Raw genomic sequence first — 224,767 nt, 5'->3', positions numbered from 1 at the left:
GGGCGGGTGAAGTGCCTGCACGTGCATGTTGCGCATGCGTTGGCCAAGGGGCCTGGGGTGAACCCGTTCGGGGATGAGGCGTTGGAGATGCTGGCCGGGCATTGGCCCACTGGGCCTTGTGCTGCTGAGGACGGGGACTAGGGCCCGGTCTTTGCTGGGGTACCCGGGTGAGTCGATCTGCTCGGTCGTGTCCGTGCGGTCTTTTGCTGGGTGCCCGGGCAGGGCTTCTTGCTCAGTCGTGGCTGTGGTTCAAGGGCCCGGTCGTTTGTTGGGCGTGCCCGGGTGGGTGGATCTGCTTGGGCGGGGCCCCTGCAGCGATCATGTGCCTGGTGTGACCGAGTGGGGCGAAAAGAGTGCCCCACTGCCCAGGCAGGCTTGCACATGATCGCTTCCCCCACCCAAGCACATCCACCCACCCGGGCATTCTGGCGCCGGGCTGGCGGTTGCGAGGGTGGTCGGCCGCTGCGCCGCTGACGGCTCGGGGTGGCTGGCCGCCAGGCCGCCGGTTGGTGGGGTGGTTGGCGGCTGCGCCCGGTGGGGCTTGGCGTGGCTGGCCGCCGGATCGTCAGGTGGGTGGGGGTCGCTGGTGGATCGCCCGGTTGGTGGGGTGGCTGGTGGCTGCGCCCGGTGGGTTCGGCGGGCGGGGTTGGCTGCCCGGCCGGCGGTTGCCGGGGTGGTTGCGGGCTGTGCCTGCGGGGTCGGCTGGGCGGCCGCCGGGCCGGCGGTGTGCTGGGTGGCTGGTTGTCGCTGCGCCTGGTGGGGTCGGCGTGGACGGCCGCCCGGCCGCAGGTTGGTGGGGTGGTCAGCGGCTGTGCCTGGGGGGAGCGGGCGGTTGGTGATGGGGCCGGCGGTTTTCGGGGTGGTCGTCATCGCTTTGTCGCCTTGATCCGCATTTCTGGCCGGATACGCGCGGAGGCCGCCACCCCGTGGTCGGGGTGGCGGCCTCCGCGCGTGCGGTTGTTACGGGGTGGCGGTGACGCTCGAACCGGCGGCGCTGCCCGACGTGGTCGGGGCGGGGGAGCCTGCCGGGGTGGTCGTGGCCGGGGCGCACGGGTCCGGGGCCGTGGTGGGCGCGGCCGAGGTGGTCGGCGGGGCGCTCGGGGACGTGGTGGAGCACCCGGGGGTGCTCGTCGTCGGCGGGGCCGTGGTGGGGGGCGTGGTCGTGACCGGGGGGACCGTGGTGGACGGCGGCGGGGTGGTCGGGGGGACCGTGGTCACCGGCGGGGGCGGGGTGGTGACCGGCGGCGGGACCGGGGTGCCCGCGGGGGGTGCGGGGGTCGGGGCGGGCGGGTGCACGACCGTGCCGGGGGCCGACGGGAGTGCCAGGTCGACCGCGGTGACCGGGGTGGTGGCGACCGGGGTGACGCCCTTGGCGTAGGCGTCCGCCCAGACCAGCACCGTGCGGACGTAGGTGTCGGAGTGGTTGTAGCGGAACACCGCCGTCGCGCGCTGCTGGGGGTTGGCGACGTTCATCCCGCCCGAGCACAGGTACTTGGCCGACCCGAGGGCGGCGTCGTAGATGTTGTTGGGGTCGGTCTGGCCGTCGCCGTTGCCGTCGGAGGCGTAGCCGCGCCAGGTGGAGGGGATGAACTGCATGGGGCCGACCGCGCGGTCCCAGCGGGCGTCGCCGTCCCACTTGCCGCCGTCGCTGTCGGCGATGGCGGCGAAGCCGCCGCCGTTGAGGACCGGGCCCAGGATGGGGGTGGCGGTCTTGCCCGCCGCGTCGGTGCGGCCGCCGCGGGCGTGGTTGGACTCGATGCGGCCGATGGAGGCCAGCAGCGGCCAGTCCATGTTGCAGGCGGCGGGCATGGCGGCCGCGGCCTGCTGGTAGGCCTTGAGCATGTTGCCGGGGATGCCGAGCGCCCCGGTGGGGGTGGCGATCTCCGGGCCCGCGCCGTACGCCAGCAGGTCGGGGTTGCCCGCCAGGGCGAGGACCTGGGCGTCGAGCGCGCTGTCCTCCGCCGGGGAGCCGTCCGCGGCACCGGAACCGGCGCTCAGGCCGATGAGCCCACCACCGGTGGCCAGGGCGGCCGGGACGATGTCCTCGGGGTGGTCGCTCCAGTTCACCGGCTCACCCGCGGCGGCCACGGGCACCAGCAGCAGCGCACCCGCCGCCGCCATCACCCCGCGCCCCCTGGGCCGCTTGTGCCTGTGCTTCCCGACCCGCGACTTGCCCGACTTCACAGCGTGACCCCGTCCCTCGTTCTTCCTCGAAGAAACCGGGTTCGCACCCGGTTCGGCTGACCTGACCGGCCACCCACACTGCCTCATCCATCGCACCGAGTCACGGTGTTGAAACACAATCACCGCGAGAAAGTCCGGAACTCATCACCGGCCTGCCCCATCCAGGCGGGACCATTGACGCACACGGACAAATTTTGCGGCACCCCTGTTCTACGCCCCGTGGCGTCACTTTCGGGTGAGGGCAGCCGCCGAACCCGCCGTGCGCCCCTCGGCGCGACCCGTGCGGGCACCGACCGGGCGTCGCCGCCGCGCGGGACCGCCACCCGGTCGCCCGGGGGCGGCCGGGACTCCCCGGATCTGACAAACCCGCCGGTGCGGTTTGCCCCCGGGGTGCGCGTTCGGGTAATCGCCCAGTGGGTTTCCCGTATCCGGTGACAGATGTGCTCAACTGTTTTCACCGGTGTGCGATGAGGTGAGGTATCGCATCGTACCCAGGTGTCAATACTCCTTCTGAGCTGCGGGTTCTCGCTGGAAGACAAGTTCGACCGAGGTGTTCATGGTCGACTGACAAATTGTCCCGCGAGCTTGTGTGCACTTCTGTGGCGGCTCTACTCTGGTCGGTGCGCGGCGGTCCGGGAAAGACAATTCCCTTTCGGCCCCCCGCATTCCGAAAGCCACCCTCGCGCGCATTCGGTCTCGTGTCAGTCGTCGATACCGAGGAAGGAAGACCGTGAGTCCTCGCAAGGTTTCCCGGAAGCTGGTGGCCGCCCTCGCGGCCACCACCACGTCCGGACTGGTCGCGGCCGGGCTGGTGCTCGGCACCGGCAGCAGCGGTGCGGTGCCGGTCTCGCTGACCCTGAACTACACCTGCCCGTTCCCGCTGATCGGCAACCAGGCGATCAAGGCCGTCATCACCACCGACCTGCCCGCCTCCGTGGGCATCGGTGAGCCGACCGGCGAGATCAAGATCAACGCCGTCACCACGGTCCCGGAGACCGCCACCCAGGGCCTGACCCTGGTCGGCGCGACCACCGTCGAGGGCACCGCCCTCGCCGCCTCGACCGTCGCGGCCCCCGGCATCACCCTGCCGGTGAACGTGCCGATCACGGTGCCGAAGACGAACGTCCCCGCCTCGGGCGCGTTCGACGTGCCCGCCTCGGGTTCGGCCCCGTCGCTGTCGTTCACGCAGCCGGGCGAGGCCAAGATCACCGTCGGTGACCTGAAGCTGACCCTGACCCCGAAGACCGCCACGGGCGCGGAGACCGGTCTGGGCACCTTCGACTCGGCCTGCACCCAGGTGCCGGGCCAGAACAACCTGCTGCACACCTTCACCATCGCCAACACCACCCCGACGTGGACGACCACCATCGGCGGCACCCCTCCGCCGTCGACGACCACCACCCCGCCGCCGATCACCAGCCCGTCGACGCCGCCCACCCTGCCGCCCGGCGAGGGGGTCGACATCGACTACGGCCTCTCCGGCTCGTCCACCCTGCCCCGCCTCGGCGGCACGGTGCCGCTCAGCGGTTCCGTGGACGCGAAGGCCAACCTGGGCCAGGGCACGTTCACCGCCGCGCTGGCGCTGAACAAGACCAAGGGCGACTTCAAGATCGTGGGCGTGTTGCCCGCCACCGCCGAGATCGACTTCGAGATGGTCGGGCAGGGCAGCGGCACCATGTCCGCCGGTGCGGCGACCTTCCAGCAGCAGTTGTACGTGAAGCTCACCAGCGTCAGCATCTTCGGGCTGCCGATCTACTCCGGCGACACCTGCAGGACGCAGAAGCCCGCCGACATCAAGCTGGCCTCCTCGGGCACCTTCGACCCGCTCGGCGGTGGCAAGCTCAAGGGCACCTACAGCCTGACCCGCGCCGACGGCTGCGGCCCGCTGAACGACTACATCGGTCCGTTCGTGTTCAGCCAGAACAACACCATCGACGTGACCCTCGCGGCCAAGTAGCACCCACCGCACCACCCCGCACCGGTGGCGGCGGCCTAAGCTCAGCGCCATGAGCAGGGTCGCCGCCATCGACTGCGGAACGAACTCCATCCGCCTCCTCGTGGCCGAGGTCCAGGACGGCCGGATCACCCGCGACCTGCACCGCGAGATGCGGGTGGTGCGCCTCGGCGAGGGCGTCGACGCCACCGGCCGGATCAGCGCGGCGGCCCTGGAGCGCACCCGCGCCGCCCTGGTCGACTACGTCGCGGTGCTGCGCCGCAAGGGCGTCGAGCGGGCGCGGATGGTGGCCACCTCCGCCACCCGCGACGCGGCGAACAAAGACGAGTTCTTCGCCATGACCGAGCAGGTCCTCGGGTTCCCGGCCGAGGTCATCACCGGGGACGAGGAGGCCGAGCTGTCCTTCGTGGGCGCGGTCGGCGAACTCGACCCCGACGACGGCCCGTTCCTCGTCGCCGACGTCGGCGGCGGCTCCACCGAGCTGGTCCTGGGCACCTGGGACGGCACCCGGGCCAGGGTGAGCGCCGCGAGGTCGACCGACATCGGCTGCGTCCGGCTGACCGAGCGCGCCCTGCCGCACGACCCGCCCACCCCCGAGGACGTGGCCGCGGCCCGCGACATCGCCCGCGCCGCGCTCGCCGACGCCTTCGCCGCGGTCCCGGTGGCCGAGGCCCGCACGTGGGTTGGGGTGGCGGGCACGGTCACCACCATCGCGGGCACCGCCCGGCGGCTGCCCGCCTACGACCCCGACGCCATCCACCTCGCCGAGCTGACGCCCGAGGAACTGGCCGAGACCACCGCGTTCCTCCTCGGCGCCGACCGCGACACCCGGGCGGCCGTCGGGGTGATGCACCCGGGCCGGGTCGACGTCATCGGCGGCGGCTGCGTCGTGGTCGACGCGCTGGCCGAGCGGATCTTCGCCGGGTCGGCGGTGGCGCGGCTGGTCGTCAGCGAGCACGACATCCTCGACGGAATCGCGTTGTCGATCACCGCGCAATAGCGACGCGGAGTGATCGCGATCGGCCCCATATCCTTGGGATTATGGGCTGTATAACGCCACTGCGATAGTGGTGTCGGCGCAAGCGAATTTCGTCCGAATGGCTGAGTAACGCGCGATTGTGACTTGTTTGTGACGTCCGTTGTGTTCGCCCGATTCGCACCAGCGGTTAACTTCCACTCACTTTGGGACGGGCGGACGCCCGTTCCGGTCCGGTTCGGGAGGAGACCCATGCGCAGACCACGCTGGATCGCGGCATCGACGATGTCGCTGGCAGTCGCGCTCACGATCGCGGGCTGCGGGGGCGGTGCCGAGGACGGCGCGGACGACAGCGGCGCGGGCAACGCCGACGGCGGGCTCTCGGCGTTCACCACCGAACCGGAGAACCCGCTGGTTCCCGGCAACACCACCGAAAGCGGTGGCAGCAAGGCGATCCGCGCCATGTTCACCGGATTGACCAGCTACGACCCGGTGACCGGCGAGTCGAAGAACGCCATGGCCGAGGACATCGCCACCACCGACTCCAAGGTCTTCACCATCAAGATCAAGCCGGGGTGGACCTTCCACGACGGCACCCCGGTCAAGGCCAAGAACTTCGTCGACGCCTGGAACTACACCGCCCACAGCACCAACGGCTTCCAGGGCGCCAGCTTCTTCGAGCAGGTCGCGGGCTACTCCGACGTGCACACCAACGACCCGGACGGCGCGGCGGGCCCGCAGCAGGCCCCGGAGCCGACCGCCAAGGAGATGTCCGGCCTCAAGGTCGTCGACGACACCACCTTCGAGGTCACGCTCTCCGCACCGTTCTCGGTGTTCCCGCTGAAGTTCGGCTACAACCCGTTCTACCCGCTGCCGGACTCGTTCTTCGCCGACCCCAAGGCGTTCGAGGCCAAGCCGATCGGCAACGGCCCGTTCAGGTTCGTTTCCCGCCAGGCGAACGCGAACATCGTGATGACCAGGTTCGACGACTACAAGGGCGACGACAAGCCCAAGTTCAAGGACCTCACCTGGAAGATCTACGAGACCAACGAGGCCGCCTACGCCGCCGTGGTCTCCGGTGACCTGGACTTCCTCGACACCATCCCGCCCACCGGCATCGTCGGCGGCAAGTACAAGCAGGACCTGGAGGGCCGCAACGGCTCGGTCCCCTACATGGGCAACCAGACCCTGGCGTTCCCGTTCTACGACCCGATCTACCAGAACGCCGACCTGCGCAAGGCCATCTCGATGGCGATCGACCGCAAGGAGATCGTGGACAAGATCTTCGACGGCACCCGCATCCCGGCCGACGGCTGGGTCAACCCGGCGGTGCCCGGCTACGCCGAGAACCAGTGCGGCGAGCTGTGCACGTTCAACCCGGACAAGGCCAAGGAGTACCTGGCCAAGTCCGGCTACACCGGCCCGATCTCGCTGGTCACCAACGCCGACGGCGGCCACAAGGACTGGATGACCGCCACCTGCAACAGCATCAAGAACGCGATCGGCCTGGAGTGCGCCTACGCGCCCATCCCGACCTTCGCCGAGACCCGCCAGGTGATCAACGCCCGGCAGGTCAAGGGCGTCTACCGCGCGGGCTGGATCGCCGACTACCCGTCGATCGAGAACTTCATGAACCAGCTCTACCGCACCGACGCCTCGTCCAACGACGGCGAGTACTCCAGCCCCAAGCTCGACGAGCTGCTGGCCAAGGCCGACTCCGCGCCGACGGTCGAGGAGGCCAACAAGCTCTACCAGGAGGGTGAGCGGGTCCTCGCCGAGGACATGCCGGTCATCCCGCTGTGGAACCAGACCGCGCAGTACGGCTGGTCCGACCGGTTGGGCAACGCCCGGCTGAGCTCGCTGCGCGAGCTGGACCTCTCGACGGTCACGGTCAAGAACTGAGTACCGACCCGGTCGGGGCGCGGTGATCCCGCGCCCCGACCGGACCCCGGTGGGGAGAGAGCCTGATGGGACGCTACGTCCTGCGCCGCCTGCTGCAACTGGTCCCCGTGTTCATCGGGACCACCTTCCTGATCTACTGGCTGGTCTGGAGCCTGCCCGGTGACCCGTTCGCCGGGAAGTGCGGCGACCGGCCCTGCCCGGACGCCTACATCGCGGTGATGCGCGAGCGCTTCCACCTCGACGAACCGCTGGTCGTGCAATACGGGCGCTACCTGTGGAACCTGCTCCAGGGCGACTTCGGCGAGACCTTCCGCGGCCTGGAGGTCGGGGAGCTGATCTCCAACGCCTACCCGAACACCATCCGGCTGGCCGTGGTGGCGCTGCTCATCGAAGCCGTCATCGGCCTGGCCGCCGGGGTGCTGACCGGCCTGCGCGGCCGCGGTTTCCTGGACAACCTGACCCTGGTGTCCACCCTCTTCCTCATCTCGCTGCCGGTGTTCGTCACCGGTTTCGTGCTCCAGATCTTCTTCGGCTTCGAACTCGGCTGGATCAAGACGACGGTCGCGAAGTCACCCGCGCCCTGGGAGCAGCTCATCGCCCCCGGGTTCGTCCTGGGCAGCCTGTCCATGGCGTACGTGACCAGGCTGACCCGGACCTCGATCGCGGAGAACAAGCACGCCGACTTCGTGCGCACCGCCGTGGCCAAGGGGCTGCCGCAGCGCCGGGTCGTCGGGGTGCACCTGCTGCGCAACTCGGCCATCCCGGTCGTGACGTTCCTGGGCACCGACCTCGGCGCGCTGATGGGCGGCGCGATCGTCACCGAGGGCATCTTCGACATCAAGGGCATCGGCAACCTCGTCTTCGACGGGATCATCGGCAAGGACGGGCTGATCGTCACCGGCGTGGTCACCCTGCTGGTGCTGGTCTACCTGCTGTCCAACCTGCTGGTGGACCTGCTCTACGCCGTACTCGACCCAAGGATTCGCTATGACTGACCCGAGCACGGCGGCGTCCGCGTCGTCGATCGAGGCGCACACCCACGTCCTCGCCGCCGAGCACGCGGGCACCGAGACCGCGGGCGCCCCCGGCAAGCCGGACAAGCCGCGCAGCCTCGCCTCCGACGCCTGGGACGACCTGCGCCGCAGGCCGCTGTTCCTGATCGCCGGGTCGCTGATCGCGCTGGTGCTGCTGATGGCGCTGTTCCCGTTCCTGTTCACCCAGACCGACCCCGGCTACGCCGACCTGGCCCGCAGCCGCCAGGGCCCGTCCGCGCAGGCCTGGTTCGGCTACGACAACCAGGGCTACGACATCTACGCCCGCACCATCCACGGCGCCCGCGCCTCGATCGTCGTGGGCATCTGCGCGACCACGCTGACCGTGCTCATCGGCGGCACCCTCGGCCTGCTCGCAGGCTACTACGGCGGCTGGCTCGACGGGCTGATGTCGCGCGTCGCCGACGTGTTCTTCGGGCTGCCGTTCGTGCTCGGCGCCATCATCATCCTGTCCAGCTTCGGCAGCACCGGCACCACCAGCGTCGCGCAGATCATGTTCCTGGTGGTCATGTCGATCGCGGTGCTGTCCTGGCCGGTGTGCATGCGGATCATGCGCTCGGCGGCGATCACCGCCAAGCAGCAGGACTACGTCAAGGCGGCCCGCGCGCTCGGGGCCAGTTCCAGCCGGATCATCCTGCGGCACATGCTGCCCAACGCGGTGGCGCCGGTGCTGGTCTACGCCACCATCGCGCTGGGTGCGTTCATCGGCGCCGAGGCCACCCTGTCGTTCCTGGGGCTGGGCCTGCGCGCGCCGGTGGTGTCCTGGGGCGTGATGATCGCCGACTCGCGCGACATCATCCGGGTCGCCCCGCACACCCTGCTGTTCCCGGCGGCGTTCCTGACCGCGACCGTGCTCGCCTTCGTGATGCTCGGCGACGCCGTGCGCGAGGCGCTCGACCCGAAGATGAGGTGACCGGTGTCCACGGTGGATGAGACGGGGGCCGGGCCGATCCCGAGCGTCCCGCTGCTGGAGGTCGACGACCTGTTCGTCGAGTTCCACACCCGCGACGGCGTGGCGCGGGTGCTCAACGGCGTCAGCTACCGGGTGGCGGCGGGGGAGACCCTGGCCGTGCTCGGCGAATCCGGCTCCGGCAAGAGCGTCACCGCGCAGACCGTCATGGGCATCCTCGACACGCCACCGGGGGTCATCACCGGCGGCGCGGTCCGCTTCCACGGCGAGGACCTGCTCACCGCCACCGACCGGCGCCGCCGCGCGGTCCGCGGCTCCGGCATCGCGATGATCTTCCAGGACGCGCTGTCCGCGCTGAACCCGGTGTTCACCGTGGGCTTCCAGATCGAGGAGCAGCTCCGGGTGCGCCGCGGCATGTCCCGCAAGGACGCCCGCAAGCGCGCGGTGGAGCTGCTGGAACTGGTGAAGATCCCCAACGCCCGCGGCCGGGTGCGCCAGTACCCGCACGAGTTCTCCGGCGGGATGCGCCAGCGCGCCATGATCGCCATGTCGTTGGCGCTGGACCCGGAACTGCTCATCGCCGACGAGCCCACCACCGCCCTCGACGTCACCGTGCAGGCGCAGATCATGGACCTGCTCAAGGAGATCCAGGTCGAGCGGCACATGGGGCTCATCCTCATCACCCACGACCTCGGTGTGGTCGCCGAGGTCGCCGACCGGATCGCGGTGATGTACGCGGGCCGCATCGTCGAGCAGGCCGACGCGCGGTCGGTCTACCGCAGGCCCGGGCACCCGTACACGGCCGCGCTGCTGGACTCGCTGCCGCGGCTGGACCAGAAGGGCACCGAGCTGAACACCATCAAGGGGTTGCCGCCGAGCCTGCTGCGCATCCCCGACGGCTGCCCGTTCCACCCGCGCTGCGCCCGCGCGCAGGACGTCTGCCGCACCGAGGTGCCGCCGCAGCACCGGCCCGAGCCGGGCAGGCTCAGCGCGTGCCACTTCGCCGAGGAGCTGATCGCTGATGCATGAGACCGGCGAGAACAGCGGTGACAACATTCTCGAAGTCCGCGACCTGGTGAAGCACTTCCCGGTCCGGGTGGGCGTGCTGTTCAAGCGGGTCATCGGGCACGTGCGCGCGGTCGACGGCGTTTCCTTCGACCTCAAGCGCGGCGAAACCCTCGGCGTGGTCGGCGAATCCGGCTGCGGCAAGTCGACGCTGGCGCAGGTGCTGATGCGGCTGGAGCCGCCGACGTCCGGCTCGGCCACCTTCGAGGGCCGCGACATGCTGGCCATGAAGGGCGCCGAGCTGCGCAAGCTGCGCCGCGACATCCAGATCGTGCTCCAGGACCCGTACACCTCGCTCAACCCCAGGATGACCGTCGGCGACATCGTCGGCGAACCGTTCGAGATCCACCCCGAGGTGGCGCCCAAGGGTTCCCGGGCGGGCAGGGTGCGCGACCTGCTCGACGTGGTCGGCCTCAACCCCGAGCACCTCAACCGCTACCCGCACCAGTTCTCCGGCGGGCAGCGCCAGCGCATCGGCATCGCCAGGGCGCTCGCGCTCAAGCCCAAGGTGATCGTCTGCGACGAACCGGTGTCCGCGCTGGACGTGTCGATCCAGGCGCAGGTGATGAACCTGCTCGGCGACCTGCAGTCGGAGTTCGGGCTGTCCTACGTGTTCATCGCCCACGACCTGTCCGTGGTCCGCCACCTGTCCGACCGGGTCGCGGTGATGTACCTGGGCAAGGTCGTCGAGATCGGCACCGAGGAGGAGATCTACGAGCGGCCGACGCACCCCTACACCCAGGCGCTGCTGTCCGCCGTCCCGGTGCCCGACCCCGAACTGCGGGGCAGGCGCCAGGTCATCCGGCTGGAGGGCGACGTCCCCAGCCCGGTCGACCCCCCGTCCGGGTGCCGGTTCCGCACCCGCTGCTGGAAAGCGCAGGACGTGTGCGCCGAGGAGGAACCCGCGCTCGAGATCCGGGCCGCGAACCACCCGAGCGCCTGCCACTTCGCCGAACAGCGATCCATCGTCCCCTGATGCCAGGGGTTTGCAGGCAACGAGGAGGAATCGCGTGAAGCGAGGCAGATTATTGGCAGCGGTGCTCGCCGCACCGCTGCTGGCGACCATGGCGTCGGTCGCGGCACCGGTGGCGGCCACCGCCGCACCGGAGCTGTCCGGCAAGGTGGTCGAGTTCAACGTGCTCGCCGCCGACGGCGCGTCCACGGCGTCGGCGGAGGCGGCGGTCCGCGCGGCGGGCGGCACGGTCGTCACCAGCAACGCGGCGGCCGGTCTGCTGACCGTCAGCGCGCCGGAGAACGGCTTCACCGCCCGGCTCACGGGCAACCGGGCCGTCGAGGGCGCCGCCCGGATTCGCTCGATCGGGCAGGCCCCCAGGTCGGAGAAGTCGGCCAAGGCCAAGGCCGAGGCCGTCGAGAAGGACAACCGCAACGGCGCCAAGAAGGGCAAGGCCGACGCCGCCACCGCCGGGATGGACCCCCTGGACGGGCAGCTCTGGGGCCTGACGGCGGTCCGCTCCGACCTGGCGCGCACCAAGCAGGCCGGGGACAAGCGGGTCAAGGTCGGCGTCCTCGACACCGGTGTGGACGGTTCGCACCCGGACATCGCCCCCAACTTCGACCGGGCCCTGTCGCGCAACTTCACCCGCGACATCCCGTTCGACGAGAACGGCGCCGCCGTCGACGGCCCGTGCGAGTACCGCGGCTGCGTCGACCCGGCCGACGTCGACAACGGCGGCCACGGCACCCACGTGGCGGGCACCATCGCCGCCGCGGCCGACGGCTTCGGCATCTCCGGCGTCGCCCCGAACGTCTCCATCGTCAACATCCGCGGCGGCCAGGACTCCGGCTACTTCTTCCTGCAGCCGGTCGTCGACGCCATGACCTACTCGGGCGACGCGGGCCTGGACGTGGTCAACATGTCCTTCTACGTCGACCCGTGGCTGTTCAACTGCGCGGCCAACCCGGCGGACACCCCCGAGCAGCAGGCCGAGCAGCGGCTGGTCGTCAAGTCGATCAACCGCGCCATGGAGTACGCGCACCGCAAGGGCGTCTCCCAGGTCGTCTCGCTGGGCAACGGCCACATGGACCTGGGCAACCCCCTCCCGGACGCCTCCAGCCCCGACTACCCGGCCGGTGCCGCCCACCCCCGCACCATCGACAACGCCACCTGCTTCTCCCTCCCCATCGAGGGCCCGCACGCCATCGGCGTCGGCGCCTACGGCCCCTCGCAGGCCAAGGCCGACTTCTCCAACTACGGCGAGCACATCTCGGTCGCGGCCCCCGGCGGCTACTTCCGCGACGGCTTCGGCACCGACTGGTACCGCACCAACGAGAACCTCATCCTCTCGGCGTACCCCCGCAACGTCGCCCTCACCGAGGGCGCCATCGACGAGGCGGGCAACGTCACCCCCGACGGCGCCGCCCTCGGCGTCCAGAAGGCCTGCAGGGACGACGGCACCTGCGGCTACTACCAGTTCCTGCAGGGCACCTCGATGGCCGCCCCGCACGCCTCCGGCGTCGCGGCGCTGATCGTCGCCCAGTACGGCAACTACAGCGGCAAGGGCGTCACCCTGTCCCCGGACAAGGTCCGCAAGGTCCTCGAGGGCACGGCCGCCCCCATCGCCTGCCCCACCCCCCGCACCGTCACCTACACCAACGAAGGCCGCCCGGCCGAGTTCACCGCCACCTGCGTCGGCGGCCTGGAGTACAACGGCTTCTACGGCAACGGTTCCGTGGACGCCTGGGCCGCCGTCACCGGGGGCAAGAAGTTCCTGAAGTGATCGGCTGATCGTGGACGGGCCCCCTCCCGCGATCGGGAGGGGGCCCGTCCACGCGGCGCGGTGCCCGGCGCGGTGCCACTGCGCTCCCCGGGCGGCGGAGGTCGCCGGGCCGGTCCTGCGTCTCAGGACAGGCCCGCCGCCGCTTTCGCCGAGGTGAACACGTCCTCCACCATCCTCGGCGTGAGCCTGCCGGTGAAGGTGTTCTGCTGGCTCACGTGGTAGCAGCCGAACAGGTGCAGCGGTGCCTCCGTGTCGTGCGGCTCCAGGACCACGTGCGCGGCGTGCCCGAACTTCGGCCGCGGCGTCGGGACGGTCCAGAAGGCGCTCAGGACCGGCAGCAGCGCCTGCCAGCCGAACGCGCCCAGCACGACCACCGCCCGCAGCGTCGGCCGCAGCAGGGCCAGTTCCCCGACCAGCCACGGGCGGCAGTTGTCCCGCTCCCGCGGCGTGGGCTTGTTCGCGGGCGGCGCGCACTTCACCGGGGAGGTGATGCGGACGCCGAGCAGTTCCAGGCCGTCGCCGATGTGGGTGGCGGTGGGCTGGGTGGCCAGGCCCACGGCGTGCATGGCGGCGTAGAGGACGTCGCCGGAGCGGTCGCCGGTGAACATGCGGCCGGTGCGGTTGGCGCCGTGGGCGGCGGGGGCGAGGCCGACGACGGCGATGCGGGCGTCCGCCGGGCCGAAGCCGGGGACCGGGCGGCCCCAGTAGTCCTGGTCGCGGAAGGCGGCCCGCTTGACCTCGGCCACCTCCTCGCGCCAGGCCACCAGCCGGGGGCAGCGGCGGCAGGTCGTCACGCGGCGGTCGAGGTCGGGCAGGTCGGGCAGGTCGGGCACGGACCGATCCCACCACAGCCGGCGGTGTTCGCGGTGCGCGGACGCCCGCCGCCCGCGCGCGGCGGGCACGTAGGGTCACGACCATGGGATCACAGGACACCGGCGACGACGCCGCCCGCACCAGCCCGGAACCGGCGGACGACCTGGTCACCACCAGCCACTCGCTGACCATCCGCAGGCGCAAGCTCAACTACACCGCCACCACCGGGCGGGTCGTGCTGCGCCGCGAGGTGGTCACCGACGGCAAGGTCGACGGGCACCTGCCCAAGGCCGAGGTGTTCCTCACCGCCTACACCCTCGACGGCGCCGACCCGGCCCAGCGCCCGGTGACCTTCGCCTTCAACGGCGGCCCCGGCTCCGCCAGCGTCTGGCTGCACCTGGGGGTCCTGGGCCCCCGCCGGGTCGTCTCCGGCGACGCGGGCGCCCCCGTCGGCCCGCCGTACAGCCTGGTCGACAACCCCGAGACCCTGCTCGCGCACAGCGACCTGGTGTTCATCGACCCGGTCGGCACCGGCCTGTCCCGCGCGGCCAAGGGCGAGAAGTCCGCCGACTTCCACGGCTTCAAGCCCGACGTGGAGTCCGTCGCCGAGGTCATCCGGCTGTGGACGACCCGCAACGGCCGCTGGCTGTCGCCGAAGTTCCTCGCGGGCGAGTCCTACGGCACCACCCGGGCGGCCGGGCTCGCCGAGCACCTGCAGAACCGGCACGGCATGTACCTCAACGGCCTCGTCCTGATCTCCGCGGTGCTCGACTTCGGCACCCTGCTGTTCAACGAGGGCAACGACCTGGCCTACCCGCTCTACCTGCCCTCGTACGCCGCGATCGCCCACTACCACGGCCTGCACGGCGACCGGGAGCTGAGCGAGGTGCTCGCCGAGGCCGAGGACTTCGCCTCGAGGGACTACCCGTGGGCCCTCGCCCGCGGCGCCCGCCTCACCGCCGAGGAGCGGGCCGAGGCGGTGACCCGCCTGGCCCGGCTGACCGGCCTGTCCGAGGACTACGTCGACCGGGTCGACCTCCGCGTGGAGCACATCCGCTTCTTCACCGAACTCCTCCGCCACCGCAAGCTCACCGTCGGCCGCCTCGACGGCCGCTTCACCGGCTGGGAGGCCGACTACGGCCGCGAGCACATGGGCGGCGACCCCGCCCACGCCGCCATCCAGGGCGCGTACACGGCCGGGATCAACCACTACCTGCAGGTCGAACTGGGCTACCCCAACGACCTGCCGTACGAGGTCCTCAGCAACGAGGTCTTCCGCCAGTGGTCGTACAAGGAGTTCGAGAACGCCCACGTCACCGTCGCCGACAAGCTCGCGGCGGCGATGCGCGCCAACCCCTCCCTCAAGGTCCACGTGGCCTCCGGCTACCACGACGGCGCGACCCCGTACTTCGCCACCGAGCACACCCTGGCCGCACTGTCCATCCCGGACGAACTGCGGGACAACATCGAGGTCCGCTACTACGAGGCGGGCCACATGATGTACGTCCACGACGAGTCCCGGGCACAGCAGTCGAAGGACATCGCCGAATTCGTCACGAGGGCTTCGAATCGTTGAGGTAGCCGGTCGATCGTGCGGTGCGCGCCGTTCCTCGCGCACCGCACGATCACTTCCGGCTTCTGCCGAGTGCTGTGGTGGCCCCGTTCGGGCGGGCCGACACCGGTCTCGGTCGCGCGCTGGTGTGAAGGCGTCGAGCGTTCGGCGGTACGGACCCCTGGTCGGCGTGGGTAAGGTGGAGGGCAAGCGTCACCGCCACGCCCGGGGAGGGGTCGTGTTCCAGGCGGTGTGAGGGAAATCCGTGTTGGCTGTCGTCGCGCTGGTCGGTGTCGTCGGGGGGTCGGGGTTCCTCTTCCTGTTGCTGCGGTTGTTGGCGGTCGGGAAGGTTTCCGAGGTCAGGGTGTCCGTGCGGGCGCTTTCCGCGTTCTCGGTCGACTTCCGCGTGCGCGCGGTTGTGGGGGATGCTGCCTGTCATGAGGTCACGTCCGGCGGTGCTGGTGGCGGTGGGGGCGCTGCTGGTGGTCGCGGTCGTGGCGGCGCGCGGTGAGTCGCCGATCTCGGCCGGGCCCGGGGTGGTGTACCGGCCGGAGCAGGCCGCGGAGAGCGCGCCGCCGCCGGGGGAGTTCCGGTTGGAGCCGAATTCGTTCCTCAGCCTGCTGAGCGGGATCAGCACCGGCGTGCTGCTCCTGCTGGTCCTGGCCGTCCTGCTGATCGGCGCCGCCGGGCTGCTGGCGATGCTCGCGGGGGTTCGGCGGCGCAGAACCCCCGCCGGGCGGCCCGGGTTCGCGGCGGCCGACGCCGAGGACTCCTCCGGGTACCCGGCCGCCGCCGCGCTCGCGGCGCGGGTGCGCCGGGCGCGGGTGGAGCTGAGCAGGCGGGCCCCGGACCGGGAACCCGGTGACGCCGTGATCGCCGCGTGGGTGGCGTTGGAGGCCGCGGCCGAGGGGGTGGGGACGCCCCGGGCGGCGCACCACACCCCGACGGAGTTCACCGCCGAGGTGTCGGCCCACCACGACGTCGACACCGCCGCCCTCGCCGACCTGCGCGGGCTCTACCACCGGGCGCGGTTCGCCGCGCACCGGCCGTTGTCGCAGGCGGACGCCGATGGGGCCGAGCGGGCGTTGGCGCGGATCGAGCGTTCGCTGGTCGCCCGGTGAGCGCCGTCCGGACCGTGGCCATCGCTGTCGCCGCCGGGGTGGCGGTGGCGGGGTTGGGCGTGTGGCCGGGGGACCTGCCGGTGTTCTGGGCCGTGACCCTCGGGGTGCCCGCCGCCGCGGTGGCGGCGGTGGGGGCCCGGTTCTCCGGGGCGCTGGAGCCGCAGTGGGCGCCCCTGCCGGAGCAGGCCGACTCGGCGAGCGAGCCGCAGGCGGCGAACCTGGCGACCCGGTTGGCCGAGGCGGCCGACGACCCGGTGCGCTTCCGCGCCCGGCTCCGGCCCCGGTTGCGCAGGCTGGCCGCGGCCACCCTGCGCGCCGAGCACGGTGTGTCCGGTTTGGACGACCCGAGGGCGGTCGACCTGCTGGGCGCGGACCTGCACGCCCTGCTCACCGACCCCGCCGCCGTGCTGCCCGGCCCCGAGCGGCTGGAGCGGATGCTCGCCGGACTGGAGGAACTGTGACAGCGGACGAGGTCAAGCGGGTCGCCGACGCCGTGACCGGGGCCGTGGGGGCGGTGGTCGTGGGGCGGGAGCGGGCGGTGCGGCTCGCCCTCGCGGCCGTCCTGGCCGGTGGGCACGTGCTGGTGGAGGACGTGCCGGGGCTGGGCAAGACGCTGCTGGCGCGGGGGCTCGCGCAGGCGCTCGGGCTGGGGTTCGCCCGGTTGCAGTGCACGCCCGACCTGCAACCCGCCGACATCACCGGGTCCTTCGTCTTCGACCCGGTGCGGCGCGGGTTCGACTTCCGGCCCGGCCCCGTCTTCACCGGCCTGCTGCTCGCCGACGAGATCAACCGCACCCCGCCGAAGACGCAGTCCGCGCTGCTGGAGGCCATGCAGGAGCGGCAGGTCACCGTGGAGGGCCGCACCTTCGGGCTGCCGCGCCCCTTCCACGTGCTCGCCACCTCCAACCCGGTCGAGTACGAGGGCACCTACCCGCTGCCCGAGGCGCAGCTCGACCGCTTCCTGCTGCGCCTCGACGTCGGCTACCCGCCCGCCGAGGAGGAGGTGGAGGTGCTGCGCCGCAGGCTGGCCCGCCGCAGCGAGGACGCGTCCGCCGAACCCGTGGTCGACGCCGAGCGGCTGGCGGAGGTGCAGGCCGCGGTGGAGACCGTGCCGGTGGACGAGGACGTGCTGCGCTACTGCGTGGACCTGGCCCGCGCCAGCCGGGGGCACCCGGCGGTGGAGGTCGGCGCCTCGCCGCGCGGTTCGCAGGCGCTGCTGCTGGTGGCGCGGGCCCTGGCGCTGCTCGACGGGCGGGACCACGTGCTGCCCGAGGACGTCAAGGAGTGCGCCGTGCCCGCGCTGGCGCACCGGTTGACGCTGCGGGCCGAGACCTGGAGTTCCGGCACCACCGCTGCCGAGGTCGTCGCCGAACTGCTGCGCACCGTCCCCGGACCCGCGGGCTCCCGGTGAACCGGGTCCTGGCCTGGGCCACCGCGCGGCGGGCCGCGGGCCGGGCCGGGTGGCGCGGCACCGACGCGCTGCTGCGCGGCGCGTTCGGCGGGCTCGGGCTGGTCGGCGCGGGGGTGGCGCTGCACCGGGTCGACCTGGTGGTGATCGGGTTGCCGCTGCTGGTCTCCACCGTGCTGGCGCTGTCGGTGCCGCCGGGCAGACCGGTGCGGGTCACCGCGCAGAAGCTGCCCCGGTCGGTGGAGGCGGGGGACAGCGCGCGGGTGGCGATCACCGTCGACCACGGCGGCGGTGTCGAGTTCACCGCCGTCCGGCTGCCGCTGCCCGGCCGCCCCGGTGTCGGGCCGGTGCACCTGCTGCCCGGGGCCGACCGCGAGCTGCGCACCCACCTGCGCTGGAACACCTGGGGGGAGGGGGTCGACCTGCGGCCCGACCACCTCGCCGGGGGCCGCGACGGGCTGCTCGTCTCCGGTCCGGTCGTGGGCGTGGAGAGCAGGCGGACCGTGCTGCCGCCCCTCGCCCCGCCGCCCGCCGGGCCGCTGCCCGCCCGGCTGACCGGGGTGGTCGGGGCGCACCGCTCGCCCCGGCCCGGCGACGGCGCCGAACCGCGCGCGGTCCGGCCGTTCCGCCCCGGCGACCGCGTCCGGCGCATCGACTGGCGGGTGTCGCTGCGCGCGGGCGCGGCGACCGGCGAGGCGCTGGGCAGCCCGCACGTGCGCGAGCGGCACGCCGAGGCCAACGCCGACCTGGTCTTCGCCCTCGACTCGCGCGCCGACGTCGGCCCCGACCTGGGCTCCTGGTCCACGGCGGAGCCGGGCGGCCCGGTGCGCCGCGGCGGCAGCCTGGACACCGCCGTGCGGGCGATCGCCGCGCTGGCCGCCGCGCACCTGCGCCAGGGCGACCGGGTCGGCCTGGTCGACCTGGGCAGGCCGCAGCTCGGCGTGCCGCCCGGCGTCGGCAGGCGCCAGTTGCTGCGGCTGCGCCACCAGTTGGTCGCCTGCACCCGCTCCGCCGGGTGGTCGCCCCGGCCGGTGCTGCGGCCGGGGCAGGTGCCCGCGGGCGCCGCCGTGGTCGTGCTCTCCCCGTTCCTCGACGACGCGGTCGTCGACGCCGCCATCCGCGCCGCCGGTCACACCCGGCTGCTGCTGGCCGTCGACGTGTTGCCCGCCGAGCTGGTCGCGGACCCGGAGACGCCGTGGGGCGGGGCGGTGCGCCGCGTCCTGCTCGCCGAGCACCGGGTGCGGCTGGCCGCGCTGCGCGCGCACGGCGTCGCCGTCGTGCCGCCCGAGGGGGTCGCCGCCGCGCTGGCGCGGCACCGCCGGGGGCGTCGGTGACCGACGTCGGGGCGGGGATCTCCGCGCGGTGGCTGCCGGTGGCCGTCGCGCTGGCGGGGGCGGGCGTCGTGGCCGACCTGTGGTGGCAGGGGGCGGCGGTGGGGCTGCTGGTGGTCGCCGGTGCGCTGGCGGCCGCCGCGGCGCTCGTGCCCGCCTCGCCCGCGCCGCTGCTGCTGCTCCTGGTGGCCGCCGCGGTCACCACCGCGCTCGGCGACGACCCGCTGCGGCCCGCGGTCTTGGTGCTGGTGCCGCTCGGGCACGCGGTGCACCTCGGGGCGGCGCTGGGCGCGCTGCTGCCCCGGGGCGCGCGGCTGCACCCGGCCGCGCTCGGGCCGCCGCTGCGCCGGGCCGCCGCCGTGCAGGTCGGGGTGTTCGCCGCGGTCGGGGTGCTCGCGCTGCTGCCCGCCGGGCGGACGCCGCCGGTGCTCGAGGTGGCGGCGTTGCTGTCCGTCGCGGGAGTGGCCGTTCTGGTGCTGGTCCTTGATCGATCCCGCTGACCCCGGCGATGCCGGTCACACCTGCGGAAACACCACCAGCGACGGGGGTCACACCCGGGTGGGGGCGGCTCGCGGGGATCGCTCCCCGGTGCGACCATTGACCCATGGCGAACGGTAAGTCGGAGCCCACCCGGATTCTGATCCTCGGTGGCGGTTACGTCGGCCTCTACGCGGCCCTCGGGCTGCAGCGCAAGCTGCGCTCCGGCGAGGCCTCCGTGACGGTCGTCGACCCGCAGCCGCACATGACCTACCTGCCGTTCCTCCCCGAGGCCGCGGCGGGCGCGATCGAGCCCCGGCACGTGGTCGTGCCGCTGCGCCGCGCGCTCAAGCGCTGCCACGTCATCACCGCCCGCACCACCGCGATCGAGCACGCCCGCAAGGTCGTCACGGTCGAGGCGCCGGACGGGCACACCGAGGAGCTGGGCTACGACGTGCTGGTCGTGGCGCTGGGCTCGGTGGCCCGGCTGCTGCCGATCCCCGGCCTGGTCGAGCAGGGCATCGCCTTCAAGACCATCGGCGAGGCCATCTACCTGCGCAACCACGTGATGACCAAGCTCGACGAGGCCGACTCCACGCTCGACCCCGAGCTGCGCAAGCGGTTGCTCACCTTCACCTTCGTCGGCGGCGGCTTCGCGGGCATCGAGGCGCTCGGCGAGCTGGAGGACATGGCCCGCTTCGCCACCCAGTACTACAAGAACGTCGAGCCGGAGGACCTGCGGTTCGTCCTGGTCGAGGCCGCCGGGCGGGTGCTGCCCGAGGTGCGCGAGAGCCTGGGCGTCTACACCGTGATGCAGCTCGAGAAGCGCGGCATCGAGGTCTACCTGTCGACGCTGGCCAAGTCGTTCGAGGGCGGGCACGTGCAGCTCTCCGACGGCACCGAGTTCGACAGCGACACCATCGTCTGGACCGCGGGCGTCAAGTCCAGCCCGGTCCTGGGCAACTCGGACCTGCCGCTGACCAAGCAGGGCCGCCTGCGCGCCACCGCGGCCATGCAGGTCGAGGGCCTGCCGGACGTGTGGACCGCGGGCGACTGCGCCGCGGTGCCCGACCTGGCCCGCACCGGCGAGGACCCGACCGCCATCTGCGCCCCCAACGCGCAGAACGCGGTGCGCCAGGCGCGGCTGCTGGCCAAGAACATCGTGGCCTCGCTGCGCGGCGGCAAGCCCAAGGACTACTACCACAAGAACATCGGCTCGGTGGCCAGCCTCGGCCTGCACAAGGGCGTCGGCGACGTCATGAACTTCAAGGCCAAGGGCTTCGTCGCCTGGGCCATGCACCGCGCCTACCACGTCAAGGCGATGCCGACCTTCAACCGCAAGGTCCGGATCACCCTCGACTGGTTAACCGGTGGGTTGTTCCGGCGCGAGGTCATCTCGATGGGGCAGATCAACGACCCGAAGGCGGAGTTCGCCCGAGTCTCCAAGGGCTGATTCGGCAAACGGCCCAAGGACTTGGGCCACCCGGGCGGAACTCTCCGAAACTGTTCCCGCGATTTGTTTCCGCGCCTTAGGCTGCGTTCGCCCCCGTAGCCCAACAGGCAGAGGCAGCCCCCTTAAAAGGGGTCGAGTGCCGGTTCGAATCCGGTCGGGGGCACCACATGGAGCCGATCACTCACGCAGAGTCAGTGTGCGCGCATGGTTTCCCACGGTGGTGCGGTCTGCTGAGGACGTCCACATGACCCGGTGGCCGCCCTTGGTGGTCAAATCACCGCAATTGGTTCTTGCCTGTGAAATTATGGCCTAATCCGGTCATCCGCTGTTTTCGCGGCGCGTTCCGCGATAAGGCGGAGTCGTGCCGCGCCCGCCGGAGTCGGAGATCCGCGCCCGCCGACCCGCCCGGGGTCCGGTCGCGCCGAACTCCCGGTGGTCCCCGGCGCGAACTAGGCTCACCCGGTGGCTGAGTACCGGATCGACGACCTCGCCAGGGCGGCGGGCACCTCGGTGCGCAACATCCGCGTCTACCAGGACCGCGACCTGCTGGCGCCCCCGGCCCGCCGCGGCCGCACCGCCATCTACGGCGACGGGCACCTGGCCCGGCTGCGGCTGATCCGCAACATGCTCGACCGCGGCTACGCGTTCGCCCAGATCAAGGAGATGATCGACGCCTGGACCGCCGGGCACAGCCTGGCCGACGTGCTCGGGCTGGAGGAGGCGACCGGCGCGGCCTGGTCGCACGAGCGGCCCGCCGTGGTCCCGATGACGGACCTGGTGCGCATGTTCGGCACCCAGCTCACCCCGGCCAACCTCCGCAGGGCGCTGGAGCTGGGCGTGCTGGAGCGCCGGGGCGCGCAGTTCGTCGCCCCCAGCCCCGGGCTGCTCGAAGCCGGGCACGAGCTGGTCAGGCTGGACGTCCCGCTGGCCGAGGCGCTGGCGCTGGCGGCCGAGCTGCAGACCGAGACCGACCGGATCACCGGGCTGCTGATCGGCCTGGTGCGCCGCTACGTGCTGGACCCGAAGGGCCCGGACTGGCTGCCCAGCGGCGAGGAGCTGCCGCACTACGCGGACGTGATCTCCCGGCTGCACCCGCTGGTCATGTCGGCCCTGTCGGCCGCGGTCGACCGGTCCGCGCGGCGGGTCATCCCGGAGATCATCGGCGACCGGCTGGTCGCCATGGCCGAGCGCGCGGCGGCTGAGCAGGGCTGATCGGACCGGATCGACCCTTGCACCGTGACAATGGGCATTGTAACGTTCGGCCCGTCCTGTAACGCCGTTCACATTGCCGACGCCCGGGGGTCGCCGTGGGTACTGAGCCGATTCGGTCGTCGATCACCGGAGTGCGGCGGCGGACCGTGCACCAGGGCGGGGTCGACCTCGCGGTGTTCGAGCAGGGCGACCCCGGTTCGCCGACGGTGCTGCTGGTGCACGGCTACCCCGACACGCACGCCATGTGGGACGGCGTCGCCGAACGGCTCGCCGAGAACCACCACGTCGTCCGCTACGACACCCGCGGCGCGGGGGCGTCCACCGCACCCCGGCGCCGCGCCGCCTACCGGCTGCCGGAACTGGGCGAGGACCTGTTCGCCGTCGCCGACGCGGTCAGCCCGAACCGGCCGGTGCACGTCGTGGCGCACGACTGGGGCTCCATCCAGTCCTGGGAGGCGGTCACCGACCCGCGCGCCGACGCCAGGATCGCCTCGTTCACCTCGATCTCCGGGCCGTGCCTGGACCACGTCGGGCACTGGATGCGCCGCCGCCTCGCCGCCCCCACCCCGGCGAACCTGCGCCAGGCGCTCGGGCAGCTCGCGCACTCCTGGTACATCTACTTCTTCCACATCCCGGTGCTGCCCGCCCTGCTGTGGCGCTCGTTCCTCGGGCCGCGCTGGGGTGCGGTGCTGCACCGCGTCGAGGGCGTGCCGAGGGTGCCGGGGCACCCGGCGCCGACCATCGGCGCGGACGCCGCGCACGGCGTGCAGCTCTACCGGGCCAACGTGTTCCCCCGCCTGGGCTCCCCGCGCACGCGCCGGACCCGGGTGCCGGTGCAGGTCGTCATCCCGACCCGCGACCGGTTCGTCACCGCCGGTCTCGCCGAGGACCTGGAGCGCTGGGTCGACCGCCTGTGGCGGCGCACGCTGCGGGCCTCGCACTGGGCCCCGACGTCGCACCCGGGCGCGGTCGCGCGGATGGTGGAGGAGTTCGTCGACCACGTCGGCGGGGCGCCGATGACCCGCGGCCTGCAACGGGCCAGGGCGGGCGCACCGGAGCGGGGCTTCGAGAACCGCCTGGTCGTCGTCACCGGGGCCGCGCGCGGGATCGGCCGGGCCACCGCCGAGGCGTTCGCCGCCCGCGGCGCCGAGGTCGTCGTCGCCGACGTCGACGGCGACGCCGCCCGGCGGACCGCCGCCGACATCGGCCCCGCCGCCTACCCGTACCGGGTCGACGTCGCCGACGCCGCGGCGGTGCAGGCCTTCGCCGAGGACGTCGCCGACGAGCACGGCGTGCCGGACGTGGTGGTCAACAACGCCGGGATCGGGGTGGCCGGGGCGTTCCTCGACACCACCGAGGAGGACTGGCAACGGGTCGTGGACGTGAACCTGCTCGGCGTGGTGCACGGCTGCCGCTCGTTCGGCGCCATGATGGTCGAGCGGGGCGAGGGCGGGCACGTGGTCAACCTGTCCTCCGCCGCGGCGTACACGATCAGCCGCGCCCTGCCCGCCTACTCGGCGACCAAGGCGGCCGTGCTCGCGCTGTCGGAGTCGCTGCGCGCCGAGTTCGCCGCGCACGGCATCGGGGTCAGCGCCATCTGCCCGGGCATCGTCGCCACCGACATCACCAACACCACCCGCTTCGCCGGGGTGGACGACGTCGAGCAGCAGCGCCTGCGGCGCAAGGCGGGCCGGGCCTACGCCCGCCGCGGGTTCGGCCCGGAACGGGTCGCCGAGGACATCGTCCGCGCGGTCGAGCGCGACAGCGCGGTGGTGCCGGTGACCCCCGAGGCCAAGGTCGGCCGCGTGCTGTCCCGGTTCGCCCCCGGCCTGATGCGCCGCCTGGGCCGGTTGGACGTGATCCGGTGACGGCGGGTCCCACTCGATCGGCTCGTGACCGGCTGGAGGAGGCTCCCGTGCCCGAACCCGCCCTCGTGCTCGCCCCGCGCGCGGTGACCTTCGACTGGTCGGCCGTCCCCGCGCACTGGGTGCCCGGCGAACCGCTGGCCACGCACGTGATGAACACCCTGCACCTGGTCCTGCCCGAGGGCGAGCGCTGGTTCGTGCACGTCTTCGGCCAGGCCCTGCCGCACATCCGCGACGACAAGCTCCGCGAGGAGGTCATCGGCTTCATCGGCCAGGAGGCCGTGCACGCCGAGGCCCACCAGGGCGCCGCGGACCACCTCGCCGCCCAGGGCCTCGACCCGGCGCCGTTCGTGGACCAGGTGTCGTGGCTCTTCCGCACCCTCCTCGGCGACCGCGACCTGCCCGCCCCGGTGGCCCACCAGTGGCTCCTGGAGCGGCTGGCGATGATCGCCGCCATCGAGCACTTCACCGCCGTCCTGGGCCGCTGGGTCCTGCGGGCCCCGCTGGAGCGCGCGGGCGCCGACCCCACCATGGTCGACCTGCTGCGCTGGCACGGGGCCGAGGAGGTCGAACACCGCTCGGTGGCCTTCGACCTGTACGCGCACCTCGACGGCCGCTGGTCGCGCCGGGTCCGGACGATGGCGGTGGCGGGCCCGGTCCTGCTGTGGCTGTTCGCCCGCTGCACCCGCTGGCTCATGCGCAACGACCCCCTGCGCCCCGGCCCCGCCCGCCTCCGCGACGCCCACCGGGCCGCCCGCCGCGGCCTCCTCCCGGACCTGGCGGGCCTGCTGCGCGCCACCTGGCAGTACCTGCCCCGCACGTACCACCCGAGCCAGGACGGGACGACGGACGAGGCGGTCGCCTACCTCGCCACCTCCCCAGCGGCCAGGGCGGCAGCGCGGTGATGAGGACGCCCCCGCCCGCGGTGGCGCCGCCGGACCTCTACGGCCGGGCGCGGCCGGATCGGATGTACCGGCTGCTGCGCCCGGTCGTCGCGGCGCACCTGTGGTTGAGCAAGCGCAGCGTGCGCCGTGGTCGCCCCGTCCCCGCGGTCGACCGCGACCTGCTCGTGGTGGTCTCGGACCGCCGCGTCGAGGCCGACGGGGTGGTCTCGTTGACCCTCACCGCGCCCTCCGGGGACCCGCTGCCGCCGTGGCGGCCCGGCTGCCACCTGGGCGTCCGCCTCCCGTCGGGCCTGCGCAGGCAGTACTCGCTGTGCGGCGACCCGGCCGATCGCGCCTCCTACCGGATCGCGGTGCGCCTGGTCGGGGAGGGTTCCGGCGAGGTCCACTCGGCGGTGCGCGTCGGCACCCCGCTGGTCGTGCGCGGCCCCCGCACCGCGTTCCCCCTGGTCGGCCCCGGACCCCACCTGTTCATCGCGGGCGGCATCGGCATCACCCCGATCCTGCCGATGCTGCGCGCCGCCACCGACTGGCACCTCGTCTACGCGGGCCGCTCCCGCGCCACCATGCCGTTCCTGGCCGAACTCGAACCCCACGGCGACCGGGTCACGGTCCTGACCGGTGTGCCCGCGGCGCCGGAACTCCTGACCCGAGCCCGGCCCGGGACCACTGTCTACGCCTGCGGCCCGCCGCCCATGCTCGACGCGATCAAGGCCCACTGGTCCGGCGCCCTGCACTGCGAGCGCTTCTCTCCGCCGCCGGTGGTCGACGGCGAACCGTTCGAACTGCAACTGGGTCCGGGCGGCCCCGTCGTCCCCGTCGCCGCCGACGAGTCGGCGCTGACGGCCCTGCGCCGCGCCCGCCCGCGGACGGTCTACTCCTGCCAACAGGGGTTCTGCGGCACGTGCAGGCTGAACCTGGTGTCCACAACGGACTCGATGCTCGTCTGCACCGACCGCCGCCCGGGCCGAGTGGTCCTCGACGTCCAGAGCTCCCAGGACTCCTAGGACTTGCGCGCCGTCGCGGCACCGACCAGCACGAGCAGGCTGCCGCACACCGTGTTCCACACCCCGGATTCCAGCGACCCCAGCGACACCACCTCGCGCGCCTGCGCCACCCACCCCAGGCTGACCGCCACCAGCAGCACCCCGCCGACCCGCGCCAGCCCCCGGGACAGCAGCAACCCGTACAGCGACACCAGCCCCGCCACGGCGATCGGCGCGGCCAGCGAGGTCAGCAGCGACGCGGTGTCCCGCGTGACCCCGCCGAACAGGTCCGCGACCGGCAACTCGGTGCCCCGGCGGCCCTCGAACCACGGCCGCGTCACCCCGAACCCGACCGCCACGAGCCCACCGATCCCCAGAAGCCACGACAGCACCATGCGCACCTCCGCATGGTACGGAGCCGCACGTCGGTCGAGGGTCAAAGCCGTGGACCGACCTGGGCGGGCCCGCGGTCCGGACTCCTCAGCCCGCTGCGAGACGGCGGACCGAGCGGCGGCCTCTCCGACGACGAGGGGATCGTTCCCCGGTGACCCGCGCCGGGGTCAGGGGGTGCTGGGGGCAGGCCGCTTGACCGGGGGGAGGTCCGCCAGGTCCTCGGGGGTCTCGGCGGTGAACTCGGCCTCGGCGTCGAGGGGTTCGAGCAGGGAGACGCTGCGGGTGAGCAGGTCGTTGGTGCCGCGCAGGCGGGTGGCGAGCTGCTCGCGCAGGGCGGTCAGGCGCTCGACGACGCTGGTGGCGGCGGCGATGCGCTTGTCGGCCTCGTCGGTGGCCTCCTGGACCAGGCGGGCGGCCTCGCGCTCGGCGGCGGCGCGGTTGCTCTCGATCTCCTCGGCGAGGGCGGCGCGGCGCTCGGCCTGCTGCTCCTGGAACTGCTGCTCCAGGCGCTGGCGCTCGCGCTCGGCCCGGTCGTCGATGTCCTTCTGGCGCTGGTCGGCGACCTTGGTCATCGCGGTGACCTTGGCGCGGGCCTCGTCCATGACCCTCTTGTGCGCGCCGTGCAGCTCGTTGTGCTGGGTGTCGAGGTCGGCCAGCAGCCTGCGGTAGCGGTCGCGCAGGGCGGTGGAGGCCTCCTCGGCGGCGGTCCACGCGGTCTCGGCGGCGGCCTGGGCGCGGGCGTTGACCTCGTTCGCCTGGGCCTTCGCCACCACGACGGCCCGCGCGGCCCGCTCCCCGGCGTTGGGGGCCGACGCCGCCGCGGCGGCGGTGCCGATCTTGTCCAGCCGCTCGGTCAGCGCGTCGATCTCCCGCCGGGCCAGCTCCAGTTGCCCGGACAGCTCGGCCACCTCGGCCCTGGCCTCCCGCACCTGGGCCTCGGACCGCTCGGCGGCGGCCTCGGCCGTCCGCACGTACTCCTTCACCTGGCTGCGGTCGAACCCGTTCCGCACCACGGCGAACCCGGGGTCAGCGTCACGTTCCTGCTGGAAGGCCATGCTGTTGACGGTACCCGGGTGGGGGGTCGCGGTGGGCGCCCGGGGGAAGCATCACTCTGATGTGGGTACCGGTCGATCCGGCCGTCCCGATGATCACCTGTGCCGCCATCGTCCCCCCGCTCCTGCCGGCTCCGGGGACGGGCATCGCACTGGTGCGCGGTGGTGGCGAACAGTTGTCCACAGGGTCAGGCGGGGACCGCGGTGACCACCTGGTTCGACTCGTAGCCGTCGTGCCCGCCGACCCAGCGGCCGCCGCAGGTGACCAGGACCAGGCGGTGCGGGCCGGCTTGGCCGAACAGCTCCTCCGCGCGGACCGGGAGGTCGTCCTTCGCCACCGTGTCGATCTTGGCGACCCGGTAGGCGAAGGTCCGCCCGTCGGCGCCGACCACTGTCACCGCGTCGCCGACGCGGGTGTCCCACAGCTCGGCGAACGGGCCGGTCTGGCCCCTCCAGTTGACGTGCCCGGCCAGCACCGTCGCCCCCGTCGAGGCGTCGAGCCCGGCACCCCACCAGGTGGCCTCGCGCAGCGAGGTGGGCACCGGCAGCGTCGCGCCGGGGCCGAGTTCCTCGCGCACCAGCGTCGCCGTGCCGCCGTGGGCCAGCTTGACCGTGCCCGGTCGCTGGCCGGGGGGCTGCTTGGCGGGCGGCTTCTGCGCGGGCGGCGGCGCGGCGGCGGGCGGGGCGGCCGGGGGAGCCGTTGTCGTCGGCGCGGCGGCGGGCGGTGGGGCCGCGGTGGGGGTTGCCCTGGTCAGGTCGGCCAAGACGTCCTTGCTCTTGGCCGCGGCGGCCCGGACGTCCGGCAGCGACCGCGGCGGCGCGGTCGCGCCCGCGAACGGGATGCCCTCGACCCGGGTCGGTCCGGCCACCGACAGCGCGCCGATCAGGACGATCAGCACGCCCGCCCCACCCGCTGCCGCGGGTGGGGCGAACCGTGGGTTCCGCCGTGCCATGACCGGTCAGTGCCCCCAGTCGCGGCGCATGCTCCGGCTGACGACCCGCTTGCCGCGGGCGGTCTTGAACAGGAAGCCGCCGCCCGCCGCGGCCAGCAGCACCAGGCCGCCGAGCGCGACCAGCAGACCGCTGGAGGGGCCGCCGCCGACCGCCGCCGCGTTCGCGGGCCTGTCCCCCGCCGGGATCACGTGCGGGACGGTCGGGGTGTTGGGCGTGTTCGTCAGCGCCAGGGCGAGGGTCTTGCCGGGTTCGAGCTTCCCGCAGCTCGCCGGTGGGGCGGCCGGGTTGAACGACTGCTCGTAGCCGGGTGCCGCCGCGACCTCCACCACGCAGACGTCCTGCGGGGTCTTGAGGTTCGGGACCTCCACCGTGCCGTCGGCGCCGGTCGTGACGACGACCGCCGCGCCGTCGGTGCCCACCAGCGGCTTGCCGTCCTGGCCGACCGCGGGGGCGGTCTTGTCCGGGCCGGTGACGCGCAACCGCACGCCCGCGATGCCCTTGCCGGTCTTGTCGTCGACCTTGGCGACCTTCACCGCGCCGGGCGCGGTCACCGCGGTGACCTTCTCGGTCGCGGTCAGCGGCTTCTCGCCGCCGGTGCTGACCACCCGCTGGGTGTCGACCTGCACGGCCTGCTGCACCACCGGCCGGTCCGCCGGGCTCAGCAGCGAGATCGCCACGGCCGGGTTCGGGCCGGTCGGGGTGACCGCGAGGTCGATGCCCGAGCCGTCCGCCCGGGTCGCCAGCGCCACCTCGGCCTTGCCCTCGACGGTGGCGTCGGTGAGCTTGATCGTCACCGGGACCTCCGACACGCCCTTGCCCGCGGCGTTGCGGACCTCCACGGTCCACTTGTCCGGCGTGCCGATGACCTGCGCGGCGCTCGGCTTGGTGATCTTCGTGGTCCACGGGCCGTGGTTGGCGGTGGCGTCGGCCTTGAGCTTGTCGACGGTGGTCTGCGCGCTCGCGGGCAGCTTCGACAGGTGGAACGACGGGTCGTAGGCGACGTTGCGGAAGTCCGCCTCCGGGCTGAGCTGGTCCGGGCTCTGCGGGGCCGCCGTCCAGGTGTGCAGCAGGTGCGCCAGCGCCGCGGCCTCGTCCGCGCTCTTGGTGTTGGTGTAGCGCAGCAGCAGGTAGGAGATGTCCGCCGCGACGTCGGGGGCCAGTTCCGTGCCCCACTTGGTCTTGAGCGCCTCGCCGGGCTGGTACTGCTCGTCGGTGTCCGGCGCCAGGTGCGCGTACTGCACGCACCAGACCTGCTTGCCGTTGACGATGTACGAGCCGAGCCAGTCGGAGGTCTCCGGGTTGCCCTTGTACGGCTGCGACGGCGAGGTCGCGTAGCCCAGGCCCTGCTGGATGGCGGCGGCGGCGGTGGGGGCGCCCGCGACGAGGGCGGCACCGGCGAGCAGCGCCACGCCGGACACCCCCGCGGTCAACCGGGCGGCGAGAGTGGTTCGCGCCATGGGTGGATCGGCTCCTTGCCGCGCCTTCGGCAGCGCACGCCTCGGCGCTCGACGTCAGGGACGAGCAGGCGCGCGGAACAACCCGGCGACGGGGAGTGGCCGGGTGGACACAGGGAGCGCACCACGGGTAACCCTGGTGCCTGCGGCCACCGCGCACAATCCACCGACCGTGCGAACTCCGTCACTGGCCAGGGTGAAACTTCCCCGGGAAGCGCTCGCCGGGTGGCGGTGCCCGCCCCCGGATGGCGGATCGCCCGGTCGGGAAGCGCCAGGTCCGGTCACCCAGCGCGTCCGGATCGGGAATACCGGGTTCGCGCTGGTCGTTGCGCCGGATGTGGGTAAAGTGGGTTTTACCCACGGGAACCGGTCGGCCGGGTCGATCGTTGACTCCCTGAAGGCGCCAGCAAGGCCCTATGGAGGATCAGGTGCGTTCTACCAGCAACCCCGCATTCCGCAACCTGCCGGTCGGCAGCGGCGGCTACGCGGGATTCCAGCAGCAGGCCCAGGGCTACCCGCAGGCGGCGCCCGGCTACGGCGGCTACCAGCAGCCGGTCTCCGACGACCGCCCGATGACCGTGGACGACGTGGTCACCAAGACCGCGATGACCCTGGGCCTGGCCCTCGTCGTCGGCATCATCACCGCCGTCGCGGTGCTCGGCGAGGTGATCAGCCCCTACCCGCCGATGATCATCGGTCTGATCGTCGGCCTGGTGCTCTCGCTCGTCATCATCTTCAAGAAGCTCCCGAGCCCCGCCCTGGTGCTGGGCTACTCCGCGGCCGAGGGCCTGTTCCTCGGCGCGATCACCGGGGTCTTCGAGTACCTCGTCCCCGGCGTGGCCCTGCAGGCGATCCTGGGCACCGCCCTGGTGTTCGGCGCGATGCTGGTCGTCTACAAGACCGGCGCGGTCAAGGTCACCCCCCGCCTCACCAAGTGGATCATCGGCGCCACCGCCGCGGCGGCGGGCCTGATGCTGATCAACCTGGTGCTCTCGCTCTTCGGCGTCGACATGGGCATCCGCGGCGAGACGGCCACCCCGCTGACGATCGGCATCAGCCTGCTGTTCATCGGCATCGCCGCCTTCAACTTCCTGCTCGACTTCGACATGGCGGACCAGATGATCCGCACCGGCACGCCGTCCAAGTTCGCGTGGTACGTGGCCTTCGGCCTGATGACCACCCTGGTCTGGCTGTACCTGGAAATGCTCCGACTGCTGTACATGCTGCAGAGCAGCGACTGACAGCGGTCGTTCCCAGGGGCAGGGCGTTCGGCATCGGCCGGGCGCCCTGTTTCGCTTTTCCCGCAGATGCTGCGATCGGCCTTGACGGGGCGTGAGCTTGTTCCCCGAGGGTGTCTCGTCGGGTGGTTACCCCTGCTCAACTGCGGTTACGCTGGTTTGACGGTGCTGCTGAGAGGAGGTTGGGATGGCGCGTGTCGACGACGTGGCGGCAGCTGTACTGGAAAAGACCGGTGCGGTGACGACGATGAAGCTCCAGAAACTCGTGTACTACTGTCAGGCCTGGCATCTGGTCCGCACCAAGCAAGCCATGTTCGAGGACAGGATCGAAGCGTGGCCGCAGGGGCCGGTGGTGAAGTCCCTCTTCCTCAAGCACCGTGGACAGCTCTTGGTCGGAGCCTGGCCCGGAGACGCCCGCAACCTCGATGTCGAAGAACGGGCGACGCTCGACTGGGTTCACCAGAAGTACGGCAAGCTCTCCGCGGAATCTCTCTCCGGCATGACGCACATCGAGTCTCCGTGGAAGAACGCCAGAGGGCTTTCGGGCCCGGAAGAGAAGAGTTCTGAAGAGATCACCAAGGAGCAGATCCACCACTACTACGCCAGACAGGTGGTCGACCCCGAGCAGGCTGTCGCCTACGCGGCGGCGAACGCGGCCATCGAAGGCGTCGAGTTCGACGACGACTGGCAGGCCGTGCTGAGGTCTGTCGCGAACTCGACCGTATCGCCCGACGACGCGATCCGAGCGGAGATCGAGCGGGCTCTGCGCACGTGAGCGATCCGTACCTCTTGTCGAGCTGGCGAGGACGACCATTCCCGGCGAGTACAACTCCCAGCACCTCCAGGCCTTTCACCGCCATCTGTTCCGGGACGTGTACGACTGGGCGGGCGATTTTCGGACGGTCGACATCTCCAAGGGCAATGTCCGATTCGCGCACTGGAACTACTTGAACGACTCGGTTTCCGCTGTGCTGGGTCAACTGAAGGATGACTACTGGCTGGCCAACCTGCGTCGGGACCACTTCATCAAGCGACTCGCCTTCTACTACGGCGAACTGAACGTCTGTCATCCGTTTCGCGAAGGGAACGGACTTACGCAGCGCGCGTTCTTGCGACAACTCTCCGCCTCGGCTGGATGGCGCCTCGACTGGACGGAACTTCCTCCCCGAGGGCAACATCCGCGCCTCCGAGCACTATGTCCACACAGGGCGCAGCGAACCGCTGGTCGACATCCTCGATGCGGTCGTGGTCAAGATCTGACATGCGAACGGCCCCACCCGCCACGGGCGGATGGGGCCGTTCGGCGTGCCCGGACTAGCTCAGGCGCTCGAGGACCATGGCCATGCCCTGGCCGCCGCCGACGCACATCGTCTCCAGGCCGAACTGCTTGTCGTGCCACTGGAGGCTGTTGATCAGGGTGGTGGCGATGCGGGCGCCGGTCATGCCGAAGGGGTGGCCGACGGCGATGGCGCCGCCGTTGACGTTGAGCCTGTCCTCCGGGATGCCGAGGTCGCGGGCCGAGGGGAGGACCTGGGCGGCGAACGCCTCGTTGATCTCGAACAGGTCGATGTCGCCGACCGACAGGCCCGCCTTGGCGAGGGCCTTCTTCGACGCCTCGACCGGGCCGAGGCCCATGATCTCCGGGGACAGGCCGGAGACGCCGGTGGAGACGATGCGGGCGAGCGGGGTCAGGCCCAGCTCCTTGGCCTTGGTGTCGGACATGATCACCAGGGCCGCCGCGCCGTCGTTGAGCGGGCAGCAGTTGCCCGCGGTGACTCGGCCGTCGGGGCGGAAGACCGGCTTGAGGGTGGCCGTCTTCTCATAGGTGATGCCGGGGCGGGGGCCGTCGTCGGTGTCGACCACGGTGCCGTCGGGGAGGGTGACCGGGACGATCTCGCGGGCCCAGAAGCCGGACTTGATGGCTTCCTCGGCGAGGTTCTGCGACCGCACGCCGAAGTGGTCCATGTCCTCGCGGGTGACGCCCTTGAGCAGCGCCAGGTTCTCCGCGGTCTGGCCCATGGCGATGTAGGCGTCGGGCAGCAGGCCGTCCTGGCGCGGGTCGTGCCACTCCGACGCGCCCTTCTCGGCGACGGCGGCGGTGCGGTCGGTGGCCTCGGCGAACAGCGGGTTGTGCGTGTCCGGCCACGAGTCGGAGCTGCCCTTGGCGAAGCGGGACACCGTCTCCACGCCCGCGGAGATGAACACGTCGCCCTCGCCCGCCTTGATCGCGTGCAGCGCCATCCGCGTGGTCTGCAGCGAGGACGCGCAGTAGCGGGTGACGGTGCACCCGGGCAGGTGGTCGTAGCCCGCGAGCACGGCGACGATCCGGCCCAGGTTGAAGCCCTGCTCGCCGCCGGGCAGGCCGCAGCCGAGCATCAGGTCGTCGATGTCGCGGGGGTCCAGGGCGGGCACCTTGTCCAGCGCGGCCTTGACCATCCGCGCGGCCAGGTCGTCGGGTCGGATGTCGACCAGCGAACCCTTGCCCGCCCGGCCGATCGGGGACCGGGCGGCGGAGACGATGACAGCCTCTGGCATGGGGGGCACTCCTTCAGCGGGGCAGCACGACGACAGCGATGTTACTCGCAGGTAACCAAACGGCAAGTGTGGCGTCGTCCGCGGCCGCGGCACGCGGTCAGCGGGCTCTGCGGACGCCCGCGGCGGCGCAGAGGGGAGCGAGCATGACCTCGGCCGCCAGGGCGTAGCCCGCGCCGTTGGGGTGGAAGCGGTCGCCGCTGAACAGGTCCTGCGGGCGGGCCAGGAAGTGCGGGGCGAGCAGGGCGGCCAGCGGGACCGAGGTGGCCCCGGTGCTCGACAGCTCCCGGGCCTGCGCCCTGGCCAGCGCCAGGCTCCAGCGGCGGGCGACCGCGCGCAGCGGCTGCGGGATGGGGACGATCGCGCCCAGGTCGGGGCAGGTGCCGACGACGACCGCGGTGCCCGCCGCGATCAGGCGGCGCACCTGGGCGGCCAGCAGGGCCGCCGAGGCGTTCGGGCCGAGCCGGGCGGTGACGTCGTTGCCGCCGACGATGACGACCGCGACGTCCGGGGGGTGCCGCAGGGCCTCGTCGACCTGGGGGGCGAGGCCGGTGGTGCGGGAGCCGCCGACGGCATGGGTGGTGAGGCGGACCGGGCGGCCGGACTCCGCGGCCAGGCCCCTGGCCAGCAGGACGCCGGGGAGCAGGTCCGGGCTCTCCGCGCCCAGGCCCGCCGCGGTGGAGTCGCCCAGGACGGCGAGGGTGATCAGGTGCCGGGCGTCGGCCAGGGGCAGGGGGCCGGTGCCGTCGGGCAGGTGGCAGCCGTCGGCGTTGGGGGGCAGGTCGACCGGGGCGCCGATCACCGTGCGCGCCTGCCGGGACTGGCTGGTGAGCAGCGACCAGGCCGCGCCGGACAGCCCGCCCACCGAGCCCGCGGCCAGCGCCAGTGCCCGGAGTCCCCGGGTTCCGACCATGGGTGCCCTCCATCCGCCGGGGGCGGTCGCTCCGGACGCGTCGCTCGAACCAGGGGTTTCCTCGTCGCCGAAGACAGTGACCCGGGGCCTCGACCCTAGTGGGCGGTTAGGGTGAGCGGCAGGCCCGAATGGTGTGATCAAACCGCAGAAGGAGCGCCCGGTGGAGTACGTCGAGCACATCATCGATCTCGTCGGCGACACGCCGCTGGTGAAGCTGAACACCATGGCCGCGGGGCTCAAGCCCACCGTGCTGGCCAAGGTCGAGTACTTCAACCCCGGCGGCAGCGTCAAGGACCGGATCGCCGTGCGCATGGTGGAGGCGGCGGAGAAGTCCGGGGCGCTGCGGCCCGGCGGGACGATCGTGGAGCCCACCTCCGGCAACACCGGGGTGGGGCTGGCCCTGATCGCCCAGCGCAAGGGCTACAAGTGCGTCTTCGTCTGCCCGGACAAGGTCAGCGAGGACAAGCGCAACGTCCTCAAGGCCTACGGCGCCGAGGTCGTGGTCTGCCCGACCTCGGTGGCCCCCGAGCACCCCGACTCCTACTACAACGTCTCCGACCGGCTGGTCCGCGAGATCGAGGGCGCCTGGAAGCCCAACCAGTACGCCAACGAGGAGAACCCGGCCAGCCACTACCACTCCACCGGCCCGGAGCTGTGGAAGCAGACCGACGGGCGGATCACGCACTTCGTCGCGGGTGTCGGCACCGGCGGGACGATCTCCGGCACCGGCCGCTACCTCAAGGAGGTCTCCGACGGCCGGGTCCAGGTCATCGGCGCCGACCCGGAGGGCTCGGTGTACTCCGGCGGGTCCGGTCGGCCGTACCTGGTCGAGGGCGTCGGCGAGGACTTCTGGCCGACCACCTACGACCGCGACGTCGCCGACGAGATCATCGCGGTGAGCGACCGCGAGTCCTTCGAGGTGACCCGGCGCCTGGCCCGCGAGGAGGGCCTGCTGGTCGGCGGCTCCTGCGGGATGGCCGCCGCGGCGGCGCTGCGGCTGGCCGAGCGGCTCGGCCCGGACGACGTGGTGGTCGTGCTGCTGCCCGACGGCGGCCGCGGCTACCTGTCGAAGGTCTTCAACGACTCGTGGATGAGCCAGTACGGCTTCCTGCCGCCCGAGCACACCGGCGCCACCGTCGGCGACGTGCTGCGCCGCAAGGCCGGGACGAGCAGCGCGCTGCCCGACTTCATCCACGGCCACCCCACCGAGACCGTGGCCGACGCGGTGGCGATCCTGCGCGAGTACGGGGTCAGCCAGATGCCCGTGGTCAACGCCGAGCCCCCGGTCATGGCGGCCGAGATCGTCGGCGCGGTCAACGAGAAGGACCTGCTCGACGCGCTGTTCACCGGCAAGGCCGAACTGGCCGACACCCTCGACCGGCACATGGGCGCCCCGCTGCCCACGATCGGTGCCGGGGAGCAGGTCAAGTCCGCCATGGAGGCGCTGGCCGAGGCCGACGCGGCGCTGGTCCTGCTGGACGGCAAGCCCGCGGGCGTGGTGACCCGGCAGGACCTGCTGGGCTTCCTGGCCCGCCGGTGACGGCGCGCGGGCGCGGGGCCCACCGCGCCCGCGCATTCCGCACCGCGCCCGCGCGCACGCTGCGTCGCTGTCGAGGTACTACCGGCACTCGGATGGCGTATCCGATAGCGTTACCGCCCAGACAAGCTGACATTCCAGGTCAAAAGGGGTGGAGAACCCGATGAGCGCTCCCCAGCCGCCCAACCCGCCGTGGCAGGGCGGGCAGCCCCAGCAGGAGCCGGGGCAGTCCGGACCCGAGTACACCGCACCCCCGGGTGACACGGCAGGCGCCGACGGCGTGGAGCGCACCCAGGCGATCCGCCCCGGTCAGCCCGTTCCCGGCCAGGACGAGTCCGACCGCACCCAGGTCGTGCAGCCGGGGCAGACCGGTGCCCAGCCCGGCGGTGGCGACGCGACCCAGATGGTGCCCCCGGGCTCGGTCCCGCAGTCGCCGCCGTACGCCCCGCCGCCCAGCGCCGCGGACCTGTCCTCGCCCGCGGGCGGCTTCGGCCAGCCGCCGAACCCGTACGGGCAGCAGCAGCCGGGCCAGTTCGGCCAGCAGCCGCCGCCCGGGCAGTACGGGCAGCCCCAGCAGCAGAACCCGTACGGCCAGCCCGGCCCGTACGGCCAGCCGCAGGGCGGGTTCGCCCAGCAGGGCGGCCTCGGCTACGCGCCGCAGATGGGCGGGCAGGGCGCCAACACCGGCGTGATCGCCACGGTCATCCAGGGCGCGGTCGCGCTGCTCGGCCTGATCAGCCTGATCCTGTCGATCGTGTCGCTGTCGTCGGTGATCAAGTCGGCTTCCTACGACCCGGCCGACGGCTGCGACACGCTCAGCGACCCCGACCTGCGCGCCTCCTGCGTCTCCGCGGCGAACCGGTACGCCGGTGACGTCGGCGGTGCGAGCGCGCTGAGCGTCATCATCGCCGTCGTCCTGCTGCTGGCCTCGGCCGCGGCGCTCGCGGGCGCGGTGCTGCTGTTCCTGAAGAAGACGAACTTCGCGCACCTGCTGGTGCTCGGCGGTGGCGCGGGCCTGTTGATCCTGTCGATCGTGCTGGGCGCGTCGTACTACTTCACCGGTGGCGTCATCACGATCCTGGTGTTCGGCCTGCTGATCACGGCCGCGGGCGCGCTGTGGTTCTTCCCGCAGACCAAGCCGTTCCTGGTGTCGAACCAGCCGCTCGGCGGCCTCGGCGGCGGCCCCAAGCCGCCCGCCGGCCCCGGCGGCTACGGCCAGCCCCAGCAGCACAACCCGTACGGCCCGCCCCCGGGACAGCAGCAGCACAACCCGTACGGGCAGCAGCAGCCGGGCCAGTTCGGCCAGCAGCCGCCGCCGGGGCAGTACGGGCAGCCGCAGCAGCAGAACCCCTACGGGCAGCCGCCCGGTGGCCAGCCGCAGCAGCCGCCGCAGCAGTGGTGATCCACCAGTCCTCCCCGATGGGCCCCGACCGACCGGTCGGGGCCCATCGGCGTACTAGCCCCTTTTGGGCTTTCATTCCCCACAGTGGGAAACCTCCCGAATACTGGGCGCCATCCGGTGGACCCGTAACCTGGACACATGGCTGAAGACACGTCGCGTTGGGGCTTCGAGACCCGGGCTATCCACGCGGGTCAGGACCCGGACCCGCGCACCGGAGCGGTCATCGTCCCGATCTACGCCACCTCCACCTTCGCCCAGGACGGCGTGGGCGGTGTGCGCGACGGCGGCTACGAGTACTCCCGCACCGCGAACCCGACCCGCAGCGCGCTGGAGCAGGCACTGGCCTCTTTGGAGGGTGGGCGGCACGGGCTGGCCTTCGCCTCCGGCATGGCCGCCGCCGACATCGCGCTGCGGTCGATGACCCGGCCCGGTGACCACGTGGTGCTCGGCAGCGACGCCTACGGCGGCACGTTCCGGCTGCTGGACAAGGTCCTGTCGCTGTGGGGCGTGGAGTACACCCCGGTCGAGCTGTCCGACATCGACGCCACCCGCGCCGCGATCCGGCCGAACACCAAGGTGGTCTGGTCGGAGACGCCGACGAACCCGCTGCTGGGCATCGCCGACATCGCCGCGCTGGCCGCGGTGTCCGCCGAGGCGGGCGCCAAGCTGGTCATCGACAACACCTTCGCCACCCCGTACCTGCAGTCCCCGTTGGGCCTGGGCGCCGACGTGGTGCTGCACTCCACCACCAAGTACCTCGGCGGGCACTCCGACGTGGTCGGCGGCGCGCTGATCACCTCCGACGACGAGCTGCACGAGAAGTTCGCGTTCCTGCGCAACGCCGCGGGCGCGGTGCCCAGCCCGTTCGACTCCTGGCTGGTGCTGCGCGGGGCGAAGACGCTGGCGCTGCGGATGGAGCGGCACAGCGACAACGCCGAGCGCGTGGTCGAGGCGCTGCTCAGCCACGACAAGGTCACCAAGGTCTACTACCCGGGCCTGGTCGACCACCCCGGGCACGAGATCGCCGCGAAGCAGATGCGCCGCTTCGGCGGCATGGTCTCCTTCGCGGTGCAGGGCGGCGAGCGGGCCGCGCTGGACATCGCGGCGCGGACGAAGCTGTTCATCCTGGGCGAGTCGCTCGGCGGCATCGAGTCGCTGATCGAGCACCCGGGCAAGATGACCCACGCGAGCACCGCCGGGTCGCCGTTGCAGGTGGCCGGGGACATCCTGCGCATCTCGGTCGGCATCGAGGACAGCACCGACCTGGTCGGCGACCTGCTCTACGCCCTCGACTGAGGCTCCGCACACGTGAAGAGGCCCCCGTCCTGGTGGACGGGGGCCTCTTCACGTGTGTTCAGGGACTGACCTGGCGGAGCCGGTCGATGCCCGCGCCCGGGTCGGCGCCGGGCTCGTGGCCGGTCGGCTCCGGGGCCCGGGGCAGGTCGTCGGGGTCGAGGCAGCCGCCGACCAGCTCGACCTGGGAGCCGCGCTGGACGTACTCGCCCGCGGTCGCGCAGCCCGCGCTGCCGACGGTGAACACCGCCACGCCCGCCAGGGTGAGCGCCGCCGCGGCCGCGGAGGCCAAGGCCACCGCTCCCGTCGATCGTGTGCCGCGCGCCATGCCACTCGCTCCCGGTTCCGGACTTCTTCACCGGGAGCCTACTCCCCGGTCGGTTCAGGCACCTGAGGAGTGGCTGAGACGGCCCGGCCTAGAGGTTGCCGCGCCGGTCCTGCTCGCGCTCGATGGCCTCGAACAGGGCCTTGAAGTTGCCCTTGCCGAAGCCCAGCGAGCCGTGCCGCTCGATCATCTCGTAGAACACCGTGGGCCGGTCGCCGATCGGCTTGGTGAAGATCTGCAGCAGGTAGCCGTCCTCGTCGCGGTCGACCAGGATCGCGTTGGCCTTGAGCACCTCGATCGGCACCCGGACCTCGCCGATGCGCGCGCGCAGCTCGGGGTCCTCGTAGTAGGAGTCCGGCACGTCGAGGAACTCCACGCCCGCCGCGCGCATGGCGGCGACGGTGCCGATGATGTCGTTGGTGGCCAGCGCGATGTGCTGGCAGCCGGGGCCGCCGTAGAACTCCAGGTACTCGTCGATCTGCGACTTCTTCTGCGCGATCGCGGGCTCGTTCAGCGGGAACTTGACCCGGTGGTTGCCGTTGGAGACGACCTTGCTCATCAGCGCCGAGTACTCGGTGGCGATGTCGTCGCCGACGAACTCCGCCATGTTCACGAAGCCCATCACGCGGTTGTACCAGTCGACCCAGTGGTCCATCTTGCCCAGCTCGACGTTGCCGACGCAGTGGTCGACGGCCTGGAAGATGCGCTTGGGGGCGTCGGCGGGCCGGGTCAGCGTGCCCTGCTTGGCGACGTAACCGGGCAGGTACGGGCCCTGGTAGCGGGACCGGTCGACCAGGGTGTGCCGGGTCTTGCCGTAGGTGGCGATGGCGGCGACGCGCACCGTGCCGTGCTCGTCGGACACGTCGTGCGGCTCCTCCAGCACGGTCGCCCCCTCGCGCCGGGCGTGCTCGACGCACTTGTCGACGTCGACGACCTCCAGGGCCAGGTCGGTGACCCCGTCGCCGTGCTCGCGCTGGTGGTCGAGCAGCGGGCTCTTGGGGTCCACCCCGCCCTTGATGACGAACCGCGCGGAACCGGACTTGAGCACGTAGGACTTGTGGTCCCGGTTGCCGGTCTCGGGCCCGGAGTAGGCGACCAGGGTCATCCCGAAGGCGGCCTGGTAGAACAGCGACGTCTGGGTCGCGTTGCCGACCACGAACACCACCGCGTCCATCGCCTTCACCGGGAACGGGTCGCGGCTCTCGTCGTAGTCGACCAAGCCGACGAGCTGGCGGAGCTGGTCGTAGCTCACCTCGTCCATCGCACGGGTCACGGCGGTGTCCTCCTTCTCGGGTCTGCGGTACCTCCGAGCATCCGGCGACCGGTCAGGATGTGCAAGAGCCGTCGATTTCACTGGGCAGGTTGCCTGGTGTTCACCGGTCAACCTGCGGCAAAGTGGACAGCGTGACCAGGGAGGAACCGGCGATGGACGCTTTGGACGCACGCCTGCTGCTGCTGTTGACCGACGAACCCCGGCTGGGCGTGCTGGAGTGCTCCCGCAGGCTCGGGGTGGCGCGCGGCACGGTGCAGGCCCGGATGGACCGCCTGGAGGCGCGCGGGGTCCTCGTCGGCTTCCCACCCGCCCTGGACCTGGCGGCGATGGGCTACGGCCTCACGGCGTTCGCGGTGCTGGAGATCGCCCAGGGCAAGCGCGCCTCGGTCGCGGGCCGCCTGCGCGACATCCCGGAGGTCTGCGAGGTCCACGCCACCACCGGCGAGGGCGACCTCCTGGTCCGCATGGTCGCCAAGGACAACGACGACCTGCAACGGGTGATCGACCAGGTCGTGGACGTCGAGTGGGTCCGCCGCACCTCCACCTCGATCGCCCTGTCCACCCCGGTCCCGCCGAGGGTGCGCCCACTGTTGGAGCGGATGGTGCGGTAGGCCCCGGACGAGCACCGAGGCCCCCGCCGGGTTCGGCGGGGGCCTCGGTCGAGTTCGGGACTCAGCCCTCGTACGGCACGGCCTTGTTCAGGGCCACCTTCTGGATCTTGCCGTTGGGGAGCGCGTACTCGCGGGTCTCGCCCTCCTTGGCGCCCAGCAGCGCGCGGCCGAGGGGCGACTCGGGGGAGTAGACCTCGATCGAGCCCTCGCCGCCCTCCTCGCGGGTGGCGAGGAGGAAGGTCTCGTCCTCGTCGTCGCCCTCGTAGCGCACGGTCAGCACCATGCCGGGGCCCGCGATGCCGTTGGCGGGGGGCGTCTCGCCGACCTTGGCCCCGCGCAGGAGCTCCTGGAGGTGGCGGATGCGGGCCTCCTGCTGGCCCTGCTCCTCGCGGGCGGCGTGGTAGCCGCCGTTCTCCTTGAGGTCGCCTTCCTCGCGGCTGGTGTTGATCTTCTGCGCGATGACCGGGCGGTTCTCAATCAGCTCGTCGAGCTCCTGCTTGAGCCGGTTGTAGGCCTCCTGGGTAAGCCAGGTCACCTGGGTGTCGCTCACGGTCACCAACTCCTCGTCGTACCAGGCAGTCCCGGGTTTCGTGGTACACCCGGGATGTGAAAAACACGGCCCGCCTAGGGGCCGTGCAGATGAATCAGAATACCATGCCTGCGCGTGCTAAATAGCCCGAAATGTCCGTTTCGGGCCTGCTCGGCGCGGAGTTCACCCCGTTGGCGGCTGACCTGTGGACAGGTAGGCGGGCACCTGGTAGGAGCAGCCGAACACATCGGCCGTGACCGGCTCGGACGTGCTGCGGATGACCGTCGACACCCGCGACACCTCCGGTCCGGCGGGCACCAGCACCTCCTTGCGGCCGCCCTCGTTGCCGTCGATGCCCCGGGTGCGCACCACGCACACGGCGGGCCGCTCCGGGGTCGCGCGGGTCACCTCGAAGGTCAGCCGCATCCGGTTGTCCGGCAGGTTCTCGAACGCGGCCCGCTCGGTCTCGATCGGCGCGGACCCCAGGTTGGTGTAGGCCAGCCACGCGACGACCGCGCCGAGCGCCAGCCCGCAGGCGGTCAGCACCACGACGGTCCGCCGCGACCGGGGTGCCTTCGCCTTGCCGTAGCGGCCCTCCGGGAGGCCCCGGGTCGCCGTGCTCATCGTGCGGTCACCGACATACTGGGAGCCTCCTGCGGCCGCGGTCCTCCCGGCGGGAACAATGGGGCCCGCGCGGAGCGTTGCGAATCGAGTATCCGCTGCGCGCGGGATCACAGAGCAACAGGGGGCTGGAGAGGTCATGGCGGAGAAGCTTCGGTTGATGGCGGTGCACGCCCACCCCGACGACGAGTCGAGCAAGGGCGCCGCGACCATGGCGCGGTATGTGTCCGAGGGGCACGAGGTGATGGTGGTGACCTGCACGGGGGGCGAGCGGGGCGACATCCTCAACCCGGCGATGGACCGGCCGGAGATCACCGCCGACATCCACGCCGTGCGGCAGCAGGAGATGGCCAAGGCCGCCGAGATCCTCGGCGTGCGGCACCGCTGGCTGGGCTTCGTCGACTCGGGCCTGCCCGAGGGCGACCCGCTGCCGCCGCTGCCGGAGGGCTGCTTCGCGCTGGTGCCGCTGGAGGAGTCGGTGCCGCCGCTGGTGCGCGAGATCCGCGAGTTCCGCCCGCACGTCGTGATCACCTACGACGAGAACGGCGGCTACCCGCACCCGGACCACATCCGCTGCCACGAGGTGTCCGTCGCCGCCTTCGACGCCGCGGGCGACCCGGACCTGCACCCGGAGGCGGGCGAGCCGTGGCAGCCGCTGAAGCTGTACTACTCGCACGGGTTCTCCCGGGCCCGGATCGCCGCGGTCCACGAGGCGCTGCTGGCCGCGGGCCTGGAGTCGCCGTACCAGGAGTGGCTGGACAACTGGTCGACCGACCGCGGTGACATCGCCGACCGGGTCACCAGCCGGGTCGAGTGCGCCGACTTCTTCGAGGTCCGCGACGCCGCGCTGCTCGCGCACGCCACCCAGATCGACCCGAACAGCCGCTGGTTCGCCGTGCCGATGGAGATCCAGCGGCAGGTGTGGCCGTTCGAGGAGTACGAGCTGGTCCGGTCGCTGGTCGACAGCACGCTGCCGGAGGACGACCTGTTCTCGGGGCTGCGGGAGAAGGCCGCCTTGTGACGTTTACCGTGGACACCGTGATCGCCGCCCCGGACGCCTCGCTGTACGTCGCCCAGACCACCCCCGCCCCGCCCGCCGGTCCGGCCGACCCGGGCGGGCAGGGGGAGGACTTCGGCAAGTCCTCCCCGCTGGGCTTCCTCATCCTGGTGCTGTTCTTCGTGGCGGTCGCGTTCCTGATCCGCTCGATGACCAAGCACCTCAAGCGGCTCCCGGCCAGCTTCGACGAGCCGGTCGCCGACAAGCCCGCGGACGCGGACGAGGCGGGCTCGGGGACCGGCTCCAAGCCCGCCTGAGCCTCACAGCCGCGGGTCCACCGGTTCGGACTCCATGGCCAGGACCGCGAACACGCACTCGTGCACCCGCCACAGCGGCTCGCCCGCGGCGACGCGGTCCAGGGCCGCCAGGCCCAGGGCGTACTCGCGCAGCGCGAGCGACCGCTTGTGCGCGACGTTGCGCTTGCGCAGCCGGTCCAGGTGGTCGGGGTAGTCCGGCCCGTAGATGATCCGCAGGTACTCCGGTCCGCGGACCTTCACCCCCGGCTGCACCAGGTCGCGGCCCGCGCCGACGAGGTTCGCCGCGGGCTTGACCACCATGCCCTCGCCGCCCGCCGCGGTCAGCGCTTCCCACCACGCGGTGCCCTCGGCCACCGATTCCGGGGAGCCGGTGTCGACGGCGATGCGCCGGGTCTCGGCGAACAGCGGGTCGACCGCGCGCAGCCGGTCGGCGACGCCCAGGTGCCACAGGTGCGGCTGCCGGTGGTGGGTCGCCCCCTCCGACGCCAACACCTGGAACGGCGCCAGCCGCACGCCGTCGAGGCCGCTCGTGGGCGCGCAGTAGCGGCGGTAGGCGTCGCGGAAGCCGACCGCGTTGTCCGCGCGGCGGGAGGTGCGGGCGAGCAGGTCCGCCACGTCCACGCCCCGCCCGGCCGCGGCGGCCAGCGCCGACACCGCGGGCGGCAGCACCGCCGTGGCCGCCGCGCCGACGGCCGCGTACTGGTCGGTGATCAGCTCGCGGGCCTTGGCGTTCCACGGCATCAGCTCCGCGTCGAGCAGCAGCCAGTCGGTGCCCAGTTCCTCCCACAGCCCCGCCGCGGTCACCGCCGAGCGCACCCGCGCCAGCAGTTCGGCGGTCAGCGGCTCGTCGAAGAACGAGCGGCCGGTCCGGGTGTGCACGGCGCCGTCGCCCTCGATGTCGAAGCGGCGCGGGGCCACCGAGGGGTCTCGGGTGACCAGGACGACCGCGCGGGAGCCCATGTGCTTCTCCTCGCACAGCACCTCCCGCACCCCGCGGGCGTGGAAGCCCGCGAACGCCTCCGCCGGGTGCTCCAGCAGGTCCCCGTCCCCGTGTGCCTCGGTGGGCGCCATCGTCGGCGGCAGGTACAGCAGCCAGCGCGGGTCGACGGCGAAGCGGCTCATCACCTCCAGCGCCGCCGCGGCCTGGTCGCCGCGCACGGTCACCTTGCCCTGCACGGCCGTTTCCACGACCCGCTTGCCCAGCACGTCGTCCAGGGCGAGCTGCCGGGGCGGGCGGGTCGGGGTCAGCGGGCGGGTCGGCTCGTACCAGGTCTCGTGCGCCTTGACCGAGACGATCTCGCGCTCCGGGTAGCGCAGCGCGGTCAGCTTCCCGCCGAACACGCACCCGGTGTCCAGGCACATGGTCCCGTTGACCCACTCGACCTCCGGGGTCGGCGTGTGTCCATACAGGACCATGGCGGCGCCGCGGTAGTCCTCCGCCCACGGGTAGCGCACCGGCAGGCCGTACTCGTCGGTCTCACCGGTCGTGTCGCCGTAGAGGGCGAAGCTGCGCACCTTGCCCGACGCGCGGCCGTGGTAGCGCTCGGGCAACCCGGCGTGCGCGACGACCAACCTGCCGCCGTCGAGGACGTAGTGCGCGATCAGGGTGTCGCAGAACTTCCGCGCCGCCGCGACGAAATCCGGGTCCTCGGCCTCCAGTTGCGCGAGCGACTCGGCCAGGCCGTGCGCGACCTTGACGTTGCGGCCGTCGAGGGCGCGCACCAGCTTCTGCTCGTGGTTGCCGCACACCGCGAACGCGTCGCCGTCGCCGACCATGCCCATCGCCAGCCGCAGCACCCCCGGGGTGTCCGGGCCGCGGTCGACGAGGTCGCCGACGAACACCGCGCGCCTGCCGCCGGGGTGGGTGGCCCCGACCGGGCGGCCCCGGTCGTCGCGGCGCAGCCGGTAGCCCAGCTCGCCGAGCAGGTCCTCCAGCTCGGCGCGGCAGCCGTGCACGTCGCCGATGACGTCGAACGGGCCGGTTTCGTGCCGCAGGTCGTTGCGCAGCCGCTCGGTGCTGAACACGGCCGCGTCGACCTGCTCCTGCCCGCGCAGGTGGTGCACGCGGCGGAACCCCTCGCGGTGCAGGCCGGGTAGCGAGCGCCGGAGCTGGGCGACGTGCCGCTTGACCACGTGCGGGCCGAAGTCGCGGTCCGGGCGGTCGGCGTTGCGCTCCTGGCAGACCCGCTCGGGCAGGTCCAGCACCACCGCGACCGGCATGACGTGGTTGTCGCGGGCCAGTTTCACCAGCTCCGCGCGCCCCTCGCGCTGCACGTTGGTCGCGTCCACCACGGTGACCAGCCCCCGCCGCAAGCGCTTGCCCGCGACGTGGTGCAGCGCGTCGAACGCGTCGGCCGAGGCGGCCTGGTCGTTCTCGTCGTCGCTGACCAGGCCGCGGAAGAAGTCGCTGGAGAGCACCTGCGTCGTGGCGAAGTGCTTGCGGGCGAAGGTCGACTTGCCGGACCCGGAGGCGCCGACGAGCACCACCAGCGCCATGTCGGGGATCAGCAGCTCCATCAGTTCACCCCTTCCAGGCGGGAGAACACGGCCATCTGGGTCGGCGGGCCGTGCTCGGGGTCCTCCGGGCCGACGGGCAGGTACCGCACGGTGTAGCCGGTGCGCTCGGCGGTGGCGTCGCCCCACTCCCGGAACTGCGCCCTGGTCCACTCGAAACGGTGGTCGCGGTGGCGCGGCCGTCCCGCCGGGAGGGTCGGGAAGAGGACGTTGTACTCGACGTTCGGCGTGGTCACCACCACGTGCTGTGGCCGGGCGGTGCCGAACACCGACTGCTCCAGCGCCCGGTGCCTGCTCGGGTCGACGTGCTCGACGACCTCCATCAGCACCGCCGCGTCGTACCCGACCAGCGACGGGTCGCCGTAGGTCAGCGACGACTGGCGCACCTCCACCCGGTCGCGCACCCGGTCCGGCAGCTTCTCCAACCTGCGCCCGGCCACCCGCAGCGCACCGGCCGACACGTCCGTGCCCAGGACCTCGATGAACGAGGGGTCCGCCAGCAGGTCGCGGATCAGTGCCCCGCCGCCGCAGCCCAGGTCCAGCACGCGCCGCGCGCCCACCTCGCGCAACGCCGCCACCACCGCCCGGCGCCGGGTGACGGCCAGCGGCTCCGGCGCCTCGGGGGCGGTGTCGACCACCGGTTCGACGAGCGCGTCGTCCAGGGTCTCCTCCGCCGCCCCGTCCAGTTCGGCGAGCTGCGCCAGCGCGGTCGTGACGTAACCGCGGCGGTGCGCCAGGTACCGGTCGCTGATCAGCTCGCGCTCCGGGTGCGCGGCGAGCCAGCCCTCGCCCGCGCGCAGCAGCTTGTCCACCTCGGCCTCGCCGACGTAGTAGTGCTTGGAGCCGTCCATCACCGGCAGCAGCACGTAGAGCTGCCGCAGCGCGTCGGCGAGTCGCAGGTCCCCGGTGAGCACCAGGTCCAGGTACGGCGAGTCGCCCCACTCCGGGAACAGCGGGTCCAGCGGGACCGCGGTCGCCGCCACCGCCCACCCGAGCGGCTCGAACAGCCGCGCGGCCAGCTCGGCGCCGCCGCGGCAAGCCACCGCGGGCAGGCCGACGCGCAGCGGGATCGGGTTGTCCGCCAGCTCCTGGCGGACGTCGCAGCGGCCGGTCATCGCGGTCCGGAACACGCTCGACAGCGCCACCGCCAGCATCGATCCGGCGGCGTAGGGGCGGTCGTTGACGTAGCTGCCCAGGGTCGCCACCCGCTTGCGGTCGCCCTTGCCGCGCGCCAGGGCCACGGGGTCCACCTCGACCAGCAGCGCCGCCGTGCACTCCTCGGGGTCCGCGCGCGGGTAGAACACGTGCGCGGTCCCGGTGGCCGTCGGGAACGACTGCGCCTTGTCGGGGTGCTTGAACAGCAGGAAACCGAGGTCGGTGGCCGGGTCTCCGGTCGTGGTCAGGGTCAGCAGCACCGCTACAGTCTGTCCCACCGCCGGGCCGGGGGACACCGGGTTTCGGCGAACCGCCCGCAGCCCCACCGGACTGTCCGCTGTGGACCGGGCGGGTGCCGCCAGCGGACCGGTCAGCCGCGTCGCCAATGCGCGACGAGCATGGCGGGCCTGCCCCCGGTCGCCGCCCGGGTCGCCTCGGGGACCATCGCGGCCAGGCTCCACGGCCACACGTCCCACGGCCCCGGGTCGGTGCTCGCCTCCCGCGGCGGCGCGGGCGGCGGGACGGGTTCGGTGAACCGGCGCAGTTCCAGGCCCGCGGCCAGGGCGGCGCGCAGGTAGTCGCCCAGCAGGTGCTCGTGGGTGACCAGGCGCATCGGCCGGTTCCCCCGCCCGCGGACCGTCGGCACCGACCCGCGGGCCACCGCATCGGGGTGCACCTCGGAGAGCACGAGGTGGCCGCCGGGGCGCAGGACGCGGGCGAACTCGGCGAACACCGGGTCCAGGTCCGGCACGTGGGTCAGCGCCAGGCCGCAGACCACCACGTCGACCTCGGCGTCCCCGACCGGCAGCGCGCGCAGGTCGCCCACCCGGGTGTCGTCGGCGGGGTTGTGCCCGAGCATGTCCGGCGAGCTGTCGACGGCGGTCACCCGGTGGCCGCGGTCGAGGAGCAACCGGGTGAGGCGGCCGGTGCCCGCGGCGGCGTCGAGGGCCGGACCGGGGGCGATCCCGTCGAGGACCTCGGTGAGCACCGGGGTGTCGAGGGGGAAGGCGCCGTTGTCCTCACCGTCGTAGGACGCCGCCCAGAGGCCGTAGCCCTCGACGGCCCCGGCGCGCTCGACGTCCACCGGGTCCATCGGGGTGTCCAGGATGCGCCGGACCTCGGCCAGCCGAGCCCGCACGAACTCGCGGTCGTGGTGCCCGGTGAACGCCCGGAGCAGGGCGGCGCCCTCCATCCCGAGCAGGTACGCGCGAGGGTCCTCGTGGATCACGGCGGGGAACGCTAGCCGGGCGCGGCGTTCACCTGCCAGTGAAATTCGCCCCCACGAGCACCGAGAGCGCGTAACTTCGGTGGGGACGTAATCATGTAATCAAGGAGCTGGACATGCGCAAGCACTGGAGTCCCGGACCCCGCGGCGGCTGGCAGCAGTCCGAGGTCCCACCCGCGGACGACGCGGCCGCCTGGTTCACCGGCAGGCTGCCCGAGGGCTGGTTCACCACCACCGACGTGGTCGTCGACCGCGAGGAGATCATCGTCGTCGGCACCCTCCCCGACCTCGACGGCGACTTCGCCGACGACGCCGCCCGCGCCGCCGCCGAGTCCGGCCGCATCGCCCGCCACCGCGAGGAGACCCGCGAGGAGCGCATCGAGATCGCCCGGCAGGCCGAGCACCGCTACGGCCGCAAGGTCGCCTGGGGCGCGCGCCAGGGCGGCACCGAGGAACTGTTCACTCATCTGTCCGTCCCGGTCATGACCCGGCTGCGCCAGCCCGAGCGCCAAGTCCTCGACACCCTGGTGGACGCGGGGGTGGCCCGGTCCCGCTCGGACGCCCTGGCCTGGGCGGTCCGCCTGGTCGGCAAGCACTCCGAGGAGTGGCTGGGCGAACTGCGCGCCGCCATGGCCAAGGTCGACGACCTGCGCGCCAAGGGCCCCGACAAGGCCGAGGACGCCGACCGGAACGGCTGAGCACCGCACGGCGCCCGCCCGCAAACAGGTTGCCGACCCCTCTCGCCCCCGGCCAGGGTGGCGGGGACGAGAGGGGTTCACCATGCTGGTAGGAGACCGGGTCCGGCTGCGCGCGATGGAGCCGGAGGACGCCGAACCGCTGTGGCGCTGGAACAACGACCCCGAGGTCATGCGCTGGATGGTGGACATCCACCCGACCACGCTGCACGACACCCGAACCCGAATGGCCGAGTGGCCGCGCAACAGCCACGCCCGCCTGACCCTGGGCATCGAGACCCGGGCGGACACGCGCCTGGTCGGCGCCATCGCCCTATCCGGCGCCGAACCCGAGCACGGCCGCGGCACCATCGACCTCTACCTGGGCGAACGCGACACCTGGGGCTCTGGCTACGCCACCGAGGCCCTGCGGCTGATCTGCGCCTACGGCTTCGACGAGATGCGCCTGCACTCGATCGACCTCAGCGTGGTGGACGAGAACGCGGCGGCCCGCCGGGTCTACGCCAAGGTCGGCTTCCAGGAGATCGGCCGCGCCCGCCACGCCTTCCGCCGCGCTGGCCACTGGCACGACATGGTCCTGATGGACCTCCTCGAACCCGACCTCGTCCGCGCCTGACCGGACCCGATCAGGCGAACATGACCAGCCAGATCGCGATGTAGTGCAGCCCGGGTTTCACCGACCTGGGGACAGATGCTGAAAACACCCTGTGAGCAGTGGAAACACCTCTCGACAGTTCTCAGTGGATCTGACCGTCTCTCGACCTCTCACGGCCTGTAGACGGCCTGGCGTATCCGCCCGGTACTCCTCAGTGGAGCACCGGGCGGCTTGCTGTCCACCCCCGAACCCGTGGCGCGATCCGCGCCGACGAAGATCGAGTTCTAGGCAGAGTCGGGCGCGGATCGTGCTGCGGGCTCCCGGGGTCCAGGGGCGGGGTAGCCCCTGGTACCTCGCAGGCCCGATTGCGTCGCCTGGGTGGTGCGGCGCTGCCGCCCCGTTCTGTGGCCGTGCCGCGCGCCCGCGCGGGCGGAGCGAAGCGGGAGCCCGCGCCGTGGCGCGATGGCCCCGGACCACCCGACCAACGGGACAGGCCAACGGCGCCGCGCCGCGCAGGCGGCGCGGCCTTGATCTCATAGAGCCAAATTCGGCAACCTATAAAGCGGCAAGCGCTGGTAAGCTGTTAGATATCGTAAATACGAAAGTTGGTAAAAAAGGAAAATGGCTAACGCTAGGGACGATCTCACCGAAGAGCTTCAAAAGCATCGCCGGTCAGTCGACACGGAATATTTTGATCTGTCGATTCGGGAGATTGTCAGAATGGTTCAAGAAGCCGAGATCAATGTCAATCCTCGTTACCAGCGACAGTTTCGGTGGAACACTTCCGTTCAGTCGACTCTGATAGAGTCCCTTCTGCTTGGACTGCCAATCCCAGCGATATTCGTTGCCACGAACAAGGATGGCACCTGGGATGTCGTGGACGGACTCCAGCGGATATCCACGATTTTGCGATTTCATGGTGTAGATGTTCCGCATGCAGGACAGAATCTCCAATTCTCGAATAATGGTTTGATGCTTACCGACCTGGTCCAACTTAGCGGGTTCAACGGTGTAACTTACAATGATCTACCAAAGCCGATCCAACTGATGCTAGATAGGCGCTACCTCCGAGTTCAAGTACTTAGCGACAAGTCTGATGTCGACGTCAGATTCGAACTCTTCCGCAGACTGAACGCTGGTGCTGTCGAATTGACTGCACAAGAAATCAGAACCGCAGTATTTGCTGGACCGTTTCTGTACCTTATCGAAGAACTTGCCGAATCAAGTAACTACCTATCGCTTTTGAAGTTGAAGCAGATCAACCAGCACGACGGTACCGCAGCAGAAATAGTCCTCAAATTCTTCGCTTACCTCGACAAGATGGAAACATTCGACGGGAAAGTGACTCGATTTCTAAATGAGTACATGAAGTCGAGAATGCAGGACACGAATCTGGCTGAGGATCGCGCTCTATTCAATGATGTTGCCGCATTCGTAAGCGAAGTTGTTGATGGTCCGTTTTTGCGGGCTCGAGTAAATGTGACTCCTGTGAATCAACTCGAGGCAGTTCTGATTGGAGTAGGGCGCCTAATCCGGGCGGGCCGAAAACTTAAAGCGCCGAAATCTGGTTGGGAGAATGACCCTGAACTGGTTGAAGCCAGCACGAAAGGTACTAACAGTAGGTCCATGCTGATGAAAAGGGTCGGCAGAGTCGAGGAAATTTTCTCCTAAAATGGGTGACGCCGTCGATTCTATATTTGAAAAGGCCATTGAGTACCTCGAACGAGAGGATCGACGTCTCGAAACACTCGCCAAACTCGGTAAAACCCTCAATTTTGATCGTGATGGATTCGCCGCAACTGCACGCGCCTTGTCTTATGTCGTCATGGGCGGGGTACTCGAGGATTTCATGAGGGAATTGCCTACCGCCATCTCCAACGAGTTGGAGGCCATGCAACTTGAACGTAAGCATCTTCCTGTAACTCTTATATCAGTGATTGAAGCTCGAGACTTTAAGAGAAGCGGGAATGAAAGTGTTGCTTCCTTGATTGCACGGGCCGAAGTCGTCCTTAAAATTGGAGGACATGGAACAGACTTGCGTGTGGCAACACAGTTAGATGACGCATTCAAGTTAGCCGATGGTACAACCATTAGTGAGAAACACTTCAGTGCACTCTGGTTAATACTGGGACTAGCGGATGACTGGAAAAATCGGCCTACCGATTCGCTGCTGCTCAGCGAAATACAAGAGAAACGGAATGATGTTGCACATTGGAAACGTGACCCAGTCACAATAGGTCGCAGTAAGACGGTCAAAGATCTTCGTGACATGGTGGTCAAATTGATAGACCTTCTGCAACATGTGCAGCTGTATATTAGCGACTGGCTCGGAGGGTTGTCCCGTGTGGTAAGAGATCAATAGATCTACTCCCCAGTTATCTCCATAATGTCTACATACGCTAAAATCTGTATACCTATGATCGTGGTTAGGTTGAGTATGGAGGCCGGTGACACAGTTGGGCGCAACTGGAAGCGGTTCGGCAGCAAAGCCGCGCCCAGGTCGGCCCGACCAGCCAAGCCTTTGGCATTACGAGCGGCCGAAGATACTGTCTCCTAAACGCCCCCCAACCGAGACCGTCGGACTAGCAGACATATTTCCTTACTATGCGGGCTTTTCCTTTGAGTGGGCATGCTCACAGCTTCAAAGCTACTCAGGAAATCCTGACGCAGTAGTTCTAGACCCATGGAATGGAAGCGGAACAACCACTCTGGCCGCTCAGTACGACGGTTACAGGTCTGTGGGCGTCGATTTGAACCCGGTGGCTAATCTGATTGCTCGAGCAAGATGCCACCTTAACGGGTTGGCGTTGGTTTCGCCGCCTCCTAGCCGCCGTAGTACGAGAATATTCGATGATCCTCTCTGTAACTGGTTTACGGATTCTTCTGTCGCGCGCTTGCGAGATTGGACACGCTACTTCGGCCGCACTGGAATTAAGCGTTCAATCCCAGGAATACTTGCAATATTCCGAGCCGTGCGGAAGATGACGAGTTCATTCGAGGGCTCCAACCCCACTTGGGTTAAGAAAGCGTCGGCGGACGCGGATCTAATTAGCGTCCCATTCGACGAAATTGACTTTATTGTTACAAGTGAGATCGAGACGGTTGTATCGAGAATTCGGGAAGAACCTAAGACCGAGTCAAGTTCATTAATTCTGCGAGCTTCTGCTTCTAATATCCCACTTAAAGCAAACTCAGTCGATCTAATTCTAACCTCCCCTCCGTACCTGACGCGGATTGACTACGGCGTTGCTTACGCCAGAGAGCTTGCGGTTTTAGGAATTAATATCTACGAAGATCGATCGCTTAGATCCGCGCTCATGGGAACTACTCTAATCCGTCCGGCCGCAGCCCATCTCGAGTTTGGGGGCGTCGCAAAAAGTCTTCTTAAAAAGATCTCAAGTCATGAAAGCAAAGCATCGTCTGGGTACTACTTAAAGCAGACCACCCAATACATGCTCGATCTCTCCGCAGGAATGGACGAATTGTCACGCGTGGCGAAGCCGGGCTCTTACGCCTTCCTTGTGGTCCAAGATTCATATTACAAAGATATTCCCGTCCCGCTCGCCGAGATCTGCATTGACGAGGCCAGCAACAGGGGTTGGGTCCTTGACTCTTCCATACCTTTCCCGGTAATCAGATCACTCATGACGGTAAATCGTCATGCCCGTTCCTACAAAAAAGGAACCGTGTCGGAAACGGTTATCGGGCTCCGTCGAAAATAACGAACTCGCATGAATTTCACCATCGTTAGGCTGCCTTAGGTGTAGTAGGGCGAATCATCCCCATGTATCCCATGTTGGATTCGCAATCGAATACTCGGATGAATAGAAAGTTCATCAATTCTGGCAGGATTGACCCAAATGACCTCTTTACTCTCATCGCTGGTGCGAATCTGACCATCTACTGGTGTCGCGCGGAAACAAATCGAAAACTCTTGGCGCACTTCGCCATCTGTAAACTCTATGACATGGGCGGGATCACTGTAGATTCCGATGATGCCTGCCACCTCGACATCGACTCCGGTCTCCTCCTTTGTTTCTCGAACCACAGCTTGGGTCAAAGTCTCTCCTAGTTCGAGTGCGCCGCCAGGAATTGCGTACCGATCGTTGTCCGTTCGACGAATCAGAAGCAAATCACCCTCCGAGTTGACCACGTATGCTGTCACAGCCACCACTATGGAGTTCGGTTGCGGCGCATGAGGGTCGTTGTAGTAGTCGGTGCGGGCCATGCGGGTGTCTCCTACCACTTGGGGGGTTTGGCTGAGCCCCAGACGCTGTCGAAGCTTTCGGAGTAGGTCTCGAAGAGGTCGCCTCCGGAGAGGCGGCGGAGGTGCAGGAGTGGGGCGTGGCCTCCGGCGAAGCCGTAGACGTGGGTGTTGACGAGCATCTCGTCGTCGAAGCGGTAGATGCTGTTGTAAAGGGTGGTGCCGTGGACGCGAATGGTGGTGTTGGGGGCGTCGGTCAGGGGTTTGAAGAAGGCCAGGGCGTTGCGGGCCTTGGCGGGGATGGCTTCGCGGCCGATGCCTTCTTCTTCGCCTCGGCGGGAGAGTTCGCGGGCTGTGGGGTCGCCGATGAGGATGCGGATCTTGGTGCCGCTTTCGCCTTTGGCTTTGAGGGTGCGGATGAGGCGGGGGTTGTCGGCTAGGAACATGCCTGCGTAGATGAGGACTTCGATGTAGCGGCCGGCTCCGGTCAGGAGGTGTTCCCAGAGGTCGTTGGGGACGGAGTGGCGGTGGGGGTAGACCTTGATGATCTCGGAGGTGCCGATCTCGGATCGTCTGGCGGGGGCGACGGCGTCGGGCCAGAGGTAGTTCTCGGTCTCGCGGACCATGGCGGCGATGGTGTGGCGGTGGCGGGGGTAGGGGGTGCGGGCCTGGGTGATCCAGCGCTCCACGGTCTTGGGGTCGACGCTGGTTGCCTTGGCGACGTGGTCGAGGTCCAGGCCGTTGCGCAGGAGTGCGTCTCGTAGTCGTTCGTTCGGCATGGTCTCCCCGGTTGATCACGTCTTGGGACGTCTTCAGGGTACGCGGGACGTCCTTGGATGTCCTGCTGTGTGGTGTGCTCGTCCTTCGTTTTGGTCGACATTGGTGTCATGCCCCGGAACAGGCCGGGGTGGTTGACCAGGAGGAACAGCGACATGCCTGTCATCCCTACCCGGTTTGCGGTGGATTTCGGCGACGTGTTCCCGCTCGGTGCGTTCGTGCTCGGGGTGGAGCCGTCCATGGCGTTCTCGGACAACCCGGCGGCGCCGAAGGTGCAGGAGCGGGACAAGGAGACCGGTCAGCTTGTGTGGACCGTGCGGGCCTTGGACGCGAACGAGGAAGCGGCCCGGTTCGGGGCTGAGTTCAAGGTCAAGGTGAGCGCTGATCACCAGCCGGTGCCCCCGGCGAAGGCCAACGGGTTCCCGTTCGCGGCGGTGGAGTTCGAGAGGCTGACCATCACCCCGTACGCGAACAACAAGGGGCGGATCGCGCACAGCTTCCGGGCCTCGGGGATGCGGGCTCCGATTCGGGGGGCGAAGCCCGCAGTTGAACAGAAGCCGGCCGCGTGAGACCCGGGGTTCTCGGGATGCGCGACATGGTGCAGATCAACGTTGACGCTGACCTGCCGATACAGGCGGCGGCCCTGCCCTACGCCGACCGGGTGGAGATCCGGTTCGGGAAGGCGTTCCCGGTTGTCCTCGTTGTTGACCGGCTCGCGCTGGACCGGCTGGCGGCGGCGATCGAGGACGGCAGACAGCAGCTCGACGCAGCGGGGAGGCAGCAGTGAAACCCGCACAGCAGAGCAGGACGGTTCTGGCATTCCCCGCGTCGGGGTTGATGGTCCCGGAGGAGCTGGCCGCGCAGTGGACGGCTGCTTACCACGTGTACGTGCAGGCTGTGGAGATGCCGCCGGAGGCTCCGGGGGTGGCTCGGGCGATGGCCGAAGCATCGTGGTCGGTGGCGGGGTTGTGGCGGGAGATCGCCCAAGTCCCCGCGTTGCCGTGGTGGTCCTCGGCTGCGGCGAGCACTGCGGCTGAGGCGTTCGAGGTCCAAGCCAGCGAATGGGCGATGCGAGCGGGTCAACGCGGGCGGGCGGGTGGTCGTCGATGAAGAAGGTGAAGGAACCGCGCACGTTGGCAGAGGCGCATGAGCTGTTGAGTCCGCTCTGTCCCGGCCAGGATCGCCCGTTGGCTGAGCGGCTGGCGTTCTACCGCCGCTCTGTGCAGGTGTACGAGCGGATTGCCGAGATCGACCGGGCGCACCACCACGAAGCCTTGTACTGGGTCGGCCGTGAGCGGGCGAAGGCCGAAGAGATCGAGGGTCGTATCAGGCAGCAGCGGGAGGTGTCGGGGCGTGTTGATTCTGCGGGATGAGCCGGTGTACGCGGGCATGGTGGACACATGGCCTCCGGTGCAGCAGCGGATCGTCGCGGCAGTGGTGGACGCTGAGACGGATCGGCTCGGGTACACGGTGCGGGACATGGCGGCCCGGTTGGGGATCTCGGCGGCGACGTTCAACCGGTTGGAGAACGGCAAGCGCCCGGCCTCGGTCGCGGAGGTCGCCGGATGCGGGGTGATCTTCGGGTGGGACAGGTCCCGTCGTGACTGGATGGAGGAGATGGTCCAGGTCCAGGGGCGGGAGCTGCCGGAGAGCACTCGTCGTGATGAGGTCTTGAAGATCATTGAGGCGATCACGGCGCGGACGGTGTATGTCGCTCCGTGGTGGCTTCCCGAAGTGTTTCGGACCGCCGCGTATCAGGCGCGGATGAGCGGGAAGGTCCCGGCCGCCTCATCTGAGGAGTGGCTTCCGGTGCGGTGGCGTTCTCCGGGGACGCTGTTCGTGCATCAACGTGTGCTGGAGTCCGCCCGGTTCCCGGAACCCGTGTTGGCCGAGCAGCGGCGGCACTTGGCGCTGCTGGTCGAGCATCGAGGTCTGATGGTACGGATCGTTCCGGAGCAGGGTCGGGGCTTGGGTGAGGATGAGGCGTTTCGGCTGCTCAGCCTGGACAAGGGGCAGACGGTGGTCTGTCTGGATCACCGGACGGTCTCGTTCGTCCTGGACCACCCTGATGACGTCGGCTTCTACGAAGGGGTCGTGACCAACCTGACCCGGGACGCCTATGACGCGCACAAGTCCTATGAGTTGTTGACCCGAAGGGTGTTCGCACCCTGATCCGATAAATCCATTGTAGACGATCAAACATACGCTGGTCGTGTGGCGTTGAAACACGCCCTCATCGAGGTGCATGTGAAGCAAGGGCACAGAAGCGGGTTGGTTTGGCGGCCTCCGCTTCTGTGCCTGTCCACTCGCAGGAGCAGACGATGGCAACAGTAGAAGAACCCTCCGGTGCCCGGTCAAGTGGGGTCACCCGGACGCGATGTGACAAGTGCAAGCGCTTCGCCCGGTTGCTCCCGGGGGATCGGGAATGCGCGGCGTGCGCTGGGGTGCTGGCGTTGGCGTTCGGCACGATCACCCGGCTCTCGGACACCACGGTTCGGGGTGGTTGGTGATGGGGCGCGGGGACAGCCGGTGGGTTGACCCGGCCCCGTTGGAGGTGTCACGGCCCCGGCTGCCGTGGTGGACGCTGCTGCCCGGGAAGGCGAAGCTCGTGCTGGCCCCGGTCGCAGCGGTTGCGGTGGCGGTGTGGCTACTCGCCAAGGCCGCGCGGCTGGCTTGGTACTACCCGACCTCGGTCATTGCGGGGCTGGTGGGCGTGGGGGTCTACCGGCTCGGGCCATGGTGGCTCGGCGGCCTGGCCCTCATCGTCGCCATGGGTCTCGCCGTGTGGTGCTGGCGTGACGTCGACGAGTTCCGTAGGTGGACGCGGTGGGGGCGCACGGAGGTTCGGCGGGCGTTGGTCTACGCGCCGCAGTGGCGGACGGTGATGCGGCTGACCTCGCTCGACGGGAAGGCGCGGGGGCGGGAGTACCTGCCGAAACTGCGGCGCACGCGGTCGGAGTGGTGGCGCGACGTGGTGCGGGTGCGGATGGTCAAAGGGCAGGCACCGGAGCAGTGGGAGGCGCGGTCCTCGGGGCTGGCCCACGCATTCGGGGCGCTGTCGTGTCGGGTACGGGTGCTGCGGCCCGGGTCGTTGGCGTTGGACCTGGTGCACGCGGACCCACTGGCCCAGGTGTTGCCGGTGCCCGCGCTGGCGGAGGAAGCTGCGGTGGACCTGCGCCGGGTGACCATCGGCCGGACCGAGACCGGCAAGCCGTGGCGGCTGCGGCTTCTTGGCGGGCAACACCTCGTGGTCGGGGTCCAGGGTGCGGGCAAGGGGTCGGTGCTGTGGGCGATCCTGTGGGCTCTCGCACCGCTGATCAAGGCTGGGGCCGTGCGCCTGGTGGGCATCGACCCCAAAGGCGGGATGGAGCTGGGGCAGGCACCGGAGCTGTTCGCCCGGCTCGCCTACGACAACGGCCCGGCGGCGGTGGAGCTGCTGGAACAGGTCGCGGTCGACGTGCGGGAACGGGCCGGGCGGTACCGGGGTGTGCGCCGCTGGTGGTCCCGCGACACCGGGGAGCCGTTCACGCTGCTGGTGGTCGATGAGCTGGCCGACCTGATCGCCTATCAGCCGGATCGCAAGTTGCGGGAGCGGGCGCAGGCGGCGTTGCAGACGATCACATCGCAGGGGCGGGCACCGGGGTTCGGGGTGTTGGCGTTGGTGCAGGACCCGCGCAAGGAGATCGTGCCGTTCCGCAACCTGTTCACCACCCGGGCCGCGCTGCGCCTGGATGAAGCCGCACAAGTGGACATGGTCCTTGGCGACGGTGTCCGGGCTCGCGGGGCGAACGCGCACGAAATCAGCGAGCACACACCGGGGGTGGCCTGGGTCAAAGAAGACGGCAAGCGCGAACCCGTTCGGGCACGGGCGTTCTACCCGACTGATACGAACCTGGTGGAGCTGCGCCACTACGTCACCGGTACCTCGGCGACGGTCGTGCCGTTCCCGGACAAGGTCGAACGGGGCGGTGAGGCGGCATGAGCACCCCTGAGCAGGACGACACGGTGGTACGGCTGCGCGGGCCGCTCTCGGCGGACGTGATCACCGCTGCCGCTGAACAGCACGGGGTGTGTGTTCGGCCGTTCACGATGGAGGTCACCGACTCCGACACCGGGGAAGTCCGCTATATCGGCGTCCCGTGCGGGTCCACAGTGGAATCCGTGTGCGCGCCGTGCGCGAAGAAGGCTAGGGCGTTGAGGATGGTCCAGTGCCGTGAAGGCTGGCACATGGGCACCGAACCGGTCGACCAACGCGGCGAGCCCACTCCCGATCAGCGGGCCGTGGTCGAGTACCGCGCCGACCTGGTGGCCGCCTACCGGGAGTCGATGGAGAACGGGGAAGCCGGGCACGCCGACGAACTCCGCGAGGAAATCCGCACTGTCGATGACGAGTTGCACGCGATGGGTGTGCGGGGGCGGATGCCCAACCCCGATGGTGCGGGCAGGCGGGCACCGACCCGGTCGACCAGGCGGCGACAGGACGCGCCGAACCTGCCTCGGCGGAAGGTGGAGAAGCGCACGGTCGGCCGCGAGTACGCAGGCGGGTACCGGCCCTCGATGTTCGTCACGCTGACCTGCGATTCCTACGGACCGGTCCGCGCGGATGGGGCGCCGGTCAACCCCGGCACCTACGACTACCGGCGGGCGGCCCGGGACGCGGTGCACTTCGCCTCCCTGATCGACCGATGGTGGCAAAACCTCCGCCGCGTCGTCGGCTGGGACGTGCAGTACTTCGCCACCGTGGAACCGCAGAAGCGCACCGCCCCGCACCTGCACACCGCGATCCGGGGGTCCATCCCGCATGAGGTGCTGCGACAGGTCACCGCCGCTACGTACCTGCAAGTCTGGTGGCCACCGCACGACGAACCCCTCTACGGCGGGTACCGGCTGCCGGTGTGGGAACCCGACGCGCGGGCGTTCGTCGACCCCGACACCCGACAGCCCCTCACCGCTTGGGCTGAGGCGATCGACCAGATCGAGGAACCGGCGCATGTGGTCACCTTCGGGGCGCAGGTGCACTCCAAGGGCATCCTCGGCGGCTCCGACGAAGCCGGGCGGCACATCGGGTACCTGACGAAGTACCTCACCAAGTCCACAGGTGAGGTCATCCAGGCCACCACCGACGCCCAGCGGGCACATCACGACCGGCTTCACGCGGAGCTGGAGATCACGCCGTGTTCGCCTCGGTGCGCGGTGTGGCTGCTCTACGGCGTCCAACCGCAGGGGGCCAGTTCGAAGACCAGCCCGGGGCACTGCAAGGGGCGGGCGCATCGGCGGAGCACGCTCGGGCTGCCGGGGCGGCGGGTACTGGTGTCGCGGAAGTGGTCAGGCAAGACCCTCGCTGAGCACAAAGCCGACCGGGCCGCGTTCGTACACCGCATGTTGGCAGCGGTCGGGATCACCAAGCAGCGGGAAGACCCCGCCCGGCTGGTCTGGCGCAAGCTCGCACCCGGCGACCAGAACGCCCCACCACGGGCACACCTGCTCATGCACGCGATATCCGAACGCATCACCTGGCGGGCCGAATACGAACGGGCGCTACTCGCCGCACAACCACCACCAGGGGACGACCCGAATCTTTCAGCAACTCGGCCGATGGCCGCTTGACCGGGGGGAACAGCTATGGACAACGTCCGCTCAATTGAGCGTCTCTGGACCGTCGATGACGTGTCCAGCTACCTCGGGGTGCCGGTCAAGACCCTCTATCAGTGGAAGTGGCGTGGTGAGGGTCCGCCGGTTCGCAAGATCGGGCGTCATCTGCGTTATGACCCGGTCGCCGTTCAGTCCTGGGCCGCTGCTGCGGCTTAGTCGATCACTGTTCACGAAGGAGAGCACGATGGCGCATGTCCAAGATCGGTGGTTTCGGAAGGTTGTCGACCCGGATGCCGGCAAGGCGGGGCGGGAGCGAACGGCGCTGTACGGGACGGGGGATCGGTACAAGGTCCGTTACCTCGATCCTGACGGGCGCGAGCGGTCGAAGACGTTCCCCGATCGGAAGAAGAAGGACGCGGATGACTTCCTGATCGCGGTGGAGAATGACAAGCGGGAGGGCAAGTACCTCGACCCGAATCGAGGCCGCGTCGGGTTCGTGGCCTTCGCTGAGGAGTGGGTGGCTGCGCAAACGTTTGACTACACCACTCGGGAACGCATCGGTGGGCGGCTGCGGGTGCAGGTGTACCCGTTCTTCGAGCGCAAGTCGGTTGGCAGCGTCAAGCCGGGTGACGTTCAGGCGTGGCTGCGGTCGTTGCAGGACGCGGGGGTCTCGCCCAACTACCGGGTTCTTCTGTTCACACATCTCTCGTCGATCTTCAATGCTGCGGTTGACGACAAGAGGATCTTGGAGAACCCCTGCCAGGCGAAGAGCGTTTCCCGGCCGCAAGCCGAGCGGAAGAAGATCGTCGTCTGGCCGCGTGAGCGGGCTTCCGCTGTTCGTGATGCGCTGCCGGACCGGTTCAAGGTCGCTGTGCCCATCGGGGCGGGCTGCGGGTTGCGGCAGGGCGAAATCTTCGGGTTCTCGCCGGATGACCTCGACCGGGAAGCCGAGTCGATCAACGTCGTGCGTCAGGTCAGGTTGGTGGGGAATCAGCCGGTGTTCGCTCCGCCGAAGCGTGGGAAGACGCGGACGGTACCTTTGCCGGGGGCTGTCCTGCGTGAGTTGGATGCCTATGCAGAGCGGTTCCCACCGACCGAGCTGACCCTGCCGTGGGTGCACCCGGGCGGCGACCCGGTGACGGTGCGCGTCTACATGGTCGACCACGACGGCACGGCTTGTCGGCGGGGTGCGTTCAACCTCCGGGTGTGGCGTCCGGCGCTGGCTCGGGCCGGTGTGGTCTCGCCGACCCGGGATGACGGGATGCACGCCCTTCGGCACCTTTACGCGTCCGTGCTCCTGGACGTTGGCGAGTCCGTCAAGGCGCTGGCGGAGTACCTCGGGCACAGCGACCCCGGCTTCACCCTCCGCACCTACACGCACCTGCTGCCGAGCAGCCATGAGCGAACCCGGCGGGCCATTGACGGCTTCCTTGGGTCCGAGGACCCCGGTGACGGCCTGGTGGCGGCCTGACGGGGGTGCGGAGGGGCGAAACCGCAGCTAGGCGTACATGACCAGCCAGATCGCGATGTAGTGGCTCAGGGCGGCGAGGACGGTCGCGGCGTGGAAGAACTCGTGGTGGCCGAAGGCGGGCCAGGGGTTGGGCCACTTGGTGGCGTAGAAGACCGCGCCCACCGTGTAGAACAGGCCGCCGACCAGGAGCAGGACCAGGGCGGCGACGCCGCCGATGGCGAGCAGGTCGGGCAGGACGAAGACCGCGACCCAGCCCAGGGCGATGTAGATCGGGGTGCCCAGCCAGCGGGGCGCCTGCGGCCACAGCAGCTTGAGCGCCACGCCGAGCACGGCGCCGGACCAGACGATGGCCAGGACGACGTAGCCGGTGGGCTTGGCCATCGACAGCAGGCAGAACGGGGTGTAGGTGCCCGCGATGAACAGGAAGATCATCGAGTGGTCGAGGCGCTTCATCCAGATGCGCGCGCGCTCGGTCACCCACCAGCGGCGGTGGTAGAGGGCGCTGACGCCGAACAGGCCCAGGATGGTCACCGAGTACACCGAGGTGGCCAGCACCGCGACACCGGAGACGGTGGCGGCGAGGGAGACGAGGGCGGCGCCCGCTCCGATGGACACCATGAAGGACCAGAAGTGGATGACCCCGCGCATCTTGGGTTTCACGAACCCCGGCGGCGGGCCGGAGATGGTCACTGACGTCACCTCCGCAAGGTTACGGGACCGTAGGTTTGTCAACCATTTGCTGTGATGCCGGACACAAGCCCCGGCGGGTCAGGACCAGCCGACGACCTCGCGGTGCTCCACCGCGAGGCAGCGGTCGACCACCACGTCCAGGCCCGCGTCGGCGGCGAGGCGGGCGGCGGGTTCGTTGACGACCCCCAGTTGCAGCCACAGCGCGCCCGCGCCGACGGCCACCGCGTCCCGGGCGACCTCGTCGACGAACTCGGGCTGGCGGAACACGTCGACGATGTCGATGTGTTCCGGGACCTCCGACAGCGATGCGTACGCGGGCAGCCCCTCCCACGTCCGCAGCGCCGGGTTGACCGGGAACACCGTCAGCCCGCTGTCCACCAGGTAGCGCGCCACCCCGTGGCTCGGCCGGTCGGGGCGGGCGCTGAGGCCCACCACCGCCACCGTCCGCGATTTCCTGACCAGGCGTTCGATGACGCCGAGGTCCTGCCATACCGGATCGATGCCGTTGCGCTGCACCTGACCAGTGTGCCCCGGTCGGCCCAAACGCGGCGTACGCTGATCGGCCGTGAGTCTGCGCAGGCGCGTTGCCGACATCGTTTACGGCCTCTACGAGAAGCGGCTCTACCAGCAGGCGGGCGGGCGCATCCCCCGGCACGTCGGGGTGATGCTCGACGGGAACCGGCGGTGGGCGCGCGAGGCCGGGTTCACCGACGTCAACGACGGGCACCGGGTTGGCGCGCAGCGCATCGCCGACTTCCTGGGCTGGTGCGCGGAGGCCGGGGTCGAGGTGGCGACCCTGTGGCTGCTCTCCACCGACAACCTGACCAGGGCGGAGTCGGAGCTGGCGCCGCTGCTGGAGATCATCGGCGACGTGGTCGACGAACTGGCCGAACCCGCCCAGCCGTGGCGGCTGCGGATCATCGGCGCCCTGGACATCCTGCCCGCGGACACCGCGCAGCGGCTGTCGGCGGCGGCGACCAGGACCGCCGGGCGCACCGGCATGGAGGTCAACATCGCGGTCGGCTACGGCGGTCGCCGGGAGATCGCCGACGCGGTGCGCAAGCTGCTGCAGCAGCACGCCGAGGCGGGGACGTCGATCGAGGAGCTGGCCGAGGTCCTCGACGTCGACCACATCGCCGAGCACCTCTACACCTCCGGGCAGCCCGACCCGGACCTGGTGATCCGCACCTCGGGGGAGCAGCGGCTGTCGGGGTTCCTGCTCTGGCAGTCGGCGCACTCGGAGTTCCACTTCTGCGAGGCCTACTGGCCCGACTTCCGCCGCACCGACTTCCTGCGCGCGCTGCGCGCCTACGGAATCCGGCACCGGCGATTCGGCAGTTGACGTCGCTCCGGTGAATTCAGGGTGCTTCGGCCGTCCGATTTCCCGTGGCCGGAAAACCATCGATGGGCACCGAAAAATGTTCACCACCGGTGATCACCCAGTGTGATGGCGAGGTGTCGCTCCGGGATCGGCGGTGCTGTTCACGAACGGCGGAACCGCTGGTCACCCAGCGTGGTATGTGGACTGACCTCGGCGAACGTCCGCTCACGTGGCGTGCGCGTGTCGAGGTGATGACAAAATCGAAAATCACCTGGGTGGCAGCCTGGCAGGGTGTCGGTCCGCGCCGGTAGCTTTCGAAGTGTCGGACCGTGTCCACAGCGGTCCGGCCCGGGAGGCCCTGGTCGTGAGCGAGTCGAGCGCGAGGGGGCCGGCACCCGGCCCTCGTGGGAGGTGGGTGACGGCGGCCTGGCCGCTGTCGCGCCACTGACCGACCAGGGTCCTGTGCCCGGCCCACCGAGGTGCGGATGCGGTGCCGCGTCCGCGGGGAGTTGCCGTGACCGCTATGCGTTCCAGCGTTTCCTCAGGTTCGACCACCGGCTCGTCAGACACCCGCTCCGGATCGGAGAGCGACCCAGCCAGGCGCACCTACGTCCTCGACACCTCCGTCCTGCTCTCGGACCCGTGGGCCGCGACCCGCTTCGCCGAGCACTCGGTGGTCATCCCGCTGGTCGTGATCAGCGAGCTGGAGGCCAAGCGCCACCACCCCGAACTGGGCTGGTTCGCCCGCGAGACCCTGCGGATGCTCGACGACCTGCGCCTGCGCCACGGCAGGCTCGACGTGCCGCTCCCCGTCGGCGACGCGGGCGGCAGCCTGCACGTCGAGCTCAACCACTCCGACCCCTCGGTGCTGCCGCAGGGCTTCCGCACCGACGGCAACGACGCGCGCATCCTGGCCTGCGCGCTCAACCTCGCCGCCGAACTGCCCGGCGTCACCCTGGTCACCAAGGACATCCCGCTGCGGGTCAAGGCGGGCGCGGTCGGCCTGGACGCCGAGGAGTACCGGGCGGGCGAGGTCACCCCGTCCGGCTGGACCGGCATCGCCGACCTGGAGGTCCCCCAGGACGCCATCGACGCCCTGTTCAGCGACGACAACACCATCGACCTCGCCGACCACGACGTGCCCACCGAGCACCCGTGCAACACCGGTCTGCGCCTGTTCGCGGGCACCAGCCACGCGCTGGGCCGGGTCACCCCGGACAAGCGCATCCGGCTGGTGCGCGGCGACCGGGAGGCCTTCGGCCTGCACGGCCGCTCCGCCGAGCAGCGCATCGCCCTGGACCTGCTGCTCGACCCGGAGGTCGGGATCGTGTCGCTGGGCGGCCGGGCGGGCACCGGCAAGTCGGCGCTGGCGCTGTGCGCGGGGCTGGAGGCGGTGCTGGAGCGCGGCCTGCACAAGAAGGTCGTCGTCTTCCGCCCGATGTACGCCGTGGGCGGGCAGGACCTCGGGTACCTGCCGGGGTCCGAGAGCGAGAAGATGCAGCCGTGGGCGCAGGCGGTGTTCGACACCCTCGGCGCGCTGGCGGGCAAGACGGTCATCGACGAGGTGCTCAGCCGCGGGATGCTGGAGGTCCTGCCGCTGACCCACATCCGCGGCCGCTCGCTGCACGACGCGTTCGTCATCGTCGACGAGGCGCAGTCGCTGGAGCGCAACGTCCTGCTGACCGTGCTGTCGCGGCTGGGCACCGGCTCGCGGGTCGTGCTGACCCACGACGTCGCCCAGCGCGACAACCTCCGCGTCGGCAGGCACGACGGCGTGGCCGCGGTCATCGAGAAGCTCAAGGGCCACCCGCTGTTCGCGCACGTGACCCTGACCCGCTCGGAGCGCTCGCCGATCGCCGCCCTGGTGACGGAGATGTTGGAGGAGCACACCCCCTGAGTCCCACTTCGCCCGGGCACCCCCTGGTTGGGGGTGCCCGGGCGTTGACAGGCGGACGTGGGGTGGGACACGCTGCGAAGGCGTTACCTACTTCTGAGTAGTTGCCGAAGCCGCCAACGCCCGAGGGAAGCCATGTCCCGACGCCTGCTCGTCACCGCCGCCGCCGCCATGATCGCCGCGGCGGGCACCTTCGCCGTCACCACGTCCGCGAACGCCGCCGACCCGATCAACTACGTCGCCCTCGGCGACTCCTACAGCGCGGCCTCCGGCGTGTCGCCGTCCGCGCCGGGCGCGCCCTCGCAGTGCCTGCGCTCCGCGCTCAACTACCCCACCCTGATCGCCCAGGCGACCGGCGCGAACGTGGTCGACGTGACCTGCGGCGCCGCCCAGACCAGCCACTTCACCACCAGCCAGTACCCGGGCCTCGCCCCGCAGGTCGACGCGCTGAGCGCCGACACCGACGTGGTCACCATGACCATCGGCGGCAACGACAGCGGCATCTTCATCCGCGCCGCGGCCACCTGCGCCCTCGCGGGCTTCTTCTCGGGCGGCAAGGGCAGCCCCTGCAAGGACGGCAACGGTTCCAGCTTCGAGGACACCGTCCGCAACACCACCTACCCCGACCTGGTCAAGGCACTGACCGCGGTCCGCGACAAGGCCCCGAACGCCAAGATCGGCATCATCGGCTACCCGTGGATCGTCCCCGCCACCGGCGGCTGCTTCGACAAGATCCCGGTCGCCACCGGCGACGTCCCCTACATGCGCTCCCTCCAGGCCACCCTCAACGACGCCATCGGCCGCGCCGCCGCCGCGACCGGCGTGACCTACGTCGACATCAACCAGCTCGCCGACGGCCACGACGTGTGCGCCGCCCCTGGCGTCCGCTGGATCGAACCGCCGATCAACGCCCAGAACTCCATCTTCGCCCACCCCAACGCCCTCGGCGAGCGCGAGATGGCCGCCGCGGCGATGGCGGCCCTGAACCTGAACTGACCCCAGGACAACGAGAACGCCCGGCCGGGACCTCCCGGCCGGGCGTTCCGCTTTCCGGGCTCCCCCACCACAAACCGGTCAACCGCCCCGAAAGCCGCCGACCCGCCCCCAGCCACGCCGAACCCCAGGGCGCAGCCGCCGACCACCCAACAAACCGCCGGCCCCGCGACCAGCCACCCGAACCCCACCGTGCGCAACCGGCGACTACTCAACAAACCGCCGGCCCCGCGACCAGCCACCCGAACCCCACCGTGCGCAACCGGCGACTACTCAACAAACCGCCGGCCCCGCGACCAGCCACCCGAACCCCACCGTGCGCAACCGGCGACTACTCAACAAACCGCCGACCAGGCGGCCTGCCACGGCGAACCCACCGTGCGCAGCCTGGCGACCACCCCGCCAACCGCCGGCCCCGCGACCAGCCACCCGAACCCCACCGTGCACAGCCGGCGACCACCCGACAAACCGCCGGCCCGGCGCCGGAATGCCCGGGTGGGTGGATTTGCTTGGGTGGGGGAAGCGATCATGTGAAAGCCTGTCTGGGCGGTGGGGCATCTCTTCAGCCCCACCTGACACGCTGGATCACATGATCGCTGTAGGGGCCCCGCCCAAGCAGATCCACCCACCCGGGCACCACAAACAAAATCCCGGGCTTTGATCCACGGATACGGCCGAGCAGACCGGCTCGCCTGGAGCACCACCAAAAACCCAGCGCTCCCAAGGGATTCAACCGGGCACCAACGCAACCCCGCCGGAAGACCTCAGTCGAGTGCCCGCTTGAGGAACCCCTTGATGCCGATGGCCCCGAACAGGACACAGGAACCGACCATCACCAGCAGGTTGATCCACATGGGAATGTGCGGCACCTGCGGGACCAGCTCCGCGCGCATCGCCTCGCTCACGTAGGTCAGCGGGTTGAGCGCGCAGACGACCTGGAACCAGCGCAACTGCTCCAGCCCCATCCACGGGAACTGGGTGCTGCCGGTGAACATCAGCGGCATCAGGATCACCGCGAACATGATGTTGATCCGGCGCGGTGGGACGGAGGTGCCGATGACCATGCCGATGGCGCCGCCCGCCAGCGAGCCGAGCACGACGATCAGGAAGACCGGCAGGTACGAGCCCGCGGGCCAGCTCACGTCGTCCAGGATCAGGAAGCCGATCGGCACCATCACCGCGGCGGCGATGATGCCGCGCAGCGCCCCGAACAGGATCTTCTCCACCGCGACCCAGGAGATGGGGATCGGGGCCAGCAGCCGGTCCTCGATCTCCCGCGTCCAGGAGAAGTCCATGATCAGCGGCATCGTGGTGTTCTGCAGCGCGCCGAGGAACCCGTTGAGCGCCACGATCCCCGGCAGCAGGATCGCCGCGTAGTCCCCGCCGACGTACCCGAGGCTGGTGAGCACCTTGCCGAAGATGAACAGGGTGAAGAACGGCTGCACCACCACCTGGGCGAGGAACGGCAGCAGCTCGCGGCCGGTGACGACGACGTCGCGCCACAGCACCGACCAGAAGGTGCGCAGGGACGTCCCGAGGCCGACGGGCGAGGACGTCGCGGTTTCAGCGCCGGCGGTTTCGGCGCCGGTGGTCTCGGTGGTGGTCATCGGAGCTCCCGCCCGGTCAGGTGGATGAACACGTCTTCCAGGCTCGGCGTCCCGATGGACAGGTCGGACACCTCGCACGATTCGTCGCCGAGCACCCGCAGGACGGCGGGCAGCACCACGGCCGCGTCGTGCCCGGTGTAGAGGCGGTACTGGGCGGTGCCCGCGGCGGCTGCCGGGGCGGCGGGTGCTCCGCCGGGCATTCCAGGCATCCCCGGTGGCAGGCCGGGCGGCATCCCCGCCGGGGCGGCCGCACCGGCCCTGATCGACTCCACCCGCTCGACCCCGTCGATGCCCCCGAGCGCGGCTTCGACCCTGGCCGCCTCGGTGTCGCCGAGCCGCACGGTGACGCTGACCGTGGTGCTGCCCGGCAACCCCTTGATCAGCCCGGCGGGCGTGTCGAGCGCGAGCAGCTTCCCGTGGTCGACGATCCCGATGCGGTCGCAGAGCTTCTCCGCCTCGTCCATGTCGTGCGTGGTCAGCACGACGGTGACCCCCTCACCGCGCAGCTCGGCGACCCGGTCGTGCACGAACAACCGCGCCTGCGGGTCCAGCCCGGTCGACGGCTCGTCGAGGAACATGACCTTCGGCCGGTGCATGAGCGCCCGGGCGATCATGATCCGCTGCGCCTGCCCGCCGGAGACCAGGTCCACCTTGTCGCCCGCCCGGTCGGCGAGCCCCATCCGGTCGAGGATCTCGTCCGCCCGCTTGTTCCGCTCCGCCCGACCCACCCCGTGGTAGGCGGCGTGGAACAGCAGGTTCCCCCGGATGTCCAGCGACCGGTCCAGGTTGTTGCGCTGCGGCACGACGGCCAGCAACTGCCGCGCCCGGGTGGCCTCGGCGACGACGTCGACGCCGAGAATTCTCGCCTTGCCGCCGGTGGGCATGACCCGGGTGGTCAGCACCCCCACCGTGGTCGTCTTGCCCGCCCCGTTGGGCCCCAGGAGTCCGAAGACCTCACCCGGTTCGACGGAGAAGCTGAGACCGTCGACGGCGGGTTTGGGGCTCTTCTTGTACTGCTTGACCAATTCGATGACCTCGACCGCGCTCACGCGGGTCAGGGTAGCGGGGAGGCGGTGGTCGGCCGCGCGGTTTTCGGCTGCTGTCCGGTTTGGGGGAACTCCTGAGGTTTCGGTGCTGTTGGGCCGATTCGGCGGTGCTGGGGCATTCGGGTGCGTGGTTCGTCCCGGCCTCCTCCTCGGTTGTGCGTTCCCGGGCGGGCGGGGTCACCAGCCGGTGGGGAGGGGGCGGCCTTCGGCGAAGCCCGCGGCCGACTGGACGCCCACCACCGCCTTGCGGTGGAACTCCTCGAGGGTCGTGGCGCCCGCGTAGGTGCAGGCGCTGCGGACGCCGGAGCAGATGGCGTCCAGGAGGTCTTCGACACCGGGGGCGTGGGGGTCCAGGCGCATCCGGGAGGCGGAGATCCCCTCCTCGAAGAGGGCCTTGCGGGCCCGGTCGAAGCCGCTGTCGGTGCGCGTGCGGGCGGAGACGGCGCGCTTGGAGGCCATGCCGAAGGATTCCTTGTAGGCGCGGCCCTGTTCGTCGCGCAGGAGGTCGCCGGGGGACTCGTAGGTGCCCGCGAACCAGGAGCCGACCATGACCGAGGCCGCGCCCGCCGCCAGGGCGAGGGCCACGTCCCGGGGGTGGCGGACGCCGCCGTCGGCCCAGACGTGCTTGCCGAGGGCGTGGGCGGCCTCGGCGCACTCCTGGACCGCGGAGAACTGCGGGCGGCCCACGCCGGTCATCATCCGGGTGGTGCACATGGCGCCGGGGCCCACGCCGACCTTGATCACGTCGGCGCCCGCCTCGACGAGGTCGCGCACGCCCTCGGGGGTGACGACGTTGCCCGCGACCACGGGGACGGACGGGTCCACGGCGCGGACCGCGCGCAGGGCGGTGAGCATCTTCTCCTGGTGGCCGTGGGCGGTGTCCACCACGAGGGTGTCCACCCCCGCGTCCAGGAGCGCTCCCGCCTTGGCCGCCACGTCGCCGTTGACGCCCACGGCCGCCGCCACCCGGAGGCGGGACTCGCCGTCCAGGGCCGGGGTGTAGATGTCGGCGCGCAGCGCCCCCTTGACGGTGAGGACACCCGCCAGGCGGCCGTCGGGGTCGACGGCCACGGCGATCCTGGTGGTGCGGCCGTCCAGGGCGTGGAAGACCTCGCGGGGGGCGGTGGAGACGGGGAGCGTGAGCACCGCCGGGTCGGCCACCTCGCGCAGGCGGGTGAAGCGGTCGACGCCCAGGCACGCCGCCTCGTCCACGGTGCCGATGGGCTTGCCGTCGTCGTTGACCACCACCACGGCGCCGTGGGCCCGCTTGGGCAGCAGGTTGAGGGCGTCGGCGACCGCGTCGCCCGGGCCCAGGACCAGCGGGGTGTCCCAGACCGGGTGCCGGGCCTTGACCCAGGCGGTGATGTCGGCGACCGCGCCGGGGTCGACGTCCTGCGGGAGCACGACCAGGCCGCCGCGCCTGGCGACCGTCTCGGCCATCCGCCTGCCCGCGACGGCGGTCATGTTGGCCACCACGACGGGGATGGTGGCGCCCGTTCCGTCCGAAGTGGACATGTCGACGTCGAAGCGGCTCTCCACCGGGGACCTGCCCGGCACCAGGAAGACGTCGTCGTAGGTGAGGTCGTGCTGCGGTGTGGCGTGGTAGAAGCGCATGGGAGGAACGTTACGGCGTCCGCGCCCGGCGCGCGAAAAGTTGTCCACAGGGTGCGTTTCGGCTGGTGGGCCGCTTGGCAGAAAGTGTCCACTAAGGATTTGACGGTGCGCCGGGCAGGAGGGCTCGCACCGCGTCGATCGGGTCGGCCTCGGCGGGGGTCTTGTCGGGGCGGTAGCGCACGACCCTGGCGAAGCGCAGCGCCACGCCACCCGGGTAGCGGGTGCTGACCTGCACGCCGTCGAGGGCGATCTCCACGACGACCGACGGCCGCAGGTACACCGCCCAGTCGTCGCGGTGGGACTCGTGGGCGGGGAACTCCTCGGTCTGCCTGCGCAGGAGTTCGTCGGTGAGGCCCTTGAAGGTCTTGCCGACCATGACCGGGGGCCCGCCGTCGGGGTCGCGGGCGCCGAGGTGGAGGTTGGACAGGAGGCCGGTGCGGCGGCCGTGGCCCCACTCGGCGGCGAGGACGACCAGGTCGAGGGTGTGCACCGGCTTGACCTTCTGCCACGCCTTGCCGCGCCTGCCCGCCGCGTACACCGAGTCCAGGGACTTGACCACGACGCCCTCGTGGCCCGCGGCGAGGGCGGCCTCGGTCAGGTCGTCGGCCTGCTCCGGGGTGGGTTCGAGGACACCGGGGACGACGTGTTTGCCGACGGCCCGTTTCAGCGCCCGGTTGCGCTCGCGCAGCGGGGCGTCGAGCAGGTCGGTGCCGTCGAGGTGCAGGCAGTCGAAGAACCACGGGCGCAGGAGGAGGGCCTTGACCTGTTCGTCGACGGTGCTGCCGAAGCGGGACATGGTCTCCTGGAAGGGGCGGGGGCGGCCGTCGTCCTGGAGCGCGAGCGTTTCACCGTCCAGGACGGTGCTGTGGCAGGGGAGGCCGCGGACGAGGTCCACCAGTTCGGGGACGCTCGCGGTGATGTCGCGCAGCGTGCGGGTGTACACGAAGACGGTGTCGCCGTCCTTGTGGACCTGGATGCGGGCGCCGTCGAGCTTGAACTCGACCAGGCAGGGGGCCAGTTCGGCGAGCGCGTCGTGCAGGGTGGCGCCGGGGGAGGCGAGCATCGGGCGGACCGGGCGCCCGAGTTCCAGCGCAAACGCTTGCAGCGCCGCCGAGCCGCCATCGAGGGCGGCGCGGGCGGTGGCGGGGAGGCGCCCGGAGAGCATGAAGGCGCGGCGGACGTCGGCGCCTGGCACGTCGGCGGCGCGGGCCACGGCGTCGAGCATCACGCCTTCGAGCGCGCCCTGGCGCAGCTCGCCGGTGAGCAGGGCGCGGAGGAAGTCCTGCTCGGCTCGGGTGGCCCGGTCGAGCAGGTCCTTGAGCAGTGCGGCGCGGGCGGCGGTGGAGCCCTTGCCGCTGGTCGCGGCCACCGCGGTGAAGGTGGTGTCGACATCGGTGGCGGTCAGGGTGGAGGTTTCGGCGGGTCGGTCGAGCAGGGCGTGCAGGGTCCGCCAGCCCGCCCCGATCCGGCCCTGCCGGGGCGCCCCGGCGAGGAACGCCACGACCACCTCGACCTCGTCCGGGCCGTCGGCGCGCACCAGCAGCCCGGCCAGCGCGTCGACCTTGGCCAGCCGCGACCGCGTCCGCCCCACCTCGGCGGACACCGCCACGACCTCGCCGAATGTCAGCATGGCCCCATCGTGCCCCGGGGGACCGACATCCGCGACGCAACCGCGGCCAGGTGGTGGTGGCCCGGCCGAAGGCCGCCGGGCGGGGCGGCCCGGGGCACCAGTCGCGCGGCGCCGCGAGCAGCATGTCACTCGCGCCTGCGCCGCAGGCAGGTGCGGGAGGGGGCGCTGGTCGGTCGCCACTGGGTGGCCGACCTCGCCCGGGGCACCCGAATCGGCCGGTGGGCGGTTGACCCGGCCCGGGAAACGGCAGGCGCCGCACCTCGCGCCACCCGTACAGTGTCGACTTCGTGGACATCCCCCAGGTGCTGGTGACCGGGTCCTCCGGTGTGGTGGGCGCGGCGATCGCCCGTGAGCTGCACTCGGCCGGGTGGGCGGTTCGCGGGTGGGACGCCCGGCCGGGGCGGTGGACCACCCACCGGGGCGATCTGCGCGACGCCGAGGTGCGCGCCCGGGCCGTCGCGGGCGTGGGAGCGGTCGTGCACACGGCGGCGCTGCACGCCCCGCACGTCGGGAGCGCGCCCGACGCCGAGTTCCGCGCGGTCAACGTCGAGGCCACGGCCGCCCTGCTGGAGCGGGCGGCCCGGTGCGGTGTGCGGCGGGTGGTCTACACCAGCAGCACCTCGGTGTACGGGCACGCCCTGGTGCCCGTCGACCGCGCCGTGTGGGTGGACGAGGAGCTCGTCCCGCGGCCCCGCGACGTCTACGACGAGACCAAGCTCGAAGCCGAGGCGCTCGTCGGTGCCCACTGCGGTGGGCGGCTGTCGACGGTGGTGCTGCGCATCGCCCGCTGCTTCGCGGAGGCCCCGGCGGTCCGGGCCGCGCACCGGCTGTACCGCGGGGTCGCCCTGTCGGACGTGGCCCGCGCGCACCGCTTGGCGCTCGAGCACCCGGACGTGACCGGTGTTCTCAACATCGCGGGGCCGTTGTTGTTCAGGCCGGAGGACACCAAGCAGCTGTGGCTCGATGCCCCGGCCGTCATCGCGCGGCGCGCACCAGAGGTGGTGGCGTTGTTCAGGCGGCGGGGCTGGCCCCTGCCCGCGAAGATCGACCGGGTCTACGACTCGCGGGAGGCGTCCAGGCGACTGGGTTACCACCCCGCGCACGGCCCCGCTTCGCCCGCCGAGGGAGAGCCGGGGTGAACGGCCCGCGTCAGCGGCCCCCGGCGTCGGACGGGGTCAGGTCGACGTCGATCCAGTCCATCACCATCGACAGGTAGTGCCCGACCACGGCGGACTGCTTGGGCGAGAGCACGACGCTGCGCCCCTCCCCGTCGGTGATCGTCACGTCCGGCATCCGCAGCGTCATCAGCGCCTCCGGCACGCCGTCGTGCCCTGGCACCCGCCAGGTGCGTTCGGCGGGGGCGCGGTCCATGAGGGCGCGGTGCAGCCGCTCGGTGATCGAAGCGGCCGTCGGGGCGTCCGCCGACGCACTCGTTGAAGTGTCCACAGTGGTCTTATCCGGTCCCATGCCGACAGGGTGGCCCGTTGCGAGCGGTGCACGCCAGGGACCGATCGAGTGATTGCGTCTCGGGGGGCGATGTGGAGAACATCGCGGCCATGCCAGGAAACTCGCACACGTCCGTGCGCTCCCGCACCGTCGCCGCCGAGCTGCGCAGGCTCCGCGAGGCGCGCGGCCTCAGTTGCGCCGAGGTCGGCGAGAAGCTGGGCGCCTCCGCCAGCAAGATCAGCCGGATGGAGACCGGCCACAGCGGCTTGCAGGTGGAGGACGTCGCCGCCCTGCTGGGCTTCTACGAGGTCTCCGCGAAGAAGCGCACCGAGCTGTTGGACCTGCTCAAGCGCGGGGACCAGAAGGGCTGGTGGGAACGCCAGGCCAACCTGCCCACCATCTGGCGCGCGGTCATCGACTTCGAGAACAAGGCCACCAGAATCCAGAACTTCGAGGCCATCGTGGTTCCCGGCCTGCTCCAGACGGATGAATATGCCGCCGCGCTGCTGCGCGGCACCAACCCCACCTTGTCGGGGGCTGAGCTGGACAACCTGGTCGCCACGCGGATGGCCCGGCACAGCTTGCTCATCGGTCACCGGGCGCCGCAGTACGTGGCGTGCATCCACGAATCCGCACTGCGCATCCCGGTGGGCGGTTCAGGCGTGATGGTTCGCCAGCTGCGTCGGCTGATAGACCTGGGGGAGCGCGCGAACATCACCATCCGCGTGGTGCCGTCCGGCTCGGGCGCACACGCGGGTCTGCGGGGGTCATTCATGATTTTGGAGTTTGCTGAGGAACCCGCGCTGGTCTACATGGAGAACCAGGCCACGGGGTTGTTCCTCGAAGAAGAGGCCGATCTGGCCGGGTATCGGCTCGCGCTGCACAATATTCTGAGTGAAGCCGTTGCACCCGATGCAACAGAAACAGTGTTGGCGGCCTTGATCACCGAGCTGACCAAGTGAGAGGAGCGCGGATGTCTGCGCTTAACCTGAGTACTGCCCGCTGGCGCAAGAGCAGCCGCAGCACCGACACCGGCAACTGCGTCGAGCTGGCCACGCCGAGCCCGGTGGCGGCGATCCGCGACTCCAAGAACCCGGACGGCCCGGCGCTGGTGTTCCCGGAGTCCGCCCTGCCGTCCCTGCTCGCCCACGTCAGGTGACCCGCCGGGGTCGGGCCGGACCAGGCCCGACCCCGAGCGGCTACCTGCCGCCGCGCGCCATCCGCAGGACGTCCAGGGCCTCGTCGAGCTGGGCCTCGGTGAGCTTGCCCGCCTTCACGTGGCCGCGTTCGAGGACCACCTCGCGGATGGTCCGGCGCTCCTTGAGCGACTGCTTGGCGATCGACGCCGCCTCCTCGTAGCCGAGGTACTTGTTCAGCGGGGTCACGATCGACGGGGACGACTCCGCCAGCTCGCGCAGGTGCTCCGCGTTCGCCGTGATGCCCCCGACGACCTTCGACGCCAGCAGGCGGGCGACCGCGGCGAGGAGGCGGGCGCTCTCCAGGACGTTGCGGGCGATCACCGGCAGCATCACGTTGAGCTGGAAGTTGCCCTGGGTGCCCGCGAACGCGACCGCGGCGTCGTTGCCGATGACCTGGGCGACGACCATCATCGTCGCCTCCGGGAGAACCGGGTTGACCTTGCCGGGCATGATCGACGAGCCCGGTTGCAGGTCCGGCAGGGCGATCTCGCCCAGGCCGGTGCGCGGGCCGGAGCCGAGCCAGCGCAGGTCGTTGGCGATCTTGAACAGCGACACCGCGACCGTGCGCAGGGCACCGGAGGCCTCCACCACCGAGTCCTGGGTGGCCTGGGCCTCGAAGTGGTCGCGCGCCTCGGTCAGCGGCAGGTCGGTGAGCTGGGCCAGCTCCGCGGCGACCGCCATGCCGAAGCCGTCGGGTGCGTTGAGGCCGCTGCCGACGGCCGTGCCGCCGATGGGCAGCTCCGCCAGCCTGGGCAGGACCGCGTGCAGGCGCTCGACGCCGAAGCGGAGCTGGGCCGCCCAGGCGCCCGCCTCCTGGCCCAGGGTGATCGGGACGGCGTCCATGAGGTGGGTGCGGCCGGACTTGACCACGTCCGCCCAGTCCTCGGCGCGGTCCTCGATCGCCTCGGCGAGGGTTTCCAGGGCCGGGACCACGTCGGTGGCCAGGGCCTCGGTGGCGGCGACGCGCAGGGTGGTGGGGAAGGTGTCGTTGGAGGACTGGGAGGCGTTGACGTGGTCGTTCGGGTGGACCTCCCGGCCCAGGGCCCGCGTGGCGAGGGTGGCGATGACCTCGTTGGCGTTCATGTTCGACGAGGTGCCGGAGCCGGTCTGGAAGACGTCGATCGGGAACTGGTCGTCGTGCGCGCCCCCGGCGACCTCGGTCGCGGCCGCGGCGATGGCCTCGGCCACGTCGTCGTCGAGGACGCCGAAGCGGGCGTTCACCCGGGCCGCGGCGGCCTTGAGCAGGCCGAGGGCGCGGATCTGCGCCCGCTCCAGGCCGCGGCCGGAGATCGGGAAGTTCTCGACCGCCCGCTGGGTCTGGGCGCGCCACAGCGCGTCCGCCGGAACCCTGACCTCGCCCATGGTGTCGTGCTCGATGCGGTAGTCGGTCATGACCCCAGTCTCGCCCGGATCAGGGGTCTTCGCGGGGTGCGCAATGTCGTCTTCGCCACATAGGGTGGATCGCACCACCACTTCCCTGGAGAGCGGGGACGCATGACCTCTCCCATCGACGTCGACCTGCTGATCGTCGGCGCGGGCCCGACCGGGCTCTACGGCGCCTACTACGCCGGGTTCCGCGAGCTGTCCACCGCGGTGGTGGACTCGCTGCCGGAGGCGGGCGGGCAGGTGACCGCCATGTACCCGGAGAAGATGATCTACGACGTGGCGGGTTTCCCCGCCGTGCGCGGGCGCGACCTGGTGCGGGCGCTGGTCGACCAGGCCGACCAGTGGAAGCCGACCTACCTGCTGGGGCGGCGGGCGCACGCACTGTCCGAAGAGGACGGCCGGTTCACCGTCGGGCTGGACGGCGGGGTCTGCGTGCGGGCCAGGTCCGTGCTGATCACCGCCGGGATCGGCGAGTTCACGCCGCGGCCGCTGCCCGCCGGGACCGGCTGGCTCGGGCGGGGCATGGTGCACTTCGTGCCCGCGCTGGACGCGCACCGGGGACAGGACGTGGTGGTCGTCGGCGGCGGGGACTCGGCGTTCGACTGGGCGCTCGCGCTGCACGCGATCGCGGCGAGCGTGACCGTCGTGCACCGGCGGGCCCGGTTCCGGGCGATGCCCTCCACCGTGCGGCAGGTCCAGGGGCTGGGCGTGCGGATCGTCACCGACGCGGAGGTCGTGTCGTTCAACGGCGAGCAGGAGTTGCGCTCGGTGTCGATCGCGGTGAAGGGGGTCGACGGGGAGGAGGAACTGCCCGCCCAGGCCGTCGTCGCCGCGCTCGGGTTCACCGCCGACCTGGGGCCGATCGAGTCGTGGGGGCTGGAGGTCGCGCACCGGTCCATCCCGGTGGACTCGACCATGCGGACCGGCCGGGAGCTGGTGTACGCGGCGGGGGACGTCGCGGCCTACCCGGGCAAGGTGAAGCTGATCGCCACCGGGTTCGGGGAGGCGGCCACGGCGGTGAACAACATCGCGGTCGCACTGGACCCGGCGGCCCACCTGTTCCCCGGGCACTCCAGCGGCGGCGAGTGACCCCATCGGAACGCGGGAGCGGCGCCCGGATCTCCGGGCGCCGCTCCCGCGTTCGGGACTACTTGACCACCTGGACGACGTCGCCGACCTTGAGGCCGTTGTAGAAGGTCTTGGCGGCGGCGTTCGACAGGTGGATGCAGCCGTGCGACTTCACCTTGAGGCTGCCCTGGTGGAACGCGATGCCGCTGTTGAAGAACACCGAGTAGGGCATCGGGGCGTCGTCGAACTCGCTGCTCTTGTGGTCGATGTCCTTCCACTGCACCTTGAAGGTGCCGGGCGGGGTCAGGTACCCGGGGCGACCGCTGGTGATCGGCACCGGGCCGTAGACGACCTGGCCGTCCTTGAGCAGCCACGACTGGTTCGCGCTCAGGTCGATGCAGGCGTCGGCGTCGGTCGTGCACGGCGTGCCCTGCGACGGGGCAGGCTTGGGCTTGGTCGTCGTGGGCTTGGGCTTGGTGGTGGTCGGCTTGGGCTTCGTGGTGGTCGGTGCGACCGTGGTGGTGGTGGTCGTCGGTGCCACGGTGGTCGTGGTGGTGGGGGCGGCTGTGGTGGTCGTCGTCGGTGGTGCGGTGTCCGAGACCGTGGGCACCTGTGCGGCGGTGTTCCCGCCACCCGTGCCGCACGCCGACAACAGGCCCACCGCGACCGCCGCGACCCCCAGGATGACCTTGCGCATGTACCGGCTCCTCGCCACCCCCGGTCGACCGGCAGGCCGACACGTCCTGTGAGGCAAACCCTCGTGCATGGAGACGCTCCGGTGCGAGGACGGGTTGTCGAACGCGACCAACTCGTGACACACCCGCGATCGGGCGACCGGAACTCCCACGGACAGTGTCGTTCCCGGGCAGAACGAAGGCCCCGCTCCCGGTTCGGGAGCGGGGCCTTCGCGGGTGCCGCTACGGCAGCGGCGGGATGGAGTCCTCGGCCGTGCCCTCGGAGATGCGGTCGAAGTCCACCGAGCTGTACTCGCGGAGCTTCGTCAGGCGGTGGAAGCCGTCGATCATCCGCAGGGTGCCGGACTTGGAGCGCATCACGATCGACTGGGTGGTGCAGCCGCCGGAGCGGTAGTGCACGCCGCGCAGCAGGTCGCCGTCGGTCACCCCGGTGGCGCAGAAGAAGACGTTGTCGCCGCGCACCAGGTCGTCGGTGAGCAGGACCCGGTCCAGGTCGTGGCCCGCGGCGACGGCCTTGGCCCGCTCCTCGTCGTCCTTGGGCCACAGCTTGCCCTGGATGGCGCCGCCCATGCACTTGAGCGCCGCCGCGGCGATGATGCCCTCGGGGGTGCCGCCGATGCCGATCAGCATGTCGATGCCGGTGGACGGGCGGGCCGCGGAGATGGCCCCGGCCACGTCGCCGTCGGAGATGAAGTGGATGCGGGCGCCCGCCTCGCGCACCTCCCTGACGATGCCCTCGTGCCGGGGGCGGTCCAGGACGCACACCGTCACGTCGGAGACGTCGGTGTCCTTCGCCTTGGCCACCCGGCGGATGTTCTCCGCGACCGGGGCGGTGATGTCGACGACGTCGGCCGCCTCCGGGCCCACCGCCAGCTTCTCCATGTAGAACACCGCGGACGGGTCGAACATCGCCCCGCGCTCGGCCACGGCGAGCACGGCCAGCGCGTTCGGCATCCCCTTGGCCATCAGGGTGGTGCCGTCGACCGGGTCCACCGCGACGTCGCAGTCGGGGCCGTCGCCGTTGCCGACCTCCTCACCGTTGTAGAGCATGGGCGCCTCGTCCTTCTCGCCCTCGCCGATGACGACCACACCGCGCATGGACACGGTGCCGACCAGCTTGCGCATGGCGTCCACCGCGGCGCCGTCGCCGCCGTTCTTGTCACCGCGCCCCACCCAGCGGCCCGCCGCCATGGCCGCCGCCTCGGTGACCCGCACCAGCTCCATCGCCAGGTTGCGGTCCGGTGCCTCGCGGCGGCGGGTGCCGGTGGTGGACGGGGTCGGGGTACTCATGGTTGCCTCCCGGCAAAGACTGTGGTCGGGGGAACTGGACCATTTCGCATCCTCCCAGATCAGCGCGGGTCCACGCGCTGTCACCGAGCCGTGCCGCTCGTCACCCTGCGTCGCCTGCGACGATGGGGGGCGTGGCCACACCAGGAGAACCGGCCGGTCCGCCGCCGAAGAACCGTCTGAACCAGGGACTGCGGGACATGGTCCTGTCCCTGATCGCGCTGCTGGTGATCATCGCCGCATTGCTCCTGTTCAACAAGAGCTGCTCGTTCAACCCAGGTGGGCCCGCGGCGGACACGTCATCGTTGCCCACTGTGGACGTGGAGCAGCAGTTCGAGCAGGTGGCGGGCACGCTGGACTTCCCGCTGCGGCTGCCGTCGGTGCCCGGGGAGTGGCGGGCGAACTCCAGTTCCACCGGCCCGGCCGCGCCCGCCTCGGTGGTGGTGCGCGTCGGTTGGCTGACGCCCGAGCGGTACGTGCAGCTCAGCCAGTCCGGCGCCGACCCGGCCGACCTGGTGCGGGCCGAGACGGAGAACGAGTCGCCGCCGACCGGGTCGGTCGAGGTCGACGGGACACAGTGGACGGTCCACCCGGGCAGGCGGGCGGAGCGGGCGTGGACCGCCGACCTCGGCGACACGAGCGCGCTGATCACCGGTACCGGCACCGAAGAGGAGTTCCGCACGCTCGCGCGCGCCGTGCAGACCGGCAGGCCGGTCGAGGAGGACTAGTCGTCGGCCTCGGCGGCGGCCAGGGCGGTTTCCACTCGCTCGCGGGCGCCCGCCAGGTGCTTGTCGCAGATCTTGGCCAGGGTTTCGCCGCGTTCCCAGAGGGTCAGCGACTCCTCCAGGGAGAGGCCGCCCGCCTCCAGTTTGGCGACGACCGCCACCAGTTCGTCGCGGGCCTGTTCGTAGCCGGGGGTGGTCACCTTGCTGGGCTCTCCAGACGGGTCAGGGCTCGGGCGAGGACGGTGGCCACCGCCTGGTCGAAGCCGACGAACGCCTCGGCGAAGTCGGCGCCGTCGCGGTCGGTCACGGCCTCGGTGATGCGGGCGCCCGCCCGGTTGATCCGGGTCTGGTTGGCCGGGGCGGTGGGGCCCGCGTACAGGCCCGCCGCCGTGCACAGCTCGCGCAGGCGCCGGGGGAGCTGGTGGCGGCCGGTGTTGGCGCAGCCCGCCAGGAGGGTGGCCCACGCCTCGGCGGCGGCGGCGTCCGCGCGGATCGCCGACCAGTGCACCTCGCGGGCCGAGCGGGGGGAGCCGGGGTCGCGGGAGATGGTGCACGCGGTGGAGAGGGTGAGCGGCAGGAAGGTGGGTTCGTTGCTGGTCGTGGCCACCGCTACCTCCCCTCGTGCGCCGGGTCCCGGTCGCCGGACACGACCGCGTGCAGGGCGCCGTCGGCCAGCCTGATCCGCAGGGTCGCGCCCTCGGCGGCGTCGTCGGTCGAGCGCAGCACGCGGGGGACCCCGTCGGCATCGGTCCGCTGGACGACCGCATACCCACGGGCAAGCGTGGCGGCTGGCCCCAGGGTCGTCAAGCGGGCCCGGGTCGCGGCCAGCCCGGCGGACTCCTCGGCGAGCCTGCCCAGCAGCGCCCGCCTGCCCCGCTCGGTCAGCGCGCGCACCTCCTCGGCCCGCCTGAGCAGCGGCGACACCGGGTCGGCCAGCACCGGCCTGCTGCGCAGCTGGGTCAGCAGCCGCAGTTCGCGGTCCACCCACCCGTGCAGCGCCCGGCGGGCCCGGTCGCGGGCCTGGCGCACCCGCGCGGACTCCTCGGCCACGTCCGGCACCACCCGCTTGCCCGCGTCGGTCGGGGTGGAGCAGCGCACGTCGGCCACGTGGTCGAGCAGCGGGGTGTCCGGTTCGTGCCCGATCGCGCTGAGCACCGGCGTGCGGCAGTCCGACACCGCCCGGCACAGCGCCTCGTCGGAGAACGGCAGCAGGTCCTCCACGCTGCCGCCGCCGCGGGCGATCACGATGACCTCCACCTCCGGGTCGCGGTCGAGCACCCGCAGCGCGTCGAGGATCTGCGGCACCGCCGTCGCGCCCTGCACGGCCACGTTCTCCACCCGGAACGCCACCGCGGGCCAGCGCGCGGTGGCGTTGACCAGCACGTCGTGCTCGGCGGCCGAGGCGCGGCCGGTGATCAGGCCGACCTTGCGCGGCAGGAACGGCGGCCTGCGCTTGCGCCGCGCGTCGAACAGGCCCTCGGCGGCGAGCAGCCTGCGCAGCCGCTCGATGCGGGCCAGCAGCTCGCCGACGCCCACGGCCCGGATCTCGTCGGCGCGCAGGCTCAGCGTGCCGCGGTTGAGGAAGAACGTCGGCTTCGCGCGCACGACGACCCGGGTGCCGTCGGTCAGCGGCGGCTCGTGCCGCCGCAGCACGCCGGTGGCGCAGGTGACCGTCATCGACACGTCCGCCGCCGGGTCGCGCAGGGTGAGGAAGGCGGTGCCGGTGCCCGGGCGGGCGGAGATCTGCGTCAACTGGCCCTCGACCCACACGGTGCCGAGCCGGTTGATCCAGTCGGCGATCTTGCGGGCCACGGTGCGGACCGGCCACGGCTCCTCGGGCGTGGAGCCGGGTTTGGCGGTGGTGCCGTCGGCGGTGCTGTTCTCAGTCACGGTGGCTTTCGGTCGGGCTCGGTCGGGTCACTGCTGGTCGCGCACCGTCTCGATGCGCCGGGTGAGCATGCCGACGAACGACGCGCGGTTCTCCCCGGAGCGCTCGTAGGACAGCAGTTCCTCCAGGTCGGCGACGGAGAACGTGCGCAGCCGGGCGCGCAGTTGCGGCAGCGACAGCTCGTCGTAGTTGGGGACCGCGGCGGGGGCGTTGGCGATCGCCTTCTGCTCCTGCTCCCACGGGTCGGCGCCGGTGGCCTCGGCCTCCAGCGCCGCCTCCTCGGCGGCCCGCTCCGCGGCTGCCCCGGCCGCCGGGTCGTCCGCCACGTCGGCCTCGGCGATCCCGGCGCCCCCGTCGACGGCCACCTCGGCCGTGGGGTCCGCGGTGGACGCGGAGGCCGCGGTGTCCGGGGTGGACCCGTCCTCCTCGGACTCGTCCTCCTCGGACTCGTCGTCCAGGTCGTCCAGGTCGAACCCCTCGTCGAACCCGGCGTCCAGGTCGTCGTCGAGGTCGTCCAGGTCGTCGTCGGTGACCCGGTCGAAGGCGGGGCGGCGCGGGCCGGTGGCGGCGGGCGGGGCGACCGGGTCGACGTCCTCGTCGAAAGTCGCCCATTCCGGTGATTCCTCGACCGGGCGCAGCAGGGCCAGCGCCTCGTCGCCCTTGACGGCCAACTCGGTGACCTGCTGCTGCACCCGCATGGACGCCTGCAGCGCCTGGCTGGCGATGGTGACCGGGAGACCGACGATCCGGCGGGGCAGGTCCCGGGCGCGCTCGACCGCCGTGGCCGCGAGCCCGGCCGCGAGGCGCACCGGCAGGGGGAGGGGCTTCATGGGCACCAGCCTGCCGGAATCCGCCGGTTCTGCACAGCGGGCCACGGCGCCCTCTTCGCGAGACCCGGGCCACACGTACCCTGGGCGGTATGAGTGCTCCGACCAAGCGCGTGTTGCTGGCCAAGCCGCGCGGCTACTGCGCCGGTGTCGACCGGGCCGTCATCACGGTGGAGAAGGCCCTGGAAACCTACGGCGCGCCCGTCTACGTCCGCAAGGAGATCGTGCACAACAAGCACGTCGTGGAGACGCTGCGCGAGCGCGGCGCCATCTTCGTCGACGAGGCCGACGAGGTGCCCGAGGGCGCCATGGTCGTGTTCTCCGCGCACGGCGTCTCGCCCGCGGTCCACGAGCAGGCGGCCGAGCGCAACCTGCGCACGATCGACGCCACCTGCCCGCTGGTGACCAAGGTGCACTACGAGGCCAAGCGGTTCGCCAAGGACGACTACGACATCCTGCTGATCGGCCACGAGGGGCACGAGGAGGTCGAGGGCACCGCCGGTGAGGCGCCCGAGCACGTGCAGTTGGTCGACACCGCCGAGGACGTCGACCGGGTCGTGGTCCGCGACCCGTCGAAGGTCATCTGGCTGTCGCAGACCACGCTCTCGGTCGACGAGACCATGGTGCGGGTCAACCAGCTCAAGAACCGCTTCCCGGACCTGCAGGACCCGCCCAGCGACGACATCTGCTACGCCACCTCCAACCGCCAGTTCGCGGTGAAGGCGCTGGCGCCGGAGTGCGAGCTGGTGCTGGTCGTCGGGTCGGTGAACTCCTCGAACTCCAAGCGGCTGGTCGAGGTCGCGGTGCAGGCCGGGGCGAACGCCTCGTACCTGGTGGACTACGCGCACGAGGTGGACGAGGCCTGGCTCGACGGCGTGACCACAGTCGGTGTCACCAGCGGCGCCTCGGTGCCGGACAACCTGGTGATGGACCTGCTGGCGTGGCTGGCCGAGCGCGGCTACGGCCAGGTCGACGAGGTCACCACGGCCAACGAGAAGATCACCTTCGCGCTGCCGCCGGAGCTGCGCAAGGACCTCAAGCCCGCCTGAGCGCCGAGACGCGACGAGAGCCGAGACCCGACACCGGGTCTCGGCTCTCGTGCTGTCCCGGGGCTATTCCGGGCGGGGTTTGCGCGTGGTGGGCTTGCGGTTGGGGTCGCGCGGCCCGCGGTCCGGGCGCGGCTCGCGCTTGGCCTCCTCGCGCGGCGGGCGGGGGCGGCGCTCCCGGGTCTCCTGGCGCGGCTTGCGCTCGCGCGGCGCCGCGTCGTCGGCACCCCGGTCCCCGGTGTCCCTGACGGGGTCGCGCTGCCGCAGCAGCCGGGCCACCCCGATCGCCACGCAGACCGCCGTGGTGATGGCCATGGTGGGGAAGTTGCTGGTCAGCGGGAACGCGACCGTGATGAGCAACTGCTTGCGGCCGCTCCCCTCGTCCGGGCTCAGCGCGATCAGCGCGCCCGCCGCGGTCACCGCGAACACCAGCGGCGGCTGCACCATCGGGCCGAACAGGTTGCGCCTGCGCACCAGGCACACCGCGGCGACGCAGCCCAGGACGAACCCGCCCTGGTAGATGCCGCCGAGGGTCTCCTGCCGCTGCATGTCGACCACGGCCGCGACCGCGGACAGGGCGAGCGCGAGCAGCACCGCGCCCCACCACGGCAGGCCCCGGGAGGCGCCGAACAGGGGGCGCTCGTCCCACGCGGGCCCGGCGCGGTCATCGTCCAGATCGCTTTGGCGATCGCGAGTCGCGGTCACGCCGGTACACGTTAGTCCGTCGGGGTAAGGAGACCGCGAAGATCGGGGCGAACCCGGCGCCCGGCCCACCCGATTCGGTGGCCCGCGTCACAAGTTCGGGCGGATTCGTGTCCGTTTCCGGGGTCCGGTTCGGCCATTCGCCCGCGTCGTGGACCGCTCGGCGCCCGGAATGACCAGTCGCCGGACCCGATGGGTGCCCGGGTCGCTCCCCGCCGGGGAGCCGGGGGTGTGGGCTAATGATCGCCCGCCGACCTCCCGAGGAGACCGACTGTGACCGCCGTGTTCGGCACCCTGACCGCTGTGCTGGCGCTGCTGCTGGCCGCCGCCCTGGTGGTGTTCCGGCGCCTGTACGACGACAGCAACCGCCGGGCGGACGCCTTCCGCGCCGAGGTGACCGCCGAGCGGGTGCGCTCCGACGCCCACCAGAGCGCGCTGCGCCGCTACGAGGTCGCGTTCGCCTCCATCAGCGGTCGCGGTGAGCTGGGCGAGCAGGTGCTGGTGGAGACCGCGCGGGCGCTGGGGATGCGCGAGGGGCTGCACTTCTCCGTGCAGACCGACGTGGCGGGCGGCGGCGCGGCCCGGCCGGACCTGCTGCTGCTCGTCGGCGACGGCCGCCGCGTCCCGGTCGACGCGAAGATGAGCATGGCCACCTGGGTCGAGGCGGTGGAGACCGACGACGCCGAGGAGCGGCTGGACGCGCTGCGGGTGCACGTGCGCAACATCCGCTCCCGGGCGGTCGACCTGGCGGGCAAGGGCTACCAGCGCTGGGCGGACGCCATCTACGGGACGATCATGTTCGTCCCGTCCGACGCCGCCGTCGTGGCCGCCCTGGACGCCGACCCGGAGCTGCTGCGCTGGCTGATGGACCGGCGGGTGTTCCTGTGCGGGCCCACCGGGTTCGCCGTCATCGCCTCGGCCGCGCTGTTCGCCGCCACCGAGCGCACGATCGCCGCCGACGTCGCCGCCGTCCGGGCGCAGTCGGCCGCGGCGCACCGGGCCGCCGCGGGCGCCCTGGACGCGGTGAACCTGTCGAGCACGCACCTGCAGCGCTTCATCTCGGCCCGGCGCCGGGAGCTGGACGCCTTGGAGCAGTTCCGGGGCGCGGTGGCGCCGCTGACCGACGCGGCGGGCAGCCCGACGCCGCTGCCCGCCATCCGCCGGGTGGACGAGCCCAACGGGCTGTTCGAGGTGGACGGGTCCGCGGACGACTGAGCCGACCGCTGGATTCGGCGCTACGACCGCCCCCGCGCGCAAGCCCTCGCCGACCTCAAGCGCCGCATGGAGAACCCCGTGACCGACCCCGACTTCGTCTACACCACCTACATCGACACCACCCCCGAGAAGCTGTGGCGGGCGCTGACCGACCCCGCCTTCACCCGCGAGTACTGGTGGGGCACCGAACAGCTCTCCACCTGGGACGAGGGCGCCCCCATGAGCTGGGACGGCGAGGACGACCCGGAGCAGGTGGTGCTGGAGTCCGACCCGCCCCGGCGGCTGAGCTACACCTGGCACACCTTCACCACCACCTGGGCCGAGCGCGTGGGCATCGCCGAGGAGCTGCGCGCCCGGCTCGCCGCGGAGTCCCGCTCGCGGGTCACCTTCGAGATCGAGCCGGAGGGCGAGCTGGTCAAGCTCACCGTGGTGCACGGCGGGTTCGAGCCGGGCAGCACCGTTCGGGCGATGGTCGGCGAGGGGTGGCCGCTGGTGGCCTCCGGCCTCAAGTCCTACCTGGAGACGGGTCGCCCGCTGCCCGCCGCGCGGTAGGTCGCGGGTCGAACGCGCGTTCGGTCGGCGTGTCTGCCCCGGCCGGGCGCGCCGACGTCCTACCGTGGTCGCTCATGCGCGTGCTGCACACCTCCGACTGGCACGTCGGGCGCACGTTCCACGGCCGCGACCTGCTCGCCGAACAGGAGACCGTGCTCGGCGGCCTCGCCGACCTGGTCACCGACGAGCGCGTCGACGCGGTCGTGGTGTCCGGCGACCTCTACGACCGCGCGGTGCCCTCCGCCGAGGCGGTGGCCACCTGCACGCGGGTGCTGGGCAGGCTCGCCGAGGCGGGCGCGCGGATCGTGATCACCCCGGGCAACCACGACTCGGCCGCGCGGCTGGGGGCGTTCGCCGGGTTCGCCGAGGCGGGCGGGCTGCACCTGCGCACCACCGCCGCCGACCTGCACCGGCCGGTGCTGCTGGCCGACGCGCACGGCCCGGTCGCCCTCTACGGCATCCCCTACCTCGAACCCGAACCCGCCCGGCACGCCCTGGGCATGCCGGAGCTGCGCGGGCACAGCGGCGTGCTCGGCGAGGCGATGCGCCGGGTGCGCGAGGACCTGGCCGGGCGGCCGGAGGGCACGCGGTCGGTGGTCCTCGCGCACGCCTTCGTGACCGGGGGCGAGATCAGCGACTCCGAGCGGACCATCGCCGTCGGCGGGGTGCCGCACGTGCCCGGCTCGACCTTCGACGGCGTGGACTACGTGGCGCTCGGGCACCTGCACGGCCCGCAGGTGCTCGCGGAGAACCTGCGCTACTCGGGCAGCCCGCTGGCGTACTCGTTCTCCGAGGCCCGGCAGCGCAAGTCGGTGTGGCTGGTGGAGCTCGACGCGGGCGGGCTGCTCGGTGTGGAACGGCGTGAGCTGCCGGTGCCGCGCGAACTGGCCTCGGTGCGCGGGGAACTGGAGGACCTGCTGGTGGACCCGGCGCACGAACCGCTGGTGGACAAGTTCCTCAGCGTGGAACTGACCGACCGGGTCCGGCCGCTGGACGCCATGCGCCGGTTGCGGGAGCGGTTCCCGCACGCGGCGCACCTGGAGTGGAACCCGGAGGGCGGGACGGCGGAGCTGCGCTACCGCGAGGCCGTGCGCGGCAAACCGGACGAGGAGGTCGCCTGCTGCTTCGTCACCGACGTGCGCGGCAGCGAGCCGACCGGGACCGAGGAGGCGCTGCTGCGCGAGGCGCTGGCCGCCGTGGCCGCGGAGGGTCGCCGGTGAGGCTGCACCGGTTGGAGCTGTCGGCGTTCGGGCCGTACGCGGGCACCGAGGAGGTCGACTTCGACGTGCTCGGCGCCGAGGGCCTGTTCCTGCTGCACGGCGACACCGGCGCGGGCAAGACCACGTTGCTCGACGCGGTGGCGTTCGCGCTGTTCGGCTCGGTGCCCGGGATGCGCGGCGAGACCAAGCGGCTGCGCTGCGACCACGCCTCCGCCGACCTGCACACCCAGGTCGCCCTCGACCTCACCGTGCAGTCGCACCGGCTGCGGATCGTGCGCTCCCCGGAGTACGAGCGCCCCAAGAAGCGCGGCGCGGGCGTCACCACGCAGAACGCCAAGGTGTCGCTGAGCTGGGTCGGCACCGCCCCCTCCGGGCACGCCCCGGACGGCATCACCCGCATCGACGAGGTCGCCGACACCGTGGAGCGGCTCCTTGGCATGACCAAGGACCAGTTCTTCCAGGTGGTCCTGCTGCCGCAGGGCGACTTCGCCCGGTTCCTGCGGTCGAGCACCGACGAGCGCGAGACGCTGCTGGAGAAGCTGTTCGGCACGCAGAACTTCGAGCGCGTCGAGCGCTGGTTCCGCGACCGCCGCCAGGAGCGGCGCCGCGAACTGGACCGGGCCAGGGTCGGCGCGGGCGAGCTGCTGGCCCGCTTCGCGCAGGCCGCCGGGGACGAGCCGCCGGAGGAACCGGACGTCGAGTGGCTGGACGGGGTCGTCTCGGCCGCGGCGGTCCTGGACCGGGAGACCTCGGCGGCGGTGGAGCGGACCGCCGCCGTGCGGACCGAGGCCGAGGAGGAACTGGCCCGGGGGAAGTCGCTGGCGGAGAAGGCGCGGCGGGTCCGCCGGGCCACCGACGAACTGGCGGAACTGGCCGCGCAGGCCGGGGCCAGGGCGGCGTGGCGCGCGGAGCTGGACGACGCCCGGCGGGCGCAGCCGGTGGTGGCCGCCGAGGAGCAGTCGCGGCGGGCCCGGCGGGCCGTCGAGGTCGCGGAGGCCGCCGTCCGGCAACACGCGGACGCGGCGGAGCGGCACGGGCTCCCGGTGTCCTCGGACGTCGAGGAACTGCGGGCGCTGGCCGGTGGGCTGCGCGAGGAAGCCGGGGCGCTGGGCGGGCTGGTCGCCGAGGCGGACCGGCAGGAGCAGGACGAGGAACGGCTGTCGGCGCTGCTGCGGCAGGTCGGGTCGGCGGAGGACGAACGGGTTCGCGTGGCGTCGCGGCTCTCCGGGTTCCCCGAGCGGATCGCGGCGGCGCGGGAGGCGCTGGCGGAGGCCACCGCGGCCAGGGCCGCGGTGGACGGGCTGCGGGCCCGGCGCGACGAACTGGCCGCCGCCGCGCGCGACCGGGACGGGCTGCCGCGCGCCCGCGCGGCCCTGGAGGACGCCCGGGACCACGACCGCGAGGTCGTCGACGCCCACCAGGACGCCCGCGAGCGGGTGCAGGTGCTGCGGCAGGCGCGGCTGGACGGGATGGCGGCGGAACTGGCCGCCGGGCTGGCCGACGGGCAGCCGTGCCCGGTCTGCGGGTCCGCGGCGCACCCGGTGCCCGCGCACCCCTCGGACGTCGTGGCCACGGCCGCCGACGAGCGGGCCGCGCAGGAGGCCGAGCAGGAGGCGCTGCGGGCCAGGGAACGCGGGCGGGAACAGGTCGTCGCGGCCCAGGCGGCGGTCGACGCGCTGCTGGCGCGGCTCACCCCGTGGGCGGAGGTCGACCTCGACGCCGAGTCCACCGAGGTCCGCACCCGGTTCGAGGCGGCCCGCGAGGCCGCGGCCCGGTTCGAGGTGCTGGGGAAGGAACTCCAGGACGTCGAGCAGGACGCCGAGGGGCTGCGGGCGCGGCGCGACGAGCTGGACCGCACCCTGGCGTCGCTGGGGTCCACCCGGGTGCAGTTGGTGGCGGTGATCGCGGAACGCCGGTCCACGGTGGAGCGGGCGCGCGGGTCGTTCGCCACCGTCGCCGACCGGGTGGGCGACGTGCAGCGCCGGGTCGCGCTGGTGGACCGGCTGGCGGACGCGTGCGCCGCGCTGGCGGCGGCCCGGGAGCGGGTGGTCGAGCAGGAGCGCGCGGTGCGCGACGCGGTCACCCTCGCCGGGTTCGGTTCACCGGGCGAGGCGCTGGGCGCGGCCCGCGAGGACACCGTCGTCGACAAGCTCCGGGGCAGGCTCGCCGACGCCGCCGCCGCGGAGAAGCAACACCGGGCGACCCTGTCGGACCCGGACCTGTCCGGCGTCCTCCCGGACACGGCGGTCGACCTCGGGCCACTGGTGGAAGCCGCCGCCGTCGCCCGCGCCGACGCCCAGCAGGCGTACGCGTCGGCCCAGCAGGCGCACGCCCGCTTCGTCGACGTCCGCGACCTCGGCAAGCGCCTGCGCGCGGCGTGGACGGCCCTGGCCCCGGTGGAAGCGGACTTCGCCGAACTCGACGCCCTGACCGACGTGGTCAACGGCCGCGGCCAGAACGCCGCCAAGATGTCGCTGCGCTCCTACGTCCTCGCGGCCCGCTTGGAGGAGGTGGCCCTGTCGGCCTCCGCCCGCCTCCGCGAGATGAGCCAGGGCCGCTACTCCTTCCAGCACTCGGCGGCGGCGGGCAGGCACGGCACCCGCGGCGGCCTCGGCCTCGACGTCCTCGACGACTACTCCGGCCGGGTCCGCCCCGCCAAGACCCTCTCCGGCGGCGAGTCCTTCATCGCCTCCCTGGCCCTGGCCCTCGGCTTGGCCGACGTGGTCGCCGCCGAATCCGGCGGAGCCCTCCTCGACACCCTCTTCGTCGACGAGGGCTTCGGCACCCTCGACGCCAACACCCTCGATGACGTCATGACCATCCTCGACGACCTCCGCTCCGGCGGCCGGGTGGTCGGCCTGGTCTCCCACGTCGAAGAACTCCGCCAACGCGTCCCCGTCCGCCTCCGCGTCGCCAAGGCCCGCACCGGCTCCACCATCCAGGTGACCGGCGTCTAGGGCTCCGGTGTCGCGCGGGCCGTGGCCCGCCACAGGTGCATTCCGGCGTAGGAGCGCCACGGGCTCCACAACCGCCCACGATCCCCGGAATCGTCCGATGTGGACATAGCGGGACCCGCGCCCGTCCGCACCGCGATGTCGTTGGGCGGCAGGATGTCCGGCTCCCCGAGCAACCGCATGACCACGTACCCGGCGGTCGACGGCCCGATCCCCGGATAGGACTGCAACCGGGACCGCAACGTCTCCGGATCAACCCCCACGTGCAACTCCAGCTCCCCGGAAGCGATCGCGGCGCACACGGCCCGGATCGTGTCCACCCGCCGGGTCGGCCCCGCCAACACCTCCGCCCCCCGCTCGGCCACCGCCGCCGCCGACGGGAACAGCGTCGTCAGCTCACCGTCCGGCGCGGGCAGCGGCTCACCCACCGAGTCGCTCAACCGGCGGGCGGCGGCCCGGGCCGCCGACACCGTGAGCTGCTGGCCCAGCAGGGCGCGCAGCACCGTCTCGGTGCCGTCCACGCTGCCGGGGACGCGGATGCCGGGGATGGCCGCCACCGACGGGGCCAGGGCCGGGTCCGCCGCCAGCACCCGGTCGATCGCGGTGGGGTCGGCGTCGAGGTCGAAGAGGCGGCGGAGGCGGGCCACGGCGGTGCCCAGGTCGCGCAGGTCGGCCAGGCGGAGGGTGCACTCGACGTGGGTGCCCGCGGGGCGCAGGTGGGCGGTGGCGGGGCCGTGCGGCAGGCGCAGGGTGCGGGCGTAGCGGCCGGGGGAGGCGCTCTCGACCCCGGGGATGGCGCGGGCGCCGAGGAACGCCAGGATGCCCGCGGCGTCGAACGGGGTCCGCACGGGGAGGCGGAGGGTGACGCGGCCGGGGGTGGCGGGGTGGCGTCTTCGCCCGACCCGGCGGCTCGCGGCCGTGCGCAGCTCCGAGGGGGTGGCGGCGAACACGGAGCGGACCGTGTCGTTGAACTGGCGGACGCTGGCGAAGCCGGAGGCGAACGCCACGTCCGACACCGTCAGCGCGGTCGTCTCGATCAGCAGCCGGGCCAGGTGCGCGCGCTGCGCCCTGGCCAGCGCCAGCGGGCCCGCGCCCAGCTCCGCGGTGAGCACCCGGGTCAGGTGCCGCTCGGAGTAGCCCACCCGCCGCGCCAGGCCCGGCACGCCCTCCCGCTCGATGACCCCGTCGAGGATCAGCCGCATCGCCCGGCCCGCCAGGTCGCCGCGGGTGTTCCACTCCGGGGAGCCGGGGACGACGTCGGGCAGGCAGCGCAGGCAGGCGCGGTAGCCCTGCTGCTGGGCCGCCGCGGCGGTGGGGAAGAACTCGGCGGTGCGCCGCCGGGCGGTGGCCGCCGGGCAGGCGGGCCTGCAGTAGACCCCGGTCGTGCGGACAGCCAGGATGAGCTGCCCGTCGAACCGCGTGTCGCGGACGGCGGCGGCGCGGTGGGCCAGCTCCGGGTCGATCAACACCGGACCATGCTGCCGGCGGCGGACCCGCTGGTCTGGCGAGAAAGAGACATGTGCCTCGGGTTGGCGGAAATGACAACGGGGACCTGCCCGGAAGGGCAGGTCCCCGCAGCCGTCGGCCACCGGGTGATCACCCGGTGCGGCAGGTCACGAAACCGCTTGCACGACCACGTCGCCGGAGCCGACGAGCACACCGGCGTCGGTGCGCACCTCGACGTTGCCCAGCAGGACCCGGCCCGCGGCCGGGGCCAGGTTCGCCGTCACCGTGCCCGGCACCGTCCAGGACGCGCCCGCGGCCCGGTTGGCGTTGGCGTCGGTGACCGCCACCGACCCGAAGGCCGGGTTGGTGAACACGTCGAGGTAGTCGTAGTCCGTGGTGCCCGCGGGCACCGCGTAACCGTCGACCAGCGCCACGTAGGTGCCCGCCGCCGGGTTGGCGATGGTCACCTCCTCCTCGGAGTCGCCGTCGGCCGACTGGCCCACCAGCGCGCACGACGGCGCGCAGCGGTACACGGCCAGGTCGAGGTCGGCACCCGCGTCGGAGGTGTTGCCGATCTTGACCCGCAGCGACGTGGAGCCCGGGCTCACCGCGATCTGGTACTGCTGGCTCGCGCCGTCCGCGATGGACAGCACGCCCTTCTTGGCGCTGCCCAGGTTCGTGCCGCTCGCCTTGCCGGTGAACGGGCCGAACAGGTTCTTCAGCGTGTACGTCCTGGCGACCGGCGTGCCCTTGGTGGCCGAGGCGATCGTGTCCGGGTTCGGGGACACGGTCGCGCCGAGCACCGAGGCGGTCAGCGTGAACGGCGCGGTGGCGGCGTCGGAGGTGCGGCGGGCCTCCACCACGATCTCCCACACACCCGCCTGCGGGTTGCTGACCGTGCGGCTGGTCGGGTCACCGGCGTCGCAGCCGGAGACCGACGGGTTGTAGCAGTTCGGCGTGGAGTTGGACTCGATGCCGACGCCGTACGGGTGGAACCGCAGGAAGCGGATCTGGCCCGCGCCCGGGGTGGTCCCGCCGCCCTGCAGGTCGACCTTGAACGCCGGGGTGCCCGGCGGGACGCGGAAGAAGTACGACTTCGACTGGTTGCGGCCGATCTGCCCGCCGTTGCGCACCGTGTAGCCGTTGGCCGCGGTGAAGTCCTGGGCCGCCACGACGGTGTTGAGGGTCTGGCCGTCGATCGCCCCGGTCGTCGGGCTGTCCAGGTTCATGATCGCGGAGTGGATGCCCGCGGTCCCCGCCTTGACCGTCACCGGGAACTTGACCGCGCTGTTGAGCGGCAGCGTCACCTTCTTGTCGGAGCTGAAGGTGCCGTCGTTGCCCACCCAGTCGACCTTGTAGGTCACCGGCGAGGCCGGGCCGCTGGTGCGGGTCAGGGTGTAGGTGCGGGTGTAGGTGTCACCCGGCTTCACGCCCTCGCGGTCGTTGATGCCGACGCCGACGCCCGGGGTCTTGAGGAAGGCGGACAGCGCGGTGTTGACCGGCACCGAGGTGGTGATGTCGACCGTGCTCGGGTTGTTCTTGAGCAGGTTCCAGGCCTTGCGCACGTCGATCAGGCCGTTGCCCTGCTCGTAGGCGCCGAGGCCGTTGACGAACCGGGCGGTCGAGTAGAACGCGGCGCGGATCTGCGCCGCCCCGGCCGGGACGCCCTTGGCCTTGGCGGCGCTGACCAGCAGCGTCGCCGCGCCCGCGGCCTGCGGGGAGGCCATCGAGGTGCCGTTGAACTGGGCGTAGCCCGGCGGCAGCTCGTAGGTGCCCGCCACCGGCTGGCCCGGCTGCCAGGTCGGCACGGTGGAGATCGCCGAACCCGGGGCGACGATGTTCGGCTTGAACCCGCCGTCCTCGCGCGGACCGCGCGAGGAGAAGCCGTGCAGGCTCTCCGAGACGCCCAGGTCCGAGCCGTAGTTGCTGCGCCAGGTCTCCTTGGTGATGTAGGAGCCCACGGAGACGACGTCGGTGGCCACCGACGGGTCGCCGACGGTGTTCGAGCCCGCGCCGGAGTTGCCCGCGGAGATGAACATGTTCACGTCGTAGGTGTTGATCAGCCGGTCGTACAGCTCGGCGCGCGCGTTGTTGGCGTCGTTGAGCGCGGGCAGGCCGCCGATCGACATGTTGATCACGTCGACGTTGGCCACCGACGCGGCGTAGATCATGCCCTCGAGCAGCGCGTGGTTGGTGCAGCCGTCGACGAACAGGCAGACGCGCACCGAGACCAGGTTGGCGCCGGGCGCCGCGCCGTTCACGGTGCCGCCGAAGAGCCGGTTGCCCGCGACGATGCCCGCCACGTGCGAGCCGTGCGCGCCGGAGACGATGCCGATGTTCACGGCCTGGTTGGCCGGGTCGGTCTGCACGACGAACGGCATCGACTCCTTGACCGCGGTGGCCGGGTTGTCGGTGCCGAACTGGCCGATGTCGTACTTGACCTTGTAGTCGGTCATCGGCTTGTCGTCGGCGAAGGTGCCGTTCTGGTTCGTGTCGACCCAGACGGTGCTCGTCGCCGGGTTCCACAGCACGCCGAAGGTGCCCTTGGACCCGGCCGGGTTGCCGTCGCGGTTGACGTCGGAGCCGACCTCGCCGCCGAGGCGGGAGTCGCGCTCGTCGAAGGTGCCGATGCGCAGCTCGCCGGTCTCGCCGGGCAGGCCTTGGGCGGCGCCGGTGGTCTTGGTGGTCATCAGCAGCCACGTCGGGTCGTCGTCGTTGTTGACGCCGCCGGTGAACGTGGGGTCGGTGTAGGTCACCCAGTCGGTGATCTTGCGCTGCCCGGTGCTGGTGGTGTTCAGCGACGGGTGGGCGAGGTCCACACCGGAGTCGATGATGGCGACGGTCGTGCCGCGGCCGTCCCAGGTGGGGTGGTCGTTGACGAACTGCGCGGCGTTCGTGTCACCGATCGGCATGTACGGGTTCACCCGCGGCGTCGCCGGGCCCGGGGCGGGCTGCGGCGTCGGGTCGACCGCGCCCGCGGGCTGCGGGTCCGGCAGCGGGACGTTCTCGTCGAGGTCCAGCGCGCTGACCCCGGGCAGCTTGGCGATCTTCTTGACCTGGTCGACCGGGACCTCGGCGCGGACGTAGCCGATGTCGTCCTTGCGGTACTCGACCTCGGCGCCCGCCCTGGTCAGCTCGTCGACCTTGGCCGCGGAGCCGCCCTCGGTGGTGCTGATCAGGACCTTGACGGTCTTCTGGCCCGCCTGCCGGGCCTTGTTCAGCAGCTCCAGGTCGTGCTTGCCGATGCCCTGGCCCTCGTCGGAGGGTGCCGGGGTGGACGGCGCGGCGCTCGCGTTCGGGCCGGTGGCGAGCATGACGCTGGCCAGCGCCGTGCTGAACGCCATGCCGAGGGCGATGCGGCGTCGCCGTCGCCATTCGGGTTGGATCATCCCACGTTCCTTCTTCCTCAGCGGGTGAGCTGGGCGCGCGTCTCCCACGACCGGGTGTACGGACGACAGCAGGGCGCTCACGGAGTGTTGTTCGCCGTCTCGATGGTGACTAGCGTCCAATTGGGCTAATCCGATCGAGTGGTCAAACCCGTTTCCGCACGGAGGGTGGCTCCATCGCTGCGAGCGAGGCGATCGTTACCAAGCGAATGGGTGCTGTACTGCGGATGTACGGCCCAGTCCAAGCGACGATGAGTGACCAAAACTGGGAACGGTGTTGGTAACTATTTGGCTTCCCGGACGGGTGGGCGAGCCCGTCCGGGGCGGACCGTAGACTCCTGACCCGTGAGTTTGACCCTCGGCATCGTCGGCCTGCCCAACGTCGGCAAGTCCACGCTGTTCAACGCCCTGACGAACAACGACGTGCTCGCGGCGAACTACCCGTTCGCCACCATCGAGCCCAACGTCGGCATCGTCCCGCTGCCCGATCCCCGGCTGGACAAGCTGGCGGAGGTGTTCGGCAGCGAGAAGACCGTGCCCGCCGTGGTGTCCTTCGTCGACATCGCCGGGATCGTCAAGGGCGCCTCGGAGGGGGCGGGCCTGGGCAACAAGTTCCTCGCCAACATCCGCGAGGCCAACGCCATCTGCCAGGTCATCCGCGTCTTCGACGACCCCGACGTCGTCCACGTCGACGGGGTGGTGAACCCCCTGTCGGACATCGAGACGATCAACACCGAGCTGATCCTCGCCGACCTCCAGACCCTGGAGAAGGCCATCCCCCGCCTGGAGAAGGAGGCCCGCACTCGCAAGGAGGCGCGCCCCACCCTCGACGCGGCCACCGCGGCCAAGGACATCCTCGACTCCGGCAAGACCCTCTTCGCCGCGGGCACGGACGTCACCCTGCTGCGCGAGCTGTCCCTGCTCACCACCAAGCCGTTCCTCTACGTCTTCAACGCCGACGAGTCGGTCCTCACCGACGACAACCGGGTCGCCGAACTGGCCAGGATGGTCGCCCCCGCCGACGCGGTGTTCCTGGACGCGAAGGTCGAGTCGGAACTGCTGGAACTCGACGAGGAGTCCACCAGGGAACTGCTGGAGTCCGTCGGCCAGACCGAACCGGGCCTCAACGCCCTCGCCCGCGCGGGCTTCCACACCCTCGGCCTCCAGACGTACCTGACGGCGGGCCCCAAGGAATCCCGCGCCTGGACCATCCCCCAGGGCGCCACCGCCCCCCAGGCCGCGGGCGTCATCCACACCGACTTCGAACGCGGCTTCATCAAGGCCGAGGTCGTCTCCTACGACGACCTGGTCGAGGCGGGCTCCATGGCCGCGGCCAAGTCGGCGGGCAAGGTCCGCATCGAGGGCAAGGACTACGTCATGTCCGACGGCGACGTGGTCGAGTTCCGCTTCAACGTCTGACCCGTGCCGTTCCCGCCTTAGTTGATCATGATACCACGATGGCATCATGATGGTATGGCAATGACACTGAGGCTGGATGAAGAGCAGGAGCGTGCTCTGACCTTGCTCGCTGAAAGCCATGGGGTGAGCAAGCACGAAGCGATCGTGCGGGCGATCACCGAGGCCGCGGCCCGGTCGGTCCGTGGTGACCGGGTCAGGGCGCTGTCGCAGGACGGGCGCGAGCGGTACGCGTCCTTGCTCGATCGCCTGGCGCAGTGACGATCGAATACCTGACCCTGGACGACCTTCTCGCCCTCGCGGCCGATCTGGGTGTATCCCACGTCCGGGACGTGGGATTGCTCGACGCGGCGGCGCACCGGCCGCAGTCTTCGCTCATGGGCCAAGACGCCTATCCGAGCTTGGACGGGAAAGCGGCGGTGCTCCTGGAATCCATCGTCCGCAATCCCCCTCTTGTCGACGGCAACAAGCGGCTGGGCTGGATGGCTGTCTTCGTCTTCTATGGTCTCAATGGCGTTGATCTGGAAGCCCCGGAGGACGACGCGTACGACCTGGTGATCGCGATGGCGACCGGGGCCCTGGTCTACGAGGAAGCGGCCCGGCGCCTCTCGAAGTGGATTCGCCCAGAGATTGCTCCACCGCGTGGTCCAGCCGAGTTCCGCTTCAACGCCTGATCCCCCGCGAACCTGCGCGACGGCATCTGGACGCCGGTGCGGGGGACGTCACACAGTTGACGGTGACGTGTCAGGTTGACTCCGTGCCCGGGTCCGCCGCGCCAGGTCGGTGGCGGCGTCCTCCCAGCGGGGGAAGTCGAAGGTGAACCCGCTGTCGAGCAGGCGGCCGGGGACGACGCGGCGGCTCTTGAGCAGCAGTTCGGTGTCCGACCGCAGGGCGAACGCGCCGACCTCGGCCATCCACTTCGTCGCGGGCAGGCCGATCGGCATCCGCCAGGCCCGGCGCAGGGTCCGCATGAACTCGCGCTGCGGGAGCGGTCCGGGGGCGGTGAGGTTGACCGGGCCCGCCAGGTCGTCCCGGGTGAGGAGGAATTCCACGGCCCGGAGGAAGTCCCGGTCGTGAATCCAGGAGACGTACTGCCGCCCGCCCGCCACCGGTCCGCCGAGGCTGAGCCGGGCCATCCAGGACAGGACGTCGAAGACGCTGCCCCGGTCCGGGCTCATCACCATGGCGGTCCGCAGGGCGACCTTGCGGGTGTCGGGGGTGGGCGCCTGCTCCTGGGCCAGTTCCCACCGCTTGGCGATCTCGGCGCTGAACGCCCAGTACCCCGGCACCCCCGGCTCGGCGCCCGCGATGATCCCGGTGGCCTCGTCGTTGGCCCGGTCGAACCGGTGCGCGTAGATCGTCGCGGTGCTCATCTGCAACCACACCCGCGGCGGCGCGGAGGCCTGGGCGATAGCCGAGCCGACGGCCCGCGCGGAGTCCACCCGCGAATCCATCATCTCGCGCAGGTTCGCCTCGGTGTAGCGGCAGCTGACGCTGCGCCCGGCCAGGTTGATCACCGCCGCGCAGCCGTCGACCTCCTCCGCCCAGGGGCCGACGGTGCGCCCGTCCCACCGCACCGATCGGACGCCGCCCCCGAGGTCGACCCCGGCCCGCCTGGTCAGCACGACCACGTCGTGCCCGGCCGCCGCCAGCGCCCGGCTGAGGAATCCCCCGACGTTCCCGGTCCCGCCGGGCAACACGATCTTCATGCGAACACCCCCGCGGCCACGCTACGCCGTTTCGACCGAGCGCGAATCCGCTCCGGAGGGCCTGGATGCCGCCCCGCGCAATGGAACCAGGGGGCGTGGCCCGAAAATGAGCTGGACCCGCCGCCTCGGGACGACCGGGTCCGGGCGCTGTCGGCCGCCAGCGCTGCGCGGGCCTGCTCGACCGGCTCGCCAGTGACCCCGGACCACCTCGCACTGGGCGACCTGGAGTTCCCGGCGGGTGACCTGGGCACGCGCCCCGGGTCCGCGACCCCGGGCTGCTCGACTCCGCCACTCACCGGCCACGGACGTCGGTGCTGGGAGAGGACGCCTGCCCCAGCGTGTTCGAGAAGGCGGCCGCGCTGCTGGAGTCGTGGCCCCGGTCTGCCGGGCTCGCCGGGGCGAACGCCCGTTGAGGTGGGCAGCTCGGGCGCGATAAGTGGGCAAGGTCTCAGGTTTTCACGCTTGCGTGCGCGGGTTGCGGCCACGGGGTAACGGTCACCGAGTGGATCACGACTTCTCACCCATGGTGACCGAACAGCTCGTGGCGATGTTCGAGCGGGACGCCCGTCTGGGCGTGGACACGCTGGTGGAGATCGGCTACGACCCCACCGCGTTCGAGTGGATGATCGAGGAGTTCGGCGCGGTCGGGGCGACGCGGCGGGTGGTGCTCGACCCGACGCCGTCGTTCGGGCTGTGGCGGTTGAAGGATCGGGGGTTGCTCGCGCACAGCGTGGAGATCTCCACCCTGCTGCCCTGGTACGCGCCGCTGTTCGACGAGGCGGTGCGGGACGCGGCGTGGCGGAAGTTGGAGTTGCTGGGCGTGGACGTGCGGGCGGAGGTCGCGAAGGTGGGGAGTCCGCTCGTCGGGGAGGTGTGAGGGTCAGCCCAGGGCGTCGAGGACGGCGTCGATCTCGGTGGCCAGGGCGACGTCGAGTTCGGTGATGCCGCCCTCGCTGTGGGTGCTGAGGGTGAACTTGAGCGTGCGCCAGCGGATGTCGATGTCCGGGTGGTGGTCGTCGCGCTCGGCGATCTCCGCGACGCGGTCGACCACCTGGATGGCCTGGGGGAACGACTCCAGTTCGACCTCCCGGACCAGGGAGCCCTCGCCCCGGCTCCAGTTCGGCAGCGTCCCCAGTGCCTTGCCCTGCTCGTGCTCGCTCAACAGTTCCGCCATGGCCCCCATGGTGGCCCTTCGCGCCTGCCCGCGCTGGGCGTAGGGTCGGGGTCGCCACGGGAGTCCGGTATCGGCCGGGCTGAGAGGAGGGCCACCCAGCCCTCGACCGTACGAACCTGATCGGGGTCATGCCCGCGCAGGGAGGTCCTCGTGGTGTGCACACGCCCGAGGAAGGTTCCCGATGCGCCGACTCGTCCCCCTGGTCGCCCTGGCTGTGGTCGCCGGTTGTTCCGTGGGGGGTGAGGCCCCGGTCGACCGCACCGTCGTGCTGGTCACCCACGACTCCTTCGACGTCGACCAGGCGGTGTTGGACGAGTTCGAGGCGCGGAGCGGGATCACCGTGGAGGCGCGCAAGAGCGGGGACGCGGGGGCGTTGACCAACCAGTTGGTGCTGACCAAGGCGAACCCCATCGGGGACGTGGCCTTCGGCGTCGACAACACCTTCGCCTCCCGGGCGCTCGACGAGGGGGTGTTCGCCGAGTACCGGAGCCCGGAGGCGGACAAGGGGCCGCAGCGCTACGCCGTCGACGGCAGCGGGCGGCTCACGGCGGTCGACGTGGGGGACGTGTGCGTGAACGTGGACCCCGCGGCGCTCGGTGGCGATGTGCCCAAGACCTTCGAGGACCTGGCGGACCCGAAGTACAAGGACAAGTTGGTGGTCGAGGACCCGGCGACGTCCTCGCCGGGTCTGGCGTTCCTGCTCGGGACCGTGGCGCACTACGGCGAGCAGGGGTGGGCCGACTACTGGGGCAGGCTCAAGGCCAACGGCGTGAAGGTCGTCAGCGGGTGGGAGGAGGCCTACACCCAGGAGTTCTCCGGCTCCTCCGGCAAGGGGCCGCGGCCCATCGTGGTGTCCTACGCGTCGTCGCCGTCGGCTGAGGTGGGGGAGGACGGGAAGGCGCGGACCGCCGCGCTGCTGGACACCTGCTTCCGGCAGGTCGAGTACGCCGGGGTGCTGAACGGGGCGAAGAACCCCGAGGACGCGAAGAAGGTGCTCGACTTCCTGCTGTCGGAGCCCTTCCAGAAGACCGTGCCGGAGAAGATGTACGTCTACCCGGCGCGCGAGGGCGTGGCGCTGCCAGACGCCTGGACCGCTGCGGCGCCGTTGCCGGAGCAGCCCGCGACCCTGCCCGCCGCCGACATCGCGGCGCAGCGGCAGCGGTGGATCGAGCAGTGGCGCAGCACCGTCGGGGGCTGAGGCCAGCGGCGGCGCTGGCGTTCGCGGCGGTCCCGCTCGGCTTCCTCGCCGTCTTCTTCGCCTGGCCGGTGGCCGCGATCGTGCGGCTCGGGTTCGGTTCCGGCGCGGCCGGGGTCCTGCGGGTCCTCGGCGAGGGGGCGACGTGGCGGCTGGTGGGGTTCACCCTCGCCCAGGCCGCCGCGTCGACCGCGGTGGCGGTGCTCGCCGGGCTGCCGGTGGCGTTCCTGCTGGCCAGGGTGCCGGGCGGCGCGCTGGTGCGGGTGGCGGTGCTGGTGCCGTTCGTGCTGCCGACGGTCGTGGTCGGGTTGGCGTTCAAGGCGCTGCTGCCCGACGGCGGGGTGGTGGCGATCGTGCTGGCGAACGCGTTCTTCAACGTGGCCGTGGTGGCGCGCACGGTCGGCGGGCTGTGGGCGCACGTGGACCGGCGGGCCGAGGACGCGGCGCGGGCGCTGGGGGCTTCGCGGTGGCGGGCGTTCACCTCGGTGACCCTGCCCGCGCTGACCCCGGCGCTGGGGTCGGCAGCGGCGGTGGTGTTCCTGTTCTGCGCCACCAGTTTCGGGGTGGTGCTGCTGCTCGGCGGCGCCCGGCACCGGACGCTGGAGACGGAGATCTACCTGCGGACCGTGGAGCTGCTGGACCTGCCGGGCGCGGCGGCGCTGTCACTGGTGCAGTTCCTGGCCGTGGTGGGCGTGCTGGTGGTCGGGGCCGTGGCGCGGCGGCGGCGGGAGAACGCGCTGAGCCTGCGCGGTCAGGCGGAAACCGTGCGGCGACCGCGCGGTGGGGAGTGGGTCGCGGCCGGGCTGGGCTACGCGGTGGTGGCGTTGCTGGTGGTGCCGATCGTGACGCTGGTGGTGCGCTCGTTCGCGGGCGGGACCGCCGGGTACCGGGCGCTGGCCGGGACCGGCTTTCGGGGCTCGTTGCAGGTCACCGGCCTGGAGGCGGCGCTGAACTCGGTGCGGGTGGCCACGGACGCGACGCTGCTGGCCCTGGTGCTGGGGGTGCTCGCCTCGGTGGCGCTGGTGACGCTGGGGCGCAGCCGGGTCCGGCCGGGGGTGGTGGAGGCCGTCGACACCGCGCTGATGCTGCCGCTGGGCGTCTCGGCGGTGACGGTCGGCTTCGGCTACCTGGTCACGCTGGACGCGCTGCCGGGGGACCTGCGGACCTCGGCGGCGCTGGTGCCGCTGGCGCAGGCGCTGGTCGTGACCCCGCTCGTCGTGCGGACGCTGCTGCCGGTGCTGCGGTCGGTCGACGAGCGGCTGCGGCAGGCGGCGGCGACGCTGGGGGCGGGGCCGTGGCGGGTGTGGCGCGAGGTCGACGTCCCGCTGGCCGGGCGGTCGCTGCTGGCCTCGGCGGCCTTCGGGTACGTGGTGGCGCTGGGGGAGTTCGGTGCCACCAGCTTCCTGGTGCGGCCGGACACCGCGACGCTGCCGGTGGTGATCGGGCGGCTGGTGGCGCGGCCGGGGGAGCTGAACAACCAGATGGCCTACGCGGCGTGCACGCTGCTGATGGGGGTGACGGTGGTGATCGCGCTGCTGGTCGAGCGCCTGCGGGTGCGCGGGGTCGGGGAGTTCTGATGCTCGCTGTGTCGGGGTTGTCGGTGCGCTACGGGACCGTGGCCGCTGTGTCCGATGTGGACTTCGAGGTGCCGGACGGGTCGGTGCTGGCGCTGCTGGGGCCCTCCGGCTGCGGCAAGTCGACGCTGCTGCGGGCGGTGGCGGGGCTGGAGGTCGGCACCGGGTCGGTGTGCTGGGACGGGGTGGACCTGTCGGGTGTCCCGGTGCACCGGCGCGGGTTCGGGCTGGTCTTCCAGGACGGGCAGCTCTTCCCGCACCGCGACGTCGCGGGCAACGTCGCGTTCGGACTGCGGATGGCGGGGACACCGCGCGCCGAGCGCGACGCGCGGGTCGGCGAACTGCTGGAACTGGTGGGGCTGGGCGGTCACGCCGCGCGGCGGGTGGGTGAGCTGTCCGGCGGGGAGCGGCAGCGGGTCGCGCTGGCGCGGGCGCTGGCGCCCCGGCCGCGGGTGCTGCTGCTCGACGAGCCGCTGTCGGCGCTGGACCGGGCGCTGCGCGAGCAGTTGGCCGTCGACCTGGCCCGGGTGCTGCGGGTCTCGGGCACGACGGCGCTGGTGGTCACCCACGACCACGACGAGGCGTTCACCCTGGCCGACCGGGTCGCGGTGATGCGCGCCGGGCGCGTCCGGCAGGTGGGGACGCCGGACGAGGTGTGGGCGCACCCGGTGGACGACGAGACCGCCCGCTTCCTCGGCTGCGGCCGGGTGCTGGACGCGGCGGAGCTGGCCGTGTTCGGCGACCCGCCGCGGCGCGGCCGGGTGGGGCTGCGCCCGTCCGCGCTGCGCGTGGGCCCCGGGCCGGTCCACGGCGAGGTGACGGCCCGGGTCCACCGCCGCGACCACGTGCTGCTCGTGGTCGCGGCGGAGGGCCTGGGCCGGGTCGACGCCGTGGCCGGGATCGCCGCCGCGCCGCAGGTCGGCGCCCGGGTGTCCCTGGTGCTCGACCCCGGCGGGGTGGTGCCGGTGGGTCAGCCGTCGCGGGTGAGCATCCGGGACAGGGCGATCGAGTAGCCGATGAGGATGTAGCAGCCCGCGCGCAGCACCCCGGTCAGCAGCGTCGCGGTGGGCAGCGGGTCCTTGACGACCTCCGGGATGGCCTCCCAGCTCGTGGTGATCAGCGCCGGGGTGAGCCAGTCCAGGGCGGGGATGACGCTGAGCACGCCGGAGACGATCACCACGCCCAGGCTGACCACGACGACGATCAGCGGGTGCTCGGTCCACGCCGACACCGCCAGCGCGACCGCGGCCAGCGCCCACACCTGGACGGTGACCAGCACGACCGTCAGCAGCACCCGGCCCAGGCCCGCGCCGAACGGCAGCGTGGTGCCCGAGGAGGTCAGCATCCCGTCGCCGCCGAGCAGCAGCAGGCCCGCGACGATGCCGGTGGCGGCCATCAGCAGCACGGCGAACAGGCTGACCGCGGCCACGCCGAAGGCCTTCACCGCCAGCAGCCTGGCCCGCCCGACCGGGGCCACGAGCAGCCCGCGCAGGGTGCCGTTGGCGGCTTCCCCGGCGAGCGCGTCGGCGGCGAGCATGGCGCCGGTCAGTGGCAGCAGCATGGTCATCGACATGGTCAGCCCGAAGATGGGCAGCAGCAGGCCGTTGCCCTCGACCAGGGAGGCCAGGCCGTCGCCGACCGATTCCCCGGACGACGAGCCGGTGGCGATCGCGATGCCGATGCCCGCCACGACCGGGACCAGGGCCAGCAGGGCCAGGCCGATCAGGGTGCGCGGGCGGCGCAGCACCATCCGCAGCTCGGAGCGCAGCAGCCGGGTCAGCGGCGCGCGGCGCGCGGTGGCGCGCGGCTCGTCCAGGGCGGCGGTCATCGGGTCTCCTGCGGGACGAGGGGGTCGCTGGTGGGGTCGAGCTCCGCCGCGTCGACCGGGTCCTCGGTGAGGCGGGCGAAGAGGTCTTCCAGGCCGGTGCGCTGCCTGCGCACCTCGTGCACCGGCACACCGGCCTTGACCAGCGTCTCCACCACCTCGGGGGCGGTGGTGGCGGTCAGGTCGACCCGGATGCCCTCGGCGAGGGAGCGGGCCGGGATGCGGTGGTCGCGCAGCGCGTCCACCGCGGCCTCGACCTCCGGGGTGGACACCAGCAGCGTGGCGCTGCCCGCGTCGAGCAGGTCGGCCAGCTCGCCCTGGGCCACGACGGTGCCCTGGTTGAGCACGGCCACGTGCGTGCAGGTGGCCTCGACCTCGGCGAGCAGGTGCGAGGACACGACCACGGTGGTGCCCGCGGCGTGCAGGTCGGCCATGATCGTGCGGATCTCCCGGGTGCCCGCGGGGTCCAGGCCGTTGGTGGGCTCGTCCAGGACGACGAGCCTGCGCGGCACCAGCAGCGCCCCGGCCAGGCCCAGGCGCTGCTTCATGCCCAGGGAGTAGCCGCGGAAGCGGCGGTTGGCCGCGTGCGCGAGGCCGACCCGCTCCAGCGCGGCGCCGACCGCCGCCGGGATGCGGGAGGTCGACAGGTGCGGCTCGGCGGCGGCGGCGCGCAGCAGGTTCTCCCGGCCGGACAGGAACGGGTGGAACCCGGGGCCCTCGACCAGGGCGCCGACCTCGGGCAGCGACTCCGCCGCGCCCTCGGGCAGCTTGCGGCCCAGCAGCTCGACCTCACCGGCGGTGGGGGTGACCAGGCCGAGCAGCATCCGGATGGTGGTGGTCTTGCCGGAACCGTTGGGGCCGAGCATCCCCAGCACCGCGCCGGTGGGCACCTCGAGGTCCACGTTGTCCACCGCGACCGTGCCGCGGTAGACCTTGCGCAACCCCCGGGTCCGGGCGGCCGGGACGGCCGCGGGCGAACCCGCGGCCGTCCCGAACTCGGTGGAGCCGCTCACTTCTGCCCGAGGGCGTCGACGAGGACCTGCTGCGGGACCGCGCCCACGGCGACCCGCCCGTCCTCGGCGACCAGGGCGGTGCCGACCTTGGTGGTGATCACGAAGCCGGTGCCGAACGGACCGGAGACGGGCTTGCCGAACTGCTTGAGCAGGTCGAGCGGGGTGCCCGCGGCCTTCCTGCCGTCCGCGTCCTTCCCGGACACCTCGGCCTTGAGCAGGTCGGCCGGGACGGTGCCGACGAGCACGGTGTCCCAACCCTCGCCGACGACCTTCGGGTTGATGGTCGCCAGGAAGTCCTTCTTCTGCTGCTCGGTCGGCTGGTGCTCGCGCGCCTCGGCGTTGCCGTCGGTCACCTTCGCGCCCGCGGGCGGGGTGAAGGTGAACAGGCCCGCGTCCTGCGCGCCGGTGGCGAACTCGGTGAAGCCGACGCTGAGCGCGGGCTCGGCCGAGCCGTTGGCCAGGACCTCCAGCCGCAGCGGCAGCCTGGTCTCGGAGTCGACCGCGATGCGCACCTCGCGCAGCAGCGTGCGCTCGGTCGGCTTCGGGGTCAGCACGAGCTGGTAGGCCGGGCGGTCGGCGACCTTGGCGGTGCCGTCCACGCTGACCGTGGAGTCCGCCCGCATGGCGGTGATGAACTCCAGCGACACCGCCGCCGGGTCGGCCAGCTTCTCCTCGGTGGACCGGTCGGCCTTGTGCTCGGCCGCGCTGTCGTACTTCACGACCGAGCGGTCCGCGGAGTTCCACAGCCAGGTGGTCGCGCCGTCGGCGATGACCGTCTTCTCGCCGCGGCCCTGGTCCATCGAGATCCGGGCCTTGCCCTGCCCGTCGGTGTAGACGCGCACGGCCTCGTCGCCGGTGGGCAGGCCGGGCACCGGCAGGCCCAGGTCGCTGCTGACCTTCACCGTGCCCGACAGCGCGGGCACGTCGCTGGTCAGCACCGACTGCACCAGCGCCTCGGCGCTGACCTCGGGCAGGGTGGGCGGTGCCTCGTCGGCACCGGCCGGGGCCGCGAGCAGGACCAGCCCGACCACACCGGTGGCCGTCCCCGCCGCCGCGACGGACAACGCCGTCCTCTTCCTGTTCATGACTCTCTCTCCCTGTTCGGGTGGTGTATCCCGCACCGAGAACACTGCTCCCCCCACCCTGAGATGGCGCTGAGAGCGATCTTCGTGCTGAGAGACCGCTGAGAGTGCGGGCACGCACCCCCCACCTCCCGCCATGATGGCGGACGTGAAGCCTCGGGTGCTGGTGGTCGACGACGAACTCGGCGTGCGCCGGGCCCTGCAACGCGGGCTGACCGCGGAGGGCATGGACGTGATGGTCGCCGGTGACGGCCCCAGCGCGCTGCGGATGGCGCTGACCGGCGCGTTCGACGTCGTCCTGCTCGACATCATGCTGCCCGGCCTGTCCGGTTACCGGGTGCTGGAGCGGCTGCGCGCCGAGGGGGTGCGCACCCCGGTGCTGCTGGTCTCGGCCAAGGACGGCGAGGTCGACCAGGCCGACGGGCTCGACCTGGGCGCGGACGGGTACCTGGTGAAGCCGTTCTCGTTCGTGGTGCTGGTGGCCCAGGTGCGCGCCACGCTGCGCCGGGGTGCGGAGGAGGGCGCCGGGCGGCGGCTGCGGCTGGGGTCGCTGCTGGTCGACCGGGGTGCCAGGGAGGTCAGCTTCAACGGCGAGCCGGTGCCGCTGAGCCCGCGCGAGTTCGCCGTGCTGGACTGCCTGGCCGGGCGGGCCGGGTCGGTGGTCACCAAGGACGAGCTGCTGCGCGCGGTCTGGGGCGACGAGCAGGCCGCCACCCGCAACGCCGTGGAGGTCTACGTCGGCTACCTGCGGCGCAAGCTGGACGCGGCGGGCGCCGACGGCATCGTGCGCACCGTGCGCGGCCACGGCTACCTGGCCTCCACCGCCGAGATCGACGCCGCTCTCGACACCCCGCGACCGCGGTGAGCCGACGCCGCTCCGTGCGCCTGCGGATCACCGCCGTCGCCACGGCGGGAACGCTCGCGGTGCTGCTCGGCCTGGCCCTGCTCAGCAGCCGGATGATCGGGCCGCTGCTGGTCGACAGCGCCGACGACGAGCTGCGCCCCGCCCTGGACACCGCCGTGGCCGCGGTGTCGGCCGGGGCCGAGGTCCGCCCGGTCTCGCCGAACTTCCGCACCCGGGTGCTCGACACCGCGGGCGCCCCCGCCGACGGCGCGGCGGCCCCGGAGCTGACGCCCTCGGACATCCGCACCCTCAAGGCCGGGGTGCCGGTGCTGCGGCTGTCGGACTCCCCACCGGCCCGCTGGCTGGGCACGGTCGCCACCGCCCCGGACGGCGCGCAGCGGCTGGTGGTGGTGGGCACCGGGCTGGCCGGGTACGACGCCGCCCGGGGCGCCGCGCTGCGCTGGCTGATCACCGCAGCGGTCATCGCCGCCGCCGCGACCGCCCTGGCCACCTGGTCGGCGGTGCGCTCGGCGATGCGCCCGGTGGGGCGGCTGCGCGCGGCGGCGGCCAGGCTCGGCGCGGGCAAGCGCCTGCCGCTGCCGGAGTCGCGCGAGCTGCGCGCCCTGGCCGCGGCGATGAACGACCTGCTGGCCCGCCGCGACGAGGCCGCCGACCGGCTGCGGCGGTTCACCGGGGACGCCGCGCACGAGCTGCGCTCCCCGGTCGCCTCCATCCGGGTGCAGGCCGAGGTGGCGGTGGCGCACCCGGACCCGGAACTGGCCCAGGAGGTGCTCGCCGACGTCGCCAGGGAGTCGCAGCGGCTGTCCGCGCTGGTCGACGGCCTGCTGACGCTGGCCCGCTCGGACGCCGGGGAGCTGCCCGCGGCCTCGGCGGTCGACCTGTCGGTCGCCGCCGCCGACGCGGCGGTGCGCTGCGCGGTCGCCGACGGCCCGGCCATCCGGGTGCACGCGCCACCGGGGTCGTGCTGGGTGTACGCGGCGCCGTCGGAAGTGGACCTGGTGCTGGACAACCTGCTGCGCAACGCCGTCCGGCACGCCCGCGCCCGGGTGGTGCTCACCGTCCTCACCGCGGGCCGCACCGCCAGGGTCGTGGTCGACGACGACGGGCACGGCATCGCCGAGGAGCACCGGGCCAAGGTGTTCGACCGGTTCTACCGCGTCCAGGACGACCGGGCGCGCAGCTCCGGCGGCACCGGGCTGGGCCTGGCGCTGGTGGCCGAGGTGGTGCGGCGGCGCGGCGGGGCCGTGCGGGTGGGGGAGTCGCCGGAGGGCGGCGCCCGGTTCCAGGTGACCTGGCGGACGGCGTCGGTCTGAGCACCGGTCCGCGTAGGGTGCGCACCCGTGACTGTGGTGGCTGCGGCCGTGGTGCGCGATCGTGCTGTGCTGGCCCAACAGCGGGCGTTCCCGGCCGAGGCCGCCGGGATGTGGGAGTTCCCCGGCGGTCGGGTGGAGCCAGGCGAGTCCGATGTGGACGCGTTGCGCCGGGAGTGCCTGGAGGAGCTGGGCGTCGAGGTGGCGGTGGGGGAGCTGCTGGGCTCGGTGCTGCTGCCGGGCGGGCGCGAACTGCGGCTGTACGCGGCATCGGCGGCCGGTGAGCCGCGCGCGGTGGAGCACCTGGGGGTGCGGTGGCTGGCGGCCTCGGAGCTGGACTCGGTGCCCTGGCTGCCCGCCGACGTGGAGTTCTTCGGCGCGGTGCGCGATCTGCTGGGCGGCTGACCCGGTGGCGCGGCCCCGGGGACCGCGCCACCGGTGACCCCTCAGCCGACCCCGGCCAGGCGCAGGGCCGAGGACAGGCGGTGGGCGGCGCGGTCGGCCGCCCGGGCGGCCCCGGCCTTGCGGATGGTGTCGAGTTCGGCCGGGTCCGACAGCAGCTCCAGGGCCCTGGTCCGGATCGGACGCAGTTCCTCGACCACCGCCTCGGCCACGGCCTCCTTGAGCGGCCCGTACCCGCTGAAGCCCGCCGCCTCCGTCCTCGGGTCGGTGCCCCGGCAGGCGGCCAGGATCTCCAGCAGGTTCGAGACCGCGGGCTGCCCGGCCGGGTCGTGCTCCACCCGGCCCAGGGCATCCGTCTTCGCCTTGCGGATCTTGCGGCGGACCAGGTCCGGGTCGTCCAGGACGAACACCGTGCCGGTGGAGTCCTGGGCGGACTTCGACATCTTGCGGGTCGGGTCGGACAGGTCGCGGACGCGGGCGGCGGTGCGCGGCATCACCGCCCTGGGGATGGCGAAGACCTCCCCGTAGGTCGTGTTGAACCGCCGCGCCAGGTCCCTGGCCAGCTCCACGTGCTGGCGCTGGTCGGCGCCCACCGGCACCTCGTCGGCGCCCAGGAGCAGGATGTCGGCGGCCATGAGCACCGGGTAGGTGAGCAGGCTCAGCCGCACCATGGCCTGGCCGTCGGACTTCTGCTTGAACTGGGTCATCCGCGACGCCTCGCCGAAGGCGCAGGCGCACTCCAGCAGCCAGGTCAGCGCGCCCAGTTCGCGGATCAGGTCGCTCTGCACGAACAGCCGGTCCGGGGCGATGCCCGAGGCGACCAGGACGGCCAGCAGCTCCCTGGTCGTGGCCCGCAGCCTGGCCGGGTTGTAGGACACCGTCATGGCGTGCAGGTCGCTGACGAAGTACAGGTCACCGGGGTGCCCGTCGCGTGCCCAGTGGCGCACGGCACCGAGGTGGTTGCCCAGGTGGGCGCGGTCGGACGGGGTGATGGCGGACAGGCGGGTCATGGTGCTCTCCTGGGGGTCGGGCCCCTCCGGAGAACCGTCAGGCCGCCCGGAGGGGCGGCCTGGGGGTGTGCGTCCGGTGACGTCCGGGCACCACGGGCTAGGGCCGCCGTGAGGCGGCCCACCAGGTGGTGTTGCGGAAAGTCACGCGGGTCACGTTAGCGGATCTCACGCGGCTCCGGCGAAGGCCGCCTTGGCCTTTTTCAACGCCAGGACCGGGCACTTCTTGCAGCGGGACTTCGACTTGCAGCACTTCTTCTTGACCTTGCCCGCCTTCATCAACTTCTTCACAGCGTCGGCCGGTGTGGCAGCCTTGACCAGGGCCGATTTCTTGCCCACGGCAGCACCCTCCGTTCTCCGCCGAACCGTCGTCTTAGGGTAGGTTAACCTGCTCGTCGGGCGGCGTGGTCCTGCTCACACCGCGGTTGCGGTTAAACTGATCGAGCCAGTAGCGGCTTTTGAGCTGCGCCGGGCGCCCCTCTCAGCCAGTGCTGTCAACGCAGACCAGCGGCGGGCCGCCCTCCACCCTCGTTAGAAGGAACCAGGAGCACGCGCGTGCCCGCAGCGACCGTCAGCGCCGAGCTGACCAGGACAGATCTCCGCAACGTCGCGATCGTCGCGCACGTCGACCACGGCAAGACGACCCTTGTCGACGCGATGCTGCGCCAGTCCGGGGCGTTCGCCGCCCGCGCCGAACTCGTCGACCGGGTCATGGACTCCGGCGAGCTCGAGCGGGAGAAGGGCATCACGATCCTGGCGAAGAACACCGCCGTTCGCCGCCAGACCCCCGACGGCCCGATCGTCATCAACGTCGTCGACACCCCCGGCCACGCCGACTTCGGCGGCGAGGTCGAGCGCGGCCTGTCCATGGTCGACGGCGTGGTGCTGCTCGTCGACGCCTCCGAGGGCCCGCTGCCGCAGACCCGGTTCGTGCTGCGCAAGGCGCTCGCCTCCGGCCTGCCGGTCGTCCTCGTGGTCAACAAGGTCGACCGCCCCGACGCCCGCATCGCCGAGGTCGTCGAGGAGACCCACGACCTGCTGCTCGAGCTGGCCTCGGAGATCGACGACGTCGACGAGTCCGTGCTCGACCTGCCGGTGGTCTACGCCTCCGCCCGCGCCGGGCGCGCCAGCCTCAACCAGCCCGAGGACGGCGGCCTGCCCGACAGCGAGAACCTCGACCCGCTGTTCGACCTGCTGATGGAGCGCATCCCCGCGCCCAAGGCCGACGTCGAGGCGCCGCTGCAGGCCCTGGTCACCAACCTCGACGCGTCCAGCTTCCTGGGCCGCATCGCGCTGTGCCGCATCCACACCGGCCGCATCCGCAAGGGCCAGACCGTGGCCTGGATGCGCGAGGACGGCAGCGTCAGCAACGTGCGCATCACCGAGCTGCTGGTCACCGAGGCCCTGGACCGCGTCCCGGCCGAGGAGGCCAGCGCGGGTGAGCTGGTGGCGATCGCGGGCATCCCGGAGATCACCATCGGCGACACCCTCGCCGACATGGGCAGCCCGGTCGCGCTGCCCCGGCTGACCGTCGACGAGCCCGCCATCTCGATGACCATCGGCGTCAACACCGGCCCGCTCGCCGGTCGCAACGGCGGCACCAAGCTCACCGCCCGGATGCTCAAGGGCCGCCTGGACTCGGAGCTGGTCGGCAACGTCAGCATCCGCGTGCTGCCCACCGAGCGCCCGGACGCCTGGGAGGTGCAGGGCCGCGGTGAGCTGGCGCTGGCCATCCTGGTCGAGCAGATGCGCCGCGAGGGCTTCGAGCTGACCGTCGGCAAGCCCGAGGTCGTCACCCGCACCGTCGGCGGCAAGCTGCACGAGCCGTACGAGCGGATGACCGTGGACGCCCCCGAGGAGTACCTGGGCGCGATCACCCAGCTCCTCGCCGCCCGCAAGGGGCGGATGGAGGACATGGTCGGGCACGGCACCGGCCGCATCCGGGTCGAGTACATCGTCCCCTCCCGCGGCCTGATCGGCTTCCGCACCGACTTCCTCACCGAGACCCGCGGCACCGGCATCGCCAACGCCATCTTCGAGGGTTACCACGAGTGGGCCGGGGAGATCCGCAGCCGCCACACCGGCTCGCTGGTCGCCGACCGCACCGGCCCGGTGACCGCCTACGCCATGCTCCAGCTCGCCGACCGGGGCACGTTCTTCGTCGAGCCGGGCGCCGAGGTCTACGAGGGCATGGTCGTCGGCGAGAACCCGCGCGCCGAGGACCTCGACGTCAACGTCACCAAGGAGAAGAAGCTCACCAACATGCGCTCTTCCTCCGCCGACGTCTTCGAGACGCTGGCCAGGCCGCGCAAGCTGAGCCTGGAGGAGGCGCTGGAGTTCTGCGCCAACGACGAGTGCGTCGAGGTCGCCCCGGAGGTGGTCCGGGTCCGCAAGGTCATCCTGGACGCCACCACCCGCGGCCGCCAGCGCTCCCGGGACAAGGCGCGCGACCAGAAGTGACCGCGACCCGCCGGGGGCGGCGGGACGCGGGGTGAGACCGCGCACGGGCGGTGTCGGGAACCTCCGGCACCGCCCGTGCGTCATCCGGACGGGGGAAACCGGTGGCGGGCCGGTCGTCCGGGTCTGGCAGCATGGCCGGGCGCGACTTTCGGGGGAGGTGCGGCGGTGGGCGGCAGGTGGCGGGCGGTGCTGGCGGGGGCCGCGGCGCTGGGCGCGCTGGCGGGCTGCACCAACGCGCCGCCGCCACCGCTGGTGACCACCGAGGTCGCCCGCACCCGGACCAGCGCCGAACCCGACGTCGGCGAGGCCGTGGTGGGCGTCGACAGCGTCCTGGGCGGCTACAACCCGCACAAGCTCGCCGACCAGTCCACGGTGACCACCGCCCTGGCGCAGGCCGTGCTGCCCTCGGTGTTCCGCCCGGGTGCCGACGGCACGCCCCGGCTGGACCGCACGCTGATGGTCTCCGCCGAGGTCACCTCCGCCGAGCCCTACACCGTCGACTACCGGCTGCGCCCCGAGGCGGCCTGGTCCGACAGCGCGCCCATCGCCGCCGAGGACTTCGTCTACCTGTGGGAGCAGTTGCGCGAGGCGCCCGGCGCGCTCGACGGCGCGGGCTACCGGTTGATCTCCAACATCTCCGCGCGCGAGGCGGGCCGGGTCGTGGAGGTCACCTTCGCCGAGCCCTACCCCGGCTGGCGGTCGCTGTTCAGCGGCCTGCTGCCCGCGCACCTGCTCAAGGACATCCCCGGCGGCTGGGCCAACGCGCTGCGGGAGAACTACCCCGTTTCCGGCGGCCCGTTCGCCGTGCGCACCCTCGACCGCGACCGCGGTGAGATCGTGCTGGAGCGCAACGACCGCTACTGGGAGGCGCCCGCCGCGCTCGACCGGATCGTGCTGCGCCGCGCCGACCTCACCGGCACCACCGGCGCCCTGCGCACCGGCCACAGCCAGCTCGCCCTGACCGCGCTCAGCGCCCAGGGCCTCGCCGCCGTGACCGCGCTGGAACCCGACGTGACCACCACGCAGGTGCCGCGCCCCGCGGTGGCCACCGTGCTGCTGCGCCCGGTCGGCACCGCCATGGCCGACCAGCGGGTGCGGACCGCGATCGGCGCCCTGCTCGACCGGCGGGCCCTGATCGCCGCGGGCACCGGGGGCGGCCCCGCGTCCGCCGCCGTGGCCGACGCCCAGGTCCTCGCCCCCAGCGCCCCCGGCTACCGGGCCACGCTGCCCGCGGGCCGCTTCGCCGCCGTCGACCAGGCCGGGGCCGACGCGCTGCTCACCGAGGCGGGCTTCACCAGGGTCAACGGGAGCTGGGCGTTCGGGCAGACCCCGCTCAACCTGGTCATCGCCGCCCCGGCGGGCCGCGAGCCCTACCTGGCGATGGCCCGCGAGCTGCAACGGCAGTTGTCCGTCGGCGGGGTGCAGTCGCAACTGCTGACCCCGCCCGGCGACCGGCTCTACGCCGAACTGCTCGCCGCCCCCGACCCCGACGAGGAACCCACCACCGAGGTGCACCTCGTGGTCGCCCCGCAGCCCGCGGGCGGCGACCCGGCCACGCTGCCCGCCGTCCGGTTCGGCTGCGCCCCGGCCGACGCCGACAGCGGCACCCCCGCGGTCGCCAACCCGGGCGCGTACTGCGACCAGGCCACCCAGCCGACCCTCGACGCCGCGCTCACCGGGAGCACCCCGCTCGCCGACGCGCTGGCGGCGCTGGAGCCGGAACTGTGGTCACGCACCGTCGCCATCCCGCTCTACCAGGAAGTGGACACCCTCGTCGTGCGCCGGGAGATGACCGGGGTGAGCGCGGGAACCCCCTTCGCCGGACCGTTCGCCGGGGCCCCCGGGTGGCGCCGCGCGGGCGGCTAGATCGATCACCCAGGGTGACTTTAGTCCTCCACTGCGTGTTTTCGGGTAACTTTCACATTGCGTGTGGTCGCCTGCTTGTCACCCTTTGGTCACGATCGACGTGGGACCGGTGACCAGACCGTGCCAGGTTCCTAGCGTGCCCACCTAGTGCGCCCACCAACGCTTCGTTGGGGGCGTGATGGGTAACGGGTGCCGCCCAGCCGGACCGGCTGCGGATCGCCCAGTGCTAGGAGGGCACGTGTCAATCAAAAGAAGCTCACTGTCGGCTGCCGCGATGGCTGTCGGTGCGTCGCTCGTCCTGAGCGCCTGCGGCGGTTCCACCGGCGACGGCGGCACCAACACCGGCCCGTCCGACGACGTCGCGGCCATGGCCGTGGCCAAGGGCGAGAACGGCGAAGCCACCGAGTACACCTCCCCCGAGGTCGCGCAGTCGGGCGACACCTTCACGGTGTCCACCGACAACCCGTTCACCGCGTACAACAACGCGGCGTCGGACGCCAACAACTCGTACAACACCTTCGCGCTGACCCAGGTGCTGTCCGGCGCGTACAAGCTCGACGGCAACAACAAGGTCCTGCTGGACAAGGACGTGATGGAGAGCGTCGAGCTCACCAGCGAGTCCCCGCAGGTCGTCACCTGGAAGATCAAGCCGGGTGTCAAGTGGTCCGACGACGCCCCCTGGGACTGCGACGACTTCTACCTGGCCTGGCTGGCGCAGACCGGCAAGTCCAAGAGCGCCGACGGCAAGGACCTGTTCACCGCCGCGGGCACCAACGGCTACGAGCAGATCGACAAGGTGGAGTGCAAGTCCGACACCGAGGTCGTCACCACCTTCGGCACCCCCTACCCGGACTACAAGGGCCTGTTCGGCGTCTCCGCCGACGTCCTGCCCGCGCACGTCCTGGAGCAGGGGACCGGCGTCGCCGACATCACCCAGGTCCAGCCGACCGGCGGTGACCCGGCGGTGCTGGCCAAGGTCGCCGAGTTCTGGAAGACCAAGTGGAACGGCTTCACCAAGGAGCTGATGCCCTCCTCCGGTCCGTACGCGATCACCGGGTTCGAGCAGAACAACTCGGTCACCCTGGAGCGCAACCCGAAGTACGCGGGCAAGCCCGGCGGCCCGGCCAAGCTCATCCTGCGCGGCATCTCCGACCAGGTCGCCCAGGCCCAGGCGCTGGAGAACGGCGAGGTCCAGGTCGCCTCGATGGCCCAGCCCGACGCCAACGCCGCCGACCGCCTGCGCGGCCTGTCCGCCCAGGGCGTGACCTTCGGCGCCTCGAACGGCCTGTCGTTCGAGCACATGGACCTCAACTACAAGAACAAGTTCCTCGCCGACGCCGCGGTCCGCAAGGCGTTCATGCAGTGCGTCAACCGCGACGAGCTGGCCGAGAAGCTGATCCGCCCGGTCCTCGACGACGCCAAGCCGCTCGGCTCGCTGGTGTTCTTCCAGGGTGAGGACGGCTACGTCGACAACTACGCCGACTACAAGGGCGACACCGAGGCGGCCAAGAAGACGCTGACCGACGCCGGCTACACCATCGGCGCGGACGGCTTCGCGGCCAAGGACGGCGCCAAGCTGTCGCTGAAGATCAGCCACACCGACATCCCGCGGCGCAAGCAGACCGTGGAGCTGGTCCAGTCGCAGTGCAAGGCGGCGGGCATCGAGATCATCGACGACGTCGACCCGAACTTCCTCGACACCCGGGTCTCCGCGGGCGACTACGACATCGCGCTGTTCGCGTGGTCCGCGGCGCCGTTCAAGTCGACCCAGAAGTCGATCTACTCCACCGGCGGTGGCCAGAACTGGTCCGCCTACAGCAACCCCAAGGTGGACGCGGCGTACCAGGACGCGGCCAGCAACCTCGACGAGGAGGCCTCGAAGAAGGCCTTCCAGGAGGTCGACAGGCTGATGGCGGCGGACAACTACTCGCTGCCGCTGTTCTCGCTGCCGAACATGTGGGCCTTCAAGGGCATCGACCGCGTGTTCTTCCAGTCCTACAACGGCGCTCTCTGGAACGCCAACGAGTGGGTCAAGACCTCGTAGTCGTCCCCGCCGCCCCGGGCGGCGGCTGACTCTGGTCGAACAAGCGCAGGGGCCGGACCACACCGTCCGGCCCCTGCGCTTGAGCCCTCCCACCTGTCGAACGGCGTACACCGAGGACAGGCGGGACACTCAGAGTTCGGGCCCGACCGGCCCGGCCGCCTGGGCCCCACCGAGGAGCTTTCCGTGATTCGCTACATCATCCGACGCCTGCTGATCTCGATACCGATCCTGCTGATCGGCAGCGTCCTCGCGTTCTTCATGGTCGCCGGGGCGGGCAACCCGCTGGCCGAGCTGAAGGCCAAGCCGGGCACTACCCCGCAGCAGATCGCCGACCTCGAGGCCAGCCTGGGCCTCGACCAGCCGATCATCGTGCGCTACTGGCGGTGGCTGCTGGACTTCCTGCAGGGCGACTGGGGCCAGAGCATCGCGCTCGGCCAGGCCAAGGTCGAGGTGTTCGACTCGGTCATGCGGGCGCTGTGGATCACCGCTCGGCTCGTCGTGGGAGCCGAGGTCCTGGCCATCGTGCTGGGCGTGACCGTGGGCGTCATCGCCGCCGTCAAGCAGTACTCGATCTTCGACTACCTGGCCACGTCGGCGGCCTTCCTGATGTTCTCGATGCCGATCGTCTGCGTGGCGATCATCCTCAAGACCTACGGCATCCAGTTCAACAACGTGCTCCAGGACCTCGGCTTCGACCGCTGGCTGAGCACCGTCAGCCCCGCCGAGGGCGGCTTCCAGGGCAGCTTCGGCGAGGTGGTGTTCCAGTACACGGGCACCTACCTGCTGCCGACGCTGAGCCTCACGCTGATCAGCTTCGCCGCCTACAGCCGGTTCCAGCGGGCCTCGATGCTGGAGACGCTGAACTCCGACTACGTGCGCACCGCCCGCGCCAAGGGCATCTCCCAGCGGCGGGTCATCTTCCGGCACGCCTTCCGCAACGCGCTGATCCCGGTGTCGACGCTGTTCTCGCTCAACGCGGCCGTGCTGTTCTCCGGGGCGATCATCACCGAGGCGGTGTTCGGCTGGCGGGGGATGGGCGCCCTGCTGGTGTCGTCCATCCGCACCTTCGACCCGTACATGCTGATGGGCTGGCTGATGGTCACCGCCGCCCTGGTCATCACCTTCAACCTGGTTGCCGACGTGATGTACGGCATCCTCGACCCGAGGATTCGCCTTGCCTAGTGACCCGTCCCCCGTCCTGAACCCGGCGACCCCGGGCGGTCCGGTGCCGACCACCGTCGGCGCCACCGGCAGCGAGTTCGACACCACCAAGGCCCGCAAGCAGAGCACCCTGATCGTCAAGCGGTTCCTGCGGCACCGGCTGGCCATGGCCAGCCTGGTCGTGTTCCTGCTGATCGCCGCCTTCGGCTTCCTCGGCCCGCTGTTCTGGACCGTGTCCATCGAGGACACCTCCAGCCGCGGCTACCTGCCGCCGAGCGCGGAGCACCCGCTGGGCACCATCCAGACCGGCAAGGACATGCTCGCCCAGCTCATCGTGGGCACCCGGCTGTCGCTGGCCATCTCGCTGGTCGTCGCCCTCGGCTCGACCATCGTCGGCGTCGTCATGGGCACCCTGGCCGGTTACCTGCGCGGGGTCGTCGACTCCGCCATCAGCCGGTTCGTCGACCTGATGCTGATCATCCCGCAGATCGCGGTCGCGGCCATCCTGGTCCGCGCCCTCAGCGGGAGCTGGTACGTCGTGGCGCTCATCCTGGCCGCGTTCGCCTGGATGCAGACCGCGCGGATCACCCGCGGCGAGACGCTGTCGCTGTCGCAGCGCGAGTACATCGAGGCCGCCAGGGCCGCGGGCGCGAAGACCCGGTGGATCATCTTCCGGCACCTGGTGCCCAACATGGTCGGCACCATCACCGTCAACACCACGCTGGCGGTCGCCACCGCGGTCCTCTCCGAGGCCGCGCTGTCGTTCATCGGGCTCGGCGTGCAGTCCCCGGACACCTCGCTCGGCCTGATCATCAACGAGAACTACTCGCAGATCACCAACCGCCCCTGGCTGTTCTGGGGCCCGTTCGTGATCATCGTGCTGATCTCGCTCGCGGTGAACTTCATCGGCGACGGCCTGCGCGACGCGTTCGACCCCAGGCAGACGAAGGTGCGGAGCTGATGAGCAGTCTGATCAACGACGGCGTCGACCGGGTGCTCACCGAAACGGTGCTCGCGGTCGAGGACCTCTCGGTCACCTTCCCGACCGACGACGGCGACGTGCACGCGGTGCGCGGCGTCTCCTACGAGCTGCGCCCGCGCGAGGTGCTCGGCATCGTCGGCGAGTCCGGCTCCGGCAAGTCGGTGTCCTCGATGGCGGTCATGGGCCTGCTCCCGGGCAGCGCCCGGATCACCGGCTCCATCCGCTACCGGGACCAGGAGCTGGTGGGGCGCGGCTACAAGGAGATGATGGGCGTCCGCAACAACGGCATCGCCATGATCTTCCAGGACCCGATGACCTCGCTCAACCCGGTCTACACCATCGGGTGGCAGCTCGCCGAGGCCTACCGCGCGCACCACCCGGTGTCGAAGAAGGCGGCCTGGGCCAAGGCGGTCGAGGCGCTCGAACTCGTCGGCATCCCGCAGCCGGACCGGCGCGCGGCGCAGTACCCGCACGAGTTCTCCGGCGGCATGCGCCAGCGGGTGGTGATCGCCATGGCGATCATCAACGACCCGGACGTGATCATCGCCGACGAACCGACCACCGCCCTCGACGTGACCGTGCAGGCGCAGATCCTGGAGACCCTGCTGCGCATCCGCGACGAGACCGACGCGGCCATCGTGATGATCACCCACGACCTCGGCGTCGTCGCGGGCATGGTCGACCGGGTGCAGGTCATGTACGGCGGCACCGTGGTCGAGTCCGGCCCGGTCGACGAACTGTTCGACACCCCGAGGATGCCCTACACCGTGGGCCTGCTCGGCTCGCTGCCCAACCCGGCCACCCTGGGCAAGCGGCTCACCCCGATCAAGGGCTCCCCGCCCTCGCTGATCAACCTGCCGACCGGCTGCGCGTTCTCCCCGCGCTGCCCGCTGGTCGTCGAGGAGTGCACCACCACCGAGCCGCCGCTGGCCCCCACCGAGCGGGTGGAGCACACCACCCGCTGCCACCGGTGGGAGCACCTGGCGTCGCTGGAGCGCCCGCAGGCCCTGTTCGAGCACGAGGAGATCGGCTCGGTGGAGAACCCCGCCGCGCTGACCCAGGCCGACCCCGACCTGCCGGTGAGCGAGGACCTCGCCGTGGTCGAGCAGCGGTTGGCGCAGGAGGAGAAGTCCGATGACTGAGACGCACACCGCCGCCGCCCCGGCCGACGCCGCCGACGCGACGACCCCGCTGCTGCGGGTCCAGGACCTGGTCAAGTCGTTCCCGGTGCGCGGCGGCGGGATCATCCCGCGCACCATCGGGCAGGTGCACGCCGTGTCCGGCGTCAGCTTCGACCTGTCCAGGGGCGAGACGCTGGGCCTGGTCGGCGAGTCCGGCTGCGGCAAGTCCACCACCGGCCGCGCCATCCTCCAGTTGCACAAGCCCACCTCGGGCTCGGTGCGGTTCGAGGGCCGCGAGCTGACCACGCTCAAGCCCGCGCAGATGCGCCCGCTGCGGCGCGACCTGCAGATCGTCTTCCAGGACCCGTACGCCTCCCTGGACCCGCGCTGGCAGGTCAACGACGTCGTCTCCGAACCCCTGCGCATCCACGGGGTCGGTGAGAACGCCAAGGACGTGCAGCACCGGGTGGACGAGCTGCTGGAACTGGTGGGGCTCAACCCCGAGCACCGCAACCGCTACCCGCACGAGTTCTCCGGCGGGCAGCGCCAGCGCATCGGCATCGCCAGGGCGCTGGCCCTGGACCCGAAGCTGATCGTGCTCGACGAGCCGGTGTCCGCGCTCGACGTGTCCGTGCAGGCCGGTGTGGTCAACCTGCTGGAGGAACTCCAGGAGCGCCTGCACCTGGCGTACCTGTTCGTCGCGCACGACCTGTCCGTGGTGCGGCACATCTCGCACCGGGTGGCGGTCATGTACCTGGGCAAGATCGTCGAGATCGGCGACCGGGAGGCCATCTACGAGCGGCCCACCCACCCCTACACCCAGGCGCTGCTCTCGGCCGTCCCGGTGCCCGACCCGCGCCAGGAGCGGGCCAGGCAGCGGATCGTGCTCTCCGGCGACGTGCCCAGCCCGGTGGACCCGCCCTCGGGCTGCCGCTTCCGCACCCGGTGCTGGAAGGCGCAGGACATCTGCGCGCGGGAGGAGCCGCCGCTGGTCGCGCACGGCGCCACCCTGTCGGCCTGCCACTTCGCCGAGGAGCGCAGCGTCCTGCCGTAGCGACGCAGTAGGGTTCGGGCGCCGGTGCCACCCCCGGCGCCCGGACCCTACGCGTGCCTAAGGCTGACCCTCCCCATGCTCACAGCCCCACCACGACTGCTGCTCGTCCACGCCCACCCCGACGACGAGAGCCTGTGGACCGGCGGGACGATCGCCCGCTACGCCGCCGCGGGCGTCCAGGTCACCCTGGTCACCTGCACCCTCGGCGAGGAGGGCGAGATCATCCCCGCCTCGCTGGCCCAGCTCGCCGCGGGCGCCGCCGACCAGCTCGGCGGTTACCGGGTGGGCGAACTGCGCGCCGCCTGCGCCGCCCTCGGCGTCTCCGACCACCGCTACCTCGGCGGCATGGGCCGCTGGCGCGACTCCGGCATGGTCGGCACCGCCGCCAACGCCCACCCGCGCGCCTTCGTCGGCGGCGACCCGGCCGAGCAGGCCGCCGCCCTCGCCGAGGTCCTGGCCGACGTCCGCCCGCAGGTCGTCATCACCTACGGCCCCGACGGCGGCTACGGCCACCCCGACCACGTCCGCGCCCACGACATCACCGTCGCCGCCCTCGCCGACCTGCCCGACGTCTCCCGCCTGTACTACGCGGTCAACTCCGCCCGGGCCACCGCCGACGGCGTCGCCGCCCTCAGCGGCACCGAGGGCCTCCCCTGGCGCCTGCCCACCCCCGGCGAACTCCCGGTCGTGGACGACGCGGAGATCACCACCGCCATCGACGTCACCGACCACCTGCCCGCCAAGCTGCGCGCCCTGCGCGCGCACGCCACCCAGATCGCCGTCTGGCGCGGCGACGACGGCGCGCACAGCTACTCGCTCACCAACGACATCGCCCAACCGGTCCTGGGCCACGAGTACTACACCCTGGCCAGGGGCACCACCGGGGCCGACACCGACCTGTTCGGCGGCCTGGCCCCGGTCGAGCACGTGGGCGCCGACCGGTGACCGGGGCGCAGCGGGCCCGGTACGCGGGGCTGCTGGCGCTCAGCGCCTTGCTCGCCGTGTACGAACTGCTCTTCCTGCCGCTGCGCCTCGACGGCACGGTCCTGCCGAAGCTGGGCGACCTCCCCTTCCCGGTCACGGTCCTCGTCGCCGCGTTTACCCTGCCGTGGCTGGTGGTAAGAGCCAGCAGGCTGAAGATGAAGGCCTCGGTCGCGGCGGGCCCGCTCTACGCGTGGCTGGCCGCCCTGTTCGCCTTCATCGTCGTCACCCCCGGTGGCGACACGGTGGTGATCGCCGACTGGCGGACACTGCTGCTGCTCGCGGGCGGAGCGTTCCCGGCCACGGTCAAGATCGGCGACGTCCTGGCCAGGTCGGCAGGCAAGGGAGGCGGGAGCGGTGGCTGAGGCGATCACCGACAGGCAGGTCGTGACGGTTCTGCGCCCGTTCGTCCGGGCCACCACCCCGATGCTCTCCGCCCTGCGCGAGTCCGACCCCCTGGGCCTGGTCCGCCGAGTCCTCCCCTCCGCGACCCGCCCCGAGACCAAGGCCCTCCCCGCGTCCACCGGCGACGCCGAGGACGCCAAAGCCCTGGCCACGGTGGACAGGTCCCGCCGCGAAAAGCTGCTGGACGGCCTGGAGAGCCTCAAGGTCCCCGGCACCCAGGCGTGGTCGGAGATGACGGTCACCGAACGCGACAACTGGTGGGTCAACCGGGTGGGCCGCTTCACGGTGCTGTTGGCCTCCATCCCCGGCCTCGGCGGCGCCCTCGCCGACCGCCTCCCCATCCAGGACGCCCTGGCCACGGCGGGCCAGGGCCTCCTGCTGTCGGCCATGGCAGCCGAACACGGCATCACCGACCAGGCCGACCGGGTCCGCCTCATCGCCGCGGTCCTGTTCGACCGCCACATCGACCCCGACCTGGCCGCGGGCAAGGACGACCACCTCACCAGGGAACAAGAGGACGCCACCACCGCCGAACTCACCGGCGACCTGGACGAATCAGCCCGCAAACACGGCAAGATCACGGTCAAGGCCGCCACCAACACCCTCTGGCGCTTCGGCCGAACCCTCTACGCCCTGGGCGACGAACTCGACAAACGCCCCCAGGGCCGCTTCTACCACAAGGCAGTGGGACTGCTCCCGGTCGTGGGAATGGCCGCCGACTACCTCGGCGAACGCAGCGCCCTCAAGCGAGCCGCCAAGAAGGCCCGCCGCTGGCTGGACGCCCACCCCGCCCCCACCTCCGCCTGACGCCGCACCCACACCCCACCGCACCCACACCCCACCGCACCCACACCCCACCGCACCCACACCCCACCGCACCCACACCCCACCGCACCCACACCCCACCGCACCCAGGGGGCCGTGCCCAGGTCCATTCTACCGGCGGAGGGTGTCCGGCGGAGAGATGTGGATCTTGCCTGTGGACAACTCGGCAAACTGTGGACAACTCGGATCGGCCGCGGGTGGGAGCATGTCGGGCCAGGTCGTCGCAGGTCAGGCGGGTACCCAGTACCGGTAGCGGTGCGACTCCACGTACCCGAGCCCCCGGTAGAGCGCCAACGCCCCCTCGTTGTGCGTCGCCACCTGCAACACCCGCCGCCGCGCCCCGTGTGCCGCCGCCCACGCGTCCAACCCGGCCAGCAACCGCCGCGCGCACCCGCGCCGCCGGTGCCCGCTCCGCACCTCCAGCACCGCGATGTGCAGGTGGTCGTCGACGACGCACCCGCGCGCCACCCCGACCACCGCACCGCCCTCCCGCAGGCAGGCGAACCCCACGCGCGGCCCGGAGGTCAGCACGGCCCGCTGCGCCGCCGACGGCTCCCCGCCCACGGCCAACTCGAACCACCCCGGGGGAGGGGACCCGACCACCTCCACACCCGACCCGCCCACACCTGACCCGCCCACGCCCGGTCCGCCCACGCCCGGCCCACTCACGTCCGGTCGGCCCACCTCCGGCGCACCTGCGCCTGATCCACCCCCGCCTGGCCTTGGCCTGGCCACGCCCACCCCTGGCGCACCTCCGCCCGATCCGCCCGCGCCCGGCCCCTCCGCACCTGGCCTGGCCGCGCCCGGCCCGCCCATGTCTGGCTGGCCCACCCCCGGCGCCCCCATCCCCGGCGCCCCCACGCCCGACCCCTCCACGCCCGCGCCGCCCACCTCCACACCCGTCCCGCCAACGGGCGCCCACCCCGGTCCCGGACCCAGCACCGAGGTCAGGACGGCGGACTCAGCGCCTTTCGGGTGCGCCAGGTTCACCTCCCACCCCAACCCGGGCAGGGCCGCCTCCACCTCGTCGCCCACCACCGCCTGCACGTACGGCCGAATCCCGTGCTCCGCGGAGAACGAGACCACCGCCCGCAGCGCGGCGGGCAGCGGCACCCCGGGTGGGCCCACGGCCAGCGCGCTGTTCGCCCGCCCCGTGTACCCGCCCGACGCCCGCAGCAGCCACCGCCCGAGCGGTCGGGTCACCACGGCGGGCCAGGCCCGCGCGCACACGTCTTCGAGTTCGCCCACCGCACGCACCCGGGAAGTGTCGCCGGGCCGTGTGAGCTAGACGGCACCGGGTGCGTGCCCGGTCGGCCCGGAGGAGATACTGTCGGTCGTCGCGCATCCTCCCGAGTGCGCGCGCTACACCACGAAGGAGCAGGAGAGCGCAGTGACCTACGTGATCGCCGAGCCCTGCGTCGACATCCTCGACAAGGCGTGCATCGAGGAGTGCCCGGTCGACTGCATCTACGAGGGCGACCGGATGCTCTACATCCACCCCGACGAGTGCGTTGACTGCGGTGCCTGCGAGCCGGTCTGCCCGGTGGAGGCCATCTACTACGAGGACGACGTCCCCGACCAGTGGACGAACTACACCAAGGCCAACGTCGACTTCTTCAACGACCTCGGTTCCCCGGGCGGTGCCTCCAAGGCGGGCAAGACCTCCGCCGACCCGGACTGGATCAAGGCGTTGGACCCGCGGGGCGAGTGAACTTCCCCGACCTCCCGGACTTCCCCTGGGACACCCTGGCCGACCACGCCGCACGGGCACGGACGCACCCGGACGGCGTGGTCGACCTGTCAGTGGGCACCCCGGTGGACCCGGTCCCGGACCTGGTCCAGGCCGCCCTCGGCGCGGCCTCGGAGCTGCCGGGCTACCCCACGACGCACGGCCTGCCGGAGTTGCGGCAGGCCGCGGTGGACGCGCTGGCCCGCCGCCACGGCGTGCTCGGCGTGGACCCGGCGGCGGTGCTGCCCACCATCGGCTCCAAGGAGCTGGTGGCGTGGTTGCCGACGCTGCTGGGCGCGCGCGGCCGGGCGGTCGTGGTGCCGGAGCTGGCGTACCCCACCTACGACGTCGGTGCCCGGCTGGCCGGTGCCAGGGTGGTCCGCTCGGACGGCCTGACGGCGCTGGGCCCGGAGGCCCCGGCGATGGTCTGGCTGAACTCCCCGTCCAACCCCACCGGCCGGGTCCTGCCGGTGGAGCACCTGCGCAAGGTCGTGTCCTGGGCCCGGGAGCGCGGCACGGTCGTCGTCTCCGACGAGTGCTACCTGGCCCTGGGCTGGGAAGCCGAACCCGTCTCCCTGCTGCACCCCTCGGTCTGCGACGGCGACTTCACCGGCCTGCTGTCGGTGCACTCCCTGTCGAAGACCTCCAGCCTGGCCGGTTACCGGGCGGGTTTCGTCACCGGTGACCCCGCCCTGGTCAAGGGCCTGCTGGAGGTCCGCAAGCACGCGGGCATGATCGTCCCCCGCCCGGTGCAGTCCGCCATGACCGCCGCCCTCGCCGACGACGCCCACCTGGTCGCCCAGAAGGCCCGCTTCGCCGCCCGCCGCGCGGTCCTCAAGCCCGCCCTGGAGCGCGCGGGCTTCACCGTCGAGCACTCCGAGGCCGGTCTCTACCTGTGGTCCACCCGGGCCGAGTCCGCCTGGGACACCGTCTCCTGGCTGGCCGACCGGGGCATCCTGGTCGCCCCCGGCACCTTCTACGGCCCCACCGGCGACCGCCACGTACGCATCGCCCTGACCGCCACGGACGAACGCATGGCCGCCGCCGCCGACCGCTTGGCGGCCTAGCCCCACCGACACGACGAGGCCCGCCCCGGATCGGGGGCGGGCCTCGTCGTGTCAGTGCCTCAGTTGGCGTGCAGGGCCGCGTTCAGCTCCACGCCGCCGCCGTCGCGCTTGACGACCTCGACCGCGCCCGTGGTGGAGTTGCGGCGGAACAGCAGGCCGGATTCGCCGGAGAGGTCCCTGGCCTTGACCGTGGTGCCGTCCGGCAGGGCGACCTTGGTGCCCGCGGTGACGTAGAGGCCCGCCTCGACCACGCAGTCGTCGCCGAGGGAGATGCCGATGCCCGCGTTGGCGCCGAGGAGGCAGCGCTCGCCGAGGGTGATGGTCTCCTTGCCGCCGCCGGAGAGGGTGCCCATGATGGAGGCGCCGCCGCCGACGTCGGAGCCGTCGCCGACGCTGACGCCCGCGGAGATGCGGCCTTCGACCATGGACGCGCCGAGGGTGCCCGCGTTGTAGTTGACGAAGCCCTCGTGCATGACCGTGGTGCCGGTGGCCAGGTGGGCGCCGAGGCGGACGCGGTCGGCGTCGGCGACGCGGACGCCGCCGGGCAGCACGTAGTCGACCATGCGGGGGAACTTGTCGACGCTGTAGACCGTCACCTGGCCGCGGGCGCGCAGGGCGAGCCTGGTCTGCTCGAAGCCCTCGACCGCGCACGGCCCGTGGTTGGTCCACACGACGTTGCTGAGCAGGCCGAAGACGCCGTCGAGGTTCTGCCCGTGCGGGCGGACCAGGCGGTGCGAGAGCAGGTGCAGCCGCAGGTAGACGTCGTGCGCGTCGGCGGGCGGGGCGTCGAGGTCGTCGATGCCGGTGCGGACCGCGATGACCTCGACGCCGCGGGCGGGGTCGGGGCCCAGGAGGGCGGAGACGCCCGCGCCGAGGGCCTCGACGGCCTCGTGCTCGGACAGCCGCAGGGTGCCGGGGGTGGGGGCCCGGCCCAGCTTGGGGTTCGGGAACCACGTGTCGAGCACGGTCCCGCCGGTGGTCACGGTCGCCAGGCCGACGCCGTGGGCGGCCCTGTTGTCGATCGACTCTGCGCTGCTCACGGGCGCAACGGTAGCCAATGCCGGACCCCGGTAGCGTGGCCACCCGTGACCCCCGTGCTCGATCTCACCGCAGACCCCGTCGACCTCACCGCCGCGCTGGTGGACGTGCCCAGCGAGTCGGGGCGGGAGGGGGTGCTCGCCGACGCCGTGGAGGCCGCGCTGCGGGCGCAGGCCCCGCACCTGGAGCTGGTGCGCTCGGGCAACACCGTGCTGGCCAGGACCACCCTGGGCCGCCCGACGCGGGTGGTGTTCGCCGGGCACCTCGACACGGTGCCGGAGAACCGGAACCTGCCCTCGCGCCGGGAGGGCGGGGTGCTGCACGGGTTGGGCACCGTGGACATGAAGGGCGGCGACGCGGTGATGCTGCACCTGGCCGCCACCGTCGCCGAGCCGGTGCACGACCTGACGTTCCTGTTCTACGACTGCGAGGAGGTCGCCGCCGACCGCAACGGCCTCGGCCGGGTCGAGCGGGACCTGCCGGAGTGGATGCGCGGTGACCTGGCCGTGGTGTGCGAGCCGTCGAACGCGGTGATCGAGGCCGGGTGCCAGGGCACCATGCGGGTCGTGCTGCGCACCACCGGTGCCCGGGCGCACACCGCGCGGGGGTGGATGGGCGTCAACGCCGTGCACGCCCTCGGCGGCGCGCTGCGGACCCTGGCGGAGTACGAGGCGCGCGTGGTCGACATCGACGGGTGCACCTACCGCGAGGGCCTGCAGGCGGTGCACGTGTCCGGTGGGGTGGCGGGCAACGTGGTGCCGGACGAGGCGGTGCTCAAGGTGAACTTCCGGTTCGCCCCGGACCGGTCGCCGGAGCGGGCCGAGGCGCACGTGCGGGAGGTCTTCGCCGGGTACGACCTGACCGTGGAGGACGTGTCGCCGGGGGCGCTGCCCGGGCTGGGCGCGCCCGCGGCCCAGGAGCTGATCGCGGCGGCGGGTGGGCGGCCGGTGGCCAAGCTGGGGTGGACCGACGTGTCCAGGTTCTCCGCGCTGGGCATCCCGGCGGTGAACTTCGGGCCGGGCGACCCGACGCTGGCCCACACCCAGCAGGAGAACGTGCCGGTGGAGCACATCACCCGGTGCCTGGAGGTGCTGCGGCGGTTCGTCGCGGGCTGAAAATCGGGAATTGTACCGAAATACCGCCGGGTAACCCAGAGCGGCTTTTGCTCACGCCCATCCAAGGCCGCCGGAATTTCCGTGCCGCGTATTGCCCTCGATCTGGGAACAGTAGTATTTCTCAAGGCATGAAACTCGTTCGGGCACTTGGCGGCATCGCGGCCGCCGCCATCCTGGTGCTCACGCTGACCCCCGCGGGCGAGGCGGCGCCGCAGGCGGTGGCGTGCGCGCCGCTGCACGTCTACGCGGTGCGCGGCAGCGAGGAGGTGGGCCCGTTCGGCAACCAGATCGGCCCCGTCGTCGACGAGCTGGCCCGGCTGCGGCCGGGCGGGGTCAGTGCCCAGGGCAACAGCTACCCGGCGGTGATCTGGGAGCTGAGCTGGGGCCGCCCCGACCTCGCGCACACCTACGCCGAAAGCGTCCGCGACGGCGTGCGCCGGATGCAGTCGGACCTGGCCGCGCTGCGCGCGAACTGCCCGGGCAGCGACGTCGCCGTCATCGGCTACTCCCAGGGCTCCGACGTCATCCGCCGCACCCTGGCGAGCCAGAAACCCGATCCGCGAATTCGGGTGCACCTGCTCGCCGACCCCAATTTCGACAGCGAAGACCCATTCCTGCCGATGGTCAACGACATCCGGGAAGCGATCACCAGCCGCACCGGCATCTCGCTGGGCATCAACCACTTCTTCTTCGACGACATCCCGGAGAACCCGTTCGCGCTCGGCCCGATCCCGCTGTTCCCGCCCGGGTGGAACGCGATCTCGCTGTGCTGGCGCAAGGACCCGGCCTGCGGCGGCGGCCTCGGCGGTCTGCCGTTCCGCTGGGGCGACGACGGGGCGCACGTGGACTACCACCTGATGGCCCCGCAGCTCGCCCGGGAGATCCTCGCCTGGTCGGACTCCCGCCACTGACGGCCACGCGGACCGGCTACCGGCGCTCCAGCACCTCGGCCATCGGCGGGCGGTCCGCGACCAGCACCGGCACCCGGTCGGGCACCCACTCCCCGCCCACCTGCACGAACTGGGTCAGGTCCGCGTCCGCCGCGGGCAGGCCGCAGCGGGAAAGGGCGGTGCCGAGGATCTGCCGGGACATGACCCCCAGTTGCAGCAGCGACCGGTTGCGGTGCTTGCGCACCCCCAGGTTCACCTGCGCCAGCCCCGCCAGCCCGTAGCGGGCGTGCGCGTCGAGCAGCAGCCCGATCTCCACCCCGTACCCGGCCGCGAACGGCACCGACGCCAGGAACTCGCGGGTCCCCGCGTACTCCCCGCCCAGCGGCTGGATGACCCCGGCCAGTTCCGGGCGCAGGGCCGAGAGCACCGGCCGGGCCAGCAGCTCGGTCACCCGCCCGCCGCCGGTGCTCTCCAGCCGCAGCGGGCGCCGGTAGAAGCCCTTCACCAGGTGGATGTCCGACAGGGTGAGCAGCGGTCCCAGCAGTGCCGGGACGAACGCGGGGTCTGGGTCGACCAGGTCGGAGTCCAGGAACACCAGCAGGTCGCCGGTGGTGGCGGCCAGGGAGCGCCACAGCACCTCGCCCTTGCCGGGGCGCGCGGGCAGCTCCGGGAGCACCCGGTCGCGGTGGACCACCCGGGCGCCCGCGGCGGCGGCGACCTCGGCGGTGCGGTCGGTGGAGGCGGAGTCCAGCACCACCAGCTCGTCGACCAGGGTGCCCAGCAGGGGGCGGACGGATTCCACGACCGCGCCGACCGTGGCCTCCTCGTCCAGTGCGGGCAGCACCACGCTCACCGTGCGGGTGCCCTTCGCCCGGACCAGCGCCGAGACCGACCACTCCGGGCTCTGCCAGGTGCGGTCGGCCAGCATCCGCTCGACCGGGTTCACGCCAGCGCCCGCAGCGCGCGGCGCGGCGGGCGGGTGCCCGCGATCGCCGCCACCATGTCCACCACCCGGCGCGTCGCCCGGACCTGGTGGGCGCGGAACACCCGGGCGCCCGCCCCCGCGGCCAGCGCGGTCGCGGCCAGGGTGCCCTCCACCCGGTCCTCCACGCCCACGCCCAGCGTCTCGCCGATGAAGTCCTTGTTGGACAGCGCCATCAGCACCGGCCACCCGGTGCCGACCAGTTCGTCGAGCCTGCGCAGCAGCTCCAGGCCGTGCCAGGTGTTCTTGCCGAAGTCGTGCGTCGGGTCGATCAGCACCCCTGCCCTCGGCACCCCCAGGGTCACCATCCGCTCCGCGCGCCCGACCAGCTCCGCGGCGACCTCGGCGACCACGTCGGTGTAGCGGACCCGGTGCGGGTCGGTGCGCGGGGCGGCGCCGCCGGTGTGCGAGCAGACGATGCCCACGCCGAACTCGGCGGCCACCTCGGCCAGCGCCGGGTCCGCCCCCGCCCAGGTGTCGTTGATCAGGTCCGCGCCCGCCGCGCACACCGCCCGGCCGACCCGGGAGCGCCAGGTGTCCACGCTGATCACCAGGTCCGGGTGCCGCTCGCGGACCGCGGCCACGAACGGCACCACCCGCCGCGCCTCCTCGGCGGCGTCCACGGCCTCCCCGTGCGAGCCCGCCCGCACCCCGCCGATGTCGACGATGTCGGCGCCCTCGGTGACCGCCCGGTCGACCGCGGCCAGCGCGGCGGACTCGGCGAAGGTGGCGCCGCCGTCGTAGAACGAGTCCCTCGTCCGGTTCACGATCGCCATGACCAGCGCCCGGTCGCGCGGGACCGGGCGGGAACCGAACCGCAGTGCTGTGGTCACGACCCCCGATCGTGCCATGCGGTCGGTCACCCGGGTCGGTGACCGGCGTCTCCGGGCGCGGGGGCGGGACTACAGTGGGGTCGACCTAGGAGGGTTCGCCGTGTTCTACCGCGCGCTGCGTTCGGTGTTGTCGTTCCTCGCCAAGCTGTTCTTCCGCCCCACCGTTGTGGGCGCGAACCTGGTTCCGACGAAGGGGCCGGTGATCCTGGCCATCAACCACCTCGCGGTCATCGACAGCTTCGTGGTGCCGCTGATGCTCTCGCGCAAGGTGGCGTTCCTGGCCAAGGCCGAGTACTTCACCGCGACCTCGCTGCGCGGGCGGCTGGTGGGCACCCTGTTCCGCGCCCTGGGCGCGATCCCGGTCCAGCGCGACAACAGCCGGGCCGCCCTGCAGTCGCTGGAGGTCGCGGGCGCCGTCCTCGACCGCGGCGACGCGTTCGCCATCCACCCGGAGGGCACCCGCTCCCTCGACGGCAAGCTGCACCGCGGCCGCACCGGGGTGGCGCAGCTCGCCCTGGAGCACGGGGCGCCGGTGGTGCCGGTGGCCCTGGTCGGCACGGACCGGGTGCAGCCCGCGGGCACCCGCCTGCCCCGGCCGCGCCGGATCAAGGTGGTCTTCGGCGAGCCGCTGGACTTCTCCCGCTACGCGGGCCTGGGCAACTCGCTGCCGATCCGCCGCGCGGTGACCGACGAGGTCATGTACGCGCTGATGGAGCTGTCCGGCCAGGAGTACGTCGACAGCTACCACAAGCGCCCCGACGCCGCCTGAGCTACCGCGGCGCGACCGCGTCCAGGGCCTCGTCGACCGTCCTGGTCACCACCAGGAAGTCCAGGGACGCGGGGGAGACGAACCCCTTCGCGGCCAGCCCGCGGGTCCACTCCAGCAGCCCCGCGTAGTGGTCGTCCGGGTCCAGCACGACCACCGGTTTGCGGTGCATCCCCAGGTAGCCCGCGGTCCACACCTCGAACAGCTCCTCCAGCGTGCCCAGCCCGCCGGGCAGGGCCAGGAACGCGTCGGCGCGGTCGTCCATGATCCGCTTGCGCTCGCGCATGGTGTCCACCACGACCAGTTCGTCGGCCTCCGGGTCGGCCACCTCCAGGTCCACCAGGCCCTGCGGGATCACCCCCAGGGTGTGCCCGCCGCCGCGGCGGACCGCGCGGGCCACCGCGCCCATCATGGCCGCGCTGGACCCGCCCCAGACCAGCGACCAGCCTCGGTCGGCGATGCCCGCGCCCACCTCGTCGGCGAGGTCGAGGTGACCGCGGGGGACGTTCGAGTTCGACGCGCAGTAGACGCACACCCCGTGCCCGGCCATCAGTGCGCGTCGCTCCAGGCCTGGTAGGCGTTCTCCACGACCTGCACGGCGTCGTCGACGTCGTCGGTGAGGTGCAGCAGCGCCATGTCCTTCTCGCCGATCTTGCCGCTCTTGAGGACCGAGTCCCGCAGCCAGTCGTAGAGCCCGCCCCAGTACTCGGTTCCGAAGAGGACCACCGGGAACTTGGTGACCTTCTTGGTCTGCACCAGGGTCAGCGCCTCGAACAGCTCGTCGAGCGTGCCGAAGCCGCCGGGCAGGCAGATGAAGGCCTGCGAGTACTTGATGAACATGGTCTTGCGGGCGAAGAAGTAGCGGAAGTTCACGCCCAGGTCGACCCACTCGTTGAGGCCCTGCTCGAACGGCAGCTCGATGCCCAGGCCCACGGAGAACCCGCCCGCGTCGGACGCGCCGCGGTTGACCGCCTCCATCACCCCCGGCCCACCGCCGGTGATCGCGGCGAACCCGGCCTCGGCCAGCGCCGCGCCGATCCGCTGGCCCAGCTTGTACTCCTCGTGGTCGCGCGCGGTGCGCGCCGACCCGAACACGGTGACCGCCCGCGGCACCTCGGCCAGCGCGCCGAAGCCCTCGACGAACTCGGCCTGGATGCGCAGCACCCGCCACGGGTCGGTGTGCACCCAGTCGCTGGGCCCGCGCGAGTCCAGCAGCCGCTGGTCGGTGGTGGTCGACTCGTCGCTGCGGTCGCGCCGCAGCGTCACCGGTCCGCGCTGGCGCTCGCGCGGCGGCTCGTCCTTCTTCGGCTCGCTTGTCACGGCCGCGAGTCTAGGGTGATCACCCCATGTCCGGCGGTCGGAAAACGCCCGCCCCGGCAAACAGCGGGCGAACGGGCCGGACCGACCGCCGGGTGATCACCGGGCGGGCCCGGGGACGGGGAGCGCGAGTTCGACCTCGAGCTGGTCCCGGTGGGCCGGGTTCGGCTCGCCGCGGCCGGTGGGCGCGAAGCCGAGGCGGTCGTAGAAGCGGTGGGCCCGCGCGTTGTGCTCCCACACCCAGGCGGTGACCGTGTCGACGCCCAGCTCCCCGGCCCGCCCGACGACCGCCGCGACCAGTCCGTCGGCGAGCCCGCCGCCGCGGTGGCCGGGGGCCAGCCACAGGGAGACCAGTTCCAGCCCGGCCGGGTCCGGCGCGCCCGCCGCCAACCCGACCGGGGTGCCGTCGACCAGGGCGGCGAACACGGCGTGCCGGGACGGCCAGGACCGCCAGTCGGCCTCGGTGAACGCCGTCTCCCTGGCCAGGGTGGAGGCGAAGGCGTGCGGGCTGTCGACGAGGGCGGCGAGGCGCACGGCCCGCAGGGCGGACCAGTCCTGCGGGGTGAGGCGGGTGACCTCGGGCATGGGGACATCGTCGGGGCGGGGTCGTGGTGTCGGCAACCGCGTTTCCGCCGGGCGTGACACGATCCCCCCGTGACCACCGCACTGATCTACCTCGTCGTCATGGTGCTCGTGGCGGGCGTGGTGTTCCTGCTGGCCTCGGTCGTGTTCGGCCGGGGCGAGGAGCTGCCGCCGCTGGCCCCCGGCGCGTCGCCCACCCGCCTGCCCGCCACCGACATCACCGGTGCCGACCTGGAGTCCGTCCGGTTCCAGCTCACCCTGCGCGGCTACAAGATGTCCGAGGTCGACTGGGTGCTGCGCAGGCTCGGCACCGAGATCGACACCCTGCGGGCCAGGGTGGCCGAGCTGGAGCGCGCCAGGGAGGCGGCTGAATGATCGAGGTCACCGAGCGGGTCCCGGTGGCCGCCCCCGCCGACACCACCTGGGCCGCGCTGACCGACTGGGCGCGCCAGGGCGAGTGGATGCTGGGCACGAAGGTCCGGATCACCGAGGGCGACGGGCGCGGTGTCGGGTCCGGCCTGTCGGCGTTCACCGGGGTGCTCGGGGTGGGGTTCACCGACACCATGCGCATCACCACCTGGGAGGCGCCCAAGCGCGTCGAGGTCCTGCACACCGGCGGGGTGGTGCGCGGCACCGGCCTGTTCCAGGTGCAGCCGCGCGGCGGCGACGCGTCCACCTTCGTCTGGCACGAGCGGCTGGAACTGCCGCTGGGCCGGGCGGGCGAACTGGGCTGGCGCGTCGTCGGCCCCGGGTTCCGGTTGGGGGTCCGGTACTCGCTGCGCCGCTTCGCCCGCTTCGCGGAGACCTACCGGTGAACCGGGTCCGCTGCGCCTGGGGCGACTCCGCCCCCGACTACGCCGACTACCACGACACCGAGTGGGGCGTCCCCCTCCACGGCCGCGACGCCCTGTTCGAGCGGATCAGCCTGGAGGCGTTCCAGTCCGGGCTGTCCTGGATCACCATCCTGCGCAAGCGGGAGAACTTCCGCCGCGCCTTCGCCGGTTTCGTCCCGGACGCGATCGCCGCCTTCGACACGACCGACGTCGAACGCCTGATGGCCGACACGGGCATCGTCCGCAACCGCGCCAAGGTCACCGCCACCATCACCAACGCCAGGGCCGTGCTCGCCATGGACACCGACCTCGACGACCTGCTGTGGTCGTTCGCCCCCGGGGTCAAGCCCGCCCGCCCGAAGACGATGGCCGACGTCCCCGCGATCACCCCCGAGTCCACGGCGATGTCGAAGGCGCTGAAGAAGCGCGGCTTCGCCTTCGTCGGCCCCACCACCTGCTACGCCCTCATGCAGGCCACCGGCATGGTCGACGACCACGTGCGGACCTGCTGGCGCGCGACCCCCGAGAACCCGGCCTAGCGGCCCTCGAACACCGGCTCCCGCTTCGCCACGAACGCCTCCACGGCCGCGCGGTGGTCAGCCGTCGCACCCGCCCTGGCCTGCGTCTCGCCCTCGGCGACCAGGCCATCGGCCAGCGGGGCGCCCGCCGAGCGCAGCATGGCCTCCTTGATCATCGCGTAGGCCGTGGTCGGGCCCGCCGCCATCCTGGCCGCCAGCGCCTGCGCGGCGGGGAGCACTTCCGCGGCCGGGAGCACCTGGCCGACCATGCCCAGCCGCAGCGCCTCCTCGGCGGTCACCGGCTTGGCCAGCAGCATCATCTCCATCGCCCGGCCGTAGCCGATGAGCCGCGGCAGCGTCCAGGCCGCGCCCGAGTCGGCGGTGAGGCCGACGTTGGCGAAGGCCATCAGGAACTTCGCCGAGTCGGCGGCGATGCGCAGGTCGCAGGCGTAGGCGAAGGAGGCGCCCGCGCCCGCGGCCATGCCGTTCACCGCGGCGATGATCGGTTTGGGCATCCCGGTGATGGCGGTGACGATCGGGTTGTAGTGTCTCTCCACCGTCGACAGAGGTGCCGGGTCGTCCGCGCGCAGCAGTTCGACGTGCTCCTTGAGGTCCTGGCCCGCGCAGAACGCCTTCCCGGCGCCGGTCAGCACCACCGCGCGCACCGACGCGTCGGCCGCGGCGGCGGTCAGCGCGTCGAGCAGGGCCTCCTTGAGCGCCACCGTGAGCGAGTTGTACGCCTCCGGCCGGTTCAGGGTCAGCGTGCGCACGCCGTCGCGGTCCTCGGTCAGCAGTGCCGTGTCGGACATCGGGCTCCCTTTCACGCGGTGTACCCCTGCTTACCACCCGGGCCCCCCGCCAGGAAGCGGGCCGCCGCCGTGTGTCCACCGACACCACAGCGCGGCCGGGGCCGTCCCCCGAGGGCGCGGGCGGCGCACCATTTTGGACACCGCGGTCCGGATGGCGGGAATGCCGAGGTCGGCTCGGGAAGGCGGCGGCGACCCCGCCCCGGGTGCGCGGGTGTCCGCCGTGGGCGCGGAGGGGGTGCGCGGGAGCCGGGTCGGGAGGCCGCCGGGGGCGGGCCGCCCGCCCATCGTGGCCGGTCACCCGACACGCGATGATCGGTTCGATTTCACCCGCCGCGACCGGATGGGGGAGAATGTCATTCGACCCGGCCGTCCGACGCGTGCGGAGGCCAGCGCCGGGTGGGCAGGCTATGACGGAGGGAGCACGCTATGGCGGCCATGAAGCCCCGGACCGGTGACGGTCCCCTCGAAGTGACTAAGGAGGGCCGGGGCATCGTGATGCGCGTCCCGCTCGAGGGCGGTGGACGCCTCGTCGTGGAGATGACGCCGGAGGAGGCGGGCAACCTCGGGGACGCGCTCAAGTCCGCCTCCGGCTGAGCCGCGACCGCCCACCACCCCACCACCACCCGCTTCCCGAGCATCCCAGCCGGAGGAACCTTGTCCACGCCGGTGCCGACCCTGCCGACGACGCTGCCCGACGTGGAGGTGGCGGCCTCGGTGCGGGGCGGCCTGCCGCTCGTCGTGCTCAGCCGCAGTTCGGCGGACGGCCCCCCGCTGCTCGGGCCAGGCGGGAACGACCTCGGCGCCGACTGGGCGAGCGCGGTCGCGCTGTCCGGCCGGGCGGGCGAGGTGCAGCCCGGCCCCGCCGACTCGGCGGCGGCCTGGGTGCTCGGGGTGGGCGAGGGGACCGCGGCGGACTGGCGGGCGGCGGGCGCGGCACTGGTCCGCGCCGTGGACGCGCGGGCGGCGGCGGACACCGACAGCGGGCGCGGGACCGGGCGGCCGGGGGTGGCGCTCGTGCTGCCGCCGGACGCCGGACCGGAGGAGGCGGCCCAGTTCGCCAGGGGCCTGTCGCTTGGCGGCTACCGGTTCCGGGTCACCGGCGAGGAGCCGAAGCCGCGGCTGCGCACCGCGCGGCTGGTGGTGTCCGAACCGGACCGCCGCGCCGAGGTGGCGGCGGCGGTCAGCCGGGCCACCGCGCTGGCGGCGGCCACCGCCTTCGCCCGCGACCTGGCCAACACCCCGTCCAACGTCAAGGACCCGGCGTGGCTGGCCCGCACCGCGGCCAGGGCGGCGGGGAAGGTGCCCGGCCTGGACGCGGTGGTCCGCGACGAGGAGTGGTTGGCCGAGCACGGTTTCGGCGGGGTCATCGCGGTCGGCGGCGGGTCCGAACGGCCGCCCCGGCTGCTGCACCTCACCTGGGCGCCCCCGGGCGCCGGGGGCCCGCACCTGGTCCTGGTCGGCAAGGGCATCACCTTCGACACCGGCGGCATCTCGATCAAGCCCGCCGACGGGATGCACCTGATGCGCACCGACATGTCCGGCGGTGCCGCCGTCATCGCGGCGATGATCGCGGTGGCCCGCCTGGGCCTGCCGGTCCGGGTGACCGCGCTGGTGCCGTGCGCGGAGAACCACGTCTCCGGTTCCGCCTACCGCCCCGGTGACGTCGTCCGCCACTACGGCGGCCGCACCACCGAGGTGACCAACACCGACGCCGAGGGCCGGATGGTCCTCGCCGACGCCCTGGCCTACGCCGCGGCCGAACTCGGCGCCGACGTCCTCCTCGACGTGGCCACCCTCACCGGCGCCATGAAGATCTCCCTGGGCCTGCGCACCGGCGGCCTGTTCGCCGACTCGGCGGCCCTGGCCGACCGGGTGGTCGAGGCGGGCGCGAAGGCGGGCGAGGCGTGGTGGCGGATGCCGCTGCTCGACGAGTGGGCCGAGCACGTCCCCAGCGACATCGCCGACGTCCGGCAGTGCCCGCCGGGGCCGGGCGGCATCACCGCCGCCCTGTTCCTGCGCGAGTTCACCGCGGGCCTGCCCTGGGCGCACCTGGACATCGCGGGCCCGGCCCGGGCGGACCGCCCCTACGACGACGTCGTCCCGGGCGCCACCGGCTTCGCCGCCCGCACCCTGGTCGAGTTCGTCGACTCCTACGCGGCGGGGGCCTGAGCGGCGTCAGGCCCGACCCGCCAGCGGCTCCGACGGCAGCGCGGCGGCCTCGGGGTCCGCAGCGGCCCCCGGCCCGGCGAACACCCGGTCCAGCACCGCGTACTTCGCCAGGAACACCGGCAACCCGCTGAGCACGTACGTCACGTTCAGCACCAGCGTCCGCACCCCGCGGTCGGCGAGCAGCGGCTCCACCAGCCAGTCCACCCCCGCGGTCAGCACCACCGACACCAGCCCGCCGACCGCGGTCGTCACCAGGTAGCCGACGACCTGCCCGGTCAGCCGCGGCACCCCGCGCTGCCCCCACGCCCACCAGCGCACCAGCACGAAGTGCGGCACCGCCCCCACCGCGAACGCGATCACGCTCGCCGGGAGGGCACCCACCCCGCCCCACGCGTACAGCCCGAACAGCACGAGCTGGCTGATCCCGGTGGCCAGCAGCGACGCCACCGAGTACCGGGAGAACGCCGGTTTGCCCAGGTGAACGTGCACGCCACCACCCTACGAGCCCGGTGCTGACCACGCTCTCAGCCCAGGTGTGACGTTGGGATCACCCCGGGCGCGGATCAGCCGCCGTGCACCGCCCGCGCCGCCTCGTACACGGCCACCGTCTGCTCGGCCACCGACGCCCAGGAGAAGTCCCGCACGGCCCGCTCCCGGCCCGCCGCGCCCATCGCCGCCGCGCGCTCCGGGTCGGCCAGCACCTCGTTGACCGCGTCCGCCAGCCCGCTGCGGAACGCCGACGGGTCCGCCTCGTCGTAGTGCACCAGCAGGCCCGTCTCCCCGTCCACGACGACCTCCGGGATGCCGCCGACGTCCGAGGCGACCACGGCGGTCGCGCACGCCATCGCCTCCAGGTTCACGATGCCCAGCGGCTCGTACACCGACGGGCACACGAACACCGCCGCCCGGCTCAGCAACTGGCGCACCTCGGCGGGCTGCAGCATCTTCTGAATCCAGAACACCCCGGGCCGCGCCGACGCCAGCTCCGCGACCGCCACCCGGGTCTCCTCGGCGATCTCCGGGGTGTCCGGGGCGCCCGCGCACAGCACGACCTGCGCGTCCGGGTCGATGTGGTGGGCGGCGGCCACCAGGTGCCCCACCCCCTTCTGTCGGGTGATCCTGCCCACGAACAGCACGATCGGCCTGCCCGGGTCGATGCCGTGCGCGCGCAGCGCGTCGGTCTCGGTGACCGGGCGGTAGGCGGTGGAGTCGATGCCGTTGCGCACCACGTGCACCCTGGCCGGGTCCAGCGCCGGGTAGCAGTCGAGCACGTCCGCGCGCATCCCGGCGCTGACGGCGATCACCGCGTCCGCCGACTCGTAGGCGGTCTTCTCCACCCACGAGGACAGCCGGTAGCCGCCGCCGAGCTGCTCGGCCTTCCACGGCCTGCGCGGCTCCAGCGAGTGGGCGGTCACCACGTGCGGGACGCCGTGCAGCACCTGGGCGAGCTGACCGGCCATGTTCGCGTACCAGGTGTGCGAGTGGACCAGGTCGACCTTGTCCACCGCCGCGGTGATCGACAGGTCCGCCGACAGCGTGCGCAGCGCCGCGTTCGCGTGCTCCAGCCCGGCGGCCGGGTTGTGCGCGGTCGCGTCGGAGCGCGGCCCGCCGAAGCAGTGCACGTCCACGTCGAGCAGTTCCCGCAGCCGCGGCACCAGGAACGCCACGTGCACGCCCGCCCCGCCGTAGACCTCCGGTGGGTATTCCCTCGTCAGCAGTCCTATGCGCACGCGGGACACGGTAGCCGCACGGCGCCGGGGGAACGCACTGCGGCGCACGGGTGAACGCGGGACCACACAAGCCGATCACGTGTGGCACACCACTGGGTGAGCCGGTTAGGGTCAGGACGTGAAGGGCCAGCCGCGGGTACTCGGGATCGTGTTGGCGGGCGGTGAGGGAAAGCGGCTCTGGCCCTTGACCGCCGACCGCGCCAAGCCCGCTGTGCCGTTCGCCGGGAACTACCGCCTCGTCGACTTCGTCCTGTCGAACCTGGTCAACGCCGGGTTCCACCGGCTGTGCGTGCTCACCCAGTACAAGTCGCACTCGCTGGACCGGCACATCTCCACCACCTGGCGGCTGTCGAACATCCTCGGCCAGTACGTCACCCCGGTGCCCGCGCAGCAGCGCCTGGGCCCGCGCTGGTACACCGGCAGCGCCGACGCGATCTTCCAGTCGCTGAACCTGGTGCACGACGAGCGGCCCGACTACATCGCGGTCTTCGGCGCCGACCACGTCTACCGGATGGACCCGGCGCAGATGCTGGAGCGCCACATCGCCACCGGCGCGGGGGTCACCGTCGCGGGCATCCGGGTGCCGCGCCAGGAGGCGCGCGCCTTCGGCTGCATCGACTCCGACGCCACCGGCCGCATCACCCGGTTCCTGGAGAAGCCCGCCGACCCGCCCGCGGTCCCCGACGACCCGGACGTGACGTTCGCCTCCATGGGCAACTACCTGTTCTCCACCGCGGCCCTGCTCGACGCGCTCAAGGCCGACGCCGCCGACAAGGACTCCCTGCACGACATGGGCGGCGACATCATCCCGATGCTGGTCGACCGGGGCTCGGCGTGGGTGTACGACTTCGCCGACAACGAGGTCCCCGGCGAGACCGAGCGCGACCGCGGCTACTGGCGCGACGTCGGCACCCTGGACGCCTACTACGACGCGCACATGGACCTGGTGTCGGTGCACCCGGTGTTCAACCTCTACAACCAGCAGTGGCCCATCCGCACCGCCACCCCGCCGCTGCCCCCGGCGAAGTTCGTCAACCAGGGCCTGGCCCAGGAGTCGATGATCGGCCCGGGCACCATCGTCTCCGGCGCCCGGGTGACCGGCTCGGTCATCAGCTCCGACGTGGTCATCGAGGACGGCGCGGTCGTGGAGGGCAGCGTCCTGCTCCCGGGGGTGCGGGTCGGCAAGGGCGCCGTCGTGCGCCGGGCCATCCTCGACAAGAACGTCACCGTCGGTGACGGCGTCCACATCGGTGTCGACCCGGAAGCGGACCGCGCCCGGTACACCGTGAGCGGCAGCGGCATCGTCGTCCTGGGCAAGGGCACCCACGCCGACTGACCCGCCCGGGTGATCCCGGGGACCCGGGCCGACCCGCCTAGACCTTGGCCGCGACCAGCAGGCCCTCGCCCACCGGCAGCAGCATCGGCACCAGCCGGTCGTCCTCGCGGATCGCCCTGGCGGCCTCGCGCACCCCCTGGGTGTCCGGGTCGCGGCGGGTGGGGTCGGCCACCCGGCCCTGCCACAGGATGTTGTCGAACGCCAGCACGCCACCGGGCCGCAGCAGGCGCACGCCCTGCTGGTGGTACTCGGGGTACTCGGGCTTGGACGCGTCGATGAACAGCAGGTCGTAGCCGCCGTCGGTCAGCCGGGGCAGCACGTCGAGGGCGCGGCCCATGATCAGCCGGGTGCGGCCGGGGGCGACGCCCGCCGCGGTGAAGGTGCGCTTGGCCAGGGCCTGGTGCTCGGGGTCGAGGTCGATCGAGGTGAGGACCCCGTCGGGGGCCATCCCGCGCAGCAGGTACAGGCCGCTGACCCCCAGGCCGGTGCCCACCTCGACAACGGCCTTCGCGCGCAGCACACTGGCCAGGAACCGCAGCGCCGCCCCGCTGCTCGGGCTGACCGGGACCGACCCCAGCCGCAGCGCGGTGGCCCGCGCCGACGCCAGCGCGTCGTCTTCGGCCAGGAAGCCGTCGACGTACCCGCTCAGGTCCGCCGGGTCCACGGCGGGCGATTCCCGTCCCACGGGAACGGAGGTTAGCGCCGCCGATGGGGAAAACGGGTGAACTCGACCGGAAGGTCACCCCCTGAACGTTTTCTCAGGCTCATCTCAGCAGGCTCTCACCATGGCCACATGGGGGTACCCCAGAGTGGACGGCATGGCTGGGACGGGTCTGACCCGGGAGCGGGGGAACACGATGGGACGCGCGGACGTTGTCCGGAAGACGGCGAAGGACCCTGTGCAGGAGGTGCGTATCCCCGCCACCCAGACCGCCGAGCCGAGGCCGGTGGAGATCGAGGAGACGGCCTGGACGCCGCCGTCGTGGGACGAGGTCGTGCGCGAGCACGCCGACCGCGTCTACCGGCTCGCCTACCGCCTGACCGGCAACGCCCACGACGCCGAGGACCTCACCCAGGAGACCTTCATCCGGGTGTTCCGCTCGCTGGCGTCCTACAAGCCCGGCACCTTCGAGGGCTGGCTGCACCGCATCACCACCAACCTGTTCCTGGACATGGCCCGCCGCCGCTCGCGGCTGCGGATGGAGGCCCTGCCCGAGGACACCGACCGCCTCGCCGGGGACGACCCGAGCCCGGAGCAGGTCTACGGCGAGACCCACCTCGACCCGGACCTGCAGGCCGCGCTGGACGAGCTGCCCCCGGAGTTCCGCGCCGCCGTCGTGCTCTGCGACGTGGAGGGCCTGTCCTACGAGGAGATCGGCGCCACCCTCGGGGTGAAGCTGGGTACTGTCCGCAGCAGAATCCACCGGGGCCGCCAGGCCCTGCGCGCGTCGCTGGAGCGGCGCCGGGAACTCGCACGGGAGGCCGCGCTATGACGTTCGAGAGCCTGGGGCTGCCCGACCAGCACCTCATGCCCGACGCCGTGGTGGCCTTCGTCGACGGTGAACTCGGCCGCACCCCGCACGACCGCGCGACCGCGCACCTGGCCCGCTGCCCGTGGTGCGCCGCCGAGGTCACCGCCCAGCGGCAGGCCCGCTCGGCGGTCCGCGCGGCCGACGTGCCCAGCATGTCCGCCGGGTTCCTCGCCTCGCTGCGGGCCATCCCGCAGGAGGTCGACCTCCCCGGCGCCCCGGACAACCTCGCGGTCACCGACGACGGCCAACTGGTCGCCATCCAGCGCCCCGAGGCCACCGCCGCGTTCGGCACCGCCACCCCGCTGGGGTCCTCGCCGCGCCTGGGCGAGGGCAGCGCCGTCCTGGGCCGCAGGTCCGGCCGCCGCGCCGCCCAGGGTGCCGGTGTGGTCGTCTCCGGCCTGGTGCTCGGCGCGCTCGCGCTGGTCAACACCGGTGGCGGCCCCGTCCCCGGTACCGCCGAGCCGTACCCGACCGCGGGCGACATCGAACCGGTCGGCTTCGTCGGCGCCCGCCCGACCGCGGCCGACCAGGCCCCCTCGTTCGGCCTCGTCGCCGCCCGCTGACCGCAAGACCACCGCAACCGCCCCCGCCCGGGGGCGGTTCTCTTCGTGCGCAACCGCTTCCCGCGCGGTTCCGCACGCCCATTTCACCGTCGTTGCGGCACCGTGGTGGATGATGACTCAGCAGAACCCCGACCCCGAGCAGCGGATCGGACCCAGGCCGCTGGAGCGGCCCGCGGTCGATCCCTCGTCGGCGGCCGCGTTCGGGCGGCCCGCCGGGGTCGACGGCGCCTTCTCCCCCCACGCCGCGGCCCGCCCGTCGCTCGGGGGGCTGCCGAGTGCGCCGCCGACCCCGGACGCGCTCGCGAGCGCGTTCGGCCGCACGCCCGCCGACACCGGGGTGCGGTTGCAGCGACCCCCCGGCGCAGGCGGCGGGGACGCCGGCGACGAGGGCCACCTGTGGAGCGAGGACGCCGACCCGTGGCGCGACCCGGCCGCGGGTGCGGTCATCGGCCCACCCGCGGTGCCCAAGGACGACGACGAGCCCGCCGCAGGGTCCACCCGGGGCACCGGCGCGCTGCTGAGCCTGCCTGACGTCCTCTTCGGCAGGCGGGTCAAGCCCGTCGCGCTGGTCCTGCTCGGTGTCGTCGCCCTGGTGATCGGGGCGGCGGGCGGGCTGGTCGGCTGGGTGGTCGCCCGCGGCGGCGACGCGCTCACCAGCGACGTCACCCTGGCCCAGGTCGAGCCCGGGGTGCAGCGCCCGGTCGGGTCCGTGTCCGACATCGCGACCAGGGTGCGGCCCGCGGTGGTGTCCATCGAGGTGCGCATGGAGCAGGGCGGCGGCACCGGCTCCGGGGTGTTCATCGACGGTTCCGGCTACATCCTCACCAACTGGCACGTGGTCACCCTGGAGGGTCGCGCCACCCCGGAGTCCACGATCACCACCGTGTTCACCGACGGCACCCGGGCCGAGGCGAAGGTCGTGGGCACCGACGCCAAGACCGACCTCGCCGTGATCAAGGTCGCGGTGACCAACCCGACCGTGCTGCAATTCGGCGACTCCGACAAGCTCCAGGTCGGCGACCCGGTGATCGCCGTCGGTTCCCCGCTCGGCCTGTCCGACACGGTCACCCAGGGCATCGTCAGCGCCCTGCACCGCCCGGTCGTCGCGGGTGGGGAGAACGGCGAGGCGCCCATCACCTACGACGCCATCCAGACCGACGCGGCGATCAACCAGGGCAACTCCGGCGGCCCGCTGGTCGACGCCACCGGGGCGCTGATCGGCATCAACTCCGCCATCCGCTCCAGCACCGGCAACACCGGCTCCATCGGCCTGGGCTTCGCCATCCCCGGCAACGACGCCAAGCGCATCGCCGAGACCATCATCCGCGACGGCCAGGTCAAGCACGCCGACATCGGCGCCAACGTCAAGTCGGTCTCCGCCGACACCGCCGAGGGCGCCCAGGTCGTCAACGTCGCCGACGGCGGCGCGGCGGCCGCTGCGGGCATCGCCGAGGGCGACGTGATCCGCAAGGTCGGCGACCGGCAGGTGCGCAACGCCGCCGAACTGACCGTCGCGGTCCGCGAGCACCGGCCCGGGGACACCGTTCCCGTCGTGTTGGCCCGGCAGGGGCGCGAACTCACCATTCAGGTCACCCTGCGGTCGGACTGACCGGATACTCTGGCGGTCAGGGCAGCAACGTCGGGCAGCAGACAGCGGGAGGTGAGCGGTGTTCGAGAGCGTCGGCTGGGCGGAAATCCTCGTGCTGGGGATCGCGGGCCTGTTCATCCTCGGCCCGGAACGCCTCCCCGCCGCGGCGGCCTGGGTGGGCCGCTCCATCCGCAAGGTCCGCGAGTACGCCACCGGCGCCCGCGACCAGCTCAAGAACGAACTCGGCCCCGACTTCGACGAGCTGCGCAAACCCCTGCAGGACCTCCAGCAGTTGCGCAACTTCGACCCGAAGACCATCGTCACCCAAACCCTCTTCGGCGACGGCGACAACGGCGTCAAGCCCAACGGCTACGCCGACACCCAGCCCCAGCTACCCCCCCGCCCCCCGGCCGACCCGCCCAAGCCCGGCGACCGGCCCAAGATCGACCCCGATGCCACCTGAGCGTCCGCTCCGCTTCCCCGCCCCACACCTCGACGAGTACCGCCTGGACTTCGCCCGGGAGCGCCGCGCCGCAGCAGGCAGGCTGCTCGAACACCGGGTGCGCCGGGTGGCGCGCGGGCTCCGCTCCCGCCGCCCGCACGCCCGGCTCGACGCGGTGCGGGCGCTGCGCCACCTCGCATTCCTGCGCGAGCCACTGCTCCGCGTCGTCGCGGCGATCGGCTGCGAGTACCTGCGGCGGCCACCCGCCGACGCGGACGAACCGGTGCGGGCGGCGGTGCAGCACCTGGTCGCCGACTGCTGCCGCACCCGCCCCGCCTCCCCGGTCCTCCTGGACCTGACCGGCGCGACCCTGCTCGACCTGGACCTCGCCGGGTGCGTGATCCGCGACCTGCACTGCCCCGGGGCGCGGTTCCTCGGCCGCACCGACCTGTCCTACGCCGAAGTGACCGGGACGACCGACCTCGGGGGCGCCCGGTTCACCGGCGACGCGGTGTTCTCCGACGTGCGCCTGCGCGGGGACGCCCGGTTCACCGGGGCCGTCTTCGCCGCCGCGGCCAACTTCAGCCGGGCACACTTCGCCGGTGCCGCCCGGTTCGACGGCGTGACGTTCACCGGGCCCGGCGCCTGGTTCCACAGGGCCCGCTTCGCCGCGGCGGTCGACTTCCGGGGCGCCACCCCGCTCGAGCGGGCCGACTTCGCAGGCGTGGAGTTCAACGGCGACCACGGTGACCGGTTCGCCGCCGCCGTCGTCCACGCGGTCGACTCCGCACTCGCCACCCAGCTCGCGCGGCTGACCTCGACCGACCACGCCGTCCAGGGGGAGGCGCTGGCCGCCCTCAACCGGATCGGCATCGCGCACCCGCGCTGCCGCGGGGCCGTCGTGAGCGCGATCTGCGCGCACCTGCGCCGCACGACCGACCGCCGCGCGGTCGCCGTCCTGCGCGACCACCTGCACTTCGCCACGCCCGACGGGTTCTGGTCCGACATCGACCTCGACCTGTCCGGCGGCACCTTCACCGACCTGGACCTGTCCGGCGTGGGCGTGAACCGCTTCCACGCCGCGGGCGCCACGTTCACCGGGCACACCCGCCTGGACCACCTGGACGCCGACACCCTCGACCTGCGCGGCGCGGTCTTCCACGGCACGGCGAGCCTGGTCCAGGTCATCGCGGAGGAGACCGCCGACCTGTCCGACACCGCGTTCCACGGCCCGGCCGACCTCAGCCGCCTGTCCGTCCTCGGCCCGGCCACGTTCGCCAGGGCCACCTTCGCGGCGGGAGCCGAGGCCGACGAGGTCTTCCTCGCCGAGGGGGCTGACCTCACCGGCGCCGTGAACCCGCCCGCCGGGCTGATCACCGCCGCCGGGAGACCCGGCACCTGATCACGGCCGGGACACCGCCCACGACGGGTCGTGGGCGGTGCGCCGGATCAGCGACCGGCCGGGGAGACCGACAGCATCCGACCAGCCAGCCCGCGGGCGCGGACCGACAGCTTGCCCGCGACCTCGGTGAGGACCTTCGCCGCCGGGGCGTCCGGGGTGCTGGTCACCAGGGGCTTGCCGTCGTCGCCGCCCTCGCGCAGGCGCGGGTCCAGCGGGACCTGGCCCAGCAGCGGCACGGTGGAGCCGACGGCCTTCGACAGCGAGTCGGCCACGAGCTGACCGCCACCGGAGCCGAAGACGTCCATCCGGGTGCCGTCGGGCATCTCCAGCCAGGACATGTTCTCGATGACGCCCGCGATCCGCTGGCGGGTCTGCAGCGCGATCGAGCCCGCCCGCTCGGCGACCTCGGCCGCGGCCTGCTGCGGGGTGGTGACGACCAGGATCTCCGCGTTCGGGATGAGCTGCGCCACCGAGATGGCGATGTCGCCGGTGCCCGGGGGCAGGTCCAGCAGCAGCACGTCCAGGTCGCCCCAGAACACGTCGGCGAGGAACTGCTGCAGCGCGCGGTGCAGCATCGGGCCGCGCCAGACGACCGGGGTGTTGCCCGGGGTGAACATGCCGATGGAGATGACCTTCACGCCGTTGGCCTCCGGCGGCAGGATCATCTTCTCGACCTTGGTGGGCTTCTCGCGGGAGCCGACCATGCGCGGGATCGAGTGGCCGTAGATGTCGGCGTCGACGATGCCGACCTTGATGCCCCTGGCGGCCATGGCGACGGCCAGGTTGACCGTGACGCTGGACTTGCCCACCCCGCCCTTGCCGGACGCGACGCAGTACACCCGCGTCAGCGAGCCGGGTTCGGCGAACGGGATGCGCGGCTCCTCGGCGTCGCCGCGCAGCGACTTGCGCAGCGCGGTCCGCTGCTCGTCGTTCATCACGTCCAGCTCGACCGCGACCGACCGCACCCCGCCCAGGGCGGTCACCGCCGCGGTGACGTCCTTGGTGATCTTGTCGCGGAGCGGGCAGCCCGCCACGGTGAGGTAGATGGCGACGTCGACCCGGCCGTCCGGGTGCACGGTCACGTCCTTGACCATGCCGAGGTCGGTGATCGGGCGGTGGATCTCGGGGTCCTGCACGCCCGCCAGAGCCTTCCGCACGGCCTCGACGCTGGGAACCTGCTCGGTTGTGGTCACCAGCCCATGCTACGGGCGGGTAGCCGGGGCGGTCCGCGCGGATGGCACGCGCCACAACCGTTGTCAAGGGCGCCGTGCGACGACCCGGGCGCGGTCCGTAACCTTGTCACCCCGCGCGCAGGATGAGGAGGGCCCGTGACCGCACCGGACAGGTCCGTGCGACCCACCCGGACCGAGTTGCACGCCTGGCGCACGTTCCTGCGCGCGCACGCCAGGGTGACCAGGGTCCTGGAGGCCGAACTGGTCGCCGAGCAGCAGCTTTCCCTGGGCGGCTACGACGTGCTGGTCCAGCTTGCCGAGGCCCCCGACCACCGGCTGCGGATGGCCGAACTGGCCGACGCGGTCCTGCTCTCGCGCTCCGGCGTCACCCGCCTGGTCGACCGCTTGGAGCGCGCGGGCATGGTCGCCCGCGAACGCGTCCCCGGCGACGGCCGCGGCGTGGTCGCCACCCTCACCGCCCACGGCCTCGACGTGCTGCGCACCGCCTCCCGCACCCACCTGGCCGGGGTCTCCGAGCACTTCGTGGCCCGCCTCAGCGCCGAGCAGCTCGCCTACCTGGGCGAACTCTGCGGCAAACTCGCCGACTGACCCACCCGCGACCGCACCGGCCGAGACCGGGGCTCGGACGCGCCCGCCCCGGCCCCGCGGTCAGTGCGAGATCTCGTTGCGCCGGGTCTCGTCCCGCGATTGCTCCGGCCGCTGCTTCTTGCGCTTGATGTCGCCGCTGAGGTCCGACCGCAGCTTCTCCAGCTCCCCGCGCAGGTAGTCGCGCGTGGCCACCTCGCCGACCGCGATCCGCAGCGCCGCCAGCTCGCGGGCGAGGAACTCGGTGTCGGCCTTGGTCTGCGCGGCCCGCGCCCGGTCCTCGTCCAGCGACACCCGGTCGCGGTCGTCCTGGCGGTTCTGCGCGAGCAGGATCAGCGGCGCGGCGTACGCGGCCTGGGTGGAGAAGGCCAGGTTGAGCAGGATGAACGGGTACGGGTCCCACCGCAGCGACACCGCCACCAGGTTCAGCACGATCCAGGTGATCACGATCAGCGTCTGCCAGAACAGGAACGTCCCGGTGCCCAGGAACCGGGCCAGGTTCTCCGACAGCCGCCCGAAGGTGTCCGGGTCGATCGTCAGCTTGAACCCGCGCGGGGCCCTGGGCTGGTCGAGGCGCCTGCGGGAGGTGGGCTCAGGCACGGGTGCCCACCCCGGTGTGCCGCGACTGCCGCTCCCGCCAGCCCTCGGGCAGCAGGTGGTCCAGCACGTCGTCGACGGTGATCGCGCCGAGCAGGTGCTCCTCGTCGTCGACGACCGGGGCGCAGACCAGGTTGTAGTTGGCGAAGTAGCGGGTGACCTCCAGCAGCGACGCGTCCGGCCGCAGGCTGGTCAGCTCCTTGTCCACCGCCCCCGCCACCAGGTCGAACGGGGGGTCGCGCAGCAGCCGCTGGATGTGCACGCAGCCCAGGTAGCGGCCGGTGGGGGTGGCGCTGGGCGGGCGGCAGACGAACACCATGCTGGCCAGCGCCGGGGTGATGTCCGGGTTGCGCACCCGCGCCAGCGCCTCGGCGATGGAGGAGTCCGGGGTGAGCACGATCGGCTCCGGGGTCATCAGCCCGCCCGCGGTGTCGGAGGAGTACTCCAGCAGTCGCTTGACCGGGGCGGACTCCGCGGGCTCCATGAGTTCGAGGAACCGCTCCTTGTCCCGGTCGGACAGCTCGGCGAGCAGGTCGGCGGCGTCGTCGGGGTCCATCGCCCCGAGCACGTCCGCGCCGCGCTCCTCGTCGAGGTGCTTGAGCAGGTCCATCTGGTCGTCCTCGGGCAGTTCGGCGAGCACGTCGGCGAGCCGTTCGTCATCGAGGGCGTCGGCCACCTCGTAGCGCCGCTTCGACGGCAGGTCCTGCAGCGCGGTCGCCACGTCGGCGGCCCGCATCGAGTCGAACACCGCCAGAAGCTGGTGCGCGGCCTGCGGGTGCCCGGCCAGCTCCAGCACCCCCGGCGCGCGCACCTGCGACCAGTCGACCACCTGCACCGGCCCGCGCCGCACCAGCCTGCCGGTGCGCTCGCGGATCGCCACCCGGTCGATGACCCAGTCGCGGGTGCGGGTCGGCTCCATCGCCACGTCCACCACCACGGCCGGGCTGCCGGTCGCGGTCACGTGCACGCGCGCGTCCAGTAGCTGCCCCACCACCAGGGCCTCGTTGGGCCGCTGGGTGAAGTGCCGCATGTTCACCGAACCGGTGGACAGGGTGATGGCGCCCGCGTCGATCGAGGTCACCCGCAGCATGGGCACGAACACCCGCCGCCGGGTCGCCAGCTCCACCACCACGCCCAACACGCGCGGGGGCTGCGCGTCCGTCCGCAGCCCGGCGACCAGGTCGCGGAGCTTGCCGATGGACTCCCCGTCCGGTCCGAAGACCGGCAGGCCCAGGAGCTGGGCCACGAATACCTTGCTCTTGCCGGCCACCCGGCCAGGCTAGTCGCCCGCGGCCGGTCACACCGCCCGGGCGCCGGTGCGGTGGCGGAGCCCACGGCGCCCGCGCGGGTCGGCGGGAGCCCCCGTCGGCTGCCGCGGCGCCGGGCGGCGCGGCGTTCCCGCGAACCCGGTGCGGTGCATCCGGTCCGCTGCTCACGCCAGGGCCCGGGCGATCGCCGGGGCGGTCAGGGTCGCGGGGTCCTCGGAGTCCGGATCGGACCAGTTCTCCACCGCCCGCACGAACGCCCAGCGGCGGGCCAGGTCGTGGTCGAGGCCCGCCGCGTCGACGACCGCGGCCAGCCGGTCGGGCACCGACGACTCCTCCCACCGGTTCCACAGCAGCGCGATCAGGCCGAACTCGGGGTCGCCCGCCAGCGGCTTCGGGTCGATCACCAGCCACGGTTCGCGCTCACCGCGCAGCACGTTCCCGAAGTGCAGGTCCTCGTTGACCAGCCGGTCCCCGGCGCGCGGGCCCAGTTCCGCGCAGTAGGCCACGGCCTGCTCGACCAGTTCGGCGGGCGCGTCCCCCTCGGGCAGCTCGCGCACCCACCGGGCGGCCACGTCGCGCAGCGCGCGCAGCCGCGGCGGTCCAGGCGGCGCAGCAGGGAGGTGATCACCCCCAGCGCCACCGGCAGCGGCTCGTCGTCGAGGGAGTGGGCCGGGTCGAGCCGTTCGAGCAGCAGCTCCCACGGCTCGGCGGCCAGCAGCCGGACCGCGCCGTCGCCGTCCCAGGTGGACAGGGCCAGCGCCTCGTGCTCGGCCTCGGGGTGCGGCCGGGTGATCTTCAACATGGCCGGGGTGCCGTCGGCGGCGCGCACCGGGAGCACGACCGCGCACCAGCCGTGCAGCGGCTCCCCGTCGGCGGTCAGGTCCCACCGGCGCATCGCCGCCGCGGCCTGCGCGGGCAGCCCCACCACCCACTCGTGCTCACCTTCGGACACCCAGTGCCGGGCGAACGCGGGCGGGACGATCAAGGGATCACGTGTCATGGAAACCACAATGGCGGTCCGCCACCGGCCGTGGTCGACTACAACTCCCAGGCGGTTACCGGCTGGTTAACCACGTGATCGAACGGAGGCTCGATGCGTTCACCGAAGGACTTCTTCCGCCCGCTCGCGGTGGGTGCGCCCGAGCCGGTGCGGGAGATCCCGTTCCGGCCCTCGCGCATGATCCACTTCTTCGACCCGAGCAACGAGAAGATGGCCGCGAAGGTGCCGGACATGGCCGCGCAGGCCGACGTCGTCCTGGGCAACCTGGAGGACGCCATCCGGGCCGACCGCAAGGAGGCCGCCCGCGAGGGCCTGGTGCGGATCGCCAGGGACACCGACTTCGGCGAGACCCAGCTGTGGACGCGGATCAACAGCCTCGACTCCCCCTGGGTGCTCGACGACCTGATCACCCTGGTCACCAACATCGGCGACAAGCTCGACGTGATCATGGTGCCGAAGGTGGAGAGCGCCGCGGACATCCACTACGTCGACCGCCTGCTCGCCCAGCTCGAGGCCCGCGCGGACGTGTCCCGCCCGATCCTGGTGCACGCGCTGCTGGAGACCTCCTCGGGCGTGGCGAACGTCGAGGACATCGCCACCGCCAGCCCGCGGATGCAGGGCATCTCGCTGGGCCCGGCCGACCTCGCCGCCAGCCGCCGGATGAAGACCACCCGGGTCGGCGGCGGCCACCCCGGCTACCTGGTGCGCCAGGACCCCACCGGCGACGACCTGACCACCGGTCGCGCCACCTACCAGCAGGACCTGTGGCACTACACGGTGGCGCGGATGGTCGACGCCTGCGCCGCGGCCGGAATCCTGCCGTACTACGGCCCGTTCGGCGACATCGCCGACGTGGTCGCCTGCGAGGACCAGTTCCGCAACGCGTTCCTGCTCGGCTGCGTCGGCGCGTGGAGCCTGCACCCCAAGCAGATCGCCATCGCCAAGAAGGTCTTCTCCCCGTCGGCGGAGGACGTCGCCTGGGCCCGCCGGGTCATCGAGGCCATGGGCGACGGCACCGGCGCGGTCATGATCGACGGCAAGATGCAGGACGACGCCACCGTGAAGCAGTGCCGCGTGGTGGCCGAGCTGGCCGACGCCCTGTCGGCCCGCGACCCCGAGCTGGCCGCCGCGTACGAGGCCGCGACGAAGGAGGCCCTGGCCCAGTGACCGCTTACCGCCCCCGCCGCTCCGTCCTCTACATGCCCGGCGCCAACGAGCGCGCCCTGGAGAAGGCCAAGACCCTCGACGCCGACGCGCTGATCCTCGACCTGGAGGACTCGGTGTCCCCGGACGCCAAGGCCGACGGCCGCGCGCGCGTCTGCGCCGCCGCCGCCTCCGGCGAGTACGGCCGCCGCGAGGTGACCATCCGGGTCAACGGCCTGGACACCGAGTGGCACGCCGACGACATCCGCGCCGCCGCCGAGGCGGGCCCGGACGCCATCGTGGTGCCCAAGGTCAACTCCGCCGCCGAGGTGCACGAGATCGAGAAGTCCCTGGAGGCGGCGGGCGCCCCCGACCGCACCGCGATCTGGGCCATGGTCGAGACCCCCATCGCCATGCTGCGCGCCCACGACATCGCCGCGGCCAGCGACCGGCTCACGGTCCTGGTCATGGGCACCAACGACCTGGCCAAGGAGTTGCAGGCCGAGCATGTCCCCGGCCGAGCCCCCCTGCTCGGCGGCCTGTCCCTGGCGCTGCTCGCCGCCCGCGCCACCAGCAAGGTCATCCTCGACGGCGTCTACAACGACGTGAAGGACCTGGAGGGCTTCGCCGCGGAGTGCACCCAGGGCCGCCAGTTCGGCTTCGACGGCAAGACCCTGATCCACCCGGGCCAACTGGAGACCTGCAACCGCGTCTTCGCGCCGTCGGAAGAGGAGGTGGCCCGCTCGGAGAAGATCATCGAGGCGTTCGAGGCCGCCACCGCCGAGGGCAGGGGAGTGGTCACCGTCGACGGCCGCATGATCGAGAACCTGCACGTGGACCAGGCCCGCCGGGTCCTCTCCGTCGCCGCCGCCATCCGCGACCGCGGCTGATCCCCCCCCCGAGTCCGAGCCGCTCCCGCCACCGCGGGGGCGGCTCGTCTTCTTCCCCACGTGGTCGGACCGCCCACGGCGCTCAGGGACCGCCCACGGCGCTCACGATCCCTTCATGGTGCTCACCGATCCGCCCACGGCGCTCGCGATCCGCTCGTGGCGTTCCCGCCGCACGAGCCCGCGGTGATCAGCCAAGACATCGCAGCGTCATCAAGCCGTTACCCCTTTCAAAAGTCACGCTTCGGTCACGGTGCAGGTCAAGGACGTAACGGGGCGCCAAAGGTTGCGGTGACATAACGCACAGGTCACGGGCAGGGGGTTGCCGTATGGGCGTCCTGTGATGTCTTCTGTGCGACATGGGTAGACACAGCCTCCCTTCGGAGTCCCGCGGCGTCCTCGGTGTGTTCGGCGGGCGGCGCAAGCAGCGCGACGACCTGTTCGACCGCAGCTTCCGCGAGTGCGTCGACTGCGGCGCCGACGTCTACGTGCTGGCCGAGGACTGCAAGGACTGCGGCACCGCGCTGGAGCTGCGCGCGAGCTGAGCGGTACCGCTGAGACCCCTCCCACTTCCATGGCGCGGACGGGCGTTGACCGGTGGATACTGGCCGGTAACCACGTCACCGCAGACAGGGAGCTCGCATGGCCCGCCTCGCCCAGACCGCAGGCTTGACCGACGTTCAGCAGGAGATCCTGTCCACCGTCAAGGACTTCGTGGACAAGGAGATCATCCCGAACGCCCAGGCGCTGGAGCACGCGGATGAGTACCCCAAGGACATCGTCGAGGGCATGAAGGAGATGGGCCTGTTCGGGCTCACCATCCCGGAGGAGTACGGCGGCCTCGGCGAGTCCCTGCTGACCTACGCCCTGGTCGTGGAGCAGATCGCCCGCGGCTGGATGAGCGTCTCCGGCGTGATCAACACCCACTTCATCGTGGCGCACATGGTCAAGCAGCACGGCACCGAGGCGCAGAAGCAGCACTACCTGCCCAAGATGGCCGCCGGTGAGATCCGCGGGTCGTTCTCCATGTCCGAGCCCGACCTGGGCTCCGACGTCGCCGCCATCAAGACGCGGGCGCGCAAGGACGGCGACGGGTACGTCATCGACGGCGCCAAGATGTGGCTGACCAACGGCGGCAGTTCCAACCTCATCGCCCTGCTGGCCAAGACCGACGAGGGCGCGGAGAAGCCGCACCAGAACCTCACCACCTTCCTGGTGGACAAGACCGAGGGCTTCGGCGAGGTCGCTCCCGGCCTCACCATCCCCGGCAAGATCGACAAGATGGGCTACAAGGGCGTCGACACCACCGAGGCCGTCTTCGACGGCTTCAAGATCGGTGCCGACAAGGTCCTGGGCGAAGCCCCGGGCAAGGGCTTCAGCTACATGATGGACGGCGTCGAGGTCGGCCGGGTCAACGTCGCCGCGCGCGCCTGCGGCATCGCGATCCGGGCGTTCGAGCTGGCCGTGGAGTACGCCCAGCAGCGCAAGACCTTCGGCAAGGCCATCGCCGAGCACCAGGCCATCGCCTTCAAGCTCGCCGAGATGGCCACCAAGGTCGAGGCCGCCCACCTGATGATGGTCAACGCGGCCCGGCTCAAGGACTCCGGCGCCCGCAACGACGTCGAGGCGGGCATGGCCAAGCTGATCGCCAGCGAGTACTGCGCCGAGGTCACCCAGGAGTCCTTCCGCATCCACGGCGGCTACGGCTACTCCAAGGAGTACGAGATCGAGCGCCTCATGCGCGAGGCCCCGTTCCTGCTCATCGGCGAGGGCACCAGCGAGATCCAGAAGACCATCATCTCCCGCGGTCTGCTGCGCGAGTACAAGTCGCGGAACTGATCACCTCTCCTCCTCTCCCGGGCGGGGCGACGGCGTTGGCCGTCGCCCCGTTTCCTGTTGTGGCCTGCCGCCGTCTGCTCCCGGGGTCCACTCTGCTGGTCGTGGGCGGCCTCCGCAAACGTCCATCCACAACCCCCTGAGTTGTCCACAGGCCAGCGAGCGGCCTTGTTTGCGCTGGTCAGAGGTCGATACGCTGGAAAGGGCGGTCAGCCCCCAGGGCGGGCGGGCTCCGACTGGTGGGGGTTCGGGCGCGGCGGCGGGGTGCATCGGGGGGCGGAGCGGCGGGGTGGATCGCGGGATCGGCGGGAGGGCGGGTCGGGGTGGGGGAGCGGGGCGGGTATCCGCTGAGAGCGCGGCTGTCGGGTTCGCACCGTTCATCCCGGCTTGGCAGACTGGGGGCATGACCGGTGCGTTCTCCGGCCCTGGACGAGCGAACCAGGGTCTTCCCAAGGTCCCGACCCCGCCGAGCGGGTGGCCGATCGGCTCCTACGACACCTACCAGGAGGCCCACCGCGCGGTGCAGCACCTGGCGACCAGCGAGTTCCCGGTCGAGGAGGTGACCATCGTGGGGGTCGACCTGATGCTCGTCGAGCGGGTCATCGGCAGGCTGAGCTGGCCCAAGGTGCTCGGCACCGGCGCGCTGTCCGGCGCCTGGTTCGGCCTGTTCGTCGGGCTGCTGCTGGGCCTGTTCAACCAGCAGCAGGCGTCCTTCGCGCCGATCCTCGTCGGCCTGGTGGCCGGGGTGGTGTTCGGCACCGTCTTCGCCGCCGTCGGGTTCGCCACCGCCCGCGGCCGCGGCGGGCGGGAGATCACCAGCGCCACCCAGCTCGTCGCGGGCCGCTACGACGTGCTCGCCCAGCCGCGCAACGCCGAGCGGGGCCGCGACCTGCTGGCCAAGTTGGCGATGGGGCCGGGCGGGGGCATCGGCTAGGCCGTTCGCCCACCGAATTGCGGGCGGTGATCACCGGGCCTACGTTCAGCACACCCGGTGCGCGGGGCGACGACCGCTGATCGCGTGCCGGTGGCACGGCGAGGTGCTGGGTCGCCCTGATCCGCGGCGCGGCCTCCCCCCGTCGTGCCCGTCGGAATGGAGGGGCACGGTGAATCGAATTCCCGGCCGCCGCGGACGACGCCTCATCGCGGTGCTCAGCGCCGCCTTGGTCGCGTCCCCGGCAGTGGCGGCGTGCGGGTCCGACGGCGGGGGCACCGTCGTGAACGTCTACTACTCGACCGAGGAGAACTTCGACCAGGTCGTCGCCATGTGCAACCAGGCGGCGGGCGGGCGCTACACGATCGCGCTCAACACCCTGCCGCGCGAGGCCGACGGCCAGCGCGAGCAGATGGTGCGCCGCCTCGCCGCGGGCGACACCGACATGGACGTGCTCGGCCTCGACGTCACCTGGGTGGCCGAGTTCGCCGAGGCGGGCTGGATCGCCGAGTGGACCGGCGCGGACAAGTCCGATGTGGAGCGGGGCACGCTCGCAGGCCCGCTGGAGACCGCGCGGTGGAAGGACAAGCTCTACGCCGCGCCGAAGAACACCAACGTGCAACTGCTGTGGTACCGCGACGACGTGGTGCCCACCCCGCCGAAGTCGTGGTCGGAGATGCTGTCCACCGCCGAGAAGCTCAGGGCGGAGGACAAGCCCAGCGCGGTCCTGCTGACCGGCGCCCAGTACGAGGGCCTGGTGGTCCAGTTCAACACCCTCGTCGGCGGCGCGGGCGGCAAGATCCTCTCCGACGACAGCACCAGGGCCGTCGTCGACGACGGCGCGGTCAAGGCGTTGCAGGCGCTCAAGGACCTGGCGACCTCCCCGGTGGCCAGCGCCTCGCTGTCCAACGCCAAGGAGGACCCGATCCGCCTGGAGTACGAGAAGGGCACCTCGGCGTTCATGCTCAACTGGCCCTACGTGTACGCGGCCATGGGCAAGGCGAACCCGGAGCTGGCCAAGCACTTCAAGTGGGCCCCCTACCCCGCGGTCGACGCCGACAAGACCGGCACCGCCACCATCGGCGGGTTCAACCTGGCCGTCAGCGAGTACTCCCGGCACAAGCCGGAGGCGTTCGAGGCGGTCAAGTGCCTGCGCAGCGCCGAGCACCAGAAGTACTCCGCGATCAACTCCGGTGTCCCGCCCACCATCGAGTCGGTATACGACGACCCGGAGATGGCCGAGCCGTACCCGATGCGCGACACCATCCTCGCCGAGCTGAAGAAGCCGTCGCCGCGGCCGATCACCCCGGCCTACCAGAACGTGTCCACGCTGATCTCCACCATCCTCTCCCCGCCCTCGTCCATCGACCCGCAGGCCACCGCGCAGCGGCTGCGCGAGGAACTGCAGGACGCCCTCGACTCCAAGGGAGTGCTGCCGTGAGCCACGCGATCGAGGAACCGGCCGCCCCGGCGAAGAAGGGCAAGAAGGCGCTCAGCGAGGGCAAGCGGGCCGAGCGCAAGCTCGGGCTGATGCTGTGCGCCCCCGCCGCGCTGGTGATGGTCGCCGTCACCGGCTACCCGGTGCTGTACTCGCTGTGGCTGTCGCTGCACCGCTACGACCTGCGGTTCCCGGACCAGCGCGAGTTCATCTGGTTCGAGAACTACGCGACCGTGCTGGGCAACTCCTACTGGTGGACCGCGTTCGGCGTCACCGCGCTGATCACGGTCGTGTCGGTGGTCATCGAACTGGTCCTGGGCATGGCCCTGGCCCTGATCATGCACCGCACGCTGGTGGCCCGCGGCCTGGTCCGCACGGTCGCGCTGATCCCGTACGGCATCGTCACCGTCGTGGCCGCGTTCTCCTGGCGCTACGCCTGGACCAAGGACACCGGCTACCTGGCGCAGTTGTTCGCCTCCGACTCCGACCTGCTCACCCAGCGGGTGCCCGCGCTGGCCATCATCACCCTCGCCGAGGTGTGGAAGACGGTGCCGTTCATGGCGCTGCTGCTGATGGCCGGGCTGGCCCTGGTCCCGGACGACCTGCTCAAGGCCGCGTCGATGGACGGCGCGACCGCCTGGCAGCGGTTCACCAAGGTGATGCTGCCGGTCATGAAGCCCGCGATCCTGGTGGCGCTGCTGTTCCGCACCCTGGACGCGTTCCGCATCTTCGACAACATCTTCGTGCTCACCAACGGCGCGCAGCAGACCGGGTCGGTGTCCATGCAGACGTACAACAACCTCATCAAGGGGTTGAACCTGGGCATCGGCTCCACCATGTCGGTGCTGATCTTCATCGCGGTCGCCGTCATCGCGTTCGTGTTCATCAAGGTGTTCGGCACGTCCGCGCCGGGCAGCGACAACGGGGGGAAGCGCTGATGGCCCTCATCGGAGCCACCTCCAAGAACGGCGCCAAGGCCCGCTGGGCGCTGCTCGACTTCGTCGTGGTGGTCTACGCGCTGGTGCCGGTGCTGTGGATCGTGTCGCTGTCGCTGAAGTCGAAGGAGACCATCGCCGATGGGAACTTCATCCCCCGGTCGTGGACGCTGCAGAACTACGTCGACATCTTCCGCACCAGCGAGTTCCTGCGGGCGCTGGCCAACTCCATCGGCATCGCGATCATCGCCACGGTGATCGCGGTGGTGCTGGGCACCATGGCCGCCTACGCCATCGCCCGGCTCGACTTCCCCGGCAAGCAGGTGCTGGTCGGGGTGTCGCTGCTGATCGCCATGTTCCCGCAGGTGTCGCTGGTCTCGCCGCTGTTCGAGATGGAGCGCTCGCTGGGGCTGTTCGACACCTGGCCCGGCCTGATCCTGCCCTACATCACCTTCGCGCTGCCGCTGGCGATCTACACCCTGTCGGCGTTCTTCCGCGAGATCCCGTGGGAGCTGGAGAAGGCGGCGAAGATGGACGGCGCCACCCCGGCCCAGGCGTTCCGCCGGGTCATCGCCCCGCTGGCCGCGCCCGGTGTGTTCACCACGGCCATCCTGGTGTTCATCTTCTGCTGGAACGACTTCCTGTTCGCCATCTCGCTGACCTCGACGGAGGCGTCGCGCACCGTGCCCGCGGCACTGTCGTTCTTCACCGGGTCCTCGCAGTTCGAGGACCCCACCGGGACCATCTCGGCGGCCGCCGTCGTGATCACCGTCCCGATCATCCTGTTCGTGTTGTTCTTCCAGCGCCGCATCGTCGCGGGGCTCACCTCCGGCGCCGTGAAGGGCTGAGCTGATGGCAGAGATCGTTCTGGACAAGGTCACCAAGCGCTACCCGGACGGCGCCCTGGCGGTGTCCGACGTGGACATCACCATCGCCGATGGGGAGTTCATCATCCTCGTCGGCCCGTCCGGGTGCGGGAAGTCCACCACCCTCAACATGATCGCGGGCCTGGAGGACATCACCGAGGGCGAGCTGCGCATCGACGGGCAGCGGGTCAACGAACGCGCCCCCAAGGACCGCGACATCGCCATGGTGTTCCAGTCCTACGCGCTGTACCCGCACATGAGCGTCCGGGAGAACATGGCGTTCCCGCTGCGCCTGGCCAAGGTCGACAACGCCACGGTCACCAAGAAGGTCGAGGAGGCCGCCAAGGTCCTCGACCTGACCCAGCACCTCGACCGCAAGCCGGGCAACCTCTCCGGTGGCCAGCGCCAGCGGGTCGCGATGGGGCGGGCGATCGTGCGCAACCCCAAGGCGTTCCTGATGGACGAGCCGCTGTCCAACCTGGACGCCAAGCTCCGCGTGCAGATGCGCACCTCGGTGTCGAAGCTGCAGCGCCGCCTGGGCACCACCACGGTGTACGTCACCCACGACCAGACCGAGGCCATGACCCTCGGCGACCGGGTCGTGGTCATGCGCGGCGGGCTGGTGCAGCAGATCGGCTCCCCGCAGTCCCTCTACGAGCAGCCGAAGAACCTGTTCGTGGCGGGCTTCATCGGCTCCCCGTCGATGAACTTCCTGCCCGCCACCCTGGAGAACGGCGAGGTCAACACCCCGCTGGGCGCCTTCCCGCTGACCGACCGCGTCCGCGGCCTGGTCGAGGCGGCGAACGCCCCCCGCGAGGTGATCATCGGCCTGCGCCCGGAGCACTTCGAGGACGCCACCCTGCTCGACGACACCGAGCGCAGCAGGGGCGGCACCTTCACCGCCACGGTGGAGGTGCTGGAGTCGATGGGGTCGGACAAGTACGCCTACTTCACCCTGGAGGGCGACGCGGCGACCTCGGCGGAGCTGGACGAGTTGGCCGCCGACGCGGGCTCGCACGACACCGGCGACCCGGGCTCGCAGATCGTGACCCGCCTGTCGGCCGCGTCGGGCGCGGCCGAGGGCGCCGAGGCGCAGGTGTGGTTCGACGCCGACAAGCTGCAGGTGTTCGACCCCGGGGACGGCCGGAACCTGACCTACGCGGACTGAGTCAAGCCCCTGTGGACAACTTTTTGCCGGAAATCCGGAACTGACCGATCCTTGTCCCCGGAGCCGCCCCGACCAGCGGGGCGGCCCGGGGACAAGGGGTTTCAGCCATGCAGAACCGCATCCGCGCCGCCGTCATCGCCCTCCTGGCCGTCCTGACCGCGCTCGGCGGGGCCACCGTCGCCACCGCCGCCTCGGGAGTCGGGTGCGAACGCGGCGAGCTGTGCCTGTGGGTCGAGGCCGACCACGCGGGCGCGCTGCACCGCGCCACCCTCGCCGACACCACGGTCGGCCAGTGCACCCCGCTCCCGCCGGACGTGGCCGCCAGGTCCTTCGCCAACCTGCTCAGCAGGCAGGTCACGGTGTACCAGAGCCGGGAGTGCGCCACGGAGGGCGAGTTCGACACCTATCCGGGAGGGGGAACCTTCGTGCCGGAGGCCCCATACGTGGTGCGCGCCTTCCAGGTCTGGTGAGGCGGGCGGCCCAGCCTTCCCGCCCGGGCGCGGTTCGGCGGGGTGTGTCCACAGGAGACGCTGTCGGGTCGGGTCGCACCCGCGTGGTGATGCGCCACCGCGCGATCAGACCCGAGCCCGCAGGGAGGTGAGCACCTCGTCGTTCCACGTGTGCGAGCGGATCAGCCGGTACCGCTCGCAGATCACCCACAGGTAGGCCTCGGCCTCGGTCTGCGTGGTGATCAACCCGGCCTGCCGCACCATGGTCACCACCGGTACGAACTCCTCCTCGTACCACCGCCGCGCCACCGTCGCCCGGTCCAGGAACACCCGCTCGTCCTGCATCAGCCGGTACCCCCACGCCTCCACGGCCTCCGACAGCTCGGCGTAGTCCCAGCCGTCGGTCAGGTTGACGGCGGCCCGGGCTTCCCCGTCCAGCGGCACCCGGTCGAGGAAGATGCGCCGGTAGTCCTTGACGATCAGGTCGCCCCGGTACCGGATGCCCGCGGCGGAGACGCGGGTGACGATCTCGGTCACGTACGCGTCGATCGTGGTCAGGCCGAGGGCGTGCGCCACCGACACCCGGTGGTGCCCGTCGACCACGAAGTGCAGGTCGCCGACGCGGAAGACGTCGATCGGCGGGGTCGACTCGCCCCGGCGCCGGGCCAGGGCCAGCCGCTCCCACCGCTGCCGCGACGTGCCCGAGGTCGGCCGGAACCGGCGGTCGAAGTCCCGGGTGCGGTCCACCGAGCCGATGATCGAGTCGAGCCGGACGACCTGCAGGCCCAACCTGCGCTCGCCGACGCGGCCGAGCGCGGCCACCACCTCCTCGAAGGGAAGCATGATGTTCACGTCGTCGGGCTCCCGGCGCAGCCAGGCGCCCAAGCGGGAGAGCACCTGGCGCCTGCGCATGCGCAGGAAGTCGTTCTCCGCGTCGGCGGTCGGGAAGCCGGTGTCACGCGGCATGTCGGCCCTCCGGGATGTCCAGTATCCGGTACCCCACGGTGTTGACGACGCGGGTGCCGCCCAGGTCCCGGTCCGGCACCGGCTCACCGTGCGGGTGGATGTGCCCGTGCACCAGCAGCCCCGGCCGCAGCACCCGCACCGCGTCGTGCAGGCACGCGAACCCCCGGTGCGGCGGATCGTCGCGGTCGCCGCAGCCGCGGGGCGGGGAGTGGGTGAGCAGGACGTCGACCGGTCGGCCGTCGCGCAGCCCGCGCAGCCGGGCCCGCCTGCGCACCCGGCGGGAGCGGCGTGCCATCTGCCGCTCGGTCCACTGGTTGGGTCCGCCGTTGTAGCGGATGGACCCGCCGAGCCCGGCGATGCGCAGCCCGGCGACGTCCACCACCCGGCCGTCGGCGTTCACCGCGCCCTCCGGACCGGGGTAGCGGGCGGGCAGCCCGTCGCGCGTCCACAGGCCCGAGGAGTGGACGTAGCCGCCCAGGTCGGCGTCGTGGTTGCCCGGGACGAACACGCACGGCCGGTCCAGCGCGTCGGAGAGGAACTCCAGGTAGTCGAACGGCAGGTCGCCCGCGGCGAGCACGAGGTCGACGTCGTGCCTGCGGACCTCGGCGGTCCACAGCCCTGCGACGATCTCGTCGGACACCGCGAGCACCCTGGGCACTTCCCGAGGGTACGTCCGATCGGGTATCGATGGCGGCGCGGCGGGCAGCGCGTGCGCGGAAGGGAACGGTTTGTGCCCGGAGTCCGTCCAACCCGCTAGTTTGATGGTCGGAAACGAGCGTTCGGGGGCGCCCCAGGGGTGTCCGCGCGTCATGAGGTCCACGGGGAGCGGCGGTGCGGCCACACCGCCGAGGGGAGTTCGTGCGATGGCAACAGGGCAGGCCGACGACGCCGCGAAGGGCGCGGCAGGCACCACCGACAGCACACCCGACACCACCGGCGGTGTTCCCACGGGGACGCTGCCGCCCACCGACGACGTCTACGTCACCGGCGGCACGCCCTGGGAGAGCTTCAGCCTGGCTGAGCTGGTGGCGATGGTCGCCGACAAGGCGAGCGTCCCGCAGCTCGAACGTCTCGCCGACGACTGGCGGGCCGCGGGCAACGAGGTCGTCGACGCCTCCGACGTGCTCAGCACCGCCCTCGAGGACCTGATGCAGTACTGGTCCGGCGCCGCCGCCGAGCAGGCCCGCGCCGACGTCGCCCTCAACGCCCAGTGGGTGTCGGACCTCGGTGAGACCGCCTACCGGATCGGCGACCCGGTGCAGGAGGCCGCGGGCGCGCTCAAGGCCGCCCAGGACGCCATGCCGCAGCTACCGCAGACCCCGGCCGTGCCGCCCGCCCTGGCCGCCGACAGCGCCGCGCTGGCCGAGCAGGCGGGGGGTCCGCTCGCCGCCGCCGTCAGCGGGGTCGCCTCCGGCACCGAGAGCGCGTTCACCGCCGAGCAGGAGCAGGCGAACCTCAAGGCCGTGGCGGTGGAGGCGATGCGCCGGTTCGAGGGCGCGGCCATCGGCATCGACCAGGCCACCCCGCAGTTCGAGGAGCGCGGCAACGCACTGCGCCCGCGCACCGAATCCGTTCCCCAGGAGCAGGTGCCGATCGGGCCGACGGTCCCGCCCGCCACCCCCACCGACCCGACCGCCCGCTGGAACGACCTCACCGGCGGACCGTCGAGCACCTCCGCCGCGGGCTACACCGACACCCGCACGCCGGGCACCAGCACCAACGACCGCACTCCCGCCCACAGCGGCGGCGGGGGTGGCGGCGGCGGAGGAGGATCGTTCGGCGGTTACCCCGGCCCGGTCGGGCAGGACAGCGACGGCCCGGGGGCGCCGCGCCCCCCGGTGGCCCCGTCCCCCGGCGTCGGGGCGACGGAGGCGGTGCCGTCCGGCGGTTTCCGCAACGGTGGGGTCGTCGGCGCCCCCGCCGCCGCGAACGCCGGTGCGGGCGCGCACGCGGGCGGTGCCCTGGGCGGGATGGGTGGGATGCCCATGGGCGGCGGCGTGGCGGGAGGGCAGGGCGGTGGTGAGGGCGAGCACCGCAGGCGCTACCCGTTCGGTGACGACGACTCGTTCTTGCTCAACGACAAGAAGGCCTCACCGCCGGTAATCGGACTCTAGAGGGCAGGGGACAGCACCACCATGCAGGAGCAGAACGCGTTCCCGGCCGCCGACGGGGTCGTGACCGACGGCGCTTTCACCAGTGACCTGGCGACCCCGGCGGCGGCCCAGGGCGGGGACGGCACCCCGCCGCCGATGCCGGTGCCCGATGCGGGCCCGCCCACCACGCCCGCGCCGGAACCGGGTCCGCCCGCCATGCCGGTGCCGGAACCGGGTCCACCCGCCACACAGGTGCCGGGGCCGGGTCCAGCGGCACCGGCCCCGGCGGACCCGATCACACCGGCCCCGGTCGACGCCACCACGCCCGGCCTGGTCGGCCCGGGCACGCCGGTTCCGGTCGACTCCGCCACGCCTGGCCCGGTTGGCCCGGGCACGCCGGTCCCGGTCGATTCCGCCACACCTGCTCCGGTTGGCCCGGGCACGCCGGTCCCGGTCGGCTCCGCCACGCCCGGCCCGGTCGACCCGGGCACGCCCGTGCCGGGGCCTGTTCCCGCCCAACCCGTTCCCGGGCAGCCCACTGCGCCGGTGTCCGCGCCGCCCGCGTCGTCGGCGCCCGCGGTCGCGGTCCCGCCACCCGCCGCGGGTGGTCCCGCACCCGAGCACGGGCAGCCCGCCGGGCCCCCGGCCGAGGGCACCGGCGCCCCGGCCCCGGACGTGCAGAAGCCCGACCCGACCGGTCCCGGCTCCGCCGCCGGTGATCCCGACCCCGGTACCGGCGCCCCCGCCGCGGGCAGCCCCGGCAGCGGCAACCCGAACAGCGGTTCCGACAACACCGACGCCACCCACCCCGGGGACGGCACCGCCGGAGATGGCACCGCCGGGGACGGCGCTGTCGCAGGCGGCGGCCCCGGCCACCCCGGCAGGCCCGACGACGCCCCCACCACCTACATCGGCGCCCCGGATGGCACTTCCGGCACCCCGGCCGACCAGCCGCCGCCGCAGTCCAAGGGCTACTGGGACGTCGACCCGGCCAAACTGGCCGGGTTCAGCGTGGCCTGCACCGCGGCCCGGTTCGGCCTGGCCGCGGTGCAGACCCGGGTCGAGCGGATGCAGGGCGAGGACTACACCCCGCAGTTGGGCACCAGCCCGGTCGGCAGGCAGTTGGCCCGCAAGTTCGACGACCGGCTCAACGGCGACACCGGCCTGCGCGGCCTGCTCGCCGAGGCCATGCGCCGGATGGACCGGTTCATCGAGAGCGCGGAGAAGGTCCGCGACGGCTACCGCGAGTCTGAGGAGATCGCCCGGGACGCCATCGGGCAGGCCGAGCAGCGGACGGCGGGCTGATGGATTCCGGGCTGAACCTGGGCATCGACCCCGACGCGCACTGGAGCACCGACGACGGGCCGGGCGGCGCCTGGCTGGAGGCGACCGAGGTCGACCTGCTGTGCACCTTCGCCGAGGTCACCCCGCCGTTCCCGCTGAAGCTCACCCCGCGCGGCACCACCGCCGCGCAGCGCCGGGAGCTGTTCGCCTCGGCCAGGGCGCGGCTGGCCGGGCAGGGCCTGGCCGACCACCGCGGCCCGCGCGGGGTGGCCGCCGACCTGGTGCACCTGCTGCGCGAGGGCGTCGGCGCGTTCGACCTGCTCGTCGCCCGCCGCGGTGGGGCGCTCGGGGTGCTGGTGCTCGCCCAGCGCGAGGAAGCGCTGCTGGTCACCCAGGACGTGCGCGGCCCCGGCGGTCGGGTGCACCTGCTGGCGCTGCCCACCCGTGAGGTCGTCGACCACGTGCTGGACCTGGTCCCCGCGCACCCGGCCGCGCTGGCGGCGCCGTTCACCCTGTCCCGGCGGGCGCTCGACGCCGCGCACCGGGCCATCCAGGCGGCCGCCGCGCCGCCCGGGGGCGGTCGGCCGCGGCAGCTCGGCGCCGACGGGCTGGACCGCCTGCTGGCCGAGCACGGCATCGACGAGCAGTCGGCGCGCAGGCTCACCACCCACCTGCAACCGGTGCTGGGCAACGGCCAGGCCGGGGTGGCCTTCCGCGGCGGCTACGCCGACACCTGGGAGCGCTCGGGCCCGGAGCTGCGCTGGCTCGACACCGCCCGCGGCCGGTTCCGCCTCGGCGGCGACCCGGGGTCGGACTGGATGAGCGTCAACCCGTTCTCCGGCGACGAGTTGGTGGCCGCGCTGCGCGACCTGGCCGGGGAGCTGTGGTACCGGTGACCGCCCACCGTCCGCTCGGCGCGGTAGGGGTGTGCGGACCTCCCGGATCGTCGGTCCCATCCGATACCGTGACAGTCGGAAACGAGCATGTGCAGCACCTGGGTAATCGCTACCCGGTCCGGGGACCCCGGGCCGAGGGAGGGGCGCGGGGATGATCGCCAACCTTGAGCAGCTCGCCGGGCGGATGTCCGAGCTGGTCGCCGCGGCCGCCGCCGCGCGCCGCTCCGCCGAGGACGAGCGCAGGCGCCGCCGCGAGGACGACGACCAGTACGTCACCGGCGGCGTCGACTGGAACGGCTACTCCCTCAAGTCGTTGCAGCGCATGGTCGGCGACAACGCCAACGCCGCCCAGCTCGAGATGCTGGCCGACCAGTGGACCCAGCACGGCACCAAGGTCGCCACCGCCTCCCAGGACCTGTCGCGGTCGCTGGGCAGGCTGATGCAGTTCTGGTCCGGCGGCGCCTCCGAACAGGCCGCGCACACCGTCGTCCGCAACGCCGCCTGGGTCGCCGAGCTGGGCGCCACCGCCCAGCAGATCGCCAAGCCGGTCGAGGACGCGGGCGGCGCGCTGCGCTCGGCGCAGAGCACCATGCCCGGCGGCAACCCGTCGAGCCCGTGGCTGGCCACCGCGGGCGGCGGCGCCGCGGCGGGCATGGCCATCGGCGGCCCGATCGGCGCCGCGTTCGGCGCGGCCATCGGCGGCATCGCCAGCGCGTTCGGCTTCGGCAGCAACAAGAAGAAGATGAAGCGCAAGGCCGTGCAGACGATGCAGCGGTTCGAGACCGCCGTCCTCGGCATCGACGGCACCACCCCGCGCTTCGGCACCCCGACCACCGGCATCAACCCGGGCACCACCCCCGCGTGGACCGCGCCCCCGGTCACCGGCGTCCCCGGCCCGGGCGTCACCGTCCCCGGCAACCCGTCGTACACCCCGCCCGCGGCCGGTCCGGCCCCCGTCTACGGCGGTGGCCCCGGCTTCAACACCACCCCCTCATTCGTGCCGAGCTTCAACAGCGGCTGGGAAGGCCGCTGGAAGGGCCTCACCGGCGTCGGGAACGGCACCGGCGCCCCCGGCGGCGCGGGCTCCGGTCCGGGCGTCGGCGGGATCGGCGGCATCGGTGGCCTGCGCCCCGGCGGCGTCCCCGTCGGCGGGCTCCCGCGCGGCACCGGTGGCGCCAAGGGCGGTGGCGTCGGCGTCGGCCGCGGCACCCCGGGCACGGGCACCGGCCGGGGTGGGCGCCCGGTCACCGGCGCCCCCGGTGCGGGCGGCGGCGGCCGGGCGGGCGCGACCACCGGGCGCGGCGGCCGGGGTGGCGTCGGCGCGGGCCGGGGCACCGGTCGCGGCGGCGGCCTGTTCGACGACGACGAGGAGACCCGCCGCAAGAACCGCGCGGGCCTGCGCGGCGGCACCCTGCTGCCCGACGAGGAGGAGCGCCGCCGCACCGGCCGGGTCGGCGCCCGCGGCGGGTCGCTGCTCCCCGAGGACGAGGAGAACCGCCGGGGCGGCCGCGGCGGTGCCCGCGGCGCCACCGTGCTCCCGGAGGACGAGGCGCACCGCAACGGCAGGCCCGGCCGCTTCGGGCGGGCCACCGGGTTCGCCGAGGAGCACGGCCGCGCCGGGTCCGGCTACGGCACCGGAGCGGGCGGGTCCGCCCGCGACCGCGAGGAGGACGGGGAGCACCGCAGGCGCGTCCCGATCGAGGAAGACCCGTTCACCACGTCCGACATGAAGTCCGCGCCGCCGGTCATCGGCCTGTAGGGAAAGGGAGGGCCCCGTGTACGTCGACGACCCCAACGCCGTCACCGGAGCCGACGGGTGGCAGGTGGAACCCGCGCAGATCCGTGAGTTCGCCGCCGCCGTCGAGGAGGTGCGCGCCGACCTCGACGCCATCTTCGCCGACGTGGCCGAGCTGGCCACCCCCGCGTACCTGCCGATGCTGGGCACCAGCCCGGTCGGGCAGGAACTGGCGGAGAAGTTCACCGAGCGCCTCGGTGGCGAGACCGGCCTGCGCGGGCAGCTCGAGGGCGCCCTCAAGCGGATGGAGGAGTTCGTGGCCAGCGCGGAGAAGTCGGCCGCCAACTACGCCCAGAGCGACGACAGCTCCGCCACCCGCTTCCGCAACGGGTCCTGACCACCCGATGGAGCTGCACACGCGGGCGGGCGTCGCCCTGCACCCGGTCGAGGTCGACCTGCTGTGCGCCTTCGCCGAGGTGGCCGCGCCGTTCCCGCTGGAACTGCCCAGCGCCGCCGCCTCGCGCGAGGAGCGCGACGTGCTGTTCCACGGCGCCGCGGTCACCCTGATCGAGCGGGACCTCGCCGACGAGCGGGGCCCGCTCGGCGTGGCCGAGGAGTTCGTCTACCTGCTGCGCGCCTGCACCGGGGTCCTGGACCTGGTGGTCGACCGGGAGGACCTGGGCAGGCTCGGGGTGGCCGTGCTCGTCGCCAAGGACGAGGCGCTGCTGGTCACCCAGGACGAGGCCGAACCGTTCGGCGTGGTGCGGATGCACGCCGCCTCCGTCGACGAGGCGGTCAGCCGGGTCGCGCACCTGGTGCCGCGCGCGGAAGCCCCCCGCACGGCGCCGTTCACCCTGCCCAAGCGCGCCCTGCGGTCGGCGTTCGAGGTGATGCTCACCCGCCTGCCCGACGACCCGGACGACCCAAGCAGCGACGTCGAACCCCGCCCGATGACCCAGGACGAACTCGACACCCTCCTGCGCGAGCAAGGCATCGACGAGACCGTCGCCCGCCGCATGGTCGCCTCCCTGCAACCCGTCGTCGGCAGCGGCCAGGCCGGTCTCGCCTCCCGCGACGAGACCGAGGACCAGTGGCACCGCACCGGCGAGGAGCTGCGCTGGGTCGACACCCCGCGCGGCCGCTACCGCCTGGCCACCGAGGACCCCGACTGGATGAGCGTCAACCCGCTCGGCGTCGACGAACTGCGCGCCGAACTGCGCTCCCTCGCCGCCCGCGCCCGCTGACGCGCGCCTACCGCGGCGGCAGCACGAGCGACACGCGGTCCGACACCGCCGCGGTGAGCGCGTCGGGCCACCCGGGCGCCGCGGTGAGGAACTCCACCCGCTCCAGCAGCCGCACCGACGCGCCGTCCACGTCGCCGTGGCGGACGTCGTGCAGGTCGACGTGCAGCAGGTACTCCGGCGGGTCCGGCCGGTCCAGCCAGGTGAACCGGAACACCAGCACGGTCCCGGCCGCCGAGACCCTCCGGAACCGCAACAGCCACGACCCGGTGCCCGCGGTGGGCCGCTCCGAGTCCAGCGGCCAGTACGCGTGCCACCCGTCCGGCCCGGCGGCGTCCGCGGGCCGAGCAGCCGCAGTGTCCTGAGTGGACAGAGCGGCGGTGGACCAGCGCTCCTGCTCCGACCGGGCCACGCGCTCCACGTCGACGGGGTCCACCGACTCAGCCGCCGACGGGGCTCTCGGAGATCAGCACGGTCACCACCGTGATCCAGGTGATGATCACCGCGAGGAGCCAGAACTTCGCACTGCTCAGGTACCGGGTCATTGGGGGCAACCTCCCATCGAGGGGTGAACGGGGTCCGGGTGCGCGGGGAAGACCCCGCTAGAGCCATCGGTTCTTGCGGAAGATGCGGTACAGCACCAGGCAGCCCAGGAAGATGATCCCCATGATCATCGGGTAGCCGAAGCGCCAGTGCAGCTCCGGCATGTAGTCGAAGTTCATGCCGTAGACCCCGACCCCCATCGTGGGGATGGCGATGATCGCCGCCCACGACGTGATCTTGCGCATGTCGCCGTTCTGCTGCAGCGAGATCTTCGCCAGCGTCGCGTCCACCAGGGTCGTCAGCAGCTCGTCGAAGCTGGTCACCCGCTCCGACACCGTCGTCAGGTGGTCGTCCACGTCGCGGAAGTAGGACCGCACCTGCTCCGGGACCAGCGGCGAACACCCCTCCGCCAAGCGCCGCAACGGGTTCGCCAGCGGCATCACCGCCCGGCGCAGCTCCAGGATCTCCCGCTTCATCAGGTACATCTGCTCGGCGCTGACCGGGCTGCTCGGCGCGAACACCGCCTTCTCGATCTCGTCGATGTCGTTCTCGAACGCTTCGGTCACCGCCAGGTACGTGTCCACCACGTGGTCGGCGATGCCGTGCAGCACCGCGGCGGGCCCACCGCGCATCCGCTCCGCCGAGGCCTCCAGTTCCTCGCGCAGCGTGTGCAGCGCCGAGTGCTTCCCGTGCCGCACCGTCACGACATAGTCGGCCCCGAGGAAAACCATGATCTCCCCGGTCTCCACGATCTCGTTCGCCGACGTCGGCGACTCGTGCTCCACGTACCGCACCGTCTTGAGCACCATGAACAGGTTGTCGTCGTAGCGCTCCAGCTTCGGCCGCTGGTGCGCGTGCACCGCGTCCTCCACCGCCAGCTCGTGCAACCCGAACGTCTCCGCCACGCCCTGGATCTGCCGCTCGTCCGGCTCGTGCAACCCGATCCAGACGAACCCCTCGCCCCGCCTGCGCACCTCGGCCACGGCCGCCACGTGCGTCCACCGCCCGGGCAGCCGCTCCCCGTCGACGTACACCGCGCAGTCGACCACGTACGCCGACAGCGGCACCGCGACCGGCGCGGCCGGGCGGGCGGGCGACTTCGAACCACGGCCCCGCAGGCCGCTGAACGAGGGAATGGAAGGCATCGACGGGACCTCCAGCCAACACCACCCGGTCAACCGCTGGGTGGTGTCCGACGCTACGGAAACCGAGGAGCCCGGACAGGCGCCCCGGAGCGGAGCGTCCCTGCCGAAACGGCGGTGGAGTCCTTAGCGGAGCACACCTTCGGAGGGGACGCGGGTACTACTGCAACCGGTCGCGTTGTCATGACCATGCGGGTCGCTCATGCGTCCTCACCTCCCCTGGCCGAGGCAGCCGCCACCGCATGTGGGGCCCACCGGGGTGCCAGAGTACTCCACGGCGGGCCGGAACCGAGGTCGGGCCGGGAAAACGGTGCGCCGGCGGCCGCCGAATGCGCTCCCTCACACACCGGTTGCGCGCCGGGCGAGGTGCGGTCACAGTGCGGTTACCCGCCGGTCACTTGTGGCCCGGCCACCCCAAGTTGGAGGAACAGTGCAGTTCGGGCGGTACTACGAGGAGTTCGAGGTCGGCGCGGTCTACAAGCACTGGCCGGGCAAGACGGTCACCGAGTACGACGACCACCTGTTCTGCCTGATCACCATGAACCACCACCCGCTGCACATGGACGTCAACTACGCGGAGAACACCACCGACTTCGGCAAGAACGTCGTCGTGGGCAACTACATCTACTCGCTGCTGCTGGGCATGTCCGTGCCCGACGTCTCCGGCAAGGCCATCGCCAACCTGGAGATCGAGTCCCTCCGGCACGTGAAGCCCACCTTCCACGGCGACACCATCTACGGTGAGACCGAGGTCCTCGACAAGACCCCGTCCAAGTCCAAGGACGACCGCGGCGTTGTCTACGTCGAGACCCGCGGGTACAAGCAGGACGGCACGGTAGTTTGCATCTTCCGCCGCAAGGTGATGGTGCCCAAGCAGTCCTACGGCGAGGCCCGCGGCGGCGAACAGCCGGGCCGCCCCGAACCGAAGGCGTAGCAGACGGAGGAAGCGCCGTGACCGATCCCCTGGACGACATCAGGACCCGGTTGCGGCGCTTCGCCCGGCACGAGGCCGCGGGGGAGTCCCCGCTCTACGAACACCTCGCCACCCGGGCCGCCGACGACCCCGACGTCGCCGCCCTGCTCACCGCCGCCACCGGACCCCACCCGCACCCCACGCTGCTGCTGGCCGCCGCGCACCGCGCCCTGCAGGCCGAGCCCTTCCACGAGCTGGTGAACTACTACCCCTCCCTGGGCGGCAGCTACGGCCTCGACGCAGGCACCTGGCCGCTGTGGCGCTCGTTCGTGCTCGACCGCGCCGACAAGGTCCGCGCCCTCGTCGCCGGGCACACCACCCAGACCAACGAGGTCCGCCGCGCCGCCCTGCTCTACCCGGCCGTCGCCCTCGCCGCCAAGCGCGCCAAGGCCCCGCTGGGGCTGCTGGAGGTCGGGTGCAGCGGCGGCCTGCTGCTCAACCTCGACCGGTACGCCTACCGCTACCAGACCGCCACCGCGGGCCAGATCGCCGCCGGACCGCCCAAGGCCGCCCTCGGCCTGCACTGCGCCCTCGAACTCGCCCCCGGCGCCACCATGCCGGTCATCCCCAAGAAGGTCGCCGTCGCCGCCAGGGTCGGCCTCGACCGGGCCCCGGTCGACCTCGCCGACGAGGACGCCGCCGCCTGGCTCGAAGCCTGCATCTGGGCCGACCAACCCGAGCGCAGGCGGCTGTTCAGCACCGCCGCCGCCGTGCAGCGCAAGAACCCCCCGGAGTTCGTCACCGGCGACGCCGTCGCCGACCTCGCCACCGCCGCCGCCCGCATCCCCGAGGACACCCCGCTGGTCGTCCTCACCAGCCACGTCCTCACCCACCTGGCCGCCGCCGACCGCACCGCCTTCGTCGACGCCCTGGCCCGGCTGGCCGCCACCCGCCCGCTCTGGTGGATCAGCCAGGAGCCCTACGCGGCGGGTCTCGCCGAGGTCCTGCCCGACCGCGACGACCTCGTGCCCGCCCCCGACACCCCCGCGTTCGGCGTCCTCGGCCTCACCACGTGGGAGGCCGGTCGCCCGAATGCCGTCGCCCTCGCCCGGACCGCCATGCACGGCGAACGGATGACCTGGCTCGCCTGACCGGCGGCTTCCGATCAACGCGGCAACACGTTCCAGCCACGCAGCGTGTCCGCCAACTGCTCCACAAGCAGGTTGTCCCGATCCAATGTGGTGAAGATCGCAAGGTTCACCCACTGGACGTCGTCGGCGTCGTCACCGGCCCGAAGATCACCGCCAGTCACCACGCAGGCGTAGTCGTGGATGTGGAAGACGCCGTTCGGGGCTTCTCGCAGCACCGACCCCACGAGCCGCCCCGGCACCACCTCGAGCCCCGTCTCCTCCCGGGTCTCGCGAACCACCGCCTCCGCGTCCGATTCCCCCGGCTCCACCTTCCCACCTGGTACCGACCACAGGCCGCGCCCGGGCTCGCGACCCCGGCGCACCAGCAGCAGCCTGCCCCGGTCATCTCCGATCAGTGCGCCCACACACCTGATCCGTGGAACGTGAAATGCCGTCACCGCCACGGAGCGTAGCTGCACCCCGGCTGTGACGCTGCGCGTTGCCCCAAGCGCCTGACTAGGCTCCCGATCCGCCGCCGTATGCGGTACAACGGTTTTCAACAGGGGCGCCATCCGGCGTGCGTACACGGAACGGGGTAGATCGCAGTGAACGTCAAGAAGGTTCTGATCTTGACTGGGGCAGCGTTGCTCATCTTCTTCCTCGTCACGCAGCCGGTCCAGTCGGCGGGGATCGTCAACTCCATCATCCAGACACTGCGCGAGGGTGCCGAAGCAGTGATCACCTTCGTCCGCACCGTTTTCCAGGGCTAGAGCGGTAAAGTCGACGTATGTTCGCACCCAGGGACCCAGACGAGTACCTGCTCGACTCCGAACGCCGGGTCATCCGGGTGCGCAGGCACTGGGCCAGCCTGGCCTGGGAGGTGTTCGAGGCCGTCGCGCTGCTCGCGGTGTGCGTGATGATCTCTTACATCCTGCCCCCGTCCATGTGGCTGGTGCAGAACATCCTCTGGTACGTCGCACTGGCGGTGCTGCTGCGCTTCACCTACCAGGTCATCTCCTGGTGGGTGGAGCGCATCGTGGTGACGGACAAGCGCTTCATGATGACCACGGGCGTCTTCACCACCCGGGTGCTGATGATGCCCATCGGCAAGGTCACCGACCTCACCTTCAAGCGCACCGTCCCCGGCCGCGTCCTCGGCTACGGCACGATCGTGGTCGAGTCCGCTGGCCAGATCCAGGCCCTCAACCAGATCGACTACCTCCCCCGCCCGGAACAGGTCAACGACGCCATCTCCGAACTGGTGTTCGGCGACAAGAAGGCCCAGGCCGAGCGCTTCTCCATGATCAAGGCCCAGCGCCTGGCCCGGGTCGGCCGAAAGAAGAACCCGGTCGCCTGACCCCACCCGACCCCCGGTCGCCCGCGACCGGGGTCGCGGTGGTTCCGCGAGCGTCCTCGACCCGCTTCCGGCCGGTTCCCGGCGCTCACGGCCAAGACCCTGGATCATTCGGGACGGCGCCCACGGTTCCCGCATCGGGAACCGTGCCGGTCTGATCGCTCCGGCCTCCCAGGCGCGGACACATCCAGCCTGTCGAAGCGCGCACCAGCGCGCCGCCTTGCTGCTGCTCGCTCCCCGAAATCCTCCCGGGCCATCGGTACGCGGGGCCCGGACGTGCCTTGCCCCAGGTGGTGGCTGCCAGCGGTGGCTTCCATCCTGTTTCCGGTGGTCGTGGTCAGGGTTTTGCGAGCGTGCTGCCGGTGTCCGGTTTGCCCTTGGCGGTGGCGGGATGGCAGGCGTGCTCCCCGCGTCTGTTCTGCCTCTCAGGGCTGGTCGCAGACGGGGCCTCGCGGGCCTGCTCCCAACGCCATGCCTGCCCTCGGCGGTGGCTGCGGCGTGATCCCAGCACTCGGCTTGTTTTCGGCGGTGGGGCTCGCAGGCTTCCGCGTTGGCCCTGCTCCTGGTGGCGGTTGCGGGGTGGCGGGTGTGCTCCCCGTGTCTGCCCTGCCCCTCAGCGGTGGTCGCGGGTGTGGCTCTGCGGGCGCACTGCCCACGTCCGGCTCGTTACCGACATTCTGCGGGCGTGTTCCCGCGCCCGACCCACCCCGGCGGTGGTCGTCGGCATCGGCCCGTGGTGCGTGTTCCGACCGCAGCCGCGTCGTCGCCGTGAGCGCGAACACGGTCCCCGGCGCATGTGCTCGGTCACCGGTTTCTCCACAGGACGCCCCATCGGCGAGACTGGCCCCGTGCGGATCGACCTCCACTGCCACTCCACCGCGTCCGACGGCACGGACAGCCCCGCCGAACTCGTCGTCGCCGCCGCGCGGGCGGGCTTGGACGCGGTCGCCATCACCGACCACGACACCACCGCGGGTTGGGCCGACGCCGAAGCCGCCCTCCCACCCGGCCTCACCCTCGTCCGCGGCGCCGAACTGACCTGCGTATCCCCGGACGGCCGCGGCGGTCGCTGCACGGTGCACCTGCTCGCCTACCTGTTCGACCCCGAAGCTGAAACCGTGGTCGCCGAGTACGCCCGCACCAGGGCCGAACGCCGCTCCCGCCTGCACACCATCGCCGACCGCATGGCCGCCGACGGCTACCCGGTCGACGGGGACACCCTCCTGGCCGACCTCCCCGACGACGTTCCGGCGGGCCGCCCGCACCTGGCCCAGGCCCTGGTCCGCGCGGGCGTCGTCTCCTCGGTCACCGAGGCCTTCGCGTCCCTGCTGCACGGCCGCAACGGGTACTACGTGCCCAGTCGCAGGACCCCGGTGCTCGAAGCCATCGAGATGATCAAAGCGGCGGGCGGCGTCACCGTCCTGGCCCACGGCTTCGCCCACCGCCGCGGCCCCACCGTCAACGGCACGGTCATCGCCGAACTGGCCGAAGCGGGCATGGACGGCCTCGAGGTCGACCACCCCGACCACGACCGGAGAGCCCGCGCCGCCCTGCGCACCCTCGCCACCCGCCACAACCTCCTCACCACCGGCTCCAGCGACTACCACGGCACCAACAAGACCACCCCCATCGGCGCCGAGACCACCGCCCCCGAGATGCTCACCGAAATCGCCGCCCGAGCCACCGGCGCCACCCTGGTCCACGGCCGCTGATGCCCACCGCACTCCCTCCACCGCCACCCCCGTGCACCACAGACACCCCTCCTGGGCCACGATCCTCGGTGCCTGCGGTGCCTGCGGTGCCTGCGGTGCCTGCGGTGCCTGCGGTGCCTGCGGTGCCTGCGGTGCCTGCGGTGCCTGCGGTGCCTGCGGTGCTTCGCGTCGGTTCACGCACGCTGGTGTTCGCAGCGTGCTGCGCCACCGCCAGCCCGCCACCGCCAGCCCGCCACCGGTGCGCTCCCCGATGACTTCGATCCGGGGCCATTGATGCCCGCCGTGTTTTCCGTCAGCGGCATTCCGATTTCGGCCCTGTCCAGCTCCCCGCTGCCGTCCACCCCGCTCCCACGGACGTGGTCCGCACCCACCCCAGCAGCGTGAACACCCCCCACCTCGCGCTGCCGGTGCGGCCACCGCCAGCCACACTGCCCTCGCCCACCCCGCCGACCTGATTCCCGCAACCCCCGCCACGCGGCCCCGCACACCCCCGCCGCACGTGGCGGCGACCGCCCGCCACCCCGCGGCCACCACCCACCCGAGGAGGTCCGACATGTCCTTGCCCGCCCTCTTCGCCGAGGCGACGATCACCCTGGTGGTGATCATGGACCCACCCGGCACCGTGCCGGTCTTCCTCAGCCTCACCGGCCGCAAGTCCAAGCAGGCCCGCGCCCGGGCCGCACGCCAGGCCGTGCTGGTCTCACTGGGGGTGATCAGCCTCTTCGCCATCGGCGGCGAGGCCATCCTGTCCTACCTGGGCATCGGCATCCCCGCCCTGCAGGGCGCGGGCGGCCTCCTGCTCCTCCTCATCGCCCTGGACCTCCTCACCGGCCGCGGCGCGACGGAACCCGAGGCCGTCGAGGACGTCAACGTCGCCCTGGTGCCGCTGGGGACGCCGCTGCTGGCGGGCCCCGGAGCCATCGCCGCCACCATCGTCTTCGTCCGCCAGGCCGACGGGCACCTGGGCTCCTACCTGGCGCTGGCCGCCGCGATCCTGACCGTCCACCTGATCCTGTGGCTGTGCCTGCGCTACTCCGGCGTGGTCATCCGCGTGGTGAAGGACAGCGGCATCCTGCTCCTGGCCAAGATCGCGGGCCTGCTGCTCGCCGCCATCGCCGTCCAGCTCGTCGCGGACTCCGTCCGCGGCTTCATCTCCGGCTCGTCCTAGCCCACACCGGACCCGGCCGCCCATCCCCGAGCCGAACCGCCCACCCCCGAGCCGAACGGCAGGCCTCCGAGCCGAACCGACTGGTCACTCCACGATCCGGCAGGCCCAACCGACGCACATCACCCGCTGGGCACACTCCAGCGGCACCGACCGCATCAACACCAAAGGCGACCACCACTCCGGCCGTGCCGACCAGCGACGACAGCCCTGGCGGCATCGCGGCACCGAGTCCCTGGCGGTATCGCGCTACCCGATCTCCGCGGGACCAGACAGGTCCATCGCGGCTCGGCACCCCGCGCGTTCAGACAGGCCCATTGCGGCTCGGCACCCCCTGCGACCGGACAGGTCCGTCGCGGCTTGGCTGCGGCTGAGCGGGACCTGCGTCAACTCGAGCGCGGCCCGTGCGCGTGGCCGACCTGCCAGACCGCCCACTGCCTCGCGCGCCGTTCCGAATCAAGGCTACCCGCGAGCACCGACATTTCCGGGTTTCCGGTCGGTGCCTGTGGACAACTCACGCCCACCAGAAGAACCACACCGCGATCCCGGTGACGACGCCGATCAGCAGGATCATCAGGCCCGCCTGCGGTCCGCGCCTGCGGTCGGCCTGGCGTTGCAGGGCGAGGGCGGCGGCGGCGCACAGGAAGTGGGCGATGACCACGAGGACGCCGGGGCCGGGCATGCCCTGGGCCTGGTCGACGACCTGGATGGTCAGGACGACGATGGCGAGGACGAGCAGGCCCGCGGCGAGGGCGCCGGAGAGTTCGCGCCAGAAGCCGGAGCGCGGGGTGGGGGTCTCCTCGGCCGGTTCGGGGGTGGGGTCGTCGGGGACGCGCGGGATCTCCACCGTGGTCACGTCCTCGCGGGGCAGGCGATCAGTCGGGCCGGTCACGGGGCAAGCATCGCCCATGGGTCCAGCGCCGGTCCAGCCGCTTGGCCGTCGGGGCAGCTGCGGCGGAAGTCGCACCAGCCGCACTGGCGGCCGGGGGTGGTGGGGAACAGGGCGTCGGGGTCGCCGCCCGCCTTGTGGGTGTCGATGGCGAGCTGGAACTCGTCGGCGCTCTCCTCGGCCCGGGTGAGGTGGCGGCCCAGGGACGCGTCCGTGTGCTCCCAGGCGGCGACCGTGCCCGTGGGCAGGTGGTGCAGCTCGACCTTGGTGCACGGCCTGCGGAGGGTGCGGCGCGCGGCCAGGACGTAGAGCGCGAGGGCTTGCGAGCCCCGGGCGTCGTCGGTCGTCAGGGCGTGGCGGCCGGTCTTGTAGTCGATGATCACGACCTCGTCGCCGCGCTGGTCGATGCGGTCGACCCGGCCCTCGGCGACGATGGTGCCCACCGGGGCCGACACCCACCGCTCCAGCCCGACCGGGTCGGCGGTGACGTCGCTGTCGGCTACGTAGTCGCGCACCCAGCCCGCCGCCCGCTCGCGGAACACCCCCGACTGGGCCTGGTCGGCGAACCCGTCGTCCTTCCAGTGCGTGCCCACCAGCGCCGCCGCCGCGTCCGGTGTGCGGCGCTCCACCGGCAGGTCGAACAGCGCCTTGAGGGCGTTGTGCACCACCGCGCCCATCGTGCTGTGCGCCCACGGCCCACCCCGCGGCGGCGTCGGCCGGTCGACGTAGGCCATCCGGAACCGGCGCCTGCAGTCCTGCCAGGTGCCCAACCGCGACGGGGTCACCTTGATCAGTTTGCGTGGCAGCGGCATGTCGAACCCGAGCTGATCTTGCACGGTGACCACGGTACGCAGTGGCCCCGACACTGTGCCCGTCGGGCACAATCGGGCTGTGGAAATCTGGCACAACCCGAGCTGCTCGAAGTCCCGCGCGGCCAGGTCGGCGCTCGCCGACAACCGCCCCGAGCACACCGAGCGCCGGTACCTCGACGACCCGCCGACGGTGGCCGAACTCGACGACTTGCTCGGCAAGCTGGGCCGGGAACCGTGGGACATCACCCGGATGAAGGAAGCCAGGGCCAAGGAGCTCGGTCTCGCCACCGAGCCGCGCGACCGCGCGACCTGGCTGCGCATCCTCGCCGACAACCCGATCCTGATCGAGCGCCCGATCGTCATCACCGACGACGGCCGCGCCTTCGTCGCCCGCACCCCCGAGGCCGTGGACGAAGCCCTGTCGTGAAGCGTGGTGGGGCGGAACTTCCCGCCCCACCACGTCAGGTCAGCCCGCCAAACCGGGGAATTCGTCCAACCGGTCCTTGGTGGCCTGCGGCAGGACAGCGCTGACCACGCTCCGGTAGGTGTTCATCGTTCCGGCCGCCGCGGGCTTGCCGTTGAAGAGCTCCCAGAGAGTCGGGATGGGCAGCGGCAGCGGCGGGCCGTAGGGGATCAGCGGGGGCTGCGGGAAGACGGTGTTCGCGCTGCCGTTGTGCGTGATGGGGCGGAAGTCGTAGGCGCTGTGGGCACCGCTGAAGTAACCCTGGATGCCGTTCGCGAAGCCCAGCAGGTTGGTGAGGAGGTTCTCGGAGTGGCAGATGCCGTCGTTCTGGTTGCACAGGCTGACGACGGGGATGTCGCCGAAGGTGCGCGGGCCGCCCATGGTGATGCCGGGGAGGAAGGTGGGGAGGTTGGTCATGATCCCGCCGGGACCGCCGTTCACCCCGACCCGCCGCGCGTCGGAGTAGAGGACGCCGTTGATGAGGTCGTGCGGAATCCGGTTGTCCTTCGACAGGTTGCCGAGGGTGTCGCCCGCGACGAGGGCGCCCTGGGAGAAGCCGGTGATCGTGATGCGCGAACCGGGGCAGGAGGCGTGGAACTCGCGCACCAGCCGATCCATGGTGGCGCGGCCCTCGGCGTTGGAGTCGTCGAGGGTCTTCGGGGCGAGGGGGAAGATCTCGGCCGGGTAGACGACCTTGGTCGCCTCGACACCGGGGGGCAGCTCGGCGTTGCCCGCGTTGAAGACGTTGCCCTGCGGGTCGCCCATGCCGCCGACCTCGAAGAGCATCCGGGTCGGGCAGGCGTCGGCCGCGGCCGACGACGCGGGCAGGACGACGCCGAGGGCGATGGCGCAGGCGGCCACACCGGCCGCGATGAGCTTCACGGGTCACTTCCCCCTTCACTGTGCGATGCTCCACGCCCTGGTCCGGGCGTGGTTCCCGTCGACCATAGCCTTTGTGAACATGTATGTACACAAAGCGCGGCTAGGCTCTCCGGGTGAGCCCGCGCGAGTACCCGGCCCTCCCCAGAGGCCGCCACCGGCTGAGCCGCGACGACGTCCGCACCGCCCAACGCGACAAGCTGATCGCGGGCATGGCCGACGTCGTCGCCGAGAAGGGCTACAACAAGGCCACCATCGCCGACGTCCTCCGCCGCGTCCACGTCTCCCGCGAAACCTTCTACCAGCAGTTCAGCGACAAGGAGGACTGCTTCCTCGCCACCCTCGACCGGTGCGCGGACGTCGTCCTGGCGATGATCGCCGCCGCGGTCCCCTCCGCCGAGGACGCCCCACCGGTCGAGCGGTTCGCCCGCGGGCTCTCGGCCTACCTCGCGGCACTGGCCGAGCAGTGGCCGGTGACGCGCACGTTCTTCCTGGAGGCCTTCGCGGCCGGGTCCGCGGCGCAACAGCGCCGGTTCGCCGCCCAGGAGCGCTTCGCGGTGGTGGTCGACGCGGGCTTCGCCGCCGACCCGGCCTGGCGCGCCCTCCCGGACCCGGCGTTCGCGGCCCGCTTCCTGGCGGGCGGCCTCAGCGCGCTGGTGACCGCCGCGGTCGCCGCGGACGCCCCGGGCAGGCTCGCCGACCTGCACGAACCGGTCGTCGCCCTGGTCCGCCACCTGCTCGACTGACGGGGTGCCCGCCGCGGGTCGGCTCGACACCCGCCACCGGACGGCCTGGCACCCGCCGCCGGCGAACCGGCGCTGTTGTGCCGTGGCCCCAGCGGCGAAGGCCTCCGGGAAATCGGCCCGCCTGGTGCTCGCCGCTGTCTGGTAGGCCGGTTCGTCCAGCACTCACCGACGCTGTCCGCGCGGCGAGCCTGCACATGTCGCTGTGAGGCGCGGCCGCGAAGGGCTCCGGGAAGTCGGCCCGACCGGTGCTCATCGCTGTCTGTGGAGCCGGTTCGTCCGGCACTCACCAGGCGCTGTCCGCGTGGCGAGCCTGCACGTGTCGTGGTGAGGCGCGGCCGGTCCCTGTTCGGCGTGGCCCGCGTGCCTCGGTTCTGCTCGCCCTGCTGGGCTGATCCGGGGTCACCTGGTCGATCCGGGGCGAGATCAGCCGGTCCACGCCTGCCACGTCGGGATCAGGGTGGCCAGCAGGGTCTCGGGGTTCTCGATCGCGGGTGAGTGCGCGGCGTCCGGCACCACGCTGAAGTCGGCCTCCAACCGGTCGGCCATGTCCCGCTGCGCGGACGCGGGCCACGCGTCGTCGTTCTCGCCGCAGACCACCAGCGCGGGTGTGTTCGAGGCGCGCAACTCCCGGGCCAACTCGGCGACGAGGTCCGGCTCGGTGCGCAACCCGGACCCCATGCCCAGCAGCGCCTCGGCCCTGTTCCGCAGGAACCGGGCGCCGAGGAACTCGCGCTGCGCGGGCGACATCCGCTGCCACTGCGGGCTCTGCCCGTTGAGCACCTCGAGGATCTTGTGCACCGCGGGCACCCCGTTGTCCCGCAACACCGGCTCACCGATGTCCAGCATGTGCCTGCGCGGCCCGACGGGCAGGTCGGCGGGGCCGCTGTCCATCAGCGTCAACCCGGCCACCGGCGCCCCCGCCAGCACCGCGCGGCGGCACACCAGACCGCCGTAGGAGTGCCCGGTCAGCAGCACCGACCGCTCGGCGGCGAACTTCTCGACCAACTCGGCCAGGAACACCCCCAGCGGCTCGGGCAGGTAGTCCGCCTCCGCCTCCGACCCGGCGGAATCCATCTGCCCGGGCAGGTCGATCGCCACCACCTCGAACCCCGCCTCGGCGATCGGGTCCAGCAGCGGGGCGAAGTCCTCCTTGGAACCGGTGTACCCGGGCACGAGGAGGACGAGCGGTCCGGCACCCGCCCGCCGCAGGGCCCCGACCGGGCCGAAGCGGCCTTCGAGCGTCACTGCCTCGGCGCTGTGGGGGGTGACCTGTGAGTGCATGGGTTCGAGTGTGCCGCAGGGGGCAAGGGCGGGGCGGCCAGTGCGAGGAGGGTCGCAGCGGGTGCCGACGGGCCGACGGACCGACGGGCAGGCGGGTGGCGCGGTGGCCCTGGTGGCCCCGGTGGCAAGTGCTTCGCCCCAGCCGACCGGATCGGCTGCTCAAGCCCACATCGCCTGCCGCCACCCAGCTCGGCCTGTGGATCGGGTGCTGCGGGCTGCGCGGGCGGGTGGGGTGGGGTGTTCCCGGACCTTGCGGGCGGTGGGGCGCTGGGGCGGGCGGCAGCGGGCCGGGACCTGGTCGGCGGGTGGGTCCGGGGCCCTGACCGGTGGGCGGGATTCGGGTCTGGTCGACGGGCGAGGCCTGGCCTGCCGAGGGGCGGAGCCTGGGCAGGGGGCGGGCTCTGGTCGGCAGGCTGTGCTGGTGGGCTGCTCACCCCGCCCGCTGTGCGACCCGCCCGCTGTGCGACCTGCCCGCTGCGCACCCCGTCCGCTGCGCACCCCGGTGCTCGCTGCGTTCTGCAGTGCTCGCGTACCCCGGCGCCTGCCGCGCTCGCTGCCCGGTCCTGCCGCGCTCGCCACCCGGTGCTGACCGCGTTCAGGGCTGGCGGGCTGAACTGGGAGGTGCGGGGTGGGACCGACACCTGCCACAAAGCCCACTGCCTCGCGCGCCGTTCCGAATCAAGGCTAACGCTGGGGTCTGACAGTTTCGGGGGTCTGGGAGGGGTGTGGACAACTTTCCCCCTTCCGGGTGAACCCGCCTGCTCACCTCAGGGCCACCAGGGTCGGGCCTCGTTGTTCGAGGACGACCGGGCCGATGCTGGTGATGGTCACCGGTCCTTTGTACCCGGATCGGTCGACGGGGATTGTGTTCACGCGTTCGCCTGTGGACTGGTCGATCACCGCCAGGCCTTCGGGGACCGGGACCAGCGCGTGGCCCGCGAGGGTCGCGGCGGGGCCGAGGGTGTTCCGGGTCGTCCACAGTGGGTGGAGGTCTGCTGTGGACAGTGCGATGGTGTCCGTTCCGGTGAACCAGTGGAAGGCGCCGATCGCGGTTGTGGTCAGGGGGGTGGGGGGTTGTGGGATCGCGCCCAAGGGCAGCGGGTGGGAGTGGTCTTCGATGCCTTGTTCGTCGTAGACCGCGATGCGGTCCGGGTCGGGCAGGGCGATCGCGGTGGCGTGGTCGGTCATGGCGACCAGGGTGGCCCGGTCGGTGGGGAGGAGGCGGCTGGTGATGACCTCCGGTTCGTCCGCGTCCTCGGGGACCGCCTTGAGGACCGTGAGCCGGTCGGCGGGTTCTTCGGCGCAGCGTTCGATCACGGCGATGGAGTTCGCGGAGGCCAGGGTGGAGCGGTGGGTGCAGCCGGGGCGCGGTTGGCGGTCCGGGTTCACCGGGGTCGGGACCAGGCCGTACTCCAGGGACTTCACCAGGTTCGAGTGCCACGTCGTGAGCAGGTGGGTTCCGGTGGTGGTGAGGTGCGCGCCGCCCGCGAGGAGGTGGGTGTCGGGTTCGGCGTCGGAGTTGCGGGTGGCTTCGAGGGTTCCGGTGGCGCCGTCGAGGCTGGAGACCTCGCTGCACCCGCCCCGGTGGCGGGGGTCGCTCTCGGGGAGGGCCCCGCCGTCGGTGCGGTGGACGGCCACCGCCCTGGTCCACGCCGTGCCGACGGTGCAGAGGGGGAGGTCGCGGTGGTAGGTCCAGCGGATCGCGCCGGTGAGGGGGTCGCGGCCGTGGACGTCGCCCGCCTGGCCGGTGATGACCGAGGGGCCCGCCGTGGTGGGGGTGCGGGTGGCGGGGCTGTCGGCGCGCCAGACCTCGGTGAGGGTCGCGGGGACCGACCGGGGGGCCGGTGGGGTGGTGGCCGGGGTGTCGGCGGTGGTCGAGGTCGTGGCGCGGAAGTCGCTGTCGCGCCAGAGCAGGGTGGCCGCGGTCAGCAGGGCCACGACCAGCAGGGAGGCCGCGACCAGGTCTCGGCGGCGGGTGAAGCGGGTGCGGGTGGGCTTGGCGGGGACGGGGGGCACGTCGCCGTCGAGGACGTCCTCGACGGCGACGTCGTGGGGCAGCCGGGTCACAGCCCCTAGTCTGCTGCCCCCGTGCTGTCGGCCGCGGTCGACTCGGCGGCGGCCTGGTCGCCGCCGCCGGTGCGGCGGCGACGGCGGCGCGAGCGGGCGGGCTTGTCCGCGCCCGCCTCGCCGGACGCCTGCGGGGCGTCCGCGGCCGGGCCCGCCGGGGCCTGGTCGGTCTGGTTCTGCTGCTCGGGCGCGTCCCCGGCGGAGTCGACCCCGCCGCGGCGGCGGCGCCTGCGGCGCGGCCTGCTGTCGCCCTCGCCGCTGCCGTCCTCCGCGGGCGGGCGCACGGACTCGCCCGCCTCGCGGCGGGCGGCGCCGGTGGAGCGGGTGCGGCGGGTGCGCTCCTGGGTGCCGCCGCGCTTCTTGCGACCGCCGAAGTCCTCCTCCGGCTCCGCGTCGAGGCCCGCGCGGGTGCGCTGCGCCATCGGCAGCCTGCCCGTCGACCCCGCCGGGATGTGCAGGTCGGCGAAGAGGTGCTCGGAGGTGGAGTAGGTCTCCACCGGGGCGGGCTTGTCCAGGCCCAGCGCGTCGCTGATGGACTTCCAGCGCGGCTCCTCGTCCCAGTCGACCAGGGTGACCGCCACGCCGGTCTTGCCCGCGCGGCCGGTGCGGCCGATGCGGTGGACGTAGGTCTTCTCGTCCTCCGGGCACTGGTAGTTGATGACGTGGGTGACGTCGGTCACGTCGATGCCGCGGGCGGCGACGTCGGTGCAGACCAGCACGTCGACCTTGCCGGAGCGGAACGCCCGCAGCGCCTGCTCGCGCGCGCCCTGCCCCAGGTCGCCGTGCACGGCACCGGCGGCGAAGCCGCGCTCGGTCAGCTCGTCGGCGACCTTCTGCGCGGTCCGCTTGGTCCGGGTGAAGATCATCGTCAGGCCGCGGCCCTCGGCCTGCAGCGACCGGGCCACGACCTCGACCTTGTCCAGCGAGTGCGCCCGGTAGACGAACTGCTCGGTGCGCTCGTGCACCGCGCTCGCGTCGTTCTCCTCGGCCCGGATGTGGGTGGGCCGGGTGAGGAACGTGCGGGCCAGGGTGATGATCGGACCCGGCATGGTCGCCGAGAACAGCATCGTCTGCCGCTCGTCGGGGACCATCCGCAGGATGCGCTCGATGTCGGGCAGGAAGCCCAGGTCGAGCATCTCGTCGGCCTCGTCGAGCACCAGCGCGCGGACCTTGCCCAGCACCAGGTGCTTCTGCTCGGCCAGGTCGAGCAGGCGGCCGGGGGTGCCGATGACCACGTCGACGCCCTTGGTCAGCGCGGCGACCTGCGGCTCGTACGGGCGGCCGCCGTAGATGGACAGCACCCGGATGCCCAGGTGCTTGCCCGCGTCCCGGATGTCGGCGGTGACCTGCAGGCACAGCTCGCGGGTCGGCACCACGACCAGGGCCTGCGGGGTGCCGTCGCCGGGGGTGGTGACCCGCTGCAGCAGCGGCACGCCGAAGCCCAGGGTCTTGCCCATGCCGGTGCGCGCCTGGCCGATCAGGTCGTCGCCTGCCAGCGCCAGCGGCAGCGTCAGCTCCTGGATGGCGAAGGTGCGCTCGATGCCCGCCTCGGACAGCGCGCGCACGATCTCGGGCTTGACGCCCAGCTCGGCGAAGGTCGGCGCCAGTTCGCTGACCGGGGCCCCCGCGGCCAGCGGGTGCGATGTGTCGGTTTCGGGAACGCCCGCCTCGCTGTGCTCCAGCGCGACCGGGTCGTTCTCGGTGGTGGTGTCCTGCGTCAGGATGATCAGCCTCTCTCATACCAGCGCGCACTGCCCTGGTCGGGCCGCTCGACCGCGCCGCCGGTACGGGGCGCGGGAGGGCCTGCGAGGTATGCGCGCACCCTCTTCGGCTCGGTCCGCGGCGTAGTTCGCCGCGAGTTTCCCGAGGTCTCTCGCGAGTCCGAGCCCATCGCCGAATCCCTCGGCGCGGCCGGACGTCCTCGTGAGTCTACCCGTGACCACCGCCGGATACGCTGCCAACCATGGAGAGCGCTGAGGCCGGGGTGTCCGAGAGCACGTTGTCGGACGGGGTCGTCGACCTGCTGGGGGTGCTGGCCTACGGCGAGCTGTCCGCTTTCGACCGCTTGTCGGAGGACGCGCGGTCGGCCCCGACGGTGTCCGGGCGGGCCGCGCTGTCGGAGATGGCGGCCGCCGAGATGGGGCACTACGCCAAGATCCAGCAGTACCTGGCCGCGCACGGGGTGGACATCGAGGACGCCATCCGCCCGTTCATCGGCCACATCGACACCTGGCACGCCTCCACCGCCCCCCGCTCGTGGCTGGAATCCCTGGTCAAGGCGTACGTGGGGGACGGTCTGGCCGCCGACTTCTACCGCGAGATCGGGTCCTGGCTCGACGACCCGACCAAGGCCCTGGTGCTCGACGTGCTGGCCGACACCGGGCACTCGGCGTTCGCCGAGCGGGAGGTCCTGGCCGCCATCGACCGCGACCGCGCGGTCCGCGACCGCCTCGCGCTGTGGGGCCGCAGGCTGCTGGGCGAGGCGCTGACCCAGGCCCAGTACGTCGTCGCCGAGCGCGACGGCCTGGCCGAGCTGATCGTCGCCGGGACGGGTGACCTGGCGGGCATCGCGGCGCTGTTCCGGCGGTTGCAGCAGCAGCACGGGAAGCGGATGACGGCGCTGGGGCTCGGCTGAGCGGCGGGGGCGCCACCACCGGGTCCGCCCGGTTTCGCGCGTGGTGAAACCGGGCGCCCCTTCGCGCGCGGGGGCGGTCGGGCGTACTAGCCTTCGCGGGGAAGCTGTTCGATTCTGATTCCCGGAGGTCTGCGTGGAGGTCAAGATCGGTGTCTCGGACACCGTGCGGGAGCTCGTGCTCAACAGCACCCAGACCCCTGACCAGGTCGAGGCCCTGGTCGCCGACGCCTTCAAGAACCCGTCGGGCACCCTCGCCCTGACCGACGACAAGGGTCGTCGCTACGTCGTGGCCGCCGCCAAGGTCGCCTACGTCGAGATCGGTGGTGCCGACGCCCGCAAGGTCGGCTTCGCCCCCTGATCGCGCGCCGAAGCCGAAGGCCACCACCCCGACCGGGGCGGTGGCCTTCGCCGTGCCGGGTCAGATTTCGGCTCGGTCCAGGGTCGTCTGGACCACGAACGGCGGGGTGCTGGTCCCCATGACCCGGTAGCGGTCCCACGGGTCGGGGTCGGACAGCTCGCAGGGGGACTCGCCGCCCGGGGTGCGCAGGGTGGCCCCGGTTTTGCGGCCCCCGATCAGCTCCGACAGGGCCGGGTCGGCGGCGATGCGGCCGTACCAGCGGTAGTAGCCGTCGATGGGCTGGAAGTGGCCGCGCAGTTCGACCGAGACCCGCAGTTCCCGGTCGGCGACGAGGAGGGTGGCCGGGCCGGAGTAGCCGTCGTCCTCGGGGTGGGGGGTGCTCATGCCTCACGCTCCTGGGGGGCCGCGCCGTCGCTGACGGGGGTGGTGCCGAGTCTGATGACCTTGTTGATGTCCAGCGGCTTGTGCGGGTCGAGCACGTAGCCGTCGGCCCGCATGGTGCCGTCGATGGCGGCCCAGATGGTCTGGGTCAGGTACTCGACCACCGCGTCGCGGCTCATGGTGCGGCGCTCCAGCCACCACTCGCCGACGTTCTGGACCATGCCGACGATGCCGTGGCCCCACACCTCGGCGCCGCCGGAGTCCATCTGGAAGGCGCGCAGGTAGTCGCCGAGGAGGGTGGACAGCGCGTTGGCGATGACCCGCTTGTCCTCGGCGACGATGTCGGCGTCCATCCTGCGGTCGGCGAAGGTGCTGCGGACCAGCAGGCGGTAGAGGCTCGGGTACTCCTCGATGATCGAGAAGAAGGCGTCCAGGCACTTGCGGATGCGCGGGAGCGGGGCCTCCTCGCTGTTCATGGCGGGGATGAGGCGCTCGAAGAGGATCTCGGTGCCGCGGTGGCCGAGGGCCAGGAACAGGTCGGCCTTGTCGGTGAAGTGGCGGTAGAGGACCGGCTTGGTGACGCCCGCCTCCGCGGCGACGTGCTCCATGCCCAGGTCGGGGCCGTGTTCGTTGAGGGCGCGCAGGGCCGCCTCGACGAATTCCTCGCGCCGGGCCGCCCGGTGCGACTTCCACCGGTCCCGGCGGGCGTCTCCGGACTCGCGTGGATCTGCCTGCCTGTGGCGCTTGACACGATCCGTCATGCGATTCATGCTACCAGAAGTAACTGTTACCGGAAGTAACGCACGCTGGAACAAGCCTGAAGATGGGGTGACTCGCCGATGAGCCGGGCGACGCAGGTGGCCAAGGTAGCCGATCGGGAGAAGACCGCGGGGAGGCTGCTCAAGTCCTCCGCGGACAAGTTCTACGACCCGCTGATCGACATCGACTGGGACGCCCCCACGACCGACGGGCTGCACTACCACCCCGAGCACCGGATCTCCCTCTACGGCACCGAGCTGTGGGACCGGATGACCCCGGAGCAGCGCATCGAGCTGGGCAAGCACGAGATCGCCAGCATCGCCAGCACCGGCATCTTCTTCGAGGTCCTGCTCATGCAGATGCTGCTCAAGCAGGTCTACCGGCATGACCCGACCACCGACCACGTGCACTACATGCTCGCCGAGATCGCCGACGAGTGCAGGCACTCCACCATGTTCGGCAAGGCGTGCAAGCGCTTCGGCGCCCCCGCCTACGGTCCGCGCCCGTGGGTCAAGCAACTGGCGAAGGTGCTGCCCGCGCTCAGCCGCGGCCCGTCGGCCTACGCCGCGATCCTCGTCGCCGAGGAGGTGCTCGACCGGATGCAGCGCGAGCACATGGCCGACGAGACCCTCCAGCCGCTGATCCGGATGGTCAACCGGATTCACGTGCTGGAGGAGGCCAGGCACGTCACCTTCGCCAGGCAGGAGGTCGTGCAGGCCATGTCCCAGGCGGGGTTCCTGGCCAAGCACTACCACCGCGCGCTGACCGCGGTCGTGTCCTACTTCGTGATGCTGAGCCTGGTGAACCCCAGGGTCTACGCGGCGGTGGGGCTCGACCCGAGGAAGGCGCGGAAGGTGGCGCGCAACAACCCGCACTTCCGGGCGACCCTGCACTACTGGGGTGAGCGGATCATGAAGTTCCTGGACGAGGCGGACCTCGTCGGCGGTCCCACGATGCCGCTGTGGCGGGTTGCGGGGCTGGTCAAGTGAGCGAGCTGGTGACCAGTGACGGCGTGCGGCTCAACGTCGTCGTCGAGGGCCCCGCGCACGCGCCGGTGACCCTGGTCCTGCTGCACGGCTGGACGCTGGACCACACGTCGTGGGACGAGGCGGTGGCGCGGCTGTCCGGGCACCGGATCGTCCGGTTCGACCTGCGCGGGCACGGCGACTCCGCGTCGGCACCGCACGGGTCGGCGTCCATCGACCGGCTCGCCGACGACCTGGCGGAGGTGGTCGCCGCGGTGGCGCCGACCGGCCCGCTGGTGCTCGGCGGGCACTCCATGGGCGGGATGACGCTGATGGCGCTGGCCGAGCGGCACCCCCGGCTGATCACCGAGCGGGTGGCCGGGGTGGCCTTCGTGGCCACCACCTCCGGGGGGCTCTCGCGGCTGACGCTGGGGCTGCCGCGCTGGGTGGCGGCGCCGGTGCTGTTCGGGGAGAAGCTGGTCAACCTGGGGCTGGCCAGGGCGCGCAGGCCCAGCCTGCTGCACCGCCGCCTGGCCGGGTTCGCCCGGCCGGGGGTGCGCTGGCTGCTGTTCGGGCGCAAGCCCCGCCCGGAGCACATCGCGGCCACCGCCGCCCAGGTCGGCCGGTGCAACCCGGCGAACATGGTCGGCTTCCGCAGCTCGCTCAACGAGCACGAGCGGCTGCCCGCGCTGGCGGTCTACCGCGGCGTGCGGGCGGTCGTCCTGTCCGGCGGCCGCGACCGCCTCTGCTCGGTGGCCGACGGGCGCACCATCGCCGACGCGCTGCCCGACGCGGAGCTGGCGGTCTACCCGGAGGCCGGTCACATGCTCAACTACGAGCGGGTGGACGAGGTGGCCTCCCGGCTGGCCCGGTTGCTCGACACAGCCGAGCTGCCGCGGCGGGTCACCGCCTGAGCCGCCCCGGTCCGCCTCCCCGGGGGCGAGGCGGACCGGGGTTCTTACTCGCCAGTAGGTCTACCGTCTACTCCGTAGTAACCTTCCGTGCCGTGGCTGACATCTTCCGCACCTCGGACGGCGTGGCACTGCACGTGGTCGACACCGGCCCCGCCGCGGCGCCCGTGACCGTGGTGCTCGCGCACGGGTGGACCAGTGACCTGCGGGTGTGGGACGTGGTGGAGCCCCTCCTCGCCCCGCACGTCCGCGTCCTGCGCTACGACCAGCGCGGCCACGGCCGCTCCGCCGCGGGCCCGCGCGACGGCTCCACCCTGCCGCGGCTCGCCTCGGACCTGGCGGAGCTGATCGCCGACCGCGCGCCCTCGGGTCGGGTCGTCGTGGTGGGCCACTCCATGGGCGGGATGACGCTGATGGCGCTCGCCGAGGCGCACCCGGAGGTGGCGGCGTCGCTGGCCGGGGCGATGTTCGTCTCGACCTCGGCGGCGGAGATGGCGCAGTTGACCTTCGGCCTGCCCCGGCCGGTGGTGCGGGCCGTGCTGAACCGGCGCTCGCGCGGCCGGTCCACGGCGGCGGGCACGCGGGCGGTGCTGGAGGGGATGAACACCACCGGGCCGGTCCCCGCTGAGCCGATGCCCACCGAACCGATCCCCGCTGAGCCGACTTCCGCCGAACCGCTCGCCCTCGCCGAACTCGCCGACCGGGTGGCCCCGCGGGTGTCGCGGGTGCAGGAGCTGGGTGGGCTGGCCTTCCTGCGGTGGCTGGTGTTCGGGTCGACCTTCCGGCTGGTGGACGTCCGGGCGGTGGCCGAGCAGCTCGGGCGGGCGCACAAGGGCACGATGGGCGCGTTGCAGCGCGACATCCTGCGCAACCACTCGCGCGTGCCCGCGCTCTCGGTGTACCGGTCGGTGCGGACGCAGGTGCTGGTGGGGGAGGCGGACCGGGTCACGCCGCTGGAGCACGCGCACGTGATCGCGCGGGCGCTGCCGGACACGGAGTTCGTGCGCTACCCGAAGGCGGGGCACATGCTGCCCTACGAGCGGGCCCCCGAACTGGCGGCGCGCATCCTGCGGCTGGCCAGGGCCTCAGCGCCTGCGCCCACCCGCTGAGGCGCCACCCGGCCCGGTCCGCGTCGCGCGGACCGGGAGGCGGGTGGTCTCAGTCGTTCGGGGGCAGCAGCGGGAAGCCGCCGCCGATGCCCCGCCACGCCAGGTTGCTGATGAGGGCGATGGCGTCCTCCTTGGGGAGGCTGCGGTTGTCCGACAGCCACGCCATCGCCGCGACCTGGCTGACACCGACCAGGCCGACCGCCAGCAGCCGGGCGCGCGCCTCGTCCAGGCCCGCGTCCGCGGTGATGGTGGCGGTGATGACGTCCACGCTGGAGGTGGTGGCGCGGTCGACGGCGTCCTGGACCAGCGGTTCGCCGCGCAGGTCGCTCTCGAAGACCAGGCGGAAGGCCTGGCTCTCGTTGTCGACGAAGCCGAAGTAGGCGCCGACCGCGTTGCGCACCCGGTCCTTGTTGTCCGTGGTGGACTCCATGGCCTCGGTGACCCGGCGGACCAGCTCGTCGACGTGCTTGTCCAGCAGCGCCATGTACAGCTCGAGCTTGCCGGGGAAGTGCTGGTAGAGGACCGGCTTGCTGACGCCCGCGCGCTCGGCGATCTCGTCCATCCCCGCGGCGTGGTACCCGTTCGCCGCGAAGACGTCCTGAGCCGCGGCGAGGAGCTGGGCCCGCCGCGCGGTGCGGGGGAGCCTGGCCCCTCGGCCGACCCCGTTCTGCTGAACCGTCTCAGACATGCGCCTCCACCCTCGCTCACGTGCAACCATCGGGCAGGATCGCCAACCCGAACGGGTGGTTCGAGCTTACTCGCCAGTAACCCAATTCGGGCCACGGACCCCGGGGGAATCTCCCCCGCAGGAGTATCCCGGGTGAGTCGGATCTCAGTGCGGCGAGGTCGTGGGATGCCGGGCAGACTGGGGAAATGAACGTCTCCACCACCGAGCGGGCACACCTGACCCGGGTCCCGCTGTCCGCCGCCGCGCTGCCCCCGGTGGACCGGGCGCACCCGGCCTGGCCGGGGGAGGAGATCACCTCCGCCGGGATCACCCTGCACGTCCGGCGTACCCCGGGCGAGGGGCCGGTGACCGCCGTGTACGTGCACGGGCTCGGCGGCGCGGCCACCAACTGGACCGACCTGGCGGGCCAGCTCGCCGGGTACGCCCCGGGCATCGCCGTCGACCTGCCGGGCTTCGGGCGGTCGGCGCCGCCCGCGGGCTACCCGTTCACCATCCAGGCGCACGCGGACGCGCTGGCCGCCTGGCTGCGCGGGCTGGACCTGGGGCCGGTGCACCTGCTGGCCAACTCCATGGGCGGCACCATCTGCGTCTACCTCGCCGCGCGCCACCCGGACCTGGTGCGGACGCTGACGCTGGTGTCCCCGGCGGTGCCCGACCTGCGGCCCGACCCGCGGCGGATGTCGGACCCGAGGATGGCGCTGGCCATGCTGCCGCTCGTGGGCAACATCGCGCGCAGGCGGCTGGCCCGCACCACCCCGCGGCAGCGGGCGACGCAGATGCTGAACCTGTGCTTCGCCGACCCGTCGCAGGTGTCGCAGGAGCGGCTGGAGGAGACCGCGAACGAGTACGCCGAGCGGGCCGAGCTGGCCTGGGCGAACCCGGCGCTGGCGCAGAGCACCGTGGGGCTGATCCGGTCGTGGCTGGCCCCGGGCACCCGGTCGGTGTGGCGGATGCTGCCGAAGATCACCGCCCCGACGCTGGTCGTCTGGGGCACCGAGGACAAGCTGGTGACCGTCCGCAAGGCGCCGCGCACGGCCCGGCTGGTGCCCGGGGCCAGGCTGCTGGTGCTGCCCAGGACGGGACACGTCGCGCAGATGGAGCGGCCCGCCACCGTGGCGCGGGCGGTGCTCGGGCTGTGGGAGGGTGCGGCCGACGGGACCTGGTAGTGGGCGGCGACGACCGGGAAAACGCCTGATCGGGTGGTGCCGCTGCGGATTCCGGGTGATGTGGCACCCTGGGTCCGGTGAGCCGAACGACGCCGAGCGGGTCCGAGCCCGTGGACACGCCGTCCCGCTCCACGCCGGACGACGACCGCCTCCGCGGTGGTGCCCGCCGCGTGCCGGGCGAACCGTTGGCCGCCTCGTGGCGCCCGGAACGCCCGCCGCGGAGGACCACCGCACCCCGCGGGGTGCGCGGGGTGCTCGCCGCCTACGGCTGGCGGGTCTACGCGCTGCCCGTCCTGCTCGCGGTGACGGCGCTGGTCGCCGTGCAGACCGCCGGGGAGAAGGGCGGCGCGGTGGCCGCCACGCCCACCGGTGAGCCGCTGGCCGCCGACGGCGCGCCCATCGTGACCGGGCCGCCGGAGGTCACCGAGCGGGCGGGAACCCCGGTGGACGTGTCCGTGCCCACCGCGGACCTGCCCAACGGCGGCCCGTACAGCCAGTCCGGCGCGGGCACCTGGCACGGGGTGCCCGGGCACGGCGAGCGGGTCGGCGCGGGCCCAAAGCTCTACACCTACACCGTCGAGGTCGAGGACGGCATCGACCCGACGGCGTTCAGCGGTGACGCGGCGTTCGCCCAGCTCATCGACCAGACCCTGGCCGACCCGCGGGGCTGGACCAGCCTGGGGGAGATCTCCGTGCAGCGGGTCGAGCCGGACTTCCCCGACCCCAGCTTCCGGGTGAGCCTGACCAGCCCGGACACCGCGCACCGCCCCGACATGTGCGGGTACTCGATCAAGTACGAGTCCTCCTGCTACCGCGGCACCGAGAAGCGCGTGATGATCAACCTGGCCCGTTGGGTGCGCGGCGCGGTGGTCTTCGGCGGCGACATGCTGACCTACCGGCAGTACGCGATCAACCACGAGATCGGCCACGCGTTCCGCAACAGCCACGTCGGCTGCGCGCAGAACGGGGCGCTGGCGCCGGTGATGATGCAGCAGAGCTTCGGCGTGGCGAACAACTACGTGGCCCAGCTCAACCGGGCGGTCGGGCTGACCGACGCGGTGAAGACCGACGGGCTGGTGTGCAAGCCCAACGCCTGGCCCAACCCGCAGGCGCAACCCGCAGGCTGACCCACTGTCTGACCCACCGGCTGGTCCGGGACGTGATTCCCCTCCCGGATGCTGGGAGGAGTGGAATCCCCCGTGGGATTCTGGTGTTCAGTTCCGATGTCGGCACCCGGTGCCGGCGGGACCACACCCGTGTTCGAGGAGGAGCCGATGCCAGGCAGTTTGCCGCCGCTCGTGGAGCCGGCGCAGGAGCTGACCAAGGAGGAGGTGGCCCGCTACAGCCGCCACCTCATCATCCCCGACGTCGGCGTGGACGGGCAGAAGCGGCTCAAGAACGCCAAGGTCCTGGTGGTCGGCGCGGGCGGCCTGGGCAGCCCGGCGCTGCTCTACCTGGCCGCCGCGGGCGTGGGCACCCTCGGCGTCGTGGACTTCGACGTCGTCGACGAGTCCAACCTGCAGCGCCAGGTCATCCACGGCCAGTCCGACGTGGGCAAGCCGAAGGCGGAGTCCGCGCGGGAGTCGATCGCCGAGATCAACCCGCTGGTCACGGTGGTCCTGCACCAGGAGCACCTGAACTCGTCGAACGCGCTGGACATCTTCCGCGACTACGACCTGATCCTCGACGGCACCGACAACTTCGCCACCCGCTACCTGGTGAACGACGCCGCCGTGCTGCTGGGCAAGCCGTACGTGTGGGGCTCGATCTTCCGGTTCGAGGGCCAGGTCAGCGTGTTCTGGGAGGACGCCCCCAACGGGCAGGGCCTCAACTACCGCGACCTCTACCCCGAGCCGCCGCCGCCCGGGATGGTCCCCTCGTGCGCCGAGGGCGGCGTGCTGGGCGTGCTGTGCGCGTCCATCGGGTCGATCATGGTGACCGAGGCGATCAAGCTGCTGACCGGCATCGGCGAGACGCTGCTGGGCCGCCTGATGGTCTACGACGCGCTGGAGATGTCCTACCGGACCATCAAGATCCGCAAGGACCCGGAGACCAAGCCGATCGAGGGCCTGATCGACTACGACGCGTTCTGCGGCGTGGTGTCCGACGACGCCCAGCAGGCGGCGGCGGGCAGCACCATCACCCCGCGCGAGCTGAAGGAGAAGTTCGACCGGGGCGACGACTTCGCGCTGATCGACGTCCGCGAGCCGGGGGAGTACGAGATCGTCCGGATCGAGGGCTCCACGCTGATCCCCAAGGACCGCATCCTCTCCGGGGAGGCGTTCTCCGAGCTGCCGCAGGACAAGCAGATCGTGCTGCACTGCAAGTCGGGCGCGCGCTCGGCGGAGGCGCTCGCGGCGCTGCACAAGGCCGGGTTCAAGGACGCGGTGCACGTCGGCGGCGGTGTCCTGGGTTGGGCCCACGACGTCGACCCGAGCCTGCCCACGTACTAGCCGAGGGGGCCCGGGCGACCCGTGCGGGTCGCCCGGGCCGCCCCCACCTGCGAAGATCAATACATCGGGGCCCGTGTCGCCCACGTGTCGGCGGGGCCGGGACGGGTAGCGTCCCGACCCGTGAGCACTCCGCCGCCCCCACACGTGCGCGCCGCTTTCGGTGCCCGCGACGCCGAACCGGTGCTGGTCGACCACGGACCGGTGTGGCGCTGCGACGACGTGGCCATGCGGCAGGCGGACAGCCCCGCCGAGGCGAGCTGGGTGGCGCAGACCCTCAACGACCTCACCGTCCCCGACCTGCGCCTCGCCCGCCCGCTGCGCTCCAGCGACGGGCGGTTCGTCGTCGGCGGGTGGATGGCGTTCCGGTTCATCCCCGGCCGCGCCGAACCCCGCTACGACGAGGTCGTGTCGGCCTCGCTGCGCCTGCACAAGGCCACCTCGCACCTGCCCCGGCCCCGGTTCCTCGGGGCCCGCGCCGACGTGTTCGCCCTCGCCGACCGCGCCGCCTGGGGCGAGGAGACCCCGCCCCGGCTGACCCCGGAGCTGGGCGGGCGGCTGTTCGACCTGTTCGCCGAGTCCCGGCGGGAGATCTCGCTGACCCCGCAGGTGGTGCACGGCGACCTGTTCGGCAACGTCCTGTTCGACGACGAGGCCCCGCCCGGGCTGATCGACTTCACCGCCTTCTACCGGCCGCCGGAGTGGGCCGCCGCGGTCGTGGTGGTCGACGCCATGGCCTGGGGCGGCGCCGACGACGCGCTGGCCAAGCGGTGGTCGCACCTGGAGGAGTGGCCGCAGGCGCTGCTGCGCGCCCTGCTGTTCCGCCTCGCCGTGCACGCGCTGCACCCGAAGTCGACGTCGCGGTCCATGCGCGGCCTGGAGCGCGCGGCGCACCGGATCGGCCAACTGGTCTGAGCGGCCGGACCGCCGACCTCACTGGCCGCCGCCCGGCGGAGTGCGCAAGAAGTGCCACCGGCGTCATCCTGGGCCACGCGTGGGAAATCCCGACTTCCTAGGGTTCCTCCCACGGTCAGCAGAGGAGGACGTTTCCATGAGTCTCACCGTCGATTCGCCGCCCCAGGCGGATGCCCCCACCCGGCGGCCGGGTCGGTGGATCGACCACTGGGAGCCGGAGAACGCCGAGTTCTGGGAGAAGACCGGGAAGAGGATCGCCCGGCGGAACCTGGTGTTCTCCATCTTCGCCGAGCACCTCGGGTTCTCCATCTGGGTGCTGTGGTCGGTGGTCGTGCTGAACCTGTCGAACGCCGGGTTCGGCGGCGGCACCGCGTTCACCGCCAGCGAGCTGTTCTGGCTCACCGCCCTGCCCAACCTGGTCGGGTCCGCGCTGCGCATCCCCTACACGTTCGCGGTGCCGCGCTTCGGCGGCAGGCTGTGGACGGCCATCAGCGCCGCCCTGCTGTTCATCCCGACCGGGGCGCTGGCCGCGATGGTGCACTTCGACTTCGTGCGCGAGCAGTCGCACGACACCCAGTTCACCATCATGCTGGTGCTCTCGGCGCTGGCCGGGTTCGGCGGCGGCAACTTCTCCTCGTCGATGGCCAACATCTCCTTCTTCTACCCGGAGAAGAAGAAGGGCCTCGCGCTCGGCCTCAACGCCGCGGGCGGCAACCTCGGGGTGGCGGTGGTGCAACTGCTGACGCCGCTCGTGGTCATCATCGGCGTGCCCTACGCCATCGCCAAGAACCCGGTCCACCCGGTGCACCTGGCCTACGCGGGCATCATGTGGATGCCGTTCATCGTCGTCGCGGTGATCGGCGCGTGGTTCAAGATGGACAGCCTGACCATGGCCAAGGCCGACACCAGGTCGTACCTGAGCTGCCTGCGGGAGAGCCACACCTGGATCATGTCGGTGCTCTACATCGGCACCTTCGGCTCGTTCATCGGCTTCTCCTTCGCGCTGCCGCTGGTCATCAAGCTGACCTTCCCGGAGTTCCTGGCGCAGAACCCGTTCATCGGCACCTACCTGGCGGGCCTGGGGTTCCTCGGCGCGCTGATCGGCTCGTTCACCCGCCCGTTCGGCGGCTGGCTCGCCGACCGGCTCGGCGGCGCCCGGGTCACGCTGTTCGTGTTCGTCGCCATGGCCGCGTTCACCGCGCTGGCCATGGTGGGGGTGAACGAGCGCAGCTTCGGGCTGTTCTTCGCCTCCTACATGGTGATCTTCGCCCTCTCCGGGGCGGGCAACGGGTCCACCTACCGAATGATCCCGGTCATCTTCGGCGAACTGGGCAGGCGGCAGGTCGACGCCGCCGGGCTCGACGCGACCGCCACCGCCCTGGCCTACAAGCGGATGTCGGCCGCGGTCATCGGCATCGCCGGGGCCATCGGCGCCTTCGGCGGGTTCCTGATCCAGCAGATCTTCCGGCTCGCCAGCGTCCCGGTCAGCGGCGCGGTGGCGGCGGCGAAGACCCCGGAGGCCAAGGTCGCCGCGGCGGACGCCCACGCCACCTGGTCGACCTCGGCGCTGTACGTGTTCATCGCCGCCTACGTGGTGTTCGCGGTCACGACGTGGGTCTTCTACCTGCGCAAGTCCGGTGAGAAGAGCCTCGCGCACGCGGGTGTCTAGAGCCGCCCGGCCCCGCCCGGGTGACCCGGAGCACTCGGGCGGGCCGCGCACAGAGTTCTGACCTGCGAAGAGAGGGTCATGTAACAGCGGCGACACCGTTCGGTCCCCGCCGTGACACGGCCCGCCCACACCCTTGGTGCAGCAGTTCCCCCCAACCCCCACAGGCCAGGAGGCACCCGGCATGGCGCGCACACTCGTGGTCGTCGGCAACGGGATGGTCGGACACCGGTTGGTGCAGGCCGTCCGCGACCGCGACACCGACGGCGGCTGGCAGGTGGTCGTCTTCGCCGAAGAGCCCCGCCCCGCCTACGACCGGGTCGCCCTCACGTCCTACGTGGACGGGTGGGACCCGCTGGGGCTGCAGCTCGACGGCGCGGAGTTCACCGACGACCCCGGCGTGGAACTGGTCCTCGGCGACGCGGTGGCCTCGATCGACCGCGCCGCGCGCACGGTCACCACCGCCGCGGGCCGCACCCAGCCCTACGACGCGCTCGCCCTGGCCACCGGCTCGGCGCCGTTCGTGCCGCCGGTCCCCGGCCGCGACCTGCCCGGCTGCCACGTCTACCGCACCATCGACGACCTCGACGCCATCCGCGCCTCCGCCGAGCGGGCCCGCGCGGGCACGGGCCGCGGCGCCGCGCTGGTCATCGGCGGTGGCCTGCTCGGCCTGGAGGCGGCGAAGGCGCTGCGCGACATGGGGTTGTCCCCGCACGTGGTGGAGCTGGCGCCGCGGCTGATGCCGCTGCAGGTCGACGAGGGCGGCGGCGCGCTCCTCAAGCGGCTCATCGAGGACCTCGACGTCACCGTGCACCCGGGCACCTCCACCGGCGCCATCGAACCCGACCGCGGTCGGCTGCTGGCCACCCTGGGCAACGGCACCGAGCTGGACGTGGACCTGGTGGTGTTCTCCGCGGGCATCCGCCCGCGCGACCAGCTCGCCCGCGACGCCGGGCTGCCGGTCGGCGAGCGCGGCGGCATCCTGGTCGACGAGGCCTGCCGCACCGCCGACCCGCACGTCTACGCCATCGGCGAGTGCGCCAACCTCGACGGCCGCGTCTACGGCCTGGTCGCCCCCGGCTACTCCATGGCCGAGGTCGTCGCCGACCGGCTGCTCGGCGGCACCGCCACCTTCCCCGGTGCCGACATGTCGACCAAGCTCAAGCTGATGGGCGTCGACGTGGCCAGCTTCGGCGACGCGCACGCCGCCACCGAGGGCGCGCTGGAAGTCGTGGTCAACGACGCGGTCAAGGGCACCTACAAGAAGCTGGTGGTCTCCGACGACGCGAAGACGCTGCTCGGCGGCGTCCTCGTCGGCGACGCCGCGGACTACGCGCTGCTGCGCCCCCTGGTCGGCCGCCCGCTGCCCGGCGACCCCGGCGCGCTGCTGGCCCCCGCGGGCGGCGGCGGTGGCGGGGTCGGGGTGGACGCGCTGCCCGACGAGGCGCAGGTCTGCTCCTGCAACGCCGTCACCAAGGGCGCCATCCGCGCCGCCGTGCACGAGCAGGGCTGCGACGACGTGCCCAAGCTCAAGTCCTGCACCAGGGCGGGCGCCTCCTGCGGGTCCTGCGTGCCGATGCTCAAGCAGCTCCTGTCGTCCTTCGGCGTCGAGCAGTCCAAGGCGGTCTGCGAGCACTTCACCCAGTCCCGCGCCGAGCTGTACGAGATCGTCCGGGTCACCGGCATCACCACCTTCAGCGACCTCATCGAGCGGCACGGCACCGGCGGCCGCGGCTGCGACGTCTGCAAGCCGGTCGCCGCCTCCATCCTGGCCTCGCTGGGCAACGGGCACATCCTCACCGACGGGCAGGCGGGCCTGCAGGACACCAACGACAGGTTCCTGGCCAACATCCAGCGCAACGGCACCTACTCGGTGGTGCCGCGCATCCCCGGCGGCGAGATCACCCCGGAGAAGCTGCTGGTCCTGGCGCAGGTGGCACTGGACTTCGGGCTCTACACCAAGATCACCGGCGGGCAGCGCATCGACCTGTTCGGCGCCACCGTCGACCAGCTCCCGGTGATCTGGAAGCGCCTGGTGGACGCCGGGTTCGAGTCCGGGCACGCCTACGGCAAGTCGCTGCGCACGGTGAAGTCGTGCGTCGGCGAGACCTGGTGCCGCTACGGGGTGCAGGACTCGGTGGGCCTGGCCGTGGAGCTGGAGCTGCGCTACCGCGGCCTGCGCTCCCCGCACAAGCTCAAGTCCGGTGTGTCCGGTTGCGCCCGCGAGTGCGCCGAGGCGCGCGGCAAGGACTTCGGCGTCATCGCCACCGACAATGGCTGGAACCTCTACGTCGGCGGCAACGGCGGCACCATGCCCCGGCACGCCGACCTGCTGGTGTCCGAAGTGGACAAGGAAACGCTGCTGCGGGTCATCGACCGGTTCCTGATGTTCTACATCCGCACCGCCGACCGGCTCCAGCGCACGTCGGCCTGGCTCGACGCCATGGAGGGCGGCCTCGACCACCTGCGCGACGTCGTCGTGCACGACAGCCTCGGCATCGCCGCCGAGCTGGAGGCGCAGATGGCCGAGCACGTGCGCGGCTACGCCGACGAGTGGGCCGGGGTGCTCGCCGACCCGGAGAAGCTCGCCCGCTTCACCAGTTTCGTCAACGCCCCCGGCGCGCCGGACCCCACCATCGCCTTCCGCGAGGAGCGCGGCCAGCGGGTCCCGGTGCTGCTGGGCACCCCGGAGGTGATCAGCCGATGACCGCAGTCGACAGCACGGTGTGGTTCGAGGTGTGCGCGCTCGGCGCGCTCGGCCGGGAGGAGGGCGTGGCCGCGCTGCTGCCCGACGGCACCCAGGTCGCGGTGTTCCGCACCCACGACGACCGGGTGTTCGCCCTGGCCAACCTGGACCCGTTCAGCGGCGCCGCGGTGCTCGCCCGCGGCATCGTCGGCGACCTCGGCGGCACCCCCGTGGTGGCCTCGCCGATGCACAAGCAGCACTTCGACCTGCGCACCGGGGCGTGCGTCGAGGACGGGACGGTGGCCGTCCCCACCTACCCGGTCCGGGTCTCGGGTGGGACCATCTCCCTGGGGCGAACGTGACCGCGCTCCTGGAGGTTCCCGACGTGACCGACCCACAGATCGCCCCCCTCGCGGGATACACCGTAGGGGTCACCGCCGCTCGCCGCGCCGACGAGCTGGGCGCGCTCATGGAGCGCAAGGGCGCCACTGTGCTGCACGGGCCCGCCATCCGGATCATCCCGCTCGCCGACGACAGCGAGCTGCTGGCGGCCACCACCAGCCTGGTGGAGGACGAGCGGCCGGTGGACGTGGCGGTGGCCACCACCGGCATCGGCTTCCGCGGCTGGATTGAGGCCGCCGACGGCTGGGGCCTGGGGGAGCGGCTGATCGACCGGCTGCGCCAGGCCACGGTGCTCGCCCGCGGCCCCAAGGCCAAGGGCGCGGTGCGCGCCGCCGGGCTCGTCGAGGAGTGGTCACCGGAGTCCGAGGCCAGCGCCGAACTGCTCGACCACCTGCTCGCCGAGGGCGTCGAGGGCAAGCGCATCGCGGTGCAGATCCACGGCGAGCCACTGCGCGAGTTCATCGACGCGCTGCGCCGGGCGGGCGCCGAGGTCATCGAGATGCCCGTCTACCGCTGGACCGGCCCGGCCGACCCCGGCCCGCTGGAGCGGCTGATCGAGGCCGTCCTGGTCGGCCAGGTCGACGCGCTGACCTTCACCAGCGCCCCGGCCGCGGCCAGCGTGCTGGAGACCGCCGACCGGATGGGCAGGCTCGACGCCCTGGTCGAGCAGCTCTCCGACCGGGTCCTGGTGGTCGGGGTCGGCGGCATCACCGCCGGACCGCTGGTCCGCCAGGGCATCCCGGTGCTGTGCCCGGAGCGGGCCCGCATCGGCGCCCTGGTGCGCGAGCTGGCGGTGGCGCTGCCCGCGCGGGCAGCCCGGTTCACCGTGTGCTCCAGCGAGGTCGAGCTGCGCGGGCAGGCCGCCGTGGTCGACGGCGGGCTGCGGCCCATCCCGCCCGCGCCGATGGCGCTGCTGCGCGCGCTGGCCGCCGAACCGGGCCGGGTGCTGTCGCGGCCCGCGCTGGTCGGCGTGCTGCGCAGGCACTCCGGCCGCGAGTTCGGCGTCGACGAGCACGCGGTGGAGACCGCGGTGGGCAGGCTGCGCGCCGCGCTCGGCTCGCCGTCGCTGGTGCAGACCGTGGTCAAGCGCGGCTACCGGCTGGCGGTGCCGGTCGCGTGACGCTGGTCCTCGTCGCCCACGGCACCCGGGCCCCCGGCGGTGCCGAAGTCGTGCAGTGCGTGGCCGACCAGGTGCGCGACCTGCTGCCGGAGGTCCCGGTCAAGGTCGCCTTCGCCGACGTGCGCGCCCCCGACGTGACCACGGTGCTGCGCTCGGTGCGCGGCCCGGCCGTGGTCGTGCCCGCCTTCCTCGCCTCCGGCTACCACGTGCGGGTCGACGTGCCCGAGCAGGTCGCCCGCTCCGGGCGGGACGCGGTGATCGCGCCCGCCCTCGGCCCCGCGCCGTCGCTGGTGCTGGCGGTGCACGAGCGGCTGGTGGAGGCCGGGTGGCGGGTCGGGGACAGCATCGTCCTCGCCGCCGCCGGGTCGTCGGACCCGAGGGCGCTGGCCGACGTGCGCCGGGCGGCGGCCCTGCTCGGCGCCCGCACCGGGTCGGTCGTGCGGATCGGCTACGCGGCCACGGCCGAACCCGCGGTGGCCTCGGTCGTGGAGTCGCTGCCCGGCCGGGTGGCGGTCGCGTCCTGGCTGCTGGCGCCGGGGCTGTTCCACCGGGCCGTCGCGGCGTGCGGGGCGGACGTGGTGGCCGCGCCGCTGGGCGACCACCCCAGGGTCGCGGACCTGGTCGTGCGCCGCTACACCGAGGCCCTCGTCTACCGCTGCCTCGCCCCGGCCTGCTGAGCGGCGGGCACGCCCGGCCGGAATAATTGAACGCGCAACCAAGTTGTCGGGGCTGAGGGTCGCCACCCGGGCGGCCACCGGCACGAGGAGGCAGCGATGCCCGCCATCACCGCCGACACGCTGACCCTGCCCCGCCTGCCCGACCTGCCCGAGTCGGCGACGACCTGGCGCGGGGTGCGCCGGGTCGTGCGGGCCCGGGAATCCGTGGAGGGCGAGGGCTTCAAGGTCCGGCGCCCGTTCCCGGGGGTCGACCTCGCCCAGTCCGACCCGTTCCTGCTGCTGGACCACATGGGCGCGGTCGAGTACGGGCCGGGCGAGGCCAAGGGGGCACCCTGGCACCCGCACCGCGGCTTCGAGACGGTCACCTACATGATCGACGGCGCCATGCAGCACACCGACTCCATCGGCGGCGGTGGCCTCATCACCGACGGCTCCACCCAGTGGATGACCGCCGGTAGCGGCATCCTGCACAACGAGGTCCCGCCGCAGGAACTGGTGGCCAAGGGCGGCCTCTTCCACGGCGTGCAACTGTGGGTGAACCTGCCCCGCGCGCTCAAGATGACCCCACCGCGCTACCAGGACATCGAAGCCCGCGACGCCGCGCTCCTCGCCAGTGACGACGGCGGGGCGCTGGTCCGGATCATCGCGGGCGACCTCGACGGGCACCGCGGCCCGGGGTCGACCCACACGCCGATCACGTACCTGCACGCCACCGTCACCGCCGGGGCCCGCCTGGCCCTGCCGTGGCCGGAGGACTTCAACGCGATGGTCTACGTGCTCTCGGGCCGGGGCACCGTCGGCGTGGAACGCAGGCCGCTGGAGGAGGGCCACCTCGCCGTCTTCTCCGCGGGCGAGGCGCTGACCATGCGGGCGGCCGACACCCAGCCCGCCGACTCGCCCACCGGCTGGGAGGTCCTGGTCCTGGGCGGCAGGCCGATCAACGAACCGGTCGCCCGCTACGGCCCGTTCGTGATGAACACCCGCCAGGAGATCATCGAGGCGTTCGAGGACCACCAGGCGGGCCGCCTGGGCCAGATCCCGGCCGCCCACCGCTCCCCGGCCGACGAACGGATCTGAACCACCGCACCGGCCGCATCGACAAGCCGAAGGAGGCGCACCATGACCGACACCCAGACCCTGCTCACCCGCGCCCGCACCCACCGCGACAGCGGCGACCAGATCACCGCCGCCCGCCTGTTCGCCGAGGCCGCCGAACGCGAGCCGGACGCCACCTCGATCCTGACCGACCTGGCCCTGGCCCAGTTCCACTCCGCCGCCCTCACCGCCGCCGAGACCACCGCCCGCAGGCTCGTCGACCTGGCCCCCGCCGACGCCTACGCGCACGTGCTCCTCGGCCGCACCCTGGCCCGCCAGGGCAGGCACCGCGAAGCCGTACCCCACCTGCGCCTGGCCACCACGATGACCGGCGAGTGGGCCGACCTGCTCCACGACAGCGAAGCCAGGGCAGCCACCACGGCATGACCCGGCGGCAGGAGGGGTGGCGTCCGGTTCCAACCGGACGCCACCCCCCGCCCGAACCCGGCGCGGGGCCACCCACCCGGGCACCACAAACCGAAATCCCGACGCAGGCGAGACCGGCCAGGCCAATCCACAAAGGACCGAGACGGGCAAGTCCACAGTGGAAGAAGTCGGGATCAGCCCGGGAAGACGACCTTCGCCGGAGCCAGCAGCTCCAACGACAACCCCCACAGCCGCGCCGCGAGCGAGGCATCCCGCGCAGCAGCGCTGGGCACCTCCGGCACGGCGGGCCCGAACATCACCCGGTGCGGCCCGTACAGCGCCCCCTGGAACGCGTCCGGGTCGGTCGCCGCCCGCAACGTCGGCACCGCGCCCATCGCGGCGGGCTGCCCGATCGCGGTGTTGACCACCCCGATCAGCCGGGCGACCGGCCGCCCGTCCTTGCCCAACCCGGTCGCGGCGTAACCGGGGTGCGCGGCGGTGGAGAGGGTGTCGTGGCCCGCCGCGGTGAGCCTGCGGCCCAGTTCGGCGGTGAACAGGATGTTCGCCAGCTTCGACTGGAAGTACGCGCGCCAGCGGCCGTAGTGGCCCCGCTCGAAGTTCGGGTCGTCCAACCGGATCTTGCCGGGCCGGTGCCCCATGCTGGTCAGGGTGACCACCCGTGCGCCCGCGGTGGCGTTGAGCAGCGGCAGCAACCTGAGGGTGAGGGCCAGGTGGCCCAGGTGGTTCACCCCGAACTGCGTCTCGAACCCGTCGGCGGTCCTCGACCTGGCGACCGCCATCAGCCCGGCGTTGTTGATCAGCAGGTCGAGCCGGTCGTGGCCGAAGGAGTCGGCGAACCGCTCGACCGACCCCTGGTCGGCGAGGTCCAGCGAGGCCGTCCCAAGCTGCTGCCCCGGCACCCCCGCCGCGATCAGCGCCGCCCGCCCCGCGGCGGCTTTGCCCTGGTCGCGGCAGGCCATGACCACGGTCGCCCCGCGCTGCGCGAGCACCCGGGTCGTCTCCAGCCCCAGGCCGGTGTTCGCGCCGGTCACCACCGCCACCGCGCCGGGGACCGCGGGGACGTCCTGCTCGTGCCACGGGGTCATGTCATCTCCTTCGCCGGGGTACTGGGACCATGGTGCGGTACCGACCGTCGGTCCCCGGTGAGACGCGCACTCAGTGATCGCCCGACAGCCGAGCGTGACTTAGCTTCGCCGTAACAGAAAGCAACCATTCGGGCTCTTGTGGCCGCGAAACTCGGCTGAAAGAGTGAATGCACTCCGGTCGGCACGCCGAGGGGATACCTGTGAGCGAAAACGGCGCTCGTCCCCTGCCCGGCTGCCGCATATTCGCAGAAGGTGAACCACCGATGACGCTCGCCCACGAGGCCCCTGTCACTGGCCGCATCGCCGCCGCCAAGGAGATCGAGTCCCAGCACAACGCCGAGCAGTGCGGCCGAGCCGCCCGCACGGTCGCCGACCACGCCGCGGACGCCGAGGACTGCCTGTTCCTCCTCGAGATGCTCGGCCTGGACGCCGCCGCGGGCAAGCGCGACTGACGCGCACCCGACCCCACGGGGTGGGTCCGCCCGCCGGGCCCACCCCACCGGCGCCGACGCCCGGCGAGCAGGCCGTCGAGCCGTGATCAGTCCCGCCAGCGGTACTCGCCCAGGTCGACCCGGTCGCCCTCGGCGAGGACGCCCTCCGCCCGCAGCAGCTCCAGTTGCCTGCGGGCGATGTGCTCGGCCGGGCGGCCGGTGGACCGCAGCACCCGGTGCCACGGCAGGTCGTGCCCGTCCTCGGACAGCACCTTCCCCACGACCCGCGGGCTCGACGCCCCCGCCCTGGCGGCGATGTCGCCGTAGGTCGACACCCGGCCCCGCGGCACCGCGCGGACGACCTCCCGGATGCGCTCGTGCAGTTCCTCGTCCATCAGCCCGCGAACCCCTTCGCCGCCAGGAAGCCGCGCAGCAGCGCCCCCAGCTCCTGCGGCGCGTCGAGGTGCAGCATGTGGCCCGCGTCGAGGCGGGTGTGCTCGAAGGAGTCCAGCGCCGAGCAGGCCCGGGGGAACTGGGCGCCGACGAAGTCCTCCCGCGCGGCCTCCACCAGCAGGGTCGGGGTGCCCGGTGGGGGCAGTGGGACCGGGCGGCACATCTCGCTCCACGCCGTGGCCACCGCGGCAGGGCTGTAGCGGGGCCGCCACCGGCCGTCCGCGCCCTGCGCCCAGTTCTGCTCCACCTCGCGCTCGATCGCCGCGTCCGAGGCCCGGGGCCAGTCGTGGCGCTGGGTGCCGACCGCCGACGCCCGGTCCTCGCGCACCACCGCCGACGCCTCCGCCCAGGTCAGGGCCTGCTGCGGGTCGACACCGGTGGCCGGGTCCAGCAGCACCAGCCCGCTGACCCGGTCCGGGGCGAGCGCCGCCAGGTGCAGGGCGACCAGCGCCCCGTAGGAGTGGGCGACGACCGGGGCCGCGTGCAGCCCGACCGAGTCGAGGACGGCGAGCAGGTCGTCCGCGAGCTGTTCCAGCGTCCACGGGGGCACCCGCGGGCCGTCGCCGTGGCCGCGCAGGTCCGGGGCGATCACCCGGAAACCGGGCAGCTCGGCGGCGGCGAACTCCTCGAACCGCCTGCCGTGACCGCTGACACCGTGCACGAGCAGCACCGGGGGTGCCGCGGGGGAGCCGAAGGCGTACACCGACATGGGCGGATCATCGCACCCCGGCCCGCGACCGCGTGCCGCGTCCCGGGCGGCGCGGGCGGCGTGGTCCAATCGGCGGATGCCCGCCGGTAAGTCCCCGCTCGCGCCGCGCCTGGTCCGCAGGCCCGCGGCGCCCCGGCCCACCTCGCGGTGGGACGACGACGCACGGCGGGTGCTGGCCGGGGCCGACGGCTTCGTCCGGGTGCTCGGCGGGCCGGGCAGCGGCAAGACGACCCTGCTCGCGGAGGTCGCCGCGCACCGCATCCTGCGCGGCGGCGTCGACCCGCAGCAGTTGATGGTGCTCACCTCCAGCCGCCGCGCCGCGCTCGACCTGCGGACCCGCGTCACCGACCTGCTGACCCTGCACGACCCGGACACCGACCTGCGCACGGTCCGCGAACCGCTGGTGCGCACCGTGCACTCCTACGCCTTCGCCGTGCTGCGCGCGCAGGCCGCGATGCACGACGAACCCGGCCCGCGGCTGCTGTCGGGCCCCGAGCAGGACCAGGTGTTCCGCGAACTGCTCGACGGCGACCTGGAGTCCGGTGCCCGGCGCTGGCCGGAGCGGCTGCGGCCCGCGCTGTCGGTGCCCGGCTTCGCCGAGGAGCTGCGCGACCTGATCGCCCGCGCCGCCGAACGCGGCCTCGGCCCGGAGGACCTCATCGAGCTGGGCACCCGCGACGAGCGCGACGAGTGGGTCGCCGCCGGGTGGTTCGCCCGCCAGTACGAGCAGGTCATGCTCCTGCAGGCCCGCGCGGACAGCGCCGCCGCGCTCGCCGCCTCGCCCGCCCTCGACGCCGCCGAGCTGATCGACAGCGCCGTGCTGGCCTTCGAGACCGACGCGGAACTGCTGGCCGCCGAGCGCTCCCGCGTGCGCTACCTGCTCGTCGACGACGCCCAGCACCTCGACCCGCTGCAGTACGCGCTGCTGTCGGTCCTGGGCCGCTCGGCCAAGGAGTTCGTCGTCGCCGGTGACCCCGACCAGGCCATCTTCTCCTTCCGCGGCGCCGACCCCCGGCTGCTGCGCGACGCCGAGCCCGGCGGCGGCACCGTGCTGCTCGGGCGCGGGCACCGGATGGCCCCCGCGGTCCGCAAGGCCGTGTCGCACCTGGCCGCCCGGCTGCCCGGCGCGGGCGCGCGCCGGGTCGACCGGGGCGAGGACCGCGGCGGCGCGGTCACCGTGCGGCTGCACCCCTCGGTCGCCGCCGAGGCCGCCTGGATCGCCGACCAGTTGCGCCGCGCGCACCTGCTGGAGGACGTCCCCTGGGCCGACATGGCCGTCCTGGTCCGCTCCGCGACCCGGTCGCTCCCGGTGCTGCACCGCGCCCTCGCCGCCGCCGGGGTGCCGGTCGCCGCCCCCGGCGAGGAGCTGCCGCTGGGCCGGCAGCCCGCGGTGCGCCCGTTCCTGGCGCTGCTGCGCTGCGCCGCCGAACCGCGGCTGCTGGACCCGCCGATGGCCGAGTTCCTGCTCGCCTCCCCGCTCGGCGGCGCCGACCCGCTGGCCCTACGCAGGCTCCGCCGCGGCCTGCGCCGCCTGGAACTGGCCGCGGGCGGCGACAAGTCCAGCGACGAGCTGCTGGTGGAGGTGCTGCGCGACGCCGACCGGCTCGCCGCCCTCGGCGACGCGGAAGCCGGGCCGGTCCGCCGGGTGTGGGGGCTGCTGGCGACCGCGCGCAAGGGCGTGCGGGAGGGGGCCACCACCGAGCAGGTCCTGTGGGACGTCTGGCAGGGCTGCGGCCTGGAGGGGCGCTGGGTCGCCCAGACCGCGCGCGGCGGACCCGTCGGCGCGCAGGCCGACCGCGACCTCGACGCGGTCGTGCGCCTGTTCCACGCCGCCGAGCGGCACACCGAGCGACTGCCCGGGGCGGGCGTCGCCACCTTCGCCGACCACCTGATCGGCCAGCGCATCGCCGGGGACTCCCTGGCCCCCGCGGCACCGCGCGGCGACGCCGTGGCGGTGCTCACCGCGCACGCCGCCGCCGGTCGCGAGTGGACAGTCGTGGCGGTGCCCGGGGTGCAGGAGGGTGCCTGGCCGGACCTGCGGCTGCGCGGTTCGCTGCTGGGCGTGGAACGACTGGTGGACCGACTGTCCGGTGTGGACACCTCGGGGCGGCTGTCGGCCACCGCGCCGCTGCTGGCCGAGGAGCGGCGGCTGCTGCTGGTGGCCGCCTCGCGCGCGCGGTCGAAGCTGCTGGTGAGCGCGGTCCGCGGCGACGACGAGCAGCCGTCGCGGTTCCTGGCCGAACTGGCGGGCGCCGAGGCCGATGACACTGCCGGTGATGCCGCCGATGCCGCGGTGCCGATGGCCGAGCCGGAACGGGCCCTGGTGCTGGCGGACCTGGTCGGTGAACTGCGCCAGGTGGTCTGCGACGGCGCGGCGGACGAGGAGCGGCGGGCGCGGGCGGCCCGGCAGTTGGCCCGGCTCGCCGCGGCCGGGGTCCCCGGGGCGAACCCGGACGGGTGGTACGGGCTGGCTGAACTGTCCACAGTGGAACCGCTGCGCGGACCGGGCGAACCGGTCCGGGTGTCCCCGTCGAACGTGGAGGTCCTGGCCAAGTGCCCGCTGCGGTGGGTCGTCGAGCGGCACGGCGGGCAGGACCCGGCGGAGCTGTCCGCCGTCACCGGGACCCTGGTGCACGCGCTGGCGCAGGCCGCCGCCACCGGGCTCTCCCGCGAGGAGCTGATGTCCGAACTGGACCGGGCGTGGGCGCGCGTCGACGCGGGGGCGCCGTGGTTCTCCCGCCGGGAGAAGAACCGCGTGCGCGGCATGGTCGACACGTTCCTCACCTGGCTGCACGCCACCCGCGCCGACCTGACCCAGGTGGGCGCGGAGCAGGAGATCACCGTGGAACTGCCCGACGGCGTCACCGTCCGCGGCCGGGTGGACCGGGTGGAGGTCGACGCCGAGGGGCGCCCGGTGATCATCGACATCAAGACCGGCAAGTCGCCGGTGAGCGCGGCCGAGGCCGCCGAACACCCGCAGTTGGCGGTCTACCAGCTCGCCGTGGCCTACGGGGCGTTCGAGCAGCACGGGCGCGAACCCGGCGGCGCACGGCTGCTGTACGTGGCCAAGGCCAACAACAAGACCGGCGCCACCGAGCGCAACCAGGAACCGGTGTCCGGTGAGCTGCGCGAGCAGTGGCTCGGCGTCGTCCGCGACGCCGCCGCCGCGACCGTCGGCCCGGAGTACGCCGCGTTCGAGAACCCCGACTGCCCGCGCTGCCCGGTCCGCACCGCCTGCCCGCTGCACCCCAGCGGCAGGCAGGTCACCGAGTGACCACTCGAACAGGTGAGCGAGAACGGCGAGCCCCGGGATCGTCGGTGCCCGGGGGTAAATTGGCCGCCATGAATCCGGTCCCCCTCGACCCCCGCCGCTGATGGGGCCGCCCCCACCGGGGCTCGCACTGGTCAGCCCCCGGGAACTCGCCCACGAGTTGGGGCTGCCCGCGCCCACCGACGAGCAGGCGCGGGTCATCAGCGCGCCCGCCGAACCGGCGCTGGTCGTCGCGGGCGCGGGCGCGGGCAAGACCGAGACCATGGCCGGGCGCGTGGTGTGGCTGGTGGCCAACGGCCTGGTCACCCCGGAACGGGTGCTGGGCCTCACCTTCACCCGCAAGGCCGCCCGCCAGCTCGCCGAGCGGGTGCGCGCCCGGCTGCGCAGGCTCGCCGGTTCCCGGCTGCTCGACCGGCTCGACCCGACGGGGGAGCGCCGCGCCGCCGTCTACGCGGGCGAACCCACCGTGCTCACCTACCACGCCTACGCCGGGCGGCTGGTCGGCGAGCACGGGCTGCGGCTGCCGGTCGAGCCCGGTGCCCGGCTGCTCACCGAGACCGCCTCCTGGCAGGTCGCGCACCGGGTGGTGTCGGCCTGGGCGACCGACCTGGAGACCGACTACGTGCCCGCCACGGTCACCCGGCACCTGCTGTCGCTGGCCGGGGAACTCGCCGAGCACCTGGTGGAACCGGAGGCCCTGCGCGCCCACGCCGACGTGCTCTGCGACGCCATCGAGAACGCCCCGCGGGCCAAGGGCCAGCGCGCCGAAATCTCCCAGGAACTGCGCAAAGTCATTGTCGCGCAACGGTTCCGGGTGGCTTTGCTGCCGCTGGTCGAGGAGTACTCGGCGCGCAAGCGGCGCGAGGGCGCGGTCGACTTCGGCGACCAGATGTCGCTGGCGGCGCGGCTGGCGGCCGGGCACGACGAGGTGGTCGCCGGGGAGCGGGAGCGCTACGGCGCCGTGCTGCTCGACGAGTACCAGGACACCGGCCACTCGCAACGGGTCCTGCTGCGCTCGCTGTTCGGGTCCTCCCGGGAGCACCCGGACGCCGAACCGATGCCGGTCACCGCCGTCGGCGACCCGGCCCAGGCCATCTACGGCTGGCGCGGCGCCAGCGCGGCCAACCTGCCCCGGTTCACCACCGACTTCCCCCGGGTGGTCGCCGGGCGCAAGCGGCCCGCCTCCCGGTACGGCCTGCTCACCAGCTTCCGCAACCCCGAGGAGGTCCTCGACCTCGCCAACGCCGTGTCCGCCCCGCTGCGCGCCGCGGGCCTGGAGGTCGACGAACTGCGCGCCCGCGACGGCGCCCCGCCCGGCGACATCCGGTTCGCCCTGCTGTCCGATGTGGACGCCGAGGTGGCCTGGGTGGCCGACCGCGTCGCCGACCGCTGGGAGTCCGTCGGCGCGGAGCGGGGCACCCCGCCCACCGCCGCCGTCCTGGTGCGCCGCCGCTCCGACATGGCCGCCCTCGCCGCCGCCCTGCGCGCCAGGGGCCTGCCGGTGGAGGTCGTCGGCCTCGGCGGCCTGCTCGACGAACCCGAGGTCCGCGACCTGGTCAGCGCCCTGCGCGTGCTCATCGACCCGCTCGCGGGCACCGCCGCCGCCCGGCTGCTCACCGGCTCCCGCTGGCGGGTGGGCGCCGCCGACCTGGCCGCCCTGTGGCGGCGCGCGGGCCTGCTCGCGGGCGCCTACGCGGTCACCCCCGACGGCGAGGCCGCCGCCGACGCGGTCCCCGGCGAGGGCGCGGAGCACGCGGGCCTGGTCGACGCCATCGACGACCCCGGCCCTCCCGACGCGTACTCCCGGCAGGGCCACGCCCGCGTCCGCGCCCTCGGCCACGAACTCACCGCCCTGCGCCGCCGCCTCGACCAGCCGCTGCCCGAACTGGTCGCCGACGTCGAGCGCACCATGCTCCTCGACATCGAGGCCACCGCCCGCCACGGCGGCGCTGGCCGCGCCCACCTCGACGCCTTCGCCGACGTGGTCGCCGACTACGCCCGCGCCAGCCCCACCGCGGGCCTGCCCGCGCTGCTGGACTACCTCGCCACCGCCGAGGACGCCGAGGACGGCCTCGAACCCGGCGAGGTCGAGGTGGCCGCCGACCGCGTCCAGATCCTCACCGTGCACTCCGCCAAGGGCCTGGAGTGGGAGGTCGTCGCCATCCCGCACCTGGTCCGCGACGTGTTCCCCAGCGCCAAGCGCGGCGGTAGCTGGCTCACCGACGTCACCGAGCTGCCCGCCCACCTGCGCGGCGACGCCCAGGACCTCCCGGTGCTGGACCTGGCGGGCGCGGCCGACCGCAAGGAGGTCACCCGACTCCTCGACGCGCACCGGGCGGAGTTCGCCGACCGCGGCCTCGTCGAGGAACGCCGCCTGTTCTACGTGGCCCTCACCCGCTCCGAACGCACCCTCCTCGTCTCCGGCCACTGGTGGGCCCGCACCGGCTCCACCCCCCGGGGCCCCTCGGACTTCCTCACCGACCTGCACGCCTACGTCGAGAAACGCCGCCGGTCCTCCGGCGTCGTCGACACCTGGGAACCCGAACCGGAGGAGGGCGCGGAGAACCCCCTAGCCGCCGCCACCAAGACCACCGCCTGGCCGATCGACCCCCTGGGCCCCCGCCGCGCCGACGTCGCCACCGGCGCCGCCCTGGTCCGGGCCGAGCTGGCCGCCCTCCGCGCGGGCGAGGAACCACCCCCGGAACCCACCGACCCCGAGGGCTGGGTCCGCGACACCGACGTCCTGCTGGCCGAACGCGCCGCCGCCTCCTCCCGCCGCATCGAGGTCGCCCTCCCCGCCCACCTCACCGTGAGCCAACTGGTCGAACTGGCCGCCGACCCCGAGGCCCTGGCCCGCCGCCTGCGCCGCCCCCTGCCCTTCCCACCCAACCCCACCGCCCGCCGGGGCACCGACTTCCACGCCTGGCTGGAACGCCGCTTCGGCTCCACCGCCCTCCTCGACCTCGACGAACTCCCCGGCGCGTCCGACGACACCGCCCTCCCCGACGCCGACCTGGAAGCCCTCCAGCAGGCCTTCCTGGACAGCCCCTGGGCCCACCGCACCCCCCACCAGGTCGAAGTCCCCTTCGCCACCGAACTGGACGGCCTCAACATCCGAGGCCGCATCGACGCCGTCTTCCGCGACCCCGACGGCGGTTGGACCGTCGTGGACTGGAAGACCGGCCGGATTCCCCCGGAAGACCGCCTCCCCGCCCTCACGGTCCAGTTGGCCGCCTACCGCCTGGCCTGGGCCGCCCTCACCGACACCGACCCCACCCAGGTCCGAGCCGCCTTCCACTACGTCCGCCACGACCACACCCTCAGCCCCGCCGACCTCCTGGACGCCCAGGGCCTGCGCGCCCTCCTCAGATCAGTCCCCCCACCCGACCCCACCCCGAACAAACCGGCCGCGACCAAACCCACCCAGAACAAGCCGCCGCCCCCACCCGAACCCTGACCACCCACCCACCAAACCAACCAACCAACCAACCGACCAACCGACCAACCGACCAACCGACCAACCAACCAACCGACCAACCGACCGACCCCCGCACTGCTGCCACCACGAACCACGTGGTGAACGGCTGGATCGGGTGGAGTTGTTTCTTCGGGGGAGAAGACCCTCTGCCAAGCTGACCAGCGACGGTGGGCATCCCTTCGCCCACCCACGCGCACCGCAGCAGAGGGTCTTCGTAGGGGCCCCGAAGAAACAACTCCACCCGATCCAGCACCACACCCCTCAAAAGCGCCCAGCGGCACACCACCCAACGCACCCGGCCACCCCACTGGCTGCCCACGCCACTGGCTGCCCACGCCACTGGCTGCCCACGCCACTGGCTGCCCGCCCCACCGGCCGCCCACCCCACCTCTACCGCCCGCCTCGCCTCACCTCTACCGCCCACCCCGCTGAGTCCACTCACCCCGCCGAGTCCGCCCACCCAGCCCGGTCCGCTGCCACAGCTCCACCATCCCCGCCCCGGCGATCCCCGCGAAGATCATCAACACCACCCCCACCGGCCGTGCGTCGAACGTCGTCCCCGTGTTCGCCGACACCAGGTGCACCACCTCCCCGTCCCCCACCGAGATCTCCACCACCTCCCCCTCCGCGTGCCCGCACGCGTCCAGCAGCGCCTCCCGGGAACCGCCGCCCTGGGTGAACCGGACCCGTTCCGGCCCGGCCGAGGAGCACGACGCCCCCGCCACCACCGTCGCCGAGGCGCTGCTCAGCCCGGTTGCCGCCGAGGACCACTGGCCCAGTCCGCCCGCCAGGGCGAAGGCCAGGGCCAGCACGATGCTGACCGTCGCCGCCACCGCCGATTTCACAACCGGCTCCGGCAGGTTCAGCGGGACGCGCACCCTACGGATCGTCGCAGACGGGGCAAGGGGTCCTGGGCGGGCCGGTCGGGGCTAGTCGTCGGCCGGGGTGACCTTGCGGATGTAGAGGAGGCGGTCGCCCGCTTCGATGGCGTCGGCCTCGGCTGAGTCGACCCGGTGCAGGGTGCCCGCGCGGACCAGGCCCAGGACGATGTCGGTCAGGTGGCGGGGGGAGCCGCCGACCTCGCTGTCCTCGACCTCGCGCTCGGAGATGGCCAGGCCCTCGTCCGGGGTGATCAGGTCCTCGACCATGCCGACCACGCTGGGGGTGTGGGTGGCCATGCCCAGGAGCCTGCCCGCCGTCTCGCTGGACACCACGACCTGGTTGGCGCCGGACTGGCGCAGCAGGTGCACGTTCTCGGTTTCCCGGACGGCGGCGACGATCTGGGCGTTCGGGGCGAGTTCGCGGGCGGTCAGGGTGATCAGCACCGCCGAGTCGTCCCGGCTGGAGGCCACCACCACCGACTTTGCCCGGGGGACGCCCGCGACCCGGAGCACGTCGGAGCGGGTGCCCGACCCGTGCACGGTCACCAGCCCCAGCATCGACGCCGCGTCGAGCATCGCCTGGTCGGTGTCCACCACCACGATCCGGCTGGGTTCGACCCCGTCGGAGAGCACCGCGCTGACCGCCGAGCGGCCCTTGGTGCCGTACCCGACGACGACCACGTGGTCCCGCACCTTCGACCTCCACCGTTGGATCTTGAAAGCCTGCCGTGAGCGCTCGGTCAGCACCGCCAGGGTGGTGCCGACCAGGATGATGAGGAAGAGGATGCGCAGCGGGGTGATCACCAGGATGTTGATCAGCCGCGCCGAGTCGCTGGCCGGGGTGATGTCGCCGTAGCCGGTGGTCGACAGCGACACCGTGGCGTAGTAGATCGCGTCGAGGAACGAGATCCCGTCCTCGTTAACGTCGCGGTACCCGTCCCGGTCGAGGTAGACGATCATCACCGCGATGAACAGGGCCAGCAGCGCCCACAGCACCCGCCGCAGGATCGAGGCGACCGGGCTGACGCTGCTCTCCGGCATCCGGATGACCCCGACGAGGTCGTGCTCGGCGCGGTCGTTGAGGCTGTCGAACACCCGTTTGGGCTTGATCACCAGTGCCTCCCCCGTGACGTGCGACTCACGGCGGAAGGTTAACCGCCACGCCCCCCGACCGTGTGGTGAGGCTCATCGCCCGCCCGACCCCGGTCGTGGCAGGGTGGGCGCGTGGCCACCACCGACTCCCGCCGGGCGATCGCGCTCGCGCTGCTCCTGGGCACCGCGGGCACGCTGCACTTCGTCGTCCCGAAGCAGTTCGACTCGCTCGTCCCGAAGGAACTCCCCGGCGGCAGGCGCCTGTGGACGTACCTGTCGGGCGTCGCGGAGGCGACCATCGCCCTCGCGGTGGCCGTCCCCAGGACCCGCCGCCTCGGTGGCCTCCTGGCCGCTCTGCTCTTCGTCGCCGTCTTCCCGGGCAACGTCAAGATGGTCGTCGACTACGAGCGCAAGAAGAAGCCGCTGCCCGCCCGCGCGATCGCCTGGGGCCGCCTCCCGCTCCAGTGGCCGCTGGTCACCTGGGCGCTCAACGTCCGGGACTCAGCGCCTCGCTGATGGTGTGCCGGGCGTTCGCCGCCAGGGCGGGGTTGGACGTCCGGTAGTACGGGAGCTGGATGAGGGCGATCGACAGCGCCCAGCCGCGCCCCCGCTCCCAGGTGGCGTCGTCCACCGCCAGTTCCGCCCGGAACACCTCCCGCCCCGCCGGGGACAGCAGGTTCCACGCGACGACGAGGTCGACCGTCGGGTCCCCGACGCCGATCCCGCCGAAGTCGATCACCGCCCGCAACCGCCCGTCGCGGACCAGCACGTTGCCCGGCGACAGGTCCCCGTGGCACCACGCGGGGGCCGCGTCCCCCGGCCCCACCGCCAGGCAGTCGGCCCACACCCGCGCCGCCCCGGCCACGTCGATCTCACCGTCCAGTTGCGCCAGCGCCGCCCGGGTGGGCTCGTCCCGGGTCACCAGCGCCTGCCCGCGCCCCGACTCCGGCCCGCCCGCCGGGTCCACCGCCCGCAGCGCCGCGACGAACCCGGCCAACCCGCGCGCCAACTCCTCATCCACACCTGTGGACAACTGCCCTCGCGCGGCCTCGGACTGTCGGTGCCCGCCGGTAGAATGGAAATCGGGGGGACCCCCGAGAGGTTCGGCATGGGGATCGGCATGCGATTCGGTGGCGGATTTTGTGCCGGGTTCGCCGCTGGGTCCGCTGTTGGGCAGTGAGTTTTCCCCTTTGGACTGTGGGTTTCCCCCTTCGGGCAGGTGTTTTTTCCTTTCGGGGAGCGGGTTTCTGCCGCCGGGGGATGGGTTTCCGGCATCGGGAAGCGGGCTTCCGGGGCCCAGGGGTGGATCTCCGGAGCCAGTGGGTGGACCTGCGGGACCGGTGGGTGGATCTGCGGGACCGGTGGCTGGACCTGCGGGTGGCGTGGTGGTCGGGGGGCTGGGGTTCTCGCCGTCGAGCCAGCGCAGGACGGACCAGGGGAACGGGTAGCCGTGGGCCGGTTCGCCGTGGGCCACCGGGACCGGGACGGCGACCGGCAGGTGCGGCGCCAGGTGGGGGAGCCAGCGCCGCTCCCTGGCCACGTTGTCCACCGCCGCCGGGATGCGGGGCAGGCGGGCCACCAGGGACGGTCCCAGGCGGAACATCGCGTTGTCCGTCCCCGACGAGGTCACCGGCGACACCGGCAACCCGGCCCACCGCGGGAACTGGGTGGTGAGGAGGGCCCGGACCAGGTGGACGTCGGTCGGGACCTCGTCGGGGTGCATCAGCTCACGTCCGCGGACGCCGCGGCCCAGGTGTTGCACGGGCCGGTGCGGTTGTTGGTGAAGCCGTGTTCCTGCCAGGCGCCGTAGTGCTGGGGGGAGCCGTGGTCGCGGGGGACGCCCTGCTGCCAGTCGCCGCGGTTGTAGCCGTCGGCGAGCATCTCGCGGATGACCTTGTCGTTGAAGGAACCGCCGCCGTTCTGGCCCGCGGCGAACCACATGCCGCCGAAGCACTGGGCTTGCAACTCCGAGCGGCGCGACAGCTCCAAGCCCTTCTCGGTCTGGTCGCCCGCTTCGTAGCGGGTGTCCCAGTAGGCGTCGAGGACACCGGACAGGGCCTGGATGTGGTGGCCGAACTCGTGCGAGAACACGGCCAGGTACACCCCGGAGTTGGTGCCGTTCTGCTTCGTCTGCAAGCCCTCGAACGGCATGTAGATGGTGTTGTTCGTCGGGCAGTAGAACGCCGCCCAGGTGCCCTGGCTCGCCGAGCCGCACGGGCTCTCCCAGGTGCTGCCCGAGGGGAACTGCAGCCCCGGGGTGAAGTAGGGCAGCCCCGCCCGCTGCATCGCCGGGGCCCACGCCTGCTCCAGGCACGGCAGGGCGGCGGTGAAGAACTGCTGCGCGCTCTGCGGGTCGGTCCGCCACGCGGGCAGGCTGCAGGTGACGTTGCTGGCGCCGTTGGACGCGGAGAACAGCGGGTTGTCGGCCAGCGCGTGCACCGGCCTCGGCCCCGCGGGCGTGGTCGAGGTCTGCGTGGTGGTGGTGCGCGTCGTCGTCCGGGTGGTCGGGTCCGCGGACCGGGTGCCGGTCGTCGTGGTCGTCGGATCGCCCGCCGTCGTGCTCGACGAGCCTCGGGTGGTCGTCGCGGAACCGGGGGAGGAGTACGTGGAGTGGGTGGAGGACGTGGTGGTCGGGTAGCTGTAGCCGATGTCGCTGGGGGAGTTCCGCTTGCGCGCCACGTTGGCGACGCCGACGACGGCCACCCCCGCGATGAGCAGCACCACCAGGCCGATCGCCAGGATCGGGCCGGTGTTGGACTTGCGCGGCGGGTACGGCGGACGCCACATCGGCGGCGGCCCGTACCCCGGCGGTGGCCCGTACCCGGGAGGCGGGGCGTAGCCGGGAGGCGGGACGTACGCGGGCGGACCGTACCCGGGCGGCGGTCCGTACGGTGCGCCGTACGGACCCGTGGGCTGCGGACCCGTGGGCTGCGGACCCGTGGGCTGCGGACCCGTGGGCTGCGGACCCGAGGGCTGCGGCCCACTGGGTTGCCGACCCACCGGCTGCTGCCCCGAGGGCTGTGGCCCTGTGGACTGCGGCCCCGTGGGGTGCGGCCCCGTGGGGTGCGGCCCGCCGGGCCGGGGTCCGTCGTATCGCGGGCCGCCCTGGCGCGGGCCGGTGGGGAACCCGCCGGACGGCGGCCCCGCCGGGTACGCCCGCGTCCCCTGTGGACCCCGGGGGTACCCCGGTGCCGGTGGCATCGGCCGGGCCACCGGCGGTGGCGCGACGGGCATCGGTGGCGGCACCGGCCCGTGGGGCCCCTGCGGGCGCCACGGCCCGATCGGTGGCTGGCTCATCAACTTCCCCCGTGTCCGACGAACTGCCCCGCACCTTTTCCGCGGAACGCCGGTGAGCATATGGGCGCTGGGCTATCGTTCGCTGCCGTGTTGACGAAATGGGCCGCAGCGATCGCCGTCACTGCCTGCGGCGTGGTGCTGGGGGCGGCGCAGCCGTCCTTCCCCACCCCGCCGACGGACGCGCCGACGATCGACTTCCCGGTCCCCTCGGCGGGTCCGAACCCCGGTGGCGGCTCCGCGCCGTCGATCGCCCCGGTGCCGCCGACCGGGTCCAACGGCAAGCCGGTGCGCCCCCCGGGCGTCGGCGCGCCGCCGTTGCCGCGCAGCGTCAACGTGCAGCTCAAGGTCGAGCGCGACGGCAGCCTGACGGTCCGCGAGCAGGTGATCGTGCAGGCCCGCCAGACCATGACCCGCACCGCCCCGCTGCGCATCGGCGACCGGGTGTTCACCGTGCGCGACCCGCGGGTCGACGGCAGCGGCACCGCCGCGGTCGAGGGTGACAACCTCGTGCTCCGGCTCGGCGAGGGTGCCTCCACGGTCCAGTACACCGTGGACGGTGCGGTGGAGGACCTGGGCGACCACCAGCGGTTCCGCTGGCAGGTCGCCAGCGGCTGGGACTCGAAGCTGGTGCTGGTGCGCGGCTCGCTGCTCACCCCGCGGCGCGGTTCGAACTTCACCTGCCTGGCCGGTGCGGCCAACACCGAGGACCGGTGCGAGTCCGCGCTGACCGACGGCGGCTCCGTGCTGCGCGTGGTGCAGTCGAACCTGGACGCGGGCGCCCGGGTCGACCTCGCCGCCGACCTGCCCGCGGGCACCGTCCCGGCGAACGCCCGGTTCGAGGCCGCGGGCACGACCGCGGCGGCGTTCGCGCTCACCCCGCTCAGCGGCACCGGGCTCGGGGTGGCGCTGCTCCTGCTGCTGGCCGGGTTCGCCGTGCTCTGGCGGGCCCGCTCCCGCGACGCCGCGGCGCTGGGTGCCGACGTCGAGCCGGTGGAGTTGCTCGACAGCGCGGCCGGGCGGGCCGTGTTCGCCTCGCCGGACGGCGTGCTGCCCGGGCAGGTCGGCACGGTCGTCGACGAGCGGGTGGACCCGCGCGACCTCAGCGCCACCGTGATCGACCTGGCGGTGCGCAACTACCTGTGGATCACCGAGGTCGACGGCGACTGGCAGCTCGTGCGCCGCAACCCGGCCGACGACGCGCTGAGCGGCTACGAGCGGACCGTCTACACCGCGCTGCTGCCCGAGGGCACCGAGTCCGAGCGGCTGTCCGCCCTGCGCGCCACCCCGCCGGACGTCTCGGCGGTGCGCGCCGCGGTCTACGGCGACGCGGTGGCCCACGACTGGTTCGGCCGCAAGCCGACCGGCCTGGGCCCGCTGGTCATCGCGGGCATCGTCGTGTTCGCCCTGGGGGCGGCGCTCACGGTGCTGCTGGGGGTCGTCGGCGGCCCCGCGCTGCTCGGCGTCGCCCTGGCGGTGGTCGGGGTCGGGTTGGTGCTCGGCGGGCGGCTCATGCCGGTGCGCACCGAGCGGGGCAGTGTGCTGCTGCAACAGATCCGAGGAGTTCACACCTATCTGAACACCGCCGACCCGGACTCGGTTGCAGCGGCCGACCGGGAGGTGGTGTTCTCGCGTGGACTGCCCTACGCGGTGGCGCTGGACGACGCCGAGCAGTGGCTGACCCGGTTCGGCGCGCTGGACTCCGCCGCGGACGGTGCCCCCGGCCTGTACTGGTACGCGACGCAGGACCCGGCCGCGGCCACCGACCAGCAGCGGTTCACCGAGCAGTTCCGCGCCTTCCTGACCGGGCTCGACGAGGTGTTCGCCAAGGCGTGACCCACCCCTCGGCAGGCAGGCGACCGACCGGGGCACAGGCGAGTCATCCACAGGCGAACACCGTCGGCTGCCCGCTCGGGCAGCGCTCCCGTAGGCTCGCCGTGTGACCGTTCCCGAGCTGCACCGCTACACCCTGGCCAACGGGCTGCGCGTGGTCCTCGCCCCGGACACGACCTCACCGGTCGTGGGCGTGAGCGTGCACTACGACGTCGGCTTCCGCTCCGAGCCCGAGGGGCGCACCGGCTTCGCGCACCTGTTCGAACACCTGATGTTCCAGGGCAGCGAGAGCCTGGAGAAGCTCGCCCACTTCCGGCACGTGCAGTCCTCCGGTGGGACGTTCAACGGGTCGACGCACCCGGACTACACCGACTACTTCGAGGTGCTGCCGTCGGCGGCGCTGGAGCGGGCGCTGTTCCTCGAGGCCGACCGGATGCGCGCCCCGAAGATCACCGCGGAGAACCTCAAGAACCAGATCGACGTGGTGAAGGAGGAGATCCGCCTCAACGTGCTCAACCGGCCCTACGGCGGCTTCCCCTGGATCACGCTGCCGCCGGTGCTGTACAAGACGTTCCCCAACGCGCACAACGGCTACGGCGGGTTCGAGGACCTGGAGCAGGCGTCGGTCGCCGACTGCGCCGCGTTCTTCGACACCTACTACGCCCCGGCCAACGCGGTGCTGACGGTGGCCGGTGACTTCACCGCGGAGACCGCGCGCGAACTGGTGGAGAAGCACTTCGGCGACGTGCCCGCGCGGCCGCGGCCGCGGCGGCCGTCGTTCGCCGAGCCCGCCCCCGACGGCGAGGTGCGCGCCGACATCGCCGACCGGTTGGCCCCGGTGCCCGCGGTCGCGGTCGGCTACCGCATCCCGGACCCGGTCGCCGACCTCGACGGCTACCTCACCTTCCTGGTCCTCGCCGGTGTGCTCGCCGACGGCGACGGGTCGCGCCTGCAGCAGCGCATGGTCCACGGCGAACAGCTCGTCACCGACGTCAGCGCGGGTTGCGGCATGTTCGGCCCGTTCGAGGCCCGCGACCCGGACACGTTCATCGTGACCGCCATGCACTCCCCGGACGTCCCGGTCGACACCGTGCTGGGCGCTCTGGACGAGGAGCTGGCGAAGCTCGCCGCCACCGCGCCGACCGAGGAGGAGCTGGCCAAGGTCGTCGCCCGCTGGGCCGCGACCCTGCACAAGGAGCACGACCGGCTGGTCAGCCGCACCCTGGCGCTGGGTTCGTTCGAGCTGCTCTTCGGCGACCCGGCCCTGGTCCACGCCCTGCCGGGGAAGATCTCCTCGGTCACCCCGGCCGCGGTGTCCGCCGCCGCCGCGACGCTGCGCCCGGACTCCCGCGCGGTGCTGACGATCTCCCCCGCGGGGAGCGCCGAGTGAGCACCACCCGCACCAGCCCCACCGTTGCCTTCCGAGGAGGAAACCCGTGAGCCGCACCGCCGAGGAGATCGGGCGCACCGAGCTGGGACCGCGTCCGCTCCCGCCGCTCGGCGAGTACCGCGCGGCCACCGACCTGTCCTACGTGGACACCGTGCTGGACAACGGCCTGCGGGTCGTGGCGGTGCGCCAGTCCACGGTGCCGATGGTGGAGGTGCGGCTGCGCGTGCCGTTCGCGGGCGCGGAGCCCCGGCACGCGGCCACCGCCGAGGTGCTGTCGGCGACCCTGCTGACCGGCACCGCCACCCGCGACCGGGTCGGCGTCGACACCGAGCTGGCGCTGGTCGGCGGTGAGCTGGGCGCCTCGGTCGACCCGGAGGTGCTCTCCGTCGGCGGCAACGCCCTGGCCGACGGCCTCGACACGCTGCTGGGGGTGCTGGCCGACGCGCTGACCGGCGCCGTGCACCGCGACGACGAGGTGGCGGGGGAGCGGGCCCGGCTGATCGAGCGGATCAGCATCGCCGGGTCGCAGCCCAGCGTCATCGCCCGCAAGGCGCTGCAGAAGCACCGCTACGGCGACCACCCGTTCACCAGGGAGATGCCCGAGGCCGAGGACGTGGCGCAGGTCAGCGCCGAGGACGTGCGCGCCCTGCACCGCGCCGCGGTGCTGCCGCGCGGTTCGGTGCTGGTGCTCGTCGGCGACGTCGAGCCGGACACCGCCGTCGCCGCCGCGCGGGCCGCCTTCGCGGGCTGGACCGCCGAGGCGTCCGCCGCGGTGCTGCCGCCGCTGCCCGAGCTGACCCCGGGCGACCTGCTGCTGGTCGACCGGCCCGGTGCGGTGCAGTCGCAGTTCCGGCTCTCCGCGCAGTCGATCGTGCGGACCGACCCGCGCTACCCGGCGCTGCAACTGGCGAACCTGGCCTTCGGCGGCATGTTCTCCTCCCGGCTGGTGGAGAACATCCGCGAGGACAAGGGCTACACCTACCACGCCCGCTCCTACTCCGAGTTCACCCCGGACGGCGCGACGCTGCTGATCGACACCGACACCGCCTCGGACGTCACCGGGGGCGCGCTGCGCGAGATCCGGGCCGAGCTGGCGCGGATGGTGGCGACCCCGCCGGACGCCGCCGAGCTGGAGACCGTCCGCGAGTACGCGATCGGCACCCTGCTCATCGCCACCTCCTCGCAGGGCGGCCTGGCCTCGCAGATCGCCGCGCTGGCCATGCTGGGCCTCGGCGTGGAGTACCTGCTGGGCCAGCCGGGTCGGCTCAAAGCGGTCACCGTGGCGGAGGTCGCCGCCGCGGCGGCGGAGTTCTTCGCGCCCGGCCGGTTCACCGGGGTCATCGTCGGCGACGCCGCGAAGCTCGGTTCCCTGCGGGAGCTCGGCGGGGTCACCTTCCCCTGACCGCCCCCACCCCGTCCACCCAGGCGAGAGATGACCACCGAACCGTTCCAGCTCACCGAGCTCCCCGTCCTGTCCCGCTCGGCCGTCACCAGGGACGAGCTGATCCGCAAGGACGAGGGCGCGCTCGACGCCCTGTGGCAGGCAGGCCTGGTCGTGCTGGTCGACGACCTGGGCCGCACCCCGGTCACCGAGGACGCCACCGCCCTGCTGCCGCGGCGGGCGCGGGAGCTGTCCGCGACCCGCCCGGCCGAGGCCCGGCTGCTGGGCCAGGACGGCGACACCTCCTACTGGTCGGTCCCGGCGGACGAGCCCATGCGCGAGGGCGCCGTCGCCCCGCCGAACGCCTGGGGCCTGTGGACCGGGGCGGTGTCGGAGGCCGGTGAGCACTGGCACGACCTGCGGGCCGTGGGCGCCCTGCTCGACGACGCCTCGGCGGGCCTGTTCACCACCGCGGCGGGCCTGGCCAACTGGCACGCCCGGGCCCGGTTCTGCGCCAACTGCGGCTCCCCGGTGCGGGCGGTGGCGGCGGGCTGGGCCACGCACTGCACCGGGTGCGGGCGGGAGGAGTACCCGCGCACCGACCCCGCCGTCATCTGCCTGGTGCACGACGGCCGGGGCGTCAACGGCGAGAACGTCCTGCTGGCCCGCCAGCCCGTCTGGCCGGAGGGCCGGTTCTCCGTCCTGGCGGGGTTCGTCGAGACCGGCGAGTCCCTGGAGGCCTGCGTGGAGCGCGAGGTCGCCGAGGAGGTGGGTGTCCGGGTGGCCGACGTCCGCTACCTGGGCAGCCAGCCGTGGCCGTTCCCCCGGTCCATCATGATCGGCTTCACCGCCACCGCGGACCCCACCGCGCCGCTGGTCCCGGCCGACGGGGAGATCGAGCAGGCACGCTGGTTCTCCCGGGAGACGGTGCGGGCGACCCTCGCCGCGGGGGGCGCCCTCGACGGCCTGTTCCTGCCGGGGACCACCTCGATCGCGTCCCGGATGCTCACCGGCTGGGCTGCGGCGGGCTGATCCCCGGGCTGATCCACCCGGTTCACGCGCCGCCCAGGGCGGCGGACATCTCCTCGGCCGCCTGGGTCACGATGGCCCGCATCGCGGCCTCGGCCGCCGCGGGGTCCGCGCGGGCCACCGCCTCGGCCACCGCCGCGTGCAGCCGCACCGCCTCGGCCTCGGGCCGCGCGGGCATCAGGTGGTGGTGGGTGCGTCCACTGAGGACTTCGCCGACCACCTCGGCGAGCTGGGTGAACATCTCGTTGCCGGACATGCGCAGCACCAGGTGGTGGAAGGCGATGTCGTGGCGCAGGAACGCCTCCAGGTCGGTCACCGACGCGCGCAGCGACAGCGCCAGCGAC

The 224,767-nt window shown here is 72.4% G+C and carries 219 protein-coding genes, 1 tRNA gene, 2 pseudogenes and 1 riboswitch (2 of these 223 only partly in view); of the genes and pseudogenes, 141 read left to right on the top strand and 81 right to left on the bottom strand.

Annotated elements, in window-relative coordinates; all coding sequences use genetic code 11:
• On the top strand, positions 1–141 hold the 3' end of the coding sequence (locus tag DFQ13_RS04935; protein ID WP_035282003.1) for a DUF501 domain-containing protein. 345 nt of this gene lie to the left of the window's left edge; the window shows 141 of its 486 coding nt (coding positions 346–486); the start codon falls outside the window, past its left edge; the stop codon is at positions 139–141.
• An 819-nt stretch (positions 142–960) separates the two neighbouring features.
• Here DFQ13_RS04935 and DFQ13_RS35510 read toward each other — a convergent pair.
• Complete coding sequence (locus DFQ13_RS35510) at positions 961–2,184, bottom strand: lytic murein transglycosylase (RefSeq protein WP_267897636.1); 1,224 nt, start codon at positions 2,182–2,184, stop codon at positions 961–963.
• Positions 2,185–2,914: 730 nt separating this feature from the next.
• On the opposite strand from DFQ13_RS35510, the gene DFQ13_RS04925 reads away from it, so the two are divergent.
• The 8 genes from DFQ13_RS04925 to DFQ13_RS04890 all read left to right on the top strand — a co-directional run bounded on the left by DFQ13_RS04925 (position 2,915) and on the right by DFQ13_RS04890 (position 12,781).
• Positions 2,915–4,141, top strand: coding sequence for a DUF6801 domain-containing protein (locus tag DFQ13_RS04925; RefSeq protein WP_146241105.1), 1,227 nt, complete (start codon positions 2,915–2,917; stop codon positions 4,139–4,141).
• Between the two features lie 49 nt (positions 4,142–4,190).
• Positions 4,191–5,138 (top strand): Ppx/GppA phosphatase family protein, encoded by a 948-nt coding sequence (locus DFQ13_RS04920; RefSeq protein ID WP_035287977.1) that lies wholly within the window; start codon positions 4,191–4,193, stop codon positions 5,136–5,138.
• Positions 5,139–5,366: 228 nt separating this feature from the next.
• Complete coding sequence (locus tag DFQ13_RS04915; protein ID WP_110078984.1) at positions 5,367–7,016, top strand: peptide ABC transporter substrate-binding protein; 1,650 nt, start codon at positions 5,367–5,369, stop codon at positions 7,014–7,016.
• 65 nt (positions 7,017–7,081) lie between these two features.
• Entirely contained in the window at positions 7,082–8,011 is a 930-nt protein-coding gene (locus tag DFQ13_RS04910; RefSeq protein ID WP_110078983.1) for an ABC transporter permease, read from the top strand.
• Complete coding sequence (locus DFQ13_RS04905) at positions 8,004–8,981, top strand: ABC transporter permease (RefSeq protein WP_110078982.1); 978 nt, start codon at positions 8,004–8,006, stop codon at positions 8,979–8,981. The genes DFQ13_RS04910 and DFQ13_RS04905 overlap by 8 nt, the downstream gene beginning before the upstream one ends.
• Before the next feature lie 3 nt (positions 8,982–8,984).
• Positions 8,985–10,007: an ABC transporter ATP-binding protein gene (locus DFQ13_RS04900; protein ID WP_181399849.1), complete on the top strand. Its 1,023-nt coding sequence runs from the start codon at positions 8,985–8,987 to the stop codon at positions 10,005–10,007.
• Positions 10,000–11,019 (top strand): ABC transporter ATP-binding protein, encoded by a 1,020-nt coding sequence (locus DFQ13_RS04895; protein WP_035287986.1) that lies wholly within the window; start codon positions 10,000–10,002, stop codon positions 11,017–11,019. Before DFQ13_RS04900 ends, DFQ13_RS04895 begins: the two co-directional genes overlap by 8 nt.
• A gap of 88 nt (positions 11,020–11,107) precedes the next feature.
• Complete coding sequence (locus DFQ13_RS04890) at positions 11,108–12,781, top strand: S8 family serine peptidase (protein ID WP_110079290.1); 1,674 nt, start codon at positions 11,108–11,110, stop codon at positions 12,779–12,781.
• Between the two features lie 122 nt (positions 12,782–12,903).
• Here DFQ13_RS04890 and DFQ13_RS04885 read toward each other — a convergent pair whose 3' ends face one another.
• Positions 12,904–13,605, bottom strand: coding sequence for a uracil-DNA glycosylase (locus DFQ13_RS04885; protein ID WP_110079289.1), 702 nt, complete (start codon positions 13,603–13,605; stop codon positions 12,904–12,906).
• Between the two features lie 92 nt (positions 13,606–13,697).
• Between DFQ13_RS04885 and DFQ13_RS04880 the strand changes: the two genes are divergently transcribed.
• From DFQ13_RS04880 to DFQ13_RS04820, 12 genes are all read left to right on the top strand, one after another.
• Complete coding sequence (locus DFQ13_RS04880; protein WP_110078981.1) at positions 13,698–15,170, top strand: S10 family peptidase; 1,473 nt, start codon at positions 13,698–13,700, stop codon at positions 15,168–15,170.
• Between the two features lie 413 nt (positions 15,171–15,583).
• Positions 15,584–16,267, top strand: coding sequence for a DUF4129 domain-containing protein (locus DFQ13_RS04870; protein ID WP_146241103.1), 684 nt, complete (start codon positions 15,584–15,586; stop codon positions 16,265–16,267).
• On the top strand, positions 16,264–16,728 hold the full coding sequence (locus DFQ13_RS04865) for a hypothetical protein (protein ID WP_035287995.1): 465 nt from the start codon (positions 16,264–16,266) through the stop codon (positions 16,726–16,728). The genes DFQ13_RS04870 and DFQ13_RS04865 overlap by 4 nt, the downstream gene beginning before the upstream one ends.
• Positions 16,725–17,678, top strand: a complete 954-nt coding sequence (locus DFQ13_RS04860) for an AAA family ATPase (protein WP_110078978.1) — start codon at positions 16,725–16,727, stop codon at positions 17,676–17,678. Before DFQ13_RS04865 ends, DFQ13_RS04860 begins: the two co-directional genes overlap by 4 nt.
• Entirely contained in the window at positions 17,675–19,009 is a 1,335-nt protein-coding gene (locus DFQ13_RS04855; protein WP_110078977.1) for a DUF58 domain-containing protein, read from the top strand. Before DFQ13_RS04860 ends, DFQ13_RS04855 begins: the two co-directional genes overlap by 4 nt.
• Complete coding sequence (locus tag DFQ13_RS04850) at positions 19,006–19,506, top strand: hypothetical protein (RefSeq protein WP_110078976.1); 501 nt, start codon at positions 19,006–19,008, stop codon at positions 19,504–19,506. The genes DFQ13_RS04855 and DFQ13_RS04850 overlap by 4 nt, the downstream gene beginning before the upstream one ends.
• Before the next feature lie 104 nt (positions 19,507–19,610).
• Positions 19,611–20,936 (top strand): NAD(P)/FAD-dependent oxidoreductase, encoded by a 1,326-nt coding sequence (locus DFQ13_RS04845; RefSeq protein WP_035288003.1) that lies wholly within the window; start codon positions 19,611–19,613, stop codon positions 20,934–20,936.
• An 89-nt stretch (positions 20,937–21,025) separates the two neighbouring features.
• Positions 21,026–21,102: transfer RNA gene (locus DFQ13_RS04840), tRNA-Leu, on the top strand.
• Between the two features lie 296 nt (positions 21,103–21,398).
• Positions 21,399–22,148 carry a MerR family transcriptional regulator gene (locus DFQ13_RS04835; RefSeq protein WP_110078975.1) on the top strand — a complete coding sequence of 250 codons (750 nt, stop codon included), beginning with the start codon at positions 21,399–21,401 and terminating at the stop codon, positions 22,146–22,148.
• Positions 22,149–22,279: 131 nt separating this feature from the next.
• Entirely contained in the window at positions 22,280–24,016 is a 1,737-nt protein-coding gene (locus DFQ13_RS04830; RefSeq protein ID WP_233438267.1) for an SDR family oxidoreductase, read from the top strand.
• Between the two features lie 47 nt (positions 24,017–24,063).
• A complete protein-coding gene (locus DFQ13_RS04825; RefSeq protein WP_110078973.1) occupies positions 24,064–24,918 on the top strand; it encodes a metal-dependent hydrolase in 855 nt (284 codons plus the stop codon).
• On the top strand, positions 24,918–25,922 hold the full coding sequence (locus DFQ13_RS04820; RefSeq protein ID WP_110078972.1) for a PDR/VanB family oxidoreductase: 1,005 nt from the start codon (positions 24,918–24,920) through the stop codon (positions 25,920–25,922). The genes DFQ13_RS04825 and DFQ13_RS04820 overlap by 1 nt, the downstream gene beginning before the upstream one ends.
• Here DFQ13_RS04820 and DFQ13_RS04815 read toward each other — a convergent pair.
• From DFQ13_RS04815 to DFQ13_RS04800, 4 genes are all read right to left on the bottom strand, one after another.
• A complete protein-coding gene (locus DFQ13_RS04815; RefSeq protein WP_146241101.1) occupies positions 25,919–26,302 on the bottom strand; it encodes a hypothetical protein in 384 nt (127 codons plus the stop codon). The genes DFQ13_RS04820 and DFQ13_RS04815 overlap by 4 nt on opposite strands.
• A gap of 159 nt (positions 26,303–26,461) precedes the next feature.
• Positions 26,462–27,349, bottom strand: a complete 888-nt coding sequence (locus DFQ13_RS04810) for a coiled-coil domain-containing protein (RefSeq protein WP_110078970.1) — start codon at positions 27,347–27,349, stop codon at positions 26,462–26,464.
• Between the two features lie 185 nt (positions 27,350–27,534).
• Positions 27,535–28,299: a class F sortase gene (locus DFQ13_RS04805; protein WP_110078969.1), complete on the bottom strand. Its 765-nt coding sequence runs from the start codon at positions 28,297–28,299 to the stop codon at positions 27,535–27,537.
• Positions 28,300–28,305: 6 nt separating this feature from the next.
• Positions 28,306–29,757: a SpaA isopeptide-forming pilin-related protein gene (locus DFQ13_RS04800; protein ID WP_110078968.1), complete on the bottom strand. Its 1,452-nt coding sequence runs from the start codon at positions 29,755–29,757 to the stop codon at positions 28,306–28,308.
• 425 nt (positions 29,758–30,182) lie between these two features.
• On the opposite strand from DFQ13_RS04800, the gene DFQ13_RS04795 reads away from it, so the two are divergent.
• From DFQ13_RS04795 to DFQ13_RS35900, 3 genes are all read left to right on the top strand, one after another.
• The gene (locus tag DFQ13_RS04795; RefSeq protein ID WP_035288021.1) at positions 30,183–30,995 is read left to right on the top strand and encodes a Bax inhibitor-1/YccA family protein; all 813 of its coding nucleotides are present in this window, start codon (positions 30,183–30,185) and stop codon (positions 30,993–30,995) included.
• 184 nt (positions 30,996–31,179) lie between these two features.
• The gene (locus tag DFQ13_RS04790; protein WP_035288023.1) at positions 31,180–31,767 is read left to right on the top strand and encodes a Panacea domain-containing protein; all 588 of its coding nucleotides are present in this window, start codon (positions 31,180–31,182) and stop codon (positions 31,765–31,767) included.
• A complete protein-coding gene (locus tag DFQ13_RS35900) occupies positions 31,697–32,404 on the top strand; it encodes a Fic/DOC family protein (RefSeq protein WP_084176309.1) in 708 nt (235 codons plus the stop codon). Before DFQ13_RS04790 ends, DFQ13_RS35900 begins: the two co-directional genes overlap by 71 nt.
• Here the strand turns inward: DFQ13_RS35900 and DFQ13_RS04780 are convergent.
• Together DFQ13_RS04780 and DFQ13_RS04775 are read right to left on the bottom strand one after the other, a co-directional pair.
• Complete coding sequence (locus DFQ13_RS04780; protein ID WP_110078967.1) at positions 32,307–33,527, bottom strand: acetyl-CoA C-acetyltransferase; 1,221 nt, start codon at positions 33,525–33,527, stop codon at positions 32,307–32,309. The two genes, DFQ13_RS35900 and DFQ13_RS04780, sit on opposite strands and share 98 nt — an antisense overlap.
• A gap of 97 nt (positions 33,528–33,624) precedes the next feature.
• Positions 33,625–34,437 (bottom strand): SGNH/GDSL hydrolase family protein, encoded by an 813-nt coding sequence (locus DFQ13_RS04775; RefSeq protein WP_110078966.1) that lies wholly within the window; start codon positions 34,435–34,437, stop codon positions 33,625–33,627.
• Positions 34,438–34,597: 160 nt separating this feature from the next.
• Here DFQ13_RS04775 and DFQ13_RS04770 point away from each other — a divergent pair, with 160 nt between their 5' ends.
• The 3 genes from DFQ13_RS04770 (at position 34,598) to DFQ13_RS04760 (ending at position 38,672) form a co-directional block, all read left to right on the top strand.
• Positions 34,598–35,977, top strand: a complete 1,380-nt coding sequence (locus DFQ13_RS04770) for a cystathionine beta-synthase (RefSeq protein ID WP_110079288.1) — start codon at positions 34,598–34,600, stop codon at positions 35,975–35,977.
• Positions 35,978–36,137: 160 nt separating this feature from the next.
• Positions 36,138–37,376: a hypothetical protein gene (locus tag DFQ13_RS04765; RefSeq protein ID WP_110078965.1), complete on the top strand. Its 1,239-nt coding sequence runs from the start codon at positions 36,138–36,140 to the stop codon at positions 37,374–37,376.
• Between the two features lie 138 nt (positions 37,377–37,514).
• A complete protein-coding gene (locus DFQ13_RS04760; RefSeq protein ID WP_035288033.1) occupies positions 37,515–38,672 on the top strand; it encodes a cystathionine gamma-synthase in 1,158 nt (385 codons plus the stop codon).
• Between the two features lie 58 nt (positions 38,673–38,730).
• Here the strand turns inward: DFQ13_RS04760 and DFQ13_RS04755 are convergent, their stop codons facing one another.
• The gene (locus DFQ13_RS04755; protein WP_052021850.1) at positions 38,731–38,967 is read right to left on the bottom strand and encodes a hypothetical protein; all 237 of its coding nucleotides are present in this window, start codon (positions 38,965–38,967) and stop codon (positions 38,731–38,733) included.
• Positions 38,968–39,085: 118 nt separating this feature from the next.
• Complete coding sequence (gene hppD / locus DFQ13_RS04750) at positions 39,086–40,255, bottom strand: 4-hydroxyphenylpyruvate dioxygenase (protein WP_035288038.1); 1,170 nt, start codon at positions 40,253–40,255, stop codon at positions 39,086–39,088.
• A 164-nt stretch (positions 40,256–40,419) separates the two neighbouring features.
• On the opposite strand from hppD, the gene DFQ13_RS04745 reads away from it, so the two are divergent.
• On the top strand, positions 40,420–40,878 hold the full coding sequence (locus DFQ13_RS04745) for an Lrp/AsnC family transcriptional regulator (RefSeq protein ID WP_035288040.1): 459 nt from the start codon (positions 40,420–40,422) through the stop codon (positions 40,876–40,878).
• Between the two features lie 61 nt (positions 40,879–40,939).
• On the opposite strand, the gene greA is transcribed toward DFQ13_RS04745, so the two are convergent.
• Both greA and DFQ13_RS04735 read right to left on the bottom strand, forming a co-directional pair.
• Positions 40,940–41,434 (bottom strand): transcription elongation factor GreA, encoded by a 495-nt coding sequence (gene greA, locus DFQ13_RS04740; protein WP_035288042.1) that lies wholly within the window; start codon positions 41,432–41,434, stop codon positions 40,940–40,942.
• A gap of 156 nt (positions 41,435–41,590) precedes the next feature.
• The gene (locus tag DFQ13_RS04735; protein ID WP_035288044.1) at positions 41,591–42,031 is read right to left on the bottom strand and encodes a DUF4307 domain-containing protein; all 441 of its coding nucleotides are present in this window, start codon (positions 42,029–42,031) and stop codon (positions 41,591–41,593) included.
• A gap of 136 nt (positions 42,032–42,167) precedes the next feature.
• Between DFQ13_RS04735 and mca the strand changes: the two genes are divergently transcribed.
• Complete coding sequence (gene mca, locus DFQ13_RS04730) at positions 42,168–43,049, top strand: mycothiol conjugate amidase Mca (protein ID WP_035288047.1); 882 nt, start codon at positions 42,168–42,170, stop codon at positions 43,047–43,049.
• Between the two features lie 17 nt (positions 43,050–43,066).
• The gene (locus tag DFQ13_RS04725; protein WP_407643127.1) at positions 43,067–43,342 is read left to right on the top strand and encodes a hypothetical protein; all 276 of its coding nucleotides are present in this window, start codon (positions 43,067–43,069) and stop codon (positions 43,340–43,342) included.
• 3 nt (positions 43,343–43,345) lie between these two features.
• Here DFQ13_RS04725 and DFQ13_RS04720 read toward each other — a convergent pair whose 3' ends face one another.
• From DFQ13_RS04720 to DFQ13_RS04710, 3 genes are all read right to left on the bottom strand, one after another.
• The gene (locus DFQ13_RS04720) at positions 43,346–45,859 is read right to left on the bottom strand and encodes a polynucleotide kinase-phosphatase (protein ID WP_110078962.1); all 2,514 of its coding nucleotides are present in this window, start codon (positions 45,857–45,859) and stop codon (positions 43,346–43,348) included.
• Positions 45,859–47,271, bottom strand: a complete 1,413-nt coding sequence (locus DFQ13_RS04715; protein ID WP_110078961.1) for a 3' terminal RNA ribose 2'-O-methyltransferase Hen1 — start codon at positions 47,269–47,271, stop codon at positions 45,859–45,861. The genes DFQ13_RS04720 and DFQ13_RS04715 overlap by 1 nt, the downstream gene beginning before the upstream one ends.
• 110 nt (positions 47,272–47,381) lie before the next feature.
• Complete coding sequence (locus tag DFQ13_RS04710; protein ID WP_110078960.1) at positions 47,382–48,239, bottom strand: class I SAM-dependent methyltransferase; 858 nt, start codon at positions 48,237–48,239, stop codon at positions 47,382–47,384.
• A gap of 113 nt (positions 48,240–48,352) precedes the next feature.
• Here DFQ13_RS04710 and DFQ13_RS04705 point away from each other — a divergent pair, with 113 nt between their 5' ends.
• The 5 genes from DFQ13_RS04705 (at position 48,353) to DFQ13_RS33590 (ending at position 53,248) form a co-directional block, all read left to right on the top strand.
• A complete protein-coding gene (locus DFQ13_RS04705) occupies positions 48,353–48,934 on the top strand; it encodes a hypothetical protein (protein ID WP_110078959.1) in 582 nt (193 codons plus the stop codon).
• An 82-nt stretch (positions 48,935–49,016) separates the two neighbouring features.
• Positions 49,017–49,547, top strand: a complete 531-nt coding sequence (locus tag DFQ13_RS04700; protein ID WP_110078958.1) for a GNAT family N-acetyltransferase — start codon at positions 49,017–49,019, stop codon at positions 49,545–49,547.
• Between the two features lie 600 nt (positions 49,548–50,147).
• The gene (locus tag DFQ13_RS04695) at positions 50,148–51,197 is read left to right on the top strand and encodes a DUF262 domain-containing protein (RefSeq protein ID WP_110078957.1); all 1,050 of its coding nucleotides are present in this window, start codon (positions 50,148–50,150) and stop codon (positions 51,195–51,197) included.
• Between the two features lies 1 nt (position 51,198).
• Positions 51,199–51,888: an MAE_28990/MAE_18760 family HEPN-like nuclease gene (locus DFQ13_RS32975; protein WP_146241100.1), complete on the top strand. Its 690-nt coding sequence runs from the start codon at positions 51,199–51,201 to the stop codon at positions 51,886–51,888.
• A gap of 610 nt (positions 51,889–52,498) precedes the next feature.
• On the top strand, positions 52,499–53,248 hold the full coding sequence (locus DFQ13_RS33590; RefSeq protein ID WP_181399848.1) for a hypothetical protein: 750 nt from the start codon (positions 52,499–52,501) through the stop codon (positions 53,246–53,248).
• 35 nt (positions 53,249–53,283) lie between these two features.
• Here the strand turns inward: DFQ13_RS33590 and DFQ13_RS04685 are convergent, their stop codons facing one another.
• Together DFQ13_RS04685 and DFQ13_RS04680 are read right to left on the bottom strand one after the other, a co-directional pair.
• On the bottom strand, positions 53,284–53,754 hold the full coding sequence (locus tag DFQ13_RS04685) for an NUDIX hydrolase (RefSeq protein ID WP_110078955.1): 471 nt from the start codon (positions 53,752–53,754) through the stop codon (positions 53,284–53,286).
• A gap of 11 nt (positions 53,755–53,765) precedes the next feature.
• Positions 53,766–54,509, bottom strand: coding sequence for an XRE family transcriptional regulator (locus DFQ13_RS04680; protein ID WP_110078954.1), 744 nt, complete (start codon positions 54,507–54,509; stop codon positions 53,766–53,768).
• A gap of 132 nt (positions 54,510–54,641) precedes the next feature.
• Between DFQ13_RS04680 and DFQ13_RS04675 the strand changes: the two genes are divergently transcribed.
• From DFQ13_RS04675 to DFQ13_RS04635, 8 genes are all read left to right on the top strand, one after another.
• Positions 54,642–55,076, top strand: a complete 435-nt coding sequence (locus DFQ13_RS04675; protein ID WP_233438265.1) for a plasmid replication, integration and excision activator — start codon at positions 54,642–54,644, stop codon at positions 55,074–55,076.
• Between the two features lie 17 nt (positions 55,077–55,093).
• Positions 55,094–55,294 (top strand): hypothetical protein, encoded by a 201-nt coding sequence (locus DFQ13_RS04670; RefSeq protein WP_110078953.1) that lies wholly within the window; start codon positions 55,094–55,096, stop codon positions 55,292–55,294.
• A 319-nt stretch (positions 55,295–55,613) separates the two neighbouring features.
• On the top strand, positions 55,614–55,880 hold the full coding sequence (locus DFQ13_RS04660; RefSeq protein WP_110078951.1) for an AMED_5909 family protein: 267 nt from the start codon (positions 55,614–55,616) through the stop codon (positions 55,878–55,880).
• Complete coding sequence (locus DFQ13_RS04655) at positions 55,861–56,679, top strand: Scr1 family TA system antitoxin-like transcriptional regulator (protein ID WP_146241098.1); 819 nt, start codon at positions 55,861–55,863, stop codon at positions 56,677–56,679. The genes DFQ13_RS04660 and DFQ13_RS04655 overlap by 20 nt, the downstream gene beginning before the upstream one ends.
• Before the next feature lie 382 nt (positions 56,680–57,061).
• Positions 57,062–58,489, top strand: a complete 1,428-nt coding sequence (locus DFQ13_RS04650) for an FtsK/SpoIIIE domain-containing protein (protein ID WP_325050896.1) — start codon at positions 57,062–57,064, stop codon at positions 58,487–58,489.
• Positions 58,486–60,114 (top strand): replication initiator, encoded by a 1,629-nt coding sequence (locus DFQ13_RS04645; RefSeq protein ID WP_110078948.1) that lies wholly within the window; start codon positions 58,486–58,488, stop codon positions 60,112–60,114. Before DFQ13_RS04650 ends, DFQ13_RS04645 begins: the two co-directional genes overlap by 4 nt.
• A gap of 15 nt (positions 60,115–60,129) precedes the next feature.
• Positions 60,130–60,315 (top strand): helix-turn-helix domain-containing protein, encoded by a 186-nt coding sequence (locus DFQ13_RS04640; protein ID WP_110078947.1) that lies wholly within the window; start codon positions 60,130–60,132, stop codon positions 60,313–60,315.
• A 28-nt stretch (positions 60,316–60,343) separates the two neighbouring features.
• Positions 60,344–61,570 (top strand): tyrosine-type recombinase/integrase, encoded by a 1,227-nt coding sequence (locus DFQ13_RS04635; RefSeq protein WP_110078946.1) that lies wholly within the window; start codon positions 60,344–60,346, stop codon positions 61,568–61,570.
• A gap of 27 nt (positions 61,571–61,597) precedes the next feature.
• On the opposite strand, the gene trhA is transcribed toward DFQ13_RS04635, so the two are convergent.
• On the bottom strand, positions 61,598–62,218 hold the full coding sequence (trhA, locus tag DFQ13_RS04630; protein WP_035288096.1) for a PAQR family membrane homeostasis protein TrhA: 621 nt from the start codon (positions 62,216–62,218) through the stop codon (positions 61,598–61,600).
• Positions 62,219–62,338: 120 nt separating this feature from the next.
• Positions 62,339–62,776 carry a CoA-binding protein gene (locus DFQ13_RS04625; protein WP_219994290.1) on the bottom strand — a complete coding sequence of 146 codons (438 nt, stop codon included), beginning with the start codon at positions 62,774–62,776 and terminating at the stop codon, positions 62,339–62,341.
• A gap of 49 nt (positions 62,777–62,825) precedes the next feature.
• On the opposite strand from DFQ13_RS04625, the gene DFQ13_RS04620 reads away from it, so the two are divergent.
• The 3 genes from DFQ13_RS04620 (at position 62,826) to DFQ13_RS04610 (ending at position 66,471) form a co-directional block, all read left to right on the top strand.
• A complete protein-coding gene (locus DFQ13_RS04620) occupies positions 62,826–63,602 on the top strand; it encodes an isoprenyl transferase (RefSeq protein WP_035288062.1) in 777 nt (258 codons plus the stop codon).
• A gap of 502 nt (positions 63,603–64,104) precedes the next feature.
• Positions 64,105–65,478 carry a PhoH family protein gene (locus DFQ13_RS04615; protein WP_035288065.1) on the top strand — a complete coding sequence of 458 codons (1,374 nt, stop codon included), beginning with the start codon at positions 64,105–64,107 and terminating at the stop codon, positions 65,476–65,478.
• A 132-nt stretch (positions 65,479–65,610) separates the two neighbouring features.
• Positions 65,611–66,471, top strand: coding sequence for an SGNH/GDSL hydrolase family protein (locus DFQ13_RS04610; RefSeq protein ID WP_110078945.1), 861 nt, complete (start codon positions 65,611–65,613; stop codon positions 66,469–66,471).
• A gap of 761 nt (positions 66,472–67,232) precedes the next feature.
• Here the strand turns inward: DFQ13_RS04610 and DFQ13_RS04605 are convergent.
• From DFQ13_RS04605 to DFQ13_RS04590, 4 genes are all read right to left on the bottom strand, one after another.
• On the bottom strand, positions 67,233–68,075 hold the full coding sequence (locus DFQ13_RS04605; RefSeq protein WP_110078944.1) for an ABC transporter permease: 843 nt from the start codon (positions 68,073–68,075) through the stop codon (positions 67,233–67,235).
• Positions 68,072–69,133, bottom strand: a complete 1,062-nt coding sequence (locus tag DFQ13_RS04600; protein WP_110078943.1) for an ABC transporter ATP-binding protein — start codon at positions 69,131–69,133, stop codon at positions 68,072–68,074. Before DFQ13_RS04600 ends, DFQ13_RS04605 begins: the two co-directional genes overlap by 4 nt.
• A 165-nt stretch (positions 69,134–69,298) precedes the next feature.
• On the bottom strand, positions 69,299–70,735 hold the full coding sequence (locus DFQ13_RS04595; protein WP_110078942.1) for a GuaB1 family IMP dehydrogenase-related protein: 1,437 nt from the start codon (positions 70,733–70,735) through the stop codon (positions 69,299–69,301).
• A 91-nt stretch (positions 70,736–70,826) separates the two neighbouring features.
• On the bottom strand, positions 70,827–72,365 hold the full coding sequence (locus DFQ13_RS04590) for an ATP-dependent DNA ligase (protein WP_407643125.1): 1,539 nt from the start codon (positions 72,363–72,365) through the stop codon (positions 70,827–70,829).
• A 287-nt stretch (positions 72,366–72,652) separates the two neighbouring features.
• On the opposite strand from DFQ13_RS04590, the gene DFQ13_RS04585 reads away from it, so the two are divergent.
• On the top strand, positions 72,653–73,504 hold the full coding sequence (locus DFQ13_RS04585) for an NAD-dependent epimerase/dehydratase family protein (protein ID WP_219994288.1): 852 nt from the start codon (positions 72,653–72,655) through the stop codon (positions 73,502–73,504).
• A gap of 10 nt (positions 73,505–73,514) precedes the next feature.
• Here DFQ13_RS04585 and DFQ13_RS04580 read toward each other — a convergent pair whose 3' ends face one another.
• Positions 73,515–73,832, bottom strand: a complete 318-nt coding sequence (locus DFQ13_RS04580) for a hypothetical protein (protein ID WP_146241096.1) — start codon at positions 73,830–73,832, stop codon at positions 73,515–73,517.
• Positions 73,833–73,903: 71 nt separating this feature from the next.
• Between DFQ13_RS04580 and DFQ13_RS04575 the strand changes: the two genes are divergently transcribed.
• Together DFQ13_RS04575 and DFQ13_RS04570 are read left to right on the top strand one after the other, a co-directional pair.
• A complete protein-coding gene (locus tag DFQ13_RS04575) occupies positions 73,904–74,773 on the top strand; it encodes a helix-turn-helix domain-containing protein (RefSeq protein WP_233438264.1) in 870 nt (289 codons plus the stop codon).
• 11 nt (positions 74,774–74,784) lie between these two features.
• Positions 74,785–74,970: a DUF397 domain-containing protein gene (locus DFQ13_RS04570; protein ID WP_110078939.1), complete on the top strand. Its 186-nt coding sequence runs from the start codon at positions 74,785–74,787 to the stop codon at positions 74,968–74,970.
• A 40-nt stretch (positions 74,971–75,010) separates the two neighbouring features.
• On the opposite strand, the gene DFQ13_RS04565 is transcribed toward DFQ13_RS04570, so the two are convergent.
• Positions 75,011–76,402 (bottom strand): class II fumarate hydratase, encoded by a 1,392-nt coding sequence (locus tag DFQ13_RS04565; protein ID WP_110078938.1) that lies wholly within the window; start codon positions 76,400–76,402, stop codon positions 75,011–75,013.
• Positions 76,403–76,504: 102 nt separating this feature from the next.
• On the opposite strand from DFQ13_RS04565, the gene DFQ13_RS04560 reads away from it, so the two are divergent.
• Positions 76,505–77,485 carry an NAD(P)/FAD-dependent oxidoreductase gene (locus DFQ13_RS04560; RefSeq protein ID WP_110078937.1) on the top strand — a complete coding sequence of 327 codons (981 nt, stop codon included), beginning with the start codon at positions 76,505–76,507 and terminating at the stop codon, positions 77,483–77,485.
• Positions 77,486–77,543: 58 nt separating this feature from the next.
• Here DFQ13_RS04560 and DFQ13_RS04555 read toward each other — a convergent pair whose 3' ends face one another.
• Positions 77,544–78,161 (bottom strand): L,D-transpeptidase, encoded by a 618-nt coding sequence (locus tag DFQ13_RS04555; RefSeq protein WP_110078936.1) that lies wholly within the window; start codon positions 78,159–78,161, stop codon positions 77,544–77,546.
• Between the two features lie 220 nt (positions 78,162–78,381).
• Positions 78,382–79,449, bottom strand: coding sequence for a class II fructose-bisphosphatase (gene glpX, locus DFQ13_RS04550; RefSeq protein WP_035287129.1), 1,068 nt, complete (start codon positions 79,447–79,449; stop codon positions 78,382–78,384).
• 122 nt (positions 79,450–79,571) lie between these two features.
• Between glpX and DFQ13_RS04545 the strand changes: the two genes are divergently transcribed.
• On the top strand, positions 79,572–80,174 hold the full coding sequence (locus tag DFQ13_RS04545; RefSeq protein ID WP_110078935.1) for a DUF4245 domain-containing protein: 603 nt from the start codon (positions 79,572–79,574) through the stop codon (positions 80,172–80,174).
• Here DFQ13_RS04545 and DFQ13_RS04540 read toward each other — a convergent pair.
• From DFQ13_RS04540 to DFQ13_RS04525, 4 genes are read right to left on the bottom strand one after another with little or no spacing between them, the layout of a single operon-like run.
• On the bottom strand, positions 80,171–80,371 hold the full coding sequence (locus DFQ13_RS04540; protein ID WP_035280719.1) for an exodeoxyribonuclease VII small subunit: 201 nt from the start codon (positions 80,369–80,371) through the stop codon (positions 80,171–80,173). The two genes, DFQ13_RS04545 and DFQ13_RS04540, sit on opposite strands and share 4 nt — an antisense overlap.
• The gene (locus DFQ13_RS04535; RefSeq protein ID WP_035280717.1) at positions 80,368–80,778 is read right to left on the bottom strand and encodes a hypothetical protein; all 411 of its coding nucleotides are present in this window, start codon (positions 80,776–80,778) and stop codon (positions 80,368–80,370) included. Before DFQ13_RS04535 ends, DFQ13_RS04540 begins: the two co-directional genes overlap by 4 nt.
• Positions 80,779–80,780: 2 nt before the next feature.
• Positions 80,781–82,061, bottom strand: a complete 1,281-nt coding sequence (gene xseA / locus DFQ13_RS04530; RefSeq protein WP_035280715.1) for an exodeoxyribonuclease VII large subunit — start codon at positions 82,059–82,061, stop codon at positions 80,781–80,783.
• A 27-nt stretch (positions 82,062–82,088) separates the two neighbouring features.
• Positions 82,089–82,889 carry a lipid droplet-associated protein gene (locus DFQ13_RS04525; RefSeq protein ID WP_110078934.1) on the bottom strand — a complete coding sequence of 267 codons (801 nt, stop codon included), beginning with the start codon at positions 82,887–82,889 and terminating at the stop codon, positions 82,089–82,091.
• An 89-nt stretch (positions 82,890–82,978) separates the two neighbouring features.
• Here DFQ13_RS04525 and DFQ13_RS04520 point away from each other — a divergent pair, with 89 nt between their 5' ends.
• Complete coding sequence (locus DFQ13_RS04520) at positions 82,979–83,935, top strand: 4-hydroxy-3-methylbut-2-enyl diphosphate reductase (RefSeq protein WP_084175415.1); 957 nt, start codon at positions 82,979–82,981, stop codon at positions 83,933–83,935.
• A gap of 63 nt (positions 83,936–83,998) precedes the next feature.
• Here the strand turns inward: DFQ13_RS04520 and DFQ13_RS04515 are convergent, their stop codons facing one another.
• Positions 83,999–84,637: a DUF6542 domain-containing protein gene (locus tag DFQ13_RS04515; protein WP_110078933.1), complete on the bottom strand. Its 639-nt coding sequence runs from the start codon at positions 84,635–84,637 to the stop codon at positions 83,999–84,001.
• A gap of 270 nt (positions 84,638–84,907) precedes the next feature.
• Here DFQ13_RS04515 and rmuC point away from each other — a divergent pair, with 270 nt between their 5' ends.
• From rmuC to DFQ13_RS04495, 4 genes are all read left to right on the top strand, one after another.
• Positions 84,908–85,849, top strand: a complete 942-nt coding sequence (gene rmuC / locus DFQ13_RS04510) for a DNA recombination protein RmuC (RefSeq protein ID WP_110078932.1) — start codon at positions 84,908–84,910, stop codon at positions 85,847–85,849.
• Between the two features lie 78 nt (positions 85,850–85,927).
• Positions 85,928–86,401 (top strand): SRPBCC family protein, encoded by a 474-nt coding sequence (locus tag DFQ13_RS04505; protein WP_325050895.1) that lies wholly within the window; start codon positions 85,928–85,930, stop codon positions 86,399–86,401.
• 74 nt (positions 86,402–86,475) lie between these two features.
• Positions 86,476–87,621, top strand: a complete 1,146-nt coding sequence (locus DFQ13_RS04500) for an exonuclease SbcCD subunit D (protein ID WP_110078930.1) — start codon at positions 86,476–86,478, stop codon at positions 87,619–87,621.
• Entirely contained in the window at positions 87,618–90,578 is a 2,961-nt protein-coding gene (locus DFQ13_RS04495; RefSeq protein ID WP_110078929.1) for an AAA family ATPase, read from the top strand. Before DFQ13_RS04500 ends, DFQ13_RS04495 begins: the two co-directional genes overlap by 4 nt.
• On the opposite strand, the gene DFQ13_RS04490 is transcribed toward DFQ13_RS04495, so the two are convergent.
• Both DFQ13_RS04490 and DFQ13_RS04485 read right to left on the bottom strand, forming a co-directional pair.
• Complete coding sequence (locus DFQ13_RS04490) at positions 90,575–92,044, bottom strand: AlkA N-terminal domain-containing protein (protein ID WP_110078928.1); 1,470 nt, start codon at positions 92,042–92,044, stop codon at positions 90,575–90,577. The genes DFQ13_RS04495 and DFQ13_RS04490 overlap by 4 nt on opposite strands.
• 144 nt (positions 92,045–92,188) lie before the next feature.
• Positions 92,189–95,410: a S8 family serine peptidase gene (locus DFQ13_RS04485; RefSeq protein ID WP_110078927.1), complete on the bottom strand. Its 3,222-nt coding sequence runs from the start codon at positions 95,408–95,410 to the stop codon at positions 92,189–92,191.
• A 342-nt stretch (positions 95,411–95,752) separates the two neighbouring features.
• On the opposite strand from DFQ13_RS04485, the gene ychF reads away from it, so the two are divergent.
• The 3 genes from ychF to DFQ13_RS04470 are packed head-to-tail and all read left to right on the top strand — an operon-like array spanning position 95,753 to position 97,497.
• Positions 95,753–96,826 (top strand): redox-regulated ATPase YchF, encoded by a 1,074-nt coding sequence (gene ychF / locus DFQ13_RS04480; RefSeq protein WP_110078926.1) that lies wholly within the window; start codon positions 95,753–95,755, stop codon positions 96,824–96,826.
• 54 nt (positions 96,827–96,880) lie between these two features.
• Positions 96,881–97,084 carry a ribbon-helix-helix domain-containing protein gene (locus tag DFQ13_RS04475; protein WP_110078925.1) on the top strand — a complete coding sequence of 68 codons (204 nt, stop codon included), beginning with the start codon at positions 96,881–96,883 and terminating at the stop codon, positions 97,082–97,084.
• Positions 97,081–97,497 (top strand): type II toxin-antitoxin system death-on-curing family toxin, encoded by a 417-nt coding sequence (locus DFQ13_RS04470; RefSeq protein ID WP_110078924.1) that lies wholly within the window; start codon positions 97,081–97,083, stop codon positions 97,495–97,497. Before DFQ13_RS04475 ends, DFQ13_RS04470 begins: the two co-directional genes overlap by 4 nt.
• A 48-nt stretch (positions 97,498–97,545) precedes the next feature.
• Here the strand turns inward: DFQ13_RS04470 and DFQ13_RS04465 are convergent, their stop codons facing one another.
• Positions 97,546–98,532 (bottom strand): epimerase, encoded by a 987-nt coding sequence (locus DFQ13_RS04465; RefSeq protein WP_110078923.1) that lies wholly within the window; start codon positions 98,530–98,532, stop codon positions 97,546–97,548.
• 523 nt (positions 98,533–99,055) lie between these two features.
• On the opposite strand from DFQ13_RS04465, the gene DFQ13_RS04455 reads away from it, so the two are divergent.
• A complete protein-coding gene (locus DFQ13_RS04455; protein WP_110078922.1) occupies positions 99,056–99,409 on the top strand; it encodes a hypothetical protein in 354 nt (117 codons plus the stop codon).
• Positions 99,410–99,412: 3 nt separating this feature from the next.
• Here the strand turns inward: DFQ13_RS04455 and DFQ13_RS04450 are convergent, their stop codons facing one another.
• Positions 99,413–99,706, bottom strand: a complete 294-nt coding sequence (locus DFQ13_RS04450; RefSeq protein WP_035280680.1) for a 4a-hydroxytetrahydrobiopterin dehydratase — start codon at positions 99,704–99,706, stop codon at positions 99,413–99,415.
• 46 nt (positions 99,707–99,752) lie between these two features.
• Positions 99,753–99,866, top strand: a riboswitch (TPP riboswitch).
• 21 nt (positions 99,867–99,887) lie between these two features.
• On the opposite strand from DFQ13_RS04450, the gene DFQ13_RS04445 reads away from it, so the two are divergent.
• Genes DFQ13_RS04445 through DFQ13_RS04435 form a run of 3 tightly spaced genes read left to right on the top strand, consistent with a single transcriptional unit; the run spans position 99,888 to position 103,488 of the window.
• Positions 99,888–100,904 carry a thiamine ABC transporter substrate-binding protein gene (locus DFQ13_RS04445; RefSeq protein WP_110078921.1) on the top strand — a complete coding sequence of 339 codons (1,017 nt, stop codon included), beginning with the start codon at positions 99,888–99,890 and terminating at the stop codon, positions 100,902–100,904.
• Entirely contained in the window at positions 100,880–102,478 is a 1,599-nt protein-coding gene (locus DFQ13_RS04440; protein ID WP_110078920.1) for an ABC transporter permease, read from the top strand. Before DFQ13_RS04445 ends, DFQ13_RS04440 begins: the two co-directional genes overlap by 25 nt.
• On the top strand, positions 102,475–103,488 hold the full coding sequence (locus DFQ13_RS04435; RefSeq protein WP_035280728.1) for an ABC transporter ATP-binding protein: 1,014 nt from the start codon (positions 102,475–102,477) through the stop codon (positions 103,486–103,488). The genes DFQ13_RS04440 and DFQ13_RS04435 overlap by 4 nt, the downstream gene beginning before the upstream one ends.
• On the opposite strand, the gene DFQ13_RS04430 is transcribed toward DFQ13_RS04435, so the two are convergent.
• Genes DFQ13_RS04430 through DFQ13_RS04420 form a run of 3 tightly spaced genes read right to left on the bottom strand, consistent with a single transcriptional unit; the run spans position 103,446 to position 106,398 of the window.
• Complete coding sequence (locus DFQ13_RS04430) at positions 103,446–104,303, bottom strand: ABC transporter permease subunit (protein ID WP_035280677.1); 858 nt, start codon at positions 104,301–104,303, stop codon at positions 103,446–103,448. The genes DFQ13_RS04435 and DFQ13_RS04430 overlap by 43 nt on opposite strands.
• The gene (locus DFQ13_RS04425) at positions 104,300–105,313 is read right to left on the bottom strand and encodes an ABC transporter ATP-binding protein (protein WP_110078919.1); all 1,014 of its coding nucleotides are present in this window, start codon (positions 105,311–105,313) and stop codon (positions 104,300–104,302) included. The genes DFQ13_RS04430 and DFQ13_RS04425 overlap by 4 nt, the downstream gene beginning before the upstream one ends.
• Complete coding sequence (locus tag DFQ13_RS04420) at positions 105,310–106,398, bottom strand: LolA family protein (protein WP_110078918.1); 1,089 nt, start codon at positions 106,396–106,398, stop codon at positions 105,310–105,312. The genes DFQ13_RS04425 and DFQ13_RS04420 overlap by 4 nt, the downstream gene beginning before the upstream one ends.
• Positions 106,399–106,531: 133 nt before the next feature.
• Here DFQ13_RS04420 and DFQ13_RS04415 point away from each other — a divergent pair, with 133 nt between their 5' ends.
• From DFQ13_RS04415 to DFQ13_RS04405, 3 genes are read left to right on the top strand one after another with little or no spacing between them, the layout of a single operon-like run.
• A complete protein-coding gene (locus DFQ13_RS04415; RefSeq protein ID WP_035280673.1) occupies positions 106,532–107,260 on the top strand; it encodes a response regulator transcription factor in 729 nt (242 codons plus the stop codon).
• Positions 107,257–108,573, top strand: a complete 1,317-nt coding sequence (locus DFQ13_RS04410; protein ID WP_233438263.1) for a sensor histidine kinase — start codon at positions 107,257–107,259, stop codon at positions 108,571–108,573. Before DFQ13_RS04415 ends, DFQ13_RS04410 begins: the two co-directional genes overlap by 4 nt.
• 27 nt (positions 108,574–108,600) lie before the next feature.
• On the top strand, positions 108,601–108,975 hold the full coding sequence (locus DFQ13_RS04405) for a (deoxy)nucleoside triphosphate pyrophosphohydrolase (protein ID WP_110078917.1): 375 nt from the start codon (positions 108,601–108,603) through the stop codon (positions 108,973–108,975).
• 41 nt (positions 108,976–109,016) lie between these two features.
• On the opposite strand, the gene trpS is transcribed toward DFQ13_RS04405, so the two are convergent.
• On the bottom strand, positions 109,017–109,982 hold the full coding sequence (trpS, locus tag DFQ13_RS04400) for a tryptophan--tRNA ligase (RefSeq protein WP_110078916.1): 966 nt from the start codon (positions 109,980–109,982) through the stop codon (positions 109,017–109,019).
• A gap of 165 nt (positions 109,983–110,147) precedes the next feature.
• Positions 110,148–110,318, bottom strand: a complete 171-nt coding sequence (locus DFQ13_RS33585) for a hypothetical protein (RefSeq protein ID WP_181399885.1) — start codon at positions 110,316–110,318, stop codon at positions 110,148–110,150.
• A 216-nt stretch (positions 110,319–110,534) separates the two neighbouring features.
• Here DFQ13_RS33585 and typA point away from each other — a divergent pair, with 216 nt between their 5' ends.
• The 10 genes from typA (at position 110,535) to DFQ13_RS04350 (ending at position 122,860) form a co-directional block, all read left to right on the top strand.
• Positions 110,535–112,439: a translational GTPase TypA gene (typA, locus tag DFQ13_RS04395; protein ID WP_035280666.1), complete on the top strand. Its 1,905-nt coding sequence runs from the start codon at positions 110,535–110,537 to the stop codon at positions 112,437–112,439.
• A gap of 165 nt (positions 112,440–112,604) precedes the next feature.
• A complete protein-coding gene (locus DFQ13_RS04390) occupies positions 112,605–114,305 on the top strand; it encodes an ABC transporter family substrate-binding protein (RefSeq protein ID WP_233438262.1) in 1,701 nt (566 codons plus the stop codon).
• Positions 114,306–114,579: 274 nt separating this feature from the next.
• Positions 114,580–116,349, top strand: a complete 1,770-nt coding sequence (locus DFQ13_RS04385; protein WP_035280664.1) for an ABC transporter family substrate-binding protein — start codon at positions 114,580–114,582, stop codon at positions 116,347–116,349.
• 183 nt (positions 116,350–116,532) lie between these two features.
• The gene (locus tag DFQ13_RS04380) at positions 116,533–117,531 is read left to right on the top strand and encodes an ABC transporter permease (RefSeq protein ID WP_110078914.1); all 999 of its coding nucleotides are present in this window, start codon (positions 116,533–116,535) and stop codon (positions 117,529–117,531) included.
• Between the two features lie 43 nt (positions 117,532–117,574).
• Complete coding sequence (locus DFQ13_RS04375) at positions 117,575–118,471, top strand: ABC transporter permease (RefSeq protein WP_110078913.1); 897 nt, start codon at positions 117,575–117,577, stop codon at positions 118,469–118,471.
• On the top strand, positions 118,471–119,634 hold the full coding sequence (locus DFQ13_RS04370) for an ABC transporter ATP-binding protein (protein ID WP_052020947.1): 1,164 nt from the start codon (positions 118,471–118,473) through the stop codon (positions 119,632–119,634). Before DFQ13_RS04375 ends, DFQ13_RS04370 begins: the two co-directional genes overlap by 1 nt.
• Entirely contained in the window at positions 119,627–120,667 is a 1,041-nt protein-coding gene (locus DFQ13_RS04365) for an ABC transporter ATP-binding protein (RefSeq protein WP_110078912.1), read from the top strand. Before DFQ13_RS04370 ends, DFQ13_RS04365 begins: the two co-directional genes overlap by 8 nt.
• 75 nt (positions 120,668–120,742) lie before the next feature.
• Entirely contained in the window at positions 120,743–121,612 is an 870-nt protein-coding gene (gene mshB / locus DFQ13_RS04360; RefSeq protein ID WP_110078911.1) for an N-acetyl-1-D-myo-inositol-2-amino-2-deoxy-alpha-D-glucopyranoside deacetylase, read from the top strand.
• On the top strand, positions 121,609–122,013 hold the full coding sequence (locus DFQ13_RS04355) for a hypothetical protein (protein WP_110078910.1): 405 nt from the start codon (positions 121,609–121,611) through the stop codon (positions 122,011–122,013). The genes mshB and DFQ13_RS04355 overlap by 4 nt, the downstream gene beginning before the upstream one ends.
• On the top strand, positions 122,006–122,860 hold the full coding sequence (locus tag DFQ13_RS04350) for a hypothetical protein (protein ID WP_110078909.1): 855 nt from the start codon (positions 122,006–122,008) through the stop codon (positions 122,858–122,860). Before DFQ13_RS04355 ends, DFQ13_RS04350 begins: the two co-directional genes overlap by 8 nt.
• Before the next feature lie 246 nt (positions 122,861–123,106).
• Here the strand turns inward: DFQ13_RS04350 and DFQ13_RS35505 are convergent, their stop codons facing one another.
• On the bottom strand, positions 123,107–124,135 hold the full coding sequence (locus tag DFQ13_RS35505; protein ID WP_456049224.1) for a GNAT family N-acetyltransferase: 1,029 nt from the start codon (positions 124,133–124,135) through the stop codon (positions 123,107–123,109).
• Positions 124,136–124,268: 133 nt separating this feature from the next.
• Here DFQ13_RS35505 and fdxA point away from each other — a divergent pair, with 133 nt between their 5' ends.
• On the top strand, positions 124,269–124,589 hold the full coding sequence (fdxA, locus tag DFQ13_RS04340; RefSeq protein ID WP_035283709.1) for a ferredoxin: 321 nt from the start codon (positions 124,269–124,271) through the stop codon (positions 124,587–124,589).
• Positions 124,586–125,674, top strand: a complete 1,089-nt coding sequence (gene dapC / locus DFQ13_RS04335) for a succinyldiaminopimelate transaminase (protein ID WP_035283707.1) — start codon at positions 124,586–124,588, stop codon at positions 125,672–125,674. The genes fdxA and dapC overlap by 4 nt, the downstream gene beginning before the upstream one ends.
• Positions 125,675–125,733: 59 nt before the next feature.
• Here dapC and dapD read toward each other — a convergent pair whose 3' ends face one another.
• On the bottom strand, positions 125,734–126,714 hold the full coding sequence (dapD, locus tag DFQ13_RS04330; RefSeq protein WP_110078907.1) for a 2,3,4,5-tetrahydropyridine-2,6-dicarboxylate N-succinyltransferase: 981 nt from the start codon (positions 126,712–126,714) through the stop codon (positions 125,734–125,736).
• Positions 126,715–126,759: 45 nt separating this feature from the next.
• On the opposite strand from dapD, the gene dapE reads away from it, so the two are divergent.
• Positions 126,760–127,827 carry a succinyl-diaminopimelate desuccinylase gene (dapE, locus tag DFQ13_RS04325; RefSeq protein WP_110078906.1) on the top strand — a complete coding sequence of 356 codons (1,068 nt, stop codon included), beginning with the start codon at positions 126,760–126,762 and terminating at the stop codon, positions 127,825–127,827.
• Between the two features lie 128 nt (positions 127,828–127,955).
• Positions 127,956–128,738, top strand: coding sequence for a cutinase family protein (locus tag DFQ13_RS04320; RefSeq protein ID WP_110078905.1), 783 nt, complete (start codon positions 127,956–127,958; stop codon positions 128,736–128,738).
• Positions 128,739–128,754: 16 nt separating this feature from the next.
• Here DFQ13_RS04320 and DFQ13_RS04315 read toward each other — a convergent pair whose 3' ends face one another.
• Both DFQ13_RS04315 and folP read right to left on the bottom strand, forming a co-directional pair.
• Positions 128,755–129,645, bottom strand: coding sequence for a glucosyl-3-phosphoglycerate synthase (locus DFQ13_RS04315; RefSeq protein ID WP_110078904.1), 891 nt, complete (start codon positions 129,643–129,645; stop codon positions 128,755–128,757).
• Positions 129,646–129,659: 14 nt separating this feature from the next.
• Positions 129,660–130,475 (bottom strand): dihydropteroate synthase, encoded by an 816-nt coding sequence (folP, locus tag DFQ13_RS04310; RefSeq protein ID WP_233438300.1) that lies wholly within the window; start codon positions 130,473–130,475, stop codon positions 129,660–129,662.
• A 157-nt stretch (positions 130,476–130,632) separates the two neighbouring features.
• Between folP and DFQ13_RS04305 the strand changes: the two genes are divergently transcribed.
• A complete protein-coding gene (locus DFQ13_RS04305) occupies positions 130,633–131,301 on the top strand; it encodes a lysophospholipid acyltransferase family protein (protein ID WP_035283700.1) in 669 nt (222 codons plus the stop codon).
• A 1-nt stretch (position 131,302) separates the two neighbouring features.
• Here DFQ13_RS04305 and DFQ13_RS04300 read toward each other — a convergent pair whose 3' ends face one another.
• The 3 genes from DFQ13_RS04300 to DFQ13_RS04290 all read right to left on the bottom strand — a co-directional run bounded on the left by DFQ13_RS04300 (position 131,303) and on the right by DFQ13_RS04290 (position 133,200).
• Positions 131,303–131,848 (bottom strand): LOG family protein, encoded by a 546-nt coding sequence (locus DFQ13_RS04300; protein ID WP_035283698.1) that lies wholly within the window; start codon positions 131,846–131,848, stop codon positions 131,303–131,305.
• Positions 131,848–132,618, bottom strand: coding sequence for an LOG family protein (locus DFQ13_RS04295; protein WP_110078903.1), 771 nt, complete (start codon positions 132,616–132,618; stop codon positions 131,848–131,850). The genes DFQ13_RS04300 and DFQ13_RS04295 overlap by 1 nt, the downstream gene beginning before the upstream one ends.
• A 96-nt stretch (positions 132,619–132,714) precedes the next feature.
• On the bottom strand, positions 132,715–133,200 hold the full coding sequence (locus DFQ13_RS04290; protein WP_052021272.1) for a GNAT family N-acetyltransferase: 486 nt from the start codon (positions 133,198–133,200) through the stop codon (positions 132,715–132,717).
• Between the two features lie 69 nt (positions 133,201–133,269).
• Here DFQ13_RS04290 and DFQ13_RS04285 point away from each other — a divergent pair, with 69 nt between their 5' ends.
• From DFQ13_RS04285 to DFQ13_RS04275, 3 genes are read left to right on the top strand one after another with little or no spacing between them, the layout of a single operon-like run.
• Positions 133,270–133,572, top strand: coding sequence for a DivIVA domain-containing protein (locus DFQ13_RS04285; RefSeq protein WP_035283694.1), 303 nt, complete (start codon positions 133,270–133,272; stop codon positions 133,570–133,572).
• On the top strand, positions 133,569–134,012 hold the full coding sequence (locus DFQ13_RS04280; RefSeq protein WP_110078902.1) for an SRPBCC family protein: 444 nt from the start codon (positions 133,569–133,571) through the stop codon (positions 134,010–134,012). Before DFQ13_RS04285 ends, DFQ13_RS04280 begins: the two co-directional genes overlap by 4 nt.
• On the top strand, positions 134,009–134,569 hold the full coding sequence (locus DFQ13_RS04275) for a DNA-3-methyladenine glycosylase I (protein WP_110078901.1): 561 nt from the start codon (positions 134,009–134,011) through the stop codon (positions 134,567–134,569). Before DFQ13_RS04280 ends, DFQ13_RS04275 begins: the two co-directional genes overlap by 4 nt.
• On the opposite strand, the gene DFQ13_RS04270 is transcribed toward DFQ13_RS04275, so the two are convergent.
• A complete protein-coding gene (locus DFQ13_RS04270; protein ID WP_110078900.1) occupies positions 134,566–135,357 on the bottom strand; it encodes an enoyl-CoA hydratase-related protein in 792 nt (263 codons plus the stop codon). The genes DFQ13_RS04275 and DFQ13_RS04270 overlap by 4 nt on opposite strands.
• Positions 135,358–135,783: 426 nt before the next feature.
• Between DFQ13_RS04270 and DFQ13_RS04265 the strand changes: the two genes are divergently transcribed.
• Entirely contained in the window at positions 135,784–135,951 is a 168-nt protein-coding gene (locus DFQ13_RS04265) for a DUF3117 domain-containing protein (protein ID WP_084175727.1), read from the top strand.
• A 60-nt stretch (positions 135,952–136,011) separates the two neighbouring features.
• Positions 136,012–137,526 (top strand): leucyl aminopeptidase, encoded by a 1,515-nt coding sequence (locus tag DFQ13_RS04260; protein WP_110078899.1) that lies wholly within the window; start codon positions 136,012–136,014, stop codon positions 137,524–137,526.
• Positions 137,527–137,532: 6 nt separating this feature from the next.
• On the opposite strand, the gene DFQ13_RS04255 is transcribed toward DFQ13_RS04260, so the two are convergent.
• Complete coding sequence (locus DFQ13_RS04255) at positions 137,533–138,015, bottom strand: GtrA family protein (protein ID WP_110078898.1); 483 nt, start codon at positions 138,013–138,015, stop codon at positions 137,533–137,535.
• Between the two features lie 74 nt (positions 138,016–138,089).
• Positions 138,090–139,256: a glycogen synthase gene (gene glgA, locus DFQ13_RS04250; protein WP_035283682.1), complete on the bottom strand. Its 1,167-nt coding sequence runs from the start codon at positions 139,254–139,256 to the stop codon at positions 138,090–138,092.
• A gap of 118 nt (positions 139,257–139,374) precedes the next feature.
• Between glgA and glgC the strand changes: the two genes are divergently transcribed.
• Positions 139,375–140,592: a glucose-1-phosphate adenylyltransferase gene (gene glgC / locus DFQ13_RS04245; protein ID WP_035283679.1), complete on the top strand. Its 1,218-nt coding sequence runs from the start codon at positions 139,375–139,377 to the stop codon at positions 140,590–140,592.
• A gap of 37 nt (positions 140,593–140,629) precedes the next feature.
• On the opposite strand, the gene DFQ13_RS04240 is transcribed toward glgC, so the two are convergent.
• Positions 140,630–141,277 carry an O-methyltransferase gene (locus tag DFQ13_RS04240; RefSeq protein ID WP_035283678.1) on the bottom strand — a complete coding sequence of 216 codons (648 nt, stop codon included), beginning with the start codon at positions 141,275–141,277 and terminating at the stop codon, positions 140,630–140,632.
• 214 nt (positions 141,278–141,491) lie between these two features.
• On the opposite strand from DFQ13_RS04240, the gene sigE reads away from it, so the two are divergent.
• The 5 genes from sigE to DFQ13_RS04215 all read left to right on the top strand — a co-directional run bounded on the left by sigE (position 141,492) and on the right by DFQ13_RS04215 (position 146,119).
• Positions 141,492–142,085 (top strand): RNA polymerase sigma factor SigE, encoded by a 594-nt coding sequence (gene sigE / locus DFQ13_RS04235; protein ID WP_035283677.1) that lies wholly within the window; start codon positions 141,492–141,494, stop codon positions 142,083–142,085.
• Complete coding sequence (locus DFQ13_RS04230) at positions 142,082–142,687, top strand: anti-sigma factor family protein (protein WP_181399844.1); 606 nt, start codon at positions 142,082–142,084, stop codon at positions 142,685–142,687. Before sigE ends, DFQ13_RS04230 begins: the two co-directional genes overlap by 4 nt.
• Before the next feature lie 112 nt (positions 142,688–142,799).
• Complete coding sequence (locus DFQ13_RS04225) at positions 142,800–144,296, top strand: S1C family serine protease (protein ID WP_110078897.1); 1,497 nt, start codon at positions 142,800–142,802, stop codon at positions 144,294–144,296.
• Positions 144,297–144,354: 58 nt separating this feature from the next.
• Positions 144,355–144,738: a Sec-independent protein translocase protein TatB gene (gene tatB, locus DFQ13_RS04220; RefSeq protein ID WP_035283672.1), complete on the top strand. Its 384-nt coding sequence runs from the start codon at positions 144,355–144,357 to the stop codon at positions 144,736–144,738.
• Entirely contained in the window at positions 144,728–146,119 is a 1,392-nt protein-coding gene (locus tag DFQ13_RS04215; protein ID WP_110078896.1) for a pentapeptide repeat-containing protein, read from the top strand. Before tatB ends, DFQ13_RS04215 begins: the two co-directional genes overlap by 11 nt.
• A 47-nt stretch (positions 146,120–146,166) precedes the next feature.
• On the opposite strand, the gene DFQ13_RS04210 is transcribed toward DFQ13_RS04215, so the two are convergent.
• Complete coding sequence (locus DFQ13_RS04210; RefSeq protein ID WP_035283669.1) at positions 146,167–147,312, bottom strand: Mrp/NBP35 family ATP-binding protein; 1,146 nt, start codon at positions 147,310–147,312, stop codon at positions 146,167–146,169.
• A 135-nt stretch (positions 147,313–147,447) separates the two neighbouring features.
• Here DFQ13_RS04210 and DFQ13_RS04205 point away from each other — a divergent pair, with 135 nt between their 5' ends.
• Positions 147,448–147,900, top strand: a complete 453-nt coding sequence (locus DFQ13_RS04205; protein ID WP_035283667.1) for a MarR family winged helix-turn-helix transcriptional regulator — start codon at positions 147,448–147,450, stop codon at positions 147,898–147,900.
• Positions 147,901–147,960: 60 nt separating this feature from the next.
• Here DFQ13_RS04205 and DFQ13_RS04200 read toward each other — a convergent pair whose 3' ends face one another.
• The 4 genes and pseudogenes from DFQ13_RS04200 to DFQ13_RS35495 all read right to left on the bottom strand — a co-directional run.
• Complete coding sequence (locus tag DFQ13_RS04200; RefSeq protein WP_035283666.1) at positions 147,961–148,497, bottom strand: DUF1003 domain-containing protein; 537 nt, start codon at positions 148,495–148,497, stop codon at positions 147,961–147,963.
• Positions 148,490–149,764 (bottom strand): magnesium transporter MgtE N-terminal domain-containing protein, encoded by a 1,275-nt coding sequence (locus DFQ13_RS04195; protein ID WP_035283664.1) that lies wholly within the window; start codon positions 149,762–149,764, stop codon positions 148,490–148,492. Before DFQ13_RS04195 ends, DFQ13_RS04200 begins: the two co-directional genes overlap by 8 nt.
• Before the next feature lie 162 nt (positions 149,765–149,926).
• Positions 149,927–150,334 (bottom strand): aminoglycoside phosphotransferase family protein, encoded by a 408-nt coding sequence (locus DFQ13_RS35500; RefSeq protein WP_267897635.1) that lies wholly within the window; start codon positions 150,332–150,334, stop codon positions 149,927–149,929.
• A 140-nt stretch (positions 150,335–150,474) separates the two neighbouring features.
• Positions 150,475–150,657: pseudogene (locus tag DFQ13_RS35495) on the bottom strand (aminoglycoside phosphotransferase family protein); the annotation flags it as partial.
• A gap of 198 nt (positions 150,658–150,855) precedes the next feature.
• On the opposite strand from DFQ13_RS35495, the gene DFQ13_RS04185 reads away from it, so the two are divergent.
• The 10 genes from DFQ13_RS04185 (at position 150,856) to DFQ13_RS04145 (ending at position 160,436) form a co-directional block, all read left to right on the top strand.
• On the top strand, positions 150,856–151,929 hold the full coding sequence (locus tag DFQ13_RS04185) for an HpcH/HpaI aldolase/citrate lyase family protein (RefSeq protein ID WP_035283660.1): 1,074 nt from the start codon (positions 150,856–150,858) through the stop codon (positions 151,927–151,929).
• Positions 151,926–152,795: an HpcH/HpaI aldolase/citrate lyase family protein gene (locus DFQ13_RS04180; RefSeq protein ID WP_035283657.1), complete on the top strand. Its 870-nt coding sequence runs from the start codon at positions 151,926–151,928 to the stop codon at positions 152,793–152,795. Before DFQ13_RS04185 ends, DFQ13_RS04180 begins: the two co-directional genes overlap by 4 nt.
• A 356-nt stretch (positions 152,796–153,151) precedes the next feature.
• Complete coding sequence (locus DFQ13_RS32970; protein WP_146241092.1) at positions 153,152–153,337, top strand: hypothetical protein; 186 nt, start codon at positions 153,152–153,154, stop codon at positions 153,335–153,337.
• 97 nt (positions 153,338–153,434) lie between these two features.
• Complete coding sequence (locus tag DFQ13_RS04175) at positions 153,435–154,631, top strand: acyl-CoA dehydrogenase family protein (protein WP_035283654.1); 1,197 nt, start codon at positions 153,435–153,437, stop codon at positions 154,629–154,631.
• Positions 154,632–155,031: 400 nt separating this feature from the next.
• Positions 155,032–155,562, top strand: coding sequence for a general stress protein (locus DFQ13_RS04170; protein ID WP_035283651.1), 531 nt, complete (start codon positions 155,032–155,034; stop codon positions 155,560–155,562).
• A 169-nt stretch (positions 155,563–155,731) separates the two neighbouring features.
• Complete coding sequence (locus DFQ13_RS04165) at positions 155,732–157,000, top strand: ABC transporter substrate-binding protein (protein WP_219994286.1); 1,269 nt, start codon at positions 155,732–155,734, stop codon at positions 156,998–157,000.
• Positions 156,997–157,935 carry a carbohydrate ABC transporter permease gene (locus tag DFQ13_RS04160; RefSeq protein WP_325050893.1) on the top strand — a complete coding sequence of 313 codons (939 nt, stop codon included), beginning with the start codon at positions 156,997–156,999 and terminating at the stop codon, positions 157,933–157,935. Before DFQ13_RS04165 ends, DFQ13_RS04160 begins: the two co-directional genes overlap by 4 nt.
• Positions 157,935–158,780, top strand: a complete 846-nt coding sequence (locus DFQ13_RS04155; RefSeq protein ID WP_110078895.1) for a carbohydrate ABC transporter permease — start codon at positions 157,935–157,937, stop codon at positions 158,778–158,780. Before DFQ13_RS04160 ends, DFQ13_RS04155 begins: the two co-directional genes overlap by 1 nt.
• 4 nt (positions 158,781–158,784) lie before the next feature.
• Positions 158,785–159,966 (top strand): ABC transporter ATP-binding protein, encoded by a 1,182-nt coding sequence (locus DFQ13_RS04150; RefSeq protein ID WP_110078894.1) that lies wholly within the window; start codon positions 158,785–158,787, stop codon positions 159,964–159,966.
• A gap of 107 nt (positions 159,967–160,073) precedes the next feature.
• Positions 160,074–160,436, top strand: a complete 363-nt coding sequence (locus DFQ13_RS04145) for a peptidase inhibitor family I36 protein (RefSeq protein WP_035283637.1) — start codon at positions 160,074–160,076, stop codon at positions 160,434–160,436.
• A 105-nt stretch (positions 160,437–160,541) separates the two neighbouring features.
• Here DFQ13_RS04145 and DFQ13_RS04140 read toward each other — a convergent pair whose 3' ends face one another.
• Together DFQ13_RS04140 and DFQ13_RS04135 are read right to left on the bottom strand one after the other, a co-directional pair.
• The gene (locus DFQ13_RS04140) at positions 160,542–161,381 is read right to left on the bottom strand and encodes a ParB N-terminal domain-containing protein (protein WP_035283634.1); all 840 of its coding nucleotides are present in this window, start codon (positions 161,379–161,381) and stop codon (positions 160,542–160,544) included.
• Positions 161,371–162,039, bottom strand: coding sequence for a metallophosphoesterase family protein (locus DFQ13_RS04135; protein WP_035283631.1), 669 nt, complete (start codon positions 162,037–162,039; stop codon positions 161,371–161,373). The genes DFQ13_RS04140 and DFQ13_RS04135 overlap by 11 nt, the downstream gene beginning before the upstream one ends.
• Positions 162,040–162,244: 205 nt before the next feature.
• Between DFQ13_RS04135 and DFQ13_RS04130 the strand changes: the two genes are divergently transcribed.
• Positions 162,245–163,495 carry a WXG100 family type VII secretion target gene (locus DFQ13_RS04130; protein WP_181399843.1) on the top strand — a complete coding sequence of 417 codons (1,251 nt, stop codon included), beginning with the start codon at positions 162,245–162,247 and terminating at the stop codon, positions 163,493–163,495.
• On the opposite strand, the gene DFQ13_RS32965 is transcribed toward DFQ13_RS04130, so the two are convergent.
• Positions 163,492–163,692, bottom strand: a complete 201-nt coding sequence (locus tag DFQ13_RS32965) for a hypothetical protein (RefSeq protein ID WP_146241091.1) — start codon at positions 163,690–163,692, stop codon at positions 163,492–163,494. The two genes, DFQ13_RS04130 and DFQ13_RS32965, sit on opposite strands and share 4 nt — an antisense overlap.
• Positions 163,693–164,020: 328 nt before the next feature.
• Here DFQ13_RS32965 and DFQ13_RS32960 point away from each other — a divergent pair, with 328 nt between their 5' ends.
• The 5 genes from DFQ13_RS32960 to DFQ13_RS04105 all read left to right on the top strand — a co-directional run bounded on the left by DFQ13_RS32960 (position 164,021) and on the right by DFQ13_RS04105 (position 168,633).
• Positions 164,021–164,779 (top strand): peroxidase family protein, encoded by a 759-nt coding sequence (locus tag DFQ13_RS32960; protein WP_146241089.1) that lies wholly within the window; start codon positions 164,021–164,023, stop codon positions 164,777–164,779.
• The gene (locus DFQ13_RS04120; protein WP_110078891.1) at positions 164,779–165,654 is read left to right on the top strand and encodes an ESX secretion-associated protein EspG; all 876 of its coding nucleotides are present in this window, start codon (positions 164,779–164,781) and stop codon (positions 165,652–165,654) included. Before DFQ13_RS32960 ends, DFQ13_RS04120 begins: the two co-directional genes overlap by 1 nt.
• Positions 165,655–165,805: 151 nt before the next feature.
• A complete protein-coding gene (locus DFQ13_RS04115) occupies positions 165,806–167,413 on the top strand; it encodes a WXG100 family type VII secretion target (RefSeq protein ID WP_110078890.1) in 1,608 nt (535 codons plus the stop codon).
• A gap of 16 nt (positions 167,414–167,429) precedes the next feature.
• The gene (locus DFQ13_RS04110; protein ID WP_035283618.1) at positions 167,430–167,786 is read left to right on the top strand and encodes a hypothetical protein; all 357 of its coding nucleotides are present in this window, start codon (positions 167,430–167,432) and stop codon (positions 167,784–167,786) included.
• Positions 167,787–167,793: 7 nt separating this feature from the next.
• Positions 167,794–168,633, top strand: coding sequence for an ESX secretion-associated protein EspG (locus tag DFQ13_RS04105; protein ID WP_110078889.1), 840 nt, complete (start codon positions 167,794–167,796; stop codon positions 168,631–168,633).
• A 7-nt stretch (positions 168,634–168,640) separates the two neighbouring features.
• Here DFQ13_RS04105 and DFQ13_RS04100 read toward each other — a convergent pair whose 3' ends face one another.
• Together DFQ13_RS04100 and corA are read right to left on the bottom strand one after the other, a co-directional pair.
• Entirely contained in the window at positions 168,641–169,066 is a 426-nt protein-coding gene (locus DFQ13_RS04100; RefSeq protein ID WP_110078888.1) for a hypothetical protein, read from the bottom strand.
• Between the two features lie 166 nt (positions 169,067–169,232).
• Entirely contained in the window at positions 169,233–170,318 is a 1,086-nt protein-coding gene (gene corA / locus DFQ13_RS04095) for a magnesium/cobalt transporter CorA (RefSeq protein WP_035283614.1), read from the bottom strand.
• Between the two features lie 427 nt (positions 170,319–170,745).
• On the opposite strand from corA, the gene DFQ13_RS04090 reads away from it, so the two are divergent.
• The gene (locus tag DFQ13_RS04090; RefSeq protein WP_035283613.1) at positions 170,746–171,249 is read left to right on the top strand and encodes a MaoC family dehydratase; all 504 of its coding nucleotides are present in this window, start codon (positions 170,746–170,748) and stop codon (positions 171,247–171,249) included.
• 17 nt (positions 171,250–171,266) lie between these two features.
• A complete protein-coding gene (locus DFQ13_RS04085; RefSeq protein ID WP_110078887.1) occupies positions 171,267–172,379 on the top strand; it encodes a DUF2332 domain-containing protein in 1,113 nt (370 codons plus the stop codon).
• A gap of 14 nt (positions 172,380–172,393) precedes the next feature.
• Here DFQ13_RS04085 and DFQ13_RS04080 read toward each other — a convergent pair whose 3' ends face one another.
• A complete protein-coding gene (locus DFQ13_RS04080) occupies positions 172,394–172,816 on the bottom strand; it encodes an NUDIX hydrolase (RefSeq protein ID WP_233438298.1) in 423 nt (140 codons plus the stop codon).
• Positions 172,817–172,963: 147 nt separating this feature from the next.
• On the opposite strand from DFQ13_RS04080, the gene DFQ13_RS33580 reads away from it, so the two are divergent.
• From DFQ13_RS33580 to DFQ13_RS04060, 4 genes are all read left to right on the top strand, one after another.
• Complete coding sequence (locus tag DFQ13_RS33580; RefSeq protein WP_181399842.1) at positions 172,964–173,128, top strand: hypothetical protein; 165 nt, start codon at positions 172,964–172,966, stop codon at positions 173,126–173,128.
• Between the two features lie 17 nt (positions 173,129–173,145).
• A complete protein-coding gene (locus DFQ13_RS04075) occupies positions 173,146–173,715 on the top strand; it encodes a PH domain-containing protein (RefSeq protein WP_035283610.1) in 570 nt (189 codons plus the stop codon).
• Positions 173,716–174,560: 845 nt separating this feature from the next.
• Positions 174,561–175,424, top strand: coding sequence for a PHP domain-containing protein (locus DFQ13_RS04070; RefSeq protein WP_110078885.1), 864 nt, complete (start codon positions 174,561–174,563; stop codon positions 175,422–175,424).
• Between the two features lie 553 nt (positions 175,425–175,977).
• On the top strand, positions 175,978–176,592 hold the full coding sequence (locus DFQ13_RS04060; RefSeq protein ID WP_035279303.1) for a MarC family protein: 615 nt from the start codon (positions 175,978–175,980) through the stop codon (positions 176,590–176,592).
• A 511-nt stretch (positions 176,593–177,103) separates the two neighbouring features.
• On the opposite strand, the gene DFQ13_RS32955 is transcribed toward DFQ13_RS04060, so the two are convergent.
• Together DFQ13_RS32955 and DFQ13_RS04050 are read right to left on the bottom strand one after the other, a co-directional pair.
• Positions 177,104–177,481, bottom strand: a complete 378-nt coding sequence (locus tag DFQ13_RS32955) for a hypothetical protein (protein WP_052020761.1) — start codon at positions 177,479–177,481, stop codon at positions 177,104–177,106.
• On the bottom strand, positions 177,478–178,290 hold the full coding sequence (locus DFQ13_RS04050) for a RecB family exonuclease (RefSeq protein WP_181399875.1): 813 nt from the start codon (positions 178,288–178,290) through the stop codon (positions 177,478–177,480). The genes DFQ13_RS32955 and DFQ13_RS04050 overlap by 4 nt, the downstream gene beginning before the upstream one ends.
• Before the next feature lie 79 nt (positions 178,291–178,369).
• Between DFQ13_RS04050 and DFQ13_RS04045 the strand changes: the two genes are divergently transcribed.
• A complete protein-coding gene (locus tag DFQ13_RS04045; RefSeq protein WP_110078884.1) occupies positions 178,370–178,717 on the top strand; it encodes an arsenate reductase family protein in 348 nt (115 codons plus the stop codon).
• Between the two features lie 39 nt (positions 178,718–178,756).
• Here DFQ13_RS04045 and DFQ13_RS04040 read toward each other — a convergent pair whose 3' ends face one another.
• Positions 178,757–179,635 (bottom strand): cutinase family protein, encoded by an 879-nt coding sequence (locus tag DFQ13_RS04040; protein WP_110078883.1) that lies wholly within the window; start codon positions 179,633–179,635, stop codon positions 178,757–178,759.
• Positions 179,636–179,748: 113 nt separating this feature from the next.
• Here DFQ13_RS04040 and DFQ13_RS04035 point away from each other — a divergent pair, with 113 nt between their 5' ends.
• Complete coding sequence (locus tag DFQ13_RS04035; protein ID WP_035279296.1) at positions 179,749–180,378, top strand: TetR/AcrR family transcriptional regulator; 630 nt, start codon at positions 179,749–179,751, stop codon at positions 180,376–180,378.
• 423 nt (positions 180,379–180,801) lie between these two features.
• Here DFQ13_RS04035 and DFQ13_RS04030 read toward each other — a convergent pair whose 3' ends face one another.
• The 3 genes from DFQ13_RS04030 to DFQ13_RS04020 form a co-directional block, all read right to left on the bottom strand.
• The gene (locus tag DFQ13_RS04030) at positions 180,802–181,659 is read right to left on the bottom strand and encodes an alpha/beta fold hydrolase (RefSeq protein ID WP_110078882.1); all 858 of its coding nucleotides are present in this window, start codon (positions 181,657–181,659) and stop codon (positions 180,802–180,804) included.
• Between the two features lie 762 nt (positions 181,660–182,421).
• Entirely contained in the window at positions 182,422–183,726 is a 1,305-nt protein-coding gene (locus DFQ13_RS04025) for an Rv3212 family protein (protein ID WP_181399841.1), read from the bottom strand.
• Positions 183,727–183,731: 5 nt separating this feature from the next.
• Positions 183,732–185,456 carry a DEAD/DEAH box helicase gene (locus DFQ13_RS04020; RefSeq protein ID WP_110078881.1) on the bottom strand — a complete coding sequence of 575 codons (1,725 nt, stop codon included), beginning with the start codon at positions 185,454–185,456 and terminating at the stop codon, positions 183,732–183,734.
• A gap of 233 nt (positions 185,457–185,689) precedes the next feature.
• Here DFQ13_RS04020 and DFQ13_RS04015 point away from each other — a divergent pair, with 233 nt between their 5' ends.
• Entirely contained in the window at positions 185,690–186,361 is a 672-nt protein-coding gene (locus tag DFQ13_RS04015; RefSeq protein ID WP_035279293.1) for a ferritin-like fold-containing protein, read from the top strand.
• 133 nt (positions 186,362–186,494) lie between these two features.
• Entirely contained in the window at positions 186,495–186,719 is a 225-nt protein-coding gene (locus DFQ13_RS04010) for a DUF3107 domain-containing protein (protein WP_035279292.1), read from the top strand.
• A gap of 60 nt (positions 186,720–186,779) precedes the next feature.
• On the opposite strand, the gene DFQ13_RS04005 is transcribed toward DFQ13_RS04010, so the two are convergent.
• Together DFQ13_RS04005 and DFQ13_RS04000 are read right to left on the bottom strand one after the other, a co-directional pair.
• The gene (locus DFQ13_RS04005; protein WP_035279291.1) at positions 186,780–187,103 is read right to left on the bottom strand and encodes a DUF4873 domain-containing protein; all 324 of its coding nucleotides are present in this window, start codon (positions 187,101–187,103) and stop codon (positions 186,780–186,782) included.
• Positions 187,100–187,870, bottom strand: a complete 771-nt coding sequence (locus DFQ13_RS04000) for a TetR/AcrR family transcriptional regulator (protein ID WP_110078880.1) — start codon at positions 187,868–187,870, stop codon at positions 187,100–187,102. Before DFQ13_RS04000 ends, DFQ13_RS04005 begins: the two co-directional genes overlap by 4 nt.
• Positions 187,871–187,939: 69 nt before the next feature.
• Between DFQ13_RS04000 and DFQ13_RS03995 the strand changes: the two genes are divergently transcribed.
• The 3 genes from DFQ13_RS03995 to DFQ13_RS03985 all read left to right on the top strand — a co-directional run bounded on the left by DFQ13_RS03995 (position 187,940) and on the right by DFQ13_RS03985 (position 190,844).
• Positions 187,940–188,848: an AurF N-oxygenase family protein gene (locus tag DFQ13_RS03995; protein WP_110078879.1), complete on the top strand. Its 909-nt coding sequence runs from the start codon at positions 187,940–187,942 to the stop codon at positions 188,846–188,848.
• Positions 188,845–189,738 (top strand): alpha/beta fold hydrolase, encoded by an 894-nt coding sequence (locus tag DFQ13_RS03990; protein WP_035279285.1) that lies wholly within the window; start codon positions 188,845–188,847, stop codon positions 189,736–189,738. The genes DFQ13_RS03995 and DFQ13_RS03990 overlap by 4 nt, the downstream gene beginning before the upstream one ends.
• A gap of 92 nt (positions 189,739–189,830) precedes the next feature.
• Positions 189,831–190,844: an alpha/beta fold hydrolase gene (locus DFQ13_RS03985; RefSeq protein WP_181399840.1), complete on the top strand. Its 1,014-nt coding sequence runs from the start codon at positions 189,831–189,833 to the stop codon at positions 190,842–190,844.
• Positions 190,845–190,893: 49 nt separating this feature from the next.
• Here the strand turns inward: DFQ13_RS03985 and DFQ13_RS03980 are convergent, their stop codons facing one another.
• Positions 190,894–191,532 carry a TetR/AcrR family transcriptional regulator gene (locus DFQ13_RS03980; RefSeq protein ID WP_035279281.1) on the bottom strand — a complete coding sequence of 213 codons (639 nt, stop codon included), beginning with the start codon at positions 191,530–191,532 and terminating at the stop codon, positions 190,894–190,896.
• A 185-nt stretch (positions 191,533–191,717) separates the two neighbouring features.
• Here DFQ13_RS03980 and DFQ13_RS03975 point away from each other — a divergent pair, with 185 nt between their 5' ends.
• The 11 genes from DFQ13_RS03975 (at position 191,718) to DFQ13_RS03925 (ending at position 204,096) form a co-directional block, all read left to right on the top strand.
• On the top strand, positions 191,718–192,698 hold the full coding sequence (locus DFQ13_RS03975) for an alpha/beta fold hydrolase (RefSeq protein WP_035279279.1): 981 nt from the start codon (positions 191,718–191,720) through the stop codon (positions 192,696–192,698).
• A 77-nt stretch (positions 192,699–192,775) separates the two neighbouring features.
• The gene (locus DFQ13_RS03970) at positions 192,776–193,825 is read left to right on the top strand and encodes a DUF3152 domain-containing protein (protein WP_110078876.1); all 1,050 of its coding nucleotides are present in this window, start codon (positions 192,776–192,778) and stop codon (positions 193,823–193,825) included.
• Positions 193,826–193,972: 147 nt separating this feature from the next.
• On the top strand, positions 193,973–195,151 hold the full coding sequence (gene moeZ, locus DFQ13_RS03965; protein WP_110079275.1) for an adenylyltransferase/sulfurtransferase MoeZ: 1,179 nt from the start codon (positions 193,973–193,975) through the stop codon (positions 195,149–195,151).
• A 120-nt stretch (positions 195,152–195,271) separates the two neighbouring features.
• Positions 195,272–196,063 (top strand): TIGR02569 family protein, encoded by a 792-nt coding sequence (locus tag DFQ13_RS03960; RefSeq protein WP_233438260.1) that lies wholly within the window; start codon positions 195,272–195,274, stop codon positions 196,061–196,063.
• Between the two features lie 136 nt (positions 196,064–196,199).
• A complete protein-coding gene (locus DFQ13_RS03955; RefSeq protein ID WP_110078874.1) occupies positions 196,200–197,732 on the top strand; it encodes an MFS transporter in 1,533 nt (510 codons plus the stop codon).
• Between the two features lie 181 nt (positions 197,733–197,913).
• Positions 197,914–200,436 carry a nitrite reductase large subunit NirB gene (nirB, locus tag DFQ13_RS03950; RefSeq protein WP_035279266.1) on the top strand — a complete coding sequence of 841 codons (2,523 nt, stop codon included), beginning with the start codon at positions 197,914–197,916 and terminating at the stop codon, positions 200,434–200,436.
• Positions 200,433–200,777 (top strand): nitrite reductase small subunit NirD, encoded by a 345-nt coding sequence (nirD, locus tag DFQ13_RS03945; RefSeq protein WP_110078873.1) that lies wholly within the window; start codon positions 200,433–200,435, stop codon positions 200,775–200,777. Before nirB ends, nirD begins: the two co-directional genes overlap by 4 nt.
• 23 nt (positions 200,778–200,800) lie before the next feature.
• Entirely contained in the window at positions 200,801–201,937 is a 1,137-nt protein-coding gene (locus tag DFQ13_RS03940) for a uroporphyrinogen-III synthase (RefSeq protein ID WP_035279308.1), read from the top strand.
• Positions 201,934–202,614 (top strand): sirohydrochlorin chelatase, encoded by a 681-nt coding sequence (locus DFQ13_RS03935; RefSeq protein ID WP_035279265.1) that lies wholly within the window; start codon positions 201,934–201,936, stop codon positions 202,612–202,614. The genes DFQ13_RS03940 and DFQ13_RS03935 overlap by 4 nt, the downstream gene beginning before the upstream one ends.
• A 96-nt stretch (positions 202,615–202,710) precedes the next feature.
• On the top strand, positions 202,711–203,691 hold the full coding sequence (locus DFQ13_RS03930; protein ID WP_035279264.1) for a pirin family protein: 981 nt from the start codon (positions 202,711–202,713) through the stop codon (positions 203,689–203,691).
• Positions 203,692–203,733: 42 nt separating this feature from the next.
• Positions 203,734–204,096, top strand: coding sequence for a tetratricopeptide repeat protein (locus DFQ13_RS03925; RefSeq protein WP_052020757.1), 363 nt, complete (start codon positions 203,734–203,736; stop codon positions 204,094–204,096).
• A 173-nt stretch (positions 204,097–204,269) separates the two neighbouring features.
• Here DFQ13_RS03925 and DFQ13_RS03920 read toward each other — a convergent pair whose 3' ends face one another.
• Positions 204,270–205,181, bottom strand: a complete 912-nt coding sequence (locus DFQ13_RS03920) for an oxidoreductase (RefSeq protein ID WP_110078872.1) — start codon at positions 205,179–205,181, stop codon at positions 204,270–204,272.
• Positions 205,182–205,444: 263 nt separating this feature from the next.
• Here DFQ13_RS03920 and DFQ13_RS03915 point away from each other — a divergent pair, with 263 nt between their 5' ends.
• A complete protein-coding gene (locus tag DFQ13_RS03915) occupies positions 205,445–205,633 on the top strand; it encodes a hypothetical protein (RefSeq protein ID WP_035279262.1) in 189 nt (62 codons plus the stop codon).
• A gap of 86 nt (positions 205,634–205,719) precedes the next feature.
• On the opposite strand, the gene DFQ13_RS03910 is transcribed toward DFQ13_RS03915, so the two are convergent.
• Both DFQ13_RS03910 and DFQ13_RS03905 read right to left on the bottom strand, forming a co-directional pair.
• Complete coding sequence (locus DFQ13_RS03910; RefSeq protein ID WP_035279259.1) at positions 205,720–206,007, bottom strand: MGMT family protein; 288 nt, start codon at positions 206,005–206,007, stop codon at positions 205,720–205,722.
• Entirely contained in the window at positions 206,007–206,774 is a 768-nt protein-coding gene (locus DFQ13_RS03905) for an alpha/beta fold hydrolase (protein WP_110078871.1), read from the bottom strand. The genes DFQ13_RS03910 and DFQ13_RS03905 overlap by 1 nt, the downstream gene beginning before the upstream one ends.
• 76 nt (positions 206,775–206,850) lie before the next feature.
• On the opposite strand from DFQ13_RS03905, the gene DFQ13_RS03900 reads away from it, so the two are divergent.
• Together DFQ13_RS03900 and DFQ13_RS03895 are read left to right on the top strand one after the other, a co-directional pair.
• A complete protein-coding gene (locus DFQ13_RS03900; RefSeq protein WP_110078870.1) occupies positions 206,851–210,048 on the top strand; it encodes an ATP-dependent helicase in 3,198 nt (1,065 codons plus the stop codon).
• 100 nt (positions 210,049–210,148) lie between these two features.
• Positions 210,149–213,502 carry an ATP-dependent helicase gene (locus DFQ13_RS03895; protein WP_181399839.1) on the top strand — a complete coding sequence of 1,118 codons (3,354 nt, stop codon included), beginning with the start codon at positions 210,149–210,151 and terminating at the stop codon, positions 213,500–213,502.
• Positions 213,503–213,936: 434 nt separating this feature from the next.
• Here DFQ13_RS03895 and DFQ13_RS33575 read toward each other — a convergent pair whose 3' ends face one another.
• Complete coding sequence (locus tag DFQ13_RS33575; RefSeq protein ID WP_110078869.1) at positions 213,937–214,401, bottom strand: hypothetical protein; 465 nt, start codon at positions 214,399–214,401, stop codon at positions 213,937–213,939.
• Positions 214,402–214,452: 51 nt separating this feature from the next.
• Positions 214,453–215,517, bottom strand: coding sequence for a potassium channel family protein (locus tag DFQ13_RS03880; protein ID WP_035289330.1), 1,065 nt, complete (start codon positions 215,515–215,517; stop codon positions 214,453–214,455).
• Positions 215,518–215,628: 111 nt separating this feature from the next.
• Here DFQ13_RS03880 and DFQ13_RS03875 point away from each other — a divergent pair, with 111 nt between their 5' ends.
• Positions 215,629–216,012: a DoxX family protein gene (locus tag DFQ13_RS03875; RefSeq protein ID WP_035289329.1), complete on the top strand. Its 384-nt coding sequence runs from the start codon at positions 215,629–215,631 to the stop codon at positions 216,010–216,012.
• Here DFQ13_RS03875 and DFQ13_RS34725 read toward each other — a convergent pair.
• The 3 genes and pseudogenes from DFQ13_RS34725 to DFQ13_RS03860 form a co-directional block, all read right to left on the bottom strand.
• Complete coding sequence (locus DFQ13_RS34725) at positions 215,984–216,529, bottom strand: phosphotransferase (RefSeq protein ID WP_233427895.1); 546 nt, start codon at positions 216,527–216,529, stop codon at positions 215,984–215,986. The two genes, DFQ13_RS03875 and DFQ13_RS34725, sit on opposite strands and share 29 nt — an antisense overlap.
• 372 nt (positions 216,530–216,901) lie before the next feature.
• Positions 216,902–217,219 (bottom strand): annotated as a pseudogene (locus DFQ13_RS34720) (phosphotransferase); the annotation flags it as partial.
• On the bottom strand, positions 217,219–218,283 hold the full coding sequence (locus tag DFQ13_RS03860; protein ID WP_110078868.1) for a neutral zinc metallopeptidase: 1,065 nt from the start codon (positions 218,281–218,283) through the stop codon (positions 217,219–217,221). The pseudogene DFQ13_RS34720 and the gene DFQ13_RS03860, both read right to left, overlap by 1 nt.
• A gap of 597 nt (positions 218,284–218,880) precedes the next feature.
• Here DFQ13_RS03860 and DFQ13_RS03855 point away from each other — a divergent pair.
• The 4 genes from DFQ13_RS03855 (at position 218,881) to nudC (ending at position 224,426) form a co-directional block, all read left to right on the top strand.
• The gene (locus DFQ13_RS03855; RefSeq protein WP_181399838.1) at positions 218,881–220,626 is read left to right on the top strand and encodes a DUF2207 family protein; all 1,746 of its coding nucleotides are present in this window, start codon (positions 218,881–218,883) and stop codon (positions 220,624–220,626) included.
• A 103-nt stretch (positions 220,627–220,729) separates the two neighbouring features.
• Positions 220,730–222,013, top strand: a complete 1,284-nt coding sequence (locus tag DFQ13_RS03850; protein ID WP_110078866.1) for a M16 family metallopeptidase — start codon at positions 220,730–220,732, stop codon at positions 222,011–222,013.
• 46 nt (positions 222,014–222,059) lie between these two features.
• Positions 222,060–223,415 carry a M16 family metallopeptidase gene (locus DFQ13_RS03845; protein ID WP_110078865.1) on the top strand — a complete coding sequence of 452 codons (1,356 nt, stop codon included), beginning with the start codon at positions 222,060–222,062 and terminating at the stop codon, positions 223,413–223,415.
• A 30-nt stretch (positions 223,416–223,445) separates the two neighbouring features.
• Complete coding sequence (gene nudC, locus DFQ13_RS03840) at positions 223,446–224,426, top strand: NAD(+) diphosphatase (protein WP_110078864.1); 981 nt, start codon at positions 223,446–223,448, stop codon at positions 224,424–224,426.
• A 22-nt stretch (positions 224,427–224,448) separates the two neighbouring features.
• Here the strand turns inward: nudC and DFQ13_RS03835 are convergent, their stop codons facing one another.
• Positions 224,449–224,767: the 3' portion of a FadR/GntR family transcriptional regulator gene (locus DFQ13_RS03835; protein WP_110078863.1), read on the bottom strand. Its footprint extends 395 nt past the window's final position; the window shows 319 of its 714 coding nt (coding positions 396–714); its start codon lies beyond the right edge, outside the window; it ends in the stop codon at positions 224,449–224,451.

It is taken from the genome of Actinokineospora spheciospongiae (genome assembly GCF_003182415.1).
Taxonomy (GTDB): Bacteria; Actinomycetota; Actinomycetes; order Mycobacteriales; family Pseudonocardiaceae; genus Actinokineospora; species Actinokineospora spheciospongiae.
The sequence above is the reverse complement of the archived record's forward strand: the minus strand, read 5'-3'. Positions and strand labels throughout refer to the sequence as shown.

What these genes read in the sequence shown, in the direction of transcription:
- DFQ13_RS04700 (WP_110078958.1), top strand. Translation starts at nt 49,017, where the DNA reads ATGCTGGTAGGAGACCGGGTCCGGCTGCGCGCGATGGAGCCGGAGGAC.
- corA (WP_035283614.1), bottom strand. Translation starts at nt 170,318, where the DNA reads ATGCCTTCCATTCCCTCGTTCAGCGGCCTGCGGGGCCGTGGTTCGAAG.
- DFQ13_RS04820 (WP_110078972.1), top strand. Translation starts at nt 24,918, where the DNA reads ATGAGGACGCCCCCGCCCGCGGTGGCGCCGCCGGACCTCTACGGCCGG.
- DFQ13_RS04175 (WP_035283654.1), top strand. Translation starts at nt 153,435, where the DNA reads ATGGCCCGCCTCGCCCAGACCGCAGGCTTGACCGACGTTCAGCAGGAG.
- DFQ13_RS04615 (WP_035288065.1), top strand. Translation starts at nt 64,105, where the DNA reads ATGCGTTCCAGCGTTTCCTCAGGTTCGACCACCGGCTCGTCAGACACC.
- DFQ13_RS04170 (WP_035283651.1), top strand. Translation starts at nt 155,032, where the DNA reads ATGACCGGTGCGTTCTCCGGCCCTGGACGAGCGAACCAGGGTCTTCCC.
- trpS (WP_110078916.1), bottom strand. Translation starts at nt 109,982, where the DNA reads ATGACCCGCCTGTCCGCCATCACCCCGTCCGACCGCGCCCACCTGGGC.
- DFQ13_RS32970 (WP_146241092.1), top strand. Translation starts at nt 153,152, where the DNA reads ATGGGTAGACACAGCCTCCCTTCGGAGTCCCGCGGCGTCCTCGGTGTG.
- DFQ13_RS04640 (WP_110078947.1), top strand. Translation starts at nt 60,130, where the DNA reads ATGGACAACGTCCGCTCAATTGAGCGTCTCTGGACCGTCGATGACGTG.
- DFQ13_RS04645 (WP_110078948.1), top strand. Translation starts at nt 58,486, where the DNA reads ATGAGCACCCCTGAGCAGGACGACACGGTGGTACGGCTGCGCGGGCCG.
- nirD (WP_110078873.1), top strand. Translation starts at nt 200,433, where the DNA reads ATGACCGCAGTCGACAGCACGGTGTGGTTCGAGGTGTGCGCGCTCGGC.
- DFQ13_RS03975 (WP_035279279.1), top strand. Translation starts at nt 191,718, where the DNA reads ATGAACGTCTCCACCACCGAGCGGGCACACCTGACCCGGGTCCCGCTG.
- DFQ13_RS04765 (WP_110078965.1), top strand. Translation starts at nt 36,138, where the DNA reads ATGAGCGCTCCCCAGCCGCCCAACCCGCCGTGGCAGGGCGGGCAGCCC.
- DFQ13_RS03995 (WP_110078879.1), top strand. Translation starts at nt 187,940, where the DNA reads ATGAGCCGGGCGACGCAGGTGGCCAAGGTAGCCGATCGGGAGAAGACC.
- DFQ13_RS04590 (WP_407643125.1), bottom strand. Translation starts at nt 72,365, where the DNA reads ATGCTGACATTCGGCGAGGTCGTGGCGGTGTCCGCCGAGGTGGGGCGG.
- DFQ13_RS04670 (WP_110078953.1), top strand. Translation starts at nt 55,094, where the DNA reads ATGCGCGACATGGTGCAGATCAACGTTGACGCTGACCTGCCGATACAG.
- DFQ13_RS04155 (WP_110078895.1), top strand. Translation starts at nt 157,935, where the DNA reads ATGGCCCTCATCGGAGCCACCTCCAAGAACGGCGCCAAGGCCCGCTGG.
- DFQ13_RS03925 (WP_052020757.1), top strand. Translation starts at nt 203,734, where the DNA reads ATGACCGACACCCAGACCCTGCTCACCCGCGCCCGCACCCACCGCGAC.
- DFQ13_RS04315 (WP_110078904.1), bottom strand. Translation starts at nt 129,645, where the DNA reads ATGCTGGCCGACCGCACCTGGCAGAGCCCGGAGTGGTCGGTCTCGGCG.
- DFQ13_RS04105 (WP_110078889.1), top strand. Translation starts at nt 167,794, where the DNA reads ATGGAGCTGCACACGCGGGCGGGCGTCGCCCTGCACCCGGTCGAGGTC.
- DFQ13_RS04560 (WP_110078937.1), top strand. Translation starts at nt 76,505, where the DNA reads ATGACCTCTCCCATCGACGTCGACCTGCTGATCGTCGGCGCGGGCCCG.
- DFQ13_RS03955 (WP_110078874.1), top strand. Translation starts at nt 196,200, where the DNA reads ATGAGTCTCACCGTCGATTCGCCGCCCCAGGCGGATGCCCCCACCCGG.
- DFQ13_RS03910 (WP_035279259.1), bottom strand. Translation starts at nt 206,007, where the DNA reads ATGGACGAGGAACTGCACGAGCGCATCCGGGAGGTCGTCCGCGCGGTG.
- DFQ13_RS04185 (WP_035283660.1), top strand. Translation starts at nt 150,856, where the DNA reads ATGCGTTCACCGAAGGACTTCTTCCGCCCGCTCGCGGTGGGTGCGCCC.
- DFQ13_RS04075 (WP_035283610.1), top strand. Translation starts at nt 173,146, where the DNA reads ATGTTCGCACCCAGGGACCCAGACGAGTACCTGCTCGACTCCGAACGC.
- DFQ13_RS04800 (WP_110078968.1), bottom strand. Translation starts at nt 29,757, where the DNA reads ATGGCGCGAACCACTCTCGCCGCCCGGTTGACCGCGGGGGTGTCCGGC.
- DFQ13_RS04060 (WP_035279303.1), top strand. Translation starts at nt 175,978, where the DNA reads ATGTCCTTGCCCGCCCTCTTCGCCGAGGCGACGATCACCCTGGTGGTG.
- DFQ13_RS03895 (WP_181399839.1), top strand. Translation starts at nt 210,149, where the DNA reads ATGGGGCCGCCCCCACCGGGGCTCGCACTGGTCAGCCCCCGGGAACTC.
- DFQ13_RS04605 (WP_110078944.1), bottom strand. Translation starts at nt 68,075, where the DNA reads ATGACCACCACCGAGACCACCGGCGCCGAAACCGCCGGCGCTGAAACC.
- DFQ13_RS04215 (WP_110078896.1), top strand. Translation starts at nt 144,728, where the DNA reads ATGCCACCTGAGCGTCCGCTCCGCTTCCCCGCCCCACACCTCGACGAG.
- DFQ13_RS04015 (WP_035279293.1), top strand. Translation starts at nt 185,690, where the DNA reads ATGGAGAGCGCTGAGGCCGGGGTGTCCGAGAGCACGTTGTCGGACGGG.
- DFQ13_RS04735 (WP_035288044.1), bottom strand. Translation starts at nt 42,031, where the DNA reads ATGAGCACGGCGACCCGGGGCCTCCCGGAGGGCCGCTACGGCAAGGCG.
- DFQ13_RS04595 (WP_110078942.1), bottom strand. Translation starts at nt 70,735, where the DNA reads ATGCGCTTCTACCACGCCACACCGCAGCACGACCTCACCTACGACGAC.
- glpX (WP_035287129.1), bottom strand. Translation starts at nt 79,449, where the DNA reads ATGAGTACCCCGACCCCGTCCACCACCGGCACCCGCCGCCGCGAGGCA.
- DFQ13_RS04555 (WP_110078936.1), bottom strand. Translation starts at nt 78,161, where the DNA reads ATGCGCAAGGTCATCCTGGGGGTCGCGGCGGTCGCGGTGGGCCTGTTG.
- DFQ13_RS04445 (WP_110078921.1), top strand. Translation starts at nt 99,888, where the DNA reads ATGCGCCGACTCGTCCCCCTGGTCGCCCTGGCTGTGGTCGCCGGTTGT.
- DFQ13_RS04720 (WP_110078962.1), bottom strand. Translation starts at nt 45,859, where the DNA reads ATGGAGCTGCTGATCCCCGACATGGCGCTGGTGGTGCTCGTCGGCGCC.
- nudC (WP_110078864.1), top strand. Translation starts at nt 223,446, where the DNA reads ATGACCACCGAACCGTTCCAGCTCACCGAGCTCCCCGTCCTGTCCCGC.
- DFQ13_RS04745 (WP_035288040.1), top strand. Translation starts at nt 40,420, where the DNA reads ATGGACGCTTTGGACGCACGCCTGCTGCTGCTGTTGACCGACGAACCC.
- DFQ13_RS03860 (WP_110078868.1), bottom strand. Translation starts at nt 218,283, where the DNA reads ATGTGGCGTCCGCCGTACCCGCCGCGCAAGTCCAACACCGGCCCGATC.
- DFQ13_RS04610 (WP_110078945.1), top strand. Translation starts at nt 65,611, where the DNA reads ATGTCCCGACGCCTGCTCGTCACCGCCGCCGCCGCCATGATCGCCGCG.
- DFQ13_RS04420 (WP_110078918.1), bottom strand. Translation starts at nt 106,398, where the DNA reads ATGAACAGGAAGAGGACGGCGTTGTCCGTCGCGGCGGCGGGGACGGCC.
- DFQ13_RS04870 (WP_146241103.1), top strand. Translation starts at nt 15,584, where the DNA reads ATGAGGTCACGTCCGGCGGTGCTGGTGGCGGTGGGGGCGCTGCTGGTG.
- DFQ13_RS04465 (WP_110078923.1), bottom strand. Translation starts at nt 98,532, where the DNA reads ATGAAGATCGTGTTGCCCGGCGGGACCGGGAACGTCGGGGGATTCCTC.
- DFQ13_RS04450 (WP_035280680.1), bottom strand. Translation starts at nt 99,706, where the DNA reads ATGGCGGAACTGTTGAGCGAGCACGAGCAGGGCAAGGCACTGGGGACG.
- mshB (WP_110078911.1), top strand. Translation starts at nt 120,743, where the DNA reads ATGCTCACAGCCCCACCACGACTGCTGCTCGTCCACGCCCACCCCGAC.
- folP (WP_233438300.1), bottom strand. Translation starts at nt 130,475, where the DNA reads ATGGCGATCGTGAACCGGACGAGGGACTCGTTCTACGACGGCGGCGCC.
- DFQ13_RS04115 (WP_110078890.1), top strand. Translation starts at nt 165,806, where the DNA reads ATGATCGCCAACCTTGAGCAGCTCGCCGGGCGGATGTCCGAGCTGGTC.
- DFQ13_RS04300 (WP_035283698.1), bottom strand. Translation starts at nt 131,848, where the DNA reads ATGGCCGGGCACGGGGTGTGCGTCTACTGCGCGTCGAACTCGAACGTC.
- DFQ13_RS04705 (WP_110078959.1), top strand. Translation starts at nt 48,353, where the DNA reads ATGCGCAAGCACTGGAGTCCCGGACCCCGCGGCGGCTGGCAGCAGTCC.
- DFQ13_RS04790 (WP_035288023.1), top strand. Translation starts at nt 31,180, where the DNA reads ATGGCGCGTGTCGACGACGTGGCGGCAGCTGTACTGGAAAAGACCGGT.
- DFQ13_RS04915 (WP_110078984.1), top strand. Translation starts at nt 5,367, where the DNA reads ATGCGCAGACCACGCTGGATCGCGGCATCGACGATGTCGCTGGCAGTC.
- DFQ13_RS04775 (WP_110078966.1), bottom strand. Translation starts at nt 34,437, where the DNA reads ATGGTCGGAACCCGGGGACTCCGGGCACTGGCGCTGGCCGCGGGCTCG.
- DFQ13_RS04635 (WP_110078946.1), top strand. Translation starts at nt 60,344, where the DNA reads ATGGCGCATGTCCAAGATCGGTGGTTTCGGAAGGTTGTCGACCCGGAT.
- nirB (WP_035279266.1), top strand. Translation starts at nt 197,914, where the DNA reads ATGGCGCGCACACTCGTGGTCGTCGGCAACGGGATGGTCGGACACCGG.
- DFQ13_RS04565 (WP_110078938.1), bottom strand. Translation starts at nt 76,402, where the DNA reads ATGACCGACTACCGCATCGAGCACGACACCATGGGCGAGGTCAGGGTT.
- DFQ13_RS04895 (WP_035287986.1), top strand. Translation starts at nt 10,000, where the DNA reads ATGCATGAGACCGGCGAGAACAGCGGTGACAACATTCTCGAAGTCCGC.
- DFQ13_RS04430 (WP_035280677.1), bottom strand. Translation starts at nt 104,303, where the DNA reads ATGACCGCCGCCCTGGACGAGCCGCGCGCCACCGCGCGCCGCGCGCCG.
- DFQ13_RS03915 (WP_035279262.1), top strand. Translation starts at nt 205,445, where the DNA reads ATGACGCTCGCCCACGAGGCCCCTGTCACTGGCCGCATCGCCGCCGCC.
- DFQ13_RS04130 (WP_181399843.1), top strand. Translation starts at nt 162,245, where the DNA reads ATGGCAACAGGGCAGGCCGACGACGCCGCGAAGGGCGCGGCAGGCACC.
- DFQ13_RS04415 (WP_035280673.1), top strand. Translation starts at nt 106,532, where the DNA reads ATGATGGCGGACGTGAAGCCTCGGGTGCTGGTGGTCGACGACGAACTC.
- DFQ13_RS04680 (WP_110078954.1), bottom strand. Translation starts at nt 54,509, where the DNA reads ATGCCGAACGAACGACTACGAGACGCACTCCTGCGCAACGGCCTGGAC.
- DFQ13_RS04270 (WP_110078900.1), bottom strand. Translation starts at nt 135,357, where the DNA reads ATGTCCGACACGGCACTGCTGACCGAGGACCGCGACGGCGTGCGCACG.
- DFQ13_RS04265 (WP_084175727.1), top strand. Translation starts at nt 135,784, where the DNA reads ATGGCGGCCATGAAGCCCCGGACCGGTGACGGTCCCCTCGAAGTGACT.
- DFQ13_RS04320 (WP_110078905.1), top strand. Translation starts at nt 127,956, where the DNA reads ATGAAACTCGTTCGGGCACTTGGCGGCATCGCGGCCGCCGCCATCCTG.
- DFQ13_RS04905 (WP_110078982.1), top strand. Translation starts at nt 8,004, where the DNA reads ATGACTGACCCGAGCACGGCGGCGTCCGCGTCGTCGATCGAGGCGCAC.
- DFQ13_RS04475 (WP_110078925.1), top strand. Translation starts at nt 96,881, where the DNA reads ATGGCAATGACACTGAGGCTGGATGAAGAGCAGGAGCGTGCTCTGACC.
- DFQ13_RS04545 (WP_110078935.1), top strand. Translation starts at nt 79,572, where the DNA reads ATGGGGGGCGTGGCCACACCAGGAGAACCGGCCGGTCCGCCGCCGAAG.
- DFQ13_RS03905 (WP_110078871.1), bottom strand. Translation starts at nt 206,774, where the DNA reads ATGTCGGTGTACGCCTTCGGCTCCCCCGCGGCACCCCCGGTGCTGCTC.
- DFQ13_RS04145 (WP_035283637.1), top strand. Translation starts at nt 160,074, where the DNA reads ATGCAGAACCGCATCCGCGCCGCCGTCATCGCCCTCCTGGCCGTCCTG.
- DFQ13_RS04520 (WP_084175415.1), top strand. Translation starts at nt 82,979, where the DNA reads ATGAGTGCTCCGACCAAGCGCGTGTTGCTGGCCAAGCCGCGCGGCTAC.
- DFQ13_RS04140 (WP_035283634.1), bottom strand. Translation starts at nt 161,381, where the DNA reads ATGCCGCGTGACACCGGCTTCCCGACCGCCGACGCGGAGAACGACTTC.
- DFQ13_RS04890 (WP_110079290.1), top strand. Translation starts at nt 11,108, where the DNA reads ATGGCGTCGGTCGCGGCACCGGTGGCGGCCACCGCCGCACCGGAGCTG.
- DFQ13_RS04500 (WP_110078930.1), top strand. Translation starts at nt 86,476, where the DNA reads ATGCGCGTGCTGCACACCTCCGACTGGCACGTCGGGCGCACGTTCCAC.
- DFQ13_RS04660 (WP_110078951.1), top strand. Translation starts at nt 55,614, where the DNA reads ATGAAGAAGGTGAAGGAACCGCGCACGTTGGCAGAGGCGCATGAGCTG.
- hppD (WP_035288038.1), bottom strand. Translation starts at nt 40,255, where the DNA reads ATGGACGAGGTGAGCTACGACCAGCTCCGCCAGCTCGTCGGCTTGGTC.
- DFQ13_RS04880 (WP_110078981.1), top strand. Translation starts at nt 13,698, where the DNA reads ATGGGATCACAGGACACCGGCGACGACGCCGCCCGCACCAGCCCGGAA.
- DFQ13_RS04760 (WP_035288033.1), top strand. Translation starts at nt 37,515, where the DNA reads ATGGCTGAAGACACGTCGCGTTGGGGCTTCGAGACCCGGGCTATCCAC.
- DFQ13_RS04280 (WP_110078902.1), top strand. Translation starts at nt 133,569, where the DNA reads ATGATCGAGGTCACCGAGCGGGTCCCGGTGGCCGCCCCCGCCGACACC.
- DFQ13_RS04580 (WP_146241096.1), bottom strand. Translation starts at nt 73,832, where the DNA reads ATGGGACCGGATAAGACCACTGTGGACACTTCAACGAGTGCGTCGGCG.
- DFQ13_RS04695 (WP_110078957.1), top strand. Translation starts at nt 50,148, where the DNA reads ATGGCTAACGCTAGGGACGATCTCACCGAAGAGCTTCAAAAGCATCGC.
- DFQ13_RS04570 (WP_110078939.1), top strand. Translation starts at nt 74,785, where the DNA reads ATGTCTGCGCTTAACCTGAGTACTGCCCGCTGGCGCAAGAGCAGCCGC.
- trhA (WP_035288096.1), bottom strand. Translation starts at nt 62,218, where the DNA reads ATGCGCGGGGTCATCCACTTCTGGTCCTTCATGGTGTCCATCGGAGCG.
- DFQ13_RS04805 (WP_110078969.1), bottom strand. Translation starts at nt 28,299, where the DNA reads ATGGCACGGCGGAACCCACGGTTCGCCCCACCCGCGGCAGCGGGTGGG.
- DFQ13_RS04685 (WP_110078955.1), bottom strand. Translation starts at nt 53,754, where the DNA reads ATGGCCCGCACCGACTACTACAACGACCCTCATGCGCCGCAACCGAAC.
- DFQ13_RS04050 (WP_181399875.1), bottom strand. Translation starts at nt 178,290, where the DNA reads ATGCCGCTGCCACGCAAACTGATCAAGGTGACCCCGTCGCGGTTGGGC.
- DFQ13_RS04030 (WP_110078882.1), bottom strand. Translation starts at nt 181,659, where the DNA reads ATGCACTCACAGGTCACCCCCCACAGCGCCGAGGCAGTGACGCTCGAA.
- DFQ13_RS04225 (WP_110078897.1), top strand. Translation starts at nt 142,800, where the DNA reads ATGACTCAGCAGAACCCCGACCCCGAGCAGCGGATCGGACCCAGGCCG.
- DFQ13_RS04845 (WP_035288003.1), top strand. Translation starts at nt 19,611, where the DNA reads ATGGCGAACGGTAAGTCGGAGCCCACCCGGATTCTGATCCTCGGTGGC.
- DFQ13_RS03900 (WP_110078870.1), top strand. Translation starts at nt 206,851, where the DNA reads ATGCCCGCCGGTAAGTCCCCGCTCGCGCCGCGCCTGGTCCGCAGGCCC.
- DFQ13_RS04365 (WP_110078912.1), top strand. Translation starts at nt 119,627, where the DNA reads ATGACTGAGACGCACACCGCCGCCGCCCCGGCCGACGCCGCCGACGCG.
- DFQ13_RS04485 (WP_110078927.1), bottom strand. Translation starts at nt 95,410, where the DNA reads ATGATCCAACCCGAATGGCGACGGCGACGCCGCATCGCCCTCGGCATG.
- DFQ13_RS32975 (WP_146241100.1), top strand. Translation starts at nt 51,199, where the DNA reads ATGGGTGACGCCGTCGATTCTATATTTGAAAAGGCCATTGAGTACCTC.
- DFQ13_RS04920 (WP_035287977.1), top strand. Translation starts at nt 4,191, where the DNA reads ATGAGCAGGGTCGCCGCCATCGACTGCGGAACGAACTCCATCCGCCTC.
- DFQ13_RS04810 (WP_110078970.1), bottom strand. Translation starts at nt 27,349, where the DNA reads ATGGCCTTCCAGCAGGAACGTGACGCTGACCCCGGGTTCGCCGTGGTG.
- DFQ13_RS04230 (WP_181399844.1), top strand. Translation starts at nt 142,082, where the DNA reads ATGACGTTCGAGAGCCTGGGGCTGCCCGACCAGCACCTCATGCCCGAC.
- DFQ13_RS04005 (WP_035279291.1), bottom strand. Translation starts at nt 187,103, where the DNA reads ATGAGCACCCCCCACCCCGAGGACGACGGCTACTCCGGCCCGGCCACC.
- DFQ13_RS04120 (WP_110078891.1), top strand. Translation starts at nt 164,779, where the DNA reads ATGGATTCCGGGCTGAACCTGGGCATCGACCCCGACGCGCACTGGAGC.
- DFQ13_RS04910 (WP_110078983.1), top strand. Translation starts at nt 7,082, where the DNA reads ATGGGACGCTACGTCCTGCGCCGCCTGCTGCAACTGGTCCCCGTGTTC.
- mca (WP_035288047.1), top strand. Translation starts at nt 42,168, where the DNA reads ATGGCGGAGAAGCTTCGGTTGATGGCGGTGCACGCCCACCCCGACGAC.
- DFQ13_RS03980 (WP_035279281.1), bottom strand. Translation starts at nt 191,532, where the DNA reads ATGTCTGAGACGGTTCAGCAGAACGGGGTCGGCCGAGGGGCCAGGCTC.
- DFQ13_RS04385 (WP_035280664.1), top strand. Translation starts at nt 114,580, where the DNA reads ATGGCTGTCGGTGCGTCGCTCGTCCTGAGCGCCTGCGGCGGTTCCACC.
- DFQ13_RS03920 (WP_110078872.1), bottom strand. Translation starts at nt 205,181, where the DNA reads ATGACCCCGTGGCACGAGCAGGACGTCCCCGCGGTCCCCGGCGCGGTG.
- DFQ13_RS04000 (WP_110078880.1), bottom strand. Translation starts at nt 187,870, where the DNA reads ATGAATCGCATGACGGATCGTGTCAAGCGCCACAGGCAGGCAGATCCA.
- DFQ13_RS03930 (WP_035279264.1), top strand. Translation starts at nt 202,711, where the DNA reads ATGCCCGCCATCACCGCCGACACGCTGACCCTGCCCCGCCTGCCCGAC.
- DFQ13_RS04455 (WP_110078922.1), top strand. Translation starts at nt 99,056, where the DNA reads ATGGTGACCGAACAGCTCGTGGCGATGTTCGAGCGGGACGCCCGTCTG.
- DFQ13_RS04290 (WP_052021272.1), bottom strand. Translation starts at nt 133,200, where the DNA reads ATGCCCGAGGTCACCCGCCTCACCCCGCAGGACTGGTCCGCCCTGCGG.
- DFQ13_RS04780 (WP_110078967.1), bottom strand. Translation starts at nt 33,527, where the DNA reads ATGCCAGAGGCTGTCATCGTCTCCGCCGCCCGGTCCCCGATCGGCCGG.
- DFQ13_RS04150 (WP_110078894.1), top strand. Translation starts at nt 158,785, where the DNA reads ATGGCAGAGATCGTTCTGGACAAGGTCACCAAGCGCTACCCGGACGGC.
- DFQ13_RS04525 (WP_110078934.1), bottom strand. Translation starts at nt 82,889, where the DNA reads ATGAAGCCCCTCCCCCTGCCGGTGCGCCTCGCGGCCGGGCTCGCGGCC.
- DFQ13_RS32965 (WP_146241091.1), bottom strand. Translation starts at nt 163,692, where the DNA reads ATGGCGGGCGGACCCGGTTCCGGCGCGGGCGTGGTGGGCGGGCCCGCA.
- moeZ (WP_110079275.1), top strand. Translation starts at nt 193,973, where the DNA reads ATGCCAGGCAGTTTGCCGCCGCTCGTGGAGCCGGCGCAGGAGCTGACC.
- DFQ13_RS04370 (WP_052020947.1), top strand. Translation starts at nt 118,471, where the DNA reads ATGAGCAGTCTGATCAACGACGGCGTCGACCGGGTGCTCACCGAAACG.